Source organism: Cupriavidus cauae (assembly GCF_008632125.1).
Classification (GTDB): Bacteria; Pseudomonadota; Gammaproteobacteria; order Burkholderiales; family Burkholderiaceae; genus Cupriavidus; species Cupriavidus cauae.
The window spans coordinates 1-186,789 of the sequence record NZ_VWRN01000025.1; the positions used below are offsets into that span (position 1 = coordinate 1).

Genomic DNA, 186,789 nt, shown 5'->3' on the forward strand with positions numbered 1-186,789 from the left:
GTCCGGGTTCCGCACCGGCGCCGGCGCCGGCCGATGCGCTGCGCTACGCGCCGCCGCCGTCGGCAACGCTGCGCTACGCCAGTTTCGTCAACGGGGTCGAGAACCCCGACGGCACCATCCGCTGGCAGCACGGGGGCGGGCGCTATCAGCTGTCGGTCGAAACCCGCATGCTGTGGTTCCGGTTCGCCTTCCACAGTACCGGGGCGCTGGGCGAGCAGGGGCTGGCGCCAGAGCGCTACGTCGAGGAACGCCGCAAGCGCAGCCAGGTGACGCGCTTCGACCGCGCGACCGGCGCCGTCGTGTTCGAGTCGCGCGGCGGCCAGGCGCCGCTGCCCGAGGGCGCGCAGGACCGCTTCAGCGTCTTCCTGCAACTGGTCGGCCTGGTGCGCGGCAACCCGCAGCGCTATGCCGCGCCGGGCGCCACCGAGACGTTCCAGGTCGCCGACACCAGCGATCTCGAGCCGATGCGCGTCCAGTATGTCGGCGAGGAGGACATCGAGACCGGCGCGGGCTTCGTGCGCGCCAAGCATTTCATCCGCCTGCCGCGCCGGGCCGACGACCGCCGCCGCGTCGAGGTCTGGCTGGCGGAATCGGTGGGCTGGATGCCGGTCAAACTGCGGCAGACCGAGCCCGACGGCACGCAGATCGATCTGGTACTGCGCGGCGCCGAGCCCTAGTCTGGAAGGATCGGAGCCGAGCGGCGTGGCCGCCGCGACGCTCCCGTGCGATGCGTCGCCGCCCACCGACCCCGACAGGAGGACACGATGACCGACACCTTGCCGCCCACCGCCACGCCTGCCACCGCGCCAGCCCACGCCCAGGGGGCGGCGCCCGCTTCCAGTCCAGCCGCCCAGCCGCCCGCCTCCGAGACACACCGCGTGATCGTCGGCGACGTGACGCTGCAGGCCCGCATCGACGGCACCGAAGGCCCATGGGTCGTGCTGTGCCACGGGCTGGCCTGCGACCACACGCTGTGGGACGCCACCGCGGCCCATCTGGCGCCGCGCTATCGGGTGTTGCGCTTCGACCTGCGCGGCCACGGCCGCAGCGACGCGCCCGTGGGGCCGTATTCGATGCTGCGCATGGCCGACGACGTGGTCGCCCTGATGGACGGCCTGGACGTGCCGCAGGCGCACTTCATCGGACTTTCGCTAGGCGGCATGATCGGCCAGACGTTTGCGGTGCGCTATCCCGAGCGGCTGCACTCGCTGACGCTGGTCGACACCGTCTGCCGCACCCCGCGCCAGGCCCATCCGATGTGGCATGAGCGCATCGGCCAGGTGGAGGCGCACGGGATGGCGGGAGTGCTTGATGCGACGCTTCAGCGCTGGCTGACCGCGCCGTACCGTGCCGCGCATGCGCAACAGGTCGAACGGATCCGCCAGATGGTGCTGGCCACGCCCGTTCGCGGCTATGTCGGCGCCTGCCTGGCGATCCTCGGTTTCGACCAGGCCGATGCGCTGGCGCGCATCCATTGCCCGACGCTGGTGGTGGTCGGCGACCAGGACCAGGGCTGTCCGGTCGCCGAGTCCAGGGCCATTGCGGACGGCATTCCGGCCGCCCAGTTCGAGGTGCTGCCGGACGCCGCCCATCTGTCCCCGATCGAGCAGCCGGAGCGGTTTCATGCGCTTCTCGACGCTTTCCTGGTCAAGGCGGCCTGCGGGGCGCAGTGCGATACCCCTTGAGCCAGGCCGGCCCGCGTAGGCGATCGGCAAGCGCTTCGTAGGACAAACCCTCTTTTCGTTGGGGAAACCGAACTTGCCGCCTTGGGGGCGACTCCAACCTGATGAGCGGGCGCTACGGCATCGGGCACCACGCCAGCGCCCAGCGAGGCATGCGCTTGAAAAGCGTCTTCATGCCCTCAGCTTGGAGGTGAAATCGCGGAAGGAAGCCGGCGCTCCCACCGGCTGACGCAAGAATCAACAAACCTTCCGTCCGTCCCATAGCCCGGAGGTGCGCCATGCAAATGATTTATAACAGCGACAACTACTGCATCGTGGAGTTCGGTGCCGACGTCGAGCATGCCCCTCTTGCCTCCGGCGGTTACGAGATCGTCGACAAGAACATGAAGCGCGAGATCTTCCTTGGCGGCCAGCTGGCCGAGCATTTTCGCGCCGATGTGCAACGTCTGATCGAGACCGAACCGTCCGTGGAAGAGGTGGACGAATTTCTTGGCAAGTTCGATACGGTGATGACGCACTCGCTGGCGATGCACTGACGACGCACCGCCGCCGCAGAAAGCCCGCGCCATGGCGCGGGTTTTTTTATGCCTCAGTACTGCTCCCACGGCAGCCCTTCGAAGCGCCAGCCGTTGACGGTATTGCGGTGCCGCTGCGCGTCGAGATCGCCCTCGAAGCCGTGCAGCACGTTGTAGACGGTGGTAAAGCCGGCGCCTTCGAGCGCCTGCGCGGCCGCGGTCGAGCGGTTGCCGCTGCGGCAGATCAGCAGTACCGGCCGCGCCGACGCCTGCCCGGCCAGCTTCTTGACCGCCTGCACGAAGTGCGGGTTGACCTCCCAGTCCGGGCCGTCGTTCCACGGCACGTTGAGGGCGCCGGTCGGGTGGCCGACGAACAGGTATTCCATCTCGCTGCGGCAGTCGATGAACAGGGCGTCGGGGTGCTCGGCCAGCAGGGCCTGGGCCTCGCGCGGGGCAAGATGTTGCATGCGGTGTCGTCGGGGGTCGGGTAGGGGGGCGATCTGCCCGAGTGTAGGCCCGGGCAAGCCGGGGCGGCAAGGTGCCGTAACTGATAAAATCGACCACTTTTCCAGCATCACCGAGGCCAGTGAAGCCATGAGCGCTGCATCCATCGAATCGTCCGGCACAGCGTCTGCCATCGCACCGGGCGCAAAGGCAGGTCTGCAGGCAGGCGCGCACGCGGGCCCGCAGGCCGGTCCCCCGGCCCGGCCGTACACCCGCGCCGCGCAACTGCCGCGGCTGCTGCGCGAGCGCATCCTGGTCCTGGACGGCGCGATGGGCACCATGATCCAGCGCTACAAGCTGGGCGAGGCCGAATATCGCGGCGAGCGTTTCGCCGCGCATCCGGTCGACGTCAAGGGCAACAACGAGCTGCTGCTGCTGACCCGCCCGGCGGTAATCCGCGAAATCCACGAGCAATACCTGGCGGCCGGCGCCGACATCATCGAGACCAACACCTTCGGTGCGACGCGCGTCGCGCAGGAGGACTACAAGATGGCGGACCTGGCCTACGAGATGAACGTGGCCGCCGCCCGCCTGGCGCGCGAGGTCTGCGATCGCTACAGCACGCCCGAGCGGCCGCGCTTCGTCGCCGGCGCCTTCGGTCCGACGCCGAAGACCGCCAGCATCTCGCCGGACGTCAACGATCCGGGCGCGCGCAACGTCAGCTTCGAGGAGCTGCGCGATTCGTACTACGAGCAGGGCAAGGGCCTGCTGGAAGGCGGCGCCGACGTGTTCCTGGTCGAGACCATTTTCGACACGCTCAACGCCAAGGCCGCGCTGTTCGCCATCGACCAGCTGTTCGAGGACACCGGCGAACGCCTGCCGGTGATGATCTCGGGCACCGTCACCGACGCCTCCGGCCGCATCCTGTCGGGCCAGACCGTCGAGGCCTTCTGGAACAGCCTGCGCCACGCGCGCCCGATCACGTTCGGCCTGAACTGCGCGCTGGGCGCGACGCTGATGCGGCCCTATATCGCCGAGCTGGCCAAGCTGTGCGATACCGCGATCTCGTGCTATCCGAACGCGGGGCTGCCGAACCCGATGAGCGACACCGGCTTCGACGAGACGCCGGATGTCACCTCGTCGCTGGTGGACGAGTTCGCCGCGTCCGGGCTGGTCAACCTGGTCGGCGGCTGCTGCGGCACCACGCCCGAGCATATCGCCGCGATCGCGCAGCGCGTCGCCAACCGCAAGCCGCGCGCCTGGCCCGGCCAGTATCGCGACGAAGCGGACGCGGCCTGACCGGCCGCCCCGCCGCCCACGCCCACGCCACGCATCACCGGCGCGCCGCCGCACGAATCCGTCCCCGGCGCGCCGTGCATCCGATCCCGAACCTGAGTCCGCCATGTCTACCGATACCCGTCCCGCTCGTCCGATGCGCCTGTCCGGCCTGGAGCCGTTCACGCTTGGCGAGGGCAGCCTGTTCGTCAACGTCGGGGAGCGCACCAACGTCACCGGCTCCAAGGCCTTCGCCCGGATGATCCTGAACGGCCAGTTCGACGAGGCGCTGGCGGTCGCGCGCCAGCAGGTCGAGAACGGCGCGCAGATCATCGACGTCAACATGGACGAGGCGATGCTCGACTCCAAGGCGGCGATGGTGCGCTTCCTGAATCTGATCGCGTCCGAGCCCGATATCGCGCGCGTGCCGATCATGATCGATTCGTCGAAGTGGGAGGTGATCGAGGCCGGCCTGCAATGCGTGCAGGGCAAGGCCGTGGTCAACTCGATCTCGCTGAAGGAAGGCGAGGAGCAGTTCCGCCACCACGCCACGCTGATCCGCCGCTACGGCGCGGCGGCCGTGGTGATGGCCTTCGACGAGCAGGGCCAGGCCGACACGTTCGCGCGCAAGACGCAGATCTGCAAGCGCAGCTACGACATCCTGGTCAACGAGGTCGGCTTTCCGCCCGAGGACATCATCTTCGATCCGAACATCTTCGCGGTCGCGACCGGCATCGAGGAACACAACAATTACGCGGTCGACTTCATCGAGGCGACCCGCTGGATCAAGCAGAACCTGCCCTACGCCAAGGTCAGCGGCGGGGTGTCCAACGTCTCGTTCTCGTTCCGCGGCAACGACGTGGTGCGCGAGGCGATCCACACGGTGTTCCTGTACCACGCGATCGCCGCCGGCATGGACATGGGGATCGTCAATGCCGGCCAGCTCGGCGTCTACGATCAGCTCGACGCCGAGCTGCGCGAGCGGGTCGAGGACGTGGTGCTGAACCGCCGTGCCGACGCGACCGACCGCCTGCTGGAGATCGCCGACCGCTACAAGGGCGGCGGCGCGAAGCGCGAGGAGAACCTCGAATGGCGCGGCACGCCGGAGAAGCCGGTGCCGGTGGCCGACCGCCTCGCGCATGCGCTGGTCCACGGCATCACCACCTTCATCGTCGAGGACACCGAGGAAGCGCGCCAGCAGATCGCCGCGCGCGGCGGCCGCCCGATCGAGGTCATCGAGGGCCCGCTGATGGACGGCATGAACATCGTCGGCGACCTGTTCGGCGCCGGCAAGATGTTCCTGCCGCAGGTGGTCAAGAGCGCGCGCGTGATGAAGCAGGCGGTGGCGCATCTGCTGCCCTTCATCGAGGAGGAAAAGCGCCTGCTGGCCGAGGCCGGCGGCGACGTGCGCGCGCGCGGCAAGATCGTGATCGCCACGGTCAAGGGCGACGTGCACGACATCGGCAAGAACATCGTGTCGGTGGTGCTCCAGTGCAACAACTTCGAGGTCGTCAACATGGGCGTGATGGTCCCGTGCAACGAGATCCTGGCCAAGGCCAAGGTCGAGGGCGCCGACATCATCGGCCTGTCCGGCCTGATCACGCCGTCGCTCGAGGAGATGGCCTACGTCGCCTCCGAGATGCAGCGCGACGACTATTTCCGCGTCAAGAAGATTCCGCTGCTGATCGGCGGCGCGACCACCTCGCGCGTGCACACCGCGGTCAAGATCGCGCCGAACTACGAAGGACCGGTGGTCTACGTGCCCGACGCCTCGCGCTCGGTCAGCGTGGCCTCGAGCCTGCTGTCCGACGAGGGCGCTACGCGCTACCTGGACGAGCTGCGCGCCGACTACGAGCGCATCCGCACCCAGCATGCCAACAAGAAGGCCGTGCCGATGGTGACGCTGGCCGAGGCCCGCAAGAACAAGACGCCGATCGACTGGAGCGGCTACGTGCCGCCGAAACCGAAATTCATCGGCCGCCGCGTGTTCCGCAACTACGACCTGGCCGAGCTCGCCAACTACATCGACTGGGCGCCGTTTTTCCAGACCTGGGACCTGGCCGGCAAATTCCCCGCGATCCTGAACGACGAGATCGTCGGCGAGTCGGCGCGCCGCGTGTTCTCCGACGGCAAGGCGATGCTGGCGCGGCTGATCCAGGGCCGCTGGCTGACCGCCAACGGCGTGATCGCGCTGCTGCCGGCCAATACCGTCAACGACGACGACATCGAGATCTACACCGACGAGAGCCGCAGCCAGGTCGCGCTGACCTGGCACAACCTGCGCCAGCAGAGCGAACGCCCGGTGGTCGACGGCGTGCGCCGGCCGAACCGGTGCCTGGCCGACTTCGTCGCGCCGAAGGAGAGCGGCATCGCCGACTATATCGGCCTGTTCGCGGTGACCGCCGGCATCGGCGTCGACAAGAAGGAGGCCCAGTTCGAGGCCGACCACGATGACTACAGCGCGATCATGCTGAAGGCGCTGGCCGACCGCCTCGCCGAGGCCTTCGCGGAATGCCTGCACGCGCGCGTGCGGCGGGACCTGTGGGGCTACGCCGCCGACGAATCGCTCGACAACGAGCAGTTGATCGCGGAAGCCTATCGCGGCATCCGGCCCGCGCCCGGTTATCCCGCCTGCCCCGAGCACACCGTCAAGGGCCCGATGTTCCAGGTGCTCGATGCCGGCGAGATCGGCATGGGCCTGACCGATGCGCTGGCGATGACGCCGGCGGCCTCGGTCAGCGGCTTCTATCTGGCGCATCCCGAGGCGACCTACTTCTCGGTCGGCAAGATCGGCCAGGACCAGCTCGACGACATGATCGCGCGCCGGCACGAGGACCGCGCGGCGATGGAGCGGGCGCTGGCGCCGAACCTGTAACGTGTTGCGAAGCCGCGCCGCCGCCGCCGCGGCCTTCAACCGGCGGCGCGCCGCCGCAAGTCGTTGACGGGACTGGCGAAAGTCGCCGCGGCCGCGGGTTTGACGGCCTTTGCGCCGGCTCACGACTCCTTACAGCGCATTACATCTCCTCACAGCATCGCAGTGGGGTGCTCCCTAGACTGAGGACTCGCTCTCCAGGCGACAACCCGCGGCGAAAGCCTCGCCGCACAGTCATTCGAAAGGAGTACTCCATGAAGAAACTGCTGATCTCGCTGTCCGCCCTGTCGATCGCCGCCGCCTCGTCGCTGGCCATGGCGCAAGGTACGCAAGCCGGTGCGACCGGCGGCGCCGCCGGCTCGCTGACCGCCCCGACGGCGACGGCGCCGTCTGCCGGCGCCAATGCCGGTGTGAATGCGGGCGCTGAAGTGGCAGGAAGCCGCGCGAACATGGATACCGGCGTCAAGGCCGGCCTGAACGACAAGGCCGGCGAAATCGACGACACCCGCAAGAGCGCCAAGGATCGTGCCGCCACCGCCGGCGGCAAGGCGAAGTCGAAGGCCCACGACGCGCATGGCAAGACCAAGAGCAAGGCCAAGGACACCGTCGGCGCGGTCGAAGGCACCGCCGACAAGACGGTCGGCGCCGTCGGCGACACGGTCAGCGGTACCGCGGGCAAGGTGGGCGGCCTGGTCGGTGGCGCGACTGGCGGCACCTCGGCCACCGTCGGCGCGGGTGCGTCGGCGAAGGTCCAGTAAGCCGATCGCCCGCAGGGGCGCATCGATGCGCGGCGGCGAGCCGCCGCGCAAGCCAGGGGCGGCGATCCGGGATCTCCGCCCCTTTTCCGTTGTCGGCCCGCTATTGGCCCACTGCTCACAGAAGGTGGCCCCAGTTCGGTGGCCACACCGTAGCGAGTATCGAGCGGAAGCCGTCATTCCTCCTCGCCGCGGCGGCCAGGTCGGGATACATCTGCTTCTTCGTCAGCTCGTCGGTGCAGTACTTCGAAAGAAGCTGCTTGACATAGCCGGCACGCCAGGGGGACTGCTGGTCGTCCTGCAGGCGGATGGCCGCATTGCCCAACGCCGCCGCATAGCGTCTCAGCGCAAACGGACCATCATTGTGCGTGCCGAAGAACGCCTGCGAGGACAGCCGGGCCAGCACGGCGGCAAGGCACCACAGGAAATACGACTGGCATGCGGGATCGCCGCGGCCGCTCGGCATGGTGTCGAGCAGCGCCTCGAGATGGGCGGGCGTCGGCTGGACGTCCTGATCGTCGGGCACGCCACATTGTCAGCCTGACACCGACATTCCCGGTGCTTTGTAATGACTACAATGCAACAGGCCAAATACAGCCTGGCCCCGGCGTCCGGGCAATACCATCGCAGGGGGGAAACTTTGATGATTCGCGTCCTGATCGCCGACGATCACCAGATCGTCCGTGCCGGTCTGCGCCAGTTCATTTCCGACGAACCGGATATTCGCGTCGAGGGCGAAGCGGCCAGCGGCGACGAAGTGATGGCGCGCCTGCGCGAAACCGAGTTCGACGTGGTGGTGCTCGACATCTCGATGCCCGACCGCAACGGCATCGACGTACTGAAGCTGATCCGCCAGCGTCATCCCGACCTGCCGGTGCTGATCCTGTCCACCTATCCCGAGGACCAGTACGCGATCAATCTGATCCGTGCCGGCGCCTCCGGCTACCTGACCAAGGAAAGCGCGCCCGACGATCTGGTCAAGGCGATCCGCACCGTGGCCCAGGGGCGGCGCTATGTCAGCCCGACCGTGGCCGAGCTGCTGATCGGCGGGCTGGAGAAGCCGACCGACCAGCCGCTGCACCAGACCCTGTCGAAACGCGAATTCCAGATCTTCTGCAAGCTCTCGCGCGGACAGTCCGTTTCGGTGATCGCCGACGAGCTGTTCCTCAGCGTCAAGACGGTCAGCACCTACCGCTCGCGCATCCTGGAAAAGATGGGCATGAAGACCAACGCCGATCTGACCTATTACGCGATCAAGAACGGCCTGGTCGAGTAGGCGGCACGCCGTTCGTCCCGGCATGGACGGGGCCGGCGGCGGTGCTGTAGGACGGACCCGGATACCTGGCCCCTGGCCCCATTGCTACCATCGAACCATGTTGGATCAAGCCGCGGCAACTCCCTACCGTACGCTGCGGGTCTTACTGATCGAGGACTCGGCGGTCCTGCGGAGCATGTTGCTGGAGTACTTGAACGCATTCTCCTTCGTCGAGACCGTCGATTGGGCGGATACCGAAAGCACCGCCATCCGCCTGTTCGAAAGCGGCAGGTATGAGGTCGTCATCGTCGACCTGCAATTGCGTCAGGGCAACGGTATCAACGTGCTGCGGGCGATCCAGAAGGCGCAGGCGCCGGGCATCCGGATCGTCTACACCAATCATGCGCAGGTGCCCACCTACCGGCGTCAGTGCGCCGAGGCGGGAGCCGACTATTTTTTCGACAAGTCGCTCGAGCTTGAACAGGTATTCCGCGTGATCGAGGAATACGCCCAGGCACCGTCCTGAGTTCGAAACGAACGGCTTGTGGCTGGCGGCCAGCGACGACGACTCGTGCTGAGCTCCATCGACCGATCCTTGGGCAGCAACTGTTTTTCCCGTCGCGGCAACGCGCCGCACCCCCTCGCTAAGCAAAGGAGATCGTCATGAAAAAGCTGATCACGCTGTTCGCTCTTGCCGGTGTCACGCTGATTACGGGTTGCAACACCATCGCCGGCGCCGGCAAGGACGTCGAAAGGGGCGGCGAGAAGGTGCAGGGAGCGGCGGAGGAAACCAAACGCAAGATGTAATGCGCCGCGACGCAGCCAGCAGAAAAAAGGAGCCTTCGCAGGCTCCTTTTTTTTATGCCCCTTGCCCGTGCTGGGATGTCCCCGCGGGGCCGGTGGCCGGCGAAGGCTCGGTGCCCGTGTCCGCGCCCGCGGCCGGCCGCGCCGGTGTCGGCTCCGGCCGCGCCGGCTCCGTCTGCGTGGGCTCGGTCTGCGTCGGCTCTGTCCGCGTCGACGCCGTCAGCCCGGGCCCCGTCTGCGCAGGTCCGGTCTGCGCAGATCCCGTCTGCCCGGGGCCAGCGATCGGCAGCTCATGCGGCAGCGGCTCGTCGGCCTCGTCCAGCGACGGCGGCGGCGCCACCACGGCATCGGTCAGCGGCACCTCGACGCGGACCGTGACGCCGGCGCCCGGCGTCGAATCGATCTGCAGCGTGCCGCCCAGCGCGATCACGCGCTGCTCCATGCCCAGCAGCCCATGGTGGCCGGAGGTGCGGCGCGTTTCGATATCGGCCGGCAGGCCGCGCCCGTTGTCGCTGACCTTCAGCAGCAGATGGTCGTCGGTACGCGTGAGCGCGACCGACACGCGGCTCGCCTCGGCGTACTTGGTCGCATTGGTCAGCGACTCCTGCACGATGCGGTACAGCGCGATGGCCGCGGCGTCGCGCAGTGGCGGCACGGACGGGTCCAGCTCGACCTCGGTCTCCCAGTGATTGCGCGTGGCCACCTCCTCAACCAGCTGGGCGATCGCCTCCTTCAGGCCGAGGTTCAGCAGCACGGTCGGGCGCAGGTCCTCGATCAGGCGGCGCTTGATCTGGATGCCCTGGTCCACATGCAGCATCACCCGCGTGATCTTTTCCTGGATCTCGGGATAGTCGTTCTGCAGGCGCCGGCGGATCCAGTGCATGTCGAGCTTGGTCGCCGTCAGGATCGCGCCCAGCTCGTCGTGCAGCTCGCGCGCCAGCCGGGTCTTCTCGTCCTCGGTGACGCGCTGCAGGTGGGAGGCCAGCGCCGACAGCTGCCGCGTGCGCGCCCGCACCATGCGGTCCAGCCGCGCGCTTTCCTCCTCGAGCTCGCTGCGCGCGGCCTCGGAGACCGCCAGGCGCCGCGAATGCTGGAAGCCGACGATGACCAGCAGCACGATGTTGATCGCGGTCAGCAGGCCGATGCCATAGCGCGACAGGTTGATGTCGCGGTCCGCGTTCTCGAGATTGCGCGATACCGACGCGGCCGAGCGCGCGCGCAGCGTCTCCAGGCCGAGCCGCGCCTTCTCCATGGTCTGCTTGCCGAAGTCCGTGCGGATCAGGTCCAGCGCCACCTCGACATCGCGCTTGCCGTAGATCAGCGTCAGCTCCATTTCGGTCAGCTTGCGGCTGATCAGCAGCGACGCCTCGCCGAACTGCTTCAACGCCTCCGGGTCGTCGGCGAACCGGTTGCGGATGTCGTTCATCAGCGTGTTGATGCGCGGAATGGCGCGATGGTACGGCTCGAGATAGCTTTCCTTGCCGGTCAGCAGGTAGCCGCGCTGGCCCGCCTCGGCGTTGACCAGCTCGGCCAGCAGCGCGCTGATGTCGCTCTGCACGTTCTGCGAGCGGATGACCTGCGAGTAGCCCTGGCGCAGCCGGATATTGCCGGCCTCCGAGGCGATCAGCACGACCACCGTGAGCAGGATGCCACCCGCGAGCAGCACGGTGGACCGCAACGACGATAGCTTCAACATGATGGAATTTCCTGGATTGCGCGCTCGCGGTCGCGCGCGGTGACTGCGCCGATGGAATCACAACGATTGCGCCCGGTCAACCGATCCACCGGGACATCCGGAGGCGTGGCGAAGCGGTGCGCCGCACGAGACCTGGCGCCGCGCGGGACCTGTAGGAAACCGCTGACAGGGGAATCGGTGCAAGGTCGGTGCCTCGCCGAAGTGGCGATTCCTACCATGCTTGCATGGCCTGGCGCACCGAAGCACCGAGCCGCGAGAACAGGAGAAACACCATGCTGAAGTGGGCGCTGATCTTTGCCGTGATTTCCATCGTCGCGGGGCTGCTCGGTTTCACCGGCATCGCGGCGGGCGCGGCGGGCATCGCCAAGGTGCTGTTCTTCCTGTTCCTGATTCTGTTCGTGCTGTTCCTGGTGCTTGGGGTAACGATCTTCAAGTCGGTCAAATGACGGCCCACCCGACGATCACCGCTCGCGCTCACGCGCGCTGTTGTGCTAAGGCAGTTCGATCCAACTAGGGGAGTTTTCACCATGCTTTACTACGCACTGGTCTTTTTCATCATCGCCCTGGTCGCCGCCGTGTTCGGCTTTGGCGGCATCGCTGCCGGCGCGGTCGAAATCGCGAAGATCCTGTTCTTCATCTTCCTGGTAGTGGCGCTGGTGACCTTCGTCATGAGCCTGGTCCGCAAGGGCCGATGATCGGCCGATGAAAGGCCGATGAAGGGCCGTCGATGGTCCGACAAGGGCCCGTTGACGGCCCGCTGATCGTCGCCAGGCCCTGCGCCAGGTTGCCTGCATTGCGTCGGCCAAGCGCGGCGCTTAGCGTCGCGCGTTGGCCGACGCGCGTCTTAAGGAGAGTCCCATGCTGACCCACAATCCGAAGGTGAAGAAGGAAGTCCGCCATCTTGCCGATTGCGCCAGCGACACGGTTCGCCAGTTGCGCCACGCCGCCCGCGATACCAGCGGCGCCGCGCGCGAGGCCGCCTCGCCGGTGGTGGACGAGGTGAGGGGACTGATCTCGGCCCTCGAACACACGATCGAGGTGCTGGCGCGCGAAGGTTCGTCCGAGGCCGCGCAGGCCAGCCGCCGGCTGCAGACGCGGGCGCGCATGCTGGCCGATCAGGCCCGCGAGGCCACGGTGCAGAGCGCCAGCCGTGCGCGCGAGCGTGTCGACCAGGCGGTCGTCGGCGTCCAGCACAGCGTCGCCGAGTCGCCGTTCCGCGCCATCGCGATCGCCGCGGCGGTCGGCGCGATCGCCGCGCTGCTGCTGGTGGGCGGCAGCAGCCGCCGCCGCAGCGAGGACGGCAACTACGACGGCAACTGAGCGAACGAGCGACGGCAACGAGCGACGGCAACGGAGGCAACGCACCTCCGGCCGCGAACCCCACAAAGCAACCTGACAGGAGAACCGCATACATGGACACCCAGACCACGGGCGCCGCCTCTTCCCGCACCGATGCCTCCTCCGCCGGCAAGGGCCCGACCCAGGGCTTTCTGTCGGATGTCGCCACCATCCGCGCACGTGCCCGCAAACATATCGAGGACGGCGCGGTCACCGAGAACTACGACGCGGACCGCGCCACCGTGCTGAAGCTGCTGAACGAAGCGCTGGCAACCGAGCTGGTCTGCGTGCTGCGCTACCGGCGCCACCACTTCATGGCCAAGGGCATCCACGCCGAGCCGATCGCGGCCGAGTTCAAGGTCCATGCCGATGAAGAGCAGGCCCACGCCGACCGCATCGCCGCGCGCATCGTGCAGCTGGGCGGCGAGCCGGATTTCTCGCCCGACGGCCTGTCGGCGCGCAGCCATTCGGAATATGTCGCGCCCAACGGGCTGACGGACATGATCCGCGAGAACCTGATCGCCGAACGGATCGCGATCGAGAGCTATCGCGAGATGATCCAGTACATGGGCGAGCGCGACCCGACCACGCGGCGCATCCTGGAAGAGATCCTGGCGGTCGAGGAGGAGCACGCGGACGAACTGGCCGACATGCTGAGCAAGGAGTAACGGTCCCGGCCGACCACGGCGGCCGCGCATGCCGCCATCAAGAATGTCGCCGGCGCTGCCGATGAAGCCATCGGCAGCGCCGGACAAGGAATTGCGGTGCCTCCCCCGACGCCGCAATATCGCAGTACCCCCCTTCGGATCCCCCCTGGTCCGGTGCCCGGTCCGCCCCCCAGCGGCCGGGCTGTTTTTTTGGGGGGAGGCGGGATTTCCTCAGACGTCTACACGCCCCACAACACGTCGCAGCCCTCGCGCTGCGAGGCTCGCAGCATGTCGAGGAAGGGATAGGCGCGCTGTCCGAGGTGCAGCGGCTCCTCTTCGTCATCGTCGTAGTCGCTGCCCTTGCCGCGCTGCTCCTCGGGCAGCTGGCTCTGCGCCGGCGACTGTTTGGCCTGCATCACGGCGGCCTCGAGCCGGTGGATCGCGCGGGGGAGTTCTTCCTTGGTGATCACCCCGCGTTCGCCGACGTGCTTGCCGATGATGCCAAGCAACGTGACGGCGAGATCGTTCATCATGATCAGGTCTTGCGACGCGTGGGACTTGAAGGTGATCAGCATGGTGGTTCCTTGTCAGCCTTGTTGGGATGGTAGCCGTCCTGCTCCGGCGCGCCGGGAGCCGGCCGACTGGCTCCTGCGGATGATGTCAGCATAGCACCTGATAAAATCCGCGTTCTGCAATCGATTGCCCGTGCCGCGCTGCGGCATCGCCACGCTGCCGGTGACGGCACCGCCACTATGGCCCAGGCCATCGCGGTCCTGGTCGTGGCGCCCGGGCCCAGACATTCATGCTGCCTGTTCAGACCTCCAAACTTGCCGCCGCGTTCACCGATGCGGTACGCGCGCTGGCGCCGGCCGATGCCGTGCTGCCCGCTGTCGCCTTCGAACGGCCCAAGGTGGCCGCCCACGGCGATCTCGCCTGCAATCTGGCGATGCAGGTGGCCCGCACGCTCAAGCGCAATCCGCGCGAGCTGGCGCAGCAGATCGTCGACGCCGTGAAGGCCGATGCGCGTACCGCCTCGCTGGTGGCGAGCCTGGAGATCGCCGGTCCCGGCTTCATCAACCTGCGGCTGACGCCGGCGGCCAAGGCCGAGACGCTGCGCGCGGTGCTGGAGCAGGGCGACGGCTATGGCGCCCAGCAGCAGGGCGCGCGCGGCCAGGTGCTGGTCGAGTTCGTCTCGGCCAATCCGACCGGCCCGCTGCACGTGGGCCACGGCCGCCAGGCCGCGCTGGGCGACGCGCTCGCCAACCTGCTGTCGTGGCAGGGCTTCGCGGTCCACCGCGAGTTCTACTACAACGACGCCGGCGTGCAGATCCAGAACCTGGCGATCTCGGTGCAGGCGCGCGCGCGCGGCCTGAAGCCGGGCGAGGCCGGCTGGCCCGAGGCCGCCTACAACGGCGACTACATCGCCGACATCGCCGCCGACTTCCTCGCCCGCAAGACCGTGCGCGCCTCCGACGGCGAGCCGGTGACCGCCTCGGGCGACGTCGAGGATCTCGATTCGATCCGCAAGTTCGCCGTCACCTACCTGCGCAACGAGCAGGACATCGACCTGCAGGCGTTCGGCGTCAAGTTCGACCGCTATTACCTCGAGTCGTCGCTGTACACCGACGGCAAGGTCGAGGAAGCGGTGCAGACGCTGATCGCCAAGGGCAAGACCTACGAGAGCGAAGGCGCGCTGTGGCTGCGCACCACCGACGACGGCGACGACAAGGACCGGGTGATGCGCAAGGGCGATGGCAGCTACACCTACTTCGTGCCGGACGTCGCCTATCACACCACCAAGTGGGAGCGCGGCTTCCACAAGGTCATCAACGTGCAGGGCAGCGACCACCACGGCACCATCGCGCGGGTGCGCGCCGGCCTGCAGGGGCTGGAGATCGGCATTCCGGCCGGTTATCCCGACTACGTGCTGCACAAGATGGTCACCGTGATGAAGAACGGCGAGGAGGTCAAGATCTCCAAGCGCGCCGGTTCGTATGTCACGGTGCGCGACCTGATCGAATGGAGCAATGGCGGCGACGAGACCATCCGCGCCTGCCTGGAAGCGGGCGTGGCCGACTGGCCGGCGCATTTCACGCGCGGCCGCGACGCGGTGCGCTTCTTCCTGCTGTCGCGCAAGGCCGACACCGAGTTCGTCTTCGACGTCGACCTGGCGCTCAAGCAGAACGACGAGAACCCGGTGTACTACGTCCAGTACGCGCATGCCCGCATCTGCTCGATCTTCGAGTCGTGGGGCGGCGAGGGCTGGCAGCAGCGCCTGGCCGAGTTGGCCGGCGCCGACCTGGAGCCGGTGACCGGCGCCGCCGCGAGCCCGCAGGCGCTGGCGCTGGGGCAACGGCTGGCCGAATTCCCCGAGATGCTGGCCCAGGCCGCGAACGAGCTGGCGCCGCACGCGGTGGCCTTCTACCTGCGCGATCTGGCGGGCGACTTCCATGCCTTCTACAACGCCGACCGCGTGCTGGTCGATGACGAGCCGGTCAAGCTGGCGCGGCTCGCGCTGCTGGCGGCCACCCGCCAGGTGCTGCGCAACGGCCTCGCGGTGATCGGCGTCTCCGCCCCGCAGCGCATGTGAGGCGGCTGCGCGGCCTGCCGACGTCCCACCCGTTTGCAGGCCGCGATGGCTCGGCTGCCCGGTCGCCATGCCGGGCACTGGCTCTATAATCTTCCGGCAATATCCAAGAGGACTCCATGCAACAGCAACGCAAGCGTGCCCCGCGCAAGGCCAGCCGCGCCCAGCAGCGCGGGGGTACGTTTCTCGGCCTGGTGCTCGGCCTGATCATCGGCCTGGCCATCGCGGTGGTGGTGGCGCTGTATATCACCAAGGCGCCGACGCCGTTCCAGCGCAAGGGCACGCCCAAGCCGGCCGAGCCCGGCAACGTGGTCGGGACCCTGCCGTCGCCGGTGCAGGAGCCGCCGTCGGACCCGAACAAGCCGCTGTGGAGCAAGACCCCGCCCAAGCCGGTCGGCCCGCCGGCGGAACCGGCGCATCGGGAGCCCACCGCGCCCACCACTCCGGCCGCTCCCGCGACCAGGCCGGCGCCGGCGCCTGAGGAAGCCGCCAGGCCCGCGCCCAAGACCGCCGAGAAGCCGGCGGATAAGGCAGCCGAGCGTCCGGTCGCCGACCCGATCGCCGAGATCGCCCAGGCCGATGCCAACAAGGTCGGTTATCTGCTGCAGGTCGGCGCCTTCCGCTCGCAGGACGACGCCAACCGGCAGAAGGCCAACCTGGCGATGCAGGGCTTCGAGGCCAAGGTCACCGACCGCGAGGTCAACGGCGTCAAGCTGTATCGCGTGCGGCTCGGCCCGTACAACAAGATCGAAGACATGAACCGCGCGCGCGACCGCCTGCAATCGGCCGGTTTCGAGGCGTCGGTGATCCGCTTCACCAAGCAGTAAGCCAGGAGGCGGCGGCGCCGGCGCGGGCTGAACCCGCGCGGCGCATCGCTGTCATACGCAGACCGTTTCACTTTTCTCTCGCGCCATGAAGAAAATCGCCGCCTTGTTCGCCACGCTCGCCGCCGCCGCGGGACTGATGATGGCATCGCCCGCCCAGGCCGCGCCGGCCGAAGGCAAGGAATACCAGGTCCTGAAGGCGGCCCAGCCCGTCACCGCAGGCAAGATCGAGATCACCGAGTTCTTCTGGTACGGCTGCCCGCATTGCTACGACTTCGAGCCCGAGCTGGAGGGCTGGGTCAAGAAGCAGGGCAAGGACGTGGTGTTCAAGCGCGTGCCGGTGGCGTTCCGCGACGACCTGCTGCCGCATACGCGCATCTACTACGCGCTCGAATCGATGGGCAAGCTCGACGCCATGCACAACAAGGTCTTCAGCGCGATCCACGCCGAGCGCAAGCGCCTGCTGGACCCGAACGAGATCGCCGACCTGATGGCCAAGAACGGCATCGACCGCAAGGCCTTCCTGGAGGCCTACAACTCGTTCTCGGTGTCGACCAATACCACGCGCGCCAACAAGATCGCCGACGCCTACAAGATCGACGGCGTGCCGACCATCGTGATCCAGGGCAAGTACGTGACCTCGCCGTCCATCGCGGGCAGCAAGGGCGCCGCGCTGCAGACGATGGACTACCTGGTGACCCAGGTCCGCGACAAGAAGCTGTGATGACACCGCGCGCCGCCGTCGCCGCCGAAGCACGGCCGGCGCGCGGCTGAGCGGCGCGCTTCCTTCCGCTTCGTCCCTCCGCTTCGCCTCTCTCCTTCCCCCGCCGCCCGATGCGACCCGTCAAAGTCTTTCTCACCGGCGCATCGAGCGGAATCGGCCAGGCCCTGGCGCGCGAATATGCGCGGCAGGGCGCGATTCTCGGCCTGGTCGGCCGCCGCGACGATGCACTGCGCGCGTTCGTCGCCACCCTGCCCAATCCCAATGCCGCCCGCGTCTATGCGGCCGACGTGCGCGATGCCGACGCGATGCTCGGCGCCGCGCAGGACTTCCTCGACCATTTCGGCTGTCCCGATGTCGTGATCGCCAATGCCGGCGTGTCGGTCGGCACGGTGGCGAGCGAACGCGAGGATCTGGAGGCGTTCCGCGCGGTCATGGATACCAACTGGTTCGGCGTGCTGACGACCTTCCAGCCCTTCCTGGCGCCGATGCAGGCCAGGGACGTGGGGCCGCGCGAGTGGCGCGGCACGCTGGTCGGCATCGCGAGCGTCGCCGGCGTGCGCGGACTGCCGGGCGCGGGCGCCTACAGCGCGTCGAAGTCGGCGGTGATCAAGCTGCTGGAGAGCCTGCGGCTGGAACAGCGGCCGCACCGCATTCGCGTGGTCACCATCGCGCCCGGCTATATCCGCACGCCGATGACCGCGCGCAATCCGTATCCGATGCCCTTCCTGATGGACGCCGACGCCTTCGCGCGCAAGGCGGTGCGGGCGATCGCCGCGGGCCGGCGCTTTGCCGTGGTGCCGTGGCAAATGGGAGTCGTGGCCTCGGTGCTGCACGTGCTGCCGCGCTGGCTCTACGACGCGCTGTTCACGCGCGCGCCACGCAAGCCGCGCCAGCCGGAGCGGCCGCAACGGCCGGACGGCCCGGCGGACCCGGCCGGCGACGGCAGCGGGAGCGCGTGATGTGGCAGGACGCGCTGGGCCAGCCGCACCCGCGCGCCGCTGCCGATGCGCGCATCGCCTCGCTGGTGCCGTCGGTTACCGAACTGCTGTTTGCGCTGGGACTCGGCGACCGGCTGGTGGCGCGCACCGGCTTCTGCATCCATCCCGAACCGCAGGTGCGCGCGGTCGCCAAGGTCGGCGGCACCAAGGACGTCCAGCTGGACAAGCTGCGCGCGCTGGCGCCGACCCACGTGGTGGTCAATATCGACGAGAACCGGCGCGAGACCGTGGACGAGATCCGCGGATTCGTGCCGAACGTGATCGTGACCCATCCGTGCGCGCCGCGCGACAACCTGGAGCTGTACCGGCTGCTGGGCGGCATCTTCGACCGCGAAGCCGAAGCCGAGACGCTATGCACGCGGCTGGAGCAGGCGCTGGCGCGCCTCGAGGCGCGCGCGTGGCCGACGCGCAGGGTGCTGTACGCGATCTGGCAGGACCCGTGGATGACGGTGTCGCGCGACACCTATATCAGCCGCATGCTGGCGCTGATCGGCTGGCAGACCTGGCCCGATGCCCAGGATGCCGACGATGCGGGTGCCGCGCCGCAGGCCTGCGTCGATGGCGATTGCGCGCGGCCCAATGCGCCGGGGCAGCGCTATCCGAGCTTTCGCTGGAGCGAGGCGCTGGTGCGCGAGCTCGACCTGGTGCTGCTGTCGACCGAACCCTATCGCTTCACCGAGGACCACGCCGACGCGCTCGAGCGCCAGCTCGGCCTGCCGGTGCTGCTGGTCGATGGGGAAATGGTGTCGTGGTACGGCAGCCGCGCGATCGACGGCATCGCGTATCTGGAGACGCTGGCGCGCCAGGCTTGACGCCAGCTGCCTGTCGTCCCCGCCGGCGGGGGGCCTGCCTTGTTGACGTCGCCATCAGCACGTCCATGGGTCCCCACCTGCGCGGGACGGCGACCGGGATCAGCGCTCGAACCCGTAGGCCCGCTCGACCTTGCAGACGCGCAGCTGGAAGCCTTGATACCAGCGCTCGCGCCCCAGGCGCTGCGCGACCCGGTGCTCGGCATGCGCCTGCCAGGCGGCGATGTCCTCCAGCGAACGCCAGTACGACACCGTGATGCCGGGCGCGCCCGGCGTGCTGCCGTCGCGCACCGACTCGACGCCGAGAAAGCCGGGCATGGTCGCGGCCAGTTCCACCATCCGCTGCGCCATCGCGCCGTAGTCGGCCTCGTGGTTTTCTCCGCCCACGTCCTCGCCGGTGCGCGTGGACGTGAAGATCACCGCGTAATAGGGCGGCGGCGGGGTGTGGGCGAAGGCGCTGTCAGGGGCGCCGTGGGTGGGGCTGTCGGTGGCGGACATGGGCGGCGATTCAGGCGGCAATTCAGGCGGCAATTCAGCCGTTGGCCCGGAACCGGATGATGCCATCGTCGTCCGTGGCGCGCCGCAGTTCGCCGGCATGCCACAGCACGTGCAGGTGGGCCAGCGCCTCGCCCATCGCAAAGGTCATCTGATGGATGTCGAACTGGCGGCGGAAGATCACGTCGACGATATCGCGCGCGCTGCACGGCTTTTCGGCGCAGGCGGCGCGGGTCTCGGCCAGGCGCTCGACATGGTGCTCGCGCAGCTGTCCGATGCGCGTCTGCAGATTGCGGAACGGCCGTCCATGCGAGGGCAGCACCAGCGTGTCCTCGGGCAGGTCCTGGTAGCGGTCCAGCGAGCGCAGATACAGCGCCAGCGGGTTCGCCTCCGGTTCCATGTCGAACACGCTGACATTGGTCGAGATCCGCGGCAGCACCATGTCGCCGGAGATCAGCACCTTCAGCTCGGCGTTGTAGAGTGCGACGTGCTCCGGCGCGTGGCCGAAGCCGGTGATCACGCGCCAGCTGGCCGCCGCCGGATCGGCGCCCATCGTCACCGTATCGCCGTCCATCAGGCGGCGGTATTGCGTCGGCAGATCGGGCACCAGCGTCGCGTAGTAGCTCTTGCGGGCGCGCAGCTTTTCCAGGCTGTCGGGGTCGGCCAGGCCATGGCGGGCGAAGTGGCTCGCCGCGAAGTCGCCGCCCGCGTTCGAGCCGACGCCGTTGCCGCCCCCCATCACCCGAGCGCTCATATAGTCGCCCAGGCTCATCCACAGCCGCGCGTCCCAGCGCTGGCACAGCCAGTGCGCCAGGCCCACGTGGTCGGGATGGCAATGGGTGACCAGCACGCGCAGTACCGGCAGGCCTTCCAGCTCGTTGGCGAACACGGTTTCCCAGTGCGCCTTGATGGTGTCGTTGGTGATGCCGCAGTCGATCACGGTCCAGCCGTCGCGCCCGTCCACACGGTCGCGCACCAGCCATAGATTGATATGGTCAAGCGCGAACGGCAGCGGCATGCGCAGCCAGTAGACGCCGGGGGCCACCTGCTGGCGCGCGCCGGGCTCGGGCATGGTCTCGCCGAACGGGTATTGGAGCTGGTGTTCGAGTGCGTTCATCGGGGAGTCTCTCGGTTGCGAAGCCCTGCGGTGGGCTTTCTCGTCGTGGATCCGGATGCCGGACGCGATTCCGGGCGCCATGAGGCACGCAATGCGCGGAACGGCGTCGGGGCGGTTGCCAGGCGCGCTGCTTGACGCTAACGTAAACGTCAATTCGGACGGCCTGTTGCCATCTTAAGCGAAAACGCCCACGCGTATCGAACGTTCGTTCTCTTTTACAGGCGCCCATGCCCAGCTCCGCCACCTCTCCCGCGATGCCCGCCAACCCGCCGGCGGGCACCACCTACACCATCACCGAACTGGCGCGCGAGTTCGACATCACGCCCCGGGCGATCCGCTTCTACGAGGACCAGGGCCTGCTGTCGCCGGACCGCGTCGGCGCCGGGGGAAGGCAGCGGCTCTACAGCGGCCGCGAGCGCACCCGCCTGAAGCTGACGTTGCGCGGCAAGCGGCTCGGCCTGACGTTGAACGAGATCCGCGAGATCCTCGATCTGTACGAATCGCCGCGCGACACGGTGCCCCAGCTGGAGCGCTTCCTGGCCTCGCTGGCGCAGCACCGGCAGGCGCTGGAGCGGCAGATGGAAGACCTGCAGGCGCAACTGGCCGAGATCGACCAGCACGAGCGCCAATGCCGCGCCCTGCTGGCGGCGGCCGAGCCCGAGCGGGAGCGCGCGGCCGGCGCCTGAATGTGGCCGATGCCACCTTCGCCCCTCGTCGCCCGACAAATTTGATTGACGTTTACGTAAACGTAAATAAAATAAGCCGACAGCCCACCGCAGCGCGCGGTGCCGGCGCCGACAGGAAGCTGCCATGCCGAATTCCGCCCCGGATGTTATGACATACGCCGCCGCAGGGGCCGCTGAGGCCGCCGAGGCCGCAGACGCCCTCGACATGAAGGCCGATGCCCCGGCCCGCACCGCCGCCGACCTGCCGCCGGGCCGCGCCGAGGAAATTGCCGCCAGCTTCTCGCGCCAGGGGCTGATGCGAACCTTCGGCGCCTCGCTGGTCCGCGTCGAGCGCGGCGAGGTCGAGCTGGCGATGCCATGGTCCGAAGGCGTCACCCAGCAGCATGGCTTCTTCCACGGCGGCGTGGTCGGCGCGCTGGCCGACAGCGCCTGCGGCTACGCCGCGCTGTCGATGGTCGGCGAAGGCGAGGCGGGCCTGACCGCCGAGTACAAGATCAATCTGCTGTCGCCCGCCCGGGGTGAGCGGCTGATTGCCGTGGGCCGCGTGCTCAAGCCGGGCCGCACGCTGATCGTCGCCCAGGGCGACGTGTTTACCGAAACCGGCGGCGTCCGCAAGGCGGTGGCGACGATGCTGATGACGCTGTGCGTGGTGCGCACGCTCGACCACGTCTGAGCCCGTCCATACCTGCCACCCGCGCCACCCCGGCCGCACCCGGCCCCCATTCCGTATCGAATCCGGATTCCAACAGGAGACAAACCATGACCGCGACCCTGCCAGGCCTGAAATTCGACCTGGGTGAAGACATCGAGATGCTGCGCGAGTCCGTGCAGTCCTGGGCCCAGGCCGAACTGGCGCCGCGCGCGGCCGAGATCGACCGTACCGACCAGTTTCCGATGGACTGCTGGAAGAAGATGGGCGACCTCGGCGTGCTGGGCATCACCGTCGCCGAGGAGTACGGCGGCGCCAACATGGGCTATCTGGCCCACATGATCGCGATGGAGGAGATCAGCCGCGCCTCCGCCTCGGTCGGCCTGTCGTACGGCGCGCATTCGAACCTGTGCGTCAACCAGATCCACCGCAACGGCACGCCGGCGCAGAAGGCGAAGTACCTGCCCAGGCTGGTGTCCGGCGAGTGGATCGGCGCGCTCGCGATGAGCGAGCCCAATGCCGGTTCGGACGTGGTCAGCATGAAGCTGCGGGCCGACCGCAAGGGCGACCACTACGTGCTGAACGGCACCAAGATGTGGATCACCAACGGTCCGGACTGCGACGTGCTGGTGGTCTACGCCAAGACCGAGCCGGATCTGGGCGCGCGCGGCATGACCGCCTTCATCGTCGAAAAGGGCATGAAGGGCTTCTCGGTGGCGCAGAAGCTGGACAAGCTCGGCATGCGCGGTTCGCATACCGGCGAACTGGTGTTCCAGGACGTCGAGGTGCCGGCCGAGAACATCCTCGGCGCCGAGAACGGCGGGGCCAAGGTGCTGATGAGCGGCCTGGACTACGAGCGCGCGGTGCTGTCCGGCGGCCCGGTCGGCATCATGCAGGCCTGCATGGACGTGGTCACGCCCTACATCCACGACCGCAAGCAGTTCGGCCAGAGCATCGGCGAATTCCAGCTGATCCAGGGCAAGATCGCCGACATGTACACCACGCTGCAGGCCGCGCGCAGCTATCTGTATACGGTAGGCAAGAACCTCGACGCGCTCGGCAGCGAGCACGTGCGCCAGGTACGCAAGGACTGCGCGGCGGTGATTCTCTATACGGCCGAGAAGGCGACCTGGATGGCCGGCGAATCGGTGCAGATCCTGGGCGGCAACGGCTATATCAACGAATATCCGACCGGCCGCCTGTGGCGCGACGCCAAGCTGTACGAGATCGGCGCCGGCACCTCGGAGATCCGCCGCATGCTGATCGGTCGCGAACTGTTCTCCGAAACGATGTAATCGCGAGGTAAAAGACAGGAAAGCGCCGTGCACGGTGCGCCGCTCCATGGTGGGCGGCGCCACCGATGCCTCGCGCGAAGCGCTTACAATCACCCCTGACATCCGGCCTCGCCGCGGCGAGCGCCGATGCACAGGTTCCAGCCGATATCTCAGCCGATATTTCAGTCGTTATTTCCGCCGATATCTCCGCCGAAACCGCCTTCCGAACCTCACCCGCGCCCAGGTAGTCCGTCCCAGCCATGTCCCACTTCCCGAAACTGCTGTCGTCGCAGATCGCCTACGATGTGGCGCGCACCATGCTGGACGGGTTCGACAAGCACTATCGGCTGTTTCGCGAGGTCAGCATCGAGGCCAAGGTCCGCTTCGAGGCCGGCGACTGGGCCGGGCTGCAGCAGCTGCAGCGCGACCGCATCGCGTTCTACAACGAGCGCGTGCGCGAAACCACGGTGATCCTCGAGGACGAGTACGACGCCGAGCAGATCGAGGACGAGATCTGGCAGCAGATCAAGCTGCATTACATCGGGCTGCTGACCAACCACCACCAGCCCGAGCTGGCCGAGACCTTCTTCAATTCGGTCTTTACCCGCATCCTGCACCGCTCGTACTTCAACAACGACTTCATCTTCGTGCGCCCGGCGATCTCGACCGAATACATCGAGAACGAGGAGTCGCCGACCAGGCCGACCTTCCGCGCCTACTACCCGGGCAGCCGCGAGGGCATGGCCGACTGCTTCGAACGGATCGTGCACAACTTCCAGCTCGAGCGGCCGTACGAGGACCTGAAGCGCGATATCGGCTATGTGGTGCGCGCGGTCACCGAGCACCTGGGCGATTTCCGCATCGCGCCGAATTTCCAGATCCACGTGCTGTCGTCGCTGTTCTTCCGCAACAAGTCGGCCTTCATCATCGGCCGCGTGCTGAACGGCGACCGCACCTATCCGCTGGCGATCCCGATCGTGCACGGGCCGTCGGGCAAGCTGGCGCTCGACACGGTGCTGCTGCGCAAGGAACAGCTGCTGATCCTGTTCTCGTTCACGCACTCCTATTTCATGGTCGACATGGAGATCCCGTCGGCCTACGTGACCTTCCTGCGCGACATCATGCCGCGCAAGCCGCGCGCGGAGATCTATACCTCGCTGGGTTTGCAGAAGCAGGGCAAGAACCTGTTCTACCGCGACTTCCTGCACCACCTGCAGCATTCGTCGGACAAGTTCATCATCGCCCCCGGCATCCGCGGGCTGGTGATGCTGGTGTTCACGCTGCCGTCCTATCCCTACGTCTTCAAGGTGATCAAGGACTTCTATCCGGCGCCGAAGGAAACCACGCGCGAGCTGATCAAGTCCAAGTACCAGCTGGTCAAGCAGCACGACCGCGTCGGCCGCATGGCGGACACGCTGGAATATTCGGACGTCGCCTTTCCGCTGTCGCGCTTCGACGATGCGCTGGTGCGCGAGCTGCACGAGCATGCGCCGTCGATGATCGAATATCAGCGCGCCAAGGACGGCACCGAGGAAATCGTGGTACGCCATCTCTATATCGAGCGCCGCATGACGCCGCTGAACATCTACCTGCAGGAAGGCACCGACGAGCAGGTCGAGCACGGCATCATCGAATACGGCAATGCGATCAAGGAGCTGATGGCCGCCAACATCTTCCCGGGCGACATGCTGTACAAGAATTTCGGCGTCACGCGCCATGGCCGCGTGGTGTTCTACGACTACGACGAGATCGAATACCTGACCGACTGCAACATCCGCCGCGTACCGACTCCCCGCAACGAGGAAGAGGAGATGTCGGGCGAGGTCTGGTACAGCGTCGGCCGCCACGACATCTTTCCCGAAACCTTCCGCACCTTCCTGCTGGGCGACCCGCGCGTGCGCGCGGCCTTCCTGCGGCACCATGCGGACTTTTTCGATCCTGCCCTGTGGCAGGGACACAAGGACCGGCTGCTGGCCGGACATGTTCATGACTTCTACGCTTACCATGCCTCGGAACGCTTCATTCATCGATACGGCCCAACCGAATCCGGCGACGAGCCGGCAAGGAGGGCAGCATGACTGACGCCATCGCCCAGCTGTTCCGCAACAACCGCGAATGGGTCGACCGCGTCAACGCGGAAGATCCGAATTTCTTCACCAGCCTGGCCAACCAGCAGGCGCCCGAATACCTGTGGATCGGCTGTTCGGATTCACGCGTGCCCGCCAACCAGATCCTGGGGCTGGCGCCGGGCGAGGTCTTCGTCCACCGCAATATCGCCAACGTGATCGCGCACAGCGACCTGAACGCGCTGTCGGTGATCCAGTTCGCGGTCGAGGTGCTGAAGGTGCGCCATATCACCGTGGTGGGCCACTACGGCTGCGGCGGCGTCAAGGTCGCGCTCAAGCGCGAGCGCGTGGGTCTGGTCGACAACTGGCTGCGCCATGTGCGCGACGTGGCCGACAAGCACGACGCCTACCTGGGCACCATCGTGCGCGAGGACGATGCGCACAGCCGCCTGTGCGAGCTCAACGTGATCGAGCAGGTCAACAACGTCTGCCAGACCACGGTGATCCAGGACGCCTGGGCGCGCGGCCAGCAGGTCACGGTGCACGGCTGGATCTACGGCGTGTCCGACGGTCTGCTGCGCGACCTCGGCATGGCGGCCAGCAGCAACGAGGAACTGCGCACGCAATTGCAGGCGGCCTACCGGCAGTACGGGGATCCGCCGCATATTCCGGTGCGGTGACAAGCCGCTCCCTGCCCGGCCCCGCAGGTCGAGGCAGGGAGCCAATCGAACGACAGCACGGCAGCACGGCAAAGACATCAAGGAGACCACCATGCAAGACCCGATCGTGATCGTATCCGCGGCCCGCACGCCGATGGCCGCATTCCAGGGCGAGTTCGCCAGCGTCACGGCGCCGCAGCTCGGCGCCGTCGCCATCCGCGCGGCGATCGAGCGCGCCGGCATCCAGCCGGAGCAGGTCGAGGAAGTGGTGTTCGGCTGCGTGCTGCCCGCCGGCCAGGGCCAGGCGCCGGCGCGCCAGGCGGCGTTGGGCGCGGGGCTGCCGCTGTCGGTCGCCTGTACCACCGTCAACAAGATGTGCGGCTCCGGCATGCGCGCCGCGATGACGGTGTACGACAGCCTGGTGGCGGGCTCGTACGAAATCGCGGTGGCCGGCGGCATGGAAAGCATGACCAATGCCCCGTACCTGATCCCGAAGGGGCGCGGCGGCTATCGCATCGGTCACGGCATGATCTATGACCACATGATGCTCGACGGCCTGGAGGACGCCTACGAGAAGGGCCGCGCGATGGGCACCTTCGGCGAGGACTGCGCGGCCAAGTACGGCTTCACCCGCGAGGCGCAGGACGCCTTTGCGATGGAGAGCGTGCGGCGCGCGCAGCAGGCCACCGAACGCGGCGACTTCCGCTGGGAGATCGCGCCGGTCACGGTGACGGCCAAGGGCGGCGATGTGGTGATCGACACCGACGAAGGCCCGCGCCGCATCAAGGTCGACAAGATCCCCTCGCTCAAGCCCGCCTTCGCCAAGGACGGCACCATCACCGCCGCGTCGTCGTCGTCGATCAACGACGGCGCCGCCGCGCTGGTGATGATGCGCGAATCGACCGCGAAGGCGCTGGGCCTGCAGCCGCTGGCGCGCATGCTGGGCCATACCAGCCATGCGCAGGCGCCGGGCTGGTTCACCACCGCGCCGGTCGAGGCCATCGCCAAGCTGTATCGCAAGCTCGACTGGAACAGCGACAGCGTCGACCTGTTCGAGATCAACGAGGCCTTCGCCGTGGTGCCGATGGCGGCGATGCACGAGCTGAAGATTCCGCGCGAGAAGGTCAATATCCACGGCGGCGCCTGCGCGCTCGGCCATCCGATCGGCGCCTCGGGCGCGCGCATCATGACCACGCTGATCGGCGCGCTGCGCAAGACCGGCGGCAAGCGCGGCGTGGCCAGCCTGTGCATCGGCGGCGGCGAGGCGACGGCGGTCGGCATCGAGCTGGTCTGAGTGCCGCCGGCCCGAACGCTGCCTGAACCCTCGTTCCCGAACCTCGACCCGACAGGAGGCTAGCTTGCCAACCGCACTGATACTCGGCGCCTCGCGCGGCATCGGCCTGGAGTTCGTCCGCCAGTACCGCGCCGACGGCTGGCGCGTGATCGCCACCGCCCGCAGCGACGAAGGGCTGGCCGCATTGAAATCGCTGGGCGCGGAGGCGCACCGCGTCGACCTGACCGAGGCCGATCAGGTCGCGGGCCTGGGCTGGACGCTCGACGGCGAATCGCTCGACGTGGCGGTCTACAACGCCGGCGTGATCGGCCCGCGCACCGAGGGCGCGCAGCCGGTCTCGGTCGAGGAGTTCGACGACGTGATGCATGCCAATGTGCTGGGCCCGATGATGGCGCTGCCGCTGGTGCTGCCCTTCGTCGAGACCGGCCGCGGCGGCAAGGGCGGCGTGCTGGCGGTGCTGTCCTCGCGCATGGGCAGCATCGGGGCGATGGAGAGCAATCGCAGCTGGCTGTATCGCGTCAGCAAGGCGGCGGTCAACGCGGCGCTGAAGTCGGTGTCGCTCGACGCCCGCCACGCGGTCTGCCTGGCGCTGCATCCGGGCTGGGTCCGTACCGACATGGGCGGCGCCGGCGCCGACCTGACGCCGCAGCAGAGCGTGTCCGGCCTGCGCCGCGTGCTGGCCGGCGCCACCGCGCAGGACAACGGCGGTTTCCGCAACTACGACGGCAGCGTGCTGCCCTGGTGAGGTTCCGATGCTGCTCAGTCCCGAACAGGAAATGATCCGCGACGCGGTGCGGCAGTTCGCGCAGGAGGTCATCGCGCCGCAGGCCGCCGCATGGGATCGCGACAAGACGTTCCCGAAGGAGGTCCACCGCGAGCTCGCGGCAATGGGCACCTATGGCGTGGCGGTGCCCGAGGCCTACGGCGGCGCGGGGCTCGACTACCTGTCGCTGGCGCTGATCCTGGAGGAGATCGCCGCCGGCGACGGCGGCACCTCGACCGTGATCAGCGTCAACAACTGCCCCGTCTGCAGCATGCTGATGGCGTTTGCCGACGAGGCGCAGAAGCAGCGGTGGCTGGTGCCGCTGGCCAGGGGCGAGATGCTCGGCGCGTTCTGCCTGACCGAGCCGCATGTCGGCTCGGACGCCGCGGCGCTGCGCACCACCGCGACGCGCGACGGCGATCATTACGTCCTCAACGGCGTCAAGCAGTTCATCACCAGCGGCAAGCACGCCGATGTCGCGATCGTGATGGCGGTCACCGACAAGGCCGCCGGCAAGCGCGGCATCAGCGCCTTCCTGGTGCCGACCGATACGCCGGGCTATGTGGTCGCGCGGCTGGAAGACAAGCTTGGCCAGCATTCGTCGGACACCGCGCAGATCGTGTTCGAGGATTGCCGCGTGCCGGCCGCCAACCTGCTTGGCGAGGAGGGCGCGGGCTACAGGATGGCGCTGTCCGGCCTGGAGGGCGGGCGCATCGGCATCGCCGCGCAGAGCGTCGGCATGGCGCGCGCGGCCTTCGAGGCGGCGCTGGCCTATTCGAAGGAGCGCGAGAGCTTCGGCCAGCCGTTGTTCGCGCATCAGGCGGTGCAGTTCCGCCTGGCCGAGATGGCCACGCGCATCGAGGTCGCGCGCCAGATGATCTGGCATGCCGCCTCGCTGAAGGACGCCGGCCGGCCCTGCCTGAAGGAGGCCGCGATGGCCAAGCTCAATGCCAGCGAGATGGCCGAGGCGGTCTGCTCGGACGCGATCCAGGTGTTTGGCGGCTATGGCTATGTCAGCGACTTCCCGGTCGAGCGGATCTACCGCGACGTGCGGGTCTGCCAGATCTACGAGGGCACCAGCGACATCCAGAAGATGCTGATCGCGCGGGCGCTGGCGTGAGAGGCGCGCGCACGGCCGTACCGAAGTCCCTGCCGTACGCACCGCAGTTTCCGGTTGCCGCTTCATTCGCCCACTTGGATCGCCACTTGGACCGCCACTTGGTTGGCTACTTGGTTCGCCGCTCCGTTCGCCGCACTCTCGCCAGGACCTGACATGACCGCTGCCCCCATCGACTTCTATTTCGATTTCTCCTCGCCCTACGGCTACTTCGCCAGCACGCGCATCGACGACCTCGCGCGCCAGTACGGCCGCAGCGTCGCCTGGCATCCGATCCTGCTGGGCGTGGTGTTCAAGACCACCGGCATGGCGCCGCTGCCGCAGATCCCGCTCAAGGGCGACTACAGCTGGCGCGATTTCGAACGCACCGCGCGCCATCACGGCATTGCCTATCGACGGCCGTCGAACTTCCCGCTGCCGACCACGCAGGCCGCGCGCGCGATGCTGTGGCTGCAGAACCATCATGCCGCCGACGTGGCGGTGCGCTTCGCCAAGGCGGTGTACCACGCCTACTTCGTCGACGACATCAACATCGCCGAACCGGCCGAGCTGGTGAAGATCGCCGCGGCGCTGGACATCGACGCCAATGCGATGGACGCCGGCGCCAGCAGCCAGCCGATCAAGGACCAGCTGAAGGCCGAGATGGAAGTGGCGATGGCCAAGGGCGTGTTCGGCTCGCCCTTCGTCATCGTCGATGGCGAACCCTACTGGGGCTTCGACCGCTTCGACCAGATCGAGGCCCTGCTCAAGAGCGGCACGCCCACCGAATTGCGGGCCGTGCCGTCCCCCGATCTCAAGGAAAAGAAACCCGCATGACCCTCAGTGCTTCTCCCTCCCGCGACCGCGACAGCGGTGCCGCCCAGCCGTCCCGCCGCTTCGACTGCGTGATCTTCGATTGCGACGGCGTGCTGGTCGACAGCGAGCCGATCGTCAACCGCGTGCTGAACCAGATGCTGAACGAACTGGGCATCGCGATCTCGCTGGAGGACTCGACCGCGCTGTTCCTCGGCCGCGCCGTGCGCGAGGAGCTCGACACCATCGAGCGCATGCGCGGCGCGCCGCTGCCGGAGAACTGGCTGTCGCACTGGCTGGCCCGGCGCAATGCAGTGCTGGAGGCCGAGGTCGAGGCCGTGCCGCACGTGCGCGACGCCATCGCCGCGATCGCCGCGACCGGCATGCCGCTGTGCGTGGCCTCGGGCGCCGACCGCGTCAAGGTCAAGCTGCAACTGAAGCGCACCGGCCTGCTGGAGCTGTTCCAGCACGACGCCGACGGCCAGCAGCGCGAGCACGTGTTCTCCGCCACCGAGGTCGAGCGCAGCAAGCCCGCGCCCGACGTCTATCTGCTGGCGGCGCGCACGATGGGCGTGGAGCCCTCGCGCTGCGCGGTGGTGGAAGACAGTCCGGCCGGCATCACCGCCGGCGTGGCGGCCGGCATGACGGTGTTCGGCTATGCCGCGCGCAACGATGCCGCGATGCTGCGCGAGGCCGGCGCCCAGACCATCTTCACCGATATGCGGCAACTGCCGGAGCTGGTGGCATGAAGCGGGCGGCAGCGCCTTCGCGCGAAGGCGCCTGCCCTTGCGGCGGGGCCAGCTACGCCAGCTGCTGCGGACGCTTCCATCGCGGCGAGGCGCTGCCGGACACCGCCGAGCACCTGATGCGCTCGCGCTACAGCGCCTACGTGCTGAACGACGCGCAGTGGCTGCGCCAGAGCTGGCATCCGTCGACCTGCCCGGCGACGCTGGAGCAGGATCTTGCCCAGGACGCCGGTGGCCCGCGCACGCAGTGGCTGGGCCTGACCATCGTCGCGCATGCACCGCAGGACGACACCCACGCCGAGGTCGAATTCGTCGCGCGCTACAAGGTCGGCGGGCGCGCGTCGCGGCTGCACGAACGCAGCCGCTTCGTGCGCGAGCCGCGCGCGAGCGGCGAAGCGCCGCGCTGGCTGTACCTCGATGGGGACATTCGCGGGGAAGCGCGATGAACCGGGCCGCCGCCGTACGCTGAATTTCCGCACCGCGAACGCATTCATCGCATCGCATTCATCGCAACGCATCACAAGATCAGGAAGAGACAGACCCGATGCCCACGCTCGAATCCAAACTCAATGCCCGTTCCGAGGCCTTCAAGGCCAATGCCGAGGCGATGCAGGCCCTGGTCGCCGACCTGAAGGCGAAGATCGCCCAGGTGGCGCAGGGCGGTGGCGAAGACGCGCGCAACAAGCATCTGTCGCGCGGCAAGATGCTGCCGCGCGAGCGCGTGCAGCAGCTGCTCGACCCGGGCACGCCGTTCCTGGAGCTGTCGCAGCTGGCGGCCTACGACATGTACGACAATGCCGCGCCCGGCGCCGGCATCATCACCGGCATCGGCCGCGTGGCCGGGCAGGAATGCGTGATCGTGTGCAACGACGCCACGGTCAAGGGCGGCACCTACTACCCGATGACCGTCAAGAAGCATCTGCGCGCGCAGGAGATCGCCGAGCAGAACCATCTGCCCTGCATCTACCTGGTCGATTCGGGCGGCGCCAACCTGCCGAACCAGGACGATGTGTTCCCCGACCGCGATCACTTCGGCCGCATCTTCTACAACCAGGCCAACCTGTCGAAGATGGGCATTCCACAGATTGCCGTGGTGATGGGCTCGTGCACCGCCGGCGGCGCCTATGTGCCGGCGATGAGCGACGAGTCGATCATCGTCAAGAACCAGGGCACGATCTTTCTGGGCGGCCCGCCGCTGGTCAAGGCGGCCACCGGCGAGGAGGTCAGCGCCGAGGACCTGGGCGGCGCCGACGTGCATACGCGGCTGTCGGGCGTGGCCGACTACTTCGCGCAGAACGACGCGCATGCGCTGGGCCTGGCGCGCAATATCGTGCAGCACCTGAACCGCCGCAAGCCGGACCAGATCCGGCTGCACGCGCCGGTCGAGCCGCGCTATCCGGTCGAGGAACTGTACGGCGTGATCCCGACCGATACGCGCAAGCCCTACGACGTGCGCGAGGTGATCGCCCGCATCGTCGACGACTCGGACTTCGACGAATTCAAGGCGCGCTACGGCACCACGCTGGTGTGCGGCTTCGCGCGGATCTGGGGCTACCCGGTCGGCATCGTCGCCAACAACGGCATCCTGTTCTCGGAGTCGGCGCTCAAGGGCGCGCACTTCATCGAGCTGTGCTGCCAGCGCAAGATTCCGCTGGTGTTCCTGCAGAACATCACCGGCTTCATGGTGGGACGCAAGTACGAGAACGAGGGCATCGCCCGCAACGGCGCCAAGATGGTGACCGCGGTGGCGACCGCGCAGGTGCCGAAGTTCACGGTGATCATCGGCGGCTCGTTCGGCGCCGGCAATTACGGCATGTGCGGGCGCGCCTATTCGCCGCGCTTCCTGTGGATGTGGCCGAACGCGCGGATCTCGGTGATGGGCGGCGAGCAGGCGGCCAGCGTGCTGGCCACGGTGCGGCGCGACGGCATCGAGGGCCGCGGCGGCAGCTGGAGCGCCGAGGAGGAGGAGGCCTTCAAGCGGCCGATCCGCGAGCAGTACGAACACCAGGGCCATCCGTATTACGCCAGCGCGCGGCTGTGGGACGACGGCGTGATCGACCCCGCGCAGACCCGCACGGTGCTCGGCCTGGGCCTGTCGGCCAGCCTCAATGCCCCGATCGACGAGATGAAGTTCGGCGTCTTCCGGATGTAAGCGATGCTGCGTCGTTGCCGCGCGCCAGGTGCCCATGATGCCCGCGATGCCGCCCGCGATGTTCGCCGCAGCGTGCCGTTCGCCCGGCTGGCGCTGTGCCTGCTGGCATGGGCCGCGCTGCCGGCCGGCGCCGCGCCGCTCGAGGAGACCTGGTCGGTGCCGGTGACGGTTACCGATGCGCACGGGCGACAGGTCTCGCAGCGCATTGTCGTCACCGCGTTCCGCGAGCCCGGCCACCAGCGCTATCCGCTGCTGGTGCTGAACCACGGTCGCGCGCCCGATCCCTATGCGCGCGCCCGGCTGGGCCGCGTGCGGCTGGCCGAGCAGGCCGCGTATTTCGCCTCGCTCGGCTTCCAGGTGCTGGTGCCGACGCGCATCGGCTATGGTGCCAGCGGTGGCGACGATATCGAGAACACCGGCAGCTGCACGCGCAAGAACTATCGCCCCGGCTTCGAGGTGGCCGCGCAGCAGGTGCTGCAGGTGATCGAGATGGCGCGCTCGCGGCCGGAGATCGACGTGTCGCGGGTCGTGCTGGTCGGCCAGTCGTTCGGCGGCGCGGCGGTGATCGCGCTGGCGGCGAAGAACCCGCCGGGTGTCCGGCTGGTGCTGAACTTCGCCGGCGGCGGCGGCGGCGATCCGCGCCTGCATCCGGGCGAGCCCTGCGCGCCCGACCAGCAGGCCGCGCTGTTCGCCGAATACGGCCGCAGCGCGCGCGTGCCGACGCACTGGATCTACACGACCAACGACCGCTACATGGGACCGTATCCGGCGCAATGGTTCGAGGCCTTCCGCGGTGCCGGCGGCGTCGGCAAGTACCACGCGCTGCCGGCCTTCGGGCAGGACGGCCACCAGCTGTTCGCGCGGGGCCTGACGCGCTGGAAGCCGCTGGCCGAGAACGCGCTGCGCGATGCCGGCTTCGAGCCGCGGCCATTGAACCGGCCGGCGGCCGCGAGCGCGGTCCGACCGAATGACGTCCGGCCGAACGGCGTCCGACCGATCGAAGGGCGGCCGATCGACGGTCGACCGAACGACGCCCGCAGATAGCCGAAAACGCAATCCACACCAGAACTGCCAGGAGACCACGATGGAATTCACCACCCTGACCGTGACCGTCGAGCGCCATGTCGCCACGGTGACGCTGAACCGCCCCGATGTGCGCAACGCCTTCAACGAGACCGTGATCGCCGAGCTGAGCGGCGCCTTCCGCGCGCTGGGCGATACGCCCGAGGTGCGCGCGATCGTGCTGGCCGGGCAGGGGCCCGCGTTCTGCGCCGGCGCCGACCTGAACTGGATGAAGAAGATGGCCGGCTACTCGCACGACGAGAACCGGGCCGACGCGCTGCAGCTCGCGCAGATGCTGCATACGATCTGGGCGTGTCCGAAGCCGGTGATCGCGCGCATCCACGGCGATACCTATGCCGGTGGCGTCGGCCTGGTGGCGGCCTGCGATATCGCGGTGGCGGCCGACCACGCGCATTTCTGCCTGTCCGAAGCGCGCCTGGGGCTGCTGCCGGCGACGATCAGCCCGTACGTGATCCGCGCGATGGGCGAGCAGGCGGCGCGCCGCTACTTCATCACCGCCGAACGCTTCGATGCGGCCGAGGCGCTGCGGCTGGGCTTCGTGCATGCGGTGGTGCCGGCCGACGGGCTCGACGCCAAGGTCGCCGAGCTGACCGCCGCGCTGGTCGCCAACAGCCCGAACGCAGTGCGCGAAAGCAAGCGGCTGGTGCAGGACATCGCCGGCCGCGCCATCGACGACGACCTGCTGGCCGATACCGCCGAGCGCATCGCGGCGATCCGCGCCTCCGACGAGGGCCGCGAGGGCGTGCGCTCCTTCCTCGAAAAGCGCAGCCCGTCGTGGCGGCCGGCCTGAAGCGATGATCCCGATGAGATCGACGATGTCCGCGATGCCGAGGATGTGCGCGATGCCAACGATGTCCGCGCCGCCGGCGGCGACGATGTGCGCAGATGCGCGCGCAGTGGTGGGCGATCGCGGCTTCGTCGCCCAACTACGGAGAATCTGACGCCAACACGCCCATAACGCGCAAATCCGGCGCCGTTTGCCAAGCCCGCAAGGACCTTCCTACCATGCGTTCTCCCAATCCAGCCGCGTTCCCCGCGCCGCCCGGGCCCACCCGGAACGGCACGCGCGCGGCCGGCCAACCATGGAGGACTCCCTTGCATACCCAGTCCTTGCAAACCGCCCCCACTGACCCGCCCGCCGCGCCCGCGCGGCAGGACGGCAACGGGCTCGCCGCGCGCAGCCAGCGCGCGGTATGGCATCCCTGCACGCGCCTGCGTCCGGGCGGCGACCGGCCGCCGCTGGCCGTGGTCCGCGGCGAAGGGCCCTGGCTCTACGACGACGAAGGCCGGCGCCTGTTCGACGCCACCAGCTCGTGGTGGGTCAATCTGTTCGGCCATGCGAATCCCGCCATCAACGCCGCGCTGAAGGACCAGCTCGACACGCTCGAGCACGTGATGCTGGCCGGCTGCACCCACGGTCCGGCGGTCGAGCTGGCGGAACGGCTGTCGGCGCTGACCGGCGGCGCGCTCGGCCATGCGTTCTACGCGTCGGACGGCGCCTCGGCGGTCGAGATCGCGCTGAAGATGAGCTTCCACTACTGGCGCAACAGCGGGCTGCCGGGCAAGCGCGAGTTCGTCTGCCTGCGCCACGGCTATCACGGCGAGACCGTCGGCGCGCTGGCGGTCACCGATGTCGCGGTATTCCGCGATGCCTACGATCCGCTGCTGATGCGCGCCCACGTGGCGATGTCGCCGGACGCGCGCCAGGCGGCGTCCGGCGAGTCGCCGCGCGAGGTCGCGCAGCGCGCGCTCGACGAACTCGAAGCGCTGCTGCAGCAGCGCGCCGCCAGCATCGCGGCGCTGATCGTCGAGCCGCTGGTGCAGTGCGCGGCCGGCATGGCGATGCACGATCCGGCCTATCTGGACGGCGTGCGAGCGCTGTGCGACCGCTACCGGGTCCATCTGGTCGCCGACGAGATCGCGGTCGGTTGCGGGCGCACCGGCACTTTCTTCGCGTGGGAACAGTCGCGTGGCGAGGCCCCGCTAGGCGCGCAGCAGTGGCCCGATTTCCTGTGCCTGTCCAAGGGCATCAGTGGCGGCTATCTGCCGCTGTCGCTGGTGCTGACGCGCAGCGCGATCCAGCAGGCCTTCGTCGCCGACGAGCTGTCGCGCAGCTTCCTGCATTCGCATTCGTACACCGGCAATCCGCTGGCCTGCCGCGCGGCGCTGGCGACACTGGACCTGTTCGCGCAGCACGACGTGCTGGCGATGAACCGGCAGCGCGCGCAGTGGCTGGCGCAGGGGCTGGCCGGCCTGGCCGCCGATGCGCGGCTGTGCCACGTGCGCCAGCGCGGGCTGATCTGGGCCGCCGATCTGCGCGAGCCGTTCGCCACCGAAACGTTCGCCGCGGACTTCCATCGGGCCGCGCTGGAGCGCGGCGTGCTGATCCGGCCGATCGGCAACACGCTGTACGTGATGCCGCCCTACGTCTTCGATGCGCCGCTGGCCAGCTGGCTCGGCGAGCGTCTGCTGGCCGCGCTCGACAGCGTGGTCGCACCGGCCGGTTCGGCCAGGGAGGCGCGTCATGCTGCTTGATCGACTGAGCCAGGCCGCGGCCGAGCGGGAACGCCAGGCGCTGACCCGTACTCGCCGTATCGCGCATACGCCGTGCGCGCCCCGGCAGACCGTCGGCGCCGTGCTGGCCGACGGCAGCGAGGCCGAGCCGCGTTCCCTGCTGGGCTTCAGCAGCAACGATTACCTCGGGCTCGCCAACCATCCGGCCATCGTCGATGCCTTTGCCGAGGGTGCGCGGCGCTGGGGCGCGGGCAGCGGGGCCTCGCATCTGGTCACGGGGCACGGCCTTGCGCATCACCGCCTCGAGACCGAACTGGCGCGCTGGTACGCCGAATCGATTCCGGGCGCGGCCGCGCTGTACTTCTGCACCGGCTACATGGCCAATCTGGCGGTGCTGACCGCGCTCGGCGGTGCCGATGCCACGCTGTTCTGCGAGGCGCTGAACCACGCGTCGCTGATCGACGGCGCGCGGCTGGCGCGCGCGAGCGTGCAGCGTTACCCGCATGGCGATGTCGCCGCGCTCGACGCGCTGCTCGCCGCCAGCGAATCGCCGCTGAAGCTGGTCGTTACCGACGGTGTCTTCAGCATGGACGGCGATGTCGCGCCGCTGGCCGAACTGCTGGCGCTGGCCGAGCGGCACGATGCCTGGCTGATCGTGGACGATGCGCACGGCTTCGGCGTGCTGGGCGAACGCGGCCACGGCGTGCTCGAGCAACTGGGCCTGTCGTCGCAGCGGCTGGTCTATATCGGCACGCTCGGCAAGGCGGCCGGCGTGGCGGGCGCTTTCGTCGCCGCGCATCGGCTGATCGTCGAACATCTGGTCAATACCGCGCGCACGTATATCTTCACCACGGCGGCGCCGCCGGCGTCTGCCCATGCGCTGCTGACCAGCCTCGCGCTGATCGAGGGCGACGAGGGCGCGCAGCGGCGCGCGGCGCTGCGGCAGCGCATCGCCGAATTGCGTGCCGGTCTGGCGCCGATGGCCGCCCGCGCTGGCTGGCAGTTGGCCGACAGCGCGACCGCGATCCAGCCGCTGATTGTCGGCGGCAACGCCGCGGCGCTGTCGCTGTCGGCGGGACTGGAGCAGGCCGGCATCCGCGTCGGCGCGATCCGTCCGCCGACCGTGCCCGAGGGCACCGCGCGGCTGCGCATCACGCTGTCCGCCGCGCATCGCGAAGCGGACGTCGCGGCCCTGCTGGCGGCGCTGGGTGCGCTGGCGGCACGGGCCACGCCGCCGTGCAGGGAGGCCGCATGAGCCCAGTTTCCCCATTCGCCTGCTTCGTGACGGGCACCGATACCGGGGTCGGCAAGACCCACGCCAGCGCGGCGCTGCTGCACGCGCTTGCCGCGCAGGGCCGCACGGCGGTCGGCATGAAGCCGGTCGCCAGCGGCTGCGACTGGCGCGACGGCCAGTGGCACAACGACGATGTCGCGCTGCTGCGCGCGGCCAGCAGCGTCGACGTGCCGCTCGCGCAGACCTGCCCCTGGCTGCTGCGCACGCCGTGCTCGCCCCATCTGGCGGCCCAGGCCGACGGCGTTCGCATTGAAGCCGAGCCGATCCTGTCGGCGTTTGCGGCGCTGCGCGCGCAGGCCGACGCGGTGGTGGTCGAAGGCGTCGGCGGCTTTCGCGTGCCGCTGGCCGGCGGCCCGAACGGCTGGGACACCGCCGATCTCGCGGTCCGGCTCGGCCTGCCGGTGATCCTGGTGGTCGGCATCCGGCTGGGGTGCCTGAGCCATGCGCTGCTGACCGCCGAGGCGGTACGCGCGCGCGGGCTGCGCCTGGCCGGCTGGATCGCCAACCGGATCGACCCCGACATGCTGCTGGCCGACGAGAACATCGCCACGCTGCGCGGTGCCTTCGACGCGATCGGCACGCCTTGCCTCGGCACGCTGCCCTGGCAACTGCCTGCCGACCAGGCCGCGCGCTGCCTCGACCTGGCCGCGCTGCTCGACCCCACCCGACATCCCGGCGACGCGCCCATCGAGCGCGCCGCCTGACCACAGAATTCGACCCGACATGACTACCATCGCCACCATTTCCGCCGATTCGCTGCGCCAGAGCGCGCGCCAGCAGGTCGCTCAAGCCACTCAAGCCACTCAGGCCACTCAGGCCGGCACCGACGATACCAGCGGCAACAACGCCCGCTGGACCGTCGACGCGGTCGCCGCGCTGTTCGCGCTGCCGTTCAACGACCTGCTGTTCCGCGCGCAGCAGGTCCATCGCGAGCACTTCGACGCCAATACCGTGCAGCTGTCGACGCTGCTGTCGATCAAGACCGGGGGCTGCGAGGAGGATTGCGGCTATTGCCCGCAGAGCGCGCACCACGATGCCGGCGTCAAGGCCGGCAAGCTGATGGCGCTCGAAGACGTGCTCGAGGCGGCGCGCACCGCCAAGGCCAACGGCGCCACGCGCTTCTGCATGGGCGCCGCCTGGCGCAGCCCGAAGGACCGCCATCTCGAACCCGTGATCGACATGGTGCGCGAGGTCAAGGCCATGGGGCTGGAGACCTGCGTCACGCTCGGCATGCTGCGCGCCGAGCAGGCGCAGCGCCTGAAGGACGCCGGCCTCGATTACTACAACCACAATCTGGATACCTCGCCGGAGTTCTATGGCGAGATCATCAGCACGCGGACCTACCAGGACCGGCTGGACACCATCGGCCATGTGCGCGACGCCGGCATCAACGTCTGCTGCGGCGGCATCGTCGGCATGGGCGAGACGCGCGAGGCGCGCGCCGGCCTGATCGCGCAGCTGGCCAATATGGACCCGTATCCGGAGTCGGTGCCCATCAACAATCTGGTCCAGGTCGAGGGCACGCCGCTGGCCGGCACCGCGCCGCTGGACCCGTTCGAGTTCGTCCGCACCATCGCGGTCGCGCGCATCACGATGCCGCGCGCGATGGTGCGCCTGTCCGCCGGCCGCGAGGCCATGGACGAAGCGTTGCAGGCGCTGTGCTTCCTGGCCGGCGCCAATTCGATTTTCTACGGCGACAAGCTGCTGACCACCGGCAACCCGCAGGCCGAGCGCGATCGCGCGCTGCTGGGCCGGCTCGGCATCCGCGCGGAAGGACACGCGGGATGACGAAGGTGTCCGTGCCTGCGGTCCACCCCGCATTCCCGCGAAAGCGGGGCCCCGGCGACTTGCGCAAGCCGCCGGGTTCCCGCATGCGCGGGGACGACGGGGCGTTGCGCGCGGCGCGGACACCAGCAGCCAGCCGGTCGCCGTTCCCCATCAACAAGGAGGAGCCATGTTCACCAAGATCCTGATCGCCAACCGCGGCGAAATCGCCTGCCGTGTCGCCGCTACCTGCCGGCGCCTGGGCATCCGCACCGTCGCGGTCTATTCCGACGCGGACGCGCAGGCGCGCCATGTCGCCTACTGCGACGAGGCCGTGCATATCGGCGGCGCCGCGGCGCGCGACAGCTATCTGCGCGGCGACCACATCATCGAGATGGCGCGCGCGACCGGCGCGCAGGCGATCCACCCCGGCTACGGCTTCCTGTCGGAGAACGAGGGTTTCGCCGAGGCCTGCGCCGCGGCCGGGCTGGTGTTCATTGGGCCGCCGGCATCGGCGATCCGCGCGATGGGCAGCAAGAGCGCGGCCAAGCAGTTGATGGAACGCGCCGCGGTGCCGCTGGTGCCGGGCTATCACGGCGAGGACCAGGACCCGGCGCTGCTGCGCCGCGAGGCGGACCGCATCGGCTATCCGGTGCTGCTCAAGGCGAGCGCGGGCGGCGGCGGCAAGGGCATGCGGGTGGTCGAGGACGCCGCCGGCTTCGACGCCGCGCTGGCCTCGGTCAAGCGCGAGGCCAGCGCCAGCTTCGGCGACGACAAGGTGCTGGTCGAAAAATACCTGACGCGGCCGCGCCATATCGAGATCCAGGTGTTCGCCGACACGCAGGGCAACTGCGTCTACCTGTTCGAGCGCGACTGCTCGGTGCAGCGGCGCCATCAGAAGGTGCTGGAGGAAGCGCCGGCGCCCGGCATGACCGCGGAGCGCCGCCGCGCGATGGGCGAGGCGGCGGTCGCGGCGGCCAAGGCGGTGGGCTACGTCGGTGCCGGAACGGTCGAATTCATCGCCAATCAGGACGGCTCGTTCTACTTCATGGAGATGAACACCCGGCTGCAGGTCGAGCACCCGGTGACCGAGATGATCACCGGCCAGGACCTGGTCGAATGGCAACTGCGCGTGGCCGCCGGCGAGCCGCTGCCGCTGTCGCAGGAGCAGCTGCGCATCGACGGCCATGCGCTCGAGGCGCGCGTCTACGCCGAGAATCCCGACAAGCAGTTCCTGCCGTCGACCGGCACGCTGCGCTACCTGCGCACGCCGCCCGCGGTGCAGTTCATGCGGGGCGAAGACGTGCACGGCCCCGCCGGCGTGCGGATCGATTCGGGCGTGCGCGAGGGGGATGCGATCAGCCCGTATTACGACCCGATGATTGCCAAGCTGATCGTCTGGGGCAAGGATCGCGACGAGGCGCTGGCGCGCATGCGGCAGGCGCTCGCCGCCTATCACGTGGTCGGCCTGTCGACCAATATCGCCTTCCTGCAGCGGCTGGTGGCCTCGGAGCCGTTCGCCAGGGCGGACCTCGACACCGGCCTGATCGCGCGCCATGAGGCCACGCTGTTCGCGCCGCCGGCGCCGGTCGGCATGGAGCTGATCGCGCTGGCGGTGGCCGCGCTGCTCGATGCCGAGGCGCGCGAGCGCCGCATCGATGCCGCGGATCCACATTCGCCATGGACCCATGCCGGCCCGTGGCGGCTGAACGCGGGCGCGCAGCGGGTGCTGCGCTTCGCGCATGGCGCGGACACGCTGGAGGTCACGCTGCAGGCCGATGCGCAGGGCAGCACGCTGTTCTATGCCGACCAGGCCGCGCCGTTCCGCACGCATTGCGTCGCCGACGACGTCCAGGTGGACCTGGGCACGCGGCGCGCGCACGGCCAGGTGCATCGCGACGGCGATGTCTTCCATGTGTTCGCCGGCGGACGCCACGTCGCGCTGGAATGGCAGGACCCGCTTGCGCACGCGGGCGACGCCGAAGGCGAGGGCGGCAAGCTGACCGCGCCGATGCCGGGCAAGGTGATCGCCGTGATGGTCGAGGCGGGCGCCACCGTCACGCGCGGCACGCCGCTGCTGGTGATGGAGGCGATGAAGATGGAGCACACCATCAGCGCGCCGGCCGACGGCGTCGTCGGCGAAGTGCTGTATGGGGTCGGCGACCAGGTCGGCGAAGGCGAGCAGTTGCTCGGCTTCGAGGCCAAGGCGGGTTGAAGCTTCGCGGGCAGGGCGTGCGGTACTTGCGTTGCGAAATGCAAGATTCGCATGCCTTCCCGCAAGCCGGCTGCGGCGTCGCGTTGACAATGGCCCGATGCCTTGTTTTCGCGAGGCCGGTGCCCGGGTGCCCCGCCTGACATCGAGCCCACGGCATCGGCGCTCTCCCGGGTTCCCCGGGGCGGGCGCCATCGGCAGGTCGGCACCGGACCGCATGGCTTCGCGGCACGAGGAAATCCTCAATCGCACATCCTGAGTTTCCCATGCCCCGATACACCCTCGACGCCTGCGCACCGCCGCCATGCAACGCGGCCGCCGCCGCCGCGGCCGCCACCTCCGCCACCCGATCCCCCGAACACGATTTCGGCGTGTTCCGCTTCGACGGCTATGCCGTCTCCATCAGGATGGACGACCGCGGCATGCGAGCCGAGCGGCTCGTCAAGCATGCCACGTCACCCGGTCCCCTTCATGCGCTGCTGTACTGGTTGAAGACCCTGTTCAAGGCCGAGGGCGGCGCGTCGTGGTATCTGAACAAGCGCGACAGCAACGACGTGATCGGACAGCGCTGGGCGCAGGACAGGCAACGGCATCTGCGATCCTTCACGACGTCCGCGCCGCCGCAATCGACGCAATCGACGCAATCGACGCGGCCACCAACGGACCTGCCGGCGCTTGCTTGCGCCGAGGCGGCCTGGACAGTCGTGCTCGGTTGCCTCAATAGCCGCGATCGTGCCGCGATCGGACTGACCTCGAAGCGCATGCAGTACGCGATGCACGGCGAGCTCGCTCTGCAGGGCGCCCTGGCCCGCGCGCGCGGCCTGCGCACGCTGGAGGGCCTGCAGAAGGTTGCGGCGGACTACGGTCTGGACACCGGGCAGCAGGCCGATCCCACCCGAGCGGACAGGCTGATGCCAGGACAGAAGGAGGCGCTCGTCGTCGCGCTTGCCGAGCGCATCCCGATGCTGGAAGGGGGGCGGCACGGCGCGGCATTGGACTATCTGTGCCGACAGGCCGCGGGCCTGGAGGGCCGCACCGGCCTGCGCGTACGCGCCGCGCTGCTGATGTCGCTGCCCAAGGAGCAGCGCGAAAAGGCGGCCGCCGTGCTCTTGCCCGACAAGGCAGCCTACGCCGCGCTGATCCGCTCGCAGACGCCGCAGGAACAGCGGGAGCGTCTTGTCGCCATCACCGAGGCCTTTCTGCACCAGCCCGGCACCGCCGAGCCGGCCGTCAGCCGCTGGGACGAACTGCTTGCCGATGCCAGGGGCGACCGGCTCGCCCGGCCCGCTCTGGCGGGGCGGCAACTGTTTGCGCTGGCCACATGCCTGAAGAAGATCGCAAGGCCTGGCGGGAACGACGATCGCGAGCTGCTCGCGGCCGCGCTGGATCGCTGGCATGCGCTGCGTCAGCAGTTGCCCGCATTGCCCGCCACGGAAGCCGTCGAACTCGCGTATGCCCTCTCCAGAAGCCTCGAGCGTCTCGAGGCCGACAGTGTCGAATGGGCGAAGGCGGTGGCGTTGCTCGATGCCTGGCAAGCCAGCGTGAAGCTGACCTGCGAACAGCAGGTCAGGCTCCTTGCCCGGCTGGCGCACATGAAATCGACGGAAGGGTTGGCCAAACGCTGGTCGGCGGTGTGGGACCGTATCGAAACCGGGCAACTTGGCCACCTGGGCGCCCAGGCCGCGCGTGAGCTCGCGTGGGTGCCGGCGCAGGAGGGCTGGCAGCGCGTGGTGAACTTCTGCATGGACGATCGCAAGGCCTCGCCGAATCAGCGCGCCGATATGCTGCTCGCCCTGGTCCAGTTCGTCGAGATGAGGCGGTTCTTCTTCGGCCAGCTCGACGTCAAGGCATTGAAGCCCGAGCTTCACCAGGCCGCGATGAAGCTGATGGAGAGCGGTGGGCCCGTTTTCCCGCTGCTGCGATGCCAGTGGCGGCCGAAGGCCGAGACCGCCGCGGCCATCCGGAAGCATCTCGACTGGCCGCGCCATTGCGAGGCGCTGGTGCAATGGCTCGAGTACCGTGGTCATCGGGATGCGGCGCCGCAGTGGAGCCTGTCGGATCTGCTTGCGCTGCAACCGGACCTGGCCCGGCTCGTGGAGCGTATCGTCCGGGATGGCGACGGTGCGACGGGAGACGCCGGCGAGCGGGTGGCGATGGCGGTGGCCGCATGGGCCGATACGCAGATCGTCAGCCAGCAGGTGGAGCCTGCGCTGGCGCTGGCAGAGGCGTTGCGGCCGCTGGTACAGGCCACGTGCCGCCATGATCGCGGCGGCGCCGCTCTGCCGCGGTTGGCGCAGCTGATCAACAGCATCATTCTGGTGGCGAACGAGCAGCCCGACATTGCACGCGCCGGTCGCATCGACGCGTTGTTCGAGGCGACCTGGGCGCTTGCGGATGCGCTGCCGCCCGCCGACCGTCGCGCCATGCTGGATGCGCTGATCATGCTGAAGGAGCCGTTGCAGCCGAACGAGATACGCCGCACGCCGCAATTCTGGGCCGGCAGGACGCTGCTTCGTGCCGCGCAGGCAATATCGGACGACATGCCGGGCCGCGCCAATCTGCTGGTGGGGCTGGCGAAGGCCGAATACATGCTCGATGGCCAGTCCAACCTCGGCGCCCACTTTGGCAGTGCGCGCATGCAGATCCACCTCAAGACCGTCGCGTTGCCGGACAGGGAGTTTGCGGTGGCCGCGGAACGCCTCGCGCTATGGTTCGCCGGCCGGCCAGCGGACCGCGCCGAGGCCCGGGCATGGGAAAAGGCGAAGTCGGCCTTCCTCGCCCGGGTGCGAGGCCTGTCAGTCGAACACCACATGGCGCGCCAGCGTATCGAGCACTGGATGGAACCGGAATGGTAGGCGATCCCGTCCCGGCTCTGCCGGCGCCGGCTGGAGAATGACGGAGTCTGAGACAATACGCCGGGACAAGACCAAAGACGTGGAGAAGCGATGAAGCTGCAGTTGTACGTGCCCGATGGCCGCTATGCGCCGTGGATCGAGGGGTTTGCGCAGGCCCTGCCCGAGGCGCAGTGCGTCACCTGGGAAGAGAGCCAGGGACAGCCGGTCGACTATGCGGTGGTCTGGCGCCCGCCGCTCGAGATGCTGAAGGGACGCCGCGACCTGAAGGCCGTGTTCAATCTGGGCGCCGGCGTGGACGGCATCCTGCGGCTGCGCGACACCGACCCGGACGCGCTGCCGGCCGGCGTGCCGATCGTGCGGCTCGACGATGCCGGCATGGGCGCGCAGATGGCCGAGTACGTGACCCACGCGGTGCTGCGCTATTTCCGCCGGCTCGACGACTATGCGGCGCAGCAGCAGGCGGGCACCTGGAAATTCCTCAAGCCGAATCGCCGCGCCGATTTCACCATCGGCGTGATGGGCGTCGGCACGCTGGGCGCGCATATCGCCCGCACGCTGGCTGCGTTCGGCTTTCCGGTGCGCGGCTGGAGCCGCTCGCCGAAGACCGTCGAGGGCGTGCAGTGCCATGCCGGCGAGGCAGGGCAGGCTACCTTCCTCGACGGGCTGCGCGTGCTGGTCAACGTGCTGCCGCTGACGCCGGAAACCGAGAACATCATCGACGCGGCGCTGCTGAACCGGCTGGCCAAGGGCGCCTATCTGATCAACGTCGCGCGCGGCCCGCACCTCGTCGAAGAGGATCTGCTGGCAGCGGTGCAGCAGGGCCAGATCGCCGGCGCGACGCTGGACGTGTTCCGCACCGAGCCGCTGCCGCCCGAACATCCGTTCTGGGGCGAGCCGCGCATCACCATCACGCCGCATATCTCGGCGCTGACGCTGCGCGAGGACAGCATCGCGCAGATCGCCGACAAGATCCGCGCGCTGCGGGACGGCCGGCCCATCGCCGGCGTGGTCGATCTGCAGCGCGGCTACTGACCCGCGCCACGAAAAACCGGACCGCCGCCGCGAGCGGCGGCCACCACCAGACGAGGAGCAGCGATGAACCAACCCAACTACGTGAAGATCGTCGAGGTCGGGCCGCGCGACGGCCTGCAGAACGAGAAGGCGATGGTGCCGGCCGACACCAAGGTCGCGCTGATCGACCGGCTGACCGAGGCGGGCTTCGTCAATATCGAGGCGGCCTCCTTCGTGTCGCCCAAGTGGGTGCCGCAAATGGCCGACGGCGCCGACGTGATGGCGCGCATCCAGCGCCGGCCCGGCACGCTGTATTCGGTGCTGACGCCGAACATGAAAGGCTTCGAGGGCGCGGTGGCGGCCGGCGCCGATGAAGTGGTGATCTTCGGCGCGGCCAGCGAGGCCTTCTCGCAGAAGAACATCAACTGCTCGATCGCCGAGTCGATCGCGCGTTTCGAGCCGGTGGCGGCCGCGGCCAGGGAGAAGGGCATCCGCTTGCGCGGCAGCATTTCGTGCTCGCTGGGCTGTCCCTATCAGGGCGAGGTGCCGGTCGCGGCGGTGGTCGACGTGGTACGCCGGATGCGCGACCTGGGCTGCGACGAGATCGACATCGCCGATACCATCGGTGTCGGCACGCCGGCCCGCGTGCAGGAGGTGATGCGCGCCGCCGCCGGCGAGTTCGCGCTGGACCGCCTGTCCGGCCATTTCCACGATACCTATGGCCAGGCGCTGTCGAACATCCTCGCCAGCCTCGACGTCGGCATCCAGATCTTCCACGCCTCGGTGGCTGGCCTGGGCGGTTGCCCCTATGCCAAGGGCGCAACCGGCAATGTGGCGACCGAGGACGTGCTGTACATGCTGCACGGCATGGGCGTGCGCACCGGCATCGACCTGGAGCAGGTGGTGCGCGCCGGCGACTTCATCTCGCAGGCGATCGGCCGCGCCAACAACTCGCGGGTGGGCCGCGCGCTGTTGACCAAATGGGCCGCCGACAAGGCCGAGGGGAACGCCGCGGCCTGCGTTTGATTCTGAGCCTGGGCCTGCGCCTGGGCCTGGGCCTGGGCCTGAGCTTGAGTCTGAGCCTGAGCCTGAGCCTGAGCTTGAGCCTGAGCCTGAGCCTGTCCGACCTATCCAACCAAAAACAGGAACGCGCGGAGACCGAAGCCCGATGCAGAACCTCGCCCAACCCTTGTCGTTGTCCGCAGGCACCGCCACCGAGGCCGCGTTGCCCGAATCCGCCCAGCGCGTGGCGCGCCTGCTCGCCGAACTGGGCCATGACAAGCCGATCGTGATGCTGCCGTCGACCGGCAAGACCTCGGCCGAGGCCGCCGCCGGCCTGGGCTGCTCCGTCGCCGAGATCGCCAAGTCGATCGTCTTTCGGCGGCTCGACGACGATGCGCCGGTGGTGGTGATCGCCAGCGGCAGCAATCGCGTCGACGAGGCCAAGGTCGCCGCGCGAGTCGGCGCGCTGGGCAAGGCCGATGCGCGTTTCGTTCGCGAGAAGACCGGCTATGCCATCGGCGGCGTCTGCCCGATCGGCCATGCGGTCGCGCCGGTGATGCTGCTCGATCGCGACCTGTTCCGCCATGACAGCCTGTGGGCGGCCGCCGGCCATCCGCACGCGGTGTTCAACCTGACCCCGCAGCAGCTGCAGGCGATCACCGGCGCGGAAGTGGCCGACGTGGCCCAGGAGGGCGCGGCATGAGCCCCGATCTGAAGCCCGGCCTGGCCTTCACCTGGCGCTATACGGTGCCGCCGAAGGCGACCGTGCCCAATCTCTACGACGACGTGCCTGGCTGTCCCGAGATGCCCGACGTGCTGGCCACCGGCTACATGGTTGGCATCATGGAATGCGCCTGCCTGCAGATGCTGCGCCAGTACCTGGACTGGCCGCGCGAGCAATCGCTCGGCACGCTGGTCAGCTTCACGCATCTGGCGCCGACGCCGGCCGGCATGACGGTCACGGTCAAGGGCGTGCTGACGGCGATCGAGGGCCGCAAGCTGCGATTCGAGCTGTCCGCCTGGGATGGCGAGGACAAGATCTCCGAAGGCGTGCACGAGCGCCATCTGATCGACGCGGCGCGCTTCAACGACAAGGTCGCCGCCAAGCGGGAACGCGCGGGCGGCGCGTAAGGATTCGGCGCCGGCGCCGAGGTCCTGAACGGGCCGTCGGGGCCATCGTGAGGCCATCGGGGTATTCAGGGATATTCGGGGGCCATCGGGGGCATCGGCGACACGGCGCGCCATGGCGTTACGTTGCTTGAAAGGCTTGCGTTTGCCGCGCTTTTGACAAGCGGCGAGGCACCACGTGGGAACAATACCGGGTCAGGCTCGCCTCCCCACGTCATGCTCACCGGCCTCGCCGGAACGCCATGCCCGAATCGTTCCACTACATCTACCACGGCCCGCCGCCGCCGCGCCTCGAAGACGTCGAACGCCTGCAGCCCGTCTTTCGCCGCGCATACCCCGTCAATATCGTCTGGCTCAAAGGGAAGCCGGTGCGTGCCGAACGCGTGCACGCCGCCGAGCCCCGATCGCCCTGGCAGCGGCTGATCGATTGGCTTCGCAGTCTGTTTGGCCTCGCGGGCGGCCGTAGCTGGGCCATCGGTGCGCGCGACGCCCGCAGCCTCGTCAAGCAGCGGCAACGGATCGAGCGGGCGTGGTGGTCCCGGCAGCCACAGGGGTCCGCCGCGACGGATCGTACCGCGGCGGGTGGGCGAGCCGAACCGGCCCCCAGTGCCCACTGCCCGCCCGTGACAATGCACGTCCCAACGCACGTTCCATCGGCCCTGTGGCGTCAGGCATGCCGATTCCTGCAGCCGGAAGACGTGCTGGCGCTCGCCATGGTCAGCAGGGACGCGAAGCGCGCCATCGTCAGCCAGACGCTGGTCGCGCGGGCCATGCAAGGGGTATCGAATGCCGCGTCGTTGTCTGCCATGCTCGCCGTCATCGCCGATATGGCCGGCTGGCATCGGCGACACGACCCCTGCTGGCCGGTACCGATGGCCGACCGGGCCTCCGTTCTCGCCGCGCTTGCCGCGCGCGTGCGTGTCCTGCTGAATGGGCAGCAGCCGGCCGCCTGCGCGGCGTTGCTCGATGCCGCGGAGCGTCTGGACCATCCCGGCGCGCGCGCCGGCGTGCTTGCCGCGATCGCCACGGCCCTCAATCCGGTTTGCCATGCCGACCGTCATGCCATCGCCGACCGTCTCCTCGGCATGATCCTCGCCTTGCCGGACGAGCTGCAATACGCCGCGCTGTGCGCGGTGCTGGGCAGTCCGAGGCCGCGGGATGTGCGATTGGCGTTTACGGCGCTCACCCGCACTGGCGGAAACTGGTTTGCCGTGGTGGGGCGGCTGCCGGCGTCGGATCGGGCGCGCGCGGGACGGAACCTGCTGTGTGCCCTGTTCGAGCGAGGCCACACTCTCGCCAGCCCGGGTGTGCTGCACGCCATGCTGGTCGATGCGCAGGACGACGCCGCGGATTGCCCCGCCTCGAAGGCGATCCTGCTGGAAACGATAGGCACCGCATGGGTCGCCAGTGGCGATGCCGCGCAGGACGAGGCGCGGTGGCGCTCGCTCTTCCAGCAAGCCTGTGCGCTGCCGGCGACGATGTTCGAACCGGTGGTGCACGGCCTGCGTGGCAGCCTGCGTGAATTGCCGGAGGCGGCGGCGGTGGCCTGCACCGCGGCCTTCCGCACATGGATCGAGACGGCTTCGCTGTCGGCATCGCAGCGGGTCGACCTCGGCGCGGGGCTGATCCACCGTCTGCCGCTGGAGGACCGTGCCGTCTATTGGCACGCCAGATGGTCCGACTGGCGCAATGGCCGGCATGACGATGAGGCGCACGCCATTCGCCTCGCCGGCAAGCTGATCAACATGCTGTGGTGCGTGCCGTCGCTGGCCGGCTGGCCAGCGCCCCTGGACGATCGCCATGGCGCTCCCCTCGCGCCCGCGCTGCGGGCCCGGCTGTTGACGATGCTGCCGTTGGAGGCCATGCGCGACGAACCCGGTTGCCTGGCCGCCGTGGTGGAGGAATCGATGCGGCTGGCAAAGCAGCACGACAGCCCGGGAGCCGCGTTGTGGTGGTACTTGGCCGGCTCGCTGTCATGGGCGCAGCGGCGCCAGGTCGAGTCGTTGCTCCGCCGAATGGAGCCGGCCAGGCTGTTCGACGCGCTGCATGACGTGATGCAGGGCGGCGAGGCCCGCTCGCCCAATGCCGCCACGCTGGCGATGAGCCGGCTGGAGAAGCCCTGCACAAGCGCGAAAGAGGCGCCCACGCGCGTCCGCCTGGCCACGCTGATGGCCTGGCATTACGAGCAGGAGATTCGCGCCGGCGGCGCACTGCGCGAGCGGCTCGGCCACGTCGGAACGTTGACCGACGAGCTGGAGGCCAGCGCGCCGGTGCAGGGGCAGGACGAATTCGCCACCGCGATGGCCGTGCTCGGCAACACCACGGCCATGGCGGCAAGCCTGGGCAAGCGCGGGGACGATGTATCGGCGGCAGATGCGATCGTGCGGCGAATCTGGTACTGGATCGAACGGATGCGGGCCTCGACGCGGATGGCGATCGTCCAGACCCTGCTCGATCGCAATGCGGGGTCACGGCGCAACACTGCCGCCATGTTCTACGACTATCTGTCCCGATCGAGCCTCGCTCATATGATAAAACTGGCCTCGCGCAGCGCTGCCCAGGTGCCGATCGCGCAGCGTGGGGAGCTGCTGGTCGAGCTGGCCAGCGCGCATATCGAAGCGGCCAGCACCGGTTTCGATGCCACCCGCCTGGCGCAGTGGAACATGTTGCGCAGCGCCGTGCCGGCGGGCCATCGTTTGCGCATGCTGGCCGCCGCGGGACCCTGGATCACGCGTGCTCCCAAGGACGACAGCCTGCGATCGATGTGGCTCGATTGCGTCGCGGACTATGCGGCGCTGTGCGATCGCCTCGCGGCCGTGGACCAGCCCTGCGTCGCCCAGTGGCGCGGCCTGGCCAAGGCGGCATTGTCCCCAGAGGCGGCGCCCGCGGGCGTCGATGCACCGAATCCCGATGCCGACCCGAGCCCAATCGCCGCGTCGGCACCCGGTTGATGGCGGGCCCCTTGCGCACTGACGAGCTTCCCCATGCCGCATCCTCCCAAGTATCTCTACGAGCCGGCCCATGCGGACAGCATTGCCGCGCTGTCCCGCCTGGGACGTCCGCCGTCGGGCGGCGCACAGACCGTTGGCGTCTTCCGTTTCCGCGGCGGTGAGCCGGTCCGCATCGAGCGTCTGGACGATGACACCTTTGTGGCGATCCGGCTCGATGCATCGGGCCGGCCGCGCCGCTTGCCCGGCAGCTTGCTTGACCGATTGCTCGATGTCATACGGTCGCTGTTTCGGCTGGAGGGCGGGACGCGGTGGACGCTGACCAAGAGTGACTGTCGCGAGATGGAGTCCTGGATGTTCGCGTTGTCCGCGCGCGCGATGCAACAGGAAGCGCGATGCCGACGCGAGCGTGCCGCGATGCGCGATCGGCGCGACGCCAGCACGCTGTCACGGTTCGAGGCGCTGCCGCTGCCCTTGCTGCACGCGATCAGCGCGAGACTCGGCTTGCAGGACTGCCATGCCCTGCGGCAGGTCTGCTCTCGCTTCGCAGAACCGATGGCGCACTGCGTGCCCTTGCTGCACGCGGAATCATGGACGACGCTGGCGGCGCTGCGCCGCGCGCTCGCCCATCTGTCGCCGAAAACGGCGGACGCACCGTTCGCCGCTCCGCCGGATCGATCGACGCGCGACAAGGCATTGAAGCGGGCGGCCGGCCGCATTTCGGTGCTGCCGGCCAGCCAGCGTCGCGCCGCCCTGCAGACCGTGCTGGGCGGGATCGAGCAGGCGTTTCCCGACGGCGACGGCGGTGCGGTAGCGCTGCGCGTGCTGGCTTCCCGGCTGGCGCAGTTGCCATGTGTCGACCGTGACGACAGACGCGAGGTACAGCGTCTGGCGTACCAGCTTTGCGGCGCGCTCGAGCGTCTGCCACTGGCCGATCGGGTCGGCGCGGCCCTGCGGCTGTGCAGGAGCCCGATGCTGTCGATCGCCGACCGCGTGCGCGCGCTGCTGGTGCCGGACTCGTGCTGGGTGCTGGCCGCGCGGGTGGTACCGGCGGCCGAGCGGCCCCGTGTCATCGACGAGCTCGTCGCGCTGGTTGCCCTTGTTGCGCAGCCGTCCCGTTTGCCACCATCGAAGGCAGTGCCGATGGCCCAGCAGGCCCTGCCCCTGGCCGAGCTCGATCCGGCCGCCGGCGCGCATGCGCTCGCGGCCCTGTTTCGCATCTCGTCGCCCGCCATGCTGACACACGACTGGCCGGCCGAGGCGCGAGGCGGCGAAACGTCGTTCCGCACTGGCGTGGCGGTATGGGAGCACCTGGTGGCAACGGCGATCACGTGGCCGACTCAGGCGGCCGCTCTTCTGCTCAAGGCGCTGTTGCAGGCGTTGTCCGCGCTGCCGAACCAGGGCGCCAAGGATAGGGCCCGCCTTGCGGCAGGCAGATGGCTGGAGAACGCGGCCAACCTGCCAGCCCATGACCGCCGCGCGATCGACGCACTGCTGTTCGCGCTGCTGGCCCGGCCCGCGCGGCTCGCCGCCTGGAACGCGATGTGGGCCGCCCTGGCGCCGCCGAAAACGCAAGACGGCGACACGGAGATGGATGTGAGCCAGATCGCGAGATGCCTGGTGTACCTGGCCGATGCCCAGCAGTGGGAGCCGATGCTGCTGCCCCGGCTCGAGCGGTTGCCGCCGCAGCAGCAGGCGGCGATGCTGGCCAACCTGCCGGCATACCTGTACACCGGACCGCATACGATGGAGCTGTTCGAGCGGGTGGTGGACCTGGCGGTCCACCATCGCCTGTTGAGACCTCTGACGTTGTGGTACCGCGCCCGCACGGCGCGGGACTACGGCCGATACAGCGATGCGCTGGACAGTGCGCTGATCTGCCTGCCGAAGCTCGAGCAGGCGGAGTGGATCGTCGCGCTGTCGCGCAATCGCGTGGTGCCCGAGCTGTGGATCGACGTGGGGCTGGCCGCGATGGAACCGCCGTTGCCGAATGCGGCGCTGCAGGCGTCGCTGCTCGGTGCCGTGGTGTCGCAGTGCCATCAATGCGGCGTCCGTCTGGACGAAGTCTGGCAACCGCGGGTCGTCGGCCTGACCCAGGCATTGGCGCAACTGGAGGGTACGGCGGCCGGCCTGGACACCAGGGCGGTCTCGGCGCTGGTCGGCATCGGCGACACCATGCTGCAATTGCACGACGGCCTGGCGAAGTCCGCCCGGCCGGCGTGGACGGCGGACGCGATCCCCGCCTTCGTCGATGCCGTATGGAGGCAAGTCGAGAAGTTGCCTTTTGCCAGCACGCTGAGCATGATCGCCAACCTGTGCGTGCCCCGCGCGCTGTTCGCTCCATCGTACGAGCGGCACTTTCATCTGACCACAGTGCGGCATGCGATCGCGCTGCTGCCGGCGTTGTCGCCGCGGCAACGCGGCGACTTGCTGCCGAGTCTGATCGACATGGAGTCGGGGCCCAAAGGCGCGCGGCCGGTCGATTGGCGCGGTTTCGACAGCTGCCGCCAGGCACTATGGCAGGCGGTCGCGGCGCTGCCTGCCCGTGAGCGAGCCCGAACCGGCCTGCTCGACCAGGTGTCGCACTGGTTCGCCCGTTCGCCTGCCGACGCGCGCAGCCGGCAGGCGTGGAGGGACGCGCGCCGCCAATACCTTGCAATGGTCGACGCCGCGCCCCCCGAGCAACGTCCGGTACTGGTCAGGCGCCGATTCGGAGTCTTCGGCTGATCCGCTGATCCGGCTGATCCGGCTGATCCGCTGATTCCGCTGATCCGGGGAAGTGCGGGGCGCCCAATCCGTAAGGCTGTGCCGTCCGCCCAATGGCGCTACACTGCGTCGATCAGCCAGGCCATTCGTCCCCATGTCAGCCGACCCCAAATTGATCGCCGACCTGCGCCGCCGCGCGCTTGCCGCCCAATATGCGAAGCCGGTCGCCTCGCCGTGCCGCGATGTCTGCCGCATGGGCCAGCACGGCTATTGCGAGGGCTGCTTCCGTACCATCGACGAGATCGCGGGCTGGGCCAATCGCAGCGAAGACGACAAGCGCGCCATCTGGCAGGCGCTGCCGCAACGCGCCGCGGCAGCGGACGCGGCCACCGCGTCCGACATGTCCGGCACGTCGGATACGTCCCGCCCGTCCGATATGTCCGACGCGTCCGACACGATGCAAGCAGGCCGGCCATGACGCAATCCACGGCAAGCGAGCCAGGCGCAGCAGGCCAGAGGCTGCCCGCCGGCATCCGCGTGTTCGAACGCGGTTGGCTGTCGGCCAACAACGTGCTGCTGATCGACGGGGACGATACCGTGCTGGTCGACAGCGGCTATGTCAGCCACGCCGAGCAGACCCTGGCCCTGGTCGAGGCCGCGCTGGACGGCAAGCCCCTGAAGCGGCTGATCAATACCCATCTGCATTCGGACCACTGCGGCGGCAATGCGCTGCTGCAGCGGCGTTGGCAGCCGCGCACGTGGATTCCCGCGGCCGAGGCGCGTGCCGTGGCGCAGTGGGACGTCGATGCGCTGACCTACCGCGCCACCGGCCAGCAGTGCGATCGCTTCGCCTTCGATGCGCTGTTGGAGGATGGCCAGTCGATGCGGATGGGCGGCATCGACTGGCAGGTCATCGCAGCGCCCGGGCACGACCCGCACGCGGTGATGCTGTTCGCGCCGGCCGAGCGCATCCTGATCTCCGGCGATGCGCTGTGGCAGCATGGCTTCGGCGTGATCTTTCCCGAGCTCGACGGCGACAGCGGTTTCGCCGAACAGGAAGCCGTGCTGCGGCGGATCGCCGAGCTCGATGTGCGGCTGGTGATCCCCGGGCATGGCAGTCCGTTCACCGATGTCGGCGCGGCACTGGAGCGCGCCAATGGCCGCCTCGACTATCTGCGTGCCGACCCGCGCCGCAACGCCGCGCACGCGCTGAAGGTGCTGGTCAAGTTCAAGCTGCTGGAGCAGCGTCAAATGACGCGCGACGCGCTGCTGCAGTGGATGGCGCAGGCACCGTTGCTCGAGCGCGTGCGGCTGCGCTATCTGGACGGCGCGCCGCTGCCCGAGGTGCTGCAGCAGGTCGTGACGGGCCTGGTCAAGGCGGGCGCGGCGACGGTCGACGGCGATACGGTTTGCAATTCGGATTGAGCGCGATGGGAACCGTGCCGATCCTGCGTGGCGACGGGTTTTCGCTGCGCCCGTTTCGACAGGCCGATGCCGAGCAGTTGGCCGCCGCCGTGCAGGAGTCGATGGCCAGCCTCGCGCCATGGATGCCTTGGGCCCACCTGCGCTACAGCGTGCGCGACGCGCAGTTGTGGATCGATACCTGCGCGGACAATCTCGCGGCCGGCCTCTCCTACGACATCGGCATCTATTCGGAGGACGGCCGCGTGCTGTTCGGCGGCGTCGCGCTGAACCAGATCTCGACCGAGAACCGCATGGCCAACCTGGGCTATTGGGTGCGCAAGAGCCGGCAGGGCGAGGGGCTTGCCACCCGCGCCGCCTGGATGATGGCCTGCTTCGGTTTTCATCGCCTGCATCTGACCCGCATCGAGATCGTCGCCGCCGAGCAGAATCTGGCGAGCCGCCGCGTCGCCGAGAAGACCGGCGCGCTGCTCGAATGCGTCGCGCGCAACCGGCTGGTGCTGCGGGGCGTGCCCTGCCGCGCGGCGATCTACTCGCTGGTGCCGGAGTCGGTGATGCCTTCCGTTCCGACCCCGGCGCCGAGCCGGACCCCGGCGCCGGCGTCGCCCCGGGCCGTCAGCGAGTAATGCTGAACGCGTAGGTGCGTTCGTCCTGGCGCGGGATCACGGTCAGGCCCTTCTTCGCCGCCCACACATTGATCTGGTAGTACAGCGGGATCACGCCGTAGTCCTTGATGCCGATCTCGGTGGCCTCCTGCAGCAGCTTCTCGCGCGCGCGGTCGTCGATCGTCGTCAGCGCGGTGCTGAGCTTGGCGTCCAGCGCCGGGTTGCTGTAGCGGCCCCGGTTCGATGCGCCCCAGCCCTTGGCGGGATCGTAGGTCGCCAGCAGCGACTTCAGCGACGAGCCGGCCTCGCCGGTGTCGGCGCCCCAGCCGGCCAGCATGAACGAGAAATCGAGCTTGTTGGCGCGCGTGAAGAAGCTCGCCGACGGCATCGCCTCGACGCGCGTCTGGATGCCGATGCGGGTCAGCATCGAAGCGATCGCCTGTGCCACCTGCTCGTCATTGACATAGCGGTTGTTCGGCGTATGCAGCGTCAGCTGGAAGCCGTCGGGATAGCCGGCCTCGGCCAGCAGCCGCTTGGCCGCCGCCGGATCGGCGGCATCGGGCTTCAGGCCCGGCACGTGGCCGAACAGCGAGCTGTTGACGAGCTGGCCGGTCGGCTCGGCCGCGCCTTCCATCACGCGGTCGACGATCGCCTGGCGCGAGATTGCCTTCGAAATCGCCTGGCGCACGCGCGCGTCCTTCAGCGGATTGCGGGGCAGCGGCTTGCCGGCCTTGTCGGCGACGAAGGGCGACACCTCGCGGTCGCTGTCCATATGCAGGTACATCATGCGGAAGGTCGGCACCTTGAACACCGACACGCCCGGATCGGCCGACAGCTTGCGGATATCCGAGGTCGGCACGTTCTCGATCACCTGCACGTCGCCGGCCAGCAGCGCCGCCACGCGCGGCGCGTCGTTGGTCAGGATGCGCAGCGACACCGTGTCCCATTGCGGCTTGTTGCCCCAGTAGGCGTCGTTGCGCGTCAGCTCGATGCGGTCGCCCTTGCGGAAGCTGACGAACTTGTACGGCCCGGTGCCGACCATCGCCTTGCCGCTGTTGAAGTCGTCGCTGGAGGCGTTGCCCGCCGCCTGCTTCGACACCATGTAGATCGTCGACAGATCGTTGGGCACCAGCGGATAGGGACCGTGGGTGGTGATGCGCACGGTCAGCTTGTCGACCGCCACCACGTCCTTGAAGCCCTTGGTGTAGATCGTGTACGGCGAGGGACTGTTCTTCACGGTGGCCGGCCGCGCCAGCGAGAACACGACGTCCTGCGCGGTGAATTCGCTGCCGTCGTGGAACTTCACGCCGGGCCGCAGCTTGACCTCCCAGGTGGTCTCGTCGACCGCGCGCCAGCTCAGCGCCAGCGCCGGCTTGAAGCGCATCTTCTCGTCCTTGGCGATCAGCGTCTCGAACATGTGCTCGGCGACGTTCGCGTTGGGCGTGACGTTGTGATAGTGCGGATCCAGCGAGGTGATATCGCCGGACAGGCCGATGGTCAGGCTGGCCGCGTGCGCGGGCAGGGCGGCGGCGCCGAAGGCCAGGCTTGTGGCCAGCACCGCGGCGCGCAGGGTACGACGAACGAATGGCATCGGGCACTCCCGTCGGTTGAGGTGTGCGGCATTGTCCGGACCGCGCTCTTGCAGTGTCAAGACGGATAGACCCGCGGCGCGGCGCTGCACCCGAAGCAGGCAGGCCAGGCCACGGCAGGCCCCCGCGCGCCCCGGTCGAGTGCCTGTTGCACCGCGATGAAACGTCGCCCCGGTAGCCGGGAAGCGGTGCCCGGCCACCGGCGCGCACCGCTAGAACGTCGTGCGCATGCCCACCCGCACGCTGCGGCCTGCCATCGGCGCGATGTCGCGCAGGATCGAGGTGGCATTGCGCGCCTCCTCGTTGGTCAGGTTGTCGCCGCGCAGATAGAGCAGGGTTTGCGTGCGGCCGCTCCTGATCTTGTAGGTCAGCGCGACGCCCAGCATCGTGTAGGCGTCGGTGGGCGTGTCGTTGACCGGCACGCGGGTCTGCTTCGCGGCCCAGGTCAGGTCGATGCGCGCGCCGAACGGCCCGGCGCCGTAGACCAGCGCGCCGCCCAGGCGCAGCGGCGCCAGCCGCGGCAGCGGTTCGCCGGTCTCGCGGTTCTCGCCGCGCACGTAGTCCGCACGCGCCTCGAAGTCCAGCGTATCGCTGCCGGTCAGCAGCTTGCGCGCCAGCCGGGTCTTGCCTTCGGCCTCGAAGCCGTACAGCGTGGCCGGGATGCCGAGGTAGCGCAGCTCGGGCAGGGCGTCCGCGCTGCCGGGCGCCACCAGCTCGCCTTCCTCGTTGCGTGCGTTGCCCGTCGCGGACAGCGCCAGATAGTTGGAGAAGCGGCTGTAGAAGCCGGACACGCCGGCGCTGTGATCGCCCTGCTTGAAGCGCAGGCCGAGGTCGACCGAGGTCGCGCGTTCCTTGTTGGCGTTCGGATCGCCCTGCTCCCAGGCGCCGGTGGCGACGTGCGGGCCGTTGGCGTAGAGCTCGTAGAAGGTCGGCGCGCGCTCGGTGTAGGCGACGTTGGAGGTCAGCGACCAGGCCGGGCCCAGCTTGTACAGCAGGCCGGCCGAGGCGCTGCCCGCGTTGAAGCTGCGGTTGGCGTCGGCAAAGCGTTCGTTGCCGCCGGCGGTGGCCTTGACGCTGGTATGGTCGATGCGGCCGCCCAGGTTCAGCTTCAGGTTGCCGGCCGCATCCAGCGGCATTTCCTCGAATACGAACAGCGCGGCATTGTCGGTGTCGCTGCTGGGCACGAAGGCTTCCTCGCCCAGCGCGGAGAAGCGGGTCGCGCCGAACTGCGCGCCGATCACGCCGCGCATGCGGCCGATGTTGCCGTGCTGCGCTTCGATGCGGGCATCCCAGCCCTTGTTCTTGAACACCGTGCCGGTCTCGCCGCCCTCGATTTCCTTGTGCTCGTAGTCGGTATAGCCGAACTTGCCCTTGACCGATTCGAGCCAGCCGCCGGTGGTGCCGGACAGGTTGCGCGCCTCGCCTTCCAGCGCGAAGCGGTCCTGCTTCATGTTCAGCCGCACCTCGTCTTCGGCGGGCGTGCCGTAGTCGTTGCGATAGGCGCTGTAGCTCGCGCCGACGAAGCCGTCGGCCCAGGTGTAGGAGCCGCCCAGCGCGCCGCCGTGCTGCTCGGCGTTGGTGTTGGGCAGCCGGCCGCGGACCTCGGTCTCGCCTTCCTCCAGCGGCTGGTTGTTGCGCAGCCGCTCGCTGCGGGCGAAGCCGGGAATGCGCAGGTCGCTGGTCTTGCGGGCGAACGCGTCGGCGTGGATCGCGAACTTGCCGTTGCCGGCCTCGACCAGCCCGCTGGCATTGCGCGCCGCGTCGCCGTCGATGGTGGCGCTCAGATCGGTGGCGCCGGTGACGCCTTCGATCGGCGCCTTCGGGATGCGGTTGTCGATCACGTTGACCACGCCGCCGATCGCATTGCCGCCGTACATCAGCGCCGCGGGGCCGCGCACGACTTCGATGCGCTCGGCCACCAGCGGGTCCAGCGGCACCGCGTGGTCGTAGGACAGCGTGGCGGCGTCGATGCTGCTGCCGCCGTTCTGCAGCACCTTGATGCGGTCGCCGTCGAGCCCGCGGATCACCGGCCGGCTCGAGTTCGGACCGAAGTAGGTCGACGACACGCCGGGCAGGCTGTTCAGCGTTTCACCGAGCGTGCTGTTCTGGCGCACGGCCAGGTTGTCGCCCTGCAGCGTGGAGACGGCCGGCACCAGCGAATTCAGGTCGCTGCCGAGCGGGTTGGCGGTGACCACGACTTCGCCGAGGGTCGGGGCGGCTGCCGCGGGGGTGGCGGCCGGCATCGCGGCAGGGGCGGCCGGTGCGGCGCTGGCTGCAGGGGCGGCAGTGGTGGCACCGGGCACCGCGGCCGGTGCGGCGGGCGGGGCGCTCTGGCTCCAGGCGGCGGGTGCCGCCAGGCACAGCGCGACGGCGGCCAGCGGCGTCAGGCGGGTGCCAAGCCGATGCGACAGGTCTTGCGTCAGGTGTTGCAGAAGGTCGTACGTCGGGCGGACCGAAGCGTGAGAGGAACGGCGTGCGGCGGCGGTGCGTTGCAGGGTCGGATTCATGGCTCGCGATGCGAAGGACATCGGGGGGCGATCGGCGCGATCGCTGACTGATTGCCCGGCTGGCGCGGCAAGGCACGTCCCGCCGCGATGGCATGGGAGTGCGGGCCTGTCGCCAGCATGGCGCCGGGATGTCGCCGGGATGTCGGCGGCATGTCCGGGGAGTCGTGCCGGTCAGCGTGGTCGAACGTCGGGATCGCCGGGTCGTCAACAAGCGGCCGCGAGGGCGGCCGGGCTCAGGCGAAGGCGAGCGAAGCGGGTGGGGCGCGCGTCAGGAAGCTGCGCTGCGGCGGCAGGTGGGGCCAGCGCCAGGTGATGCCGGGCGGCACCAGGGGCTTGCCGTGCGACAGCAGCGGCATCGGTGGCGCACCGCAGGCGCCGGGGGCCTGCGTGGCCGCGTCGAACAGCACGCACGAGTGGGTCGATGCGCGCGCGCTGTCCGGTGCGTGGCGGTCGGTGCCGGTACCGGTGTCGATATCGGCATCGGCATCGGCATCGGCATCGGCATCGGCATCGGCATCGGCATCGGTGGCGGAGGCGGAGGCGGAGGCGTCGTCGCGCGCGGCTGTCGCGGTCGCAGCGGCGGTGGGCGATGCCTGCCCGGCCAACGTCAGCCCGGCCGACATCAAGCCGGACGACATCAGCCCGGCCGACATCAAGCCGGACGACATCAGCCCGGTCGACATCAGCCCGGTCGACATCAGCCCGGTCGACATCAGCCCGACCGGCGCGCCGCCATGCTGGATGCGGTGAACCAGGCCGGCGTGCTGGGCCAGCAACAGGCACAGCACCAGCCACAAGGCCCACAGTCCACCGGTCAGGCGGCCTGTGCCTCGGCGCCGCAGCTTGCGCAGCAACTCAGTGCGCATGTCCGCCATGGTGGCCGCAGTCGCAGGGGCCGCCATCGTGATCGTGATCGTGACGGTGATCATGTTCGTGATGATCGTGGTCATCGTCGCCGAAGGCGTCTTCCCAGCTGGGGAAGGGATCATCGTAGGCGGCCCAGGCCTCGGGCCCGGCCGCCATCTCGGCATCGGTCAGCAGGCAGGCATCGAGCGCGGCCTCGAGCGCGGCGCGGTCCATGTTCTGGCCGATCAGCACCAGCTCCTGGCGCCGGTCGCCGAACGGGGCCGGCGCGCCGTCGACTTCCGAGTCGGCGCGGATCGCGGCCAGCGTGTCGTCGTCCTGCGGCCAGTCGGCCCGATCGACCGCGGCCCACCAGGCACCGGCACCGCCATGGCGGCACACGCCGCCGGCCTGGCTCCAGCTGCCGGCCACTTCCATGCGGCTCGCCAGCCAGAAGAAGCCCTTCGAGCGCAGCACGTTGCCATGCTGGCGCAGCCATTCGGTATGGATCAGGTCGGCGAACCGGCGCGGGTGGAACGGGCGGCGGCGCCGGTAGACGAAACTGCCGATGCCGTAGGCCTCGCTCTCGGGCACATGCTCGCCGCGCAGTTCGGCCTGCCAGCCCGGCGCGGCCGCGGCGGCTTCGAAGTCGAAGCGGCCGGTGTCGAGCACCTTGTCGAGCGGCACCTTGCCGAAGCTGGCGGGCACGATCTCGGCGCGCGGGTTCAGCACGTGCAGCAGCGCCATCAGCCGCTCGCGCTCGGCATCGTCGACCAGATCGATCTTGTTCAGCACGATCACGTCGCAGAACTCGACCTGCTCGATCAGCAGATCGACCACGGTGCGGTCGTCCTCGTCGTCGCGGGCCTGGCCGCGGTCGCGCAGATAGTCGGCCTCGTCGAAGTCCTGCGGGAAATGCGCGGCGTCGACCACGGTGACGATGGTGTCGAGCCGGGCCAGGCTGTCGAGTGCGTGGCCGTGTTCGTCTTCGAACGTGAACGTTTCGGCGATCGGCAGCGGCTCGGCCACGCCGGTCGATTCGACCAGCAGATAGTCGAAGCGCCCCTCGCGCGCCAGCGCGGCGATCTCGACCAGCAGGTCCTCGCGCAGCGTGCAGCAGATGCAGCCGTTGGACAGCTCGACCAGGCGCTCGCCGGCCTGCGCCAGCACGCCTTCGCCGACCAGCCGCGCATCGATGTTGACGTCCGCCAGGTCGTTGACGATGACCGCCACGCGCTTGCCTTCGCGGTTGGCCAGCACATGCTGCAGCAGCGTGGTCTTGCCGGCGCCGAGGAAGCCGGCCAATACGGTGACGGGAAGACGGTCGGCCATGGCGATCTGGAGGATGAGGGGGGATGTCGCGCGGCGGCGCGCAGGGCGGCTCGCCGGCTTATTGCAACAAGGTTGCGACTGTAGCAGAAATGCGGGGCCGCGGCACCTTCGCTGTCGCCTCCCGGCGACGGCTCGGGTCTGTCTCGCGTACAAAAGCAAACGGCCCGGAGTTCCGGGCCGTTGACAGCGCAGATCGAGGGGCGCAGGCCTCAATCGCCGAACAGCTTCTGGCGCAGTTCGCGGCGCTGCTGGGCTTCCAGCGACAGCGTCGCGGTCGGGCGGGCCAGCAGGCGGGGTACGCCGATCGGCTCGCCGGTTTCCTCGCACCAGCCGTATTCGCCCGACTCGATGCGGGCCAGCGATTGTTCGACCTTCTTCAGCAGCTTGCGCTCGCGGTCGCGCGTGCGCAGCTCCAGGGCATGTTCTTCTTCGATCGTGGCGCGGTCCGCCGGATCCGGCACGATGACCGTTTCGCGCAGATGTTCGGTGGTCTGGTCGGCGTTCTTCAGGATTTCGTCGCGCAGCTGTTCAAGGCGGTTCTTGAAAAAGGCCAGTTGGGCCTCGTTCATGTAGTCCTTGTCGTCCATCTTCAGGATTTCAGCTTCAGTCAGAAGTTTATTGCTGCTCATGGTTGCTGCTGATTCTCTTGTTGATGCGACCGGCGGCGTCGTGTTCCGCGCGGATGCAGTGTCGGTCCGCTTGCGCGGTTCGACCGTTTCACTCTGGCTGGCTGCTGCAGTCTTGCTGCTTCGCGTGCCTCCCTTTGCCGCTCCGGTACCGGCCTGCGCCGAGCCGTTCCGGGGGGTAGGCGCAGCTTGCTGTCCCTGCGCCTTCGTCGTAGCGGCCGCAGCACCAGCGGTTTTGCTGCGGCTTTCTTTGGTTTTTGCTGCGGCTACCATGGGATCCCTTTCTCGGCGTCGGTCGACATCGGTCGGCGTCGTTGCCCCAGCGGCAACGCCTGAAACGTTGCGGCACGAGATCCCGCGCGTTCGACGGCCATCGCACGAGCACAGCGGCCGCACCGGAGGACGGCCGTCTGATGCTGACGACAACCGCCGCCCTGCATACGACGCAGGCGGCGGCAAGACCGCGCTGCCCGCATCACATCCGGCTTATTGTACTTGAACAAATTACCAGGAGATACGGTGGAAAACCGGACCGGATATTCGGTGTTTCACCGAGCCGCGCACGCTGCGTATCACCGTGCAGCGGCGGCGCCGTGTCACCCATCCGGGTGCCGCAGTGCGGCAAGCAGGGCGCCTGCATGGCGCTTGCATGACGGAAACCGAGGCCCGGAGCGGGCCTGCGGCGGGCACCGATAATCAGGCGAGGCAGTTGGCCAGGCCCTTCAGAATGGCGTCCTTGGGCAGGTCGACACCGATAAACACCATTTTGGTGCTCGGGGTTTCGTCCTCCCATTTGCCGCCGATGTCGCTGCCCATCAGCTGGTGCACGCCCTGGAATACCACCTTGCGGTCGACCCCTTCCATATAGAGCACGCCCTTGTAGCGCAGCAGCTTCTCGCCGTAGACGGTCAGGATCCCGGACAGGAATTCCTCGAGCTTGCCGTAGTGGAAGGGCTTGTCGCTGCGGAAGACGAACGAGCCGATGCGGTCGGTGTGGTGGTGATGATGGTGGTGGTTGTGGTGGCCGTGACCGTGGTCGTGCGCGTGTTCGTGATCATGGTCATGGCCGCAGTCGGCGCCGCAGTGCTCGCCATGCTCGTGGTCATGGTCGTGCTCGTGTTCCTCGGCTCGCAGGAAGTCCGGATCGATCTCCAGCTTGGCGTTCAGGTTGAAGCCGCGCAGGTCGAAGATCGAGTCGATCGGCGCCTCGCCGAAATGGGCGGTGCCGATCGGCGCGCGCGGGTTCATCTGCAGCACGCGATGGCGCAGGTCGGCCAGCTCGTCGGCCGACACCAGGTCGGCCTTGGTGATGAAGATCGCATCGGCGAAGCCGACCTGGCGCTGCGCCTCTTCCTGCTTGTCCAGCTGCTGGTTGCCGTGCTTGGCGTCTACCAGCGTGACCACCGCGTCGAGCAGATAGCGCGAGGCGATCTCGTCGTCCATGAAGAAGGTCTGCGCCACCGGGCCGGGGTTGGCCACGCCCGTGGTCTCGATCACGACCCGGTCGAAGTCGATCTCGCCGGCGTCGCGGCGGCCGATCAGGTCCGACAGCGCCTGCACCAGGTCGCCGCGGATCGTGCAGCAGATGCAGCCGTTGCTCATCTGCACGATCTGTTCGCGGCCGTCCTGCACCAGGATCTCGTTGTCGATGTTCTCCTCGCCGAACTCGTTTTCGATCACGGCGATCTTCATGCCGTGCTGTTCGTTGAGGATGCGCTTGAGCAGCGTGGTTTTGCCGCTGCCGAGAAAGCCCGTCAGGATCGTGACCGGGATCAGTTTGGACATGTTGGTTCTCCGGGATGGGGGGAAGCATCAACGGCACCGTTGGCGGGCGCGTCGGCCACGGTGCGCGCGCCGCATTCGGCGCAGATGCCGTTGACGGTCAATTCGACGTGTTCGACCGCGAAGCCGCTCGGCACGGGCGGCGCGGCCTGCCGCGGCGGCGCGCTGCCGGCGTCGAGGCAGAAGGTGCGGTCGCACCGGCTGCAATGGAAATGGCTGTGCCGGCGATGGACCTCGGCGCGCGCCGCCTCATGTTCGATCAGGCTGAAGCGGAACACGCGGTCGTTGCCGGCGCGCTTTTGCGCCAGCCCCTGCTCGACCAGCCAGTCGAGCACCCGATAGACGGTGACGCGGTCGATTGCCTCGGCGCCGCCGGGAAGGCGGTCGATCACGGCCTGGTGGGTCAGCGGAATGTCGCTGCCGATCAGGCAAGCCAGGATGCAGACGCGCGGTTGCGTGACGCGCGCACCCAACGCCCGGAGGCGTTCCTGTGCCGCATCGACGGCGGCCGGCAGGCTGGGAGTGGGCGAAGACATGGGGGCGATTTAACCATAGTGCCCCCGGAGATGCAATTCAGTTGCGAGAGCGGGCCGCCCGGGAGCCTCATGGCCCGAGCTGGCGGCCGATCGCCGCGCCTCTGTAGTTTTGACAACGCTACAGGACCGGTGGCGGGAAATATGGGAAGCGCCGGCCTGTGTCCCATGGCCGGCGCCCGGGCATGCGCCGTGCTCCGGACCATCGTTTCCACACGGGAGTGCCGCACGCCATGTCCAACCACACCATCAGCGAAGGCTTGCCGTTTCCCCTGGGCGCCACCTGGGACGGCGACGGCGTCAACTTCGCGCTGTTCAGCGCCCATGCCAGCAAGGTCGAGCTGTGCCTGTTCGACCAGAACGGCGAACGGGAGATCGAGCGCATCGCGCTGCCCGAATACACCGACGAGGTCTGGCACGTCCGCGTGCAGGGGCTGGCGCCGGGCGCGGTCTACGGTTATCGCGTACACGGGCCCTACGATCCGGCCAACGGCCATCGCTTCAATCCGAACAAGCTGCTGCTCGACCCGTATGCCAAGGCCTACGTCGGCGAACTGCGCTGGGACCCGGCGGTGTTCGGCTATGAAATGGGCCAGGACGACCTGAGCTTCAGTGAGAGCGACAGCGCGCCCTTCATGCCCAAGTGCCAGGTCGTGGACCAGGCCTTCACCTGGGAGCACCCGTTGAGCGTGCGCGTGCCGTGGGAGCGGACCATCTTCTACGAGACCCACGTGCGCGGCTATACCAAACGCCATCCGGCGGTCCCCGAGGCGATGCGCGGCACTTTCGAGGGACTGGGTCAGCGGGCGGTGATCGACCATATCAAGGCGCTGGGCGTGACCTCCGTCGAGCTGCTGCCGATCCATGTCTTCCTGAACGACAGCCACCTGCTCGACAAGGGCCTGACCAACTACTGGGGCTACAACACGATCGGCTTCTTCGCGCCCGATCCGCGCTTCTTTGCCCGGGGGCCGGGCGCGGTCGGCGAGCTCAAGCAGATGATCGACCGCTTCCACGAGGCCGGGCTCGAGATCATCCTCGACGTGGTCTACAACCACACGGCCGAGGGCAGCGAGCTGGGGGCGACGCTGTCGTTCCGCGGCATCGACAACCTGTCCTACTACCGGCTGATGCCGGACGAGAAGCGCTACTACATCAACGACACCGGCACCGGCAACACGCTGAACCTGTCGCATCCGCGCGTGCTGCAGATGGTGATGGACAGCCTGCGCTACTGGGTCACCGAGATGCAGGTCGACGGCTTCCGCTTCGACCTGGCCACCATCCTCGGGCGCGAGCCCGGCGGCTTCGACTATGGCAGCGGCTTCCTGAAGGCGTGCCGGCAGGACCCGATCCTGTCCAGCGTCAAGCTGATCGCCGAGCCGTGGGACTGCGGCCCGGGCGGCTACCAGGTCGGCGGATTTCCGGCCGGATGGGCCGAGTGGAACGACAAGTTCCGCGACACGGTGCGCGACTTCTGGCGCGGCGAGGAGGGCATTGCGCCCGAACTGGCGGCGCGCGTCACCGCCTCCGGCGACAAGTTCAACCACAGCGGGCGGCGGCCGTGGGCGAGCGTCAACTTCATCACCGCGCACGACGGCTTCACGCTGCACGACCTGGTCTCGTACAACGACAAGCACAACGACGCCAACGGCGAGGACAACAACGACGGCACCAGCGACAACCGCTCGTGGAACTGCGGCGCCGAAGGGCCGACCGACGACCCCGACATCGTCGAGCTGCGCGAGCGCCAGAAGCGCAATCTGCTGGCCACGCTGCTGTTCTCGCAGGGCACGCCGATGATGGTGGCCGGCGACGAGTTCGGCCGCACGCAGCAGGGCAACAACAACGCCTATTGCCAGGACAACGAGATCAGCTGGGTCGACTGGGAGATCGACGAGCGCGGCCGCGGGCTGATCGAGTTCGTGCGCAAGCTGACCGCGCTGCGGCGCGCATTGCCGGTGCTGCGGCGGGGCCGTTTCCTGACCGGCGAGGTCGATGACGAACTGGGGGTGGCCGACGTCAAGTGGATCAGCGCCGCGGGCGACGAGCTGACGCCGGAACATTGGGACGACGCCTCGATGCGCTGCTTCGGCCTGGTCATCGACGGCCGCGCGCGCGCCACCGGCATCCGCCGACCGGCCTCGGACGCGACGCTGCTGCTCGTGTTCAATGCCTATCACGACGTGGTCGAGTTCACCTTGCCGCAGATACCCGGCAGCGACCAGTGGACTTGCCTGATCGACACCAACATGCCGGTGCGCGAGGAGCTGCCGGAGTTCTCGTCCGGCGACGTCTACCAGGTCACCGGGCGCTCGCTGCTGCTGTTCGCCCTGGAGGCGCGCGGCGCGACGCGGCGCGTGTTCGAGCGGCTGGAAGGCGTGCTGACGGAGGACGTCGAACCGGGCCGGGGCAGCCAATGACCTCGATGCGGGGCCGATCCGGCGGCCGGCTTGCGAACGCGTCGGCTCTGCTTAGGCCGTGATTCGGCCTCGGTGCGGCCCCGCAACGGCCGCGCTTCGGCTCGCCTTCGGTGCCCGCTTCGGCCTTCGCTTCGGCCTTCGCTTCGGCGCCCGCTCCGGCCCTCGCGTCGACCCCCACTTCGGCCCTACATCGGCCCACTTCGGGCCCACTTCGGGCCCACTTCAGCCCGGGTATTTCCTGATATTTCGGGTAAGTCGCCGTTGATAGCATGGCGGCTCCAAGCCGCGGCCTCCGGTGAGGCGGCCCACGCCGCCACGGTGGCTGGGCGGCATGGCAGTCTGCACGACGGGAAGTCGGGGAAATCAGGAGAAATAATGAAACACGTTGCAAAAACCGTGGCCGCCGCCCTCGCGGCCGCCGCACTGGGTCTGCCTGGCGTGGTACAGGCGCAGGACTACCCGGGCAGCCGGCCGGTCTCGGCCGTGGTGCCGTTCGCCGCAGGCGGCCCGACCGACAAGGTAGCGCGCGAGCTGGCGCAGGTCATGTCCAAGCATCTGGGCGCGACCATCGTGATCGAGAACCTCGGCGGCGCCGGCGGCACGATCGGCGCGAAGAAGGTGGCCCAGTCGAAGAACGATGGCCACACCGTGCTGATTCACCATATCGGCATGTCGACCGCCCCGGCGCTGTACCGCAACCTGGGCTTCGATCCGCTGAAGGACTTCGAGTACATCGGCGAAATCGCCGACGTGCCGATGGTGCTGGTCGGCAACAAGAACCTGCCGCCGAACACGCTGAAGGATCTGCTGCCGTACATCAAGGCCAACGCCAGCAAGCTCTCGCTCGCCAACGCCGGCATCGGCTCGGCGTCGCACCTGTGCGGCCTGCTGTTCCAGAGCGCGATCCAGACCGAGCTGACCACGGTTCCGTACAAGGGCACCGCGCCGGCACTGACCGATATCCTGGGCGGCCAGGTCAACCTGATGTGCGACCAGACCACCAATATCGCCGGCCAGCTGAAGGCCAATGCGCTCAAGCCCTATGCCGCGATGCAGCCGCGCCGCGTCGAGGCGTTCAAGGACATCCCGACCGCGGCCGAGCAGGGCCTGTCGAACATCGAGGTCAAGATCTGGCACGCGATGTACGCACCGAAGGGCACGCCGCAGCCGGTGATCGAGAAGCTGTCGGCGGCGCTGCAGAAGTCGGTGACCGACCCGGGCTTCCGCGCCAAGATGGCCGAACTGGGCGCCGAAGCCGTACCGGCCCAGCGCGCCACGCCGGAGTCGCTGAAGACCTTCCTCGGCAACGAGATCAACAAGTGGACCCCGGTGATTCGCAAGGCCGGCGTCTATGCGGACTGAGTCGACGCGACGCTGACCGCTCCGCCGCCGCCTTCAGCGCGGCGCGGCGGACGGCAACGGCAACCGAGGCCACGCGGCAACGCGTGGCCTTTTTGTTTTGCATGGTGGAAAGCTCTGTGCCTTGAGGGCGGGGGAGCGGGAAGGGGCCGTGGCGGCCGTCTATATTGGGGAGACGCGGGCGGAGCGGGAGGCGAATGCGCCTCACCGGGCACCGTCGGCTGCCGCCCTTGAATTCCGTCAGGCCGCCGCCAAGTAGCTGCCTGAACCCAACTCAGAAGCCACCATGGAACAGTATCACGGCACTACCATCGTCAGCGTCCGGCGCGGCAACCAGGTTGCCCTGGGCGGTGACGGTCAGGTCACTCTCGGCAATATCGTGATGAAGGGCACCGCACGCAAGGTGCGCCGCATCTACAACGGCAAGGTCCTGGTGGGCTTCGCCGGCAGCACTGCCGATGCGTTCTCGCTGCTGGATCGCTTCGAGGCCAAGCTGGAGAAGTACCAGGGCAATCTGACGCGTGCCGCGGTCGATCTGGCCAAGGATTGGCGTTCCGACCGCGCGCTGCGCCGGCTCGAGGCGATGCTGATCACCGCGGACCGCGACACCACGCTGGTGATCACCGGCAACGGCGACGTGCTCGATCCCGAAGGCGGCATCGCGGCGATCGGCTCCGGCGGCGCCTATGCGCAATCGGCGGCCAAGGCGCTGATGGAGAATACCGAGCTCTCGCCCAAGGACGTGGTCGAGAAATCGCTGCGCATCGCCGGCGAGCTCTGCATCTACACCAATACCAATTTCGTCATCGAGACGCTCGAGTGAGCGTCCGGATCACGCTTCCCCGCACGTGACGCCCGCCGGGCGTCCCACCGCGCCGCTGCGCGGTAGTGGCGCCCCGGCCGGCCTTCATTGAACGGATACCCGGATACCGAGACCCATGTCCCACACCATGACTCCGTCGGAAATCGTTTCCGAGCTCGACAAACACATCATTGGCCAGAACAAGGCCAAGAAGGCCGTCGCGGTGGCGCTGCGCAACCGCTGGCGCCGCCAGCAGGTGGCCGACCCGCTGCGCCAGGAGATCACGCCGAAGAACATCCTGATGATCGGCCCGACCGGCGTCGGCAAGACCGAGATCGCGCGGCGCCTGGCCAAGCTGGCCGACGCGCCCTTCATCAAGATCGAGGCCACCAAGTTCACCGAGGTCGGCTATGTCGGCCGCGACGTCGACACCATCGTGCGCGACCTGGTCGAAATGGCGATCAAGCAGACGCGCGAGTCCGAGATGAAGAAGGTGCGCACCAAGGCCGAGGATGCCGCCGAGGACCGCCTGCTCGACGTGCTGCTGCCGCCGCCGCGCGACATCGGCTTCGCTCAGCCCGAGGAAAAGGATTCCAACACCCGCCAGGTCTTCCGCAAGAAGCTGCGCGAGGGACAGCTCGACGACAAGGAAGTCGAGCTGGAGGTCGCGGCCGCGGTGCCGAGCCTGGACATCATGGGGCCGCCGGGCATGGAGGACATGACCGAGCAGCTGCGCAGCATGTTCGCCGGCCTCGGGCAAGGCAAGAAGCTGCGCCGCAAGATGAAGGTCAAGGAAGCGTTCAAGCTGCTGATCGACGAGGAAGCCGCCAAGCTGGTCAATGACGAGGACCTGAAGCACAAGGCGCTGGCCAACGTCGAGCAGAACGGCATCGTGTTCCTCGACGAGATCGACAAGATCGCCAGCCGCAGCGAACTGGGCGGTGGCGAGGTGTCGCGCCAGGGCGTGCAGCGCGACCTGCTGCCGCTGGTCGAGGGCACCACGGTCAGCACCAAGTACGGCATGATCCGGACCGACCATATCCTGTTCATCGCCTCGGGCGCGTTCCACCTGTCCAAGCCGAGCGATCTGATCCCCGAACTGCAGGGCCGCTTCCCGATCCGCGTCGAGCTCGAATCGCTGTCGGTGGCCGACTTCGAGGCGATCCTGACGCAGACCGACGCCAGCCTGACCAAGCAGTACCAGGCGCTGCTGGCGACCGAGCAGGTCGAGCTGGTGTTCGCGCCGGACGGCATTCGCCGCCTGGCCGAGATCGCCCACTCGGTCAACGAGAAGGTCGAGAACATCGGCGCGCGCCGGCTGTACACGGTGATGGAGCGCCTGCTCGAGGACCTGTCGTTCCACGCCACCCGCTCCAGCGGCGAGACCGTGACCATCGACGCCGCCTATGTCGACGAACGGCTGGGCGACCTGTCGACCAACGAAGACCTGTCGCGCTACGTGCTGTAAGCGTCCGCGATCCCGTCCCGAAAGCGCCTCCCCGAAGTGCGCCTTCTCAGCGATGAGAAGGCGCATTTTTTTCGACCCTGTCGCGCTGCAGTGACCCGTTCATCTCATGTGGGAATCGTCTTACTCGGCTTTCGGAAGCCCCCGCCTGCTTGGAAAAGCGCTCGCCACATAACCTTCATATACGACGAGACAGCAAGGCGGACGCCAGCGTCGGGCCTTGCGGCCTCTCACCGTTTGATGACGACAGGAGCGCGACATGATGAAGAAATGGCTGTCTGCTGCAGTGTGTTCGATGATGGTTGCCGCACCGGCAGGGTTTGCGCTGGCGCAGAGCGCGCCGTCCGGCGCCCGCGCCGACTATGACGCCGCCGTCTCGCGGGCCGACGCCGACTACAAGAATGCGAAGACCCGTTGTGACGCCATGAAGGACAACGCCGAGGACGTCTGCGAGGCCGAGGCCAAGCGCGACCGCGACGTGGCGAAGGCCGAGGCCGAAGCCCGCCGCGACGGCACCGAGGCTGCCCGCGCCAAGGTGCTGAAGGTCAAGGCCGACCGCGAGTACGAAGTCGCGAAGGAACGCTGCGACGACAAGAAGGGCAACGACAAGGACGTCTGCGTGAAGGAAGCCAAGACGGCGCATGAGAAGGCGCTGGGCGAGGCCAAGACGACCCGCGCGGCCGCCGGCGGCGGCACGCGTACCGATGTGGCCGAGGCGCGCCGCGAGGCTCGCAAGGACACCAGCGACGCCGCCTACAAGGCGGACAAGGAGAAGTGCGACGCGATGTCGGGCGACGCCAAGGACCGCTGCGAGGCCGACGTCAAGGCGAAGTACAACCGCTGATGAACGGCCGGCCGCGGCCGACGCGGCCGGCTGAACATCGCCCTATCAAGCGAAGCCGTATCGGGCGAAGCACCACGCGAACGTATCGAACCTATCAATCGAGATCGAGGAGCAGATCATGAACTGGGATCAGATCGAAGGGAAATGGGAGCAGGCCAAGGGCAAGGTCAAGGAGAAGTGGGGCCAGCTCACCGATGACGACCTCACGCAGATCAACGGCAAGCGCGATCAGCTGGCCGGCAAGATCCAGGAGCGCTATGGCTACACCAAGGAGCGCGCCGAGGAGGAAATGCGCGAATGGGAGCGCGACACGCGCTGGTAATGGCCGTCTCGTGACATCCGTTGACCGCTGGTAAGCCAGGTAAGCGTTGGTAAGCACGCTGGCACGGCCGCCGCGACGATGAGATGCTTGCGCCTCGTTGGGCTGCAGGTTGGCCGCAAGCAGGAGGTCCAGAATGAAGCATATCGGTTTGATGTCGGCGGGCGTACTGGCCGGGCTGGCCGGGGCGACAGCGTTCCTGTGCGCCGTGCCGGACCGCAGCGAAGCCACGCGCATCGATGCGGCCACGGGCGACGGCAAGGTCAGGGTTTCGCATGCGGTGTTCGTCAGCGAGTCCGCCGAGTACGGCGCCCGCTCGAACCGGCATGCATTCGATGCGCTGCGGGTCAGCACGAGCGCGAATGGCGGCACGGCAGGTCCGACCGGCCTCGCCAATCGCGCGGACAACGGCGGTGCGGTCAACGGCGGCGACGACCTCGGCTGGGACTACGTGCAACTGCGCCTGTGAGCCGCCGCGCGGCGATGGCCGCGAGGCGATGAAGATGCAAGAAAAAAGGGCCTGCGATCGCAGGCCCTTTTTTCTTGCGTCCGTTTGATGCCCAACGACACGCCCAACGCCGCGCACCAGGACGCGCCCAACGCCGCGCACAACGCCGCGCACAACGCCGCGCACAAGGACGCGCACAAGGACGCGCACCAGGACGCGCCCAACACCGTGCACTAGGACGCGCACAACGCCGTGCACTAGGACGCGCACAACGACGTCGTGCGCAACGTCGCCCATCGAATCCCTACCGCGAAACCGGCCGCTTGGCGAGCTTGCGTTGCAGCGTGCGCCGATGCATGTTCAGCGCCCGCGCGGTCGCCGAGATGTTGCCGCCGTGTTCGGCCAGCACGCGCTGGATATGCTCCCACTCCAGCCGCGGCACCGACAACGGCAGCGGATCCTCCAGCGCGGCCTCGGCCGCCTCTTCCGAGATGCCAGACTTGAGCGCCGCGAGGATCGAATCGACGTTGGCCGGCTTGGCCAGATATTCGTCCGCCCCCTGTTTGACGGCCGCCACCGCGGTGGCGATGCTGGCGTAGCCGGTCAGCACCAGGATGCGCGAGCGCGGCAGCATCGCGCGCAGCGGCGCCACCAGCTGCAGCCCCGAGTCGGCCGGCGCGGTCACGCTGGCCTGGGGCCCCGCGGCCAGATGCAAATCGAGCGTGACATAGCGGAACGCGGTCCTCGCGGCCAGGGCCAGCGCCTGCTGGCGGTTGTGCGCGACCTCGACCGCGAAGCCGCGGCGGGTCAGTGCGCGTGCCAGCGTGTCGGAGAACACCGGGTCGTCGTCGATCACCAGGAAGGGGGCGCCGGTGTCGTTGCCGGTGGCAACGGCAGGGGAGAGGGAAACGTTCGACGGTAGAGTCATGCCGCATGCTCCGAAGAATCGGGGGTTGCCGGCAGCCGCAGCTCCGCCACGGTGCCGCCTTCGGGACGGTCCTGCCAAAGCAGCCGCCCGCCCATCTGGCGCGCGACGCTTTGCGCCAGATATGCGCCGATGCCCTGGCCGCCATGCGTGCTCGCCACCGGCGTCTCGCCCAGCCGCGCGCGCAGCGCGGCGGGCATGCCGGTGCCATGGTCGATCACGCGCAGCAGCAGTTCGCGCGGCGCGCTGCGCGGTTCCATCGTGATCGACAGGCGCAGGGGCAGGTCGCCGCGCCCGGCGGTCTGCTGGCTGCGGGCGGCGTTGTCGAGCAGGATCGTCAGCATCTGCCCGGTCCGCGCCGGCTCGATCGGCACGTCGGCCGCCTCCGCGGCGATCATCGTCTCGATGCGCGCCTGCGGATGGCGCAACTGCCAGCCGTCGGCGAAGGCGGGCAGCCAATGCCCGACCGGCTGCAGGGCGCTGGCGCGGTTCGCTTCGCGCAAGCGCGCGAGGATGCCGCGGCATAGCGTCAGCTGCTGCTCGACCGTATGCAGGTCGGGCAGGTAGTCGCGGATCGCGGTGCCGCCGCGGGCGGGGTCGGCGGCGTCGGCGCGCAGCTCGCCGGCAATCACGGCCAGCGTCGCCAGCGGCGTGCCGATCTCGTGGGCGACCGTCGCCGCCTGCGCGTTCAGCGACTCGACCCGCGCCTCGCGCAGCAGCCGCTCGCGCGCGTCGGCGAGCTGCGCCTCGCGCTCGCGCAGCACGCCCGACAGCCGCGCGACGAACAGCGCGATCATCACCGCGCTCGCGACGAAGTTCAGCCACATGCCGACCAGGTGGTAGACCACCGCGTTGTCCGGGTTGTGCAGGTGCAGGGGCACGTATTCGAACAGCATCAGCGAATAGCAGGCGAGCGCGTACAGCGCCAGCGCGACCACCTGCCGCCACGGCACGATGGCGGCCGCCAGCGCCAATCCCGGCAGATAGAACGAGACGAACGGGTTGGTGGCGCCACCGGTGAAGAACAGGATCGCCGACAGCGCGGTCAGGTCGACCAGCAACTGTCCCATCAGCTCGGCGTCGCCCGGCACCGAGCCGGCGCGCGCATGCTGACGCAGCCGCCAGGCGGTCAGCAGATTGAAGACGGCCTGCAGCGCGAAGATCGTCAGCAGCGGCCGGTAGGGCAGCTGCAGCCCGGCCAGCGTCTCGGCGCAGACCAGCAGCAGCGCCTGTCCGCCGAGGATGGCCCAGCGCAGCCAGTACACCCGGCGCAGGCTCAGCAGGCTGTCTGCGCCGAGGCCTTGCGCGCGGATGGGATCGCCGGCGGATGGGGCGGCAGATCTGGCGGCAGATGCGGCAGCGTGGGCGGTCGTCGTCATGCCGCGAGTGTAGCAATGGCGCCGCGTGCGGCTGTGTTGTGCGACACCATGCCGCATTGGTCACGCCGGGCGGCACTGCCAGACTGGCGGATTGCGCCGCATGGGCCCGCGTGCCGGGTCTCGCGCACCGGCCCTGGCGCCTGCGGCGGTTCATGGTCTAATCGCGTTCTTACGCGGACGTTCTTGCGCCGAGGCTCTTGCGGACGCATTTGCATGGACGCATTTACCCGGACTTCCCGCCTCCGCTGGACCGCCTCGTTTGAATGAATTGCACCGAGAAAGGATAGAGATGCAAGCCAAGCTGTTCGCCGCCGCCGCATGCTGCGCGCTGATTTCCACCTCTGCGTTCGCCCAGGTCGACATCCGCAATGCCTGGGCGCGCGGCACCGTGCCGGCGCAGACCGCCACCGGCGTCTTCATGACGCTGCACGCGCACAAGGACGCGCGCCTGGTCGGCGTGTCGACGCCGGTGGCCGCGACCGCCGAGGTGCACGAGATGAAGATGGAAGGCAACGTGATGCGGATGCGCGCGCTCGACGCGCTGCCGTTGCCGAAGATGGAGGACGTCGAGCTCAAGCCCGGCGGCTACCACGTGATGCTGCTCGGTTTGAAGGCGCCGCTGAATGCGGGCGACAAGGTGCCCGTCACGCTGAAGTTCGAGCAGGGCGGCAAGCTGATCGAGCAGCGCGTCGAGGCCGAAGTGCGCGGCCTGACCGCGCCCGCGCACGGCGGTGGCGCGGCGGCGAACCACAAGCACTGAAACACTGGCTCTCTGAAACGCGAGGGCGCGGATCGCCGGGGCAAGCAACCGGACGATCCGCCGCGGCCGATCCGCGCCGCTCGGTCGGGTCGGTCAATCGGGTCGCTCAGTCGCGCCGCTCAGTCGGGTCGCTCAGTCGCGCCGCTAATCCGCGCCGCTCACTCGCTTCAGTCGCGCCGCTCGATCGCGCTGTTCAACGGCGCAAATCAACGGCGCAGATCAACCGCGCAGATCAACCGCGCAGGCTGATCGCCTCGTCCAGCCCCTGGCCCGCGCCGACCGCCAGCAGCCGCTCGCGCAGCCATGCATGCCCCGGATCGGCGTCGTTGCGCTCGTGCCAGATCGCGCTGAAGGTAAAGCCCGGGAACGCGAACGGCGGCTCGAACACCGCGAAGCGCGGATCGTCCTCCAGCGCCGCCAGGCTGCGCCGGGCCGTGGTCAGGACCAGGTTGGTGCCGGCGATCAGCGCCGGCGCGACGCTCCAGTGCGGCACCACGCAGGCGATCTTGCGGCGCCCGCCATGCTTGGCGATGGCCGCGTCGATCGGGTCGACTTTCTCGCTGTGGGCGGCCACCAGCACGTGCGAGCGAGCCAGGTAGGCGACCTGGTCCAGCCGGCCATGGTCGCGCACCGTCGCGGCATCGACCGCGCAGCCGTACTGTTCCTCGAACAGCGCGGCCATCCGCACGCCTTCCGGCTGATAGACGAACACGCCCAGCGCCAGATCGACCTCGCCGTCCGCCACCTGCGCCGACATCGCTTCGCGGCTGCCCTGCGTCACCACCAGCTCGATGCCCGGCGCCGCCTTGCGGACCGCGCGCAGCAGGTTCGGCAGCACCACCATCGCGCCGTAGTCCGACATCGCCAGACGGAAGGTGCGGCGGGCCGTGGCCGGCTGGAAGCCCGACGGGCCCAGCAGGATGCGCACCTGCGCCAGCGCTTCGGCCAGCGGACCGGACAGCTCGTGCGCCCGTGCGGTCAGCACCAGGCCGCCCTGGCCGCGCACCAGCAGGGGGTCGTCCAGCAACTGGCGCAGGCGAGCCAGTGCGTGGCTGACCGCCGGCTGGCTCAGATGCAGCCGCAGCGCGGCGCGCGAGATATGACGCTCGGCCAGCAGGGCTTCGAGCACGACCAGCAGGTTCAGGTCGACGTTGCGCAGATTATTCATCCGGCGAATATTAAACGTTAGAAACCAGAATTGGAAATCCATCCGGCGTAGGGGCAGACTGGCGCGGTCTCTTTTTCGAACGAACAGAGGAGGTCCGCGCATGCTGTCTTCGTCTCATCCCGTCGGTCCGGTCCTGGCGGCCGCGCTGCCGGTGCTGATCGCCGCGCTCGCCGGCGCGATGATCCCGCTGCAGGCGGGCGCCAATGCCGCGCTGGGCCGCGCGCTCGGCCATCCGCTGTGGGCGACGCTGGTGTCGCTGCTGGTCAGCCTGGCGGTGGTGGTGGTGCTGATGCTGGCCCTGCGCGTCGGCCCGCCCGGCGCCGGCTGGGCGAGCGGGCCGTCGTGGATGTGGATCGGCGGCGCGGTCGGCGTGTTCTATCTGACCGCCGCGCTGATGCTGGCGCCGCGGCTCGGGGCCAGCGGCTTCATCGCGGCGGTGGTGGCCGGCCAGATGCTGGCCTCGCTATGGATGGACCATGCGGGCCTTGCCGGCTTCGCGGTGCGGGAGCTGACGGCGCCGCGGCTCGGCGGCGCGCTGCTGATCGTGCTGGGGGTAGTGGCGATGCAGTGGAGCGGACCGGCGCGCGTGGGCGCGGCGCTGGATTGAGACGGGACCGATGGGAAAGCCGGATCGCTGACCGGCTTGCACTGCGGCCCGCGCCTGCTTGGCCTTGAGACAACGGTCCGATCGAACTAGGGAGTCGCTGACCGGCTCACTCTCCGGCTTGCGCCTGCCGAGCCCGCAGGCAATCCGGGCACAGGCAGTGCTGCCCCGGCACGATCAGCCGCGCCGGCAGCAGCGGCATCGTCGCGCACCAGCAGTGCGGCAGGCCCGCGGCATGGCCGCAGACGAAGCGCGTCCCGCAGGCCGCGCATTGCTCGACGGGGCGCAACTGGCCGGTCAGCACGGCAGCAGGATCGGTGCCCGAGGCCGGACGGCCCCCGCCTTTGCCTGGCATCGCAGTGGTTTCCGTTGGCGTGGTTGTTGCATGAAAAGAACGGCCGATGGGCCGTCGGACGCACCGTTCGCGCCCTGCGCAGGCTCCGGTCGGCCCTGTCGCTAGCGCGGCACCCCGTTTCTTGTAAAATTCGGGCGCCTGCCGCGGGGCGCCGGATGCGCCGCGTTGCCATGATACCTGTCGATTTTCACGGATTGCCATGACCTCCGATACCTCCGGGCCCACCGCAACCGCAGTGGCCGCCATCGCCCCCGCCCTCAAGGCCGAGATCCTCGCCGAGGCGCTGCCCTACATCCGCAAGTTCCATGGCAAGACCATCGTGGTCAAGTACGGCGGCAATGCGATGACCGAAGAGAAGCTCAAGCATGGCTTCGCGCGCGACGTGATCCTGCTGAAGCTGGTCGGCATGAACCCGGTGGTGGTGCACGGCGGCGGCCCGCAGATCGACGAGGCGCTGAAGAAGGTCGGCAAGGTCGGCACCTTCATCCAGGGCATGCGCGTGACCGACGAAGAGACCATGGAAGTGGTCGAGTGGGTGCTCGGCGGCGAGGTCCAGCAGGACATCGTGATGCTGATCAACCAGTACGGCGGCCAGGCGGTCGGCCTGACCGGCAAGGACGGCGGCCTGATCCGCGCCAAGCGGCTGAAGATGCCGGACCGCGAGAATCCGGGGGCGTTCATCGATATCGGCTATGTCGGCGACATCGAGGCGATCAACCCGGCCGTGGTCAAGGCGCTGCAGGACGACGCCTTCATCCCGGTGATCTCGCCGATCGGCTTCTCCGACGACGGCCAGGCTTACAACATCAACGCCGACGTGGTGGCCGGCAAGATGGCCGAGATCCTGAAGGCCGAGAAGCTGGTGATGATGACCAACATCCCGGGCGTGATGGACAAGAAGGGCAATCTGCTGACCGACCTGTCGGCGCGCGAGATCGAGGAGCTGTTCGCCGACGGCACCATCTCGGGCGGCATGCTGCCGAAGATCTCGTCGGCGCTGGACGCCGCCAAGAGCGGCGTGAACTCGGTGCACATCATCGATGGCCGCATCGAACATTCGCTGCTGCTGGAAATCCTGACCGAACAGGCGTTCGGCACCATGATCCGCTCGCACTGACGTACCGCAACCAGGCGCCCGCGGCCGCTGCGGCGGCGCGGCGCCTTCCCCTCGTGCCTTCCCACGCCTCCCGCCGCTCCCCCCTCCGCCTGCGGCATCGGCCGGCCGGCAACAACGCCGGCGACACGGTCTGGCTGTTCGATCTCGACAACACGCTGCACGACGCCTCGCACGCGATCTTCCCGGCGATCAATGCCGCGATGACGGCCTACGTGGCGCGCGTGCTCGCCTGCGACGAGACCACCGCCAGCCGCGTGCGGGTCGACTACTGGAAGCGCTATGGCGCGACGCTGCTCGGCATGATCCGCCATCACGGCGTCGACCCGGCCGACTTCCTGCGCGCCGCGCACGAATTCCCCGATATCGCGCAGATGGTGCGCGTGCGCCGCGGCCTGGCCGCCCAGCTGCGCCGTCTGCCGGGCCGCAAGGTGCTGCTGACCAACGCGCCGCAGGACTATGCGCGCGCGGTGATGCGGGTGGCCGGCATCGAGCACTGCTTCGAGCGCGTGATCGCCATCGAGCAGATGTGGGTCCATGGCGATCTGCGGCCCAAGCCGGATCGGCGCATGCTGCGCCGCCTGCTGGCCCGGCTGCGGATCGCGCCCGGCCGTGCCGTGCTGGTCGAGGACACGGTCTCGCACCTGAAGCGCTATGCTGGCCTGGGGATACGCACCGCGTGGATCACCGGCTATCTGCGTTCGATGACGCCGAGCCGGCCGCATGACGTGCCCGCGGGCGCGGCCCGCGATGCAGCGCAGCAGGCGGCGTTGCGCGCCGAGGCCGAGCGCCATCCGCACGACCGCGACGCGGACCGCGCGGCCCGGCAGGAGGCGGTGACGCTGGTTGCTGCCGAGAACCAGACGCCCGGGCCGCGGCTCTCGCCCGAGACGCAGCCGGTCGGCAGCCATGCAGGCCCTGACGCAGCCGGCAGCGCAGCCGCCACGGCAACGCGCGATTGGGCTCGCAATTGGTCCCCCGATCGGACCCCCGATCGGACGCCAAACCGGACCCCAAACCGGACCCCAAACCGGACCCCGAACCGGGCCCGCATGGTGCACCGGCCGGGCTATGTGGACATAAAAGTACAATCGGTGCATCAACTCCATCGACGAATGCGGAGAAACGGGTCATGACGCAGAGCAACGAGGCAGCAGCACCGGCCGCGAACGCGGACGAGCGCGGCCAGCAGGGCGAGGGTGGCGGCGCTGCCGAGGCCGTGGTCGCGCGCAAGCGCCCGCGTCCCGGCGAGCGGCGCGTGCAGATCCTGCAGACGCTGGCCGGCATGCTCGAGCACCCGCGCTCCGAACGCATCACGACCGCGGCGCTGGCGGCCCGCCTCGGCGTTTCCGAGGCCGCGCTGTACCGGCATTTCGCCAGCAAGGCGCAGATGTTCGAGGGCCTGATCGCCTTTATCGAGCAGACCGTGTTCGGGCTGATCAACCAGATCACCGCGCAGGAGGAACACGGGCTGCGCCAGGTACAGGCGATCGTGCGGATGCTGCTGTCGTTCGCCGAGAAGAATCCCGGCATGACGCGCGTGCTGACCGGCGAGGCGCTGGTCGGCGAGCATGAACGGCTGCAGGAACGCATCAACCAGCTGGTGGACCGGATCGAGGCGTCGATCCGCCAATGCCTGAAGGTCGCCGCGACGCAGGCCGCGTTTCCCGCCGACGCCGACGTATCGGCACGCGCCGCGCTGATCGTCGCCACGGTGCAGGGGCACTGGCATCGCTATGCCAAGAGCGGCTTTCGCAAGCTGCCGGCGGGGCAGATCGACGCGCAGCTGCGCGTGCTGCTGGGCTGATCCCGTCCGATCCCGTTCGATCCCGCGTAGCCCGGCTGCGACCGTCGATATCCCGTTGCCGCGCGCGTCTTCTGCTGATGTCTATCGCTTTGCTCTATAATCTGCCGGTCGCGCCGATTTGATGACTGGCTTGCGGGCGCGCGGCGAGGGAAATTCCTCGCCACTATAAATGCGGCTAAAGAGGTTGGTCGGCGCCCCTCTCCGATTCGCGATTCGACAGGAACGCATTTTCAGGGACAACGCCACCGGCGGCGGACAGCGAAGCATCCGGCGCGACAACAACCCGACTTGGCTGCGTGATTCCAAACGCAAGACCGGTCGGGTTTTTTCATGCCCGTCGCACACGGGCCGCCTACATGACTGACGTTGCCTCGCCGTCCGTAAAGACGGAACCGGCCGCTCCCGCCGCCGTTTCCGCAGATTCCGCCGCCTCCAGCGCCGCGCTGCCGCTGCCGTCCGATTCGGTCGGCATCGTGACGCCGCAGCGCATGCATTTCGCCGAGCCGCTGCCGTTGCGCAACGGCTCGTCGCTGGCCGACTACGACCTGATGGTCGAGACCTACGGCACGCTCAATGCCGCGCGCACCAACGCCGTGCTGGTGTGCCACGCGCTGAACGCCTCGCACCACGTGGCCGGCGTCTACGCGCACGATCCGCGCGACGTGGGCTGGTGGGACAACATGGTCGGCCCCGGCAAGCCGCTCGATACCGACCGCTTCTTCGTGATCGGCATCAACAACCTGGGCTCGTGCTTCGGCTCGACCGGTCCGATGAGCCTGAATCCGGCCACCGGCCAGCCCTTCGGCGCCACCTTCCCGGTGGTCACGGTCGAGGACTGGGTCAATGCGCAGGCGCGCGTGGCCGACGCCTTCGGCATCGAGCAGTTCGCCGCGGTGATGGGCGGCAGCCTCGGTGGCATGCAGGCGCTGGCCTGGAGCCTGATGTATCCCGATCGGCTGCGCCATTGCATCGTGGTGGCCTCGACGCCGAAGCTGTCGGCGCAGAACATCGCCTTCAACGAGGTCGCGCGCAGCGCGATCCTGTCCGACCCCGACTTCCACGGCGGCAACTACTACGCGCATGGCGTCAAGCCCAAGCGCGGCCTGCGCGTGGCCCGGATGATCGGCCATATCACCTACCTGTCCGACGAGGACATGGCGGCGAAATTCGGCCGCGAGCTCAAGGCCGAGGACATCCGCTTCTCGTTCGATGTCGAGTTCCAGGTCGAGAGCTACCTGCGCTACCAGGGCGACAAGTTCGCCGAGTATTTCGACGCCAATACCTATCTGCTGATCACGCGCGCGCTCGATTACTTCGATCCGGCGCTGACGTTCGGCGGCGACCTGACCCGCGCCGTCGCGCATACGAAGGCCAGTTTCCTCGTCGCCAGCTTCACCACAGACTGGCGTTTTGCGCCGAGCCGCAGCCGCGAGCTGGTCAAGGCGCTGCTCGACAACAAGCGGCCGGTCAGCTACGCCGAGATCGATGCCCCGCATGGCCACGACGCCTTCCTGCTCGACGATCCGCGTTACCACAACCTGATGCGCGCCTATTACGAACGCATTGCCCGGGAGATCGGCGCATGAATGCCAAGTCCATCACCGAAGCGGCCAACGGCGTGCTGGCACGGCGGCCGGATTTTCGCGCGATCGCGCGCTGGATCGAACCGAATGCGACCGTGCTCGATCTGGGCTGCGGCGACGGCAGCCTGCTGCGCGTGCTGCAGGACGAGCTCGACGTGCAGGCCTACGGCATCGAGATCCGCGACGAGGGCGTGCTGGCGTGCGCGCAGAAGGGCGTGCATGTCATCCAGCAGAACCTGGAGGGCGGACTCGCGCTGTTCGAGGACAAGAGCTTCGACACCGTGATCCTGTCGCAGACGCTGCAGACGATCCACAACACCGCGCAGGTGCTGCGCGACACGCTGCGCGTCGGCCGCGAGTGCATCGTGTCGTTCCCGAACTTCGGCTACTGGCCGCACCGGCTGTCGGTGTTCCGCGGCCGCATGCCGGTGTCCGAGTCGCTGCCCTACCAGTGGTACGACACGCCCAACGTGCGCGTGCTGACCATCAGCGACTTCGAGGCGCTGGCGCCCAAGGTCGGGCTGCGCATCCTCGATCGCGTGGTGATGCACGAGGGCATCACGGTGAACTGGGGCGTCAACTGGCGCGGCAGCCTGGCGGTGTATCGGGTCTGTTCGGCCTGAGGGCCGGTCCGGGGGACGGTCTGACGAGCCGCCCTGGCTACTTCGGCCTGACTCATCGGCCTGACTGCTCGCCTGACTCCTCGCCTGACTCCTCGCCTGACTGCGCGCCTGACTGCTCGCCTGACTCCCCGGCCCGAGTCTGTTCGGCCCGGGATGGCTTCGGAGGGGGCCGCCGGCACTTGACGAGCGGCCACCCGGACGACTACCGTACGGAAATTCCGAACGATCGTTCGCTTTTCGGCGAGGCCCCATGTCCGCGACATCCGAGCTGCATCCCTTCGACGACGCGATTGCGTTGACCCCCGCCGGCGAGCACCGCTTTACCGGCCGCACCACCGAGTCGTACTGGAACATGATCGGGCCGTACGGCGGCATCACGGCGGCGACGCTGCTGCAGGCGGCGCTGCAGCATCCGCAGCGGCTCGGCGATCCGATCGCGCTGACCGTCAATTTCGCCGGACCGATCGCCGAGGGTCCGTTTACGATCGAGGCGCGGCCCGCGCGCACCAACCGCTCGACCCAGCACTGGTCGCTGGAACTGGTACAGAACGGCGAGGTGGCGACCACCGCCAGCGCGGTGTTCGCCGTGCGGCGCGACACCTGGGGCTGCGGCGAGGCCGTCTTTCCCGACGTGCCGCCGGCCGACGCCATCGCGCCGCTGCCGACCGGCTTCGCGCCGGTGCGCTGGTTCAAGTCCTACGAGATGCGCCCGGTGCGGGGCGCCAAGCCCGCGGCCGAGCCAGGCACCGAGCATCCGGACAGCCTGACCCAGTTCTGGCTGCGCGACCACCCGGCCCGCACGCCCGACTATGCGTCGATCGCGGCCTGGTGCGACAGCTTCTATCCGCGCATCTTCCTCAAGCGCGCCGGCTTCGTGCCGGCCGGCACGGTCTCGCTGACGACCTATTTCCACGCGGATGCCGCCACGCTGGCGGCGCTGGGCGATCGCCACGCGCTGGGCAGCGCGCGGGCGCAGGTATTCCGGCAGGGCTTCTTCGACCAGAGCGCGCAGCTGTGGAGCCCGGACGGCGAGCTGCTGGCCAGCTCGCATCAGATCGTCTACTACAAGCAGTAGACGCGCCGGCTGCCCTCTCCCCAGCCCTCTCCCGCTTGCGGGAGGGAGAGAGGGCAGGGCGGTTGCCTACCCTGGCATCAACCCTCGCGAACGCCCTTGCCCTGTGCCCGGCCATCTGCCGGGAGCGGAACGGCCGAAACGGCGCCGGCCTCGTCGCGCGGCGTACGCGTCTGGCTCTCGTAGCGCTCCACCGTTCCGCGCATGGCGCGCAGCAGCAGCAGCCCCGGCAGCGCCACGACCACCGTGCCCAGGTAGAACGGCGCCCAGCCGAACGATTCGACCAGATAGCCCGAGGTCGGTCCCACATAGACGCGCCCGACCGAGGCCAGCGCCGACAGCAGCGCGTACTGCGTTGCCGAGAACGAGCGGTTGCACAGCGCCATCAGCAGCGCGACGAAGGCCGCGGTGCCCATGCCCCCGCACAGGTTCTCGACCGCGATGGTCGCGCCCATCGACCACAGATGGGCCGGCGTCACCGCCAGCAGCCAGTAGCCGAAGTTCGACACGGCCTGCAGCACGCCGAACAGCATCAGCGAGCGGTACAGGCCCAGCCTGACCATCAGCGTGCCGCCGAACAGCGCGCCGATGATGGTCGCCGCCAGGCCCAGCGTCTTGTTGACGAGCCCGACCTCGCCGGCGGAAAAGCCCACGCCGCGGATCAGGAAGGTGGTCGACAGGCTGCCGGCGAAGGCGTCGCCGAGCTTGTACAGCACGATCAGGCCGAGCAGCCACCACGCGCCGGTGCGTCCGAAGAAGTCGCGCAGCGGACCGACCACCGCCTCCTCCAGCGAGCGCGGCGCGCGCGGCGGCGACTCGGCGCGCGGCGCCCACGGCAGCGTCAGCAGGCCGACCGCCATCAGCGCGGCCATCAGCAGGTACATCTGCTGCCAGCCCAGCACGCGGTCCGCCAGCCACAGCGCCAGGCCGCCCGATACCAGCATCGCCAGCCGGTAGCCGAGCACCTTGACCGCCGCGCCGGCGCCGCGCTCGGCGGGCCGCAGCACGTCGGTGCTGTAGGCGTCGAACACGATGTCCTGCGAGGCCGACAGGAAGGCCACCAGCGTGGCCAGCCCCGCCAGCAGCCACAGCGCCTCGCGCGGCGGGCAGAAGGCCATGCCGGCGATGCCGAGCACCAGGCCGATCTGCGTCAGCAGCAGCCAGCCGCGCCGCCGGTCCAGCAGCGGCGGCGTGTAGCGGTCCATCAGCGGCGCCCACAGGAACTTGAAGATGTAGGCCTGGCCGACCAGCGAGAAGAAGCCGATGGTCTTGATGTCCAGCCCTTCGACCGTCATCCAGGCCTGCAGCGTGCCCGAGGTCAGCGCCAGCGGCAGCCCCGAGGCGAAGCCCAGCGTCAGCATCGCGCCGATGCGGCGATTGCGGAAAATATCGAGATAGTCTTGGAAGGTCATGAAGGCGGGGGCAGGGGCCGGGCGCAGCAGGCGGTTGGAGCGCCTGGAGGGCCCTGGGTGGCGATCGGGCGCCGTGTATTATTGCATCAGCCTTCGTGATGTCTGTCGCATTCTGTTGAAACAATGCCCCTTCCCTTGCGTCTGGCCATGTCCGCTCCCTCCGTTGCCGTTCCCTCATCGCGTTCGCTTGCCCTCGTTGCGCCGCTGCGCCGGCTGACGCTGGCCGTGCTCGGCGCCGTGGCGCTGCTCGGCGCGCCCGCTGTGCTGGCGCAGTCCGACGGCGTCAATGTGCAGCGCGGCGGCGGCGCGGTCAGCCAGCTGGTGCCGGCCGAGGCGATCGAGCAGCAGGCCGCGCAGGAGTACGAGCAGATCAAGCAGGAGGCGCGCGCCAAGGGCGCGCTGGCGCCGTCGAACGATCCGCGCCTGGCGCGCCTGCGCACGATCTCGGAACGCATCCTGCCGCAGGCCGCCCGCTGGAACGACCGCGCCAAGGGCTGGAAGTGGGAGGTCAATCTGATCAAGGCCAAGCAGGTCAACGCGTTCTGCATGCCCGGCGGCAAGATCGCGGTCTATACCGGCTTTCTGGACCAGATCAAGCCGACCGACGACGAGCTGGCGATGGTGATCGGCCACGAGATCGCCCACGCGCTGCAGGAGCATGCCCGCGAGCGCGCCGCCAAGGCCGAGATCACCAACCTCGGCGCCAACGTGATTTCGCAGCTGTTCGGCTTTGGCAATCTGGGCAATCTGGCGCTGGGCACCGGCGCGCATCTGCTGACGCTGAAGTTCTCGCGCTCGGACGAGACCGAGGCCGACCTGGTCGGCATGGATATCGCGGCGCGCGCGGGCTACGATCCGCGCGCCGCGGTGACGCTGTGGCAGAAGATGGGCAAGGTGTCGCAGTCGTCGGCGGCCGGCGCCAGCATGGATTTCCTCTCCACGCACCCGTCGGGCCAGTCGCGCATCGCCGAGTTGCAGCGGCACATGCCCGAGGTGCTGCCGCTGTACGCGCGGGCGATCGGCACCACGGTCGAGCGGTTGCCCGCGTATCGAACCAATATGGGGGGGCTGGCCAACGCGCCGGTCGATCGCGGCGACGAGGACAAGCAGCAGCCGCTCAAGCGGTAGCGCGCCGGCGCCCGGCAGACTTGCCGGAAGCCCGGGGACAAACCGGGCATAAATGGCGCACAGACGGCGCATAGACGGCGCATGAACCCGGTACAAGCACAAACGGCCCCGAATCGGGGCCGTTTGCATCGGTGAGGCAGGAAAGCGAAAGGGTCAGGCGGTCAGCCCGGTCGCCTCATCCGCGCCGATATGCACGTTCATGCATTGCACCGCGGCGCCGGCCGCGCCCTTGCCGAGGTTGTCCAGCCGCGCGATCAGCACGATGCGGTCGGCCGAGCCGAACACGAACAGATCCACGCGATTGGTGTCGTTGTTGGCCTGCACGTCGAAGAAGCCGTTGTCCAGGTGCTCGTCGCTGGCGGCGGGCATCACGCGGACGAACTGCTCGCCCTCGTAGTGCTTGCGGTAGATCTCGGCGATCTGCTCCGGCGTGACCTTGCGCGCCAGGCGATCCGGGAACACCGGCACCGTGACGGCCAGGCCCTTGTAGAACTTGCCGACGATCGGGCTGAAGATCGGCGCCTGCGCGAGGCCGGTCTGCACGCGCATCTCGGGCAGATGCTTGTGCTCGAGTCCCAGCGCGTAGGCGCGGGGGCTGTCGAGCTTCGGATTGCCGCCCGCCTCGAAGTCCGCAATCATCTTCTTGCCGCCGCCGCTGTAGCCGGTCAGCGAGAACGCGGTGACCGGGTAGTCGGGCTGCATCACGCCGGCATCGACCAGCGGACGCACGGCCAGCACGAAGGCGCTGGCGTGGCAGCCCGGCACGGCGATGCGCTTGCTGGCGCGGATCTTCTCGCGCTGGCCGCGCACCAGCTCCGGCAGGCCGTAGGCCCAGTTGTCGGCGGTGCGGAACGCCGTGCTGGCGTCGATCACGCAGGTATTCGGATTGGTCACCAACGACACCGCCTCGCGCGAGGCCACGTCCGGCAGGCACAGGAAGGCCACGTCGGCGGCGTTCAGGAAGCGTGCTCGCTCGGCCGGATCCTTGCGCTTGTCTTCCGCGATGCGCAGCAGTTCGACATCGGAACGGCCGGACAGATAATCGAGCAGCCGGAGGCCGGTGGTGCCTTCCTGGCCGTCGACGAACACTTTGAATGCCATGGTGGACTCGCTTGGTAATACGGGTGAGGGGTGCATTGTAACGAGGATGCCCGGGCACCGCAGCGGCAATCCGCCCCGGCGGCCTGCGTCCGGGCGTTGCCGTTACAGCGGGAAGTCGTAGTCGATCGACAGCGGCGCGTGGTCGCTGAACTTCTCGTCCTTGTAGATCGAGCACGCCTTGGCGGTATCGGCGATCTTCGGCGTGGCCAGGTGATAGTCGATGCGCCAGCCCACGTTCTTCGCGTAGGCCTGGCCGCGGTTGCTCCACCAGGTGTATTGCTCGGGCCGCGGGTCCAGCTTGCGGAACACGTCGACATAGCCGTGCACGTCGAACAGCTCGCCGATCCAGGCACGCTCCTCGGGCAGGAAGCCGGAGTTCTTCAGGTTGCCCTTCCAGTTCTTGATGTCGATTTCCTTGTGCGCGATGTTGACGTCGCCGCACAGCACGATCTCGCGCCCGCTGGCCTTGAGCTGCAGCAGATGGGGCAGGAAGGCCTCCATGAAGCGGTACTTGGCCAGTTGCCGTTCCTCGGAGCTGGAGCCCGACGGCACGTAGACCGAGATCACCGCCAGATGCGGATACTGCACTTCGACATAGCGCCCTTCGCTGTCGAACTCGGCGTTGCCGAAGCCGGTGATCACGCGCTCGGGCTTGTGGCGGGTGTACAGGCCGACGCCGCTGTAGCCCTTCTTCTCGGCGTAGTGGAAGTAGCCGTGATAGCCGTGCGGCGCCAGGAAGGCCTCGGTCATGTCGGCGGCCTGCGCCTTGAGCTCCTGCACGCAGACCATGTCGGCGTCCTGCTTGCCCATCCAGTCGAAGAAGCCTTTCTTGGCCGCCGAGCGGATGCCGTTGAGGTTGGCACTGATAATCCGTAACATCTCGGGAAATTTTTTGAAGAGAGAAAAGATGACGCAGCAAACCACGCCGGCGGCGGACGACCTCAGCCAGACCTTCATCCGCTTCGCGCTGGACGCGGGCGTGCTGTCCTTCGGCGAGTTCGTCACCAAGGCGGGACGCAAATCGCCGTATTTCTTCAACGCGGGGCTGTTCAACGAGGGCGCCACGCTGGGCCAGGTGGCGCAATTCTATGCGAAAACCCTGCTGGCCTCGGGTGTCGCATTCGACATGCTGTTCGGGCCCGCCTACAAGGGCATCACGCTGGCGTCGGCCACCGCGGTGGCGCTGGCGGGCATGGGCCGCAACGTGGGCTTCGCCTACAACCGCAAGGAAGCCAAGGACCACGGCGAGGGCGGCACGCTGGTCGGCGCGAAGCTGCAGGGCAAGGTGGTGATCGTCGACGACGTGATCTCGGCCGGCACCTCGGTGCGCGAATCGGTGCAGATGATCCGCGCCGCCGGCGCCGAGCCGGCCGCGGTGCTGATCGCGCTGGACCGGATGGAGAAAAGCGGCACCGCCGAGCAGATCGGCGCCCATTCCGCGGTGCAGGGCGTGCAGCGCGAATTCGGCGTGCCGGTGATCGCGATCGCCTCGCTGGCGGACCTGCTGGCGTATCTGGACGCCGCGCAGGACCCGGCGCTGGGCGCCTCGCGCGACGCGGTGGCGGCCTATCGCCAGCGCTACGGCGTTTGAACTCGGGGCCTGCGGGGCGGGCCTCGTCAAGCCCCCGCAAGGCCCTCGGCCCTCGGGGCTGCGGGCCCCGCGCCCGTCGGGCCCCAATCCTTGCTTCCCCCGCTCGACTTCGACGACTCGACGACTACTCGACCTTCAGCTTGTCCAGCCCCGGCGCGGACGGCGGATAGGCCGGCTTGAGCCGCGCGAAGGTCTCGCGCAGGATCTCCGCGACCATCAGATTGCGGTGCGTCTTCGAATCGGCGGGAATCACGTGCCAGGGCGCCTCCGGCGTCGCCGTCGCGGCGATCGCGTCCTGGTAGGCGTCCATATAGGCGTCCCAGTGCCGGCGCTCGGCCAGGTCGTTGGGATCGAACTTCCAGTGCTTCTGCGGATCGGCGAGCCGCGCCTCGAGCCGGGACTTCTGCTCGTCCTTCGAAATATGCAGGAAGCACTTGACCAGCGTGGTGCCGGTCTCGACCAGCAGGCTTTCGAAGTGGCGGATCTGCCGGTAGCGGCGCTCGCACTCGGCGGCGTCGATCCAGCCATGCACGCGCGCGATCAGCACGTCCTCGTAGTGGCTGCGGTTGAACACCGCGATCTCGCCGGCGCGCGGCACCTGGGCGTGGACGCGCCACAGGTAGTCGCGCGCCTTCTCCTCCGACGTCGGGGCCTTGAAGCCGACCACGCGCAGCCCCAGCGGATCGAAGCTGCGGAACACGCCGCGCACGGTGCCGTCCTTGCCACTGGTGTCCATGCCCTGCAGGATCACCAGCAGCTTGCGCGACTGCTCGGCGTAGAAGATGTCCTGCTGCTCGTCCAGATGCGTCGACAGCTCGGTCAGGCGGGCCCGGTCGCTGGTCTTGTCGCCGCTGGAGAAGGGCCTGGCGCCCGCATCGAAGCGGTCCAGGCGAAAGCCCTTGCCGTTGGCGATGCGGTAGGGGTCGAGCGGCGTGGCTGGCATGGGCGCTTCTCCGCGTTGGCGCCGGGGTTCCGGCAGGGTCGCTGGGGCAGGTCAGCCGCGCGGCTGCAGCGCGTCCAGATCGATCGAACCTTCGAATACCGTGGTGGCAGGGCCCGTCATCCGCACCGGGGTTCCGTCGCCGTCCCAGGCGATGGTCAGGTCGCCGCCGTGCGTATGCACCTTGACCGGCGAGTCGAGCAGGCCGCGCCGGATGCCGGCGACCACGGCCGCGCAGGCGCCGGTGCCGCAGGCCAGCGTCTCGCCGGAGCCGCGCTCGAACACGCGCAGCCGGATCGTATTGCGGTCGACCACCTGCATGAAGCCGGCATTGACCCGCTTCGGGAACGCGGCATGGTGCTCGATTACCGGGCCGTCCTCGCGCACCGGGAAGCGCTCGGTGTCGTCGACGACCTGCACCGCATGCGGATTGCCCATCGACACCGGCGAAATCCACACGGTGCGGCCATTGGTTTCGATGCCGTACAGCGTGTCGCCGCCCTCGGTGCGCGTCGGCAGCCCCTCGGGCAGGAACGGGATCCGCGCCGGCTCGAACTCGGGCGCGCCCATGTCGACCGTGACCTGGCCGTCGTCGTTCAGCGTCAGCGTGATGACGCCGTTCATCACCTCGACGCGGACCGAGCGCTTGTCGGTCAGGCCGTGGTCGGTGACGAACCGGACGAAGCAGCGCGCGCCGTTGCCGCAGTGCTCGACCTCGCCGCCGTCGGCGTTGAAGATCCGGTAGCGGAAGTCGACATCGGGCCGGGTCGGCTTCTCGACGATCAGGATCTGGTCCGCGCCCACGCCGAAATGCCGGCTCGCCAGCGCGCGCCATTGCTCGGTGCTCAGGTTCAGGGTCTGGTGGATGCCGTCCAGCACGACGAAGTCGTTGCCGGCGCCGTGCATCTTGGTGAACTGGATTTTCATGGCGCGGTTCGGGAAAAGCCGGGACCGGTCAGGACCGGAAGCCGGAAGGCCGCGGGCGGCCGGTGTCGGTGTTCTGGGTTTGCGGCCGCCGCAATGTCGGCCGAACGTCAATATATCTCGGGTTCGCCGGGCGGGCGATGCTTGAAGCGTTTGTGCACCCAGTAGTACTCGGCGATGCGCGGGCGGATGCAGTCCTCGAAGAAGGCGTTCATCCGCCGCGTGTCGTCGGTCACGCTCTCGCCCGGGTAGTTGTCCCAGGCGGGCAGGATGCGCAGCACATAGCCGCGATAGTCGGGCAGCTGCTCGGTATAGATCGGCACGACCTTGGCGCCGGTCAGCCGCGCCAGCCGCGACACCGAGGTCAGCGTCAGCGCCTGCGCGCCGAAGAAGGGCACGAATTCCGAGTCGCGCTCGCCGAAGTCCATGTCGGAGATCAGCTGCAGCGCCTCGCCCTTCTTCAGGCAGCGGATGATGTCGCGCACGCTGTCGTTGCGCGCGATCATGTTGGCGCCGAAGCGGCCACGGGCCTGCTTCAGGAAGCCGTCGAACAGCGCATTCTTCTGCTTGGTGTAGAGCGACGCGCCCGAGCGGCCCACGTGGTCGCGCAGGTAGATCGTCAGCCGGATCGCGCCGGCCTCGACGCCGGACAGGTGCAGCGTGACCAGGATGTGCGGCTCGCCGTCGAGCGCGACCAGGTTGGCCTGGTCGTCGATCTGCACCCAGCGGCGCATCTGTGCCTCGCTGCCGGTCCAGAAGATGCCGCGCTCGGCGAAGCTGCGGAACACCGAGCGGAACGACTGGCGCGACAGCTCGGCGATCTCGGCCTCGGACTTGTCGGGGAAGGCCAGGCGCAGGTTGGCGCGGACCACCTCGCGGCGGCCGCTGGGAAACAGGTACAGCAGGCTGCCGAGACCTTCGCCGAAGCGGGCGACCAGGGGGTAGGGCAGCTTGCCGAGCACGGTCAGCAGACCGATGCCCAGCCAGGTGAAAAGACGGCTCATGGATGCGAAGTCGGGGAAGTCGGTTCCGTGGCGGACAGGTCGGCCGCCCCGGCCGCCGTGGCGGCCGTGGTGGCGCCCGATGCCGGCGGGGCGGGCGGCGTGGATGGCGCGGGCGCCTCGGGCGGCCACGGCGGCGGCAATTCCGCGCCGGCCGGGTGCTTGTAGCGGTTGTAGCCCCACAGGTACTGGGTCGGTGCCAGCCGTACCAGCTCCTCCACCACGCCGTTGATCACGGCGGCGGCGGCGGCCGGATCCTCGGGCAGCGGCTCTTCGATCACACGCAGAAAGGCACGATAGCCGCCGCCGCGCGGCAGACGGATCGAGGCAACGATGGCGACCGGCGCGCCGCTCCATTGCTGCAGCCGCTGCACCAGCGTCATCGTGTACGCGGGACGGCCGAAGAACGGCGCCCACGTGCCCTCGCCGCCGATCGGCACCTGGTCGGGCAGGATGCCGATGGCCTCCTTGCGCTTGAGCGCCTTGACGAGCATGCGCACGCCGCGCGGATTGGCCGGCGCGCTGGTCATGTTCGGGCGGTTGCGCATGCGTTCGACCCAGTCGCGCAGCCAGGGCTGGTGCGGCGGCTTGAACAGCACCGTGACGGGCCGGCGCATCGCATACGACTGGGGCAATACCTCGAAGCAGCCCAGGTGCGGCGTCAGCACGATCACGCCGCGTCCCTGGTCCTGCAGCCGGTCCAGCGCCGGCCAGACCACCTCGTTGAAGTCGTACAGCTTCGCCTTGATGGTGTGCCGGGTCCAGAAATAGGGCATCTCCAGGATCATGCGTCCCATCGAGCGGGCGGCCTCGTTCACCATCTCGTCAGTGGCGTCAGGAAAGGCGTGGCGGAAGTTCTCGGTCAGGCGCGTACCGTAGCGGCCCGGCCACTTGGCTGCCAGCAGGCCCAGCGCGCCGCCGATGGCCTGCAACCAGGCCAGCGGCAGGCGGGAAATCAGCCAGAACAGGTAAGTCATGGGAGTCTGTCACGCGGCTTGGGGCGGGAGCTCCGCACCCGCCGGGTGCTTGTAACGGTTGTAGCCCCACAGGTATTGCGTCGGCGCTTCGGCGACCAGCGATTCGACCGTGCGGTTGAGCACGGTGGCGGCCGCGACGGGATCGTCCGGCAGCTTGTCTTCCAGCACCCGCATGTGGGCGATATAGGTGGCGCCTTGCGCGGTGCGCTCGGCGAAGACCATCGCGATCGGCGCGCCGGTCAGTTGCTGCAGGCGCTGCACCAGCGTCATGGTGTACGCGGGCTTGCCGAAGAACGGCGCCCATACCCCTTCGCCGCCCTTGGGCACCTGGTCGGGCAGGATGCCGATCGACTCGCCGCGCTTGAGCGCCTTGACCAGCGTGCGCACGCCGCGCGGCGTGGCCGCCGCCATCACCAGATTGGGGCGGGTGCGCATGCGCTCGATCCAGTCGCGCAGCCATGGCTGGTGCGGCGGCTTGTACAGCGCGGTCACCCTGTGGCGCAGCGCGTACGCCTGCGGCAGTACTTCGAAGCAACCGAGATGGGGGACCAGCATGATCAGCCCGTTGCCCTTGCCCAGCAGCCGGTCGAGCTCCGGCCAGGTGTGTTCGGAGAACCCGGCCAGCCGCGCCTTCAACGTCCTGCGGCTCCAGAAGTACGGCATCTCCATCACCATGCGGCCGGTTGAGCGCGCCGCCTCGGCCAGCATCTGGTCGGTGGCGTCGGGATAGGCCTGGCGGAAATTCTCGGTGAGTCGCCTGCCGTAGCGGCCCGGCAGGCGCGCGGCCAGCAGGCCGAGCACGCCGCCAATGGCTTGCAGCCATGCCAGCGGCAAGCGGGCAATCAGCCAGAACAGGAAGGTCATGGAGTCCCAACAAGGGGCCGGCCCCGGGCCGGCGTGGTTCATTCTTCCGCGGTTATTGTTTCGCGGCCGCCGCCGATCGCCTCGGCGAGCGCCGATGGCCTCGGCACACCGTTGCGGCGGCGCGTGTGCGGCGCCGCGCAGGCGCGTATAATACCGCGCATCGCCGAGTTAACTGACAACTTGCGGGGCGATACCGTCTCATCAGGACGTGCTGAAAATACCGCTAAAGCGTCGCCGCCCGGACTGAACATGGTTGGCACGCAATAGCTAACCTGGAGAAAAAGTTCGTGGCAAACGACTTCCTCTTTACTTCGGAATCCGTCTCCGAAGGCCATCCCGACAAGGTCGCCGACCAGATTTCCGACGCCGTCCTGGACGCCATCCTGGCCCAGGACAAATACGCGCGCGTCGCCGCCGAAACCCTGTGCAATACCGGGCTGGTGGTATTGGCCGGGGAAATCACCACCACGGCCAACGTCGACTATATCCAGGTCGCGCGCGAAACCATCAAGCGCATCGGCTACGACAACACCGATTACGGCATCGATTACAAGGGCTGCGCCGTGCTGGTGGCCTACGACAAGCAATCGCCCGATATCGCGCAGGGCGTCGACCGTGCCTCGGACGATTATCTGAACCAGGGCGCCGGCGACCAGGGCCTGATGTTCGGCTATGCCTGCGACGAGACCCCGGAACTGATGCCGTTCCCGATCTACTACTCGCACCGCCTGGTCGAGCGCCAGTCGCAGCTGCGCCGCGACGGCCGCCTGCCCTGGCTGCGTCCGGACGCCAAGTCGCAGGTCACCGTGCGCTATGTCGACGGCCGTCCGCACAGCGTCGACACCGTGGTGCTGTCGACCCAGCACGCGCCGGACATCACCCAGGCGCAGATCCGCGAGGCGGTGATCGAGGAGATCATCAAGCCGGTGCTGCCGCCCGAGATGCTCAAGGACACCAAGTACCTGGTGAACCCGACCGGCCGCTTCGTCATCGGCGGCCCGCAGGGCGACTGCGGACTGACCGGCCGCAAGATCATCGTCGACACCTATGGCGGCGCGGCGCCGCACGGCGGCGGCGCGTTCTCGGGCAAGGACCCGTCCAAGGTCGACCGCTCGGCGGCCTACGCGGCCCGCTATGTGGCCAAGAACGTGGTGGCCGCGGGCCTGGCGCGCCAGTGCCAGGTGCAGGTCAGCTACGCGATCGGCGTGGCGCGCCCGATCAACGTGACGGTCTACACCGAAGGCACCGGCAAGATCTCGGACGAGGCGATCGCCAAACTGGTGATGGAGCACTTCGACCTGCGGCCCAAGGGCATCGTGCAGATGCTGGACCTGCTGCGCCCGATCTACGAGAAGACCGCCGCCTACGGCCACTTCGGCCGCGAGGAGCCGGAATTCTCGTGGGAAGCCACCGACAAGGCCGCGGCACTGCGCGCGGCGGCCGGGCTGTAATCCTTCCTGGTGTTCTCCCCTCTCCCGCCCGCGGGAGAGGGGCCGGGGAGGGCAGCGGCGGCCCAAAGGCCACCGCCGCCCTCACTCTCACCCTACCTTCACTTCGATCCGACGCGGCTGCGCTTCGGCCTGCTTCGGAATCCGCAGATTCAGCACGCCGTCCTTCAGCACCGCCGAGATCGCGCTGCTGTCCAGCTCGCGGCTCAGCGTGAAGACGCGCTTGTAACGGGCGATCTGCACCTCGGCATAGACCGGCTCCAGCCCTTCGGGCATCTCCTGGCGAATCTCGCCCTCGATGGTCAGGCTGTCGCGGTCGGCGCGCACCTGCAGCGTGTCGCGCGACACGCCCGGCAGATCCGCCAGCAGCGTGATGCCGGTCGAATCCTCGGTCACGTCCACGCGCGGCAACAGCGTCGCGTTGGCGGCCGCATTGCCGTTGTCGTTCTTCCCGCCGACGTTCGCGTTCACGTTCAGGTTCCGGTCCTGGTCGGTCCGGGTGACGGCTTGATCGTTCATGATGAACCTCCTGCTCGGTGCAATCATCGGGTCAGTTCACGGTGATCCGGCGCGGCTGGGCCGATTCCTGGCGAGCGATCGAGATCCGCAGCAGCCCGTCGCGATAGGTGGCGTCGATCCGGGCGGTATCGACGTCCTCTGGCAGCGAAATCACGCGCCGGAAGCTGCCGTTGAAGCGCTCCCGCACATAGACGTTGGTGTCCTCGCCCAGCCTTGAAGAGCCCGAGCCCGAGCCCGACTGGCCCTGCTGGTCGGCCTGCTGACTGGCCGACGGGTCGGTCTGCCCGCTCTGCGCGGTTTGTGGCTGCGTGCCCTGCATCTGCGCGCTGCGCTGGCCGGCGATGGTCAGCAGGCCGCGGTCGACGCTGACGTCGAGCGTGGACGGATCGATACCCGGCGCGAAGGCATAGACCTCGACGCTGGACGGCGTCATGCCGATGTTGACGGCAGGAAACGCGCCGCGCGCCACCGCGCGGATGCTGCTCGGCGTCGAGAGGAACTGTTGCAGTTCGCGCTGCAGCCGGTCGAACTCGGCAAACAGGCTGCCCGGAGAACTCAGCAACGATGCGTACATGGCATTACCTCCTTGCTCCTTGCTACTCCTAGCGACTCGTATTCGGACCGGCGCGGCCGGCCCCCCGCGTGCCGGCGCTGGCCGGCGCGCTTCGTCACGAATGTAGTGTCGGACGACGTCGCTTCAAGAGCCGAAAACATGGCGCGACGCTGGCGCGCCAAGCGTGCCGTGGCGCGGCGGTAGAATCGCGCCATCAGGCGTGGCACACGCCAGCATGCCGAGGAATCCCATGTCCGTTCAAACCGCTGTCCCTCCCGTCGCGCCTTCGACCGGCGCGGCGCCGTCCGCCGCTGCCGGCGGGCTCGACCTGATCCGCCCGCAGCCTTATACCGACTGGGCGCCGCAGCTGCGCGCCGAAACGGCCGCGGGCCTGCGCCGCGAGCTCGAGCAGGGCGCGGTGCTGTACTTCCCCGACCTGCATTTCCGCTTCGAACCGGGCGAGGAGCGCTTCCTCGACAGCCGCTGGTCGGATGGCAAGTCCAAGAACATCAACCTGCGCGCCAACGACACCGCGGTGCGCGGTGCCGTGGGCAGCCCCCAGGATCTCGCCGACCTGTACGCGCTGATCCGGCGCTATGCCGAATACAGCGAGCGGCTGGTGCTGGCGCTGTTCCCCGAATACGGCCCGCATCTGGAGCGCGCCGGCACCTCGCTGCGGCCCAGCGAAATCGCCGGGCGCCCGGTCAGCTGGCGCAAGGACGATACGCGGCTGCACGTGGACTCGTTCCCGTCCAATCCGATGCTGGGCAAGCGCCTGCTGCGCGTCTTCCACAACATCGATCCGCAGGCGCCGCGGGTGTGGCGCGTCGGCGAGCCGTTCGCCGATTTCGCCAGGCGCTTCGTGCCGCGCACCAAGGGCATGTGGCCGGGACAGGCCTGGCTGATGAAGCAGCTGCATATCACCAAGCGCGAGCGCTCGGAATACGACCACCGCATGCTGCAACTGCACGACATGGCCAAGGCCGACCTGGACTACCAGGCCAAGGTGCCCCAGCAGGAATTCCACTTCCCGCCGGGTTCCACCTGGATCGTCTTCAGCGATCAGGTGCTGCACGCCGCGATGCGCGGCCGCGCGATGATGGAGCAGACCTACTACCTCGATCCGCGCGCGATCTCGGACCACACGCACTCGCCGGAAGCGGTGCTGTCGCGGATGCTGGGCAAGCCGATGCTGAAGGCGTAATACCGGCCGCAAGGGCGGGGCGCGCGCGCGTCCTGCCTACTTTTTCCTGCCATTCCCCCCGCCTTTTCCCGGCATTCCCGCCATTTCCGCCGAGCGTTCGCCGCGTTTCCCCCCGCGTTTTCGCCGGGCTCGATCGGCCCCTCCGCGTTCTCCTTCTGCCCCTCGACAAAGCGCCTACACTGGGCAGCATAGACCGCGTTCGCGCCCCGTCCGCCGGCCCTGCGTGGCGGCCCGATGCGCGAAGCAAGCGGCGCGCCGACTTGCCATCGTGCGAGGGGACAAATGGACACCAGTTTCGATTACATCGTGATCGGGGGCGGCGCGGCGGCGTGCGCGCTGGCCGGCAGGCTCGCCGACAGCGGCAGCGAATCGATCGCCCTGCTCGAGGCCGCCTGGCCCGACGATGACGCGCCGGACTGGGGTCCCTATCTGCGCGGCGCGCCATCCGACTACGACGGCTGGGCCGAGGCCGGCTGCGACGGCTGGTCCTGGGACGACGTGCTGCCGTGCTTTCGCCGCGCCGAATGCAACACCCGCGTGATGGGCCGCGACGATGACCCCTGGCATGGCGGCAACGGTCCGCTGCATGTCGGCGATCCCTCCGCGCCTTCGCCGCTGGCCCGCTACTTCGTCGAGTCCGCGGCCCACGCCGGCCACCCGCGCAACGACGACTTCAATGGCCCCCGGCAGGAGGGCGTCGGCTGGTTCCAGAGCGCGCGCCATCGCGGCGAGCCGTGGAGCGCGGCGCGTGCCTATCTGCATCGCGGCGTCGGCGGCAACCTGCAGGTCCTGCACGGCATGCAGGCGCAGCGCATTCTCTTCGAAGGCCGCCGCGCGGTCGGCGTGCAGGCGCTGCGCCACGGACGCCTCGTCCAGTTGCGCGCGCGGCGCGAGGTGGTGCTCGCCGCCGGCGCGATCGGTTCGCCGCAACTGCTGATGGTCTCCGGTATCGGGCCCGCCGATCATCTGCGCGAGCACGGCATCGGCGTCGTGCAGCATCTGCCCGGCGTGGGTTTGAATCTGCAGCAACCGGTCGGCATGCTGCTGCACAAGCGCGGGCCGACGCCGCCGTCGCTGCGGCAATCGTTCGGGCCGCGTTTTCTCGGCGGCGATTCGTCGATCGGCAGGTCGCTCGCCGCGGCGTGGCACTGGCTGCGGCATGGGGCCGGACTCGGCGGGCGGCGCAACACGCTGGCGCAGGCGGAGCCCGTCAGCGCGGGCGCGCTGCTCAGGAGCCAGCCCGAACTGTCCGAACCGGATCTGCAACTGCGCTTCGTGGTCGGGCCGGGCCATGCGCGCGGCGATGGGGACTGGCATGGCCAGAGCTACGGCTGCCGCGTGCTGCTGCTGCGTCCGCGCAGCCGCGGACGGTTGCGGCTGGCGGGCAGCGATCCGCAGCGGCGGCCGCTGGTCGAGGCCGGCCTGCTCGGCGATGCGCAGGACGTGCGCGACCTGATCGCGGGCGTGGCGCTGGTGCGGCGCATCCTCGCGCAGCCGCCGCTGGCCGCGTTCGGCGGCAAGGCGCTGTATTGCGGCGGCGTGCGCGCCGATCCCGATGACGACGCGGCCATCGACGCGCTGGTCCGCGCCCATGCGGAAGGCGCGGAGCGGCCGGCCGGCACCTGCCGGATGGGCATCGATGCGCTGTCGGTGGTCGATCCGCAATTGCGCGTGCGTGGGGTCGAGGCGCTGCGCGTGGCCGATGCATCGATCATGCCGACGCTGGCCGGCGGCGATGCCGATGCGCCGGCGATCATGATCGGCGAGCGCGCGCACGATCTGATCCGCCACGGTCCGCGGGTACGGCTGCGTGCGCTGGAGACCTTGCTGGCGCGCGCCTGAGCGGCGCGCTGCGAAAGGCGGCCGCCGGTTTTTCCAACAATTGCCGCATTCCTTTCCCTTTTCGGTACGCCGGTACAGGCGCAGCGGCCCGCTTGGCCCGCGCGGCCGGGCGGAAGCCTTACCCTGTGGGCCCACCATGGAAGGGAGAGCCACCGTGCAATACACAAGGACAAGCAGGGCCGCGGTCTCGCATGCCGGCTGGCCGGACGTGGACACGCGCCATCGCCAGCCGCCCGCCAGCACCGCCAGCACCGCCAGCACCGCCACCGCCGCCACCGCCGCCACCGCCACCACCGCCACCACCGCCGCCACCGCCGCCACCGCCGCCACCGCCACCACCACCACGGCCCTGCTGCCGTCCCATCGCATCGACTGGATCGAAAGCGACGGCAACCACGCCCCCGATCCTGGCGCCGACGGATTGCGGCGTGTCTGGATCGCCCTCGGGGCCTTGACGCGCCATCATCGCGCGCTGGCGACCGTGGTCATGGCCACGGCGATGTCGCTGCCGATCGGCCTGGCGGGCGCCGTTGTGCTGGTCCGCGGCGACCCGCGATCGCTCAACCCGGGCGTGGCAATGATCATCGCGGCCACGGGCCTGTGGTGCGGCACCTGCTGCCTGTCCTGTCTGGATGAATGCCGGCGCCTGCTGCGCGACAGCGAGTCCAACGAGTAGTCCTGAGCGCAACGCCTGCAATCAAGCCGGCCAGGCCCGCTCGATCAGTCGTCCCAGCTGCGCCGCGCTGCCGTCGAGCGTGCCGAACACGCGCCCATGCTGCCGCTCGAGCCGGCTGGCGACGAAGCGCTCGGCGCTGTCGGCATCGGCATGCGCGAGCATCAGCGCCGCCTGCGCGGTCAGCACCAGGCCCTGGGCGAAACGGCGCGCGCAGGTCTCCTGCTCTTCCGACGCGGCGCGCAGCATCGCCTGCAGCGAAGCGAGTTCGGCACGCACCGCGGCATGCCCGCCGGCGCGCTGGCCCAGGTCCTGCAGCAGACGCAGCGCATCGTCGGGACTGCGCTGGATCGCGCGCAGCACGTCCAGGCACATGATGTTGCCCGACCCTTCCCAGATCGAATTGACCGGCGCCTCGCGGTAGAGCCGCGCCATCGGCCCTTCCTCGACGTAGCCGTTGCCGCCCCAGACCTCCATTGCCTCGCCGGTCGCCTCGATCGCGCGCTTGCAGATCCAGAACTTGGCGGCGGGCGTCACGATGCGCTTCCACGCCCCGGCCAGCGGGTCGGTGGCGGCATGCTCGAACGCATGCGCGAGCTCCATCATCAGCAGCGTCGCGGCCTCGCTCTCGAGCGCGAGATCGGCCAGCACATTGCGCATCAGCGGCTGATCGGCAAGCCGCTTGCCGAAGGCGCTGCGATGGCGCGCATGGTGGATCGACTGCACCAGCGCGGTTCGCAGCAGCGCCGCGCTGCCGATCACGCAATCGAGCCGGGTATTGGTGGCCATCTCGATGATGGTCGGAATGCCGCGGCCTTCCTCGCCGATCAGGATGCCGCTGGCGCCGCGGAATTCGACCTCGCTGCTGGCGTTGGAGCGGTTGCCGAGCTTGTCCTTGAGCCGCTGGATCTGGATCGCGTTGCGGCTGCCGTCGTCGCGAAAGCGCGGCACGAAGAAGCACGACAGCGGTCCGTCCTCGGCGCCCGTGCGGGCCACCACCAGATGCGCGTCGCACATCGGCGCGGAGAAGAACCACTTGTGGCCGGTCAGCGCGTACTCGGCGCCGCGACCCTCGCCGCGCACCGGCCGCGCCACCGTGGTGTTGGCGCGCACGTCCGAGCCTCCCTGCTTCTCGGTCATGCCCATGCCGATCATCACCGCGCGCTTGTCGCGCCAGGGCAGGTCCTCGGGATCGTGCGCGGTGGCGTACAGCCGCGGCGCCAGTTCGCTGAACAGCGCGGCCTCCTTCTGCAGCACAGGGATGCTGGCGAAGGTCATCGTCGCCGGGCACAGCGAGCCCGATTCGAGCTGCGCCTGCAGGAAATAGCCGGCGGTGCGCGCGGCCCAGGCGCCGGGACGCGGCTGCGCGAACGGCAACGCGTGCAGCTGGCGGCTGCGCAGCAGCGACAGCAGCGCATGCCAGCTCGGGTCGAAGCGGACCTGGTCGATCCGTTCGCCGGTGCGGCTGTGGGTGTGCAGTTCGGGCGGATGGCGATTGGCCTGGTCGGCCCAGGCCTGGACCTCGGGCTGGCCCAGCGTCGCGCCGAACTCGCGCAGTTCGCCGGCATGCCAGCCGCCGCCGAGGCGTTCGAGCGCGGCGCCGAGCGCGGTGTCGATGGCGAACGGATTGTGGTGCGCCAGGTCGGGGACCTGGTTGAAGACGCGGTGGGTGGCGGCGTCGCTGGTGCTCATGGTGTCTCCTGTGGCGGACGGTCCTGTCTCTGCCCATGCCGTTGCCGTTGCAATCGTTGGCGGCCTGCGATCGTTGGCGCCGGATCCGTCGGCGGCCAATCGTCGGCGACCAATCCTCGCCGGCCCGGCGCGCGTGCGCAAGCACGCTGTCTGCATGGTAGAGCAACGCGCGAGCCGCCGGCTGCGGCGGACGCAGGCGGCCCGGGCGTCACGCCGACGGCCGATCCGATACCGCAGCGCACCACAGTCCGAATGAAACAAGGCTGGCGCAGCCAGTCCCCTTGTGCTTAAATTGGCCCCGTTGGATGAAACAGGGGTGCCGTGCGGATTGGCCGCGCGGCTGAGAGAGTCCCTTCGAACCCGATCCGGTTAGTACCGGCGTGGGAAGTTTCACTGAAGACCGCAGTTCCCGCCGGCGCGCATTCCAGCCGCGCCAGCATGGTCCCCGAGGGACATGCTCACAGGACTCCTGGTTTCGTCCATCCCCCAAAGAGAGAGGACGATATCCATGGCCCGCAATCACGCCGCCCCCGCCGCATCCTTCGAATCGCTCGAAAGCGATCTCGACCAGAAGTTCGCCTATCCCGCTTCGACCAAGACCTATCTGACCGGCAGCCGTCCGGACATCCGCGTGCCGATGCGCACCATCCTGCAGACTGCCACGCGCACCGAGCACGGCGAGATGCCGAACCCGCCGATCCCGGTCTACGACACCTCGGGCCCGTACAGCGACCCGGACGTGCGCATCGACCTGAAGGCCGGCCTGCCGCCGGTGCGAGCCAAATGGATCGAGGAACGCGGCGATACCGAGGTGCTGCCGGGCCTGTCGTCCGAGTACGGCCGCGCGCGGGCCAACGATCCGGCCACCGCGCACCTGCGTTTCGCGCAGCTGACCAATCCGCGCCGCGCCAAGGCCGGCGCCAATGTCACGCAGATGCACTACGCCCGCCGCGGCATCGTCACGCCCGAGATGGAATACATCGCGCTGCGCGAATCGCTGAACCTGCAGGCGCTGTACGACAAGCCCGAGTACAAGGCGCTGCTGCGCCAGCATCCCGGCAATGCGCTGGGCGCCGGCCTGCCGCTGCGGCCGGAGGACATCACGCCGGAATTCGTGCGCCAGGAAGTGGCCGCCGGCCGCGCGATCATCCCCGCCAACATCAACCACACGGAACTCGAGCCGATGATCATCGGCCGCAATTTCCGCGTGAAGATCAACGGCAACCTGGGCAATTCGGCGGTGACCTCGTCGCTGGCCGAGGAAGTCGAGAAGATGGTCTGGTCGATCCGCTGGGGCGCCGACACCATCATGGACCTGTCCACCGGCAAGCATATCCATGAGACGCGCGAATGGATCCTGCGCAATTCGCCGGTGCCGATCGGCACGGTGCCGATCTACCAGGCGCTGGACAAGACCGGCGGCATCGCCGAGGACCTGACCTGGGAGATGTTCCGCGACACGCTGATCGAGCAGGCCGAGCAGGGCGTGGACTACTTCACGATCCACGCCGGCGTGCTGCTGCGCTATGTGCCGCTGACCGCCGACCGCGTGACGGGCATCGTCTCGCGCGGCGGCTCGATCATGGCCAAATGGTGCCTGGCCCACCACAAGGAAAACTTCCTGTACACGCACTTCGACGAGATCTGCGAAATCATGAAGGCCTACGACGTGTCGTTCAGCCTCGGCGACGGCCTGCGTCCGGGCTGCATCGCCGACTCGAACGACGAGGCGCAGTTCGGCGAACTGCGCACGCTGGGCGAGCTGACCGCCAAGGCGTGGAAGCACGACGTGCAGGTGATGATCGAAGGCCCGGGCCACGTGCCGCTGCAACGCATCCAGGCCAACATGGACGAGGAACTCAAGCACTGCTACGAGGCCCCGTTCTACACGCTCGGACCGCTGGTCACCGACATCGCCCCCGGCTACGACCACATCACCAGCGGCATCGGCGCGGCCAATATCGGCTGGATGGGCACGGCGATGCTGTGCTACGTCACGCCGAAGGAGCACCTGGGCCTGCCGGACAAGGAAGACGTGCGCGAGGGCATCATCACCTACAAGATCGCCGCGCATGCCGCCGATCTGGCCAAGGGCTGGCCGGGCGCGCAGCTGCGCGACAACGCGCTGTCGAAGGCGCGCTTCGAGTTCCGCTGGGAAGACCAGTTCAACCTGGGTCTCGATCCGGAGCGCGCGCGTTCGTTCCACGATGCGACGCTGCCGGCCGAGGGCGCCAAGATCGCGCACTTCTGCTCGATGTGCGGTCCGAAGTTCTGCTCGATGAAGATCACGCAGGACGTGCGCGACTACGCCGCGTCGCTGAAGGAGGCGGGCGCCGACGAGGCCGAGCGCGGCATGCAGGAGAAGTCGATCGAGTTCGTCCGGCAGGGCGGCAAGATCTACTCGTAAGGGACGGGGCCGTCGTTCCCGCGAAGGCGGGAACCAGCGAGCTGGCTCTCCACGAGGGGCAGGGGCGCTGGGCTCCGCGCGCGCGGGGCGACGGCCGTTTCCCGCTCCGCCCTGACGTTCCCCGGCTCCCCATGGCCGGGCTGGCACAATACACCCCATGAAACAGCAGTTTGACGTCGCTATTCTCGGCGCCGGCCTGGCCGGACGCCTGGCCGCCTGGCGCCTGGTCCGCGGTGGCCTGCGCGTGGCCCTGGTCGAACGCGCCGGTCCCGACGGCGCGGGCGCGGCCGCCCATGTCGCCGCCGCGATGCTGGCGCCGCTGGCCGAATCGGCCATCAGCGAGCGCCGCATCGTCGAGCTGGGCATCGCCAGCGTGGACCTGTGGCGCGCATGGGTGGCCGAATTGAACGCCGAACAGGCGGACGAGCCCACCGCGGTCGACCCGGTCTTCTTCCAGCAGGACGGCACGCTGGTGGTCTGGCACGCCCACGACCGCGGCGAGATGCCGCTGTTTACCAGCCGGATTCGCGCCGTGTCGCCGCCGGAACTGGTGGCCGAACGGCTGCGCCGGCTCGACGCGGCCGGCATCGCGTCGCTCGAACCGGCGCTGGCCGGGCGCTTCCAGCAAGGGCTGCTGCTCGAGGGCGAGGGCCAGCTGGACAACCGCGGCACGCTGCGCGCGCTGCTGGCCTGCGCGGTCTCCGCCGGCGTGCATTGCGTCTGGGAAGCGGGCGAGATCGACGAGCGCGACCTGCCGCGGCTTGGCATCGACGCGCGCGTGGTGCTCGATTGCCGCGGCCTGGGCGCGCGTGCCGCGTGGCCCGCCGAGGGCGCTATTGGAGGCGGCGGGGGCGGGATGCCGGGCCTGCGCGGCCTGCGCGGCGAGGTGGTACGGGTGTTCGCGCCCGAGGTCTCGCTGCACCGGCCGGTACGGCTGCTGCATCCGCGCTATCCGATCTATATCGCGCCCAAGCCGAACCACCTGTACGTGATCGGCGCCACCGAACTGGAAAGCGAGGACGACTCGCCGATGAGCGTGCGCTCCGCACTGGAGCTGTTGTCGGCTGCGTATTCGCTGCATCCGGCCTTCGGCGAGGCGCGCGTGCTGGAGCTGAACGTGCAGCGCCGGCCCACGCGTCCCGATCATCTGCCGGCGGTACGGGTCGACGAGCAGGCGCGCGTGGTGCGCCTCAATGGCCTGTACCGGCACGGCTTCCTGATCGCGCCGGCTGTTGTGGAGGCGGCCTGCGAGGTCGTGCGCGCGCTGGCCGACGGCGATCCCGCCGCCCATGCGGTGCCGGCTTCGGCCCGCTGGCCCGGCATGATCGCGCCCGTGCATGGCAATGCGGTGCTGCATTGATGGCCGCAACGATGCCCACACCGAGGCCTGCGTTGATGGCCGCATCGATGCCAGCGTTGACGCGCTGCCGCGCGACGCCATCCCGCGCCGCCGAATCCGACGCAACCGCGCACGGCTTTCGCCTGCGAGCGTCGCCCGGCCAAGCTCGTCCCAACCGATGACACACGCGCTGAACACCATGGAAATCCTGCTCAATGGCAAGCCGCTTGCGCTGAACGCGCCGGCCACGCTCGCCGACGCGGTGGCCGCGGCGCAGATCCCGCCACCGTTCGCCGCCGCGCTCAACGGCCGCTTCGTGCCGCGCGCCGCCCATGCGGATACGCCGCTGTCCGCCGGCGACCGCATCGATCTCGTGCAACCCGTTACCGGAGGCTGATCCCATGACCTTCCCCACCCAGGATGCCGTGCGCGATCCCTTCGTGCTCTACGGCGAATCGTTTTCCTCGCGCCTGCTGCTCGGCACGGCGCGCTATCCGTCGCCGGCGACGCTGCAATCGGCGGTCGAGGCTGCACGGCCGGCCATGCTGACGGTCGCGCTGCGCCGCCAGGGCGCGGTCGGCGACGGCGAGGGCGGCCAGGCCTTCTGGCAGATGCTCAAGTCGATGCAGGTGCCGGTGCTGCCCAATACCGCCGGCTGCATGGCGGCGCAGGAGGCGATCACCACCGCGATGATGGCGCGCGAGGTGTTCGAGACCGACTGGATCAAGCTGGAGCTGGTCGGCGACGACTACACGCTGCAGCCCGACACGCTGAACCTGCCGGCCGTGGCCGAGACGCTGATCAAGGAAGGCTTCAAGGTGCTGCCTTATTGCACCGAGGATCTGGTGCTGTGCCGCCGCCTGCTCGACGCCGGCTGCCAGGCGCTGATGCCGTGGGCCGCGCCGATCGGCACCGGCAAGGGCGCTGTCAATCCGCACGCGATGCGGGTGCTGCGCGATCGCCTGCCTGACACGCCGCTGATCGTCGACGCGGGCCTGGGTCTGCCCTCGCATGCGGCGCAGGTGCTCGAATGGGGCTACGACGGCGTGCTGCTCAACACCGCCGTGGCCCAGGCCGCGTATCCGATCGAGATGGCGCGTGCCTTCGCACGGGCGGTCGAGGCGGGGCGCCTGGCCTATCTGGCCGGACCGATGCCCGAGCGCGAGATCGCGCAGGCCAGCACGCCGGTGGTCGGCATGCCGTTCTGGCACGCACAGGAGCACGCATGACACGCCAACCGACGCCGATGCCGGTCGATACGGCGCTGCAATCCGCGCTGGTGGCGCGCCATGGCGAGACCTTCGGCGTGGCCGACCGCGGCTGGCGCGCCTGGCGATTGCAGGACGCGCTGACGGCCGATGCCGCCGAGCCGCTGGGCCAGGCCGACCTGCTGCTGGCCGACGGCGAGGTCGATGCCGCGACGATCGACCGGGTCGCCGCGCGCGGCGCGATGCTGATCCAGACCGAGCGCGAGGGCGGCCAGTGGATCGACACGGTGCGCTCGCCGATGGGGACCTGGGTGTTCGCCACGCAGGCCGATGCCAACGACGATGCCGCGCAATCGCCCGCTTTCGTCGCGACGCTGCTGGCCACGCTGGCGCTGCATTTCCCCGCGCACGATGCGCTGTGCCTGGCGCGCGCCTGGCAGCCCGGCACGCTCGACTGGCCCGCCGAGTTTTCCCGCTTCCCGCGCGTGCGGCACGCCGCGCTGGTTGCGCCGGAGCAGTCGGCCGAACCGTTCGTGCCATGCCCGGCGCGCCTGGGCCTCTACGCCGTGGTGCCGACCGCCGACTGGATCGAACGGCTGGTGCCGCTCGGCGTCCCGACCGTGCAGCTGCGCTTCAAGTCCGACGACGCGGCCGCGGTGCGCGAGCAGATCGCCCGCTCGGCGCTGGCCGCGCGCGGCAGCCGCAGCCGGCTCTTCATCAACGACCATTGGCGCGCCGCGCTGGACTACCACGCCGCGCACGGCAACGACAGCGCGGGCAGCGGCATCTACGGCATCCACCTCGGCCAGGAAGACCTGGACGAAGCCGACCTCGACGCGCTGCGCGCCTCCGGCCTGCGGCTCGGCGTTTCGACGCACGGCTACGCCGAGATGCTGCGCGTCGCGCCGCTGCGCCCCAGCTACCTGGCGCTCGGCGCCATCTTTCCGACCACCACCAAGGTGATGCCGACCCAGCCGCAAGGGCTGGGACGCTTCTATGCCTATGCCCGCCTGATGCGTGAGCAGGTACCGGCGCTGGTCGGCATCGGCGGCGTCGACGCGAGCAATTTGCCGCAAGTACTGGAAGCCGGCGTCGGCAGCGCGGCCGTGGTGCGCGCGATCACCGAGGCCGCCGACGTGCCGGCGGCGGTGGCGCGGCTGATGGCGGCGTTTGGGGAGGCGGACTAAGGGCAGGACCGGCGTTGTATTCCGGGCGATTCCATCGCCCGGAAAGCGCTGTCGCCTACGCCGGTTGATTAGATCCTGCGGTAAAAATAAACCAAGAGACGACGGACGGAGCGGAATCCAATCCTCTTGCGCCTTCCTTGATTAGATGTGGTGCTATTCTTCAACCATGGTTGAAGTTTCCCGCTACCAGATAATCAAACGCCTGCAGACCGGCCTGCACCGCGGGGCGCCATTCGACCTCGCGACGCTGCGCCAATTCGGCGTGTCGCCGCAGCTTGCCGCGCGATATGCGGACGGCGGCTGGCTGGTTCGTCTCGCCCAAGGCGTCTACGCCTTTCCCAACGACGACTTCGGCATCGAAGGCGCCCTTCGCTTCCTGCAGAAGCAGGTGCCCGGCTTTCATGCCGGTGGCAGGACGGCGCTCGCCTGGCAGGGGATGCGACACAACCTCGGCAGCCGCGAAACCCTGGTGCTTTGGGGCGACACTCGTTTTGCGCTTCCGGGCTGGTTCACGGAACGGCATCCGGCGCGCTATGTGCATGCCCGTTTGTTCGACTGGCCAGATGCGGGGCTGGCGGAGCGAACAGTGGTAACGCCGCCCGGCATGTCGGAGGGCGTGCGCGTCGCCGCCCCGGAGCGTGCGGCACTTGAGATGCTTTACGAAGCCGGTGTTAAGCAAAGTCTGGAGGAGGCGCGTAACGTCTTCGACGTTTTACGTTCCCCTCGCAAGGACCTGCTCGGACAATTGCTATCGTGCTGTACCAGCGTCAAGGCCGTTCGGCTTTTTCTGACGTGGGCTCGAGAGACCGAACTGGTCGATGTCGATGCCCTGCTGGCACAGTACCCGGTGCGCTCAGGCAGCAACAAGCGATGGATCGGCCGTCTCGACGACGGCACGTTGCTCAGCCTGAAGCCCCATGGATAACGCCTACGCCGATACCGTCCGCCTCCTGCTTGCCGTTGCGCCCATCGTTTTTTCCGGCGATCTGTTCGCCATGAAAGGTGGCACCGCAATCAACCTGTTCGTTCGCGACATGCCTCGCCTCTCCGTGGACATCGACGTGGTTTACCTTCCGCGCGACGTGCCGAGAGAGGACGCAATACGCGCCATCCAACTCGAGCTCACCGCCATCGCGCAACGCGCCGCGGCGCTCCGCCTGCGCACAAGGCTGATCGGCGCACGCGATCAGCGCGAGACCAAGTTGATCGTCGGCAACGACGTTGCCCAGGTGAAGGTCGAGGTCAATCTGGTATTTCGTGGCACCGTGCTGCCGGTCGAGCGGCGAGTGTTGAGCACGAGGACCGCCGATCTGTTCGGCGTCGAATTCGACGTGCCGGTTCTCGCTCCCGACGAGCTGTACGCCGGCAAGCTGGTGGCTGCGCTGGACCGGCAGCATCCCCGCGACCTGTTCGACGTATGGCAACTGTACGAATCGGGAGGGATCTCGGACGGCATGGTGGAATGCTTCGTGATCTATCTCGCCGGCCACAATCGCCCTGTCCACGAGGTGCTGTTCGGCAACGACAAGGACATTGCAGCCGAGTATGACCGCGCCTTTGTCGGCATGACGGAGGTCGAGTGTTCGTTGAAGACACTGCTCGATACGCGCATGCGGCTGAAGGAAGAACTGCCAAGGCGGCTCAGCGAGCGGCACAAGCAATTCTTGGCAGGACTGTCCCGGGCCACGCCTGATTGGTCGCTGCTTCAATGCGCGCATGTCGCGCAGCTGCCGGCACTGCGATGGAAACTCGGCAATCTGGAAACGTTCCGCGAGCGGCGCCCCGCCGAGTTTGCGAGGCAGCTGGAATTGCTGGAGGCGGGACTCGCGGCGCACGGACGGTGAATCGGCGCAGGACCGGCCGATGACCTCGGGCCTGGCGCGCTAACGGTCGCTTCCGCCCCCCGCCCCCCGCGCCAGCAGCGTGTACAGATGCGAGCGCGAAATCCCCAGCGCGTGCGCGGCGCGCTTCTTGTTGCCGCCATGTTCGGCGATGGCCTTGAGTGCGGCTTCGTAGGCCAGTTCCCGCAGGGCGGAGGGGCGGGAGGCAGGGGGACTCGAAACGGGCGCCGGGGTCTCGCCGCGCGGGTCGTCTTCCCACTCGTGTTCGGCATAGCTTCTCGCCAGCGGGTGCGGCGCTGCATCGGTGGCCAAGGCCGCTGACGCCGCCGCGCTCTCGTCGCCGCGGGCGAAGTCGGCCACGCGCAGGCGGCCGCCGTCGCAGAACACCAGCGCTTCTTCGATCTTCTGCCGTAGCTGGCGGATGTTGCCCGGCCACGGCCGTTCGGCCAGGTGGCGGGGGACCGCGCCGTCGATGGTGGGCACCGGCACGTTGTTGCGCGCGCAGAAGGCCTGCACGAAGTGCTGCAGCAGCGCGGGGATGTCCTCGCGGCGCTGGCGCAGCGCCGGGATGCGCAGTACCACGCCGCTGAGGCGGTAGTACAGGTCCAGGCGAAAGCGGCCGGCGTCGATCAGCGCCTGGATATCACGGTTGGTCGCCGCCACCAGCCGGAAGTCGATGCGGCGCGCCTGGCGGCTGCCGATGCGCTCGACCAGGTGGTCCTCCAGCACGCGCAGCAGCTTGACCTGCATCTCCATCGGAATGTCCGCCACCTCGTCGAGAAACAGCGTGCCGCCGGCCGCCTGCTCGAGCTTGCCGGCCTGGCCCTGGCGGCGGCTGCCGGTAAAGGCGCCGGGGGCATGGCCGAACAGTTCGGATTCGATCAGCGTGGCCGGCAACGCGGCCAGGTTCAGGCTGACCAGCGGCTTGCCGTCGCGTGTTTCGCGGCCGTCGCGCTGGCTCGCCTCGTGGATCGCGCGTGCGACGAGCTCCTTGCCGGTGCCGCTCTCGCCGAGGATCAGCACCGGCACGTCGAGCCGCGCGACCGTCTCGATCTCGCGTCGCAGCCGCTGCATCGGCGCGCTGTCGCCGATCAGCCGGCCGGGGCCGCCGCGCAGGTCGTCCAGCGCGCGCCGGTAGTGCGCGACCTGCGAGCGCAATTCGCTGACTTCCTTGTGCATCCGCGCGATCGCCTCGGGCTCCTTGAACAGGACCTGGCCGATCGCGCCGACCACTTCGCCGTGCTGCACGATCGGAATGCGGTTGACCACGCGCGTGACGCCGTTCATCCGCTGCAGCTGGCCGATCTCGGCCTTGCCGCTGGCCGCGACCTGCGGCAGCCGCGAGTTCGGAATCACGCGCTCGGCCGGCTGGCCGATGCCCTCGCCTGTGCGCAGCCCCAGAAAGCGCTCGTGCACCGGGCTGATATAGCGCATGCGGCCGTCGCGGTCCGCCACGGTAATCGCCTGGTACGGATTGGTGATGAAGTGCTCGAGGATGGCGCCGGCAAACGGCACGGCGCCGAGGAAATCGAACAGCGCGGTGGCGGCGCCGGGCCGGTGCAGCAGCACCAGCGTCGTGGTGCCGTCGTCCAGCGCCAGTGCGATATGACGCGTGGCTTCGGCGCCGGGCGCCGTCACCTCGAACAGGTGGGGGCGAATGCCGCCGTCCTCGCGGGCGGGTGCGCCGGGGGCCGGACTATCGGCCGCCGTGATCTCGGCGGCGGTCAGCTCTGCCAACGCCGCTGCCGCGGCGCGGGCGAGCGCGTCGTCGCTGGCGATCCCGGTTGTTGCCAGCACCTGCCCGTCGCGGTCGATGACCAGCGCGCCGAGGGCGTCCGGGGCGTCGGGCGCGTTCGGGGCGTTCGAGGCGTTTTCAGCGATCGCCGATGTCTCCGCCTGTGTCTTCAATGACGACAAAGCCTGTCTCCGATGCGGACACTGCCGTGTCCTGATATGTCGTTATGGCGGACACCCTAACAGCCGCGGATTTCGCGCGCAAGGTTTTCCTCAAGCCAATCAACGGCTTGCAGCAGGCACGCGAGCTGGCACGGTTGCTGCGCTGGGTCTCCCCAACAGCAAACCAGCAACAGGAGACAACGCGTGTCGTGGCAACCCGAAATCGATGAACTGGCCTACCGCCGCCAGCTGGCGGCCCAACTGGGCGGGCCGGACAAGGTCCAGCGGCACAAGGACGCCGGCAAGCTGACGGTGCGCGAGCGCATCGATGCGCTGGCCGACCCGGGCTCCTTCCATGAGGTCGGCAGCCTGACCGGCAGCGGCCAGTACGACAGCAATGGACGGCTGGTCGGCTTCACGCCGGCCAATCTGGTGATGGGGCGCGCCCGCGTCGACGGCCGCCCGGTGGTGCTGGTCGGCGACGACTTCACCGTGCGCGGCGGCGCCAACGACGGCGCGGTCGGCGACAAGCTCGTTCACGCCGAGAAGATGGCGCGCGACCTGCGGCTGCCGATGGTGCGGCTGGTCGACGGCACCGGCGGCGGCGGCTCGGTGCGCAATATCGAGACCAAGGGCCATACGCTGATCCCGACCATGAAGGTGTGGCAGCACGTGGTCGAGAACATGTCGCTGGTACCGGTGGTGTCGCTGGCGCTGGGCTCGGTGGCCGGCATGGGCGCGGCGCGCGTCGCGGCCAGCCACTACTCGCTGATGGTCAAGGAGACCTCGCAGCTGTTCAACGCCGGCCCGCCGGTGGTGGCGCGCATCGGCCAGCATCTGACCAAGAACGAGCTGGGCGGCAGCCATATCCACACGCGCAACGGCGTGGTCGACGACGAGGTCGCCAGCGAAGAGGAAGCCTTTGCGCGCGCCCGCCAGTTCCTGTCGTATCTGCCGACCTCGGTGTTCGAGCTGCCGCCGCGCGCCGAGCCGACCGACGATCCGGCGCGCCGCGACGACTGGCTGCTGTCGGCGATCCCGCGCGACGGCCGCGCGGTCTACAAGATCCGCCCGATCGTGCAGACGCTGGTCGACTCGGGCTCCTTCTTCGAGATCGGCCGGCATTGGGGCCGGGCCATCGTCACCGGCCTGGCGCGCGTCGACGGCTGGCCGGTCGCGGTGGTGGCCAGCGATCCGTACTACTACGGCGGCGGCTGGGACAGCGCGACCGCGGAGAAATTCACGCGCTTCGTCGACATGGCGGAGGCCTTCCATCTGCCGGTGATCAACCTGGTCGACATCGCCGGCTTCCAGATCGGCCTGGAGGCCGAGAAGGCGGGAACCATGCGCTACGGCGTGCGCGCGCTGTCGGCCGTCTACCAGGCCACGGTGCCCTGGTGCTCGGTGATCCTGCGGCGCGCCTACGGCGTCGCGGCTGCCGCGCACCAGCATATGGGCCGCTTCAACTTCCGCTATGCCTGGCCGTCGGGCAACTGGGGTTCGCTGCCGATCGAGGGCGGGCTCGAGGTCGCCTACAAGGCCGAGATCGAGGGCGCCGACGATCCGGTGCAGAAGCGCGCCGAGATCGAGCAGCGGGTGCGCAGCCTGACCTCGCCGTTCCGCAGCGCGGAGGCCTTCGTCATCGAGGACATCATCGATCCGCGCGATACGCGGGCGCTGCTGTGCGAGTTCGCCAACCTCGCCGCGCCGCTGCGCGAAGCGGGCGTGCGCAAGTTCGGCATCCGGCCATGAGGCACGGCTGCCGCGCGGGAGCGGCAAGGACGGCGGCAACCGCAACGCCGACGACAGCGCCGACCACAACCACAACGACAACAACGACAACCAACATCAAGGAGACCACCATGATTCGAAACCACCGCCCCCTGCGGCGCACCACGCTGGCGCTGGCCGCCCTTGGCGCCCTCTCCGCCGTCGCGGCCATCGCGCCCCGCACCGCCGCCGCGCAGGAAAACTGGCCGAGCAAGCCGGTCACCATCATCGTGCCGTTTCCGGCCGGCGGCATGACCGACCTGCTGGCGCGCCGCATTGCCAAGGACATGGCCGTCGACCTGAAGCAGCCGGTCGTGGTCGAGAACCGCGCCGGCGCCAGCGGGCAGATCGGCACCGAGATGGTCGCGCGCGCCAAGCCCGACGGCTACACGCTGCTGGTCTCCGCGACGCACCACGTGATCAACCCCGCGGTGCGCGGCTCGCTGCCGTACGACGCGGCGAAGGACTTCACGCCGATCGCGCTGCTGGCCACCACGCCCAACGTGCTGGTCGTCAACAACAACATCCCGGTTTCGACGCTGCCCGAATTCCTCGCCTATGCGAAGAAGCAGAAGGAGGGGCTGTCGTTCGGTTCGTCGAGCATCGGCGGCGCGACCCACATGTCGGGCGAGCTGCTGAAGCTGATGACCAAGGCGCCGATGGTCCATATCCCCTACAAGGGCGCCACGCCCGCGATGGCGGACCTGCTGGGCGGCCAGATCCCGGCGCTGTTCCACGATGCGATGACGATGGCGCCGTACGTCAAGGACGGCAAGGTCAAGGCGATCGGCATGACCTCGGCCAAGCGCAGCGATGCGCTGCCGAATGTGCCGACCATCGCCGAGCAGGGCGTGGCCGGCTACGAGGCCACCACCTGGATCGGCTTCTATGGCCCCGCCAACCTGCCCAAGCCGATCGTCGACCGGCTCAACCGCGAGGCGGTCAAGAGCATGAACGCGCCGGACTCGAAGGCGAGCCTCGCGCAGTCGGCCACCACGCCGGGCACGATGTCGGCCGAGCAGTTCGGCGGCTTCGTGCAGGCAGAACTCGCCAAGTGGAAGCGCGTGGCCAGCGAAGCGAAGGTCAAGGTGGAATGACGCGATGACCAATCTTCATGCCAATCCGGCGGCGCCGGCCGACGACGGCAGCGCGCTGCTGTCGCTGCTGTCGCCGCGCTCTGTCGCCGTGCTCGGCGCCTCCGACAACACGGTCAAGGCCGGCGGCCGGCCGATCGACTACATGCGCCGGCACGGCTTTGCCGGCGCGATCTATCCGGTCAATCCGAATCGCGCGACGATCCAGGGCCTGCCCGCCTATCCGTCGCTCGACGCCTTGCCGGCCGCGCCCGATCTGGTCGTGATCAGCGTGCCGGGCGCCGAGGTCGAGCAGGCGATCGAGCGCTGCCTCGCGATCGGCGCGCGCGGCGCGGTGATCTATTCCTCCGGCTTCGCCGAACTGGGCGAGGCCGGCGCGGCGCAGCAGCGGCGGCTGGTCGAGCGCGCGCGTGCCGGCGGCCTGCGGCTGTTCGGTCCGAACACGCAGGGCCTCGCCAACTTCGCCAGCGGCGCGATCGCGCATTTCTCGACGATGATCAACGAGGAGGCGGGCCAGGACGGTCCGGTCGCCATCGTCAGCCAGAGCGGCGCGGGCTCGGCGATCGTCTATGGCGGGCTGCGCCGCAGGGGCATCGGCGTGCGCTATATGGTCGCCACCGGCAACGAGGCCGACGTCAGCGCCGCCGAGGTCGTGCGCGCGGTGCTGCATGACGAGCAGGTGCGCGTGGTGCTGCTGTATATCGAGTCGCTGCGCGATCCGCAGGTGCTGGCGCAGGCCGCGCGGCTGGCGCACGAGCGCGACGTGCCGATCCTCGCGGTCAAGGCGGGCCGCACGCGCGCCGGCCAGTTGACGGCCAGCTCGCACACGGGCGCACTGGCCGGCGAGGACGCGCTGGCCGATGCCTTCCTGCGCCGGCATGGCATCGTCCGCGTGGCCGACTTCCGCGAGCTGGCCGAGTATTGCCACGTCTTCGTCGGCGGCCAGCGCCCGCGCGGCGATGGCGTGGTGGCGATCAGCAATTCGGGGGCGACCTGCGTGCTGGCGGCCGATGCCGCCGAGGACGAAGGGCTGCGCCTGGTCGAGTTCGACGCGGCCGGCACCGAGGCACTGCGCGCCGTGCTGCCCAGCTACGTCAGCGCGCGCAATCCGATCGACATGACCACCGCGCTGCTGGGCCAGCCGCAGATCTTCGGCCGCACGCTCGACGCGGTGGCCGAGCGCGGCGCCGCCGACATGATCCACGTCGGCTTTCCGATCGGCGGCGAGGGCTACGACTTCGACGACTTCTCCGCGCAGACCGGGCGCTTTGCCGCGGCCAGCGGCGTGCCGGTGGTGGTCAGCGCCAATCAGGAGTGGGTCGCGCAGGCCTTCCGTCGGCATGGCGTGCCGGTGTTTGACAGCGAGCGCGCGGCCATGCGCGCGCTGGGGCTGCTGTCGCGCTATGTGCAGGCGCGTGCCGCGGTGCTGGCGGCGCCGGGGGCGGTACCGGCATCAGTGGCATCAGCGGCATCACCGGCATCACCGGCATCACCGGCATCACCGGCATCAGCGGCGCCAGCGGTATCGGCAGCATCACCGGCAGTGCCGGCTTCGTCGAGCGGTGCCGCTACGTTCGCCACCACCACGCTCGACGAAGTACAAAGCCTTTCACAACTGGCCGCGGCCGGGTTGCCGGCGGTCGCCCATCGCCTGTGCCGCGACCGCGAGCAGGTGCGGCGCGCCGTTGCGGAGCTGGGTTTGCCGGTGGTCGCCAAGGGCGTGTCGGCGTCGATCACGCACAAGTCCGAGTACGGGCTGGTGCGCCTGGGCCTCGACAGCGAGGAGCGCGCGCTGGCCGCCTTCGACGAGCTCGATGCCAGGTTGGCCAAGCTGGCCGCCGAGCGGGGCGTCGAGCATGGCGGCGTGCTGATCGCGCGTCAGCACAAGGGGGCGTTCGAACTCGCGGTCGGCGCGCATCGCGATCCGGTCTACGGGCCGGTCGTGATGATCGGTCAGGGCGGCGTGCTGGTCGAGGCGCTGGACGACGTGCAGTTCCTGCCCGCGCCGTTCTCCCCCGCGCAGGCGCGCGAGGCCATCGCCCGGCTGCATATCGCCCGCGCGTTCGGCGCGGTGCGCGGCATGCCGGCCGTCGATGTCGAGCGGCTCGCGGCGATGCTGGTGACGCTGGGCGACTGGTTCGCCGGCAGCGGGGCCGGACGTGAGGCCGGACTTGAAGCCGGACATGAAGCCGGACTTGAAGCCGATTCGGTCGATGCCAATCCGGTGATCGTGCCGCGCGGCGACGCCGCCCCGGTGATCGTCGACGCCGTGGTCGTGCGGCGCGTTGCCGATGGCGAGGTGCCGCGATGACCCCCAAATTGCAGATCCGTCCGCTGCGCCGCGTGCTGGTCGCGAACCGCGGCGCGGTAGCCGCGCGCATCCTGCGCGCGCTGAACGCGCAGGGCATCGAGTCGATCGCGGTCTATTCGGACGCCGATGCCGAAGCGCCCTACCTGCAGCAGGCCACGGTGCGCGTGCGGCTGGGCGAGGCACCGCCGCTGCAGAGCTATCTGAACCAGGACGCGTTGCTGCGGATCGCGCGCGAGCATGGCGCCGACGGCGTGCATCCGGGCTACGGCTTCCTGTCGGAGAACGCCGGCTTCGCCGAGCGCGTCGAGGCGGCGGGCCTGTGTTTCATCGGTCCGTCGTCGCGCTGGATTCGCCGGCTTGGCCACAAGACCGAGGCGCGCGCGCTGATGGCGACCCACGGCATGCCGATGACGCCGAGCAGCGCCGTGCTGTCCGACGATCCGGACGTGGTCGCCAGGGCCGCCGCGCGCATCGGCTATCCGGTGCTGATCAAGCCGGCCGGCGGCGGCGGTGGCATCGGCATGCTGCCGGCGCGCGACGAGAGCGAACTGGCCGCGGCATGGCAGCGCGCGCGCTCGGTCGCGCAGCGCAGCTTCGGCCAGGCCGAGCTGTATCTGGAGAAGCTAATCGAGCGCCCGCGCCATATCGAGTTCCAGGTGCTGGCCGACCGCTATGGCGGCGTGCGCGTGCTCGGCGAGCGCGACTGCTCGGTGCAGCGGCGCCACCAGAAGGTCATCGAGGAGGCGCGCGCGCCCAACGTGCCGGCCGACGAGATCGACGCGATGGCCAAGCGCCTGGCCACGCTGCTGGCGGCGCTCGGCTACGACGTGATCGGCACCGTCGAGATGCTGTACACGCCGGCGACCGGCTTCGTCTTTCTCGAGCTCAATACGCGCCTGCAGGTCGAGCATGCGGTCACCGAGCAGGTCACCGGCATCGACATCGTCGCGGCGCAGTTGCGGCTGGCGCGCGGCGAGCCGATCGAGGCGGTGCTGCCTGCGCCGCTCCGGCTGCGCGGCCATGCGATCGAGGCGCGGGTCTATGCCGAGGACCCGGTGCGCTTCCTGCCGTCGCCCGGGCCGCTGACGGTGTATCGGCCGCCGGTGGGCGAGGGCGTGCGCGTCGAGACCGGCTATGCCCAGGGCGGCCGTGTCACCTCCTACTACGACCCGATGCTGGCCAAGGTGATCGCCACCGGCGCCGATCGCGCGCAAGCCATTTCGCGGCTGCGCGCGGCGCTGGACGCCTTCGCCATCGAGGGCGTCAAGACCAATATCCCCTTCATCCAGCAGGTGCTGGCCGATGACGACTTCATCGCCGGGCGCATCGATACCGGCCTCGCGCAGCGCGTGCTGGCCGGCGAAGCCATGGCAGAAACAAGGGCACCCGGCGCGGCGCCGGCGCCCGCCTCCACCCTGACAACCTGATCCCCGGAGTTCCCCATGAAGCAAATCGAAGCGGCCGTCGCCGGCCATGTCTGCGCCGTCGACGTGCAAGTTGGCGCTACCATTGCGGCCGGCGATGCCGTGATGACCATCGAGTCGATGAAGATGGAGATCCCGCTCGAGTCCGAGCAGGCCGGCGTCGTCAAGGCCATCCTGGTGCAACCCGGCGATGCGGTCGCCGAGGGCCAGGTCGTGATCGAACTCGAGTAAGGAAGTGGTTTTGGAAAGCAGCGCGCAAATCGTCCCGCAAATCGTTCCCGTTTCGCCGGGCACGGCCGAAAAGCCCTATTTCGGCATCGACGTCCCGCTGATGCGGCATCTGGGCCTGCAGCCCGTCCATATCGAGGACGGGCTGTGCCGGACGCGGCTGCCGGCGCATCCGGCCCTGGTCAACAGCCGTGGCGACGTGCATGGCGGCACGCTGATGGCGGTGCTGGACTTCACGCTCAGCGGCGCGGCGCGCTCGCATGCGCCGCTGGAGACCGGCGTGATCACGATCGACATGTCGACCCACTTCCTGGCCGCCGCGCGCGGCGAGCTGACCTTCGAGGCCCGCTGCATGCGGCGCGGCGCGCGGATCGCGTTCTGCGACGGCGAGGTCAAGGATGCGGCCGGCAACGTGGTGTGCGTGGCGCGGGCAGCGTTCAAGCTGGTGCCGCTGGCGGCCGGGGGGAACTGACGGGGCGATCAGCCGCGTCGGCTGTCGAGGCGCCCTTGCCCTCTTCCGCAAGCGGGGGAGGGCAAGGGGAAAGGGCCAGGGGAGAGCGCAATGCAGCGCCCGGCAATACTCTCATCATCCCAATACCCGCGGCGCGAAGCCGTGGTTCAGCGGGCCGTTGCCGGCCCCTAGCCGCAGGTCCGCGCCAGCCGCGATGGCTTCGGCGACGAAATCCAGCGCGGTGCCGACCGCCTGCTCCAGCGCGTCGCCGCGCGCCAGCTGCGAGGCGATCGCGGCGGCCAGCGTGCAGCCGGTGCCGTGCAGGTTGCGGGTAGCGATGCGCGGATGGCTGAACACGCGCACGCTGCCGTCGGCGCTCATCAGCAGGTCGTCCAGGCTGTCTTGCTCGCCCCCTTGCTCGCCGGTTTCCGCCAGATGCCCGCCCTTGAGCAGCACCGCCTGGCACCCCAGTTCGATCAGCTCCCGCGCGGCGCGCTCCATGTCGGCGCGGCGCGTGACCGGCCGGCCCAGCAGATAGGAGGCCTCGGGCAGGTTGGGCGTGACAAGCAGCGCGCGCGGGAACAGCAGCCGCACCATCGCCTGCGCGGTGGCGTCGTCCGACAGCGTGGCGCCCGAGGTGGCGACCATCACCGGATCGACCACCAGCTTGCGCAGGCCGTGGCGATCGACCGCCGCGGCGACCGCCTCGACGATCGCCGCCGTGCCCAGCATGCCGGTCTTGGCGGCGTCGATACCGATATCGGTGGCCACCGCGTCGATCTGCGCCGCCACCATCTCCGCCGGAATCGCATGCACGCCGGTCACGCCGAGCGTGTTCTGCGCCGTGATCGCGGTGATCGCGCTCATGCCGTAGCAGCCGAGCGCGGCGAAGGTCTTCAGGTCGGCCTGGATGCCGGCGCCGCCGCCGGAGTCGGAGCCGGCGATGGTCAGGGTACGCGGGGGAAAGGCGGTCATAGCGAGTCGAAAGGCGAGGTCCGGGAGGGCCGGCGGCGGGTTGCCGAGCGGGTCCGGACCGGCCGAAAAGAATTCGGAGAGCGGCACACCGTCGCCGCGCAGGGCAGGTACAATACCGCCACTCCGAGGAGCGTTGCAACGGACGGCGCGCGGGCCCAACCCCGCATTCTGCCATCCGCCAGGCTCGGAATGTCTTCAACGGCGCTCGCTGAACCGTGGTTCGCACGGTGGCGAGTCGACCTATCCGCACGCTGCACCCAGTCCCTGGGCCCGCAGCCGTCCCGGACCCGTCCCCTCTTTCGTCACCGGCGTCCCACTCTTCGACGGAGTGAAACATGAACGCTGTGACCGATCTGAAGAACGATTTCCTGGTGGCCGACATCGGCCTGGCCGGCTGGGGCCGCAAGGAAATCGCCATCGCCGAAACCGAAATGCCCGGCCTGATGGCCATCCGCGAGGAATTCGCCGCCAGCCAGCCGCTCAAGGGCGCCCGCATCGCCGGCTCCCTGCACATGACGATTCAGACCGCGGTGCTGATCGAGACGCTGAAGGCGCTCGGCGCCGACGTGCGCTGGGCCTCGTGCAACATCTATTCGACCCAGGACCACGCCGCCGCCGCGATCGCCGCCTCGGGCACGCCGGTGTTCGCCTTCAAGGGCGAATCGCTGAAGGAATACTGGGACTTCACCCACCGCATCTTCGACTGGGCCGACGGCGGCACGCCGAACATGATCCTGGACGATGGCGGCGATGCCACGCTGCTGCTGCACCTGGGCGCACGCGCCGAGCGCGATCCGTCGGTGATCGCCAAGCCGGGCAGCGAGGAAGAGACGTACCTGTTCGCCGCGATCAAGGAAAAGCTGGCGCAGGATCCGGGCTGGTACAGCCGCAACCTGGAAGCGATCCGCGGCGTCACCGAGGAAACCACCACCGGCGTGCACCGCCTGTACCAGATGGCCCAGAAGGGCGAGCTGCGCTTCCCGGCGATCAACGTCAACGACTCGGTCACCAAGAGCAAGTTCGACAACCTGTACGGCTGCCGCGAATCGCTGGTGGACGGCATCAAGCGCGCCACCGACGTGATGATCGCGGGCAAGGTCGCGGTGGTGTGCGGCTACGGCGACGTCGGCAAGGGCAGCGCCCAGGCGCTGCGCGCGCTGTCGGCGCAGGTGTGGGTCACCGAGGTGGACCCGATCTGCGCGCTGCAGGCCGCGATGGAAGGCTACCGCGTGGTGACGATGGAATACGCCGCCGACAAGGCCGACATCTTCGTGACCTGCACCGGCAACTACCATGTGATCACCCACGACCACATGGTCAAGATGAAGGACCAGGCGATCGTCTGCAATATCGGCCACTTCGACAACGAGATCGACATCGCCTCGCTGGAGAAGTACCAGTGGGACGAGATCAAGCCGCAGGTCGACCACGTGATCTTCCCCGACGGCAAGAAGCTGATCATCCTGGCCAAGGGCCGACTGGTGAATCTGGGCTGCGCGACCGGCCACCCGTCGTACGTGATGAGCAGCTCGTTCGCCAACCAGACGCTGGCGCAGATCGAGCTGTGGCAGGAGCGCGATAGCGGCAAGTACCCGGTCGGCGTCTACACGCTGCCCAAGCACCTGGACGAGAAGGTCGCGCGCCTGCAGTTGAAGAAGCTGAACGCGCAGCTGACCGAGCTGACCGACCAGCAGGCCGCGTATATCGGCGTGCCGAAGGAAGGCCCGTACAAGGCGGATCACTACCGTTATTGACGTGGTTTTCTCCCTCTCCCGCACGCGGGAGAGGGTTGGGGAGCGGGCAGCGGCGCCAGGCATCGGCAAGACAGCGAACATGACGACCGCCGCCCGGGCCCTCTCCCCCGGCCCCTCTCCCGCCAGCGGGAGCGGGAGCAAACCAACCGACAAGGAGTTGCCATGAGATTGCTGGCGGTATGGATCATCAACGCCCTGACGCTGTTCGCGATCAGCGCGGTGGTCGACGGCATCGAAGTGCGGGGCTTCGGCTCGGCGATGATCGCGGCGGCGGTGCTGGCCATCATCAATACGCTGATCCGGCCGATCCTGGTGCTGCTGACGCTGCCGGTCACGCTGCTGACGCTGGGCCTGTTCATCTTCGTGATCAACGCGCTGCTGTTCCTGTTCGTCGGCAATCTGCTGTCGGGCTTCACCGTGTCGGGCTTCTGGACCGCGCTGCTCGGTTCGCTGCTGTACAGCGTGATCTCGACCCTGCTGGCCGGCCTGCTGCTGCGCGATCGCGAAGTGGCCTGACGCCGGGCACTCCCCTTCCCAGCGCCGCCTCGGCGGCGGCGCCACCATCATGCAAGACCGCTACTACAGCTTCGAGTTTTTCCCGCCCAAGACGCCCGAGGGCCGGGAAAAGCTGCGCAATACCCGCGCACAGCTGGCCCCGCTGGGGCCCAAATACATCTCGGTGACCTTCGGCGCCGGCGGCACCACGCAGCAGGGCACGCTCGACGCCGTGCTGGAGATCCAGCGCGACGGCATCGACGCCGCGCCGCACCTGTCCTGTGTCGGCTCCACGCGCGAGGGCATCCGCGAGATCCTGCGCACCTACCGCGACAACGGCATCCGCCATATCGTCGCGCTGCGCGGCGACATGCCGTCCGGCATGGGCGAGATCGGCGAATTCCGCTACGCCAACGAGCTGGTCGAGTTCATCCGCGCCGAGACCGGCGACTGGTTCCAGATCGAGGTGGCCGCCTATCCGGAGTACCACCCGCAGGCGCGCTCGCCGCGGCACGATCTCGAGAACTTCGTGCGCAAGGTCAAGGCCGGCGCCGATTCGGCGATCACCCAGTACTTCTTCAACGCCGACGCGTACTTCCGCTTCGTCGACGACGTGCGCGCGATGGGCGTGGACGTGCCGATCGTGCCCGGCATCATGCCGATCACCAACTACTCGCAGCTGATGCGCTTCTCCGAGATGTGCGGCGCCGAGGTGCCGCGCTGGGTCGCCAAGCGGCTGGAGAGCTTTGGCGACGATCGCGAGGCGATCCGCGCCTTCGGGCTCGACGTCGTCACCGCGCTGTGCGAGCGGCTGCTGGCCGGCGGGGTGCCGGGGCTGCATTTCTACACGCTGAACGCGGCGGGCGCCACCAAGGCGATCTGGCAGCGGCTGAAGCTGTAAGGCGCGGCGCCGCGACGGCGGCCATGCGGTGCAGGGCGCCGATGGCATACTGTGCCGCATGGTTACCGCCACGTTCCGCTTCTACGAGGAGCTGAACGATTTCCTTCCCCCGGCGATGCGCGGACGGGACTGGTCCTGTCCGTGCGCCCGCGCGGCCACGGTCAAGCACATGATCGAGGCGCTCGGGGTGCCGCACACCGAGGTCGAGCTGATCCTGGTCAATGGCCAGTCGTGCGGCTTCGACCGCGTGCTGGCCGACGGCGACCGGGTCTCGGTCTACCCGACCTTCGAGGCGCTCGACGTCACGCCGCTGCTGCGGGTACGGCCCGCACCGCTGCGGGTCACCCGCTTCGTCGCCGACGCCCATCTGGGCGGGCTGGCCGCGCTGCTGCGGCTGACCGGCTACGACACCCTCTACGACAACCACTTCGACGACCGCGAGATCGAGGCCATCGCCGCGCGCGAGGGCCGCATCGTGCTGACGCGCGACCGCGAGCTGCTCAAGCGCGGCAGCATCACGCATGGCTGCTGCGTGCGCGCGCTCAAGCCCCAGGCGCAGCTGCGCGAGATCTTCGCGCGGCTGGACCTGCGCCGGCAGGCGCGGCCGTTTTCGCTGTGCCTGAGCTGCAATGTGCCGCTGCGCGCCGCGTCGAGCGACGAGGTGGCCGGGCGCGTGCCGCCCGCCGTGCTGGAGCGGCACGAGCGCTTCTCGACCTGCGAGGCCTGCCGGCGGGTGTTCTGGGAAGGCTCGCACTGGCGCCGGATGCGGGCGCTGGTCGATTCGCTGATGCTGCCGGAGGGCACGGCGTCCGCGCCCGCGGATGGCTGACGAGGCCGACCGGCCATGCTGTCGTTGCCGCGAAAGCGGGCATCCAGCGTCTTCAAAGGCCACTGGCCCACCGCATTCGCGGGGACGACGCCAAGGTGGGCAGGCAGGGACCCTAGAAGCGCCCGGCCTCGGTCACCATCCAGTCCATCGGGATGTCATGCGCGGCCGGCGCCAGCGCGATCCGGCAGCCTTCGTAGCCGATGCCGATCGCGACCGGCCTGGCCGGCAGCGCGGCCAGCGTGCGGTCGTAGAAGCCGCCGCCGTAGCCCAGGCGGAACTTCTCCGGGCTGAAACCGACACAGGGAATCAGCAGCGCGTCGGGCGTCACCGCCGGCGTGCCGTCGGGCACCGGGATGCCGTAGCGGCCTTCGCGCATGGGCGTGTCGGGCGTCCAGCGATGGAAGTCCAGCGGCACGCCCGGGCGGCTGACCGCCGGCAGCGCGGCGTCGCGCCTCGGGGCGCCCGCCAGCCAGCGCGCCACCAGGGCGCGCGCGTCGAACTCCTGCTGGATCGGCCAGTAGAACCCCAGGCAACGCACCGGCAGCCAGTCGAGCAGCGCGGCCAGCTCGGCCTCGATGCGCGCGTCCAGCTGCTCGCGCTGCGGCAGGCTGGCGCGACGCTGCAGCAGCGCGGCGCGCAGCGCCCGGCGCTCGGCGGCGGGATCGGCCGCCGGATCGCCGGACGGCGACGACGGTGGCGGGGACGTTGGCGAGGGATCGAGCGGACCGGTCGGTGCGTTGGCCATGAGCGGAAGAAATACGGGCCGAAGCGGGGCGTTAGTCCAGCGTCGGCCGGTGAGAAGTGCGTGTGATAATGTCCGCGGACTATTGGTTTTCAAGCGGTTCGGCAGCCACATGGAGGGCCGGCCGGGCCGCCACAACAAGGAAAGACAGGATGCGCAAGGGAGTATATCGGCAGCGTGCGGGACAGTTCGCATTGACGGCGATCGCCACCGCATTGAGCTGGACGCTGCTGGCAACGCCGGCCGCCGCGCAGAAGCGCACGGTATCGTCGAACGGGCAGGGCGCCGCATCGGCGATGATCCCGAGCAATCCGGACGACGCCTTCCGCGCGCTGCGCGAGGCCGCCCGCAAGAACGACGTGGCGCGCGCCTATGCGATCTCGGCCACGCTGGTCGACTACCCGGTGCCGTCGTACGTCGAATACTTCCGCATCAAGCCGCAGCTGTTCGACGCCAGCGGCCTGGCGCGCATCGACGCGCCGGACGACGAGGTGCGCGCGTTCCTGCAGCGCTACCAGGGCGAGGCGATCGCCGACCGCATGCGCAACGACTGGCTTCTGGTGCTCGGCAAGCGGCGCGACTGGGCCAACTTCGACGCGCAGTATCCGCAGTTCGTGCTGAAGGACGATACCCAGGTCGAGTGCTATGCGCTGCTGTCGCGCGCGCTCAAGGGGCAGAACGTCGCCGTCGAGGCGCGCGCGCTGCTGACCGAGCCGAAGAACTATGGCGAGGGCTGCGTCGACCTGATCGGCTATCTGTACCAGAGCCGCCAGATCACCCGCGCGGACGTCGCCTTCCAGGCCCGCACGGCGCTGGAGCAGAACTACACCACGCTGGCCGGGCGCATTGCCGCCACCGTGCCGGACGGCGCCGTCGACGGCGATACGCTGGCCACGGTGGTCAAGATGGCGCGCAACGATCCGGCCCAGGCCGCCGCCTACCTGACCGCCAGCTCCGGCAGCCTGTCGCGCGACGAGCAGGGCGCGGGCTGGGGCGTGGTCGGCCAGTTCGCCGCCAAGAAGCTGCTGCCCGACGCGGCCGGCTACTTCCGCCGTCAGGTCGAGCTGGGCGGCAACCAGTGGCTGTCGACCGAGACGCAGGAATGGCGCGTGCGCGCGGCGCTGCGCCAGGGTGACTGGAAGCTGGTGCGCCTGGCGATCGAATCGATGCGCCCGGAATTGCGCACCAAGGATCCGGCCTGGACCTACTGGCTGGGCCGGTCGCTGGCCGAAGCGGGCCGCAACGACGAGGCCCGCCAGCAGTACCAGGCCATCGCCAGCGGCTTCCATTTCTACGGCCAGCTGGCCAGCGAGGAGCTGGGCCAGCGCATCACGCTGCCGCCGCGTACCCAGGTCAGCGATGCCGAGGCCATGGCGATGCGCACGCGCCCCGGCTTCCAGCGCGCCAAGGCGTTCTACGACATGGACCTGCGCTTCGAGGGCAACCGCGAGTGGAACTGGGAGCTGCGCGGCATGAGCGACCGCGAGCTGCTGGCCGCGGCCGAGTACGCGCGCCGCATCTCGCTGCTGGACCGCACCGTCAACACCGCCGACCGCACGCAGTCGCAGCACGACTTCTCGCTGCGCTTCCTGATGCCGTTCCGCGACATCATGCAGCGCGCCACCGACGAGGCCGGCCTGGACATGGCCTGGGCCTACGGCATCATCCGGCAGGAATCGCGCTTCATCATGAACGCGCGCTCGTCCGCCGGCGCGCACGGCCTGATGCAGGTGATGCCCGCCACCGCCAAGTACGTCGCCCGCAAGATCGGCATGACGGACTTCACGCCGTCGATGATGAGCGATCCGAACGTCAACATCCTGCTCGGCACCAGCTACATGAGCATGGTGCTGACCGACCTGGACAGCTCGCAGACGCTGGCCTCGGCGGCCTACAACGCCGGCCCGGGCCGGCCCAAGAGCTGGCGCACCAGCCTGTCGCGGCCGGTCGAGGGCGCGATCTTCGCCGAGACCATTCCGTTCACGGAGACGCGAACCTACGTCAAGAATGTGCTCTCCAACGCCACGTACTATGCTGCATTGATGCACGGACATCCGCAGTCGCTGAAGGCGCGGCTGGGCACCGTGGTGCCGTCGCAGGTGACCACCACCAGCCTGCCCTGATGGTGCGCTGAAGGCGCGCTCGCGCGATGTCCGCCGCTGTGTCCGGCCTGAACCGAAAGCAGGCCGAACGCAGCGCGAACGCTGGGTCGAAACCCGCCGCGGCAGCCGTGCCGCGGCCACCGTGCCACGGAGGACATCATGCTGACGAGCAATGTACTGGTGATCGGCGGTTCCGGCTTTATCGGCAGTCATCTGGTCGCGCGCCTGTCGGGCGTGGCCAACCACAGCAACGCGCCGCTCGAGCACGCGACGGTGGTGATCCCGCCGATGGACCCTGAGCGGATCGTGGTGGCAACCCGCAACGAGGACAATGCGCGCGATCTGCTGGCCCTGCCGCGGGTAGAGATCGTGGTGCTCGATGTCACCGACGAGGCGGCGCTCGACAGCGCGATCGGTTCGCTGGGCATCGAGGGCATCGTCGTCAATCTGGTCGGCGTGCTGCACGGCGGGCGCGGCGATCCTTACGGGCCCGGGTTTGCTGCGGCCCATGTCGAGCTGCCGCGCCGGCTGATCGACTCGATGCGGCGCACCGGCGTTCGCCGGCTGCTGCATATGAGCGCGCTCGGCGCCGACAGCGCTGGCCCGTCGATGTATCTGCGCAGCAAGGGCGACGGCGAGCGCGCGGTGCGCGAGAGCGGGCTCGACTGGACGGTCTTCCGCCCCTCGGTGGTGTTCGGCCCCGACGACCATTTCCTCAATCTGTTCGCCAGCATGCAGCGGCTCGCGCCGGTGGTGCCGCTGGCCTGCGCGCAGGCGCGCTTCCAGCCGGTCTACGTGCAGGACGTCGCGCAGGCGATGGTCAATGCGATGGCGACCCCGGCCACCATTGGCCGCTGCTACGAGCTGGGCGGCCCGCAGGTCTATACGCTGGAGGAACTGGTGCGCTTCGCCGGCGAGGCGTCGGGCCATCCGCGGCCGGTGCTGGCGCTGCCCGATGCGCTGGCGCGCCTGCAGGCGGCCGTGCTGGAACACATGCCGGGCGGCCCGGTGATGTCGCGCGACAACCTCGATTCGATGCGTCTGGACAATGTGCTGAGCGGCCCCATGGCGCCGGAGCTGGGCGTACATCCGACCAGCCTGGAGGCGGTGATGACCGAGGCGCTGTCGGGCGGCCGGGAGACCCGGCTGGAGGCGCTGCGCTCGAGCGTGCATCGGCGGTGAGGAACACGTTGGCGCGCCGCCTATGTGACCCGGATTGACACCGCTTGCGAGTCCAATTCGTTTGGTCCGGTCCGGAGCCGCTGGCTACAATGTTCGGCCTGAAGCGCAGAGTGGCGCGCCGAGCCGTCTCCCCGGCATGCCATCCACGGTGCGCGCCTCGCTCTCTCCCTCTCGAAGGACTCGCAAATGAAGCTCGTCATCGGCAACAAGAACTATTCCTCCTGGTCGTTGCGTCCCTGGCTGCTGATGTCGCATGCCGGCATTCCGTTCGAGGAAGTGCCGGTGCGCCTGTTTACGCCGGGCTTCGCCGAGGAGATCGGCCGCTATGCGCCGGCCAACAAGGTGCCGGCGCTGATCGACGGCGATATCCTGGTGTGGGACTCGCTGGCGGTGGTCGAATACCTGGCCGAGCGCTTCCCCGACAGGCAGCTGTGGCCGCAGGATCCGGCCGCGCGCGCGTTCGCGCGTTCGATCTGCGCCGAGATGCATGCGGGCTTCGGCAATCTGCGCAGCCAGATGCCGATGAACCTGAGCGCGATGCTGCCCGGCATGGGCTGGAACGTCGCGGTGCAGCGCGATATCGACCGCATCGTGCAGCTGTGGCAGCAGGCGCGCGAGCGCTTCGGCCAGGCCGGCCCCTTCCTGTTCGGTGCTTTCTCGATCGCCGACGCCTACTATGCGCCGGTGGTGTGCCGCTTCGCGACCTACGGCGTCCATCTGCCGGAACCGGCCAAGGCCTACGCGGACCTGGTGCTGGAACTGCCGGCGCTGCAGCGCTGGATCGCCGCCGCCCGTGAGGAGCGCGATTTCCTCGCGCCGGACGAGCCGTATCGCGTCGCGCCGGATCGCGACGACGCGGTCGTGGTCCATCACTGAAGGACCGGACCGGGGAAGGAGCTTCATGCAGATCTACGCCGTCGGCGGCGCCATCCGCGACCAGCTGCTGGGCACGCCGAGCCAGGACCGCGACTACGTGGTCGTCGGCGCGACCCCGGCGCAGATGGAGGCGGCCGGCTTCAAGCCGGTCGGCAAGGACTTCCCGGTCTTCCTGCATCCGCGCACGCGCGAGGAATACGCGCTGGCGCGCACCGAACGCAAGACCGCCGCCGGCTACAAGGGCTTTGCCTTCTATTGCTCGCCCGACGTCACGCTGGAGGACGACCTGATCCGGCGCGACCTGACCATCAATGCGATGGCCCAGGCGGTCGACGAGCACGGCGAACTGGTCGGCCCGGTGATCGATCCGCACGGCGGCCAGCGCGATCTGGCCGCCCGGGTGTTCCGCCACGTGTCGCCCGCCTTTGCCGAGGACCCGGTGCGCATCCTGCGGCTGGCGCGCTTCGCGGCGCGCCTGCCCGAGTTCACCGTCGCGCCGGAGACGCTGGCGCTGATGCGGTCGATGGTGGACAGCGGCGAGGTCGATGCGCTGGTCGCCGAGCGGGTCTGGCAGGAACTGGCGCGCGGGCTGATGGAGGCGCGCCCGTCGCGGATGTTCGAGGTCCTGCGCGAGTGCGGCGCGCTGGCGCGGCTGATGCCGGAACTGGACCGGCTGTGGGGCGTGCCGCAGCGCGCCGAGTATCACCCCGAGGTCGATACCGGCGTCCACGTGATGATGGTCATCGATACCGCCGCCGCGATGCAGGCGCCGCTGACCGTGCGCTTCGCCGCGCTGGTCCATGACCTGGGCAAGGGCACCACGCCCGCCGACGTGCTGCCGCGCCATATCGGCCACGAGCAGCGCAGCGTGGCGCTGCTCGAAGCGGTCTGCAAGCGGCTGCGCGTGCCGACCGATTGCCGCGACCTCGCCGTGCTGGTCGCGCGCGAGCACGGCAATATCCATCGATCCGGCGAATTCGGTGCCGCGGCGGTGACGCGGCTGCTGGAGCGCTGCGACGCGCTGCGCAAGCCCGAGCGCTTCGCCGAGGCCCTGCAGGCCTGCGAGGCCGACGCGCGCGGCCGGCTCGGCTTCGAGCAGCGCGACTATCCGCAACCGGCGCGCCTGCTGGCCGCTCGCGAGGCCGCCGCCGGCGTCGATGCCGGCGCCATCGCGCGCGAATGCGCGGGGCAGGTCGAGCTGATCCGCGAGCGCGTGCACCAGGCACGCGTCGCCGCGGTGGCAGGCGTGCTGGGGCAAGCCGGGGCCTGACGCGCTGCCGGCCGGGGGCCTGACGCGCGGCCCACACAAAGCCACAGGCGGCCCTGCAGGCGCGGCCGTGGCAGCAAGCTGCCGCTGCAAATCGAAAGAGAGCGTCCGGCGAGGCCAACACAATGGCGCCTCGCTCGAATGCGGGGTCCCTTGGCCCGCCGTCTGGCATTCGAGCCGATCGTCGCCGACGCCTGCCCTCCGAGTGCATCGTCCCTTCATCATGGCGGACCCCCACCGGGCACGGCAGCCACGCGTCGGCGTTGTCCTCTCCGAGGTCATACGCCATGCCAGATCCCATCGCTCCGTATTTCCCCGCCTGTCCGATGCCTTCGGCATCGAACGAATCCGGCGCCCAGGCAACCGCCGATGTCCATGCCGATGCCAATGTCGGTCTCCCTGCCAACTCCCATGCCGACGCCGATGCCGGGCCCGATGCGCAGACCAGCACCGGCTGGCATCGCCTGCCCGCGGAACTCGTCGCCCATGTCGGCAGCTTCCTGCCATGGCAGGCGCTCGATGCGCTGCGCCTGACCCACAAGCGCACGCATCAGGCGCTGGCATCGTGCACCGTGACGGCCCGCGTCGGCTGGCGCATCGCCTGCGTGTCGAGCCTGTCGACGCTCAGGTACACCGTGCGAGCGCTGCGCGACCCGCTGCTGTCCGATGCCAACCGGGCGAACGAGCTGTGTGCGCTGGCCGAACGCCTGCCGAGGCTGGATGGCGGCATGGTCGCGGCCGCACGCGATGTCCTGCTCGAAGGCATTGCGCGGCTGCCTGCCCCGCTGCGGGCACGGCCCGTGGTCGGCGTCATGCAGGGCCTGGCTCGTTGCGAGGAACTGGTTTGCCATCCACGCGGCGCCTTGCCGCTGTTGCTGGCGGTGGAGCACCTGCCGCCCGCGCAGCGCGCCGAGCCGCTGATCGCATGCCTGCGTATCGCCTCGCTGACGCAGGACGCGATGCCGGATGTCGACGAGTGGATCGATGAGGCGCTGCAGCTGCCCATGCCCGACCGCGGTGCCGTGCTGGCGCAGATACTGCGGCGTTTTCCGTTCGTCCGCGCAACGCGCGCCGACGAGCGCGTGCAGCAGTTCCTGCAGGCCCGTGCCCGACTGCAGACGCCCGACGGCGAGCCCTCATGGAGCGAGCAGGCTGCCGTGCTGGCCGGCCTCGCGGATACGCTCGACGTTCAGTGGGAAGCGGGTTATGTCCGGGACGAGCCGGCAGCGCATCGACTGTGGTGCGATCTGCTGGAGGCCGCGCGGGCCTTGCCCCCCGGTCCCGCGCTCGACGTGATGGTCGCCCTTGCCGGACCCGGGTCGCAGCGGCTCAGCGACAGCGCCGCGCAGCGCTGGCCCCTGCTGTGGAACGCGGGCCAGCGTTTCGCCGCCGATCCGGCGCGGTGGACGCGCTGGCTCGGCGCACTGGCCGCCCATCACGGATGGGCGGAGCCACCGGATGCCTGGGACCGCCTGTTCGACGCGGCAGCAACGCTGCCGCCGGACGGGCAAGGCCCGGTGCTCGCCATGCTGGCGCGCGGCGTCGCGGTGCCGGTCGAGGCGGCCGACCGCGAGGCCCGCTGGCACGCGCTCCACGAGCGGATCGTCGCGGTACCGGCGGCGTCGCGGGCCGGGCCGCTGGCGGAACTGGCCGATGCCTTGCTGACCGACGAGGCGGACATGGAGGACCCTCGCTGGCAGCGCCTGCTCGACGCGCTGCGCCCGCTGCCGGCGGCGTCGCAGGTCAAGGTATTGCTCGCATGCATCGAAATCGGCAACGTGGAGCGGTTCTGGGCGCCGTGCCACCGGATCATCATGACGCGCCTGCCGATGGAAGAGCGGGCCGGGGTACTGACCCAACTGGCCGACTGGATTGCCCAACTCGCGCCGCATGCGCAGCGGGCCCCGGCGTGGTGGGACATCGCCCGATCGGTGCCGGCCCTGCCGCCCGCGCAGCGGCATGCGCCGTGGCAGATGTTGTTGCGGCGTGTGCATCGGGTGTTCGAGTTCGACCCGGAAGGGCATCGACGCGCGTGGGACACGCTCGCCGAATTGCTGGCCGGACAGCCGCCCGTTGCCCGCCAGCAATGCCTGCTCGGTGCGACCTGGAATGCCGACGCCGGACGGTGCGAATTGGGTCCTGATGCAGGTACGCGATCTGCCCGCCGCGCTGCAGGGCGAGGTGCTGGCCCGGCTGGCGCGTTGCGCCGGCGCGCAGGGCCCCATGGCCTGGCATGCCAGCGAACGCGTGACGGCATGGATGGAACTGGTGCGCGCGGTACGGGAATTGCCGACGCACTATCGCGGCGCGCCGCTGCCATCGCTGGCGCGCTTGCTGGGCGAACTGCCCCACGGCATCCGCCTGGCGGCCCGCTCGCACTTCGTCGCGCTGCTGCGCGGCGTGGCGCCCGACGACATACCGGCCGGGTTCCAGCCGATCGCTCCCTTTGCGGAATCCGCGCTGGTGCGCCGTGTATTGAAGCGGCCGCGGTATCCGGTGGCGATGCGGGCCATCGCGCCGAAGCGCGAGCGGATCGACGAGACCTGGCCCTGAGCCGTTTCACGGAGGCACCATGCTTCGGCAAATCGATGCTGGCTTCATGACGCACCAGGCGTTCGCGCCGACCGCGGCTCCTGGGCAAACCGGGCCGACGGGGCAACGCGAGCCGGGCGGGCCGGGCAGGCAGACGCGCGCCACATGGCACGAACTGACAACCGATCTGTTGCGGCATGTCGCCGGCCATCTGGACCATCGCCCCCTTTGCGGGATGGCGCAGACCGACCGGCGCACGCGAGTAGCACTCGCGTCGATGATCCAGTCGGCAAGGATCGACTGGTGCATCGGCCGCGTGTCCAATCTGTCGACCTTGCAGGCTGCGCTGCGGGAAATCGATCGAGGCGTCATTGCGCCGAACCTCCGCGCCGGCCATATGGCCGCACTGGCCGAACGCCTGGCGTCGATGCACCCGTTCGTGAGCGCGAGGGCGTGCGGTCCGATGATCGAGGCGGTCGCGACGCTGCCGGCCGACCTGCGCCAGCGCCCGCTGTGCGCATTGCTGTCGTGCTGCGGCAAGTTGGCGCACCTGGCCACGCGCCAACGCATCGTCGACCACGTGGAGATGACGCGGCACCTGCGCTCGCTGCAGGGATCGCTGTTGCAGCTGGTGTGCGGACTGCCGCCGCCGCAGCAGTCCACGGCGCTGCTGGCCTTTTGCACCGAATTTCCCCGCTTGACGCAGGAGGCGGCCGCCGCGTTGCCGGCATGCCTGCAGCGCGCCATGGCGGTGCCGGGCGCGCAGGTTGCGCCGTTGATCACGGCGATGTGTTGGGCGGTACGTTCGCTCGGCAGGGCCCCGGTCGAGCTGCTGGCCACCGTGCAATCGGCCTACCCGGCATTGGCGCAGCAGGAAGGCGCGGCCGCCATGGCACAGCGCACTGCCGTGCTGTGTGCGCTGGCGGACGCAGCGGGGCCGGCGTGGCTGCATGCCGACGACATCGACCTGTCGGCCCAGCTGCGGCAGTGGGTATGGGAGGCGCTGCGGGATCTGCCTGGCGAGAGCCGGCTTCAGGTGCTGAGCCGGGTCGCCGCGTGGAGCCATGCCGGATCGTCGCGCGAGCAGGTGCTGGAATGCAGCAACCGCCTGTGGACCGAACGGCAGCACGCGTGTACCGATGCGGCGGCGCGGGCCCATTGGCTCGCGATCGTCTGCAAGGCGGCGCCCGGCGTCTGTGTGGCGCCGCGTCTGTGGGGCGACCTGTGGGCGGAGGCGGGCAGGCTGACACCGCCGAGATGCGCGGTCCTGATCGCGTCGCATGCTTCCTCGCTCGGCCTGCTGCCCCATGAGGCCAGGCGCGACGCCTGGTCCGGGCTGTTCGGGCATGCCGTCGACGCGCTGCCGATCGACCATCGCGCGGGGCCGCTGCAGGCCCTGGCCGCCGCGCTGGCGGAATTGAGCGGACCCTATCCCGATGCGCGCTGGAACGCGATGACCGACGCCGCCGCACGGTTGCCGCCGGCAGGACGCGCGCCGCTGCTGTACGCGTTCTGCGCCGCCTTTCCGGACCAGTGCGAGCGCCACTGGGAGGGCTATCTGGACCTGTTGGCGCAGTTGCCGCCCGCTGCCTTGAACCGCGAGCTGCAACGGGCCTGCGATCAGCTGCGTCGGCTATCGCCGGGGATGGCGGCGCGCGCGGTGCCGCGCCTGGCCGCCTTGCTGCCACGCCTTTCCGCCGATCACCGCGAGCAACCCTGGCTGGCGCTTTGGCGGCTGACCGGGGTGATCCTCGGCCCGGCGGAGCGGGCACCGGCATGGGCGGCCTTGCTGCGGACGATTGCCCCGCAGCCGCCGGCCCTTGAGCAGCGGTGGCTGGTGGCAGCCGCGGCGATCGACCACGCCGATGCTTGCCTGCTGTTGCTCGAGCGCGCCGCCGGCCTGCCGGCCGCTCGGCGCGCCAGCGTGCTGTCGGAACTGGCGCGTGGCTCCGTGGCGGGGCGCCCGCGAGAGACGTGGCCGGAAATATGGCAGGCGCTGGTGGAGGCGGTGCGGCGCTTGCCGCCGGCGTATCGCGGTTCGCCGCTGCACGCGCTCAGGGAATTGCAGATCGCGTTGTCGGAAGCGGATGGCGGGCCGTGGCCCGAGGGGCTGAGGGCGCTGACGGCGCTGACTACGCTGTACGACGGGGTGCCGCCGATGGACCTGCCGCCGGCACCCGGCGCACCGTCATAGCAGCCGGCCGACCAGCAGCGCGATCAGCGACAGCAGCACGGTCGACGCGAACGGCAGCACCCATTCGCGGCCGAACAGCCGGAAACGCACGTCGCCCGGCAGGCGGCCCAGTCCGATCTTTTGCAGCCACGGCAGCGCGGACGACAGGATGATCACGGAGAGGAAGATGGTCAGTGTCCAGCGCAGCATGGGGGCGTTCCGTGGCTACAGGGTGTGGCTGCGGTCGCCCGCGGCAAAGCCGATCGGCACGCTGTCGCCCAGGCCGCGCGTCAGCGCGATGGCCTTGAACAACTCGCCCATTTCGGCTTCGGACAGCAGCTTCTGCACCGCGTTGGCGGCCGGCAGGAAGCTGCGGGCATCGTTGGGGTCCAGCGACATCAGCAGTTCGGTGATGCCGGCATTCATCAGCAGGCGCGCCTGCGAGGCGAAGCCCGCAACCTCCAGGCCCGCGTCCACCGCCGCCTGCGCGATGCCGCTGAAGTTGACGTGGGCCGTGATGTCCTGCAGCCCCGGATAGAGGAACGGATCGGGGTGGGCGTGATGGCGGTAATGGCACATCAGCGTGCCGCCGGTGCGCTGCGGATGGTAGTACTCGCTGGCCGGAAAGCCGTAGTCGATCAGCAGCGCCGCGCCGCGCGACAGCATTGCGCCGAGCGAGCGGACGAAGCCCTCGGCCTCGGCATGGGTCTCGGTGACGATGTCGTGGTCGCCCGGAATCGCGGCGACGGCGGCGGGCACGTCGGCCGCGCCAAGCGGCCGGTCGGCGAAGCGGAAGCGCGCATCGTTGCCATGCTCGCCGCCATCGCTGCGCGCGACCCCGCGCTCATGCCAGACACCGCCAACCCGCGCGTAGAGCCGTACCGGCATCGCGTCGAGGACCTCGTTGCCGATCGCCACGCCCGCGAAGCGCGCGGGCAGGGCGTCGAGCCACTGCACCCGGGCGGCCAGATGCGGGGCGCGCGCGGCCAGCGTGGCCTGCTGGCGGGCGCGCAGCTCGCCGGACAGTTCGACGATCCAGTAGCGCGAGGGCAGCCGGCCCTCGGTTTCGAGCGCCAGCAGCAGATCCGCCGCCAGCCGGCCCGTGCCGGCGCCGAATTCCATCACCTCGTCCAGGCCCTGCTCGAGCCATTGCGCCAGCTGGCGCGCCAGCGTACGGGCGAAGAACGGCGTCAGTTCGGGGGCGGTGATGAAGTCGCTGCCGTCGCGCACGTCGCGGCCGAACTTGGCCGCGCCGCCGCTGTAGTACCCGAGCCCGGGCGTGTAGAGCGCCATCGCCATGTAGCGATCGAAGCCGAGCCAGCCTTGCGCGGCGTCGATCGCCTCGCCGATGCGCGCGGCCAATGCCGTGGAGGCATCGAGCGCGTCCGCGGAGGGAAGGGGTAAACTACCGGTTTTCTGCATCCCGCGATTGTAGCAATGCCAGATTTCACTTCTTCCGACGCCGCGCCCGGTTCGACGACGGCCTCGTCCTCGGCCTCGTCGACGCAGGCGGTCGCGCCCGGCCCCAGCCGCGGCATTGCGCTGGTGACGGGCGGCGCCCGCCGCATCGGCCGCGCGATCGCGCTGGAACTGGCGGCGCGCGGCTGGGATATCGCGGTGCACTGCCATCGCTCGCGTGACGAGGCCGAGGAGGTCGCCGGACAGATCCGCGCGCTCGGCCGCCGCGCCGCGGTGCTGCAGGCGGACCTGGCCGACGAGGCGGCGACCGGCGGGCTGATCGCCGCCTGCACCGCCGCCCTCGGCACGCCGACCTGCCTGGTCAACAACGCCTCGCTGTTCCAGTACGACGTCGCCACCAGCTTCTCCTACGGCTCGCTCGATACGCATATGCGCACCAATGTCGCCGCGCCGCTGCTGCTGTCGCGCGAGTTGCACCGGGCGCTGCCGGACGATGCGCGCGGCGTGGTGATCAACCTGCTGGACCAGAAGCTCGACAACCTGAACCCGGACTTCCTCTCGTACACGCTGTCCAAGGCCGCGCTGCAGACGGCGACGATGCAGCTGGCCCAGGCGTTGGCGCCGCGCCTGCGCGTGGTCGGCGTGGCGCCGGGCATCACGCTGGTGTCGGGCGACCAGTCTGGCGGCGGCTTCAAGCGCGCGCACCGGATGACGCCGCTGGGCCAGTCGTCGACGCCCGACGATATCGCCCAGGCCGTGGCCTATCTCGCCGAGGCCCGCGCGGTCACCGGCACTACGCTGTACGTGGACGGCGGCCAGCACCTGATGCCGCTGGCGCGCGACGTGATGTTCCTGACCGAATGACTTCCCTGGAGCCGCGGCCGCCTGTACCATCGGCGGCCTTTGCCGGTTCCAGATTCCCGATTTCCGGCTCCCTTCTCTCCCCCGTCTCCCCTTTCTCGCCCACGCCGCCATGTCCGCCGCTCTTTCCCATCCCAGCCTGCAAGACTGCCGCCGCATGTTCCTGCGCAACTACGAAGTGCAGATCAACATCGGCGTGCACGAGTTCGAGAAGAAGGGCGAACAGCGCGTGCTGATCAACATCGACCTGTACGTGCCGCTGGCGGAAAGCACGCCGCACGACGACAAGCTGCACGAGGTCGTCGACTACGACTTCATGCGCAATACCGTCGCCGAGCGCATGGCGCTGGGCCACGTCCACCTGCAGGAGACGCTGTGCGACGACGTCGCCCGCGCGATGCTGCGCCACCCCAAGGTGCGCGCGGTGCGGGTGTCGACCGAGAAGCCGGACGTGTATCCTGATTGCGATTCGGTCGGGGTCGAGGTGTTTCATATCAAGAGCTAGGCCGGCGATCGGCCCGCCGTCGAGCCGGGCGCCAGGCTTGCCGCTGGGTCGCGCGTCTTCGTGATGCCCCCGGCACTTGATGCAGCCGCTGGGGCGCTCCGCTAAAATACCCGGTTCGATTGCGCCCGAACGGCGCCCCGCCCGTTGCCTTCCCTCCCGCCATGACCGAAACGACCCACTCCAGGAACTTCTACCGCCTCGAGACCTATCTGCAGTCGCAGACCGGCCGCGCGATCGGCGACTTCAAGATGATCGAGGACGGCGATACGGTGCTGGTCTGCCTGTCGGGCGGCAAGGACTCGTACACGATGCTGTCGGTGCTGATGGCGCTGCAGAAGCGCGCGCCGATCGACTTCAAGCTGATCGCGATGAATCTCGATCAGAAGCAGCCGGGCTTCCCCGAGGACGTGCTGCCGCGCTACCTCGACAATATCGGCGTGCAGTACGTGATCGTCGAGGCCGACACCTATTCGATCGTCAAGGAGAAGGTGCCGGAGGGCAAGACCACCTGCTCGCTGTGTTCGCGGCTGCGCCGGGGCGTGATCTACCGGACCGCGAAGGAGCTGGGCGCCAACAAGATCGCGCTGGGCCACCATCGCGACGACATCGTCCAGACCTTCTTCCTGAACATGTTCTTCGGCGGCAAGATGAAGGCGATGCCGCCGAAGCTGGCCACCGACGACGGCCAGCACATCGTGATCCGCCCGCTGGCCTATTGCTCGGAGAAGGACATTGCCGCCTATGCGCGCGCGATGGAATTCCCGATCATCCCCTGCAATCTGTGCGGCTCGCAGGAGAACCTGCAGCGCAAGAAGGTCAAGGAAATGCTGCTCGAGTGGGAGCGGCAGAATCCGGGCCGCATCGACAATATCTTCTCGGCGCTGAAGAACGTGGTGCCGTCGCACCTGGCCGATACCGAGCTGTTCGACTTCAACGGCCTGGCGACCGGGCTGGCCAAGGTCGACGAGGCCTCGCTGTTCGCCGACTCGACCTTCTCGCAGCAGCCGCTGGTGTTCGCCGGCGGCAGCGCCGAGAACCGGATGGAATTCGTCCGTTTCGAGAGGCCGGGGGGGCGGGGCGCGCAGGCCGAGGGCGCGGCGGTGGCCGCTGCCGCGGCGGCCGCGTCGGCGGCCGAATAAGGCCTCGGGGACTCGGCACCGGTTCGTTCAGGCTTCGGCGGTCCAGCACCGGTTCGTTCAGCGCGCCTTCGGCGCTCCTGCGGGCTCTCTCACAGCTCGCCTTCCGCTCTCCTTCGGGTTTCCTTCGACTTTCTTTCGGCGCCGCCTCAGTTGGCCGCGCGCGACGGCACCGTGGCCGGCTGCCGCGGCGCCTCGCGCATCAGCGACTGCGTATCCTCGATCCACTTCTGGAAGCGCTCGACCGCGTGGCGCTTCTGCTCCGGCGTGGTCATGTTGGCGATCTGCGCCGCCACCGTCAGTCCGGCCTCGGTATTGGCCTCGTAGCTGACGCGGCGCTCGCGCGTCGGCGGCGCCTGCCACTGGTCGCCGAAGCGCTGCAGCAGCGCGATCACGCGGGCCTTGGGCGGGTGTTCCGCCTGGACCTGCCGGACCAGCGCCATCCAGGCCTGCTGGCGTTTCACCCGTTCGCCGAAGCGCGACTCGGCGTTGTCGACCACCGGGCGGAGCGCGGCGCGGATCGCGTCCTGCTGCTCGCGCGAGAAGCGCCCGTAGATCAGCGTGGCCCACTCCATCACCTTGTCGTAACGGGCCTCGAGGCGATCGTCGGGGCTGCCGCGCAGGAATTTCCTGCGGTACTTCTCGTTGCCGTCGGCGAACTTGCGCTCCATCCGCTTGATCTGGTCCGGCGTCAGTGTCAACAGCAGATCGGCGACATCCGGGATCGCATGGTCGAAGGCGACGCGGGCCATCCGTTGCGTATCGTCGCGCACGCGCTCCAGCTGGGCCTCGGTCACCGGCCCTTGCACCTCGCTCTTGGCGCGTTGCAGCAAGGCGGCGATCTCGGGCAGCTGCTCGCGCCGGTGCCAGGCGAAGAAGCGGGCGATCGCATCCCGGGTCTGCGGCTCCTGGTCGTCGGTGACGTCGACATAGTTGTCGATCCACCAGTAGGCCAGGTGGTCGCCCTGCTGGTAGCCGAGCTTCATCGCATTGCAGGCGGTCAGCAATACCAGCATCCCCGCCGCGATCAGTTCGCGCCACCGCACATTGTGAATTTGCGCAACAGCCGTCAAGCGGCGGATACCCCCCATGCTAGAATCGCCGGACGCGCCAACGGCACCTCTCCGCCGCCCGCCAGGCAAGGTCTGGCAACGGTTTGCGGACGATGGCGGGGTGCCGGCGACGGCTTCCGCATGGCTCCGTCCATGGCGGGATGAGGCCGATGAACGGTCCACCGTCCGCCAGTTGCGCCAACGCCCGGCTGTCACGTCGGGGCTGGTCGCGCGTCTTTCCGATCCGGATGTCAATTCGGGCGCACTCACTTAGGAACCTCCTCGTGAACATCGTCATTCTCGCCGCCGGCATGGGCAAACGGATGCATTCCGATTTGCCGAAGGTGCTGCATCCGCTGGCCGGCCGGCCGCTGCTTGCTCATGTGATCGATACCGCGCGTACGCTGTCGCCGACGCGGCTGGTGGTGGTCGTGGGCCATGGCGCCGAGCGGGTACAGGCTGCGGTCGCCGCGCCCGATGTCGCCTTCGCGCTGCAGGCCCAACAGCTCGGAACCGGCCATGCGGTGATGCAGGCGCTGCCGCTGCTCGATCCGGCCCAGCCGACGCTGGTGCTGTACGGCGACGTGCCGCTGACCCGGGCCGACACGCTGGCCCGTCTGGTGGAAGCCGCCGGGCAGGACCGCTTCGGCATCCTGACCGTCGAGATGGACGATCCGACCGGCTACGGCCGTATCGTGCGCGACGCCGCCGGCAGCATCGCCCGCATCGTCGAGCAGAAGGACGCCAGCGAAGCCGAGCGCGCGATCCGCGAGATCAATACCGGCATCGTGGTCTGCCCGACCGCGAAGCTGACCGAGTGGCTGTCCACGCTGCGCAACGATAACGCGCAAGGTGAGTACTACCTCACCGATACCGTCGAGCGCGCGGTCGCCGATGGCGTCGAGGTCGTGTCCGCCCAGCCGGGCGCGCTGTGGGAGACGCTGGGCGTCAACAGCAAGGTGCAACTGGCCGAACTCGAACGCCTGCACCAGCGCAACCAGGCGATGCGCCTGCTGGAAGCCGGCGTGACCGTGCTCGACCCGGCCCGGATCGATATCCGGGGCGAACTGACATGTGGCCGAGACGTCACGATCGACGTGGGATGCGTGTTCGAGGGACGGGTTCACCTGGAAGACGGCGTGCAGATCGGTCCTCACTGTGTGATCCGGGATAGCCGCATCGGTTCCGGGGCACGCGTGCTGGCCTTCTGCCATCTGGAGCAGGCGCAGGTCGGCGCGGACGGCCGGATCGGGCCCTATGCCCGGCTGCGTCCCGGCACCGAACTGGGCGAGGACGTCCATATCGGCAACTTCGTCGAGGTCAAGAACAGCCAGATCGCCGCGCACAGCAAGGCCAACCATCTTGCCTACGTCGGCGACGCCACGGTCGGCTCGCGCGTCAACATCGGCGCCGGCACCATCACCTGCAACTACGACGGCGTCAACAAGCACCGCACGGTGATCGAGGACGACGTCTTCATCGGCTCGGACTCGCAGCTGGTCGCGCCCGTCACGGTACGCCGCGGCGCGACGCTGGGCGCCGGCACCACGCTGACCAAGGAAGCGCCGGCCGACCAGCTGACGCTGTCGCGCGCCAAGCAGACGACCATCCCCGGCTGGCAGCGGCCGGTCAAGCAGCCCAGGCAGGGCACGAAGTAAGATAGGCGCACCGCGCTGGCCGGCGCGCAAGGCCCGGGGCGGGCGGCACAAGCGCCCGCCAGCCAGGACATCGAACAAAGCATCAACGCAGGCGGTCACGAGCCGCGGCACCCAGGGAGAGCAACATGTGTGGCATCGTCGGCGCGGTTTCGACGCGCAATATCGTTCCGGTTCTGATCGAAGGCCTGCGCCGCCTGGAATACCGCGGCTATGACTCGTGCGGCGTGGCAGTGGTCCGCGAGGACACGCTCGAGCGCGCCCGCACCGTGTCGCGGGTGGCGGACCTGGACGAGCAGACGCGCGGCTCCGGCCTGTCCGGCACGATCGGCGTGGCCCACACGCGCTGGGCCACGCACGGCAAGCCCGACACCATCAACGCCCACCCGCACTTCTCCGGCGAGACCATCGCGCTGGTGCACAACGGCATCATCGAAAACTACGAGCCGCTGCGCGACGAACTGCGCGCCGCCGGCTACGGCTTCGATTCGCAGACCGATACCGAAGTGGTCGCCCATCTGGTGCATCAGGCCTACACCTATCCGAGCAGCGCCACGCGCGGCGACCTGTTCGCCTCGGTGCGGGCGATCACCAAGCGCCTGCACGGCGCCTATGCGATCGCCGTGGTCGCCAAGGACCAGCCCGACTGCGTGGTCGGCGCGCGCGCCGGCTCGCCGCTGGTTGCTGCGCTCGGCGAAGGCGAGGCCTTCCTCGCCTCCGACGCGCTGGCCGTCGCCGGCACCGCCAACCGCGTGATCTATCTGGAAGAGGGCGACGTGGTCGAGGTGCGCCGCGACGCGATCACGATCCACGACGTCAACGACGAGCCGGTCGAGCGCGAAGTGCGCGTGGTCGAAGCCCATGCGGCGGCCGTCGATCTCGGCCCGTACCGGCATTTCATGCAGAAGGAAATCTTCGAGCAGCCGCGCGCGCTGGCCGACACGCTCGAGGGCATCGAAAGCATCGAGCCGAGCCAGTTCGGCGAACGCGCCGCGCAGGTGTTCGCCAATATCGACAGCGTGCTGATCCTGGCCTGCGGCACCAGCTATTACTCGGGCTGCACCGCCAAGTACTGGCTCGAAGCGATCGCCCGCATCCCGACCCAGGTCGAGGTCGCCAGCGAATACCGCTACCGCGAAACGGTACCCAATCCGCGCCAGCTGGTGGTCGTGATCTCGCAATCGGGCGAGACCGCCGACACGCTGGCCGCGCTGCGCCATGCCAAGGGCCTGGGCCACGAGCACACGCTGTGCATCTGCAACGTCGCCAGCAGCGCGATGGTCCGCGAAACCGAGCTGCGCTTCATCACGCGCGCGGGCACCGAGATCGGCGTCGCCTCGACCAAGGCCTTCACCACGCAGCTGGCCGCGCTGTACATGCTGACGCTGGCGCTGGCCAAGCTGCGCGGCACGCTGTCGGAGGAAAGCCAGGCCAGGGCGCTGGCGAACCTGCGCCACCTGCCGGCCGCGCTGCACGGCGTGCTGGCGCTGGAGCCGCAGATCATCGCCTGGTCGGAGGACTTCGCCCGCCGCGAGAACGCGCTGTTCCTCGGCCGCGGCCTGCACTATCCGATCGCGCTGGAAGGCGCGCTGAAGCTGAAGGAAATCTCGTACATCCACGCCGAGGCCTATCCGGCCGGCGAGCTCAAGCACGGGCCGCTGGCGCTGGTGACCGAGGCGATGCCGGTGGTCACGGTGGCGCCGAACGACGCGCTGCTGGAAAAGCTGAAGTCGAACATCCAGGAAGTGCGTGCCCGCGGCGGCCGGCTTTATGTGTTCGCCGACGCGGACACGCACATTACGTCGACCGACGGCATCCAGGTGATCCGCCTGCCCGAGCACTACGGCGACCTGTCGCCGATCCTGCATGTGGTGCCGCTGCAATTGCTGGCGTATCACACCGCGTGCGCGCGTGGTACCGACGTCGACAAGCCGCGCAATCTGGCGAAGTCGGTGACGGTGGAATAAGGAAATCGGCAAGGCGTTGCCCTCAGCAAAAAGGGCGCTGCGGCACCGGCCGCAGCGCCCTTTTTCATGCCCGTCAGCTGGTCCGCGGCGGTCAGCACTCGGTCAGTCCTCGGTCAGTCCTCGGTCAGTCCTCGGTCAGTCCTCGGTCAGTCCTCGGTCAGTCCTCGGCCCATCATCCATCCGCTTCGGAAACCGCAACGCAAACCGCGTCTTCCCCCGCTCGGACCGCACCGCGATATCCCCGCCGTGCGCCAGCATGATGGCCCTGGTAATCGACAGCCCCAACCCCACGCTGTCCGATTCCGGCCTCGTGCGGGACTTGTCCCCGCGAGAGAAGCGGTCGAAGATCGAAGGCAGCAAGGCGGCGTCGATCTCGGCGCCGTCGTTCTCCACCGCGACCTCGACGTGTTCTCCGGCGTCCGCCACCTCGACGACGATCGTGCCGCCGGGCGGCGTATAGCGCAGCGCATTCGAAATCAGATTGCTCAGCGCCCGCCGCAGCATCAGCCGGTCGCCCTGGATGCGGCCGTCGCCCCGCAGATCCAGTCGCACCGCCTTGTCCTCGGCCAGCGCCTCGTAGAAGTCGAACAGCGCGCGCACCTCGTCGGCGATGCGGATCGCCTCGGTGTTCGGCAGATCGAGCCCGTGTTCCATCTTGGCCAGGTACAGCATGTCGGACACCATGCGGGCGAGGCGCTGCAGTTCCTCGGCGTTCGACGCCAGGATGTCGCGGTAATTGCCGGCATCGCGTGGCTGCGACAGCGCAACCTGGGTCTGCGTCATCAGGTTGGTGATCGGCGTGCGCAGCTCGTGCGCCAGGTCGGACGAGAATTCGGACAGCCGGCGGAAATCGTCCTGCAGCCGCGCCAGCATCGCGTTCAGGTTCGCCGCCAGGTCCGCCATTTCAACCGGCACCGCTTCGACGGGCATCCGCTCGTACAGCTTGCTGCCCGTCACGGTCTGCGCGCGCGAGGCCATCGTGCGCAGCGGCGACAGCCCGCGGCGCGCCGCCCACCAGCCGAGCACGCCGCTGGCCAGCGCGGCCAGCGCGATATAGAACACCAGCGACTGGCGGAACGCGTGAATGAAGTGATCGTGGATCTCTGTGTCCATGCCGACCAGCATGCGCAGCGGCTCTCCCGTGCCCGGATCGCGCACCGTGCGGACCATGCCGCGATACAGCTGGCCGTTCTGCCGCCATTCGAGCCCATTGCCCTGCGAGCCGTCCGCGCCATCGGCACCGTCCGCAGCGTTCGCACCGGCCGCGCCGTCCGCATCGAGGCGCGCCCCCGCATCCGTCCGCGCCGCCGCCTCGAGCGCCGCGCCGAAATCGAAGCCGGGGCTCGCAAACAGCGGCTCGCCTCGCTTGCCTTGCACATGGATCAGCAGGCCGCCGTGGTGCTTCTGCGCGTCGGCCAGCCGCGCCGCGATGCCGTCGGACGGGCCCGTCGCCACGATCCGTTCGACCATGCGCAGATTGTCCCCGAGCAGCGCGTAGTCCTGATCGGCGAAGTGCCGGTCCATCGCCCAGAAGATCAGCCAACCCAGGCCCAGCAGCACGCAGGCGGAGGTCAGCGAGAACAACGCGGTCAGCCGGGCCGTCAGCGAGAGGCGCGGCATCAGTCGCCGTCCTCCGGGTTCTCGAGCACGTAGCCCATGCCGCGTACCGTCTGGATCAGCTTGAGGTCGAAGTCGTCGTCGATCTTGGCGCGCAGGCGGCGGATGGCGACGTCGATCACATTGCTGTCGCTGTCGAAGTTCATGTCCCAAACCTGCGAGGCGATCAGCGAGCGCGGCAGCACCTCGCCCCGCCGGCGCGCCAGCAGTTCGAGCAGCGAGAATTCCTTGTTGGTCAGCACGATGCGGCGGCCGGCGCGGGTGGCGCGGCGGCGGGCCAGGTCGAGCACCAGGTCGGCGATCTGGATGCGGTCCAGCGCTACTTGCGTGGCGCCGCGGCGCAGCAGCGTGCGGACGCGCGCCAGCAACTCGGCAAAGGCAAAGGGTTTGACCAGATAGTCGTCGGCGCCGAGCTCCAGGCCCTTGACGCGATCGGCCACGCTGTCGCGCGCCGTCAGGAACAGCACCGGGACCCGGTTGTCGGCGGCCCGCAGCGTCTGCACGATGCGCCAGCCGTCGACGTCGGGCAGCATCACGTCGAGCACGATCAGGTCGTACGGCTCGGTCATGGCCAGATGCTGGCCATCCAGGCCGTTGGCGGCCAGGTCCACCACGAACCCCGCCTCGGTCAGCCCCTGCCGCAGGTATTCCCCGGTCTTGGCCTCGTCTTCGACTACCAGCAATTTCATCGGCGCTTCCTGCTTGCTACTCTCTGCTTCCCGCTTCCCGCTTCCCGCTTCCCGCTTCCCGCTTCCCACTTCCCACTTCCCGCTTCCCACTTCCCGCTTCCCACTTCCCGCTTCCGGCTTCCTGTGCCGCGCGTCGGGCTTCGGCTTCCTGTTTTCCGCGTCCCGCTGTGGGCTGTGCCCTGCGCGCGTCGCCGGCCATCGGCGCCTGGCGCAACCGTCGCGATAGTGTAGGGCGAGGCGGCCCAACATGACGCCAACCTTACCGGAATGTAATGTCGGGGTAATTGGTTGGTTACTGCCTGGTCCTTATCCTGCCGAGGCCATTTGCGATTGACGATCACCGATTGAAGCGTCTCCGACGCCGATCGTGCGATCGTCGACGCGGGTGGTCGACGCCGATCGCCGACGCCGATCGCCGACGCCGATCGCCGATAGACCACAAGGACCGCCTCCATGCCCCGTAGCGCCCCAACCACCCTGGCCCTGCCGCCTCATCTGTCCCGCCGGCGCTTCGTGCAAGGGCTGGTCGCGGGCGGCGTGCTCGGTGCACTGTCCGGCGTGCCCGGCGCGGCATGGGCGCAGCGCGCGGACCGTCCGCGGCGGGCGGGCAGCGGCAGCGCGCCGGTGCTGACCGGCACCGAGTTCGACCTGTTCATCGAAGAGGCGGTCGTCAACTTCACCGGCAAGCCCGCCATCGCCCACACCATCAACGGCATGCTGCCGGGCCCGACGCTGCGCTGGCGCAAGGGCGATACGGTGACCATCCGCGTGACCAACCGCCTGCGCGAGCCGACCTCGATCCACTGGCACGGCATCATCCTGCCGTTCGAGATGGACGGCGTGCCCGGCATCAGCTTCCCCGGCATCGCGCCGGGCGAGACCTTCACCTACCGCTTCAAGGTCGTGCAGAGCGGCAGCTACTGGTACCACTCGCACTCCGGCTTCCAGGAGATGACCGGCGTCTACGGCGGCCTGATCATCGACGGCGACGACGATCCGATCCGCGCGGACCGCGACCATACCGTGCTGCTGTCCGACTGGACCGACGAGGACGGCATGCGCGTGCTGTCCAAGCTCAAGACCCAGAGCGACTACTACAACTACAACCAACCCACCGTCGTCGACTTCTTCCGCGATGTCGCCAACGACGGCATCAAGGCCGCCGTCGACAAGCGCCGCATGTGGAACCAGATGCGGATGAGCCCCACCGATCTGGCCGACCTGTCCGCGCATACGCTGACCTACCTGACCAATGGCGTGACGCCGGCCGGCAACTGGACGGGCCTGTTCAAGCCGGGCGACAAGGTTCGGCTGCGCTTCATCAATGGCAGCGGCAATACCTTCTATGACGTGCGCATTCCGGGGCTGAAGCTCAAGGTCGTGCAGGTCGACGGCCAGAACATCGAGCCGGTGACGGTCGACGAATTCCGTTTCGGTCCCGGCGAGACCTGCGATGTCCTGGTCGAGCCGCGCGACGAGGCCTACACGATCTTCTCGCAGGCGATGGACCGCACCGGCTACGCGCGCGGCACGCTGGCGACGCGCGAGGGGCTGCAGGCCGCCGTGCCCGCGCTGGACAAGGCCGAGTGGCTGACCATGACGGACATGATGGGCGACATGGGGGCGATGGGTGGGATGGCTGGGATGAGCCATGGCGGCGGGCACAACCACGGCGCCATGCATGGCACGCACGGGACGGACAGCGAGCGCGGCATGCACAGCACGCATGGCGCGCATGGTACGCACGGCACGCATGGCATGCACAGCATGCACGACACGCACGGGGCGCACGGCATGCACCACGGCGGCATGGCGATGGACCACGGCCAGCACGCCATGCCGACGGTGCCGGCAAACGGCTCGCTGAAGATCCCCAGCAGGACCGCCCGCCACGCGCGCACCGAATACGGCCCGAGCACCGATATGCGGGTCGACATGGCACGGACCAACCTCGACGACCCCGGCATCGGGCTGCGCAACAACGGACGCCGCGTGCTGACGCTGGCCGACATGCGCACGGTCGGCGGTCCGATGGACCCGCGCGGGCCGAACAGGGAAGTGGAACTGCACCTGACCGGCAATATGGAGCGCTACACCTGGTCCTTCGACGGCCTGGAGTTCGGCAAGTCCACGCCGGTCCATTTCCGCCACGGCGAGCGGCTGCGCGTGATCCTGCATAACGACACGATGATGACCCACCCGATGCATCTGCACGGCATGTGGAGCGAGCTGGAGGCGCCGGACGGCTCCTTCCAGGCGCGGCGGCACACGATTCCGGTGCAGCCGGCCCAGCGCATCAGCTTCCTCGTCACGGCCGATGCGCTCGGCCGCTGGGCCTGGCATTGCCATCTGATGATGCATATGGACGCAGGCATGTTCCGCGAAGTGCTGGTGGCCTGACTGGCCCGATGTTCCATCCAAATTCCAAGACGCACGGGGCCCGAGCCATGCCATCGAACATACTTCTTGCCATCCTGCTGGCAGCCGCCGGCATCGGGGCTGCTTGGGGGCAGCAGCCGCACCAGCACGATCACGGTGACCACCAGCAGCATCAGCAGCACCAGCAGCACCCGCAGCACCCGCAGCACCAGGAGCATCAGCAAGACCAGCAGCACCGACAGGACCAGCAGCACCAGGAGCATCAGCAAGACCAGCAGCACCGGGAGCATCAGCAACACCAGGAGCATCAGCAGCATCAGCACGGCAGCGCCGCGAAGCCGGCAATGGACCACGGCGACATGAAGATGCAGGGCGGCAGCGCGCCGCCCGATGCCCGCGATCCGCACGCCTATTCCGGTGGCCATCGCCTCGGCGTCGGGCAGTACGCGCTCGGTCCCCATCGGCAGCTGCATATGGCCGACGAGCACCTGTTCGGCTCGGTACTGGTGGACCGCCTCGAATGGGCGCGCGGCAGCGACACCAACGCGGCCGCCTACGAGGCGCAGGCCTGGTTCGGCGGCACCTATGACCGGCTGGTCATCAAGGCCGAAGGCGAGGTCGAGCGCGGCAAGGTCCACGAGGCCCGCACCGAACTGCTGTGGGGCCACGCCATCGCCAGCTATTGGGACACGCAGCTCGGCATCCGCAACGACGCCGGCCACGGTCGCCCCGCACGCAACTGGCTCGCATTCGGCGTGCAGGGGCTGGCGCCCTACTGGTTCGAGCTCGACGCCACCGGCTACCTCGGCACCGAAGGGCGGACGGCGCTGCGGCTGTCCGCCGAGTACGAGCTGCTGGTCACGCAGCGCCTGATCCTGCAGCCGCGCGTCGAGGCCAATTTCTACGGCAAGAACGACCGCGAGATCGGCGTCGGCAGCGGCCTGTCCAACGGCGCGGTCGGCGTGCGCCTACGCTACGAGTTCAGCCGCCAGTTCGCGCCGTACATCGGCGTCGAGCGCTACCAGACGTTCGGCAATACCGCCGACATGGTGCGCGCCTCCGGCGGCCGCAGCGGCGAGACGCGCTTTGTCGCCGGCGTGCGCGTCTGGTTCTGAGCCGCCCGCCGACAACGGTCCGCGGCCTGCTGCGCGGCCCCCACAGGTCCGCCGAACAGGTCCGGTAGAGGTTCCGTTTGCAGCATTGACAATACCTCGTGCAGATTCTGCGACATCGACTGCCTTACCGAAGCGGACGACGCCTACGCTGCGCACGATAGGTCTCCCCACGCCGGTATCACGCCCGATCGGCGCGCTGGCACGCTCGATGCATCGGTTCGAGTCCGGACGTCTTGTCCGCACATCCGGAGACCATCATGACTCAGCAACAGCAAGGCCAAGGCCAGAAGAGCGGCAGCAAGCAGCAGCAACAACAGCAGCAAAGCAAGGGCGGCCAGCAGCAGCAAGGCGGCCAACAGCGCGAGCGCAAGCAGCAGCAACAGAAGTAAGGCAGTGCGGGAGGATGCGGCGGCGAATGCCCGGAGGGCTTCGCCGCCTGCTTTTTTTTTGCGGGCGGCAAGAAGAAACCTGCCGTCGCCGCTAGCCTTTCGCCCCCAGCTGCTCCGCCAGGAACGCCTTCATCGCGGCCCAGGAGCGCCTGTCGGCCCGCGGGTCATGGACGATGCCGCGCTCGGGGAAATTCGCGCCGGCGAAGGTGAAGGCGTGGCGGGCGTGGCCGTAGGCGTGCAACTGCCAGTCCGCTCCCGCGTCGGTCAGTTCCCTGGCAATGGCCAGCACATCGGCCGGCGGCGCGACCGGGTCTTCCCAGCCGTGCAGCAGCAGGACGCTCGCGGAGATTGGCCGCTGCGGGCCGATCCGTGGCGGCTGCAGAACGCCGTGGATGCTGATGGCGGCGACCAGGTTCGGCGGCGCCGCGCGTGCCAGGTCCAGCGCGCACAAGCCGCCGAAGCAGTAGCCGACCGCGGCGATGCGGCGCGGGTCGACGCCGGGAAGCGCCGTGGCGGCATCGAGTCCCGCCAGCAGCCGGCGCTGCAACAGGGCACGGTCGGCCAGCATCGGATTCATCAGATGCGAGTTGTCGCCCATCGGGTCGCCGCGCACGCCCTTGCCATAGACGTCGGCGGCGAAGCAGACGTAGCCCAATGCGGCGAGCCGGCCGGCGCTGCGCTTGATGGGCTCGCTCAGGCCGCTCCACTCGTGGGCCAGCAGCACGCAGGGCGCGGATGACCCGAGGCCGGCGGGCCGGGCCACGTAACCCTCGAAGGTTGTCGCGCCGTCGGTGTAGTCGACGAGCGTTCGTTCCAACGCAATCTCTTCAACGTCCATACGTCCCTCCTGTCGAGTGCCGCAGGATGCCGCGGCGCGGACGCGCCGTATTGAACGTTTGGGACCGTTTTGAACCGCTGGACCGCCTCGACCGCCTCGACCGCCTGGGACGACTTGGGACTCGGGACTCGGGACTCGGGACTCGGGACTCGGGACTCGGGACTCGGGACTCGGGACTCGGGACTCGGGACTCGGGACTCGGGACTCGGGACTCGGGACTCGGGACTCGGGACTTGCGACTTGGGACTTGGGACTTGGGAGTTGGGACGGCCGGAGACGGCCTGGGACGGCCGGAGACGGCTTGGGACGGATTGGGACGGCTAGGGACGGCCGGGGACAGCTTGGGACGGCTGGGGATGGCTGAGGACGGCTCGGGACAGCTTGGGACCGTTCGCGACGCTTCGACCTCGCCCCGTCAGAGATAGAAGGCCGGGCCCTCTCCCGGTTGCCGGCCGAAGTATTCGGCCAGTGGCGAAGGCCCGCCGCGGGCGTAGCCGCCCGGTGTCTGGGCCAGACGCCGCCGCCAGTTGCGGATCTGGTGCGCCTGGTCGCTGTAGCCGGACAGCGCGTCCCCATCGCCGCGTTGCACGGCCTGGATGCTCGACTGCAGCCGTTCCAGGTCCATCAGCTGCTTGGGGCCGACGCCGAGATGCCGCTCGAACCATCGATGCAGTTGGCGCCGATTGACGGCGATCAGCCGGGCGATGTCCTGCACCTGCCGGCCCTGGCGCAACAGCGCGTGGGCCGCGGCGAGCGTCGGCAGCTCGATCGGCGCGCGGGTGGCGTCGAGGCGCCGCAGCAGCCAGGCGTCCAGTTGGCCGGCGATCCGGCGCGGCGCCCAGGCGGCGCTGAGGTCGGCCGCAAGCGAGCAGGCCCTTCCATCGCCCAGATAGGCGGCAAGGTCCATCAGGCGATCCTTGCAGTCCGCGCCAATGCCGGGGAACAGCCGCGCCAGCCCAATGCCACTGAGCATCGCCATGACGAAATACGTGTCCGACCACGAGCGCCAGCGACGGCTGTTCGACTGGAAGCCCAGCAGCGAGACTTTGGGGACCGTGGGCCCGCCCTCCATCGCATTGGGACGGCCGAAGTTCACCGACAGCACCGCGCCCGGGTAAGGACAGGTCTCGATGGGCTGCCCTTCGTACACGCCCTCCAGGTCCTGGACGAACCAGTAGCCGTTGACGTAGGGCGCCAACGCGGGGCAAGGGGCGAGCACCAGGAACATGGCGGCGTGGTCGGGAAGGCGGTACGCAGGCGGAGGACAGGCGACGAGTGATGGCTCGCGCAAGCGATGACGCCGAACATACCAGAAGCCGGGGGCGGGGGCGGGGGCGTTGCCCACGCCAGGGCCGCGGATTGCTTCCGGCAGCCGCACGACCCATTCGCGTCGTCACGCCCATTCGCGTCGTCACACCCAATCGCGTCGTCGCGCCCAAACGCGTGGTCGCACGCCATCGTGTCGTTACGCCTCGATCGCGCGCCACGCTCCTATCGCGTCTCGACGTACCGACTGCGTCGTCACGCCTCTATCGCGTGATCACGCCCCCACCGCGTCGCCACGCCCCTACCGCGTCGCGACGCTGGTGCCGTGCAGATACGGCAGGATCACGGCCTTCCAGCGCGCATAGCCCTCGCCGTTCAGATGCACGCCGTCATAGGTATAGGCGCGATCCAGGTTGCCGTCCCGGTCCGCCAGCGCGCGGGCGACATCGATCCATTCGACCCGATCGTCGCTGGCCGCCAGCCCGGCCAGCAGCGCATTGAACTGCGCGACGCGGCCATTGTCGCGGCCGGTGTCGCGTACCTCGCGATTGACCGGCAGCGTGCTCTGCAGATAGATCCGCGTGCCGGGCGACACGCGCCTGACCGTGTCGACGATCTGCCGATAGCGGTCGAACACCTCGCGCTCGTCGAACGCGCCGAGATCGTTGATGCCCGCCATCAGGAACAGCTTGGACGGCCGCGTCTTTGCCACCGACTCGATGCGATCGAGGATGCGTGCCGTCGAATCGCCGCCGATGCCACGATTGACCACATCGTGGTGGCCGAGAAACTCGCTCCATTCCCCGGCTTCGGTGATCGAGTCGCCGACGAAGACGATCTTGCCGGCGGGCAGCGCGGCATCGAGCGAGCGCAGATGCTGCAGCCGTCCGGCGCTGTAGCCGGAGCCGTCGTCGCGGTGCTTGAGCTTGAAGGCGAGATAGCCGATGCCGCCGAGGCGGTGGATCGCCATCACGGTGGCGCTGACGAACGCCAGGTTCAGCAGCAGCGACGCCACCAACAGCAGTCTGATCGGACGCATGGCCGACTCTCCCGATGAGCGGAGGCTGGGCGGCCGATCTCCCTTCGGCACCGGGCGGCCGCGGCCATGGAAAGCTCCGCGAAAGCCGATGGTCGGCGGCCCGTGGGCCTTTGTCCGTGCGACAGCAAACGCTTCTCATTTCAAAGGCGGGTTACGTTGGCAGGCCACGGCGCCTCGAGTGCGGATCGATATACATCTAATTCATATAGATGAGTTGGTTGACCTTTATGATTTGACCACCTATGATCCGATGCACGCACCAACCCACAGAGGAGACACAACGATGATTCACGTCGTATTGCACGACGCCAAGGACACGGTGGCCGTGGCCGTGGTGGAAGGGATCGAGGCCGGCACCGAGCTGAACGCCTGGATCATGGACGAGGACCGCACCATCACGGTGACCGCGCGCCAGCCGATTCCGATCGGCCACAAGGTGGCGCTGCGCGACATGGCGCCGAACGACACGGTCTACAAGTACGGCGTCGACATCGGCAAGGTGGTCGCGCCGATCAAGGCCGGCGAGCACGCTCACGTGCACAACATCAAGACCAAGCGCTGGTAAGCGGCGCCGCCCGGCAGTCCGTGAGGAAAAGCCTTTCGGTCCAGCCATCCCCGCCATCGCCGCTCTTGCAGCCATCGCAGCCCATCGAGGCGATTCCAGTCATTCGAGAACCGAACACCACGCCATGTCCATCATCGATCAAAACACCACCTTCTGGGGCTACCGCCGCGACAACGGCCGGGTCGGCGTCCGCAACCACGTCATCATCCTGCCGCTGGACGACCTGTCCAACGCCGCCGCCGAGGCGGTCGCGCATGCGATCAAGGGCACGATGGCGATTCCCCATCCCTATGGCCGCCTGCAGTTCGGTCCGGACCTGGATCTGCATTTCCGCACGCTGATCGGCGCGGGCAGCAATCCGAACGTCGCCGCCGTGGTGGTGATCGGCATCGAGGACGGCTGGACCAAGCGCGTGGTCGACGGCATCGCGAAGACCGGCAAGCCGGTGGTCGGCTTCGGCATCGAGGGCCACGGCGACCACGAGACCATCAAGCGCGCATCGAAGGCCGCCAAGGAATTCGTGCAGTACGCCACCGCGCTGCATCGCGTCGAATGCCCGATCGCCGACCTGTGGGTATCGACCAAGTGCGGCGAGTCGGATACGACGTCGGGCTGCGGCGCCAATCCGACCGTCGGCAATGCCTTCGACAAGCTGCATCCGCTCGGCACCACGCTGGTGTTTGGCGAAACCTCGGAGCTGACCGGCGGCGAGCATATCGTCGCCGCACGCTGCGCCAACGACGAGGTGCGCCACCAGTTCATGGCGATGTTCGAGCGCTATCAGGCCATGATCGACCGCTGGAAGACCACCGATCTGTCGGAATCGCAGCCGACCAAGGGCAATATCGCGGGCGGCCTGACCACGATCGAGGAGAAGGCGCTCGGCAACATCCAGAAGATCGGCAAGAAATGCACGGTCGACGGCGTGCTCGACAAGGCCGAGGAGCCGACCCATCCCGGCCTGTGGTTCATGGACTCGTCGTCGGCCGCGGCCGAGATGGTGACGCTGTGCGCGGCATCCGGCTTCGTCGTGCATTTCTTCCCGACCGGGCAGGGCAACGTGATCGGCAACCCGATCGTGCCGGTGATCAAGCTGTGCGCGAACCCGCGCACCGTGCGCCTGATGAGCGAGCACATGGACGTCGATTGCTCCGGCCTGCTGCAGCGCGAGCTGAACCTGGACCAGACCGGCGACAAGCTGCTCGAGTGCATGCTGGCGACCGCCAACGGCCGCTGGACCGCGGCCGAGGCGCTGGGCCACCGCGAGTTCGTGCTGACCCGCATCCACGAGTCGGCCTGATGAAGCGGATCTGCATCAGCGAGTTCATGGACCCGGACGCGGTGGCCGCGCTGACGCCCGGGTTCGAACTGCGCTACGAGCCCGACTGGGTCGATCGGCGCGCCGAGCTGCTGGCGGCGCTGCCTTCGGCGGACGCGCTGATCGTGCGCAACCGTACGCAGGTCGATGTGGCGCTGCTCGACAGCGCGCCGCGCCTGCGCGTGGTGGGGCGGCTCGGCGTCGGCCTGGACAACATCGATGTCGAATCGTGCAAGGCGCGCGGCATCCGCGTGATCCCGGCCACCGGCGCCAATGCGCGTTCGGTCGCCGAGTACGTGGTCACCACGGTGGCGATGCTGCTGCGCGGCGCCTATCAGGGCAGCGGCGAGGTGATGCAGGGCAAATGGCCGCGCGCGCGTCTTTCGGAGGGGCGCGAGGCGCTGGGCAAGACGCTGGGCCTGATCGGCTTCGGCGATATCGGCCGGCAGACCGCGGCGCTCGCCCAGGCCTTCGGCATGCGCGTGGTTGCGCACGATCCGATGCTGCGCGATGACGATCCGGTCTGGCAACGCAGCGGCGTCGCGCCGCGCGGCCTCGATGCGCTGCTCGCGGAAGCCGATGCGGTCAGCCTGCACGTGCCGCTGGTGCCGGCGACCCGGCATCTGCTCGACGCGCGGCGGCTCGCCGCGATGCGGCCGGGCGCGGTGCTGGTCAACACCGCGCGCGGCGGCGTGGTCGACGAGGGCGCGTTGGCTGCGGCGCTGCGCGAGGGCCATCTGGCTGGCGCCGCGCTCGACGTGTTCGAGCGCGAGCCGCTGCCGGCCGGCTCGCCGCTGGAGGGCGTGCCCAATCTGGTGTTGACGCCGCATATCGGCGGAGTCACGCGCGAAGCCAATGCGCGCGTGTCGATGCTGATCGCGCAGCAGGTGCGGCAGGCGCTTGAGGAGGGAACTGCATGAGCGCTGCCAATACGAGCGCCAACGCAAGCGGCAACGCACGCGTCAACCCGGGCGCCGATGCCGGCGCCAATTCCGGGGCCACCGCAAACGCCAACGCAAGCGCCACCGCAAACGCCAACGCAAGCGGCAACGCCAACGCAAGCGGCAACGCCAACGCAAGCGCCAACGCAAGCGCCAACGCCAGCACGGTCGATGCCGCACGCCTGACGCGTTTGGCCGAAGCCGCGCTGCGCCGCGCCGGCGCGAGCGCGCTGCAGGCCGAAGCCACTGCCGCCGCGCTGGTGCGCGCCGATGCCGTCGGCCTCGCCTCGCACGGCGTGTCCCGGGTGCCGATGTATGTCGCGCATCTGCGGCGCGATCGCGTCGATGGCGCGGTGGTACCGGTACTGCGCACGCCCGGCGAGCCGGAGAGACAGGGCGGACAGGGCGGACAGGGCGGACAGGGCCGACAACAGCGTGCCGCGCTGCTGGTCGACGCCCAATGCGGCTTCGCCTTCCCGGCCTGTGCGATGGCGATCGAGCACGCGATCGCCCGCGCGCGCGAGCTCGGCGTCTGCGTGGCCGCGGTCACCAACAGCCATCACTTCGGCGCCGCGGCCTCCCATCTGGAGCCCGTCGCCGCCGCCGGCATGATCGGCATCGCGCTGGGCAACTCGCCGGCGGCGATGCCGGCCTGGGGCGGACGCAAGCCGCTGTTCGGCACCAATCCGATCGCCGCGGTGTTTCCGCGACGCGGCGCCGCGCCGGTGGTGATCGACCTGTCGCTGTCCGAGGTCGCGCGCGGCAAGATCATGGTCGCCGCCAAGGCCGGCCAGCCGATTCCGCTGGGTTGGGCGCTCGACGAGGCCGGGGAGCCGACCACCGACGCGAAGGCCGCGCTGCGCGGCTCGATGCTGCCCGCGGGCGGCGTCAAGGGCGCGATGCTGGCGCTGCTCGTCGAGCTGCTGGTGGTGTCGCTGGCCGGGGCGCAGTTCGGCGCCGAGGCCGATTCCTTCTTCGAGGATGCCGGCGGCCGGCCGCGCATCGGCCAGGTCTTCCTGGTGCTGGACCCCGCCGCGTTCAGCGGCGAGCAGGTCTATCACGATCGCGTCGAGGCGCTGCTGGCGGCGATGTTGGCCGACCCGGGCACGCGCCTGCCGGGCGCGCGCCGCGAGGCATCGCAACGACGCGCCAGCAGCGAGGGCATCGCCGTGCCCGCCGCGCTGCTGGCCGAACTGGAGGCGCTGGCCGGGGAGGGTAGTCCGGCCTAGCAAGCGTCAGCTCATGCCGGCCCCGGGGCAGCGTCGTCCAGGCGATGCCCCCAGGGGCCGCCCCACAAGCCGAGGTCCGCAAAGTACGGATGGCGGCAAACAAAGGAGACAAACCATGCATCGCCTGTTGATTCGCTCCATGCTGCGGCATGTGGCCGCGTTGTCCGTTGCATTGTCCGCCGTCGTTGCTGTCACCGCGCCCGCGGCGGCCCAGGGTCCCGCCGACTATCCGAGCAAGCCGATCCGCTATGTGGTGCCGTTCGCGCCCGGCGGCCTGACCGACATCATGGCGCGCATGGTCGGCCATCAGCTGTCGGAGGAGTGGGGCAAGCCGATCGTCATCGACAACAAGCCGGGCGGCAATGCCAATATCGGCGCCGACCAGGTGGCCAAGGCCCCGGCGGACGGCTATACCTGGCTGGCCGTCACGCTGACGCACGCCTCCAACGTCACGCTGTTTCCGAAGCTGCCGTTCAACATGCAGAAGGACCTGGTGCCGGTGGCGCGCATCGCCTCGTCGCCGATGACCGTGGTGGTGCCGGCCAATTCGCCGATCCATTCGATGAAGGACCTGGTCGAGGCCGCGCGCAAGGGCAAGCTCAATGCGGGCTCGAGCGGCAACGGCACGCCGCCGCACCTGACGCTTGCACTGTTCGAGAGCCTGACCGGCACCAAATTGACGCACGTGCCGTACAAGGGTGGTGCACCGTCGATGACCGACCTGATCGGCGGGCAGATCGACGTGGTGTTCTCCAACTTCCCCGAGTCGCTGGCCTACGTCAAGGGCGGCAAGCTGCGCGCGCTGGCGGTGACCACGCGCGAGCGCCATCCGCTGCTGCCGGATGTGCCCACGGTCGGCGAGGTCGGCTTCCCCGACCTGCTGGTCGAGAACTGGACCGGCCTGATGATGCCGGCCGGCACGCCCAAGCCGGTGATCGACAAGGTCGGTACGGCGGTGGCGAAGATGGTCGAGATCAAGTCGGTGCGCGACCGTATCGTGGCCGCCGGTTTCTCGCCCGCGCCGCAGGCGAGCGCGCCCTTTACCGACTACTTCCAGGGCGAGGTCGCGCGCTGGGCCAAGCTGATCGACCAGAAGGGCATCCGGGCCGAGTAGGTCGATTCGAGCGTCGATCGCCTGCGCCGGCCGTATGCGCCGACCGCAGGCGTTGATCGCAGGGGGCGACGCGCGGGCGTGCGAGCGCGGGCACCGAACCGAAGGGCCCGGCCCAGGCGTTCGAAACGATTTTCAACACGGCGGGGGGCGGGTGACGGCAGTCATCCATGTTATATAGACGTTCCGATCCAGCGCCGCCGGGCAAGCGGCGGCGGCGCGGAACCGGCATCGTGCCAATCCATCCGTCCAGGGAGATCGTTGAAGGTGGGCGCAGAATTCGAAGCAGGCGCGGCAATCGGCGGCGTGCTGTACAAGGACGTCAAGCGGGCCATCCTGGCCGCGCTGGCCGCGGGCGAGTGGAAGCCGGGCGAGGCGATTCCGGCCGAACGCCGGCTGGTGGAGCGCTTCGGCGTGTCGATCGGCACGCTGCGCAAGGCGATCGACGAACTGGTGGCGGAGAACATCATGATCCGCCATCAGGGGCGCGGCACCTTCGTCGCGACCCACCGCCAGGAGGACCATTTCTTCCGCTTCTTCCGCGTGGTGCGCGAGGACGGGCATCGCGCCTTTCCCAGCGTGCGGCTGGCCAAATTCCGGCGCGGCAAGGCCAGCAAGGAGGAGGCACTGGCGCTGGGCATCGCGCCGGGCGAGCGGGTCTTCCATTTCACCAACGTGCTGTCGCTGGACGGCAGGCCGGTGATGACCGATGCGATCACGGTGCCCGAGGCGCTGTTCGAAGGGCTGACCGAGACCATGCTGCGCGAGCGGCCCAACACGCTGTACAACTTCTATCAGGACGCCTTCGGGATCAACGTGATCCGCACCGAGGAGCGCCTGCGCGCAGTGCTGGCCGACGAGGACGACCATCGGCTGCTGGAGGTGCCGGTGGGCGGCCCGCTGCTGCAGATCACGCGGATCGCCTCGTCCTATCACGACCGGCGCGTCGAGCGTCGCGTCTCGCGGCTCGACACCACCGCGCACGAGTTCGCGATCTCGCAGCCGTAGCAGGCGCGGCGGCCGCAGCAGCCGCAGCAGGCGTCAACACACCACCACGTCGTTCCCGCGCCCGCGGGCATTCAGCGACTCCGACCCTGCAAGCCGCCGGGTCCCCGCCTTCACGGGGACAACGCCTTTTCCTGCCGCTCAGTTCGTCCGGCGCTTGCCCGTCTTCTTCGTCGCGCATTCGATGCAGCGGCCGCGCAGCGTCAGCTCGTGCTGCTCGACCACGAAGCCGGGCGGCGTGATCTCTTCCAGGTGTCCGGGGCACCCTTCCAGCGGAAACACGCGGTCGCAGGTCAGGCACTGGAAGTAGTGCTTGTGCACGACCGCGTCGGGCGCGGCCGCGACCTCGTAGCGGTCGGCCTGGCCCGGCAGCGGCACCGCCACCAGGCCGCCTTCCTGCAGCATGGCGCGGATATTGCGGTAGACCGTCGCGAGTCCGAGCGTCGGCACCGTGCGCTGCGCGGCGGCCAGGATCTCGGCAGGGCTCAACGGCCGGGCGGCCTCGCGCAGCGCGCCCAGCACGGCCTCGCGTTGACGGGTCATGCGTTCCATAGCTAGAATGATAATGAAAATTCGTTCTCAATAAGGCGCGCCGTCGCTCGGCAGCGTCACCGCAGACCGTATTGTCGCCGCTTCTTGTCTTGCTTGCGGCTTCCCTTGCCGGCCGCGCACGTAGCGGGGCATGGCGGTCGTGGTGGTCGCGCGTCGTTGTTCACCCTTCGTCCAATCATGTCCACGCCGACTTCATCGCCCGCGCGGCTGCCCGTGCGTTTGCCTGCGCGTTTGCCCGCGAACCTTCCTGCGCGCCTCTCCATGCGGCCATTGCGCGCGGTCCATCCCCTGCCGCCGCTCGCCGCCGCCCTGTTCGCCGTGGCGGCGCTCGCAGACGCTGCAGAGGCCGCCGAGCGCGAGGAAGCCATGCTGCCCGAGGTCGCGGTGGTCACCTCCGGCGCCGCATCGTACAACCTCGACGAGGCCAGCGGCGCGACCCGCACCGACACGCCGCTGCGCGAGGTGCCGCAGGCGGTGCGCGTTGTGCCGCGCGCGATGATCGACGATATCGGCGCGACGCGGCTGGAGCAGACCTTTGACTACGTCAGCGGCATCGCGCGCCAGGACAGCTTCGGCGGACTGTGGGACAACTTCGCGGTGCGGGGCTTTGCCGGCAACGAGAACACCGGCACCGGCTATCTGGTCAACGGCTTCGTCGCCAATCGCGGCTTCACCGCGCCGCGCGACGTCGCCACCATCGAGCGCGTCGAAGTGCTGAAGGGTCCGACCTCGTCGCTGTATGGCAGCGGCGACCCGGGCGGCACGCTGAACCTGGTCACCAAGCAGCCGCAGTTCAAGCCGGCGCAGAACTACGAGCTGGAAGTCGGCAACCGCGACCGCTACCGTGCCGCGGCCGATATCACCGGACCGCTGGGCGAAAACGTCGCCGGCCGGCTGATTGTGGTGGGCGACCATCAGGGCAGCCAGCGCGCCTTCGTCGACAGCCAGCGCTATCTGCTGGCGCCCTCGCTGACGTGGACGCTGGGCGCCGATACGGTGATCCAGTACGCCGGCGAATGGCAGCGCTTCTCGACGCCGCTGGACCGGGGCATCGTCGCGGTCGACGGCCGGCTCGATGCGGTGGGCCGCAAGACCTTCCTCGGCGAACCGAGCGATGGCGACATTCGCCTGGACAGCCAGTCGCATCAGCTCGGCATCGAGCACCAGTTCTCGCCGTGCTGGAAGGGCCGGCTGTCGCTGGCCTATCGCGGCGGTTCGCTGGAAGGGTATTCGACCGAGCCGTTCGCGCTGGCCGCCGACGATCGCACGCTGCGACGCCAGCGCCGATACCGCGACTACCAGTCCGACGACGCCGCGCTGCAGGCCGACCTGACCGGCCGCATCGACACCGGGCCGCTGTCGCATACGCTGCTGGTCGGCTTCGACGCCTATCGCTTCAGCAGCAGCCAGGTGCAGTTGCGCGGCAACCCGACCGCCGCGACGCCGTACCCGATCGACATCTACGAGCCGGTCTACGGGTCGGCGCCGCCGCCGCTGCTGCCGAACACCGATGCCCACGAGCGGCAGACCAATATCGGCCTGTACGCGCAGGACCAGATCGCCATCGGCGAGCGCTGGCGCGTGCTTGGCGGGCTGCGGGTCGACTCGTATCGCCAGACGCTGGACAACCGCCTGCGCGGCACCCGCGTCGAGCAGGACCAGACCGCGGTGTCGCCGCGCCTTGGCCTGGCCTACCTGGCCGGCAACAACGTGACGCTGTTCGCCAATGCCAGTCGCTCGTTCCGTCCCAATCCCGGCAGCAGCGCCGCCGGCGAGCCCTTTACGCCCGAGCGCGGCCGCGCCGTCGAGGCCGGCCTGAAGTTCGAGACCGACGATCGCCGCCTCGGCGCGACGCTGAGTGCGTTCTCGATCCACAAGCGCAATGTGCTGACCGCCGATCCGGCCGATCCCTCGTTCTCGACCACCGCCGGCGAAGCGCGCAGCCGCGGCCTCGAACTCGATGTGGCCGGCCGCGTCGGCCAGCATTGGCGCGTGTCGGGCAGCGTGGCGCTGACCGATGCCGAGATCACCGCCGATACCCGGCTGCCGGCCGGCACGCCGCTGCGCAATATCCCGCGCACCAGCGCCAGCGCGCTCGCCGTCTACGAGGATGCGGCGCCGTGGGGCCAACGCTACGGTATCGGCGCCGGCGTGCGCTACATCGGCAAACGCTCGGGCGATGCCGCCGACAGCTTCACGCTGCCGTCGTACACACTGGTCGATCTGCTCGCCTACTGGCAGCTCAGCAAGCAGGCCCGGCTGACGCTGAACGTGCACAACGTGTTCGACCGCGACTACTACGCCAGCTCCTACAGCGCGCTGTGGATCGCGCCCGGGGCAGGGCGCACGGTGCGGCTCGGGCTGCGGCTGAGCTATTGACGCGATGCGACGGCCTGCCGCGATGCCTGCGATGCTCCCGATCGAATCGACGCCACCCGGTTCCCCGCGTTCGCCACGCCGCCGCCGGCTGCTGGGCGCCGGCGCGGCCGCGCTGCTGTCGCCCGCGCTGGCGCAAGGCGCCGGCACGGGCGCTGGTTCTGGCTCGCGCTCAGGCTCAGGCTCAGGCTCTGGCTCTGGCTCGGCCACGAAGACCGCAGCCGACCGCACCGTGCGCGTGATCGGCCCGTGGGAGCTGTCGAGCCTGGACCCGCTGCGCGGCGGCTATCTGTTCGCCCGCATGCAGGTCGCCGAGACGCTGGTCGACTATGACGCGCAGGCGCGGCCCATCGCCGGGCTGGCATCGCGCTGGCAGGGGTCCGGCGACGGGCTCGCATGGCGCTTTGCACTGCGCGAGGGCGCGCGCTTTCATGACGGCTCGCCGGTGCGCGCCACGGACGTCGTGAACGCGCTGCGACGCGCCCTGCATCCGGCCGGCGTACTGGGCCAGGCGCCGATCGCCGCGATCGATGCAGTGTCCGATGCCGCGACCGATGCGAAGTCCGGCGCGGTGGTGCGGATCCGCCTGCGCCGGCCCTTCCCCGCGCTGCCGGCCCTGCTGTCGCACAGCAGCACGCAGATCCTCGCGCCTGCTTCCTTTGGCGCCGATGGCGCGGTGCGCGCGATCGTCGGCTCGGGGCCGTACCGCATCGTCACGCTGGAGCCGCCGCAGCGCTTCTCGGTGGCGGCCTTCGATGGCTGGCAGGGGCCGGCCCCGGCGGTGCGCCGCGCCAGCTATCTGGCGGTCGGCCGCGCGGAGATGCGGGCCCTGATGGCCGAGGCCGGCCAGGCCGAACTGGCCTACGGCCTCGACCCGGGCAGCGTGGCGCGGCTGCGGCGCGGCGACGCGGTGCGCGTGCACCAGCAGCCGATTCCGCGCACCACCGCCCTGAAGCTCAACGCCGGCCATCCGCTGCTCGCCGACCCGCGCGCGCGGCAAGCGCTGTCGCTGGCGCTGGATCGGCGTGGCATCGCGCAGGCGGTGCTGCGCGAGCCGTCGCTCGCCGCTACGCAACTGTTTCCGCCGGCGCTGGCCGGCTGGCATCGCGCCGATCTGCCCGCGCTCGCGCACGATCCCGTACGCGCCCGTGCGCTGCTCGCCGAACTCGGCTGGCGGCGCGGCACCGACGGCGTGCTCGCGCGCGACGGCAAGCGTTTCGCGCTGACGCTGCAGACCTTCCCCGATCGTCCCGAACTGCCGGTGATCGCCGCCGCGATCCAGGAGCAGCTGCGCCTGGTCGGCGTGCAGATCCGCGTGGCGGTGGGCAACTCCAGCGAGATTCCGCTTGGCCATCGCGACGGCTCGCTGGAGATGGGCCTGATCGCGCGCAACTATGGCGCGGTGCCCGATGCGTTCGGCGCGATCGCGCAGGACTTCGGCGCGGCGGAGGGGAAGGCCGGCGAGGAAGGCGATAAGGGCGGCGATAAGGGCGGCGATAAGGGCGGCGGCAAGAGCGGCGGCGAGGGCGGTGACAAGCGCGGCGGCGATTGGGGCGCGATGGGCTGGTCGTCGCCGACGCTGACGCGAGCCCTGGCCGCGATGTCGTCGACCGCCGACGCCGCGCGTGCGCAGGCGCTGCGCGAGCAGATCGCCGGCGCGCTGCATGACGGCCTGCCGCTGGTGCCGGTGCTCTGGTACCAGCAGACGCTGGCTGCCAGCCCGCAGCTGGCCGGCGTGTCGATCGACCCCTTCGAACGCAGCTACCGGCTCACCGACTTGCAATGGACCCGATGACGCCACCGAACCCCCAGGCCACCCGACTCGCCGCGGCAAGCGTCGGCGAATCCGTATCGGCATCGCGCGATGCGCAGCGCCCACCGCGGGCCAACCCCGCCGCACGGCTGATCGCCCGCGTGCTGCTGCAACGCGGCCTGCAGGCCGCGGTCGTCGCCGCGCTGGTCGGCAGCCTCAGCTTCCTGATGATGCGGCTGTTGCCGGGCGACATGGCCTTCCGCATCGCCGCCGGCCGCTATGGCTACGACATGGTGACCGCACAGGCCGCCGATGCGGTGCGCGCGGAACTGGCGCTCGACGGCCCCTGGCTCGACGGCCTGCTGGCGTGGTGGTCGCGGCTGCTGCATCTGGATTTGGGCACCTCGACCGTGACCGGCGCGCCGGTCGCCGCCGAGATCGCGCATCAGCTCGGCCACACGCTGTGGCTGGCGCTCGCCGCGCTGGCCGTGTCGACGCTGATCGCGCTGCCGCTGGGCTTTGCCGCCGGCAGGCACGCCGGCGGCCACACCGATCGCGCCACGCTGGCGCTGTCGGTGCTGCTGCGCGCGCTGCCGCCGTTCGTGCTGGGCATCCTGCTGGTGCTGGCCTTCGCGGTCGAACTCGACTGGCTGCCCGCCGGTGGCCACGGCGAACACGGCAGCTGGGTCGCGCCGGCGCTGACACTGGGACTGGGCCTGGCCGCCACCGCGATGCGCGTCGCGCGCGATGCGATGGCCGGCGTGGTGGCCGCGCCGTACTGGTTGTTCGCCCGCACCAAGGGCCTGTCGGACCGCGTCGCGATGGCGCGGCACGGGGTGCGCAATGCCGCGGTGCCGGTGGTCGCCTATCTGGGCGTGCAGCTGGTCTATCTGCTCGAGGGCGTGGTGGTGGTCGAGACGCTGTTCGCCTGGCCCGGCATCGGCCATGCGCTGGTGCACGCGATCTTCGGCCGCGATGTGCCGATGATCCAGGGCACCGCGCTGACGATGGGCCTGCTGTTCGTCGCCTTGAACGCGGCGGTCGACCTGGCCTGCATGGCGATCGATCCGCGGCTGCGCGCGACGGTCGGGCGATGAGCGAGATGGCAAGCCCGACCTGGAAGGGCGCATTGACGGTCGCCACGCCGCGCCGGCGCATCGCCTTGCTGCTGATCGTGCTGCTGGCCCTGTTCGCCATCGCCGGCCCGTTGGCCGCGCCGCGCCAGCCCTTCGAGCAGGACCTGTACGCCGTGCTGCAGGCGCCGACGATGGCCGAGCCGCTGGGCACCGACCATCTGGGCCGCAGCGTGCTGGCCCGCACCGCGCATGCCACGCGGCTTTCGCTTGGCCTCGCGCTGCTGTGCGTGCTGTCGGCCGCGCTGCCCGGCACGCTGCTGGGGCTGTTTGCCGCGTGGCGCGGCGGCTGGGTAGATCGCGTGGCCGGGGCGCTGGCCGACGCGGTGCTGGCGCTGCCGGGTTTGCTGCTGGTGCTGCTGCTGGCGGCGCTGGCGCCGGGCGCGATGTGGCCGCTGTATCTGGGGCTGTCGCTGGTGCTGTGGGTCGAGTATTTCCGCGTCGCGCGGGCGAGCGCGCAGATCGTGCTGCGGAGCCACCATGTCGAGGCCGCGCGCCTGCTCGGCTTCGGTCCGCTCCATATCGCGCGCCGGCACCTGCTGCCGGAGCTGGCGCCGGTGCTCGGCACGCTGGGCAGCTTCGGCCTGGGCGCGGGGGTGCTGGCGCTGGCCGCGATGGGCTTCGTCGGCATGGGCGTGCAGCCGCCGATGGCCGAGCTCGGCCTGATGATGACCGAGCTGCTGCCGTATGCGGCCGAGGCGCCGTGGGCGATCGCCGGCCCGATCGCGGTGCTGGCGATCGCCATCCTCGCGCTGGCGCTGCTGAACGAACGCCCGCGTGCGGGGGTGTCGCCATGAACGCGCGCAACGACCTCGTCATCGAGGACCTGCATGGCGAGCGCGTCGGCCGCCTGCTCGGCGTGCGGGACCTGGCGGTCGCCAGCGCCGACGGCGTGCTCCTGCAGCCGGTGTCGTTCGAACTGCAGGCCGGCCGCGCGCTGACGCTGCTGGGCGAGACCGGTTCCGGCAAGAGCCTGCTGGCCCATGCGGTGATGGGTTCGCTGCCGCCGGGCCTGCGCGCGAGCGGCCGCCTTGCCGGGCACGGCTGGGATTGCGAGGCCAACGACATGCGCGCGCGCCGGCCGCTATGGGGCCGCGAGCTGGCGCTGCTGCCGCAGGAGCCGTGGTTCGCGCTGGACCCGCTGATGCGCGTCGATGCGCAATTGGCGGAGACCTATCGCTGGGTTGCCGGCGAATCGCGGCAGAGCGCCGCACACCACGCCGCGCAGGCGCTGCGTGCGGTCGGGCTGGGGCACGCCGCGCGTGCCTGGCCGACCGCCTTGTCCGGCGGCATGGCGCAGCGCGCGGCGTTCGCGATCACCCGGGCCGGCGATGCGCCGATCCTGATCGTCGACGAACCGACCAAGGGCCTGGACCGGATCTGGCGCGACGACCTGGTGGCGCGCCTGCGCGCGGCGCTGGAGCAGGGCTGCGCGGTGCTGACCATCACGCACGATATCGGCGTGGCGCGGGCGCTGGGCGGCGACACGATGGTGATGCTCGATGGCCGCGTGGTCGAGCGCGGCCAGACCCACGCGGTGCTGGGCGCGCCGTCGCACGAGTACACGCGCGCGCTGATCGCCGCCGAGCCCGCGGCATGGCCGCGCCGGGCGATGCCTGCCACGGGTGGTGAAGTGCTGCGCGCCAGCGGCCTGAGCAAGCGTTTCGGCGACCATCTGCTGTTCGACGGACTCGAGCTGACGCTGCACGCCAGCGAACGCGTGGCGGTCACCGGACCGAGCGGCAGCGGCAAATCGACGCTGGGCAATGTGCTGCTCGGCCTTGCGCGGCCGGATCGCGGCAGCGTGCGCCGGGCCGACGGCATCGCGCGGGTTCGCTACCAGAAGCTCTACCAGGACCCGGCCGGCGCGTTCGCGCCGCACGTACCGCTGGGCCGCGCGCTGCACGACCTGATCGCGCTGCACCGGCTCGAACGCGCGCCGCTGCGGCCCTGGATGGAGCGGCTCGGACTTTCCCCCGATCTGCTGGAACGGTTGCCGGGCGCGGTGTCCGGCGGCGAACTGCAGCGCTTCGCCTTGCTGCGCGCGCTGCTGCTGCGGCCCGCCTTCCTGTTCGCCGACGAGCCGACCTCGCGGCTCGATCCGGTCACGCAGCGCAATACCATCGACCTGATCGTCGAGGCGGCGCAGGAGTCGGACTGCGCGCTGATGCTGGTCACGCACGATCCCGATCTCGCCGCGAACGTGGCGGCGCGCACGCTGGCGTTCTGACGGGCATTCCGACGCGCGTCTTGACGAATACGGCGCCCCGAGGGGCGCCGTGCGGTCACATCTGCGTCGAGGATCGTCGATCGAAGCGGTCGATCGAAGCGGTCGATCGAAGCGGTCGATCGAAGCGGTCGATCGAAGCGGTCGATCGAAGCGGTCGATCGAAGCCGGTCGATCTACGCGGTCATTCGAAGCGGGCCACATCCCCGGGGTCCCCTGGCATACCTCGGTGGATCGAAGCCGGTTACTCGAAGCCGGTTACTCGAAGCCGGTTACTCGAAGCCGGTCACTCGAAGCCGGTCAATCGAAGATCTCGTGCCAGATGCTCTTCTTGCGATAGTGCTTCTGCTCGCGGTAGCGGTCGTCGTCGCGGTAGCCGCGCTGGTCATAACCGCGGTCGTAGCCGCGCGGATCGACCGGCCGTTGCGGCGCGGCGGCCTGGGGCGCCTGCGCGACCGGCGCCTGTTCGGCCGCGGCACGCTCCAGGATCTTGTCGAGCTCGCCGCGATCGAGCCACACGCCGCGGCATTTCGGGCAGTAGTCGATCTCGACGCCCTGGCGTTCGGCCATCACCAGCGTGGTCTCGGTACAGACGGGACATTGCATCGCAGCTCTCCTTGATTGCGTGTTCAACGGCTAACGCCTGTCAGACCGTCGCCCGGCGGCTTGGTTCGGCAGCACGGATTCCCGCTGCCCGCTTGACGGGCCGTATGGGGCTCATCTGAATCTTCAAGTTCGGCTTGATGATTCGTACAGAACTTTTCGTTTCCGGAAGGCCCGGCAGCTGGGCGATAGTTTGCGCTGCTTGACGATCACATACAGTAGCGCGGCATGTCAGCCGAATCGAAATCGAAGTCACACATTGCCCACCTCGACGGCCGGCCCGCCTCGGCGGCGGACCTGGCGCCGCTTGCCTTCGCCGGTTATGCCCACTTCACCGCCATGCAGGTGCGAAGCGGCCGGATTCGCGGCCTGGACCTGCATCTGTCCCGCCTGCGAGCGGCATCGATGGCGCTGTTCGGCACGGCGCTGTCCGACGAAGCGGTGCGTGACCGCTTGCGGGCGGCGCTGCAGGCGAGCCCCGCCGATCTGTCGTTGACGGCGACGGTGTATTCGCCGGAAGGGGAATTCACGGCGCGCGGCATCGGCGCGCCCCGATTGCTGATCCGGACCGGGCCGCCTTCGTCGGGGCCGACAGGACCGCTCGCGCTGGATACGGTCGAGCATGAGCGGGTGCTTCCCGGCATCAAGCACGTCGGCGAAATCGCTAAGACGTACTACATGCGGCAGGCAGTCGAACAGGGCTTTGACGATGCGGCGTTCGTCGACCGCCAGGGGCGGCTCAGCGAGGGCACCATCTGGAACCTCGCGTTCTGGGATGGCGAGGCGGTGGTGTGGCCGGAAGCGCAGATGCTGACCGGCACCACCATGGGCATCCTTCGGCGTCAGCTGGACCGCCTCGGCATCGCGCAGCGCACGCGCGAGGTCAGGCTCGCCGACCTGCCTTCGCTCGGCGGCGCGGTCGTGATGAACTCATGGACGCCCGGCGTGCCGGTACGACGCATCGGCGAGGTGCCGATCGCCGCTGCGCCGGATTTCGTCGCGCTGCTGCATCGGGCCTACGAGATGGAGCACGCGGTGGCGCCGTGAGGCGTCTCACCGCTTCGGCCTGTGCCTCGGGCCGTTGCAGCAGCCACACTGCTCCGGCTCACCGCTCCGCCGACGCCCTTGTTCAATGCGCCGGTCCAATGCACCGGCTCAATGCCTCAGCTCGATGCATCGGCTCACTGCTTCGGAATCCCCGCCAGCGTGGCGGCCGCCGACCAGCGCTTGATCTCGTCGAGCTGGAACTTGCGCAACACGTCGGCGCCGCCGGCGAAGATCTGGCCGTTGGTGCGGCCGATGAACTCCGCGGCCTCCTTGCTGTTGAAGATCTCGACCGCGGTGCGGCTGAGCTTGTCGACGATCGGCTTGGGCGTATGGGCCGGCGCGAACAGCGAGACCCAGTTGATCATGTAGTAGTCCTTGAAGCCCAGTTCCTGCAGCGTCGGCACATTGGGCTGCACGTCCAGCCGCTTGTCGCCGGTGACCGCCAGGATGCGCGTCTTGCCGGTCTGCGCCAGCGCCGCCGCGGCGGTGTAGTCCGACAGCGCGAAGTCGACCTGGCCGCCGGCGAGGTCCGCCACCGCCGGTGCCGCGCCCTTGTACGGAATCGCCACCGCCTTGACGCCGGCCTGCTTCAGGAACAGCTCGGTGGCGATCTGGTACGAGGCCGAGCCCGAGCCGTAGCTCAGCTTCCCCGGCCGCGCCTTGCCGTCGCGGATCAGGTCCTGCACCGTGCGGTACGGCGAACTGGCCGGCACCGACAGCACCATCGCGCCGTAATAGAGCCGCGCCACCGGCGCGAAGTCCTTGACCGGATCGTAGGGCAGCGATTTGAACTGCACCGCGTTGGTCGCCATCGGCGAGTTGCTGGCGACGAACAGCGTGTAACCGTCCGGGTCCGCGCGCGCCACCGCCTGCGCCGCGATGAAGCTGTTGGCGCCTGGCCGGTTCTCGACCACGAAGGGCTGGCCGAAGCGCGCCTCGAGCTTCTGCGCGAGGAAGCGCGCGGTGCTGTCCGAACCGGTGCCCGGCGGGAAGGACACCACGATCTTGACCGGCTTGGCGGGATAGCCGGCGGCATCGGTCGCCGCATCGGCGGCCCGCGCCGGCGAGGGCAACAGCATCGCCAGCACGGCCATCGAGCCCGTGGCCAGCGACACCAGCCGCGCAACGGTCCATTTGTTCATCGAATCATCACGCATCGCTCTGTCTCCTTGCGGACGGTGTGACCCCGCCCTGTCGAACCAGGCCACAGCCTAAGCGCCGAGCGGCAGCGAGGGCAACTGTCCCGCGGACATATCGCTTATGCGCGGGACGTATGGAACGCTTCTCCGCTTGCGTACGCGCGGGCGTGCACAAGGGCCCACCGGATTTTTGTTATGCCGCCGCCGCGATGGGCGGCCCGTGTCCGCGTCGCTAAGCTGCCTCCCATCGCTGCATCGACGAACGCAGCACACCAATCGACAGGAGGGGAAATGGACACGGCCAGCCAGATCGTGATTCGACCGGCGCAGCCCGATGGGGACCTGGCGCCATTGCGGGCGCAGGTGCGCGCCTTTCTCGCCGACACCGTCGGCGACCGGCCGCCGCAGAAGCGCGCGCAGAGCTGGTCCGGCTATGACCCCGCGTTCAGCCTCGCGCTGGGCGCCAAGGGGTGGATCGGCATGACGTGGCCGAAGGCCTTCGGCGGACAGGAGCGCTCGATGCTGGAGCGCTATGTCGTGCTGGAGGAACTGCTGGCGGCGGGCGCGCCGGTGGGCGGCCACTGGGTCGCCGAGCGGCAGAGCGGTCCGCTGCTGATGCGCTACGCGGACCCGGAAGTGGCGCACGAGATCGTGCCCCGCATCACGCGCGGCGAGGTGCGCTTCTGCATCGGCATGAGCGAACCCGATTCGGGCTCGGACCTGGCATCGATCCGCACGCGCGGCGATCGCGTCGACGGCGGCTGGGTCGTCAACGGCACCAAGCTGTGGACCTCTAACGCGCATCGCTCGCACTACATGATCGCGCTGGTGCGCACTGACCGCAGCGCCGACGACAAGCACAAGGGCCTGTCGCAGCTGCTGATCGACATGCGCTCCGAAGGGCTGCAGGTGCGGCCGATCCGCAATCTGGCCGGCGAGGAGCATTTCAACGAAGTGGTGTTCGACAACGTCTTCGTGCCCGATCGCATGGTGATCGGCGAGCCGGGGCAGGGCTGGGCGCAGGTCACCGCCGAGCTGACCTTCGAGCGCAGCGGCCCGGAGCGCTATCTGAGCAGCTATGCGCTGCTGGCCGAGATGGTGGATCACGCCGATGCCGACGACGCGCGGCACGCGGTCGAGCTCGGCTACCTGGTGGCCGAGCTGAGCAATCTGCGGCAGATGTCGCGCGGCATCGCGGCGATGCTTCATCGCGGCGAGAACCCGCAGCTGGCGGCGGCCAACGTCAAGGATCTCGGCGCGCTGTTCGAGCAGCGCATTCCCGAGGTCGCGCACCAGCTGTTCGGCCACGAGCTGCGGCCGGACGGCTCGCCCTTCGTCGCCACCCATTGCCATCTGACCCAGACCGTGCCCTCGTTCTCCCTGCGGGGCGGCACGCGCGAAATCCTGCGGGGAATCATTGCGAGAGGCCTGGGGGTCCGATGAACGAACGCGAACTGGAGCTCGAACTCGAGCAGATGCTGGCCGACAGCGCACAACGGCTGTTCGGCAACGAAGTGACCACCGCGCAGCTGGAAGCGGCCGAGCGCGGCGAATGGCAGGCGGACCTGTGGCGCACCGTCGAGGACAGCGGCCTGACGCGGCTGTTCGCCGGCGAGGACGACGGCGGCGCCGCGGCCGACTGGCAGCAGGGCCTGCCGGCGCTGCTGGCGGCCAGCCGCACGCTGGCGCCGGTTCCCTTCGTCGATACCGCCGCGTGCGGATGGGTGCTGGCGCGCCTGGGCATCGCGATGCCGGACGGACCGATGGCACTGGCCGCGCACGCCGGCACCGAGTCGGAGGGGGCGGTGGCGCGCTCGAGCGCCGAAGGCTGGCGTCTCGATGGCACGGTGGACGTGCCCTGGGGCCGGCACGTGCGCCATGTGGTGGTGCGTGCGGTGGACCGGCAGCCGTTCGGACGTGCGGTATGGCTGCTGGTGCCGACCGCCGGCTGCCAGATCGAGACCGGCGCCAATCTGGCCGGCGAGCCGCGCGACCGGCTGCGCTTCGACGACGCGCCGGCCGCCGCCGCGGTGGTGGTCGAGAGCCCGGCCGACGAGGCGATGCTTGGCGCCGGCGCGGCAACGTCGCAGCCCTCGTCACCTTCCCCGCTCGGCGCGCTGATGCGTTCGATCCAGATCGCCGGCGTGCTCGAGCGCGTGCTGAACCAGACCGTGCAATACGCCACCGAGCGCATCCAGTTCGGCCGCCCGATCGCCAAGTTCCAGGCGATCCAGCAGCAGTTGGCGATGCTGGCCAACGAGGTGGTGGCGGCGCGCATGGCGGTGGCCAGCGCCTGCGCGGCGATGCGCGCGCCCGGCTGGGACAGCCAGGCGATGGTGGCCAAGGTGATCTGCGGCAATGCCGCCGGCCGCGCCGCCGCGATCGCGCACCAGGTCCATGGCGCGATCGGTTTCACGCACGAGCACTCGCTGCACTGGTCGACCCGTCGGCTATGGAGCTGGCGCGCCGAGTACGGCAGCGAGGCGCACTGGGCGCGCGAGATCGGCACGCGCGCGATCCGCGAGGGCGGCGCCGCGCTTTGGCCGCGGGTCACCGCGCCGCAGGCCGCCTGAGGCGCGTGGCGAGCACGCACGCGGCCACCGTGCACGTGACCACCGCGCGCGCGACCACCACGTGCGTGACCACCACGTGCGCGACCACCACGTGCGCGACCACCACGTGACCACCACGTGCGCGGCGTATCGCGCAGGAACACAGGGATAACAAGGGCAAACGAGCCCTCCCACGACAGGAGACATCGATGCGAGTACCGGGTTTGTTTCGGGCGCTGCTGCTGGCCAGCGCCGCCTTCACCAGCGCCGTCGCGAGCGGCATTGCCGCCGCCGAATCGGCCAGCGAGTTTCCTTCGCGGCCGCTGCGGATCATCGTGCCGTTCACCGCGGGCAGCGGCTCCGATTCGTCGGCCCGCTACTACGGCGAAGCGCTCGGCCGCGCGCTGGGCCAGCCGGTGGTGGTCGAGAACCGCCCCGGCGCCAACGGCGTGATCGGCATCCAGGCGTTGAAGAACGCGCCGGCCGACGGCTACACGATCCTGCTGGCGAGCAATTCGCCGCTGTCGGTCAATCCGATCGTGCTGAAGAACCTGCCCTACGATCCGCTGGCCGATCTGCGTCCGATCGCGGGCCTGAGCCGGAACATGAATGTCTTCCTCGTGCCGATCGATTCGCCCTGGAAGACGCTGGCCGATGTGGTCGCCGCGGGCAAGGCCAAGCCGCTCAGCGTGGGCACCTATTCGGCGGGCTACCGGCTCGCGGCCGCCTGGTTCGGCAATCTGGCCGGCATCAAGCTGGTCAATATTCCCTACAAGGGCCAGGCGCAGATCATGACCGACATCATCGGCAGGCAGCTCGATCTGGCGGTGGTCGACACCAGCGGCGCGCTGACGCTGATCCGGCAGGGCAAGGTGCGCGCGCTGGCGGTGTCCGGCGAGAAGCGCCATCACGAACTGCCCGAGGTGCCGTCCGTGCGCGAGCTCGGCTATCCCGATTACGTGCAGTACAGCTGGGTGTCGTTCTACGTGCGGGCGCAGACGCCGGACGACATCGCCGGCAAGCTCGCCACCGCGATGCAGTCGATCCTGAAGACGCCCGAGTCGACCGCCTTCCTGGCGACCAAGGGCAGCGACCCGATGCCCTATCCCCCGCAGACCATGCGCTCCTTCCACCAGGCCGAAATCGCGCGCTTCCGGCGCGTGGCGCAGGCGGCCGGCATCCAGCCGGAATGATGGCGTGAAGCTACACCGGCAGGCCGCGCGCGACCTCGGTCAGCAGCGCGCGCAGCAGGGAGACGAAGGGATGGGTATGGACATTGTTGTGCCAGCACAGATGGACCGGAATGGCCAGCGCCGGGTCGTCGATCGGAATGAAGCGCACGCCCGGATGCCGGCACAGTACCGGCGCCAGATAGCGCGGCACCATCGCATACATGTCGGTACCGGTGATCGCGTCGGCGACGGCCAGATAGCTGGTCATCGTGCAGGCGATATGGCGCTGCTCGCCGTGCTTGGCGAAGTAGCGGTCGACCATGCGCGTGACCACGCCGAACTGCGAGATGTCCAGGCAGGGCAGCGGCGCCAGTTCGGCCGCGCCCGGCGTGTTGCCGAGATGGGCATTGCCGGCATCGCACAGGCAGCCGAACGGCGCCGAGAACAGCAGCTCGGAACGCAGCGCCTCGGATTCGACCGGATAGAAGGCCACCATCACGTCGATCGCGCCGCTGGTCATCGCGCTCAGTCCGCTGGGCATCGGCACCGGATGCATGCGCACCCGCGCGCGCGGCGCGACCACGCGCAGCCGGGCCAGGAAGGCCGGGGCGATCAGCGCCTGCAGCGAGTCGTTGATGCCGATCGCGTAGGAGCCGGTCTCCTGCGCGGGATCGTAGCGCTCGCTCTGCGTGTAGATGCTCTCGATGGTGCGCAGCGCGGCGTCGAGCGCCTGCTGCAATTCCTGCGCGCGGCGCGTCGGCAGCATCCTGGCCGCGCTCTTGATCAGCAGCGGATCGCCGAACTCCTCGCGCAGCCGCTCCAGCATGCGGCTGGTCGACGGCTGGCTGCTGTCGAGCCGCCGCGCCGCCTCGCTGACGCTGCGGCTCTCCAGCAGCGCGGCCAGCACGACCAGCAGGTTCAGGTCCTTGTGCCGCAGTTCGGCCAGCGGCAGCCGCCGCCGGTCGTTGGCGGGCGTCGGCTCGCCCTCTCGATGGTCTCCGCTATGCATCGTCGATTCGCGTTGCGCTCCTGGTGAGCGGGTATTGCCGGCCAGATGCCGGCGCCCGCTTTCGATTGGCCGATGAATCCGTCCGGCGAGGTGCCGGACACACGGGCTCCATTATCCGGGCGCGGCTCCCGGCGATCCATCGGCAATTTCCCACGCCGCCCATTTACGCCGCTTGTTCGCGCCGCTGCTTCTGTCACCGCTACCACCACCGACCTTCTACCGCCATGGATACTTCATCCCCTGTCTCGCTGCGCCGGATGCCGCAGGACCACGTCGCGCACGTGGTGCTGCAGCGCCCGCCCCATAATCATGTCGACGCCGATTGCATGGCGGCGCTCGCCGATGCCCTCGAACAGCTCGATCGCGACGACGATTGCCGCGCCATCGTGCTCGCGGCCGACGGCAAGTCGTTCTGCGCCGGCGCCGACTTCGGCGCCAGCGATCCGTCGATCCGGCGCGATCCCAGCCCCTTCTATCGGCAGGCGATGCGGCTGTTCCGCACGCGCAAGCCGATCGTGGCGGCGGTGCATGGCGCGGCGATCGGTGCCGGCGTGGGGCTGGCCCTGGTCGCGGACTTTCGCGTGACCTGCCGCGAGGCGCGCTTCAGCGTCAATTTCAACCGGCTGGGCTTCCATCCGGGCTTCGGCCTGAGCCTGACGTTGCCGCGGCTGATCGGCGAGCAGCGTGCGGCGCTGCTGTTCTACACCGGCCGCCGCATCGACGGCGCGACCGCGGTCGAGATGGGGCTGGCCGACGAGCTGGTCGAACAGGCCGACGTGCGGGCTCGCGCCCACGCGCTCGCCTGCGAAATCGCGCTGTCCGCGCCGCTGGCCGTCGAAAGCACGCGCGCCACGCTGCGCGCCGGACTTGCCGACCGCGTCGCCGAGATCAACCGGCACGAGCTGCAGGTCCAGCTGACGCAGTTCCCGACCGAGGATTTCCGCGAAGGCGTGGCCGCGATGGCCGAGCGCCGCCTACCCAATTTCCAGCGCCGCTGATGCGGCATCACAGGAGTGCGTCAGTGAACGAACACAAGCAGAGCGGCGGCAAGACCGCCGTGGCGGGGCCGCTGGACGGCGTGCGGGTACTGGACCTGTCGTCGGTGGTGCTGGGGCCGATGGGCACGCAGGTGCTGGCCGACATGGGCGCCGACGTGATCAAGATCGAGGCGCCAGAGGGCGACCTGATGCGCGCCAATGGCGTGGTCGAGCACGCGGGCATGAGCTCGATCTTCCTCGCGCTGAACCGCAACAAGCGCTCGGTGGTGCTGGACCTGAAGGACGAGCAGGGCGCGGCCGCGCTGCGCGCGCTGATCCCGACCTGCGACGTGCTGGTCCACAACATGCGGATCGGCGCGATCGAACGGCTGGGCTTCGGCTACGACGCGGTCGCGCGCCTGCGGCCCGATATCGTCTATTGCGCCGCGCCCGGTTTCGGCCAGGACGGTCCGGACCGCGACAAGCCCGCGTTCGACGACATCATCCAGGCGGCCTGCGGCTTCGTCGGCGCGGCGAGCGCGGCCGGTGCCGAGCCCGACTACCTGCCCAGCCTGATCGCCGACAAGACCACCGGGCTCGCGGTGGCCAACGCGGTGCTGGCCGCGCTGTTCCGGCGCGAGCGGCACGGCGAGGGCCAGTACGTCGAGGTGCCGATGCTGGAGACGATGGCGGCCTTCGTGCTGACCGAGCACATGGGCGGCATGATGTTCCCGTCTTCTACCGCCAAGGCAGGCTATGCGCGCCTGCTCGAAGGCGGCCGCAAGCCGGTGCGCACCGCCGATGGCTGGATCAGCATGCTGCCCTATACCGAACGGCACTGGAAGGCGTTCTTCCACGACCTCGGACGCGACGACCTGGGCGAGCGCTATCAGATCGCCAGCCGGCGCGAGCGCAACGCGAACATCAAGGCGCTGTACGGCCATCTGGCCGAGCTGGCGCCGCTGCGGACCACCGCGCAATGGATGGCGCTGTGCGAGCGGCTCGATATTCCCGCCACGCCGATCTACCGGCTCGAGGACCTGCCGGGCCATCCGCATCTGTCGGCGGTGGGACTGTTCGAGGAATCGGTGCATCCGGCGGTCGGGCCGATCCGCCAGGTCCGCCCGACCACGCGCTTTGCCCGCACGCCGACCGCGATCCGCCGGCCCGCGCCATCGCTGGGCGAGCATACCGAGGAGGTGTTGCGCGAGGCCGGCGTCGCGCCGGAGCGGATCGCCGCGCTGCTGGAGCCCATTAAGCCAAAACCCCGCTGAATCCATCGAGATTATCCATTTCTCCTGAATCAATTCGCTTCCTAGACTTGGCGCCAACGCTCCGTCAGTGGGCGTGAAGACAAGCGACCCGAAGAAGAACCACCAGGGCAGGAGAAGACATGGAGATCAGGCACGCTCGCCGCGTCGGCACGGCGCGGGCGATGGGATGGCGATTGGCTGCGGTGACCGCGGTCGCCGCGGCAACGCTGCTGGCCGGTTGCGGCGGCGACGACGATGGCGGTCCGTCGACCGGCGGTCCGCCCGGAGGCGGCGGGCAGGCGGCGACCCCGGCGATCACGCTGACGATTTCCGCGCGCGAGGACTTTCCCGGCAGCTTCGGCAGCGTCGGCGCCTACGAGAAGCTGACCGGCTCGCTGCACGGCGAGGTCGATCCGAAGGACCCGCGCAACGCGGTAATCCAGGACCTTGAGCTCGCGCCGGTCAATGCGCGCGGCATGGTCGAGTACACCACCGAGTTCGTGATGCTCAAGCCGAAGGACATCGGCAAGGCCGGCGGCGTGCTGCGCTATGACGCCCCCAATCGCGGCAATATCCTGACCATGCCGAACCCGGCCGCGGTGCCGGGCGATGCGGTCTATTTCGAGCGCGGCTATGTGTTCCTGTACGCGGCGTGGCAGGGCGACGTGCCCAAGAGCTCGCCGGCGCGGCTGACGCTGAGCGTGCCGGTGGCGCGCAACAAGGACGGCAGCAGCATCACCGGCCCGTACGCGGCGGAGCTGGTGCCAAGCGCCGCGACCTCGACCATGAGCCTGCCCGGCGGCGTGTTCAACGGCTCGATGATTCCCTATGCGCCGGCCAGCCTCGACAACACCCAGCCCGGCTACACGCTGACGCGCCGCGTCAACGAGACCGATCCACGCGTGCCGATCGCGCCGTCGGAATGGAAGTTCGCCGACTGCGGCCCCGGCGGCGCGCCGTTTCCCGGCAAGCCCGACGGCAGCAAGGTCTGCCTGAAGGACGGCTTCCAGCCAGGCTATCTGTACGAGATCACCTACGTGGCCAAGGATCCGAAGGTGATGGGCGTGGGCCTGGCGGCGCTGCGCGACACGGTGACCTTCTTCCGCCATCGCAGCGCCGACGCGGCCGGCACGCCCAATCCGATCGCCGGCGCGATCCGCTACGCGATCGGGCAGGGCACCTCGCAGTCGGGCAATGCGATGAAGACCTTCCTGCATCTGGGCTTCAACGCGGCGCTGGACGGCGGCAAGGTGTTCGACGGCATCTTCGCGCATGTGGCCGCGCGCCAGACCAATATCAACACGCGCTTCGCGGTGCCGGGCGGCGGCGGTGGCCTGCGCACCGACCATCGCGCCTTCGGCCAGACCGCGCCGCGCGGGCTGGCGGCCGACTACGAGGACGCGGTCGCGGGCCGCACCGGCGGCGTGATGAAGCGCTGCAGCGAGACGCGCACCTGCCCGCGCTTCTTCCTCGGCCTGTCGGGCACCGAGTTCTGGCAGCTGCAGGGCTCGCCGGTGCTGACCGACGCCTACGGTTTCACCGACCTGAAGCAGCCGGACAATGCGCGCATCTACTACTACGCCAGTACGCAGCACGGCGGCCGCTCCGCGCAGATCAACTACAACCCCGCGCAGACGGTCTATCCGGCCGGCTCGATGATCGACTTCGCCGATACCTTCCGCGCGCTGTTCATCGCGCTGGAGGACTGGGTCGCGCGCGACATCGCGCCGCCGGACAGCCAGGTGCCGCGCATCGCCGACGGCACGCTGGTGCGGCCCGACCAGTTGCAGGTGCCGGTGATCAAGGGTGTCAGTTTCGCCGGCCCGAGCGGAACGGTGCCGATCCCCGACTTCCAGTACCTCGGCCGCTACAACGGCTTCCCGCTGCTCGACTACGGCCCGCAGTACCGGCCGCAGGACGAGTCCGGCATTGCGACCGTGGTGCCGCCCGCCTATCTGGGCCGCGACTACGCGATCCTGGTGCCGCAGCTCGATCCCACCACCGGCCTGGCGAAGGCGGGCATCCGCGCGCTCGACGTGCAGGCGCCGGTCGGCACCAGCCTCGAGTTCAACTACGTGGCCACGCCCGGCATCGTCGATCTCGTCAATCTGGGCGGCAGCTACATCCCCTTTCACAAGACCGAGGCCGCGCGCACCGCGGCCGGCGACCAGCGGCCCTCGCTGGAGGCGCTGTATGGCGACCAGGCCGGCTATCTGGCGAAGCTGCGCACGGCCGCCGACGCGCTGGTGTCGCAGCGCTTCCTGCTGCCCGCCGACGCACAGCGCGCGATCGCGCGCGCCCAGGCCAATCCGGTGCTGCCGTGAAGCGGCACCGGCGCAACGGAAGGAGAGACATCATGACCAAGCCAGGACCCTGGCGTGTCCATGCGGCCGCGCTGGCCGCGGCAGCCGCGGCGGCCGTGACGCTGGTCGCCTGCGGCGGGGGCGACGATCCGCCGCCTGAGCCGCCTGAGCCGCCGCAGGCCGGCAATCCGCAGCCCAGATCGTGCGCGCAGATGGCGGCAGCGGTGCTCGACGGCGCCGCCGTGCAGTCGGCCACCGAGATCGCCGCCGGCAGCTTCTCGCCCAATGCCGGCACCACGCTGACCGTGCCCGCCTTCTGCCGCGTGCAGGCGGTGGCGCGGCCCAGCAGCGATTCCGAGATCCGCTTCGAAGTGTGGATTCCGGCCGCCGCGCAATGGAACGGCAAGCTGCTGGTGACCGGCAATGGCGGCTACAGCCCGGCGCTGGGCTACCGCGCGATGGCGATGGGGCTCGCGCGCGGCTACGCCACCGTCGGCGGCGATACCGGCCATCAGTCGGCCAATCCGAACGACATGCTGTTCGGCGTCAACCATCCGGAGAAGATCGTCGACTGGGGCACGCGCTCGATCCATGCCATCACGGTGCCGAGCAAACGGCTGGTCGCCGACATGCACGCGCGCGACATCGAGCGCGCGTACTTCTACGGCTGCTCGACCGGCGGCCACCAGGGCTATGCCCAGGCGCAGCGCTATCCGGACGATTTCGACGGCATCATCGCCGGCGCGCCGGGCAACAACCGGGTGCGGCTCAATGCCGGCTTCCTGTGGCAATTCCTCGCCAACCACCGTCCCAACGACAATCTGTCGCCAATCATCCCGGCGGCCAAGCTGACGATGGTGACGCGCGCCGCGGTGGCGGCCTGCGATGCCGACGATGGCGTCACCGACGGCGTGGTCGACGATCCGCGCCAATGCGGCTTCGATCCGGCAACGCTGCAATGCAGCGGCGCCGACGCGGACAATTGCCTGACCGCCGAACAGGTGTCGGCGCTGAAGGCCATGTACGCAGGGCCGCGCAATCCGCGCACCGGGGAGCAGGTCTATCCCGGCTGGCCAAAGACCAGCGAGGCGCTGTTCACGGTGGCCGGCGCACCGGTAGGCTGGAACACCTACTGGGGCACGACCGAGCCCACGCGCGCCGATTTCTGGCGCTACTGGGTCTTCGACAATCCGCAATGGAACTGGTGGACCTTCGATTTCGATCGCGACCTGGCCTATGCCGACGCCAAGGTCGGCACGATGGTCGATCAGACCAACGCCGATCTGTCGGCCTTCAAGGCCGGCGGCGGCAAGCTGCTGGTCTACAACGGCTGGCAGGACCCGGTGGTCAACGCGGTCGATACCATCGCCTACTACGATCGCGTCAAGGCGGCGCAAGGCTCGCAAGCCGCCACCGACGCGTTCTTCCGGCTCTTCATGGTGCCCGGCATGGGGCACTGCTCGGGCGGGCCGGGTACCACGCAGTTCGGCAACGGCGATACGCCGGCGCCGGTGGTCGATGCGCAGCATGACATCCTGGAGGCGCTCGATGCCTGGGTCACGCGCGGGACGGCGCCGGAGCGCATCGTCGCTTCCGCGGTCAGCGGCGGCGCGGTGACGCGCACCCGGCCCCTGTGCCCGTATCCGCGCAAGGCGGTCTATCAGGGCAGCGGCAGCACCGACGATGCGGCCAATTTCACGTGCCGCTAGCGGGCAGCGTCCGCTGGAAGGGAGGCAGAAGTTGCAAGGCATGTAAGACCGTTCCGGGCCGGGACAAGGCACGGATCGCGACCGGCGGGGTCGACAACGCCCCGCCGCCGTGGTCCGCGCCTTGCTGCATGTCGGCTGGCGCCGATCCGGCGTCGACCGACCGAGGAGGGATGTCATGCCTCACGAGCAATATCAAGCCTGTATCGATGCCTGCACGCGCTGCGCGCAGGCCTGCCGTCACTGTGCGGCGTCCTGCCTGCAGGAACACGATGTGCAGAAGATGACCGACTGCATCCGGCTGGACCTGGACTGTGCCGGCATTTGCGAACTTTCGGTGGCCTATATGTCGCGCGGCAGCGAGCATTCGCGCCAGCTATGTACGCTGTGCGCGCAGATCTGCGAGGGCTGCGCCGAGGAGTGCGCGCGCCATCAGGCCCAGCATTGCCAGCAATGCGCACAGGCCTGCCGCGATTGCGCGCAGGCGTGCCGGCAGATGGCGGCGTGACGGCGGCTTGCCGTTTGCGGTTTGCGGGGCTGCGGGACCTTGCAGGGCCGGCGGAACCTGCCGCCAGGGAGTGGAGCGATGGCCGATGTCACCCATGATGCGGCACTGTGTCACATAGTGCACCGGCGCGTGGCGGTATATCGTCGCGCACCGGTTTCGCGTCCGCGACTCGCCATTCCGTCAGAACCTCATGCCCCGCGCCGCTCCGCCTTGCCCTGGACCGACCTCGCGCTACCGCGCATCCCATGCCGTTTCCGCGGCGCTGACGGCAGCGTCGCTGGCGTGGACATTCCCGCTGCTGGCGCAGACGGCCGACCGGGCCACTGACGGTCCCGCCGACAGCGCCCCCGGCGGCGCCACTGACGGAGCGCCCGACGGCACCGTCACGCTGCCCACCGCGACCGTCACGGCGGCCGCTCCCGGCTCGCCGACGGTGCCGGCGGTGGTCCGGCAGCGCGCCACGCTGTTCGGCACCGTCGGCTCGGTCGGCTTCGTCGATGCGCAGTCCCATGCGGACAGCTATGCCAGCAATGTGCGCGATGTCCTGAAGGACACGCCGGGCGTCTACGTGCAGGAGCGCTATGGCCAGGAGCTGCGGCTGTCGATTCGCGGCTCCGGCATCGCGCGCGGCTATCACGTCCGCGGCATCGACGTGCTGCAGGACGGCGTGCCGACCAACTTCGCCGACGGCAGCGGCGACTTCTATCAGATCGATCCGCTCGCGCTGCAGGCCACCGAGGTGTACAAGGGCGGCAACGGCCTGGCCTATGGCAGCACCACGCTGGGCGGCGCGATCAATTTCACCACGCCCACCGCGCTGACCGCGCCGGCGCCGAACCAGCTGCGGCTCGAGGGCGGCAGCTTCGGCACCGCCCGCGCCAGCGCGCAGGTGTCGCGCCAGTTTGGCGCCTTCGATTTCCTCGCCAACCTGAGCGTCAATCGCGCCGACGGCTATCGCGAGCACCAGCGCGGCCAGTACCAGCAGTTCAATGCCAACTTCGGCTATCGCCTCAGCCCGGATGTCGAGACGCGCTTCTATCTCGGCGTCTATGTGGTCGACCAGGACCTGCCGGGCACGCTGTCGCTGGCCGACGCCCTGAACCAGCCTCGCCGCGCCTCGGCCGGCGCGCTGGCGCTCGATCAGGCCCGCGACACGCGCACGGAGCGCCTGGCCAACGTGACGACCATCCGGCTGGGGGAAGGGCAGCAGCTGGACCTGCGCAGCTGGGTGATCCACAAGGACCTGCATCACCCGATCTTCCAGGTGATCGACCAGGACAGCTGGACCTATGGCTTCGCGCCGCGCTATACCGGGCGCGGCAGCGTCGGCGGCATGCGCAACGAGCTGATCGTCGGCGGCCGTTTCTTCGGCGGCACCGGCGATTCCCGCCACTACCTGAACCAGGGCGGAAGCCGGGGCGCGCAGACGCTGAACGCACGCCAGCAGGCGGCCAACTACGAGGCGTATCTGGAAAACCGGCTCTATCTGCTGCCCACGGTGGCGCTGATGGCCGGGGCCAAGGCTTATCGCGCCGAGCGGCGCTATACCGACCACGGTGGCCTGGCGGCCAATCCGGTGGCCAAGTCCGACCGCGATACCTTCAGCGGCATCAACCCCAAGATCGGCGTGCTGTGGGAACCGGCCCCCGAGGTGCAGGCCTTCGTCGATATCACGCGCAGCGCCGACGTGCCGGACTTTTCGGATCTGCTGCAGACCATCGGCAGCGCCCAGCGCTTCGTGCCGCTGGCGGTGCAGCGCGGCTGGACGCTGGAGATCGGCACGCGTGGGCGGCGCGAGCGCTTCGGCTGGGATGTCGCCGCCTACCGCTCGCTGGTGCGCGACCAGATGCTGCAGTTCGCCACCGGCCCCGACATCCCGGCCTCGACGTTCAACGCGGGCCGCACCACGCTGCAGGGCGTGGAGCTGGGCGTCGATGCCGATCTGCTGCGCGGCGTGCTGACCCCGGGCGATCGCCTCAACGTGGCGCAGCTATGGAACTACAGCGATTTCCGCTTCCACAACGACCGGCGCTACGGCAACAACCGCATCGCCGGCGTGCCTGAGCATGTCCTGCGTACCACGCTGACCTACGGCGTGGGCGAGCGCTGGCGCATTGCCGGCACGCTCGACTGGGTGCCCAGCGGCGCCTGGGTCGACTATGCCAATACGATGCGCGCGCCGGGCTACGCGCTGTTCGGCCTGCACGCGTCCTACCGCTTCGGCGGCGGCGTGACGCTGTTCGTCGATGCCCGCAATCTGGGCGACAAGCGCTATGTCAGCGACTTCGGCACGGTGGCCGACGCGCGCAGCGCGAACACCGCGGTGTTCTACCCGGGCAGCGGGCGGGCCATCTACGCCGGGCTGCAATATCGCTTCTGAAGCGGCGGCGCGCAGCCAGCGCGACGCCGTTCCCGCGGGGCACGCCAGCGGCCCGGCAGGCCGCGGGGTCGCCGCCGTGCCGCCGGGGCGACGGCCTGCTCAGTGTTCGTGATGCAGGTACTTGGCCTGGCGCGGCAGCCGCAGGCTGACCAGGAAGGCCACCACCATCATCGCGGTCACGTACCAGTAGAAGGCGGACTCGTGGCCGACCGACTTCAGGCCGAGCGCGACGTATTCCGCCGAGCCGCCGAAGATGGCGTTGGCGATCGCATAGGCCAGGCCGACGCCCAGCGCGCGCACTTCGGGCGGGAACATCTCGGCCTTGACGATGCCGCTGATCGACGTATAGAGGCTGACCACCGCCATCGACAGCGTGATCAGCACGAAGGCGACCGCCGGATTGGTGATGGTATGCAGAGCGGTCAGCACCGGCACCGTGATCAGCGCGCCGAGCGCGCCGAACAGCATCATGTTGGTACGCCGGCCGATGCGGTCCGACAGCGCGCCGAACACGGGCTGCATGCACATGTAGACGAACAGCGCGCCCGTCATCACGTAGCTGGCGGTCTTGATCGGCATGCCGGCGGTGTTCACCAGGTACTTCTGCATGTAGGTGGTGAACGTATAGAAGATCAGCGAGCCGCCGGCGGTGTAGCCAAGCACGGTGAAGAAGGCCGCCTTGTGGTCGCGCAGCAGCGCGACCACGCTGCCGGCGTCCTTGGTGTTGCGCGTGTCGGCGCTGGACGTTTCATGCAGCGTACGGCGCAGCAGCAGCGCCACCACCGCGGTGATCGCGCCGATCACGAAGGGAATGCGCCAGGCCCAGGTCCTGAGCTCCTGCTCGGTGTACAGCTGCTGCAGCACGACGACCACCAGCACCGCCAGCAACTGGCCGCCGATCAGCGTCACGTACTGGAACGACGAGAAGAAGCCGCGCCGGCCCTTGAGCGCGACCTCGCTCATGTAGGTGGCGGTGGTGCCGTATTCCCCGCCGACCGACAGGCCCTGCAGCAGGCGCGCCAGCAGCAGCAGGGCGGGCGCCCACATGCCGATGCTGTCGTAGGTCGGCAGGCAGGCGATCATCAGCGAGCCGGTGCACATCATCACCACCGAGATCAGCAGCGAACTCTTGCGCCCGTGGCGGTCGGCGATGCGGCCGAACACCCAGCCGCCGATCGGCCGCATCAGAAAGCCCGCGGCGAATACGCCTGCGGTATTGAGCAGCTGCACGGTGGGATCGGACTGCGGGAAGAAGGAGTGCGCGAAATAGATCGCGCAGAACGCGTAGATATAGAAGTCGAACCATTCGACGAGATTGCCGGACGACGCGGCGACGATCGCGAACACGCGGCGGCGGCTGTCATGTTCCCGGTCATGGTCCGTCTTGCCGGCCGGAATGGTGGTGCTGGTCAGTTCTGTCATGGGAGATCGCTGAGTAGGACGCCGGCGCTCAGGCGTGGACACGCGTGCGCCGGCGTCGGGCGAAGCGTGCGGCGGGGCACCGCCGCTGCAACAGAGGCCGCCCGCGGCCAGGGAGCTGGCGGGCGGACGGCAGGGCGGTATAAGGGTAACCCCTAGGGCGTGATCCTGCACGGCACGGCGGTGCGGCCGTCGGAAAGGGGCGATGGCGAGCCCAGGCATGGCGCGGGATGGCGCGCGATTGTTCGGGATCGCGAACACAGTGTCTGGTGGAGCGTCTGCGCAAGGGCGGGCGCCGGCCCTCTCCCCCGGCCTTCTCCCGCGCGCGGGAGAGGGCCGGGGGAGAGGGTAAAGGGCAGGGCCCCGCTACACCGCTACGAGCCCACCATGACCCGGCTCTGTCCGCCCGAGAGCCTGCGCACCTCGATGCGCGTGCCGATGCGCTCGGTCATCTCGTGCACGTGCGAGATCACGCCGACCTTGCGGCCCTGGGCCTGCAGGCTGTCGAGCGCGTCCATGGCGACGCGCAGCGTGTCCGCGTCGAGGCTGCCGAAGCCCTCGTCGATGAACAGCGATTCGACCCGCACGCGATGCGAGGACAGCGATGCCAGCCCCAGCGCGAGCGCGAGCGACACCAGGAACGACTCGCCGCCGGACAGCGAATGCACCGAGCGGGCCTCGTCGGCCATGTCCTGGTCGATCACCAGCAGCGCCAGGCTCTGGCGCACGCGTTCGAGCCGGTAGCGGCGCGACAGCGTGGCCAGGTGCCGGTTGGCGTAGCCGAGCAGGATGTCCAGCGTCATCTGCTGGGCATGGTTGCGGAATTTCTTGCCGTCGGCCGAGCCGATCAGTTCGTTGAGCACCTGCCAGGTGTGCGCGGCGGCCTGCTGCCGGTCGATGCGCGCGATCAGGTCGCTGGCCTGCGCGCGCCGCTCGTCGTCGCGGCGCAGCGTGAAATCGGCCTCGGCCAGCGCCTGCTTGGCGCGTTCGAGTTCGGCGCGGGCCGCCGTCAGCGCGGCCTGGACGGTGGCCGCGTCGCCTTCGCCCAGCCGGCGTGCCAGATGGCGTTCGCGTTCGGCGCGGCGCGTCTGCACCACGGCGCGGGCTTCATCGACCTCGCGTTGCAGCGCGTGCAGCGCCTCTTCCTCGCGCGCCAGCCAGTCGGCATCGAGCGCCAGCAGCGCGCGCAGGGCGGCTTCGTCGAACGGCGCGGTCGCGGCGGGGCCGATGTGTCGGACGTCTGCGTCGAGGCCGTCATGCCCGTCGTGTCCGTCGCGTCCATCGCGCCTGTCGCGGCTGTCGTGCCCGTCGTGCCCATCGTGTCCGACGTGCCCGTCGCCCCAGGCCTGCAACCACGCATCGAGCCGCGTCGCGGCGTCGCGCGCCTGCTGCTCCAGCGCCTGGGCTTGGGCCTGCGCCTGTTCGGCGCGCGCGGTCTGCCGCGCCAGCTGCTCGCTGGCAGCCTGGCTCGCCCGCTGCGCCGCGTCGACGCGCGCCGTGGCCTCCGCCCCGGCTTGCGCCAGACGGGCGGCGATGGCCTCGACCGCCAGGCCCGCATCGGGCGTGCCGGCAAACAGCGCATCGCGGCGGGCGCTTTGCTCGGACAGGCGCGCGTCGGCGAACGCCAGCGACTCGGCGGCCTTGCGATGCGCTTCGACGGCATGCTCGTGCGCCTGCGTGGCGGCGGCCAGTGCGCCATCGAGCTGCACGATGCGCTGGCGCTGCGCGTCGCGTTGGACGCGGTGCCGCGTCCATGCGCCGGCGTCAGCCTCGCAGCGCGCACGGAATGCCGCCGGATCGTCGTGCCACTGCCGGCGCCAGTCGAGGCCCGCGGCGCGCTCCAGCGCGCCCGCGTCCAGTTCGCGCAGGGCCTGGTCGCGCTGCGCCGCC

168 protein-coding genes and 2 riboswitches are annotated in these 186,789 nt (G+C 69.2%); of the genes, 121 read left to right on the forward strand and 47 right to left on the reverse strand.

Annotated elements, in window-relative coordinates; translation table 11 throughout:
- The 3 genes from F1599_RS08055 to F1599_RS08065 all read left to right on the forward strand — a co-directional run.
- The coding region (locus F1599_RS08055; protein WP_223819528.1) for a DUF3108 domain-containing protein at positions 1–677 on the forward strand (677 nt) is incomplete at its 5' end.
- A gap of 201 nt (positions 678–878) precedes the next feature.
- Entirely contained in the window at positions 879–1,685 is an 807-nt protein-coding gene (pcaD, locus tag F1599_RS08060) for a 3-oxoadipate enol-lactonase (RefSeq protein ID WP_149317602.1), read from the forward strand.
- 275 nt (positions 1,686–1,960) lie between these two features.
- Positions 1,961–2,218 (forward strand): BTH_I0359 family protein, encoded by a 258-nt coding sequence (locus tag F1599_RS08065; RefSeq protein ID WP_149317315.1) that lies wholly within the window; start codon positions 1,961–1,963, stop codon positions 2,216–2,218.
- Between the two features lie 53 nt (positions 2,219–2,271).
- Here F1599_RS08065 and F1599_RS08070 read toward each other — a convergent pair whose 3' ends face one another.
- Positions 2,272–2,664 (reverse strand): rhodanese-like domain-containing protein, encoded by a 393-nt coding sequence (locus tag F1599_RS08070; protein ID WP_149317314.1) that lies wholly within the window; start codon positions 2,662–2,664, stop codon positions 2,272–2,274.
- Between the two features lie 127 nt (positions 2,665–2,791).
- Between F1599_RS08070 and F1599_RS08075 the strand changes: the two genes are divergently transcribed.
- From F1599_RS08075 to F1599_RS08085, 3 genes are all read left to right on the forward strand, one after another.
- On the forward strand, positions 2,792–3,940 hold the full coding sequence (locus F1599_RS08075; protein ID WP_223819529.1) for a homocysteine S-methyltransferase family protein: 1,149 nt from the start codon (positions 2,792–2,794) through the stop codon (positions 3,938–3,940).
- A 103-nt stretch (positions 3,941–4,043) separates the two neighbouring features.
- Positions 4,044–6,791 carry a methionine synthase gene (gene metH, locus F1599_RS08080; protein ID WP_150082714.1) on the forward strand — a complete coding sequence of 916 codons (2,748 nt, stop codon included), beginning with the start codon at positions 4,044–4,046 and terminating at the stop codon, positions 6,789–6,791.
- Between the two features lie 251 nt (positions 6,792–7,042).
- Positions 7,043–7,546: a hypothetical protein gene (locus F1599_RS08085; protein ID WP_150082715.1), complete on the forward strand. Its 504-nt coding sequence runs from the start codon at positions 7,043–7,045 to the stop codon at positions 7,544–7,546.
- A gap of 115 nt (positions 7,547–7,661) precedes the next feature.
- On the opposite strand, the gene F1599_RS08090 is transcribed toward F1599_RS08085, so the two are convergent.
- A complete protein-coding gene (locus F1599_RS08090) occupies positions 7,662–8,069 on the reverse strand; it encodes a hypothetical protein (protein ID WP_150082716.1) in 408 nt (135 codons plus the stop codon).
- Between the two features lie 117 nt (positions 8,070–8,186).
- On the opposite strand from F1599_RS08090, the gene F1599_RS08095 reads away from it, so the two are divergent.
- The 3 genes from F1599_RS08095 (at position 8,187) to F1599_RS08105 (ending at position 9,605) form a co-directional block, all read left to right on the forward strand.
- On the forward strand, positions 8,187–8,819 hold the full coding sequence (locus tag F1599_RS08095) for a response regulator (protein ID WP_006579377.1): 633 nt from the start codon (positions 8,187–8,189) through the stop codon (positions 8,817–8,819).
- A 97-nt stretch (positions 8,820–8,916) separates the two neighbouring features.
- A complete protein-coding gene (locus F1599_RS08100) occupies positions 8,917–9,324 on the forward strand; it encodes a response regulator (protein ID WP_023263511.1) in 408 nt (135 codons plus the stop codon).
- A 137-nt stretch (positions 9,325–9,461) separates the two neighbouring features.
- Complete coding sequence (locus F1599_RS08105; RefSeq protein ID WP_150082717.1) at positions 9,462–9,605, forward strand: entericidin A/B family lipoprotein; 144 nt, start codon at positions 9,462–9,464, stop codon at positions 9,603–9,605.
- A gap of 52 nt (positions 9,606–9,657) precedes the next feature.
- Here F1599_RS08105 and F1599_RS08110 read toward each other — a convergent pair whose 3' ends face one another.
- Positions 9,658–11,298: a CHASE3 domain-containing protein gene (locus F1599_RS08110; protein WP_150082718.1), complete on the reverse strand. Its 1,641-nt coding sequence runs from the start codon at positions 11,296–11,298 to the stop codon at positions 9,658–9,660.
- A 272-nt stretch (positions 11,299–11,570) separates the two neighbouring features.
- Between F1599_RS08110 and F1599_RS08115 the strand changes: the two genes are divergently transcribed.
- The 4 genes from F1599_RS08115 (at position 11,571) to F1599_RS08130 (ending at position 13,304) form a co-directional block, all read left to right on the forward strand.
- Positions 11,571–11,744, forward strand: a complete 174-nt coding sequence (locus F1599_RS08115; protein WP_006579617.1) for a DUF1328 family protein — start codon at positions 11,571–11,573, stop codon at positions 11,742–11,744.
- A gap of 81 nt (positions 11,745–11,825) precedes the next feature.
- On the forward strand, positions 11,826–11,993 hold the full coding sequence (locus F1599_RS08120; RefSeq protein WP_006579618.1) for a DUF1328 domain-containing protein: 168 nt from the start codon (positions 11,826–11,828) through the stop codon (positions 11,991–11,993).
- A gap of 163 nt (positions 11,994–12,156) precedes the next feature.
- Complete coding sequence (locus F1599_RS08125) at positions 12,157–12,618, forward strand: glycine zipper domain-containing protein (RefSeq protein WP_149317309.1); 462 nt, start codon at positions 12,157–12,159, stop codon at positions 12,616–12,618.
- Between the two features lie 92 nt (positions 12,619–12,710).
- Positions 12,711–13,304 carry a ferritin-like domain-containing protein gene (locus F1599_RS08130; RefSeq protein ID WP_006579440.1) on the forward strand — a complete coding sequence of 198 codons (594 nt, stop codon included), beginning with the start codon at positions 12,711–12,713 and terminating at the stop codon, positions 13,302–13,304.
- Positions 13,305–13,522: 218 nt separating this feature from the next.
- On the opposite strand, the gene F1599_RS08135 is transcribed toward F1599_RS08130, so the two are convergent.
- A complete protein-coding gene (locus F1599_RS08135; protein WP_149317308.1) occupies positions 13,523–13,858 on the reverse strand; it encodes a DUF1840 domain-containing protein in 336 nt (111 codons plus the stop codon).
- Positions 13,859–14,085: 227 nt separating this feature from the next.
- On the opposite strand from F1599_RS08135, the gene argS reads away from it, so the two are divergent.
- From argS to F1599_RS08160, 5 genes are all read left to right on the forward strand, one after another.
- Positions 14,086–15,873, forward strand: coding sequence for an arginine--tRNA ligase (argS, locus tag F1599_RS08140; protein WP_150082719.1), 1,788 nt, complete (start codon positions 14,086–14,088; stop codon positions 15,871–15,873).
- Between the two features lie 116 nt (positions 15,874–15,989).
- Positions 15,990–16,697, forward strand: a complete 708-nt coding sequence (locus F1599_RS08145) for an SPOR domain-containing protein (protein ID WP_150082720.1) — start codon at positions 15,990–15,992, stop codon at positions 16,695–16,697.
- A gap of 85 nt (positions 16,698–16,782) precedes the next feature.
- The gene (locus F1599_RS08150) at positions 16,783–17,418 is read left to right on the forward strand and encodes a thiol:disulfide interchange protein DsbA/DsbL (RefSeq protein ID WP_149317305.1); all 636 of its coding nucleotides are present in this window, start codon (positions 16,783–16,785) and stop codon (positions 17,416–17,418) included.
- A gap of 110 nt (positions 17,419–17,528) precedes the next feature.
- Positions 17,529–18,377 carry an SDR family oxidoreductase gene (locus F1599_RS08155; RefSeq protein WP_149317304.1) on the forward strand — a complete coding sequence of 283 codons (849 nt, stop codon included), beginning with the start codon at positions 17,529–17,531 and terminating at the stop codon, positions 18,375–18,377.
- Positions 18,377–19,228 carry a helical backbone metal receptor gene (locus F1599_RS08160; RefSeq protein ID WP_150082721.1) on the forward strand — a complete coding sequence of 284 codons (852 nt, stop codon included), beginning with the start codon at positions 18,377–18,379 and terminating at the stop codon, positions 19,226–19,228. The genes F1599_RS08155 and F1599_RS08160 overlap by 1 nt, the downstream gene beginning before the upstream one ends.
- A 99-nt stretch (positions 19,229–19,327) precedes the next feature.
- On the opposite strand, the gene F1599_RS08165 is transcribed toward F1599_RS08160, so the two are convergent.
- Positions 19,328–19,723 (reverse strand): antibiotic biosynthesis monooxygenase family protein, encoded by a 396-nt coding sequence (locus F1599_RS08165; protein WP_149317302.1) that lies wholly within the window; start codon positions 19,721–19,723, stop codon positions 19,328–19,330.
- Positions 19,724–19,757: 34 nt separating this feature from the next.
- A complete protein-coding gene (locus F1599_RS08170) occupies positions 19,758–20,837 on the reverse strand; it encodes an MBL fold metallo-hydrolase (RefSeq protein ID WP_150082722.1) in 1,080 nt (359 codons plus the stop codon).
- 254 nt (positions 20,838–21,091) lie between these two features.
- On the opposite strand from F1599_RS08170, the gene F1599_RS08175 reads away from it, so the two are divergent.
- The 29 genes from F1599_RS08175 to F1599_RS08315 all read left to right on the forward strand — a co-directional run bounded on the left by F1599_RS08175 (position 21,092) and on the right by F1599_RS08315 (position 55,600).
- The gene (locus F1599_RS08175) at positions 21,092–21,523 is read left to right on the forward strand and encodes a MerR family transcriptional regulator (protein WP_149317600.1); all 432 of its coding nucleotides are present in this window, start codon (positions 21,092–21,094) and stop codon (positions 21,521–21,523) included.
- A gap of 205 nt (positions 21,524–21,728) precedes the next feature.
- Positions 21,729–22,196, forward strand: coding sequence for a PaaI family thioesterase (locus tag F1599_RS08180; RefSeq protein WP_149317299.1), 468 nt, complete (start codon positions 21,729–21,731; stop codon positions 22,194–22,196).
- An 86-nt stretch (positions 22,197–22,282) separates the two neighbouring features.
- Positions 22,283–23,467, forward strand: a complete 1,185-nt coding sequence (locus F1599_RS08185) for an isovaleryl-CoA dehydrogenase (protein WP_149317298.1) — start codon at positions 22,283–22,285, stop codon at positions 23,465–23,467.
- Between the two features lie 239 nt (positions 23,468–23,706).
- Positions 23,707–25,524 (forward strand): bifunctional isocitrate dehydrogenase kinase/phosphatase, encoded by a 1,818-nt coding sequence (gene aceK / locus F1599_RS08190; protein WP_149317297.1) that lies wholly within the window; start codon positions 23,707–23,709, stop codon positions 25,522–25,524.
- On the forward strand, positions 25,521–26,192 hold the full coding sequence (can, locus tag F1599_RS08195) for a carbonate dehydratase (protein WP_006578377.1): 672 nt from the start codon (positions 25,521–25,523) through the stop codon (positions 26,190–26,192). Before aceK ends, can begins: the two co-directional genes overlap by 4 nt.
- A gap of 91 nt (positions 26,193–26,283) precedes the next feature.
- Positions 26,284–27,465 carry an acetyl-CoA C-acetyltransferase gene (locus tag F1599_RS08200; protein WP_149317296.1) on the forward strand — a complete coding sequence of 394 codons (1,182 nt, stop codon included), beginning with the start codon at positions 26,284–26,286 and terminating at the stop codon, positions 27,463–27,465.
- 64 nt (positions 27,466–27,529) lie between these two features.
- Positions 27,530–28,210: an SDR family oxidoreductase gene (locus F1599_RS08205; RefSeq protein ID WP_150082723.1), complete on the forward strand. Its 681-nt coding sequence runs from the start codon at positions 27,530–27,532 to the stop codon at positions 28,208–28,210.
- Between the two features lie 7 nt (positions 28,211–28,217).
- Positions 28,218–29,348: an acyl-CoA dehydrogenase family protein gene (locus tag F1599_RS08210; RefSeq protein WP_149317294.1), complete on the forward strand. Its 1,131-nt coding sequence runs from the start codon at positions 28,218–28,220 to the stop codon at positions 29,346–29,348.
- Between the two features lie 153 nt (positions 29,349–29,501).
- A complete protein-coding gene (locus F1599_RS08215; protein ID WP_149317293.1) occupies positions 29,502–30,161 on the forward strand; it encodes a 2-hydroxychromene-2-carboxylate isomerase in 660 nt (219 codons plus the stop codon).
- Positions 30,158–30,886: an HAD family hydrolase gene (locus tag F1599_RS08220; RefSeq protein ID WP_149317292.1), complete on the forward strand. Its 729-nt coding sequence runs from the start codon at positions 30,158–30,160 to the stop codon at positions 30,884–30,886. Before F1599_RS08215 ends, F1599_RS08220 begins: the two co-directional genes overlap by 4 nt.
- The gene (locus F1599_RS08225) at positions 30,883–31,329 is read left to right on the forward strand and encodes a YchJ family metal-binding protein (RefSeq protein WP_150082724.1); all 447 of its coding nucleotides are present in this window, start codon (positions 30,883–30,885) and stop codon (positions 31,327–31,329) included. Before F1599_RS08220 ends, F1599_RS08225 begins: the two co-directional genes overlap by 4 nt.
- A 98-nt stretch (positions 31,330–31,427) precedes the next feature.
- The gene (locus tag F1599_RS08230; RefSeq protein WP_150082725.1) at positions 31,428–33,035 is read left to right on the forward strand and encodes a carboxyl transferase domain-containing protein; all 1,608 of its coding nucleotides are present in this window, start codon (positions 31,428–31,430) and stop codon (positions 33,033–33,035) included.
- A gap of 3 nt (positions 33,036–33,038) precedes the next feature.
- Positions 33,039–34,079 carry an alpha/beta hydrolase gene (locus F1599_RS08235; RefSeq protein ID WP_150082726.1) on the forward strand — a complete coding sequence of 347 codons (1,041 nt, stop codon included), beginning with the start codon at positions 33,039–33,041 and terminating at the stop codon, positions 34,077–34,079.
- A gap of 40 nt (positions 34,080–34,119) precedes the next feature.
- On the forward strand, positions 34,120–34,908 hold the full coding sequence (locus tag F1599_RS08240) for an enoyl-CoA hydratase/isomerase family protein (RefSeq protein ID WP_149317288.1): 789 nt from the start codon (positions 34,120–34,122) through the stop codon (positions 34,906–34,908).
- Positions 34,909–35,228: 320 nt separating this feature from the next.
- A complete protein-coding gene (gene bioA, locus F1599_RS08245) occupies positions 35,229–36,653 on the forward strand; it encodes an adenosylmethionine--8-amino-7-oxononanoate transaminase (protein WP_455423654.1) in 1,425 nt (474 codons plus the stop codon).
- Complete coding sequence (gene bioF / locus F1599_RS08250) at positions 36,643–37,887, forward strand: 8-amino-7-oxononanoate synthase (RefSeq protein WP_150082728.1); 1,245 nt, start codon at positions 36,643–36,645, stop codon at positions 37,885–37,887. The genes bioA and bioF overlap by 11 nt, the downstream gene beginning before the upstream one ends.
- Positions 37,884–38,630 (forward strand): dethiobiotin synthase, encoded by a 747-nt coding sequence (bioD, locus tag F1599_RS08255; protein ID WP_149317285.1) that lies wholly within the window; start codon positions 37,884–37,886, stop codon positions 38,628–38,630. Before bioF ends, bioD begins: the two co-directional genes overlap by 4 nt.
- A 19-nt stretch (positions 38,631–38,649) precedes the next feature.
- The gene (gene bioB, locus F1599_RS08260) at positions 38,650–39,714 is read left to right on the forward strand and encodes a biotin synthase BioB (protein WP_150082729.1); all 1,065 of its coding nucleotides are present in this window, start codon (positions 38,650–38,652) and stop codon (positions 39,712–39,714) included.
- Positions 39,715–39,880: 166 nt separating this feature from the next.
- Positions 39,881–41,905 (forward strand): acetyl/propionyl/methylcrotonyl-CoA carboxylase subunit alpha, encoded by a 2,025-nt coding sequence (locus tag F1599_RS08265; RefSeq protein WP_149317283.1) that lies wholly within the window; start codon positions 39,881–39,883, stop codon positions 41,903–41,905.
- Between the two features lie 263 nt (positions 41,906–42,168).
- Positions 42,169–44,757, forward strand: a complete 2,589-nt coding sequence (locus F1599_RS08270) for a hypothetical protein (protein ID WP_150082730.1) — start codon at positions 42,169–42,171, stop codon at positions 44,755–44,757.
- A gap of 90 nt (positions 44,758–44,847) precedes the next feature.
- Positions 44,848–45,789 (forward strand): 2-hydroxyacid dehydrogenase, encoded by a 942-nt coding sequence (locus F1599_RS08275; RefSeq protein WP_150082731.1) that lies wholly within the window; start codon positions 44,848–44,850, stop codon positions 45,787–45,789.
- Between the two features lie 63 nt (positions 45,790–45,852).
- Entirely contained in the window at positions 45,853–46,794 is a 942-nt protein-coding gene (locus F1599_RS08280) for a hydroxymethylglutaryl-CoA lyase (protein WP_150082732.1), read from the forward strand.
- A 142-nt stretch (positions 46,795–46,936) separates the two neighbouring features.
- The gene (locus F1599_RS08285) at positions 46,937–47,473 is read left to right on the forward strand and encodes a YbaK/EbsC family protein (RefSeq protein ID WP_150082733.1); all 537 of its coding nucleotides are present in this window, start codon (positions 46,937–46,939) and stop codon (positions 47,471–47,473) included.
- Positions 47,470–47,901, forward strand: a complete 432-nt coding sequence (locus F1599_RS08290) for a thioesterase family protein (RefSeq protein ID WP_150082734.1) — start codon at positions 47,470–47,472, stop codon at positions 47,899–47,901. The genes F1599_RS08285 and F1599_RS08290 overlap by 4 nt, the downstream gene beginning before the upstream one ends.
- A gap of 239 nt (positions 47,902–48,140) precedes the next feature.
- On the forward strand, positions 48,141–50,849 hold the full coding sequence (locus F1599_RS08295) for a hypothetical protein (RefSeq protein ID WP_150082735.1): 2,709 nt from the start codon (positions 48,141–48,143) through the stop codon (positions 50,847–50,849).
- 33 nt (positions 50,850–50,882) lie between these two features.
- Positions 50,883–53,573, forward strand: coding sequence for a hypothetical protein (locus F1599_RS08300; RefSeq protein WP_150082736.1), 2,691 nt, complete (start codon positions 50,883–50,885; stop codon positions 53,571–53,573).
- 151 nt (positions 53,574–53,724) lie between these two features.
- Positions 53,725–54,030 (forward strand): DUF1289 domain-containing protein, encoded by a 306-nt coding sequence (locus tag F1599_RS08305; protein WP_317845735.1) that lies wholly within the window; start codon positions 53,725–53,727, stop codon positions 54,028–54,030.
- A complete protein-coding gene (locus F1599_RS08310) occupies positions 54,027–54,977 on the forward strand; it encodes an MBL fold metallo-hydrolase (RefSeq protein WP_150082738.1) in 951 nt (316 codons plus the stop codon). Before F1599_RS08305 ends, F1599_RS08310 begins: the two co-directional genes overlap by 4 nt.
- A gap of 5 nt (positions 54,978–54,982) precedes the next feature.
- Positions 54,983–55,600, forward strand: a complete 618-nt coding sequence (locus F1599_RS08315; RefSeq protein ID WP_149317599.1) for a GNAT family N-acetyltransferase — start codon at positions 54,983–54,985, stop codon at positions 55,598–55,600.
- Here the strand turns inward: F1599_RS08315 and F1599_RS08320 are convergent.
- The 7 genes from F1599_RS08320 to F1599_RS08350 all read right to left on the reverse strand — a co-directional run bounded on the left by F1599_RS08320 (position 55,590) and on the right by F1599_RS08350 (position 64,794).
- Positions 55,590–57,170, reverse strand: coding sequence for an ABC transporter substrate-binding protein (locus F1599_RS08320; RefSeq protein WP_149317273.1), 1,581 nt, complete (start codon positions 57,168–57,170; stop codon positions 55,590–55,592). The two genes, F1599_RS08315 and F1599_RS08320, sit on opposite strands and share 11 nt — an antisense overlap.
- A 210-nt stretch (positions 57,171–57,380) precedes the next feature.
- The gene (locus F1599_RS08325; protein WP_150082739.1) at positions 57,381–59,675 is read right to left on the reverse strand and encodes a TonB-dependent receptor; all 2,295 of its coding nucleotides are present in this window, start codon (positions 59,673–59,675) and stop codon (positions 57,381–57,383) included.
- Between the two features lie 233 nt (positions 59,676–59,908).
- Entirely contained in the window at positions 59,909–60,541 is a 633-nt protein-coding gene (locus F1599_RS25790) for a hypothetical protein (protein ID WP_190286332.1), read from the reverse strand.
- Positions 60,531–61,850, reverse strand: coding sequence for a zinc metallochaperone GTPase ZigA (gene zigA, locus F1599_RS08335; protein WP_150082740.1), 1,320 nt, complete (start codon positions 61,848–61,850; stop codon positions 60,531–60,533). The genes F1599_RS25790 and zigA overlap by 11 nt, the downstream gene beginning before the upstream one ends.
- A gap of 209 nt (positions 61,851–62,059) precedes the next feature.
- Positions 62,060–62,749: an RNA polymerase-binding protein DksA gene (dksA, locus tag F1599_RS26150; protein ID WP_223819530.1), complete on the reverse strand. Its 690-nt coding sequence runs from the start codon at positions 62,747–62,749 to the stop codon at positions 62,060–62,062.
- Between the two features lie 423 nt (positions 62,750–63,172).
- The gene (locus F1599_RS08345; RefSeq protein ID WP_150082741.1) at positions 63,173–64,261 is read right to left on the reverse strand and encodes a CobW family GTP-binding protein; all 1,089 of its coding nucleotides are present in this window, start codon (positions 64,259–64,261) and stop codon (positions 63,173–63,175) included.
- The gene (locus F1599_RS08350; RefSeq protein ID WP_149317269.1) at positions 64,249–64,794 is read right to left on the reverse strand and encodes a Fur family transcriptional regulator; all 546 of its coding nucleotides are present in this window, start codon (positions 64,792–64,794) and stop codon (positions 64,249–64,251) included. The genes F1599_RS08345 and F1599_RS08350 overlap by 13 nt, the downstream gene beginning before the upstream one ends.
- 230 nt (positions 64,795–65,024) lie before the next feature.
- On the opposite strand from F1599_RS08350, the gene glgX reads away from it, so the two are divergent.
- The 8 genes from glgX (at position 65,025) to F1599_RS26430 (ending at position 72,688) form a co-directional block, all read left to right on the forward strand.
- Positions 65,025–67,214 carry a glycogen debranching protein GlgX gene (gene glgX / locus F1599_RS08355; protein ID WP_150082742.1) on the forward strand — a complete coding sequence of 730 codons (2,190 nt, stop codon included), beginning with the start codon at positions 65,025–65,027 and terminating at the stop codon, positions 67,212–67,214.
- A gap of 375 nt (positions 67,215–67,589) precedes the next feature.
- Positions 67,590–68,576 (forward strand): tripartite tricarboxylate transporter substrate-binding protein, encoded by a 987-nt coding sequence (locus F1599_RS08360; RefSeq protein ID WP_149317267.1) that lies wholly within the window; start codon positions 67,590–67,592, stop codon positions 68,574–68,576.
- A 283-nt stretch (positions 68,577–68,859) separates the two neighbouring features.
- Positions 68,860–69,396, forward strand: a complete 537-nt coding sequence (gene hslV, locus F1599_RS08365) for an ATP-dependent protease subunit HslV (RefSeq protein WP_053820902.1) — start codon at positions 68,860–68,862, stop codon at positions 69,394–69,396.
- A 115-nt stretch (positions 69,397–69,511) separates the two neighbouring features.
- The gene (hslU, locus tag F1599_RS08370; RefSeq protein WP_149317266.1) at positions 69,512–70,843 is read left to right on the forward strand and encodes an ATP-dependent protease ATPase subunit HslU; all 1,332 of its coding nucleotides are present in this window, start codon (positions 69,512–69,514) and stop codon (positions 70,841–70,843) included.
- Between the two features lie 256 nt (positions 70,844–71,099).
- A complete protein-coding gene (locus tag F1599_RS08375; protein ID WP_006576302.1) occupies positions 71,100–71,684 on the forward strand; it encodes a hypothetical protein in 585 nt (194 codons plus the stop codon).
- Positions 71,685–71,802: 118 nt separating this feature from the next.
- The gene (locus tag F1599_RS08380) at positions 71,803–72,006 is read left to right on the forward strand and encodes a CsbD family protein (protein ID WP_023264984.1); all 204 of its coding nucleotides are present in this window, start codon (positions 71,803–71,805) and stop codon (positions 72,004–72,006) included.
- A gap of 133 nt (positions 72,007–72,139) precedes the next feature.
- On the forward strand, positions 72,140–72,472 hold the full coding sequence (locus F1599_RS08385; RefSeq protein ID WP_150082743.1) for a hypothetical protein: 333 nt from the start codon (positions 72,140–72,142) through the stop codon (positions 72,470–72,472).
- An 87-nt stretch (positions 72,473–72,559) separates the two neighbouring features.
- Complete coding sequence (locus F1599_RS26430) at positions 72,560–72,688, forward strand: hypothetical protein (RefSeq protein WP_263364017.1); 129 nt, start codon at positions 72,560–72,562, stop codon at positions 72,686–72,688.
- A 67-nt stretch (positions 72,689–72,755) separates the two neighbouring features.
- Here the strand turns inward: F1599_RS26430 and F1599_RS08390 are convergent, their stop codons facing one another.
- Together F1599_RS08390 and F1599_RS08395 are read right to left on the reverse strand one after the other, a co-directional pair.
- Positions 72,756–73,379, reverse strand: coding sequence for a response regulator transcription factor (locus F1599_RS08390; RefSeq protein WP_190286328.1), 624 nt, complete (start codon positions 73,377–73,379; stop codon positions 72,756–72,758).
- Entirely contained in the window at positions 73,376–74,755 is a 1,380-nt protein-coding gene (locus tag F1599_RS08395) for an ATP-binding protein (protein ID WP_150082744.1), read from the reverse strand. Before F1599_RS08395 ends, F1599_RS08390 begins: the two co-directional genes overlap by 4 nt.
- A gap of 289 nt (positions 74,756–75,044) precedes the next feature.
- Between F1599_RS08395 and F1599_RS08400 the strand changes: the two genes are divergently transcribed.
- Positions 75,045–75,515: a copper chaperone PCu(A)C gene (locus tag F1599_RS08400; protein ID WP_149317263.1), complete on the forward strand. Its 471-nt coding sequence runs from the start codon at positions 75,045–75,047 to the stop codon at positions 75,513–75,515.
- 232 nt (positions 75,516–75,747) lie between these two features.
- Here the strand turns inward: F1599_RS08400 and F1599_RS08405 are convergent, their stop codons facing one another.
- Positions 75,748–76,683 carry a LysR family transcriptional regulator gene (locus F1599_RS08405; RefSeq protein WP_149317262.1) on the reverse strand — a complete coding sequence of 312 codons (936 nt, stop codon included), beginning with the start codon at positions 76,681–76,683 and terminating at the stop codon, positions 75,748–75,750.
- A gap of 100 nt (positions 76,684–76,783) precedes the next feature.
- Between F1599_RS08405 and F1599_RS08410 the strand changes: the two genes are divergently transcribed.
- Complete coding sequence (locus F1599_RS08410; RefSeq protein ID WP_150082745.1) at positions 76,784–77,290, forward strand: DMT family transporter; 507 nt, start codon at positions 76,784–76,786, stop codon at positions 77,288–77,290.
- Between the two features lie 106 nt (positions 77,291–77,396).
- On the opposite strand, the gene F1599_RS08415 is transcribed toward F1599_RS08410, so the two are convergent.
- Entirely contained in the window at positions 77,397–77,642 is a 246-nt protein-coding gene (locus F1599_RS08415; RefSeq protein ID WP_149317260.1) for a cysteine-rich CWC family protein, read from the reverse strand.
- A 199-nt stretch (positions 77,643–77,841) separates the two neighbouring features.
- On the opposite strand from F1599_RS08415, the gene argB reads away from it, so the two are divergent.
- The 6 genes from argB (at position 77,842) to F1599_RS08445 (ending at position 83,844) form a co-directional block, all read left to right on the forward strand.
- Positions 77,842–78,759, forward strand: a complete 918-nt coding sequence (gene argB, locus F1599_RS08420; RefSeq protein ID WP_006579752.1) for an acetylglutamate kinase — start codon at positions 77,842–77,844, stop codon at positions 78,757–78,759.
- 53 nt (positions 78,760–78,812) lie between these two features.
- Positions 78,813–79,892 (forward strand): pyrimidine 5'-nucleotidase, encoded by a 1,080-nt coding sequence (locus tag F1599_RS08425; RefSeq protein ID WP_150082746.1) that lies wholly within the window; start codon positions 78,813–78,815, stop codon positions 79,890–79,892.
- Entirely contained in the window at positions 79,889–80,563 is a 675-nt protein-coding gene (gene slmA / locus F1599_RS08430) for a nucleoid occlusion factor SlmA (RefSeq protein ID WP_149317258.1), read from the forward strand. The genes F1599_RS08425 and slmA overlap by 4 nt, the downstream gene beginning before the upstream one ends.
- A 356-nt stretch (positions 80,564–80,919) precedes the next feature.
- Entirely contained in the window at positions 80,920–82,149 is a 1,230-nt protein-coding gene (metX, locus tag F1599_RS08435; RefSeq protein ID WP_149317257.1) for a homoserine O-succinyltransferase MetX, read from the forward strand.
- A complete protein-coding gene (gene metW, locus F1599_RS08440) occupies positions 82,146–82,769 on the forward strand; it encodes a methionine biosynthesis protein MetW (RefSeq protein WP_006577582.1) in 624 nt (207 codons plus the stop codon). Before metX ends, metW begins: the two co-directional genes overlap by 4 nt.
- 250 nt (positions 82,770–83,019) lie before the next feature.
- Positions 83,020–83,844, forward strand: coding sequence for an acyl-CoA thioesterase (locus F1599_RS08445; RefSeq protein ID WP_149317256.1), 825 nt, complete (start codon positions 83,020–83,022; stop codon positions 83,842–83,844).
- Positions 83,845–83,921: 77 nt separating this feature from the next.
- On the opposite strand, the gene F1599_RS08450 is transcribed toward F1599_RS08445, so the two are convergent.
- Entirely contained in the window at positions 83,922–85,253 is a 1,332-nt protein-coding gene (locus F1599_RS08450) for a muropeptide transporter (RefSeq protein ID WP_223819531.1), read from the reverse strand.
- A gap of 147 nt (positions 85,254–85,400) precedes the next feature.
- Between F1599_RS08450 and F1599_RS08455 the strand changes: the two genes are divergently transcribed.
- Positions 85,401–86,381: a M48 family metallopeptidase gene (locus F1599_RS08455; RefSeq protein WP_223819532.1), complete on the forward strand. Its 981-nt coding sequence runs from the start codon at positions 85,401–85,403 to the stop codon at positions 86,379–86,381.
- Between the two features lie 153 nt (positions 86,382–86,534).
- On the opposite strand, the gene argC is transcribed toward F1599_RS08455, so the two are convergent.
- Positions 86,535–87,482 (reverse strand): N-acetyl-gamma-glutamyl-phosphate reductase, encoded by a 948-nt coding sequence (argC, locus tag F1599_RS08460; protein ID WP_149317255.1) that lies wholly within the window; start codon positions 87,480–87,482, stop codon positions 86,535–86,537.
- 102 nt (positions 87,483–87,584) lie between these two features.
- Positions 87,585–88,361 (reverse strand): exodeoxyribonuclease III, encoded by a 777-nt coding sequence (locus F1599_RS08465; RefSeq protein WP_053820911.1) that lies wholly within the window; start codon positions 88,359–88,361, stop codon positions 87,585–87,587.
- 28 nt (positions 88,362–88,389) lie between these two features.
- On the opposite strand from F1599_RS08465, the gene pyrE reads away from it, so the two are divergent.
- Entirely contained in the window at positions 88,390–89,073 is a 684-nt protein-coding gene (gene pyrE, locus F1599_RS08470; protein ID WP_150082747.1) for an orotate phosphoribosyltransferase, read from the forward strand.
- A gap of 124 nt (positions 89,074–89,197) precedes the next feature.
- Here pyrE and F1599_RS08475 read toward each other — a convergent pair whose 3' ends face one another.
- From F1599_RS08475 to F1599_RS08500, 6 genes are all read right to left on the reverse strand, one after another.
- Positions 89,198–90,016 carry a polyphosphate kinase 2 family protein gene (locus tag F1599_RS08475; RefSeq protein ID WP_150082748.1) on the reverse strand — a complete coding sequence of 273 codons (819 nt, stop codon included), beginning with the start codon at positions 90,014–90,016 and terminating at the stop codon, positions 89,198–89,200.
- A gap of 51 nt (positions 90,017–90,067) precedes the next feature.
- Positions 90,068–90,940, reverse strand: coding sequence for a diaminopimelate epimerase (gene dapF, locus F1599_RS08480; protein ID WP_150082749.1), 873 nt, complete (start codon positions 90,938–90,940; stop codon positions 90,068–90,070).
- Positions 90,941–91,047: 107 nt separating this feature from the next.
- Complete coding sequence (locus F1599_RS08485; RefSeq protein WP_149317250.1) at positions 91,048–91,941, reverse strand: lipid A biosynthesis lauroyl acyltransferase; 894 nt, start codon at positions 91,939–91,941, stop codon at positions 91,048–91,050.
- Positions 91,938–92,915, reverse strand: coding sequence for a lysophospholipid acyltransferase family protein (locus tag F1599_RS08490; protein ID WP_150082750.1), 978 nt, complete (start codon positions 92,913–92,915; stop codon positions 91,938–91,940). The genes F1599_RS08485 and F1599_RS08490 overlap by 4 nt, the downstream gene beginning before the upstream one ends.
- Before the next feature lie 9 nt (positions 92,916–92,924).
- Entirely contained in the window at positions 92,925–93,779 is an 855-nt protein-coding gene (locus tag F1599_RS08495) for a lysophospholipid acyltransferase family protein (protein ID WP_149317248.1), read from the reverse strand.
- A 38-nt stretch (positions 93,780–93,817) separates the two neighbouring features.
- Positions 93,818–94,039, reverse strand: a complete 222-nt coding sequence (locus F1599_RS08500) for a hypothetical protein (protein ID WP_149317247.1) — start codon at positions 94,037–94,039, stop codon at positions 93,818–93,820.
- Between the two features lie 27 nt (positions 94,040–94,066).
- On the opposite strand from F1599_RS08500, the gene metK reads away from it, so the two are divergent.
- Complete coding sequence (gene metK, locus F1599_RS08505; RefSeq protein WP_023264748.1) at positions 94,067–95,230, forward strand: methionine adenosyltransferase; 1,164 nt, start codon at positions 94,067–94,069, stop codon at positions 95,228–95,230.
- Positions 95,231–95,317: 87 nt separating this feature from the next.
- Here metK and F1599_RS08510 read toward each other — a convergent pair whose 3' ends face one another.
- Both F1599_RS08510 and F1599_RS08515 read right to left on the reverse strand, forming a co-directional pair.
- Positions 95,318–95,746 carry an Hsp20/alpha crystallin family protein gene (locus F1599_RS08510; RefSeq protein ID WP_149317246.1) on the reverse strand — a complete coding sequence of 143 codons (429 nt, stop codon included), beginning with the start codon at positions 95,744–95,746 and terminating at the stop codon, positions 95,318–95,320.
- Between the two features lie 31 nt (positions 95,747–95,777).
- Positions 95,778–96,320: an Hsp20/alpha crystallin family protein gene (locus F1599_RS08515; protein ID WP_150082751.1), complete on the reverse strand. Its 543-nt coding sequence runs from the start codon at positions 96,318–96,320 to the stop codon at positions 95,778–95,780.
- A gap of 229 nt (positions 96,321–96,549) precedes the next feature.
- On the opposite strand from F1599_RS08515, the gene F1599_RS08520 reads away from it, so the two are divergent.
- The 3 genes from F1599_RS08520 (at position 96,550) to F1599_RS25795 (ending at position 100,021) form a co-directional block, all read left to right on the forward strand.
- Positions 96,550–97,503, forward strand: a complete 954-nt coding sequence (locus tag F1599_RS08520) for a Kdo hydroxylase family protein (RefSeq protein WP_150082752.1) — start codon at positions 96,550–96,552, stop codon at positions 97,501–97,503.
- Positions 97,504–97,785: 282 nt separating this feature from the next.
- Positions 97,786–99,345, forward strand: coding sequence for a GMC family oxidoreductase (locus tag F1599_RS08525; RefSeq protein ID WP_150082753.1), 1,560 nt, complete (start codon positions 97,786–97,788; stop codon positions 99,343–99,345).
- Between the two features lie 154 nt (positions 99,346–99,499).
- On the forward strand, positions 99,500–100,021 hold the full coding sequence (locus tag F1599_RS25795; RefSeq protein WP_190286329.1) for a hypothetical protein: 522 nt from the start codon (positions 99,500–99,502) through the stop codon (positions 100,019–100,021).
- Positions 100,022–100,042: 21 nt separating this feature from the next.
- Here F1599_RS25795 and F1599_RS08540 read toward each other — a convergent pair whose 3' ends face one another.
- Positions 100,043–101,710 (reverse strand): acyl-CoA dehydrogenase family protein, encoded by a 1,668-nt coding sequence (locus F1599_RS08540; RefSeq protein ID WP_150082755.1) that lies wholly within the window; start codon positions 101,708–101,710, stop codon positions 100,043–100,045.
- A gap of 302 nt (positions 101,711–102,012) precedes the next feature.
- Positions 102,013–102,114, forward strand: a riboswitch (TPP riboswitch).
- Positions 102,115–102,218: 104 nt separating this feature from the next.
- Between F1599_RS08540 and thiC the strand changes: the two genes are divergently transcribed.
- From thiC to F1599_RS08575, 7 genes are all read left to right on the forward strand, one after another.
- Positions 102,219–104,117 (forward strand): phosphomethylpyrimidine synthase ThiC, encoded by a 1,899-nt coding sequence (gene thiC, locus F1599_RS08545; protein ID WP_149317240.1) that lies wholly within the window; start codon positions 102,219–102,221, stop codon positions 104,115–104,117.
- 157 nt (positions 104,118–104,274) lie between these two features.
- The gene (locus tag F1599_RS08550) at positions 104,275–105,477 is read left to right on the forward strand and encodes an FAD-dependent oxidoreductase (RefSeq protein ID WP_149317239.1); all 1,203 of its coding nucleotides are present in this window, start codon (positions 104,275–104,277) and stop codon (positions 105,475–105,477) included.
- A gap of 178 nt (positions 105,478–105,655) precedes the next feature.
- Positions 105,656–105,853 carry a sulfur carrier protein ThiS gene (gene thiS, locus F1599_RS08555; RefSeq protein WP_006579970.1) on the forward strand — a complete coding sequence of 66 codons (198 nt, stop codon included), beginning with the start codon at positions 105,656–105,658 and terminating at the stop codon, positions 105,851–105,853.
- Between the two features lie 4 nt (positions 105,854–105,857).
- Complete coding sequence (locus F1599_RS08560; RefSeq protein WP_149317238.1) at positions 105,858–106,685, forward strand: thiazole synthase; 828 nt, start codon at positions 105,858–105,860, stop codon at positions 106,683–106,685.
- Complete coding sequence (locus F1599_RS08565; protein ID WP_150082756.1) at positions 106,682–107,851, forward strand: thiamine phosphate synthase; 1,170 nt, start codon at positions 106,682–106,684, stop codon at positions 107,849–107,851. The genes F1599_RS08560 and F1599_RS08565 overlap by 4 nt, the downstream gene beginning before the upstream one ends.
- A 166-nt stretch (positions 107,852–108,017) precedes the next feature.
- Positions 108,018–108,776: a type IV toxin-antitoxin system AbiEi family antitoxin domain-containing protein gene (locus F1599_RS08570; RefSeq protein WP_149317236.1), complete on the forward strand. Its 759-nt coding sequence runs from the start codon at positions 108,018–108,020 to the stop codon at positions 108,774–108,776.
- On the forward strand, positions 108,769–109,695 hold the full coding sequence (locus F1599_RS08575; protein ID WP_150082757.1) for a nucleotidyl transferase AbiEii/AbiGii toxin family protein: 927 nt from the start codon (positions 108,769–108,771) through the stop codon (positions 109,693–109,695). Before F1599_RS08570 ends, F1599_RS08575 begins: the two co-directional genes overlap by 8 nt.
- Positions 109,696–109,734: 39 nt before the next feature.
- On the opposite strand, the gene F1599_RS08580 is transcribed toward F1599_RS08575, so the two are convergent.
- Positions 109,735–111,513, reverse strand: a complete 1,779-nt coding sequence (locus F1599_RS08580) for a sigma-54 interaction domain-containing protein (protein WP_395895152.1) — start codon at positions 111,511–111,513, stop codon at positions 109,735–109,737.
- A gap of 279 nt (positions 111,514–111,792) precedes the next feature.
- Here F1599_RS08580 and F1599_RS08585 point away from each other — a divergent pair, with 279 nt between their 5' ends.
- From F1599_RS08585 to F1599_RS08610, 6 genes are all read left to right on the forward strand, one after another.
- Positions 111,793–113,340 carry an acyl-CoA carboxylase subunit beta gene (locus F1599_RS08585; protein WP_150082758.1) on the forward strand — a complete coding sequence of 516 codons (1,548 nt, stop codon included), beginning with the start codon at positions 111,793–111,795 and terminating at the stop codon, positions 113,338–113,340.
- 110 nt (positions 113,341–113,450) lie between these two features.
- Positions 113,451–114,455 (forward strand): tripartite tricarboxylate transporter substrate binding protein, encoded by a 1,005-nt coding sequence (locus tag F1599_RS08590; protein ID WP_150082759.1) that lies wholly within the window; start codon positions 113,451–113,453, stop codon positions 114,453–114,455.
- Positions 114,456–114,459: 4 nt separating this feature from the next.
- Positions 114,460–116,763, forward strand: coding sequence for an acetate--CoA ligase family protein (locus tag F1599_RS08595; protein ID WP_150082760.1), 2,304 nt, complete (start codon positions 114,460–114,462; stop codon positions 116,761–116,763).
- Positions 116,760–118,190, forward strand: coding sequence for an acetyl-CoA carboxylase biotin carboxylase subunit (locus F1599_RS08600; RefSeq protein WP_150082761.1), 1,431 nt, complete (start codon positions 116,760–116,762; stop codon positions 118,188–118,190). The genes F1599_RS08595 and F1599_RS08600 overlap by 4 nt, the downstream gene beginning before the upstream one ends.
- A 15-nt stretch (positions 118,191–118,205) precedes the next feature.
- Positions 118,206–118,418: an acetyl-CoA carboxylase biotin carboxyl carrier protein subunit gene (locus F1599_RS08605; RefSeq protein WP_006580124.1), complete on the forward strand. Its 213-nt coding sequence runs from the start codon at positions 118,206–118,208 to the stop codon at positions 118,416–118,418.
- A 28-nt stretch (positions 118,419–118,446) separates the two neighbouring features.
- Positions 118,447–118,887, forward strand: coding sequence for a PaaI family thioesterase (locus F1599_RS08610; RefSeq protein WP_370639562.1), 441 nt, complete (start codon positions 118,447–118,449; stop codon positions 118,885–118,887).
- A gap of 114 nt (positions 118,888–119,001) precedes the next feature.
- On the opposite strand, the gene thiD is transcribed toward F1599_RS08610, so the two are convergent.
- Positions 119,002–119,841 (reverse strand): bifunctional hydroxymethylpyrimidine kinase/phosphomethylpyrimidine kinase, encoded by an 840-nt coding sequence (gene thiD / locus F1599_RS08615; RefSeq protein WP_150082762.1) that lies wholly within the window; start codon positions 119,839–119,841, stop codon positions 119,002–119,004.
- A 119-nt stretch (positions 119,842–119,960) separates the two neighbouring features.
- A riboswitch (S-adenosyl-L-homocysteine riboswitch) is annotated at positions 119,961–120,055 on the forward strand.
- Between the two features lie 121 nt (positions 120,056–120,176).
- On the opposite strand from thiD, the gene ahcY reads away from it, so the two are divergent.
- The 4 genes from ahcY to F1599_RS08635 all read left to right on the forward strand — a co-directional run bounded on the left by ahcY (position 120,177) and on the right by F1599_RS08635 (position 123,820).
- On the forward strand, positions 120,177–121,595 hold the full coding sequence (gene ahcY / locus F1599_RS08620) for an adenosylhomocysteinase (RefSeq protein WP_149317229.1): 1,419 nt from the start codon (positions 120,177–120,179) through the stop codon (positions 121,593–121,595).
- A 162-nt stretch (positions 121,596–121,757) separates the two neighbouring features.
- Positions 121,758–122,111 (forward strand): phage holin family protein, encoded by a 354-nt coding sequence (locus F1599_RS08625; RefSeq protein WP_150082763.1) that lies wholly within the window; start codon positions 121,758–121,760, stop codon positions 122,109–122,111.
- A 49-nt stretch (positions 122,112–122,160) separates the two neighbouring features.
- Positions 122,161–122,991: a methylenetetrahydrofolate reductase [NAD(P)H] gene (gene metF, locus F1599_RS08630; RefSeq protein WP_149317227.1), complete on the forward strand. Its 831-nt coding sequence runs from the start codon at positions 122,161–122,163 to the stop codon at positions 122,989–122,991.
- Positions 122,992–123,049: 58 nt separating this feature from the next.
- Positions 123,050–123,820 (forward strand): Mut7-C RNAse domain-containing protein, encoded by a 771-nt coding sequence (locus F1599_RS08635; protein ID WP_150082764.1) that lies wholly within the window; start codon positions 123,050–123,052, stop codon positions 123,818–123,820.
- A gap of 112 nt (positions 123,821–123,932) precedes the next feature.
- Here the strand turns inward: F1599_RS08635 and F1599_RS08640 are convergent, their stop codons facing one another.
- Positions 123,933–124,565, reverse strand: a complete 633-nt coding sequence (locus F1599_RS08640) for a 5-formyltetrahydrofolate cyclo-ligase (protein WP_150082765.1) — start codon at positions 124,563–124,565, stop codon at positions 123,933–123,935.
- 149 nt (positions 124,566–124,714) lie between these two features.
- Here F1599_RS08640 and F1599_RS08645 point away from each other — a divergent pair, with 149 nt between their 5' ends.
- From F1599_RS08645 to F1599_RS08670, 6 genes are all read left to right on the forward strand, one after another.
- Positions 124,715–126,685 (forward strand): lytic transglycosylase domain-containing protein, encoded by a 1,971-nt coding sequence (locus tag F1599_RS08645; protein ID WP_150082766.1) that lies wholly within the window; start codon positions 124,715–124,717, stop codon positions 126,683–126,685.
- A gap of 138 nt (positions 126,686–126,823) precedes the next feature.
- Positions 126,824–127,846, forward strand: coding sequence for a complex I NDUFA9 subunit family protein (locus tag F1599_RS08650; RefSeq protein ID WP_150082767.1), 1,023 nt, complete (start codon positions 126,824–126,826; stop codon positions 127,844–127,846).
- Positions 127,847–128,032: 186 nt separating this feature from the next.
- A complete protein-coding gene (locus tag F1599_RS08655; protein ID WP_150082768.1) occupies positions 128,033–128,722 on the forward strand; it encodes a glutathione S-transferase family protein in 690 nt (229 codons plus the stop codon).
- 25 nt (positions 128,723–128,747) lie between these two features.
- Positions 128,748–129,992, forward strand: a complete 1,245-nt coding sequence (locus tag F1599_RS08660) for a multifunctional CCA addition/repair protein (protein ID WP_149317221.1) — start codon at positions 128,748–128,750, stop codon at positions 129,990–129,992.
- 284 nt (positions 129,993–130,276) lie between these two features.
- Positions 130,277–132,592 carry a hypothetical protein gene (locus tag F1599_RS08665; protein ID WP_150082769.1) on the forward strand — a complete coding sequence of 772 codons (2,316 nt, stop codon included), beginning with the start codon at positions 130,277–130,279 and terminating at the stop codon, positions 132,590–132,592.
- A 263-nt stretch (positions 132,593–132,855) separates the two neighbouring features.
- Complete coding sequence (locus tag F1599_RS08670) at positions 132,856–134,715, forward strand: hypothetical protein (RefSeq protein ID WP_190286330.1); 1,860 nt, start codon at positions 132,856–132,858, stop codon at positions 134,713–134,715.
- Here the strand turns inward: F1599_RS08670 and F1599_RS08675 are convergent.
- Both F1599_RS08675 and F1599_RS08680 read right to left on the reverse strand, forming a co-directional pair.
- The gene (locus F1599_RS08675; protein ID WP_053820940.1) at positions 134,710–134,904 is read right to left on the reverse strand and encodes a DUF2905 domain-containing protein; all 195 of its coding nucleotides are present in this window, start codon (positions 134,902–134,904) and stop codon (positions 134,710–134,712) included. The two genes, F1599_RS08670 and F1599_RS08675, sit on opposite strands and share 6 nt — an antisense overlap.
- A 15-nt stretch (positions 134,905–134,919) precedes the next feature.
- Complete coding sequence (locus tag F1599_RS08680) at positions 134,920–136,116, reverse strand: class I SAM-dependent methyltransferase (protein WP_150082771.1); 1,197 nt, start codon at positions 136,114–136,116, stop codon at positions 134,920–134,922.
- 15 nt (positions 136,117–136,131) lie between these two features.
- Between F1599_RS08680 and F1599_RS08685 the strand changes: the two genes are divergently transcribed.
- The 3 genes from F1599_RS08685 to ttcA all read left to right on the forward strand — a co-directional run bounded on the left by F1599_RS08685 (position 136,132) and on the right by ttcA (position 138,618).
- Positions 136,132–136,977 carry an SDR family oxidoreductase gene (locus F1599_RS08685; RefSeq protein WP_149317217.1) on the forward strand — a complete coding sequence of 282 codons (846 nt, stop codon included), beginning with the start codon at positions 136,132–136,134 and terminating at the stop codon, positions 136,975–136,977.
- Between the two features lie 109 nt (positions 136,978–137,086).
- The gene (locus tag F1599_RS08690) at positions 137,087–137,479 is read left to right on the forward strand and encodes a dihydroneopterin aldolase (RefSeq protein WP_006575896.1); all 393 of its coding nucleotides are present in this window, start codon (positions 137,087–137,089) and stop codon (positions 137,477–137,479) included.
- Positions 137,480–137,640: 161 nt separating this feature from the next.
- Entirely contained in the window at positions 137,641–138,618 is a 978-nt protein-coding gene (ttcA, locus tag F1599_RS08695; protein WP_150082772.1) for a tRNA 2-thiocytidine(32) synthetase TtcA, read from the forward strand.
- 146 nt (positions 138,619–138,764) lie between these two features.
- Here the strand turns inward: ttcA and F1599_RS08700 are convergent, their stop codons facing one another.
- The gene (locus F1599_RS08700) at positions 138,765–139,661 is read right to left on the reverse strand and encodes a DUF6279 family lipoprotein (RefSeq protein WP_150082773.1); all 897 of its coding nucleotides are present in this window, start codon (positions 139,659–139,661) and stop codon (positions 138,765–138,767) included.
- Between the two features lie 290 nt (positions 139,662–139,951).
- On the opposite strand from F1599_RS08700, the gene glmU reads away from it, so the two are divergent.
- Both glmU and glmS read left to right on the forward strand, forming a co-directional pair.
- A complete protein-coding gene (gene glmU / locus F1599_RS08705; protein ID WP_149317214.1) occupies positions 139,952–141,325 on the forward strand; it encodes a bifunctional UDP-N-acetylglucosamine diphosphorylase/glucosamine-1-phosphate N-acetyltransferase GlmU in 1,374 nt (457 codons plus the stop codon).
- A gap of 125 nt (positions 141,326–141,450) precedes the next feature.
- Entirely contained in the window at positions 141,451–143,289 is a 1,839-nt protein-coding gene (glmS, locus tag F1599_RS08710) for a glutamine--fructose-6-phosphate transaminase (isomerizing) (protein ID WP_149317213.1), read from the forward strand.
- 135 nt (positions 143,290–143,424) lie between these two features.
- Here the strand turns inward: glmS and F1599_RS08715 are convergent, their stop codons facing one another.
- A complete protein-coding gene (locus F1599_RS08715) occupies positions 143,425–144,909 on the reverse strand; it encodes a heavy metal sensor histidine kinase (protein ID WP_150082774.1) in 1,485 nt (494 codons plus the stop codon).
- A complete protein-coding gene (locus tag F1599_RS08720) occupies positions 144,909–145,595 on the reverse strand; it encodes a heavy metal response regulator transcription factor (protein ID WP_150082775.1) in 687 nt (228 codons plus the stop codon). Before F1599_RS08720 ends, F1599_RS08715 begins: the two co-directional genes overlap by 1 nt.
- A gap of 453 nt (positions 145,596–146,048) precedes the next feature.
- On the opposite strand from F1599_RS08720, the gene F1599_RS08725 reads away from it, so the two are divergent.
- The 3 genes from F1599_RS08725 to F1599_RS26435 all read left to right on the forward strand — a co-directional run bounded on the left by F1599_RS08725 (position 146,049) and on the right by F1599_RS26435 (position 149,478).
- Positions 146,049–147,995 carry a copper resistance system multicopper oxidase gene (locus tag F1599_RS08725; protein WP_150082776.1) on the forward strand — a complete coding sequence of 649 codons (1,947 nt, stop codon included), beginning with the start codon at positions 146,049–146,051 and terminating at the stop codon, positions 147,993–147,995.
- A 47-nt stretch (positions 147,996–148,042) separates the two neighbouring features.
- Complete coding sequence (locus tag F1599_RS08730) at positions 148,043–149,089, forward strand: copper resistance protein B (RefSeq protein WP_150082777.1); 1,047 nt, start codon at positions 148,043–148,045, stop codon at positions 149,087–149,089.
- Positions 149,090–149,346: 257 nt separating this feature from the next.
- On the forward strand, positions 149,347–149,478 hold the full coding sequence (locus tag F1599_RS26435; RefSeq protein ID WP_255650794.1) for a hypothetical protein: 132 nt from the start codon (positions 149,347–149,349) through the stop codon (positions 149,476–149,478).
- 91 nt (positions 149,479–149,569) lie between these two features.
- Here F1599_RS26435 and F1599_RS08735 read toward each other — a convergent pair whose 3' ends face one another.
- The 3 genes from F1599_RS08735 to F1599_RS08750 all read right to left on the reverse strand — a co-directional run bounded on the left by F1599_RS08735 (position 149,570) and on the right by F1599_RS08750 (position 152,621).
- A complete protein-coding gene (locus F1599_RS08735; protein WP_223819533.1) occupies positions 149,570–150,295 on the reverse strand; it encodes a dienelactone hydrolase family protein in 726 nt (241 codons plus the stop codon).
- A 436-nt stretch (positions 150,296–150,731) separates the two neighbouring features.
- Positions 150,732–151,694 (reverse strand): helix-turn-helix domain-containing protein, encoded by a 963-nt coding sequence (locus F1599_RS08745; RefSeq protein ID WP_223819534.1) that lies wholly within the window; start codon positions 151,692–151,694, stop codon positions 150,732–150,734.
- Positions 151,695–151,883: 189 nt separating this feature from the next.
- Positions 151,884–152,621 carry a GDSL-type esterase/lipase family protein gene (locus F1599_RS08750; protein WP_150082779.1) on the reverse strand — a complete coding sequence of 246 codons (738 nt, stop codon included), beginning with the start codon at positions 152,619–152,621 and terminating at the stop codon, positions 151,884–151,886.
- Between the two features lie 283 nt (positions 152,622–152,904).
- Between F1599_RS08750 and F1599_RS08755 the strand changes: the two genes are divergently transcribed.
- From F1599_RS08755 to F1599_RS08780, 6 genes are all read left to right on the forward strand, one after another.
- Positions 152,905–153,186, forward strand: a complete 282-nt coding sequence (locus tag F1599_RS08755; protein WP_006575911.1) for a UxaA family hydrolase — start codon at positions 152,905–152,907, stop codon at positions 153,184–153,186.
- Between the two features lie 124 nt (positions 153,187–153,310).
- Positions 153,311–154,486 carry a UxaA family hydrolase gene (locus tag F1599_RS08760; protein WP_149317205.1) on the forward strand — a complete coding sequence of 392 codons (1,176 nt, stop codon included), beginning with the start codon at positions 153,311–153,313 and terminating at the stop codon, positions 154,484–154,486.
- Complete coding sequence (locus F1599_RS08765) at positions 154,486–155,424, forward strand: hydroxyacid dehydrogenase (protein ID WP_150082780.1); 939 nt, start codon at positions 154,486–154,488, stop codon at positions 155,422–155,424. Before F1599_RS08760 ends, F1599_RS08765 begins: the two co-directional genes overlap by 1 nt.
- Positions 155,421–156,674, forward strand: coding sequence for an Ldh family oxidoreductase (locus F1599_RS08770; RefSeq protein ID WP_150082781.1), 1,254 nt, complete (start codon positions 155,421–155,423; stop codon positions 156,672–156,674). The genes F1599_RS08765 and F1599_RS08770 overlap by 4 nt, the downstream gene beginning before the upstream one ends.
- Before the next feature lie 115 nt (positions 156,675–156,789).
- Positions 156,790–157,788, forward strand: coding sequence for a Bug family tripartite tricarboxylate transporter substrate binding protein (locus F1599_RS08775; protein WP_149317202.1), 999 nt, complete (start codon positions 156,790–156,792; stop codon positions 157,786–157,788).
- Positions 157,789–158,052: 264 nt separating this feature from the next.
- Positions 158,053–158,793, forward strand: coding sequence for a GntR family transcriptional regulator (locus tag F1599_RS08780; protein ID WP_149317201.1), 741 nt, complete (start codon positions 158,053–158,055; stop codon positions 158,791–158,793).
- Between the two features lie 138 nt (positions 158,794–158,931).
- Here the strand turns inward: F1599_RS08780 and F1599_RS08785 are convergent, their stop codons facing one another.
- Complete coding sequence (locus F1599_RS08785) at positions 158,932–159,342, reverse strand: Fur family transcriptional regulator (RefSeq protein WP_149317200.1); 411 nt, start codon at positions 159,340–159,342, stop codon at positions 158,932–158,934.
- A 261-nt stretch (positions 159,343–159,603) separates the two neighbouring features.
- On the opposite strand from F1599_RS08785, the gene F1599_RS08790 reads away from it, so the two are divergent.
- The 5 genes from F1599_RS08790 to F1599_RS08810 all read left to right on the forward strand — a co-directional run bounded on the left by F1599_RS08790 (position 159,604) and on the right by F1599_RS08810 (position 166,834).
- The gene (locus F1599_RS08790) at positions 159,604–161,721 is read left to right on the forward strand and encodes a TonB-dependent siderophore receptor (RefSeq protein ID WP_150082782.1); all 2,118 of its coding nucleotides are present in this window, start codon (positions 159,604–159,606) and stop codon (positions 161,719–161,721) included.
- Between the two features lie 22 nt (positions 161,722–161,743).
- Positions 161,744–163,513: an ABC transporter substrate-binding protein gene (locus F1599_RS08795; RefSeq protein WP_223819535.1), complete on the forward strand. Its 1,770-nt coding sequence runs from the start codon at positions 161,744–161,746 to the stop codon at positions 163,511–163,513.
- A 185-nt stretch (positions 163,514–163,698) separates the two neighbouring features.
- Positions 163,699–164,568 (forward strand): ABC transporter permease, encoded by an 870-nt coding sequence (locus F1599_RS08800; RefSeq protein ID WP_223819539.1) that lies wholly within the window; start codon positions 163,699–163,701, stop codon positions 164,566–164,568.
- Positions 164,569–164,573: 5 nt separating this feature from the next.
- Complete coding sequence (locus F1599_RS08805) at positions 164,574–165,401, forward strand: ABC transporter permease (protein ID WP_223819536.1); 828 nt, start codon at positions 164,574–164,576, stop codon at positions 165,399–165,401.
- On the forward strand, positions 165,398–166,834 hold the full coding sequence (locus F1599_RS08810) for an ABC transporter ATP-binding protein (RefSeq protein ID WP_150082784.1): 1,437 nt from the start codon (positions 165,398–165,400) through the stop codon (positions 166,832–166,834). The genes F1599_RS08805 and F1599_RS08810 overlap by 4 nt, the downstream gene beginning before the upstream one ends.
- A gap of 297 nt (positions 166,835–167,131) precedes the next feature.
- Here the strand turns inward: F1599_RS08810 and F1599_RS08820 are convergent, their stop codons facing one another.
- Positions 167,132–167,437, reverse strand: coding sequence for a TFIIB-type zinc ribbon-containing protein (locus F1599_RS08820; RefSeq protein ID WP_149317196.1), 306 nt, complete (start codon positions 167,435–167,437; stop codon positions 167,132–167,134).
- A 225-nt stretch (positions 167,438–167,662) separates the two neighbouring features.
- Between F1599_RS08820 and F1599_RS08825 the strand changes: the two genes are divergently transcribed.
- Positions 167,663–168,481: an aminotransferase class IV family protein gene (locus F1599_RS08825; protein ID WP_150082786.1), complete on the forward strand. Its 819-nt coding sequence runs from the start codon at positions 167,663–167,665 to the stop codon at positions 168,479–168,481.
- Between the two features lie 134 nt (positions 168,482–168,615).
- Here F1599_RS08825 and F1599_RS08830 read toward each other — a convergent pair whose 3' ends face one another.
- Positions 168,616–169,575, reverse strand: coding sequence for a Bug family tripartite tricarboxylate transporter substrate binding protein (locus F1599_RS08830; RefSeq protein WP_395895155.1), 960 nt, complete (start codon positions 169,573–169,575; stop codon positions 168,616–168,618).
- A gap of 336 nt (positions 169,576–169,911) precedes the next feature.
- On the opposite strand from F1599_RS08830, the gene F1599_RS08835 reads away from it, so the two are divergent.
- Both F1599_RS08835 and F1599_RS08840 read left to right on the forward strand, forming a co-directional pair.
- Positions 169,912–171,063 (forward strand): acyl-CoA dehydrogenase family protein, encoded by a 1,152-nt coding sequence (locus F1599_RS08835; protein ID WP_150082787.1) that lies wholly within the window; start codon positions 169,912–169,914, stop codon positions 171,061–171,063.
- On the forward strand, positions 171,060–172,193 hold the full coding sequence (locus tag F1599_RS08840; protein WP_150082788.1) for an acyl-CoA dehydrogenase family protein: 1,134 nt from the start codon (positions 171,060–171,062) through the stop codon (positions 172,191–172,193). The genes F1599_RS08835 and F1599_RS08840 overlap by 4 nt, the downstream gene beginning before the upstream one ends.
- On the opposite strand, the gene F1599_RS08845 is transcribed toward F1599_RS08840, so the two are convergent.
- A complete protein-coding gene (locus F1599_RS08845) occupies positions 172,171–172,353 on the reverse strand; it encodes a hypothetical protein (RefSeq protein WP_150082789.1) in 183 nt (60 codons plus the stop codon). The two genes, F1599_RS08840 and F1599_RS08845, sit on opposite strands and share 23 nt — an antisense overlap.
- Positions 172,354–172,381: 28 nt before the next feature.
- Here F1599_RS08845 and F1599_RS08850 point away from each other — a divergent pair, with 28 nt between their 5' ends.
- Positions 172,382–173,365 (forward strand): Bug family tripartite tricarboxylate transporter substrate binding protein, encoded by a 984-nt coding sequence (locus F1599_RS08850; RefSeq protein WP_223819537.1) that lies wholly within the window; start codon positions 172,382–172,384, stop codon positions 173,363–173,365.
- Positions 173,366–173,375: 10 nt separating this feature from the next.
- Here the strand turns inward: F1599_RS08850 and F1599_RS08855 are convergent, their stop codons facing one another.
- Positions 173,376–174,353, reverse strand: coding sequence for a LysR family transcriptional regulator (locus F1599_RS08855; RefSeq protein WP_150082790.1), 978 nt, complete (start codon positions 174,351–174,353; stop codon positions 173,376–173,378).
- 224 nt (positions 174,354–174,577) lie between these two features.
- Between F1599_RS08855 and F1599_RS08860 the strand changes: the two genes are divergently transcribed.
- From F1599_RS08860 to F1599_RS08885, 6 genes are all read left to right on the forward strand, one after another.
- Entirely contained in the window at positions 174,578–175,351 is a 774-nt protein-coding gene (locus F1599_RS08860) for an enoyl-CoA hydratase/isomerase family protein (protein ID WP_149317191.1), read from the forward strand.
- 23 nt (positions 175,352–175,374) lie between these two features.
- On the forward strand, positions 175,375–176,604 hold the full coding sequence (locus F1599_RS08865) for a CaiB/BaiF CoA transferase family protein (RefSeq protein WP_150082791.1): 1,230 nt from the start codon (positions 175,375–175,377) through the stop codon (positions 176,602–176,604).
- A 161-nt stretch (positions 176,605–176,765) separates the two neighbouring features.
- Positions 176,766–178,907 (forward strand): alpha/beta hydrolase domain-containing protein, encoded by a 2,142-nt coding sequence (locus F1599_RS08870; RefSeq protein WP_150082804.1) that lies wholly within the window; start codon positions 176,766–176,768, stop codon positions 178,905–178,907.
- Positions 178,908–178,939: 32 nt separating this feature from the next.
- A complete protein-coding gene (locus F1599_RS08875) occupies positions 178,940–180,595 on the forward strand; it encodes a tannase/feruloyl esterase family alpha/beta hydrolase (protein WP_150082792.1) in 1,656 nt (551 codons plus the stop codon).
- A 175-nt stretch (positions 180,596–180,770) separates the two neighbouring features.
- Positions 180,771–181,100: a four-helix bundle copper-binding protein gene (locus F1599_RS08880; RefSeq protein WP_150082793.1), complete on the forward strand. Its 330-nt coding sequence runs from the start codon at positions 180,771–180,773 to the stop codon at positions 181,098–181,100.
- A 190-nt stretch (positions 181,101–181,290) separates the two neighbouring features.
- Positions 181,291–183,480: a TonB-dependent receptor family protein gene (locus tag F1599_RS08885; RefSeq protein ID WP_150082794.1), complete on the forward strand. Its 2,190-nt coding sequence runs from the start codon at positions 181,291–181,293 to the stop codon at positions 183,478–183,480.
- A gap of 99 nt (positions 183,481–183,579) precedes the next feature.
- Here the strand turns inward: F1599_RS08885 and F1599_RS08890 are convergent, their stop codons facing one another.
- Positions 183,580–184,902, reverse strand: a complete 1,323-nt coding sequence (locus F1599_RS08890) for an MFS family transporter (protein WP_149317186.1) — start codon at positions 184,900–184,902, stop codon at positions 183,580–183,582.
- A gap of 371 nt (positions 184,903–185,273) precedes the next feature.
- The coding region (locus F1599_RS25800) for an SbcC/MukB-like Walker B domain-containing protein (RefSeq protein ID WP_317845736.1) at positions 185,274–186,789 on the reverse strand (1,516 nt) is incomplete at its 5' end.

What these genes read in the sequence shown, in the direction of transcription:
- F1599_RS08870 (WP_150082804.1), top strand. Translation starts at nt 176,766, where the DNA reads ATGGGATGGCGATTGGCTGCGGTGACCGCGGTCGCCGCGGCAACGCTG.
- F1599_RS08385 (WP_150082743.1), top strand. Translation starts at nt 72,140, where the DNA reads ATGAAGCATATCGGTTTGATGTCGGCGGGCGTACTGGCCGGGCTGGCC.
- F1599_RS08105 (WP_150082717.1), top strand. Translation starts at nt 9,462, where the DNA reads ATGAAAAAGCTGATCACGCTGTTCGCTCTTGCCGGTGTCACGCTGATT.
- F1599_RS25790 (WP_190286332.1), bottom strand. Translation starts at nt 60,541, where the DNA reads ATGCGCACTGAGTTGCTGCGCAAGCTGCGGCGCCGAGGCACAGGCCGC.
- F1599_RS08405 (WP_149317262.1), bottom strand. Translation starts at nt 76,683, where the DNA reads ATGAATAATCTGCGCAACGTCGACCTGAACCTGCTGGTCGTGCTCGAA.
- F1599_RS08875 (WP_150082792.1), top strand. Translation starts at nt 178,940, where the DNA reads ATGACCAAGCCAGGACCCTGGCGTGTCCATGCGGCCGCGCTGGCCGCG.
- F1599_RS08600 (WP_150082761.1), top strand. Translation starts at nt 116,760, where the DNA reads ATGACCCCCAAATTGCAGATCCGTCCGCTGCGCCGCGTGCTGGTCGCG.
- F1599_RS08225 (WP_150082724.1), top strand. Translation starts at nt 30,883, where the DNA reads ATGAAGCGGGCGGCAGCGCCTTCGCGCGAAGGCGCCTGCCCTTGCGGC.
- F1599_RS08160 (WP_150082721.1), top strand. Translation starts at nt 18,377, where the DNA reads ATGTGGCAGGACGCGCTGGGCCAGCCGCACCCGCGCGCCGCTGCCGAT.
- F1599_RS08525 (WP_150082753.1), top strand. Translation starts at nt 97,786, where the DNA reads ATGGACACCAGTTTCGATTACATCGTGATCGGGGGCGGCGCGGCGGCG.
- F1599_RS08070 (WP_149317314.1), bottom strand. Translation starts at nt 2,664, where the DNA reads ATGCAACATCTTGCCCCGCGCGAGGCCCAGGCCCTGCTGGCCGAGCAC.
- pyrE (WP_150082747.1), top strand. Translation starts at nt 88,390, where the DNA reads ATGACGCAGCAAACCACGCCGGCGGCGGACGACCTCAGCCAGACCTTC.
- F1599_RS08890 (WP_149317186.1), bottom strand. Translation starts at nt 184,902, where the DNA reads ATGACAGAACTGACCAGCACCACCATTCCGGCCGGCAAGACGGACCAT.
- dksA (WP_223819530.1), bottom strand. Translation starts at nt 62,749, where the DNA reads ATGGTAGCCGCAGCAAAAACCAAAGAAAGCCGCAGCAAAACCGCTGGT.
- F1599_RS08805 (WP_223819536.1), top strand. Translation starts at nt 164,574, where the DNA reads ATGGCAAGCCCGACCTGGAAGGGCGCATTGACGGTCGCCACGCCGCGC.
- F1599_RS08650 (WP_150082767.1), top strand. Translation starts at nt 126,824, where the DNA reads ATGCTGACGAGCAATGTACTGGTGATCGGCGGTTCCGGCTTTATCGGC.
- F1599_RS08120 (WP_006579618.1), top strand. Translation starts at nt 11,826, where the DNA reads ATGCTTTACTACGCACTGGTCTTTTTCATCATCGCCCTGGTCGCCGCC.
- F1599_RS08230 (WP_150082725.1), top strand. Translation starts at nt 31,428, where the DNA reads ATGCCCACGCTCGAATCCAAACTCAATGCCCGTTCCGAGGCCTTCAAG.
- F1599_RS08360 (WP_149317267.1), top strand. Translation starts at nt 67,590, where the DNA reads ATGAAACACGTTGCAAAAACCGTGGCCGCCGCCCTCGCGGCCGCCGCA.
- F1599_RS08445 (WP_149317256.1), top strand. Translation starts at nt 83,020, where the DNA reads ATGTCCGCGACATCCGAGCTGCATCCCTTCGACGACGCGATTGCGTTG.
- F1599_RS08180 (WP_149317299.1), top strand. Translation starts at nt 21,729, where the DNA reads ATGAAGGCCGATGCCCCGGCCCGCACCGCCGCCGACCTGCCGCCGGGC.
- F1599_RS08730 (WP_150082777.1), top strand. Translation starts at nt 148,043, where the DNA reads ATGCCATCGAACATACTTCTTGCCATCCTGCTGGCAGCCGCCGGCATC.
- bioD (WP_149317285.1), top strand. Translation starts at nt 37,884, where the DNA reads ATGAGCCCAGTTTCCCCATTCGCCTGCTTCGTGACGGGCACCGATACC.
- F1599_RS08560 (WP_149317238.1), top strand. Translation starts at nt 105,858, where the DNA reads ATGACCTTCCCCACCCAGGATGCCGTGCGCGATCCCTTCGTGCTCTAC.
- F1599_RS08295 (WP_150082735.1), top strand. Translation starts at nt 48,141, where the DNA reads ATGCCCGAATCGTTCCACTACATCTACCACGGCCCGCCGCCGCCGCGC.
- argS (WP_150082719.1), top strand. Translation starts at nt 14,086, where the DNA reads ATGCTGCCTGTTCAGACCTCCAAACTTGCCGCCGCGTTCACCGATGCG.
- metH (WP_150082714.1), top strand. Translation starts at nt 4,044, where the DNA reads ATGTCTACCGATACCCGTCCCGCTCGTCCGATGCGCCTGTCCGGCCTG.
- F1599_RS08720 (WP_150082775.1), bottom strand. Translation starts at nt 145,595, where the DNA reads ATGAAATTGCTGGTAGTCGAAGACGAGGCCAAGACCGGGGAATACCTG.
- F1599_RS08285 (WP_150082733.1), top strand. Translation starts at nt 46,937, where the DNA reads ATGCAGAACCTCGCCCAACCCTTGTCGTTGTCCGCAGGCACCGCCACC.
- F1599_RS08655 (WP_150082768.1), top strand. Translation starts at nt 128,033, where the DNA reads ATGAAGCTCGTCATCGGCAACAAGAACTATTCCTCCTGGTCGTTGCGT.
- F1599_RS08345 (WP_150082741.1), bottom strand. Translation starts at nt 64,261, where the DNA reads ATGTCCAAACTGATCCCGGTCACGATCCTGACGGGCTTTCTCGGCAGC.
- F1599_RS08490 (WP_150082750.1), bottom strand. Translation starts at nt 92,915, where the DNA reads ATGACTTACCTGTTCTGGCTGATTTCCCGCCTGCCGCTGGCCTGGTTG.
- F1599_RS08800 (WP_223819539.1), top strand. Translation starts at nt 163,699, where the DNA reads ATGATGCGGCTGTTGCCGGGCGACATGGCCTTCCGCATCGCCGCCGGC.
- F1599_RS08850 (WP_223819537.1), top strand. Translation starts at nt 172,382, where the DNA reads ATGCGAGTACCGGGTTTGTTTCGGGCGCTGCTGCTGGCCAGCGCCGCC.
- F1599_RS08175 (WP_149317600.1), top strand. Translation starts at nt 21,092, where the DNA reads ATGCCCGCCAACCCGCCGGCGGGCACCACCTACACCATCACCGAACTG.
- F1599_RS08390 (WP_190286328.1), bottom strand. Translation starts at nt 73,379, where the DNA reads ATGACTCTACCGTCGAACGTTTCCCTCTCCCCTGCCGTTGCCACCGGC.
- metW (WP_006577582.1), top strand. Translation starts at nt 82,146, where the DNA reads ATGAATGCCAAGTCCATCACCGAAGCGGCCAACGGCGTGCTGGCACGG.
- F1599_RS08515 (WP_150082751.1), bottom strand. Translation starts at nt 96,320, where the DNA reads ATGTACGCATCGTTGCTGAGTTCTCCGGGCAGCCTGTTTGCCGAGTTC.
- F1599_RS26430 (WP_263364017.1), top strand. Translation starts at nt 72,560, where the DNA reads ATGCCCAACGACACGCCCAACGCCGCGCACCAGGACGCGCCCAACGCC.
- F1599_RS08115 (WP_006579617.1), top strand. Translation starts at nt 11,571, where the DNA reads ATGCTGAAGTGGGCGCTGATCTTTGCCGTGATTTCCATCGTCGCGGGG.
- F1599_RS08575 (WP_150082757.1), top strand. Translation starts at nt 108,769, where the DNA reads ATGGATAACGCCTACGCCGATACCGTCCGCCTCCTGCTTGCCGTTGCG.
- F1599_RS08100 (WP_023263511.1), top strand. Translation starts at nt 8,917, where the DNA reads ATGTTGGATCAAGCCGCGGCAACTCCCTACCGTACGCTGCGGGTCTTA.
- F1599_RS08715 (WP_150082774.1), bottom strand. Translation starts at nt 144,909, where the DNA reads ATGCCGCGCCTCTCGCTGACGGCCCGGCTGACCGCGTTGTTCTCGCTG.
- F1599_RS08170 (WP_150082722.1), bottom strand. Translation starts at nt 20,837, where the DNA reads ATGAACGCACTCGAACACCAGCTCCAATACCCGTTCGGCGAGACCATG.
- ttcA (WP_150082772.1), top strand. Translation starts at nt 137,641, where the DNA reads ATGACCGAAACGACCCACTCCAGGAACTTCTACCGCCTCGAGACCTAT.
- F1599_RS08685 (WP_149317217.1), top strand. Translation starts at nt 136,132, where the DNA reads ATGCCAGATTTCACTTCTTCCGACGCCGCGCCCGGTTCGACGACGGCC.
- F1599_RS08065 (WP_149317315.1), top strand. Translation starts at nt 1,961, where the DNA reads ATGCAAATGATTTATAACAGCGACAACTACTGCATCGTGGAGTTCGGT.
- F1599_RS08550 (WP_149317239.1), top strand. Translation starts at nt 104,275, where the DNA reads ATGAAACAGCAGTTTGACGTCGCTATTCTCGGCGCCGGCCTGGCCGGA.
- F1599_RS08590 (WP_150082759.1), top strand. Translation starts at nt 113,451, where the DNA reads ATGATTCGAAACCACCGCCCCCTGCGGCGCACCACGCTGGCGCTGGCC.
- F1599_RS08350 (WP_149317269.1), bottom strand. Translation starts at nt 64,794, where the DNA reads ATGTCTTCGCCCACTCCCAGCCTGCCGGCCGCCGTCGATGCGGCACAG.
- F1599_RS08415 (WP_149317260.1), bottom strand. Translation starts at nt 77,642, where the DNA reads ATGCCAGGCAAAGGCGGGGGCCGTCCGGCCTCGGGCACCGATCCTGCT.
- F1599_RS08165 (WP_149317302.1), bottom strand. Translation starts at nt 19,723, where the DNA reads ATGTCCGCCACCGACAGCCCCACCCACGGCGCCCCTGACAGCGCCTTC.
- F1599_RS08510 (WP_149317246.1), bottom strand. Translation starts at nt 95,746, where the DNA reads ATGAACGATCAAGCCGTCACCCGGACCGACCAGGACCGGAACCTGAAC.
- can (WP_006578377.1), top strand. Translation starts at nt 25,521, where the DNA reads ATGACTGACGCCATCGCCCAGCTGTTCCGCAACAACCGCGAATGGGTC.
- F1599_RS08775 (WP_149317202.1), top strand. Translation starts at nt 156,790, where the DNA reads ATGCATCGCCTGTTGATTCGCTCCATGCTGCGGCATGTGGCCGCGTTG.
- dapF (WP_150082749.1), bottom strand. Translation starts at nt 90,940, where the DNA reads ATGAAAATCCAGTTCACCAAGATGCACGGCGCCGGCAACGACTTCGTC.
- F1599_RS08855 (WP_150082790.1), bottom strand. Translation starts at nt 174,353, where the DNA reads ATGCATAGCGGAGACCATCGAGAGGGCGAGCCGACGCCCGCCAACGAC.
- F1599_RS08375 (WP_006576302.1), top strand. Translation starts at nt 71,100, where the DNA reads ATGATGAAGAAATGGCTGTCTGCTGCAGTGTGTTCGATGATGGTTGCC.
- metX (WP_149317257.1), top strand. Translation starts at nt 80,920, where the DNA reads ATGACTGACGTTGCCTCGCCGTCCGTAAAGACGGAACCGGCCGCTCCC.
- slmA (WP_149317258.1), top strand. Translation starts at nt 79,889, where the DNA reads ATGACGCAGAGCAACGAGGCAGCAGCACCGGCCGCGAACGCGGACGAG.
- F1599_RS08395 (WP_150082744.1), bottom strand. Translation starts at nt 74,755, where the DNA reads ATGACGACGACCGCCCACGCTGCCGCATCTGCCGCCAGATCTGCCGCC.
- F1599_RS08475 (WP_150082748.1), bottom strand. Translation starts at nt 90,016, where the DNA reads ATGCCAGCCACGCCGCTCGACCCCTACCGCATCGCCAACGGCAAGGGC.
- ahcY (WP_149317229.1), top strand. Translation starts at nt 120,177, where the DNA reads ATGAACGCTGTGACCGATCTGAAGAACGATTTCCTGGTGGCCGACATC.
- F1599_RS08075 (WP_223819529.1), top strand. Translation starts at nt 2,792, where the DNA reads ATGAGCGCTGCATCCATCGAATCGTCCGGCACAGCGTCTGCCATCGCA.
- F1599_RS08095 (WP_006579377.1), top strand. Translation starts at nt 8,187, where the DNA reads ATGATTCGCGTCCTGATCGCCGACGATCACCAGATCGTCCGTGCCGGT.
- F1599_RS08540 (WP_150082755.1), bottom strand. Translation starts at nt 101,710, where the DNA reads ATGAGCACCAGCGACGCCGCCACCCACCGCGTCTTCAACCAGGTCCCC.
- F1599_RS26435 (WP_255650794.1), top strand. Translation starts at nt 149,347, where the DNA reads ATGACTCAGCAACAGCAAGGCCAAGGCCAGAAGAGCGGCAGCAAGCAG.
- F1599_RS08315 (WP_149317599.1), top strand. Translation starts at nt 54,983, where the DNA reads ATGGGAACCGTGCCGATCCTGCGTGGCGACGGGTTTTCGCTGCGCCCG.
- F1599_RS08130 (WP_006579440.1), top strand. Translation starts at nt 12,711, where the DNA reads ATGGACACCCAGACCACGGGCGCCGCCTCTTCCCGCACCGATGCCTCC.
- F1599_RS08785 (WP_149317200.1), bottom strand. Translation starts at nt 159,342, where the DNA reads ATGGAACGCATGACCCGTCAACGCGAGGCCGTGCTGGGCGCGCTGCGC.
- F1599_RS08770 (WP_150082781.1), top strand. Translation starts at nt 155,421, where the DNA reads ATGAGCGCTGCCAATACGAGCGCCAACGCAAGCGGCAACGCACGCGTC.
- F1599_RS08320 (WP_149317273.1), bottom strand. Translation starts at nt 57,170, where the DNA reads ATGCCATTCGTTCGTCGTACCCTGCGCGCCGCGGTGCTGGCCACAAGC.
- F1599_RS08835 (WP_150082787.1), top strand. Translation starts at nt 169,912, where the DNA reads ATGGACACGGCCAGCCAGATCGTGATTCGACCGGCGCAGCCCGATGGG.
- F1599_RS08265 (WP_149317283.1), top strand. Translation starts at nt 39,881, where the DNA reads ATGTTCACCAAGATCCTGATCGCCAACCGCGGCGAAATCGCCTGCCGT.
- metF (WP_149317227.1), top strand. Translation starts at nt 122,161, where the DNA reads ATGCAAGACCGCTACTACAGCTTCGAGTTTTTCCCGCCCAAGACGCCC.
- F1599_RS08840 (WP_150082788.1), top strand. Translation starts at nt 171,060, where the DNA reads ATGAACGAACGCGAACTGGAGCTCGAACTCGAGCAGATGCTGGCCGAC.
- F1599_RS08825 (WP_150082786.1), top strand. Translation starts at nt 167,663, where the DNA reads ATGTCAGCCGAATCGAAATCGAAGTCACACATTGCCCACCTCGACGGC.
- F1599_RS08400 (WP_149317263.1), top strand. Translation starts at nt 75,045, where the DNA reads ATGCAAGCCAAGCTGTTCGCCGCCGCCGCATGCTGCGCGCTGATTTCC.
- F1599_RS08380 (WP_023264984.1), top strand. Translation starts at nt 71,803, where the DNA reads ATGAACTGGGATCAGATCGAAGGGAAATGGGAGCAGGCCAAGGGCAAG.
- F1599_RS08300 (WP_150082736.1), top strand. Translation starts at nt 50,883, where the DNA reads ATGCCGCATCCTCCCAAGTATCTCTACGAGCCGGCCCATGCGGACAGC.
- bioF (WP_150082728.1), top strand. Translation starts at nt 36,643, where the DNA reads ATGCTGCTTGATCGACTGAGCCAGGCCGCGGCCGAGCGGGAACGCCAG.
- F1599_RS08275 (WP_150082731.1), top strand. Translation starts at nt 44,848, where the DNA reads ATGAAGCTGCAGTTGTACGTGCCCGATGGCCGCTATGCGCCGTGGATC.
- F1599_RS08750 (WP_150082779.1), bottom strand. Translation starts at nt 152,621, where the DNA reads ATGCGTCCGATCAGACTGCTGTTGGTGGCGTCGCTGCTGCTGAACCTG.
- zigA (WP_150082740.1), bottom strand. Translation starts at nt 61,850, where the DNA reads ATGGCCGACCGTCTTCCCGTCACCGTATTGGCCGGCTTCCTCGGCGCC.
- F1599_RS08410 (WP_150082745.1), top strand. Translation starts at nt 76,784, where the DNA reads ATGCTGTCTTCGTCTCATCCCGTCGGTCCGGTCCTGGCGGCCGCGCTG.
- hslV (WP_053820902.1), top strand. Translation starts at nt 68,860, where the DNA reads ATGGAACAGTATCACGGCACTACCATCGTCAGCGTCCGGCGCGGCAAC.
- thiS (WP_006579970.1), top strand. Translation starts at nt 105,656, where the DNA reads ATGGAAATCCTGCTCAATGGCAAGCCGCTTGCGCTGAACGCGCCGGCC.
- F1599_RS08680 (WP_150082771.1), bottom strand. Translation starts at nt 136,116, where the DNA reads ATGCAGAAAACCGGTAGTTTACCCCTTCCCTCCGCGGACGCGCTCGAT.
- F1599_RS08325 (WP_150082739.1), bottom strand. Translation starts at nt 59,675, where the DNA reads ATGAATCCGACCCTGCAACGCACCGCCGCCGCACGCCGTTCCTCTCAC.
- F1599_RS08465 (WP_053820911.1), bottom strand. Translation starts at nt 88,361, where the DNA reads ATGTTACGGATTATCAGTGCCAACCTCAACGGCATCCGCTCGGCGGCC.
- F1599_RS08155 (WP_149317304.1), top strand. Translation starts at nt 17,529, where the DNA reads ATGCGACCCGTCAAAGTCTTTCTCACCGGCGCATCGAGCGGAATCGGC.
- F1599_RS08645 (WP_150082766.1), top strand. Translation starts at nt 124,715, where the DNA reads ATGCGCAAGGGAGTATATCGGCAGCGTGCGGGACAGTTCGCATTGACG.
- F1599_RS08455 (WP_223819532.1), top strand. Translation starts at nt 85,401, where the DNA reads ATGTCCGCTCCCTCCGTTGCCGTTCCCTCATCGCGTTCGCTTGCCCTC.
- F1599_RS08830 (WP_395895155.1), bottom strand. Translation starts at nt 169,575, where the DNA reads ATGGCCGTGCTGGCGATGCTGTTGCCCTCGCCGGCGCGGGCCGCCGAT.
- glmS (WP_149317213.1), top strand. Translation starts at nt 141,451, where the DNA reads ATGTGTGGCATCGTCGGCGCGGTTTCGACGCGCAATATCGTTCCGGTT.
- hslU (WP_149317266.1), top strand. Translation starts at nt 69,512, where the DNA reads ATGTCCCACACCATGACTCCGTCGGAAATCGTTTCCGAGCTCGACAAA.
- F1599_RS08220 (WP_149317292.1), top strand. Translation starts at nt 30,158, where the DNA reads ATGACCCTCAGTGCTTCTCCCTCCCGCGACCGCGACAGCGGTGCCGCC.
- F1599_RS08595 (WP_150082760.1), top strand. Translation starts at nt 114,460, where the DNA reads ATGACCAATCTTCATGCCAATCCGGCGGCGCCGGCCGACGACGGCAGC.
- F1599_RS08605 (WP_006580124.1), top strand. Translation starts at nt 118,206, where the DNA reads ATGAAGCAAATCGAAGCGGCCGTCGCCGGCCATGTCTGCGCCGTCGAC.
- F1599_RS08690 (WP_006575896.1), top strand. Translation starts at nt 137,087, where the DNA reads ATGTCCGCCGCTCTTTCCCATCCCAGCCTGCAAGACTGCCGCCGCATG.
- F1599_RS08135 (WP_149317308.1), bottom strand. Translation starts at nt 13,858, where the DNA reads ATGCTGATCACCTTCAAGTCCCACGCGTCGCAAGACCTGATCATGATG.
- F1599_RS08565 (WP_150082756.1), top strand. Translation starts at nt 106,682, where the DNA reads ATGACACGCCAACCGACGCCGATGCCGGTCGATACGGCGCTGCAATCC.
- F1599_RS08450 (WP_223819531.1), bottom strand. Translation starts at nt 85,253, where the DNA reads ATGACCTTCCAAGACTATCTCGATATTTTCCGCAATCGCCGCATCGGC.
- F1599_RS08640 (WP_150082765.1), bottom strand. Translation starts at nt 124,565, where the DNA reads ATGGCCAACGCACCGACCGGTCCGCTCGATCCCTCGCCAACGTCCCCG.
- F1599_RS08270 (WP_150082730.1), top strand. Translation starts at nt 42,169, where the DNA reads ATGCCCCGATACACCCTCGACGCCTGCGCACCGCCGCCATGCAACGCG.
- F1599_RS08240 (WP_149317288.1), top strand. Translation starts at nt 34,120, where the DNA reads ATGGAATTCACCACCCTGACCGTGACCGTCGAGCGCCATGTCGCCACG.
- F1599_RS08485 (WP_149317250.1), bottom strand. Translation starts at nt 91,941, where the DNA reads ATGAGCCGTCTTTTCACCTGGCTGGGCATCGGTCTGCTGACCGTGCTC.
- F1599_RS08820 (WP_149317196.1), bottom strand. Translation starts at nt 167,437, where the DNA reads ATGCAATGTCCCGTCTGTACCGAGACCACGCTGGTGATGGCCGAACGC.
- F1599_RS08210 (WP_149317294.1), top strand. Translation starts at nt 28,218, where the DNA reads ATGCTGCTCAGTCCCGAACAGGAAATGATCCGCGACGCGGTGCGGCAG.
- F1599_RS08660 (WP_149317221.1), top strand. Translation starts at nt 128,748, where the DNA reads ATGCAGATCTACGCCGTCGGCGGCGCCATCCGCGACCAGCTGCTGGGC.
- F1599_RS08755 (WP_006575911.1), top strand. Translation starts at nt 152,905, where the DNA reads ATGATTCACGTCGTATTGCACGACGCCAAGGACACGGTGGCCGTGGCC.
- thiD (WP_150082762.1), bottom strand. Translation starts at nt 119,841, where the DNA reads ATGACCGCCTTTCCCCCGCGTACCCTGACCATCGCCGGCTCCGACTCC.
- F1599_RS08145 (WP_150082720.1), top strand. Translation starts at nt 15,990, where the DNA reads ATGCAACAGCAACGCAAGCGTGCCCCGCGCAAGGCCAGCCGCGCCCAG.
- F1599_RS08790 (WP_150082782.1), top strand. Translation starts at nt 159,604, where the DNA reads ATGCGGCCATTGCGCGCGGTCCATCCCCTGCCGCCGCTCGCCGCCGCC.
- F1599_RS08495 (WP_149317248.1), bottom strand. Translation starts at nt 93,779, where the DNA reads ATGACCTTCCTGTTCTGGCTGATTGCCCGCTTGCCGCTGGCATGGCTG.
- F1599_RS08310 (WP_150082738.1), top strand. Translation starts at nt 54,027, where the DNA reads ATGACGCAATCCACGGCAAGCGAGCCAGGCGCAGCAGGCCAGAGGCTG.
- F1599_RS08085 (WP_150082715.1), top strand. Translation starts at nt 7,043, where the DNA reads ATGAAGAAACTGCTGATCTCGCTGTCCGCCCTGTCGATCGCCGCCGCC.
- F1599_RS08520 (WP_150082752.1), top strand. Translation starts at nt 96,550, where the DNA reads ATGTCCGTTCAAACCGCTGTCCCTCCCGTCGCGCCTTCGACCGGCGCG.
- F1599_RS08760 (WP_149317205.1), top strand. Translation starts at nt 153,311, where the DNA reads ATGTCCATCATCGATCAAAACACCACCTTCTGGGGCTACCGCCGCGAC.
- F1599_RS08110 (WP_150082718.1), bottom strand. Translation starts at nt 11,298, where the DNA reads ATGTTGAAGCTATCGTCGTTGCGGTCCACCGTGCTGCTCGCGGGTGGC.
- F1599_RS08810 (WP_150082784.1), top strand. Translation starts at nt 165,398, where the DNA reads ATGAACGCGCGCAACGACCTCGTCATCGAGGACCTGCATGGCGAGCGC.
- F1599_RS08675 (WP_053820940.1), bottom strand. Translation starts at nt 134,904, where the DNA reads ATGCTGCGCTGGACACTGACCATCTTCCTCTCCGTGATCATCCTGTCG.
- aceK (WP_149317297.1), top strand. Translation starts at nt 23,707, where the DNA reads ATGTCCCACTTCCCGAAACTGCTGTCGTCGCAGATCGCCTACGATGTG.
- F1599_RS08665 (WP_150082769.1), top strand. Translation starts at nt 130,277, where the DNA reads ATGCCAGATCCCATCGCTCCGTATTTCCCCGCCTGTCCGATGCCTTCG.
- F1599_RS08880 (WP_150082793.1), top strand. Translation starts at nt 180,771, where the DNA reads ATGCCTCACGAGCAATATCAAGCCTGTATCGATGCCTGCACGCGCTGC.
- F1599_RS08125 (WP_149317309.1), top strand. Translation starts at nt 12,157, where the DNA reads ATGCTGACCCACAATCCGAAGGTGAAGAAGGAAGTCCGCCATCTTGCC.
- argC (WP_149317255.1), bottom strand. Translation starts at nt 87,482, where the DNA reads ATGGCATTCAAAGTGTTCGTCGACGGCCAGGAAGGCACCACCGGCCTC.
- F1599_RS08280 (WP_150082732.1), top strand. Translation starts at nt 45,853, where the DNA reads ATGAACCAACCCAACTACGTGAAGATCGTCGAGGTCGGGCCGCGCGAC.
- thiC (WP_149317240.1), top strand. Translation starts at nt 102,219, where the DNA reads ATGGCCCGCAATCACGCCGCCCCCGCCGCATCCTTCGAATCGCTCGAA.
- F1599_RS08860 (WP_149317191.1), top strand. Translation starts at nt 174,578, where the DNA reads ATGGATACTTCATCCCCTGTCTCGCTGCGCCGGATGCCGCAGGACCAC.
- F1599_RS08235 (WP_150082726.1), top strand. Translation starts at nt 33,039, where the DNA reads ATGCTGCGTCGTTGCCGCGCGCCAGGTGCCCATGATGCCCGCGATGCC.
- bioB (WP_150082729.1), top strand. Translation starts at nt 38,650, where the DNA reads ATGACTACCATCGCCACCATTTCCGCCGATTCGCTGCGCCAGAGCGCG.
- F1599_RS08765 (WP_150082780.1), top strand. Translation starts at nt 154,486, where the DNA reads ATGAAGCGGATCTGCATCAGCGAGTTCATGGACCCGGACGCGGTGGCC.
- F1599_RS08570 (WP_149317236.1), top strand. Translation starts at nt 108,018, where the DNA reads ATGGTTGAAGTTTCCCGCTACCAGATAATCAAACGCCTGCAGACCGGC.
- F1599_RS08795 (WP_223819535.1), top strand. Translation starts at nt 161,744, where the DNA reads ATGCCTGCGATGCTCCCGATCGAATCGACGCCACCCGGTTCCCCGCGT.
- argB (WP_006579752.1), top strand. Translation starts at nt 77,842, where the DNA reads ATGACCTCCGATACCTCCGGGCCCACCGCAACCGCAGTGGCCGCCATC.
- F1599_RS08725 (WP_150082776.1), top strand. Translation starts at nt 146,049, where the DNA reads ATGCCCCGTAGCGCCCCAACCACCCTGGCCCTGCCGCCTCATCTGTCC.
- F1599_RS08185 (WP_149317298.1), top strand. Translation starts at nt 22,283, where the DNA reads ATGACCGCGACCCTGCCAGGCCTGAAATTCGACCTGGGTGAAGACATC.
- F1599_RS08290 (WP_150082734.1), top strand. Translation starts at nt 47,470, where the DNA reads ATGAGCCCCGATCTGAAGCCCGGCCTGGCCTTCACCTGGCGCTATACG.
- F1599_RS08885 (WP_150082794.1), top strand. Translation starts at nt 181,291, where the DNA reads ATGCCCCGCGCCGCTCCGCCTTGCCCTGGACCGACCTCGCGCTACCGC.
- glgX (WP_150082742.1), top strand. Translation starts at nt 65,025, where the DNA reads ATGTCCAACCACACCATCAGCGAAGGCTTGCCGTTTCCCCTGGGCGCC.
- F1599_RS08200 (WP_149317296.1), top strand. Translation starts at nt 26,284, where the DNA reads ATGCAAGACCCGATCGTGATCGTATCCGCGGCCCGCACGCCGATGGCC.
- F1599_RS08635 (WP_150082764.1), top strand. Translation starts at nt 123,050, where the DNA reads ATGGTTACCGCCACGTTCCGCTTCTACGAGGAGCTGAACGATTTCCTT.
- F1599_RS08215 (WP_149317293.1), top strand. Translation starts at nt 29,502, where the DNA reads ATGACCGCTGCCCCCATCGACTTCTATTTCGATTTCTCCTCGCCCTAC.
- F1599_RS08150 (WP_149317305.1), top strand. Translation starts at nt 16,783, where the DNA reads ATGAAGAAAATCGCCGCCTTGTTCGCCACGCTCGCCGCCGCCGCGGGA.
- F1599_RS08625 (WP_150082763.1), top strand. Translation starts at nt 121,758, where the DNA reads ATGAGATTGCTGGCGGTATGGATCATCAACGCCCTGACGCTGTTCGCG.